Origin of the sequence: Shewanella psychromarinicola (assembly GCF_003855155.1) — a bacterium.
GTDB classification, from domain to species: domain Bacteria; phylum Pseudomonadota; class Gammaproteobacteria; order Enterobacterales; family Shewanellaceae; genus Shewanella; species Shewanella psychromarinicola.
Window position 1 is genome coordinate 3171931 of the sequence record NZ_CP034073.1, and the last position, 230686, is coordinate 3402616.

The window sequence follows — 230686 nt, forward strand, 5'->3', positions numbered from 1 at the left end:
TGCTCGAGTAAAACAGCAGTTTCCTAACAAAGTATTTGATTTAACTGGCTTAGCCGACTTATCAAAAGGGCAATATGATGCGTTACTGCCAACACAATGGCCTATTGCTTCTGCTACGCAAATAGGCCAGCGAGGCGGGCGAGTTTTCAGTGATGGTGTGTTTGCCACTGCAAGTGGTAAAGCGCAATTTGTCGCGCCAGCGCCTGTTAATCCATCAGAGCAGTCGTTAACCAACAACACACTGTTATTAAACAGCTGCCGTAGTCGCGATCAGTGGCATACCATGACTCGCACCGGACATATCGCCAGTTTACGAGCCAGCATTCCTGAGCCTGTTATTCATTTACATTCATCACAGCTGCGTGATTTCTCGTTAATCGACGGTGGTTTGGTGCGAATTCAATCAGCACTGACCCCGCACTCAATGGATGCCAATGCGACCATATTGTCGTCAGCCTTCACTGTGGCACGCGCCGTTGTCGATGACGATATGCCAGCCAATGTGGCATCGATGTCGATGCATTGGTCGGCGCAGTTCTCTATGACCAAAGGGGTGAATCAGGCGTTAGATGCCCGTGTTGATCCAATATCAAAGCAACCAGGATTTAAGTGTCAACCAGTGATATTAAGCCCCGTTCTACTTGCGCTGCAAGGTGTTGTTTTTGGTCAACACGACTCTTCTGCTCACGGGCTATGCTGGCAAGTTGCACAAACGCTGGAGAACGGAGTGTGTCATCACATTGGTTTTACAGATACCAACGACGGTTTTGCCTACCAAGCGACAGCCTATTCACTTAAATGGACCTTAACGGTAGATGGCCAGCCTTTATATATCCAATGCAATATGGATAAAGGATTACTTAAGGCATTAAAAGTGTTGTCTCACACTCAAGTGAATGTGGGCTTAAATCAGATGAATACGTTTATTGGCAAGCCTGTCGACAAGCAGTTAATGAAGTTGCTACATCAGCAAATTAAAGCCGGTAATAGCCCGTTAATCTGTGCTTGTACAGGGGTATCCGAAGCGAGCATTAACGACGAAATCAATCAACAATTTAACGACCAAGTGATGGGTGACGGTTTAGCCAACATCAGTTTTCAACAGGCATTAGATAGCACTCAATCATTATTAGGTTGCGGGCGTCAATGTGGCAGTTGTCACAGTGAAGTAAAGCAGTGTGCCAAGCAAAGTTGGCTGGATGCATTATCGTACACCGAAATTGAACATCAACATGCAGTAGAAGAGGACGTTGCCTAATGAATAGCGTAGACGCAATGATAAAAGGTCATCAGCCAATTAACTCTTTAGGCTGTCTTACTGATGGATTACCTACAAGCGAACTGCAAGCTGGCGAAGTCGCCATTGTTGGCGCAGGTTGTGGTCAATTGGATTTGATGACCATTAAGGCGGCGCGGATTGTTGCCCAAGCCGATGCACTCGTGTTTGACAGCCTTGTTAGCAGCGATATTTTAACCTTAGTGACGCCATCTTGTCAGCGCCACTTTGTCGGTAAACGTTGCGGCCAGCCCAGTGTTAATCAAGAAGATATTAATGCGTTATTACTGAGCTTGGCACAGCAAGGGTTTAAAGTGGTGCGCTTAAAAGGCGGAGACCCGCATATTTTCGGTCGCGGCTCAGAAGAGGCGCTTTACTTGGCTCAGCAGGGGATCCGTTCGCAGTTTATTGCCGGTGTTACCGCCGCGTTAGGTTGTGCTTCTAGCACAGGTATTCCACTGACTTTTCGAGGTATGGCTCGAAGTGTCACCCTGATCACCGGCACAAAAATGACCGATGCAGATAATGCAAATGCTCCTACGCAGTGGCAAGCATTGCTCACAGCACAGTCCACCTTAGTTTTTTATATGGGTAAAGAACAAGCGGCAAGCATCTCACTCGGGTTACTCGATACCCAATGCGCCGCTAACTTGCCGGTGGCTTTTGTTACCAATGGCGGTAGACCAAACCAAATTGTGACTTATGCAACCGTTGACTCTATGGCTGATGCTGCGTTGACTATTAAGGACTCTGGGCCAACATTAATCATTATTGGTGAAGTGGTCAGTGTCGGCCAACAGCTTAGTGCTTTACTCGACGATATTGATTTTGTTTCACCACAGCCAGAGTCACAACCACATTCTGAATATGAATGCGAGGTGCTATATGCCTAAAATTGGTGAGTTAACCCTGACATCAGTCGATGAATTTGATTTTAGGTTATTGATCAAAGCCTTGGGTAAGGGCGAAAAAGGCTCGCGGACGTTAACATTTGCTGAGGCCAGCTTATTACTTGAAGGTTTTGCTAAAGGAAAAGCCACCCGGGTACAGATGGCGAGTGCCATGATGTTAATGCGCGTTCGTGGTGAAACCACAGAAGAAGTTGCTGGGATGGTCGCAGGGCTACGTCATACATTAGATACTGGTTGGGGGACATTGGCGGTTGATATTGACTGGCCTGTGTATGCGGGTAAGCGTGAGCAGTTACCGTGGTTATTGTTGGTGGCTAAATTACTGGCAAGCCAAGGTGTGCGTGTAATGTTGCATGGCGACAGCCAAGCTTTACCCCATCGCCGCCATGTTGAATCTTGCTTAGCGGCAGTCAATATTGCTTGTTGTACTACACCACAAAGCGCTAATGCAGCCTTGCTATCCGATAACATTGTTTATGTATGTGCGGGTGATTTAGCACCAGTGTTAGATGAGTGCCGCCAGTTGCATCAAGAATTGGGTCTTCGTAGCCTTATTCAAACTGCAGCGCGGTGTATCAACCCAACTAATGCAGCGATCAGTCTGCGTAGCTACTTTCACCCCGGGTTAGATTATCTGCACCAAGGCATATGCAAAATCTTATTTGCAAAAGGTGAATACCATACCGGCAGTGTCGCGATTTTTAAAGGTTTACAAGGCGAAACAGAGTGTAATCCAAGAGTGTCGACCACGGTTACTGTCGTCAACGGACAAGCAAACACTATAGTGGTATCGAGCTTATCGATCCCCACATTATTAGAAGGTTTTTCTGGTGCGAAATTGGGCCAAGCCGAATTGTCTAGCGACATTCTTGCGCTGTTATGGCGCGAACAACAGCCTTTTTCGGCCAATAAACTCACAGAATTAATGTCGCGCACCATGATCGAGCAAGCGCTTAGCAGTATTCAGGCTACTTTGGCTGCGTTGCTGCTATTACTGAGCCGCCAGTCAGCTACGATAGATTCAATTAACGCAACGGCGATTACAGCAGCGCAAGCAGTCAGTTTGAGTCAACAATGTTGGGCAAACCGTTTTAGTACAACAGATAATCCACTAGATCAATGGCGGAACAAGGAGTGGTTATGCGCAGTTTAATCTTTTGCGATCAGAGCTTTGCGGCTGTACCTGTGGCCGATTGTGATCTGGTGCAGTATCAGACTTGTTTGGCGGCGTTTGGGCATGTCACTGTATTGACTTCGGTAAGCCAAGTTGAGCAACAATTACATCAACAAACATTTGATACCTTGTTGGTATTAACCGAGACATTACACAGTCAAATTCAGGGGCTGATCCAGCGTACATTAACGAGTAAACCTATGGTGATCGTTGTCAATGCCAAAACATGGCAACAGGCAGCGTTAACCGATTTGCTTGATTGTGGGCGCATCACTTTTATTCCGGATATGCTGACCGTTAACCGTTTAACCAGCGTGATCAGTTTAGCCCAAGCGCGTTTTAATGCCGCCAGTAAAACCTTAGCCGAATTTAAAAAGTTAGATGATGAAATTCGCAGTATAAAACTGCTCAGCCAAGCAAAGTTGATTGTAATGCAACAAGGGTTTGATGAAGCCAAAGCACACCACATTATTCAACAACAAGCGATGCAAAAAGGCTTGTCGGTGGCACAAATGTCGGCACAAATTATTGCAGTTGTCAGCAAGCAAAATACTTCGTTAGCAGTCGATACTTTAGCGGTGAACAATGATGGTGCGCCTCATTTTGGTGCGATTATCCCTAAGGCGGACATATTATCGTCTCAGCACAAAGGCTGCTAAGTTTTAATTATATATTAATCAAGTGATTATGGTTTTTTTGTTTGTTGGCATAGAGCCTGCAACATCACAGTATGATACTGAAAGTCGATAATGGTTTTTTAAACCATCAATGTTCAAACAATAAAATTTAAAAAATCGGAATAGTAACAGGCAATGGCGCCAACTCTTTAAGCGGAGTTGGCGCCATTTTGTTTTTTACGGTCCATGGCATGAAGGAGCAGGATATGGCAGTCTCAAAACCCAAGTTAGTGGTGGTCGGTAATGGCATGGTAGGTCATCACTTTATTGAGCAATTGTGTAGTTTAGGGCTCAATAAAACGTTTGATGTGCATGTGTTTGGTGAAGAACCCCGTCCAGCCTATGATCGAGTGCAATTATCAAAATATTTTGAGACCGGTAGCGCCGATCCGTTAATGTTAACCAGTGCGCAAGACTATCAAGATTGGGGCATTTCGCTGCACTTAAATACCCCGATCACCGCGGTTGATATTGCCGCTAAAACGGTCACGAGTGCCCAAGGGGGTAATTACCATTATGATCGACTCGTACTGGCGACCGGATCATTTCCGTTTGTGCCGCCTATTCAAGGTAACGATCGCGCTCAGTGTTTAGTGTATCGCACCATTGAAGATCTTGAAGCTATCCAAGCTGCAGCCCAAAACAGTCACGTTGGGGTTGTTGTGGGCGGTGGATTATTAGGCTTAGAAGCCGCCAATGCCATGAAACAACTTGGGGTGAAAACCCACGTTGTTGAGTTTGCGCCACAATTGATGCCCGTTCAGCTAAATGACAAAGCCGGTGATTTATTGTGTAGCAAAATTGAACAACTCGGCGTGAGCGTGCATACCTCAAAAGCCACCACCGCGATTATCGACGGTGAAACAGCATTACATCGAATGACCTTCAATGATGAGTCTTATCTTGAAACTGACATGATTGTCTTTTCAGCGGGTATTCGTCCACAAGATTCATTAGCACGGGTTTCAAATATCAGTATTGGTGAACGTGGCGGCATTGAAATTGACGATTACTGTTTAACCTCTGCGCCAGATGTTTATGCCATTGGAGAATGTGCATTATGGCAGCAAAAAATATTTGGGTTAGTGGCCCCAGGTTATCAAATGGCGCGGGTTGTGGCTGCTCATCTTGGCTCATTAACATCAACTAGCGTTTCTCAGTCATTTACCGGCGCAGACATGAGCACCAAGCTGAAGTTACTGGGTGTTGATGTGGCCGCTATTGGCGCAAGCCGTGGTTTTGAAAATGCACAATTTGTTGAGTTATCTGATAACCAGGCGGGAATTTATAAAAAGTTATGGTTAGATGAAACCGGTAAATATTTAAAAGGTGCGGTATTAATTGGCGATAACAGCGATTACAGCCGCTTGCTCGATGCTTATTTATCACAAGATGAGATTGAAGGCTCCGCGGTTGAGTTATTGCTTGCCGGTGCTGAAAACGAAGCAGATTTAAAAGACTCCTCTATTGTGTGTTCTTGTCATCAAGTGACTAAAGGCGACATTGTTGAGTCTGTAACAGCAGGCAAGCATAAAATAGCTGACATCAAGTCATGTACTCGCGCTGCATCAGGTTGTGGCGGCTGTGCGCCGTTAGTGCAAAAAATTATAGATCAAACATTACAAGCCGCTGGGCTCGATTATAATGCCGGTATTTGCGCCCATTTCGATCACGACAGACAAGCGTTATATCACCTTTGCCAAGTCGAGGGAATCAGTGATTTTGATACCTTAATGACACAACATGGCAAGCCATCAGCAAGTGGTCACACTTATGGTTGTGATATTTGTAAGCCAGCAGCGGCATCTATCTTTGCCAGCTTACAAAACCAGTATGTGCTCAATCAAGACCGCGGTCATGTGCAGCTGCAAGACACCAATGATGCCTACTTAGGTAACATCCAAAAAGACGGCACTTACTCTGTTGTGCCGCGGGTTGCAGGGGGCGAAATTACTCCGACTAAACTCATCGCCATGGGCCAAATCGCCCAAGAATATGATCTGTATACTAAAATAACCGGTGGCCAGCGCATTGATATGTTTGGTGCAACGCTATCGCAGTTACCTGAAATTTGGCAAAAACTCATTGATGCTGGTTTTGAAACTGGCCATGCCTACGGCAAGTCTCTGCGAACGGTTAAGTCTTGTGTTGGCAGTACTTGGTGCCGTTATGGCGTACAAGACGCGGTTGGTTTCGCTATCGATTTAGAAAATCGTTACAAAGGCTTGCGCAGTCCGCATAAATTGAAATTTGCGGTATCGGGTTGTACCCGTGAGTGCGCAGAAGCCCAAAGCAAAGACATCGGTATTATCGCAACCGATAAAGGATGGAATCTGTATGTTGCTGGCAATGGCGGCATGCGTCCGCGTCATGGTGATTTGTTTGCCACCGATTTGTCCACCCAAGACCTGTATAAATACATCGACCGTATTTTGATGTTCTATGTCAAAACCGCAGACAAATTACAGCGCACCTCAACCTGGATGGACGCTTTAGGAGGGGGAGTAGATTACTTAAAATCGGTAGTTATTGATGATGCGCTTGGGATTAATGCCGCGCTAGAACAACAAATGGATCATATCGCTGCCACATACCAATGTGAGTGGAAAACCAGCCTTGAGCAACCTGCTTTTTTGGCGCGTTTTAATGAGTTTGTTAACCCAAATGATGCCCCCGCAACAGATGCCAATGCTTATCAGCGTATTCGGGAACAGCGTTTTCCTAACATTAACGATGCGGGGGCAGGCTCGATTGCCATTAAAGAGATTACTGACGATGTCGAACAAGCCCAAGCGGAGGAATTAGCATGATTTGGATTAATGTGTGCACTGAAGCAAGTATGCCAAAAGGCACGGGAATAGCCGCTTGGGTTGCCGGGCGTGCAGTGGCTATTTTTAACTTAGGTAAAGACGGTTTATTTGCCCTTGATAATGTCGATCCCGCTAGCGGCGTGAGCTTGTTAGCCAGAGGATTGATTTGCGAAATTGATGGAGAGCTGTGTGTGGCTTCGCCGCTTTATAAACAGCATTACCGTTTGGATTCGGGGCGTTGTATTGAAAATAATGATCTAGTGGTTAAACCATTTGAAATTAAAACTGAGCAAGGCAATATTTTTGTCTTGGCTCAGGCATAAAGGGGTCCAATATGAGCGCTGAAAAATTTAACCTATTTTCATTTCACGGCAAGATGAAAATCATGCATTTAAGCTGGATGGCCTTTTTTATTACTTTTGTGGTGTGGTTTAACGCTGCCCCGTTAGTCAGCGTGATTGCCGACAGTTTAGGGCTGACGACATCACAGATTAAAACCTTATTGATCCTCAACGTGGCATTAACGATTCCGGCGCGGATCATCATCGGCATGGTTACCGATAAATATGGCCCAAGGATCACCTATTCTGCCTTGTTGGGGATTTGTTCTATACCTTGTTTTATGTTTGCCGTAGCTGATACTTTTGAGCAACTCGCCTTAGCGCGTTTTCTAATTGGTTTTATTGGTGCTGGCTTTGTGGTGGGTATTCGTATGGTAAGCGAATGGTTCCCAGCAAAAGAGCTCGGCACTGCAGAAGGTATTTATGGCGGTTGGGGTAACTTTGGTTCTGCTGCGGCAGCCTTTACATTACCCGCAGTAGCGCTTGCTTTTGGTGGTCCTGACGGCTGGCGTTATGCCATTGGGGTTACAGGTTTAATGAGCTTGTTGTTTGCGTTTGTGTATTATTTTAATGTCACTGATACGCCAAAAGGGTCAACCTACTTTAAACCGAAAAAGGGCGGCGGTTTAGAAGTCACCAGTAAAAGTGATTTTGTATTGCTGATCCTGATGAAAGTGCCTATGTATGCCACGCTGGCATTGTTGGGCTGGAAGTTATCACCTGCTGGCGTGAGTATGTTTACTCAAGAGACAACTTATCTCATTTACCTTGGCTTAGTGGTGGTGTTCTTGTTCGATTTTTACCAAACCTATCAAGTGAACAAACACTTATATTCAATAGAGGTACCAGAGTTTGAACGGTATCAATTTAAGCAAGTTGCGGTATTAAATGTGCTGTATTTCACTACATTTGGATCTGAGTTAGCTGTTGTGTCTATGTTACCGTTATTTTTTGCCGAAACGTTTGACCTGGGGATGGCGCAAGCCGGTATGTTGGCATCCAGCTATGCCTTTATGAACTTAATGTCTCGTCCTGGTGGTGGCTGGTTAAGTGACAGGTTTGGTCGTAAAACGACTTTATTAATCCTCACCGCAGGCTTGGCTATCGGTTATTTATCGGTGGCACAAATTGATTCATCATGGTCATTACCAATGGCGGTTACCGTTGTAATGGCATGTTCATTCTTTGTCCAAGGTGGCGAAGGTGCGGTATTTGCTGCAGTGCCGCTGATTAAACGTCGTTTAACAGGCCAAATAGCTGGCATGACAGGGGCTTATGGTAATGTTGGCGCGGTATTTTTCTTAACGGTGTACTCGATAGTCTCTACTCAAGTGTTTTTCTACGTGATTGCAGTCAGTGCCGTATTTGGCTTTGTGACATTATTTTTTATGAAAGAACCCAAAGGTCATATTGCTGAAGTGAATGAAAATGGCGAAGTGACATTAATCAGTGTCAGCTAGTGGTGCTTAAGTAAGTAGTTGCAACCCGCTGCCATTAAAGCTCAAATAGCTTGTGTTCAAGCGGTTTAAGTAAAGCGGTTAATCAAAAAAACGAGGGTTATATGGCTTCAGAGTCATTACAACAAGCGCTTGATCGTACAGAAGATACGCTTCCTTTTGCCGCAACCTTGCAGCTTGTTGTTGGCCAAGCTTCCGACAAAGGCCGTAAATCACAAAATGAAGATGCGATAGGTATTCGTATTCCTTCAGGTATGCCATTAATGACTAAGGGCGTTGTGAGTGTGATCAGCGATGGCGTTAGCACTGCGGAGGGGGGAGCACATGCTTCTGCTATTAGTGTGAGTAATTTTTTAGCCGATTATTATTCCACTCCTGAGACCTGGAGCGTGCAAACATCTAGTACTAAAGTATTAACCGCATTGAATCGTTGGTTGTATGGACTCGGGCAAGATTATCGGGATGCCAGACGCGGCTTTGTGTGTACCTTTAGTGCGCTGGTGTTTAAGTCTTGTTCTGTGCATATGCTGCATGTGGGTGATTCACGGATTTACCGTTTTCGCGATGGAGAGTTACTACAATTAAGCCATGATCATAGCACCAATATTAACTCATCAAGCCAATACCTTACCCGTGCATTGGGGATGGACGTTAAATTAGATGTTGATTACAAAACCTTATCGGTCGACGTCGGTGACCTGTATTTATTGACTACCGATGGGGTTCATGATCTATTAACTGAGTTTGAGATACATAAAAAATTAACTACCTTTAGTCAACAGCATCAGCAATTAACGGATGATACATGTGAACAGTTTTGCCAAAAATTAATTAGAAAGGCTTTCGATTTAGGCAGTAAAGACAATCTAAGTGCGCAGCTATTAAGTGTTAGCCAATTACCCAAACAAGCTATCGATGATGTGTATCACTGTTTATCACAGCAACCATTTCCGCCCCCCTTAAGCGTTGGTATGAAACTCGATGGTTATCAGGTGACCCATATCATTCATCAATCACAGCGTAGCCAAGTCTATCGGGTGGTGAATGAGCAAGGTCAAATTTTTTGTATGAAAACCCCCTCGATTAATTACATAGACGATGCCGCTTATATAGAGCGATTTATGTTAGAAAGTTGGACCGGTCAACGGATTAATAGTGCCCATGTGGTCAAGGTGGTCGAGCAGCACAAAACTAAATCGGCACTGTATTATTTAACTGAGTTCTTAAGCGGAATGAGCCTTGCAGAGTGGTTAACGCAACATAAAAAAGCACCTGTGGAAGATGTGTTACTGCTGCTTAAACAAATCGAATTAGGGGTTAGGGCATTTCATCGTCGTGAAACCCTGCATCAAGATTTAAAGCCCGACAATATTTTTATTACCCGAAATGGAGTGGTAAAAATTATTGATTTTGGTTCTTGTTATATTAAAGGCATTGCTGAAATCAGCAGTCCGTTAACCCGATACACTATTTTGGGTACGGCAGATTACACGGCTCCAGAAGTGGTGCTTGGCTATCAAGTTGATGGCCGTGCTGATTTATTTTCACTTGCCGTGATTGCCTTTGAAATGTTGGCCGGGCAATTACCTTTTAAAGGCAAATTAGAAAAGTGTCGTAATCGACAGGACTTTACACGTTTAGAATACGTTAGCGTGCATCTATTAAACCCAATGGTGCCAGAGTGGATCGATTTAGCATTAAAAAAAGCACTCAATATCGAACCAAGTTTACGTCAAGGGGATACCTGTGAATTACTTCATCAATTAACGACTGCCAGAGTTAATCACACAGCAAAAGATTTTATTCCCATTATTGCCCGCAATCCTGTACGTTTTTGGCAAGTGATTTCAATCGTGTTGTTTTTATGCCTGCTAGTGTGTTTGTTTAATTAACCATCCTGCACAATAAAACATTCTTATTATATGGCATTATCACATGGGATTATTACATGGAATAATAATGAGTTACGGGTTGGAAATAGATGTATTTTTAACTTTCGATATACACTTTCTCCCGATCCTATTTAATCTCGAATCAGTCTACGTTACAGGGCGACCGCATGAGTGCTTAATAATTCACCTATGTGATGAAGGTGGACTCGATTGCATTAATCCGCGCTTGTTTTCAGCTTAACGGCCGTACAATTATTGAATGTTTATCGGACAATTTGTGAGTGAAAAACGTTCATGCGGTTGCCCTGGTCTACGTTACCTATATTTAACTTATTGTTATTTGAACTTTTGAACTTTAGAACTTTAGATGTTTAATGCCTATCCTCCTATCCTCCTATCCTCCTATCCTTATAGCTTTGCTTTAGCTAAGATATAAGTAATGTTGATGAGTTAGCTTTAATAGGTAATCAAGCCAATATAAATCAACTTGGCGATGAACTGTTGGTTAACCTAAATAAACTCGGTAGCAATAATCAGTTTATTTCCACTCAATCAGGCTTTCATCATGTGGAATGACTTAATCCGTTTGGCTCAGACTGCTGCGGATAATACTGCTAATGTCACCCAATTTGCGACGATAACTCTGTTACTGTTGTTCAAGGCGTGTAGTACAAAAGGCTAACTAAGGGCGCGCAAGCACCCTTTAGGCTAATTGTTATACAGTAATCCACTTGTTAGACTCATTCACATTGATACGGACTTAGTTTCAATATACCACTGCTATTCATACCACTGGAGTGTTTGGAATGTTTAAAGTCGAAAATTGGATGATCGTATCGCGGTCACAGTTGTTAATTGATTTACTCGATTCTCGCTGGCCACAAGAGTTTTTGGTTAAATTAGCTAAAGCCCAACCAAGTAACATGTCGAAACTATTGTCTACACAAACCAATTCAATGGTTATTTTCGATTTAGCAACGATTGATCTTCAACAAGCATATCAACTGCAGCGCGTTATTGAGCGTGAGTATTTTGGTGTGCGTACTGTGTTTATAAATTTCCCAAAACAGGTTGATGCAACATTTTTAATTCATCCATCGACCACCACAGGCGTGTTTTATACCAATGCGAGTTTAGCTGATGTAAGTGCTGGTTTGAATGAAATTATCAAAGGTCGTAGCGTGATCCCTCAAGATCTATCTCAATCATTAATGGGTATGGATAATGAAGATGAAAGCGATCAACTGACTATTCGTGAGCGTGAGGTATTACAAACGTTATTGTCTGGTAGCACCAATCTTGATATTGCGAATCAACTCTTTGTCAGTGAATCAACCATTAAGACTCATCTATATCGCGCGTTCCGTAAGATTGGTGTTTCTAGCCGAGGGCAAGCCATTGCTTGGGCACAAACTCACATGCATGAGGTAAGAGTGTGATATCTCCGCAAAGTCGTCAAAGAATATCAAGCAAAAACACTTGAAGATGCTCAAGGCAATAGTTTGTTGGCTAATTCCCGCTGCATGGCCATATAGTTAATACGATGGGGCGATATGTATTTATTGAAGATAAAGCTAAATAGTGACAAAAAAAAGGATATCAAATTGATATCCTTTTTTTGTCAATGTTAGATCCGAATGCTCGGTGTTAACTAAACCTTCGGTGTTAACTAAACCTTCGGTGTTAACTAAACCTTCGGTGTTAACTAAACCATAGTGCCGTTTTATTCGGTTGCTCAATCGTGAGTGAAACTGTGTCTAAAGCGGCTGTACAAATGGGCAGTTGTCCTTGCATCAGTTCATCACGTCTAAACCAATGTAGCTTGAGTTGCTCGCCGATAGTCAAGCTTTGCAATTGCTGCTCAAATTGACTGGTCACTAACAAGTTATCGGCTGCAATCAATAAATCACCCGCACTTAAGCCCGCTTGGTGTGCTGGACTGTATTGGTTCACACTTAATACTTTTAAACCGAATGACTCTGCTTTTGTTTTAGCGCCAAAGCCAATATTAAAGCCTTTTGCATCACCGCCACCTAAATCCGCACTGCCTTCACTTGCACGAAGCGTCATGGTCACCCCAACTTGGGCCAGTAATTCTTTTAAGGGGATATCATGAGTGTTGTTTAAATAAGCAAATAAATCATCACATGGGCGATCCAGTATGGTTTCAACAATTCGTTGATGACTGAGCGGATCGGTACCAATTTCGGTTAAGCCATATTGTTGCCAAAGTTGACGCATTACATCATCTAAACTGTTACGCCCCTGAGTTTCAGTGCGAATGGTTAAATCTAAAAACAACCCAAAGAGCGCGCCTTTGGTGTAATAGCTGACAATGGCATTGGCGGCATTTTCATCTTGTTTATAAAACTTGGTCCATGCATTAAAACTTGATTGCTTTAAGGTTTGCTTAAAACGACCTTGACCTCGATATACGCGGGTCATAATTTGGCTAAGCAGGGTAAGGTAACCGGCTTGATCAATACAGTGAGACTTAAAGGTGATTAAATCATCGTAATATGAAGTAATGCCCTCATAAGCCCATAACTGTTCAGTGTAAGACTCTTGGGATAAATCAAACGGGGTAAATTCAGCTGGTTTAATGCGTTTGACATTCCATGAGTGGAAGTATTCATGGCTGCACAGTGATAAATAAGTGCGGTAGCCTTTATCTACTGGCGCATCTAATGACTGTGGTAAATCATTACGGGAACACATTAGCGCAGTTGACGCTTTATGTTCTAAGCCACCAAAACCATTATCCAACACAGTGGTCATAAACACATAGCGTTTAAAGGGCGCTGGAGTGCCAAACAGATTGATTTCGTATTCACAAATAGCGCTAAGATCTTTGGCTAAACGGGCCATGTTGGCTCGGTGTTTACCACTTAATACGATATCGTGGGGAACACCTGCTGCGAAAAATGTCTCGATGGTGAGTTCGCCCATTTCAACTGGATGATCGATTAAGTCATCATAGTTTTGTGCGCTAAAATCACCAAAGCCAAATTGATCACCTGTGGTTCTGGTCATGCTGGTGGCCAGAGTCCAATGAGCCAATTCTGTGAGTGCCGGCTTAGCAATAGTGACGCTATGGGGTTGTGGCTCAAGCCCTTTTGCCGCTAAAAACACACTGCTGCCATTAAAGAAACCGTGGTTGGTGTCAAGATGAGCCGTTCTAACGGATAAATCCCAAGCGTAGATTTGGTAACATAAGCTAATATCACTACCTTGGTTGTTTAATTGCCAAGTTTGCTTATCTAATTGAGTGACACTCAGCGGTAGTTGGTTTTCTTTGGCATCGATGTTAATGATATTTTTAGCAAAATCTCGGATCATGTAGCTGCCAGGTAACCATGCCGGTAAATAGAAAACTTGAAATGGGTTTGCGCATGTTAGCGTTAGGGTGACTTCAAATAGGTGTGCTTTGGGATCGATCGCATGAATATGGTAATGCATAAAGAATTCCGAATGAGTAGGTGAGTCACAATCAAAACGATTGAGCTATAATCTACAATGCTGCCAAAAATGCTGACGTTAAGCAAACGAATCGCATTTTGAGTAAAAGATTGGCTATAAACCTAGTTTTTACTGGAGTGATAGATCAAAGAGTTGATAGTATTATCAATAGCAACAATGCAGTTATTTAATGAGGGCACCCAAATGGCCGAAGAAACCATCTTTAGCAAAATTATTCGACGTGAAATTCCAGCTGATATTTTATATCAAGATGAGTTAGTCACTGCATTTCGGGATATTGCACCGCAAGCACCGACCCATATTCTCATCATTCCTAACCATTTAATCAGCACCACTAATGAGGTTAAAGCCTCTGATGAAAAAGCATTAGGGCGGATGATAACGGTTGCATCCAAACTTGCCGATGAAGCGGGGATTGCACAAGACGGTTATCGGTTAATCATGAATTGCAACAAACATGGTGGCCAAGAGGTTTATCATATTCATATGCATCTTTTGGGTGGTAAACCATTAGGCCCAATGCTGAGTTGTGGATAATGAAAATTAACAGTGATTTTTTTCCGTTAACCGAAGTCGCAAGGCGTTTTGTAAACCAATTAGCTCAATGTCGTCGTTTAGGATTAACCGTGCAAGAAGCCAGCGAGCATCATGTGCAGATTGAGTTGCCTTATAGCGAAGATATTATTGGTTATCCAGATACTGGGGTTATCCATGGCGGAGTGATCACCACACTCATTGATACCGCATGCGGCACTGCAGTTGTGTGCGCCATATTGAAAAAATACCAATCGTTAGAATTGTCACCGACGTTGGATTTACGGGTGGATTACATGAAACCTGCTGAACCTCATAAATCGGTTTATGCCTTTGCTGAATGTTACCGGCTCTCATCCACTGTGGCTTTTACCCGTGCGATTGCTTATCAAGACAGTATTGATGAACCTATCGCTCATGCTGTGGGTTCATTTATGCGCATCAGTCCTGAAATGGTCGGTGAAGCGTTTCGCCAAGCGTTAATGGGGAATTTACCTGAGGTTAAATCATGATTGATCAAACCAACGAAAGTACACCGGCGTGTTTAGATGTTCAAGATGTGGTGAAACGCGCCATTGAACTGAACGACTATAGTTATCTACTTGAAAAAGTGCCTTATTCTCAATTTATTGGTATGTCTGTGGCCCGTTTTGGTGATGAAATGGTATTTAGGCTACCGGCCAAAGATGACAATATTGGCAATCCTATTTTGCCCGCTATTCATGGCGGCGTCATTGCTGGGTTTATGGAAATGTCGGCGATTGTACAGTTGATGGTGTTTATGCAGGCCAAGAAAGTACCTAAAATTGTCGATTTCTCAATTGATTATTTACGCGCAGGTTTGCATCAAGATACCTTTGCTGAATGTAAAATTACCCGTCAAGGTCGTCGGGTGGCAAATGTAAGCATGAACTGCTGGCAAACCAACCGAAAGCAACTTATTGCCACAGCACGAGCTCATTTTTTATTGGATTAGCCATGCCTTAAATCTTTATTAAGCCACGGCTTTAATTGCATCGGTTTTGAGAGGGATATTGTATGAAACTAGCTTCATTATGGTTTATCGCGACAACATTGCTATTGAGTGCCTGCGCGCATAATACCGCGGGCATCGCAGTGGATTCTGCGGGGCAAGTGAGGGTTGATAACTCATCGTTTGCTAATGAGGTCGCTGTGGTGGATATTTCAGCTATTATGATCGCTGATTTAATTAAAGCTTCAGCCTTAATTCAAAGTCAATCGAGTACTGACTTGCGCCTACAATATAAATTCACTTGGTTTGATGCCAGTGGATTGACGGTTGAAGATGAAGCAAGCAGTTGGAAGTCGATTAAATTACATGGCAAGCAGCAGTTACAAGTCAGTGCGGTTGCCCCCAATGCGCAAGCGACACGATTTGAGATTTATGTGCGTGAAACCTTCTCTTATTAATATCATCGCGACGTTATTGAAGAGGTTTACGTGATGTGACCAAGCCTGGTAGTTAATAAATTGCATCGTTACGTTATCAAATTGTATTTTTGCGAGTGTAATCATACAGGAGTTAGTTTATAATCGTGATCGCCAAGGGGTGTTCAGTAAAACCTGAACTGAGATGTCTGTATGACAAACCCTTAGAACCTGATCCGGCTTATACCGGCGTAGGAATGGGCCACACTATCGTTAGGTGCACCTCTTATTCTCTACTCTTGCCGGATCTCAAAATAATCATTTGAGGTCCTATGTTCACGATAAATCCTACTACGTTACACCAGACACCCATAGCATTAGCTGTTTTTGCAGCGTTAAGCTCGCCGATTGTTATGGCTAAAACTGCTGATATCGAAAGCGTCACCCCCGAATATGAAAAAATGGAAGTCATTATTGTTAATGCTGATTTTAGTAATATCAGTCTTGATAAAATGCCCTCTAGCGTGACCGTCATTGACGCTCAACAACTTGAAGATGAAGGCGCACAACATTTCGAAGATGTGCTTAACTCTATCGCTAACTTTAATTGGTCCGGCGGCAGCTCTCGTCCTAAATATTTTCAAATTCGCGGCGTTGGTGAGCAAGAACAATATCAAGGCGCACCTAACTCATCAGTTGGTTTTGTGGTCGATGACATCGACTTATCTGGCCTTGGTATGGTGTCGAGCATGTACGACATGCAGCAGGTGGAAGTCTTACGTGGTCCACAAGGCACCCAATATGGTGCCAACGCGTTAGCCGGATTAATTTACTTAAAAAGCAATGACCCCACTGAATCGTTTGAGCATGGTGCAAAAGTCAGCTTAGGTGATGATAATCTTGCTACTCTTTCTGGTTTCAGCTCCGGTCCGCTAAATGATTCAGGCAAATTGCTCTATCGAGTATCGTTAGAGCAACATAACCAAAACGGCTACCGTGACAACCTTTATCTTAATCGCGACGATACCAATGAACGTGACGAGTTAACTGCCAGAGCTAAATTACGTTGGTATGCTACTGACGATCTGCAAGTTGATTTAACCTTGTTACATGCAAATTTTGATAATGGCTATGATGTGTGGACATTGGATAATAATCGCAGCAACACCTTAACCGACCAACCCGGTATCGATACCCAAAAAACCACAGGGGCTGGGATTAAGTTTATTTATACTGGTGTGCAAACATTTGACTTCACCTCGTTAACCTCATTCGCGCAAACCAACCACCATAATGGTTATGATGGCGATTGGGCTAATTCCGATTATTGGGCAAGTAAAGCTTGTACGGCTTATGATGCCGATGGTGTCGTTAATGGTACCGAACCTTGTGTTTATGATTATACCTGGGATAAAGAGGGTGACCGCAAAACCTTAACTCAAGAGTTTCGTCTATCGTCAAAAAATGGCGGACGAATTTGGGCAGATAGCACCGACTGGTTAGTGGGTGTGTATGCGATGAATTTGAAAGAAGATAATGACTTATATTCAGAATACAACACTTATCCAGATGAAGTGCTGCAGTCAAGTTACGATGCGACCAACTATGCAGTATTTGGTCAGTTAGACAGTCATTTAGGCGATGATTATTTATTGTCTACAGGATTACGATTAGAGCGTCGTGATAGTGATTACAGTGACAGTAATAAGGATGGTTTTGCCCCGTCAGAAGATATGTGGGGGGGCCATATTGCATTATCAAAAGTTATTAATGCGGATCATAATGCCTATGTTCGTATCGCCCGGGGTTATAAAGCGGGTGGATTTAATATGACATTACCTGCCCAATTGTCTGACAAGAAAGAGTTCGATACTGAGATCCTATATAACTATGAAGTGGGTTTAAAGTCGAGTTGGTTTGACGGTGAAGTCGATTCTACAGTGGCGCTATTTTATATGGATCGCCAAGATCAACAAGTGGCTGCGTCTTTACAAGACCCTGATAGCCCGCAGCGATTTATTCTTTTTACCGAAAACGCTGGCAGTTCAAAAAACTACGGCGCAGAGCTTGATGCAAAATGGTACTTAACTGAAAATATTGAATTTTATGGTAGCTTTGGTTGGTTGGAAACCGAATATGGCCAATATCAATACAGTGATAAATACGGTTCTACCATTGATTTGTCGGGTCGTGAACTGGCCCATTCTCCTAATGTCACTTACAGTGCGGGCATGACGTATGTCGCTGACTCTGGTTGGTTCGCCAACGTTAATGCCAGTGGTAAAAGCCAGTTTTATTATTCGGACAGCAATGAGTCCCAGTCAGAAGCCTATACCATTTATAACGCACGTCTAGGTTATGAAACGCCGACGTGGTCAGCTTATTTATGGGGCCGCAATTTGTTTGATGAACAATATGGCGTGCGTGGTTTTTACTTTGGCAACGAGCCAGATCAAGACTGGGCAGACAAGCAATACATTCGTTATGGTGATCCGCGCCAATTAGGTGTGACACTAGAAATCCAATTTATGTAATAGCTTATAGCCGCTGTAACCTCGGTTGTAGTGGTTTTTATTAAGGAATAGCAATGAAGTTAACTGCAGAAATCAGCATGTATCCGTTTAATGAAAATTATCTCGATCCGATCCAATGGTTTATCGGCAGAGTGGATAGTTATGACAATATTCAACGAGTCACTAATGCGATGGCAACACAAGTGTGTGGTGAGTATGGCGATGTTATGTCGATGCTAGCCGTTGAAATGCAGGCCGCTCACCAAAAATGGGGCAAGGCCGTTTTTGTGTGTAAATTTATTGGTGGTGAGCTCAACCTTGCTCATAGCGAATAACCACAATGAGTGAGTTACTCTCAACAATACAGCAAGTTTTAGGAGAGGCGTCATTAATGACGTTCTGGGAAGCCATTGCCGTTATGCTGGCACTGGCTTACTTAATTCTTGCTATGCGGACCAATATTTGGTGTTGGTCTGCGGCATTTATTAGCACCGCCATTTATACGGTATTGTTTTGGAATGTGTCTTTGTTAATGGAGTCGGTACTCAATATCTATTATATGGGCATGGCGGTGTATGGTTATTGGCTGTGGTTACATGTGCCGTCCTCGCAGCAGCGAAATCAGCATAATAGTGCTCAGCACAATATAGAGAGCCATCAACTTAACATTACCAGTTGGTCGTGGAGTACTCATGCTGTTGTCATCGGCGTCACATCTTTGGTGTCTTTACTGGTGGGGTATGTTATGGCTAATCATACCTCTGCAGCATTTCCCTATATCGACGCGGCAACCACTTGTTTTGCGGTAGTGACAACCTATTTAGTGGCAAAAAAAGTACTGGAGAATTGGCTCTATTGGGTCGTCATTGATTTTGTGTCTATTTACCTTTATTTCCAAAAAGGCTTGATGTTGACATCAGGTCTGTTTGTTTTATACGTCGCGATGGCGGTTGGGGGTTACATTATGTGGCGCAAGAAATATTATCATCATATTATACAGCAAGATAACGTTGCCCAAGACGTGGTTGGTGTATAGCCAATAACAATACAATCTCCCTAGAGTAAATATTTGATGTCCCAACCCTTGTTATCGCTACCTAACAATGTGCTTGAAATGATGCAACAAATGATGCCAGTAGCATTGTTTCACAGACTCAACGCACAATGTACTGCAATATCGTTCCTCAACACCGGGATCAGCAATGTTAACATTAAGTTATCTTGCGATGACGGCGATAAGGTATTGAGAGTTAATCAACCCCACAGTACTTGGTGCGATAGGGCGCTTGAAGTCGAATGTTGGCAAGCCGCGATGGCTGCTAACATTGCACCTGCATTAATTTGGGTCAGTGATGATAAAAAAGTGTATTTAAGTGAGTTTATTGATCAACCCGACATAGACTGGTCGATATTTTCCGCAATGCACAGTAATGCATCTATCCAGCAGGAAACAAATAAACCTGTTTTAGCCGTTGATGCTGTCCCTTTGTTAAGCGCATTATTGAGTAAACTTAGTGCGTTACCAGTGCCTCGTACCAGTATTACCGTGAGTGTGCAATGGCAACAATATGTGCATCAATTAGATTCTTTAAGTACCACGCAAACCGAACCACAATGGCATCATGCTTGGCAGCAATTGTTACGCTTAAATGGATTTGTTCAGCATTGGTTATCGCAGTTAGAAGCGTGTGTTTTGTTGCCCGTTTTTTGTCATCGAGATTTAACCCCGCACAATTTACTTCTTGGCGGCAGCGTATCGCATCAGCTATTAAGCATTGATTATGAATATGCGGTGGCCAGTCATCCGTTATTCGATTTAGCCAGCGTGATAGCCAGTCATCAACTATCGACAACCCAAGTGAGTCAATTAATTGATAACGTGATTATCCAATATTGCCAAATATCGAGCCTCACAGATGTTGCGGCGGCTAAAGCTGCGTTACCTGCTGCAATAAATTGTTTTTGGTTATTCTCAGCGATGTGGGCATTATTAATGGCAGCTAAAGAACCGCACAAATCTACACAATACTTACAATACTTTACAAAGTATTTTACATTAATTACTTGCTAATATGCTCTGATAAAGTACAAATAAGGTAAATTTCGATAAGGGAATTATCTGTGTCTAAAAAATTGATTGTCCTACTGTTAAGTAGCCTATTATTTGTCGGCTGTTCCACTAAAATAAGCTATTTCTTTTTGGATTGGGCGATAGAGTGGGAGGTTGAAGAATACGTAGACTTAACCTCAGAGCAGCAAGACAAATTTGATATTATTATTGAATCGTTTTTAGTCTGGCATCGCCAACAAGAATTACCCCGTTATCGTGATCAACTGTCTTTATTATCGACATTAACGAATCAACAAACCATGACCCCAGAGCTATGGCTTAAACAAGTGTCAATGGCGAAGGCCCATTGGTCCAGAATTTTCGATTTTGTTATGCCTGATCTGTTACCTATTTTGGCGAGCTTATCTGATGAACAAGTTGATCAGGTACTGACGCAGCTAAAAAAAGAACAAAAAGAATTAATCGAAGAATACGCCGGCAAAGATAAAGCCGAGTTGATAATCGACTCAGATAAAAGAATCGCAAAAAAATTATCAGAATGGACCGGTGATATAACCGATGCGCAAAAAGACATCATTCATCAAGCCAATACGCAACGTTTAGCGACCTTGGATATGTGGCTAGAGTATCGCCATGAATGGTTGAGTCAATTTGAACAAGCGATGAAACGCCGTCAGCAAACTGATTATTTTACCCAACAAATGAAATTATTAATGATCTCGCCAGATGAACTTAAATCTGAGGTGTATCGCGATAATGTTACCGAAAACACCCGTAAATTTGGTTCAATGTTAATTGCGCTTAATCAAACGTTTAGTCAAAAACAACGTAAGCACTTCGACAAAAAATTAGCAGAATTAGTAGAAGATTTAACTGAATTACACTTAGACAAATAATACATATTTATAGCTGTTAATCGCATAAGCTGAAATGTTTTTAATCTTCAGCGGGTCTATTACTACAACAACGATTTCAGCCTAGGTTATTTATGCAGACACTAAGTAGATTATATCAACAGTTTTTAAATGTGATTAAACATACAGAAGGCTTTGCTCCATTAGCGTTAAGGATTTATTTAGCACCAGTGTTAATGCAGGCTGGTTACAACAAATTATCACATTTTGAAGACACAGCCGCTTGGTTTGGTAATCCAGATTGGGGGTTAGGCTTACCGATGCCAGAAGTGATGACTGCTCTGGCTGCAGGCACAGAGTTGTTTGGTGGTTTTTTACTGTTAATTGGTTTGGCGACACGTATTGTGGCACTGCCGATGATGGCAACCATGGTGGTAGCCGCTTTTGCGGTGCACTTACCTAATGGCTGGTTAGCTATTGCCGATGCAAGTTCGTGGTTAGCCAATGAGCAAGTGTTGGCTTCAGCGGAAAAACTGTCTGCAGCAAAAGCGATTTTACAACAGCATGGTAATTATGAATGGTTAACCAGTTCAGGTAATTTCGTTATTCTCAATAATGGTATTGAGTTTGCCATTACCTACTTGATCATGCTATTTGCCATCTTTGCGCTGGGCGGCGGTCGTTACACCAGTGTCGATTATTTTATTTCTCGTCGTTATTTAAACAATACTTAAGCGCTATTTTCCTCAACAGGTGTTAACACAGATGATGTAAAGTTTTGAAAATAACCCACCAATTAAGTGGGTTATTTGTTAACATTAGTATCAGAACTCATCTAGAAGGACCGTATCTTGGACGCAACACAACTGCTACTAACCCGCCAATCAACTCCACGTCTTATTGCCCCTGCGCCGAATGCTGAGCAACTTACATTGTTACTCGATTCTGCAGCAAGAGTACCCGACCATGGTGCCTTGACCCCATGGGAGTTTATTATCGCAATCGATGAAGGTTTGGCTAAACTGGCGAATATTTTTGTTGATGCAGCTAAAAAAAAGGGTGCAGATGATGCTTTTTTAGCTAAAGTTGGCAATATGCCTTATCGCGCACCTATGGTGATTACTGTGGTCGCTAAAACGCAAGCACATAATAACGTTCCCGCTTTAGAGCAGCACATTGCAGCCGGTTGTGCGACGATGGCCATGCAGCAAGCTGCATTTTCGATTGGGCTTGGTGCAGTATGGCGTACAGGCGATTTTGCTTTTGATGCTAATGTTCATCAACAATTAGGTTTGTCGGCACAAGACCAAATAGTGGGCTTTTTATATGTAGGCACACCAGCGGTAACGGCGCCAACAAAGCCATTAAAAAATGGACGCCAATTCGCTCGCTATTTATAAGCGGGAGTAACAGATAATATAAGCCTTAATTTAGCCACGTGGCTCGCTGATGCTGGGATGGTTAAATAGGGCTAGGGCGTCTATTCGTAGAATTCAAGTGGGATTATGTTCTGATAAACATAATAGCCTAATGGTCCCATCAATAAACTGAGCATCGACCAGACAAAACGTTGAGCATTTCCGATAGGTGCTTTCGACATTAAGGCTCGATAGCAAAAGTGAATATGTAAAATTAGTAATGCGATAAGCATTATGACTAACGTAATATCCATATTATCCATGTCATGTTCCTTTGCGTTCTAGCAATGACTTATTTAAGTGTAAACTTAAAATCTCAATTTGCAGTAAAAATAATAGTAATCCATGTTATTAAACGGCTATTCACTGCTAACATCTTTAATCTACTTTAAAAATTAACGGATTAATAGTCTGTAAACTACTAAATATTACATGCCTATGCATCTGAGTCAGTTTTGGCCTATTCTTATAGTATAAATCAAGACTAGAAGTGAGATTTGCTATGAAAATGCCTGAAACGAGTTTTTTTGAATGGCAACGTCAATTCAGCGCTGAAATTGATTGCTTAAATCACATTAAGAAAATGAGATGGCCTAATGGTTTTGTTTGCCCTAGATGCTCTTGTGAGCATGCCTATGAGCTTACAACCCGCAATGTATATGAATGCAGTCAATGTCATAAACAAACATCGGTCACAGCAGACACATTATTCCACGGTAGCCGTATTCCTATCACTAAGTGGTTTTGGGCAATCTACTTTTTAGGCTCAGATAAAGGCAGTATTTCAGCATTAAGATTGAGCAAGCACATTGAAGTTAATTGGCGAACGGCACGTTTGATATTAAGTAAGCTGAGAACGGCTATGGGCCATAGAGACAGCTTATATAGACTGTCAGGCGTTATTGAAATTGATGATGCGTTAGTGGGTGGCAGAAGGAAGGGCAAGCGTGGACGTGGAGCAGAAGGTAAAACACCTGTTTTAGTTGCCGTTGAAAGCAAAGGAAAAAGAGCTGGATTTATTGCTATGCAGGCTGTAAATAGCGTTTGCCATGATAGTGTTGAAAAGTTCGTTGCCAAACTCTTAAGATACAGCAAAAAGTGCATACAGACGGCATACCTGCGTTAAACATTATAGATAAGACTCAACAACATGAAGCGAGGGTTACCCCCAGTGAGCTTGTTGATGAATGGCTCCCCTGGGTTCATATTGCCATTGGTAACTTAAAAGCATTTTTACTTGGGACATTCCATGGTGTTTCGGGAAAGTACCTACAAGAATACCTGAGTGAGTTCTGTTATCGGTTCAATCGTAGACAAATGGAAAGAGAAATACCTAACAGATTGTTAAATTTGGCAATAATTCACACGCCAATACATTCTTACTGAGCCAACTGCATAGGCATGAAATATTAATAATTTTTAATTGTTGCACAAAGGTATTAGTTGTCCATCATCATTTATTGAATGTTTGAGCTGAATCCCATTTCGTTGGGGTAACCACAATGGATATTTGTGCATGGTCACGTTAAATAACGGACTATTCATTAGCGTTGTTAACCAAACTCTCACTTTAGGGGATTGGTTGTTGTTAAACCATATCGGCTCAACATTAGCAAATTGGCGAATAAATGGAAAAATAGCCAAGTCAGCTAATGTGACGGTATCTGTGCATAAAAACCGATGTTGATTTAAGCAGGTTTCTAGACGTTGTATAAAGTTTTCTGCTTGTTGTCGATACCAGAGTTGACTGTATTCGGGGTATCTGTCGGCATACTTATATTTATCTAACCACGGTTTAAATTCATTATCGTTAGCATTAATGAGCGATTCTGTTGCTGGCTTATCTAACCAATATTGCAGTGACTGATACTCGGCTGGGGTTAAGTAGTTGGTTTCTGGTGCTGGGAGCTCAGTTAATGCAAAGCGCATAATATCAATACTTTCACTGATCACTTGGTTATCTGTTGTGACCAGCACTGGTACTGTGCCTTTGGCCGAAATGGCTAACATCTCTGCGGGTTTATGTTTAAGTTCAATTTCACGCACTAACGGATTAAGTTGGCTCAAATGAAGGCTAATACGTGCCCGCATGGCATAAGGACAGCGACGAAAGGTGTACAAAATAGCAGAATTCATTAGGGACCATATCAAATTAAGTCTGGCTAATAGAGTAACGCTTTTAAGGCCTGAATCCCAAAATAAAATGCTCACAACAAAGTAAAAAGGTGCGTCGGATTGTTTTAGTATTTTTTTGAGTGTGACTTAGGTATACTTGCGGCCGTTTTTTTGAGTCTGTGCACAGTGTGCCGGCCATATTATATGCACTGGAAATTAAGTTCCAGCCAGCGGAGTTTCAACAGTTATGCAAGAAGCTAAACAAGACATGATCCAACAAACATCTCAACCCCAAATTGCCGTATGCGCATTATATAAATTTGTCGCCTTACCTCATTTCGAGGCTGTTCGTCAGCCATTGCTCACAGTCATGGAACAAAATGACATCAAAGGTACCTTATTACTTGCCCAAGAAGGGATCAACGGCACTGTTGCTGGCACCCAATCCGCAATTGAGAATTTATTGGTCTGGTTAGACACACAACCAGGTTTAAATAACATTATCACCAAGCTGTCTTTTGATGATGAAATGCCATTTTATCGTACTAAAGTAAAACTTAAAAAAGAAATTGTGACTATGGGTGTTCAAGGTATAGACCCGCGTAAAGTCGTTGGCACTTATGTTAAGCCCAAAGACTGGAATGCACTGATTTCAGATCCTGAAGTGGTATTGGTTGATACCCGTAATGATTATGAAGTGAAGATTGGTACCTTTAAAAATGCGCTTAATCCCGTAACAGAGACTTTCCGTGAGTTCCCTGAGTACGTCAAACAAAACTTAGATCCTGCCAAGCATAAAAAAGTGGCCATGTTTTGTACCGGTGGTATTCGTTGTGAGAAATCAACCGCCTATTTAAAAGAGCAGGGCTTTGATGAGGTGTATCATCTTGAAGGTGGCATTTTAAAATATCTTGAAGAGGTGGATCAACAGCAAAGCTTATGGGAAGGTGAATGCTTTGTGTTTGACAACCGTGTGGCCGTTAATCACAGCCTTGAAAAAGGCCAATACGATCAGTGTAATGCTTGTCGTATGCCAATAACGGAAGCCGAAAAGCAATCTGAAGCTTATGTTCAAGGTGTGAGTTGCCCTCATTGCATCGATAATATTCCTCAAGAACAACGTCAGCGATTTATTGAGCGTGAGCGTCAAGTGCAATTAGCTAAGCAACGCGGTGAAGCGCATATTGGCAGTGATGTAAAGCAAGTCATTGATGCACGTCGTCAGCAAAAAGAAGCTCAGCGTAAAACACAAGAAAAAGCCAACAGCAAAGGTTAACTTGATGAGTTAACTCATTAGCAGCAAAAAACCCATCAGGACACGATGGGTTTTTTCGTTTTTGGTGAAGTGAGAGCGGCATTAACCTCGTAATCAATTTGCAACCGCGGCAGTTTTCTTTGCTCTTGGGCTAAGCCATTGCATGACAAATCATTCTCTAATGGTTGATTATTGACTAACGTTAACGTCACGGTTTATTTATCCACCATCAATTTGATAGGGTCAACACTTACCGAACGGGCTTAAGTTAAGCACAATAGCGGATCTAAATATGACTAAAAAATCCACGGCACATGTTTATCGTTGGCTTAGTGTAACCCTTGCATTAAATGATAATCAAGATATCGAGATGTCGGAAATAAGATTATTTTTAGCTGCCGATGCCATTTAATCTGCTAGAACATTGGTATGCAACATATTGAATAAACGATATTTAACCAAAATTATTACTAGGGAGATACGCTGTAAAGCTTATATTATGAGGTTTTTACGCCTGAATGAGTTATTCCTCAATGTGTCCCTTTGGATAAAACACGATAAATGGTTCAGCTAATATGATTATTATGTTATTTTGGGCGCTTTTTTAAATTGAACGACTGAAGGTAAGCCAATGTTTGTTGGATTTGATTACGGCAGTGCTAACTGTGCGATAGGGGTGATGGTTGATAATACGGTAGCATTATTGCCATTATCCGCGCACTCAGATTTTATGCCGTCAACCTTGTACGCGATGGATCGCGAGCTGATCGCTGAAGCAGTGTATTGGGGCTTACCTGAAAATTTACAAGCGCAGTATTCTCATTTGCGCAGTTCGCAATTAATGCGAGCAAAACAAATGCGCCATGAACTTGATTTGTCGCCTAATGAACAAGCCGTGTTTGTTGGTCAAGCTGCGATTGATGCCTATTTAGACATGCCTGAAGAAGGTTTTTATGTCCGTTCGCCAAAATCCTTTTTAGGCGCCAATGGCCTGCGAGCAGAGCAGATTGCCTTATTTGAAGACATCGTTACCTTGATGATGATGCATGTTAAAACCCTAGCCGATCAGGCATTAAACGCCAAATCGCTTACGTCTGCCAGCCATGCCGTGATAGGTCGACCGGTTAATTTTCAAGGTATAGGTGGCGAAGACAATAACCTGCAAGCTGAAGCCATTTTACGCCTTGCAGCAATTCGCTCTGGCTTCACTGATGTGAGGTTTTTATTTGAACCATTAGCCGCTGGCATGGACTTTGAGTCAAATCTTAACCATGACAATACCGTTTTAGTGGTTGATGTGGGCGGCGGTACGACAGACTGTTCTGTGGTGAAAATGGGTCCATCATACATTGCGCAACAAGATCGAAGCCTAGACTGCTTTGGCCATTCTGGCCAACGCATCGGTGGCAACGATTTAGATATTGCGCTTGCGATGAGCGGATTGATGCCAAGCTTTGGGGCAGACACGTTAATGATTAACGGTAAACCTATGCCAAGAACCCCTTTTTGGAACGCGGTTGCCGTCAATGATATTAGTGCTCAGCGTGACTTTGTTAGTTTACCTTCCCGTAAGCTCGTCGAGCAGTTAATAAAAGAAGCACAACAACCAGACTTATTAGTTCGTTTACAAAAAGTACAAAAAAATCAAATGAGTTATCAAGTTGTACGCCAAGCTGAAGCCGCTAAAATCAGTTTGTCGGACAATGAGACTATTCAATGTTCATTAGATTTTATTGAAAAAGAGCTGTTTGTACCATTAACGGCAGCGCAGTTTGAGCAAGCTATCAATGAACCTTTAGCTAAAGTTGAAGCGTTAATGAAACAAGCCATGAAAACGGCTATCACCAAAGCGGAGCAACAAGATTGCGATATGCCAACCACTCCTGATATTGTGTATGTAACAGGCGGTACGGCGCGTAGCCCGGCTATATACGATAAAATTGCTAGTGTGTATCCCAATGCCAAAGTGGTGGTGGGCGATCATTTTGGCTCGGTAACTGCGGGCTTAACACGTTGTGCTCAAAGTGCATTTAACTAAGTCGAAGTGCAGTTAACTAAGTCAAAGTGCAGTTAACGCATAAAGGTTGGCCATTATGCTAAAAAAGAGAATGTTAACAAGCATAGTGAGTCAGCAACGAGCTTGGTCAATAGGTTACAATGATAGCCATAATGCCGAACGCAATATGAGCTAGCATGTTGCTCAGCGGTGGTGGCGCTGATATCGGCAAAGTCAGTTTAGGCCTATTTATCATGAAAGGTATTTCATGAAAAGAATATTATTAAAGACATACCATTAATGTATGCCCTTAATTGCCTAACAACATTTTTTAAACCAGCCTCTTTTGACGATAATTAACTTCCAATATTACAAGGTTTACTGATGAAAAAAATACTCACTGCGTTATGTTTAACGGCACTTCTTACTGCTTGTTCTGACAACGAAGTAGGTGATGTTTCACTTGGAATGTTTACTACGCAAGATATAAAATTAAACATTTTAAAGGATGATATTGTCTCTGGTGTAACGTGTCACATCGCCTCAATAGAAGAAAACCTGAGTTTTTCAGATCCAAGTGATAGCTCTATCTCTTGCAGGCAAACAGGGGAAATCACCAAAGATATGATTGCACAAATAGATAAGAGTAAATCAGGTGAAGTGGTATTTAAAAAATCAAAAAGTATCTTTTTCAAAACGATGAAAATTAGAAGAATATTTGATGCTGACAATCAAACGTTAATGTATGTATCTTACTCTACTAAAGAAACATCAGGAAGTTTCAAACACAGCCTTTCGACTGTTCCACTCTGGGGAACCAAGGCATATGTTGAGCCGACACCAGCTCAATAATGACAAAGGCGGCCCTCAGGCTCAGGTCGCTTGCACGGATTATCTGCTGTCCCGTCATACTGAAGGTGGCATGGTAAAATGCACGGAAAGAGGCATGGAAAGAACCTATTAATTCAGTGGATTGAGTCAGCTAATGTTGATATTTAACCAGCAATGCAAAATAGTTACATAGCTGGTTTGTAGCGATAACTTGGATTCAAATAATAAGTGCAGAGGTTTATTAAATATCATATTTCGTCTGGGTAATATGGCAACAATATAAACTCATTTATGGATTACTCTGCACGATCAAGAGACCGCCATCTTATCGTTAACTCAAAAATCCATGGTATTGCTTCATCTGCGGCTAATGGTGTTGAATAACAAAATTGTTGTAAACGGCACAAAATACTGGTAAAGGCTTAGCATTATTATTCTAAGTCGTTTCTGTCACAAAGTGGGTTAGGGGGGCTTAACCCATTTTTAGCTCTCTATTTATATAAAAGTAAGTTCACAGGTCGATTTTAACTAACTTACGAAGATTCAAAGGGTTATTAATGCTTAGATTTGAACACTGTAATGTCAAAACTTGTACTAATGAATTACTCGCCTTGGGTCAGGGCGACATGAAAATGTGGTACATTTTTGATTGGTTAGATAAACACGAGGAATTACAAAACGGGACTCAAGCAGAAATAATTAAACTTTATGTAAATGATGAATTGGTAGGGTACAGTCTTTTTGAAAACTTTGAAGCCCGTGCTGACAAAAACACTTGTCATCAAGGTGTGACCTATAAAGAATTGGGTATTATTCACTTCGTAACAGTCATAGAGCATCGTAATAAAGGTTATGCTACGTTGTTGGCCAATGCTTTGTATAAAAATATTATTGAACCAATGTTGGCACGTTATAATGATTTTCATGTTTACGTCATAGCGACTGGTCGAGCTGTCCCATTAATGGAACGGACTGATATCCCTTCAAAATACCTAATCAAGCAATTTTATTCCGATTTATCGTTTAAAGAGAAAGTGGTCAATTACCTAAGAAAACAAGAACAAAATGCATTGAATGCAGTTCCTTGTGAAATTTAAAATAAAAAGCTAACAAGTTAATCTAAATTCACCAGACTTATCATAATGCGAATAGTGAGTGTTAGAGCTTAGGCACTCACAAGCTTCTGTTCAGGTACGATTTAGGGTGACCACTCTAAACTTAGGCTATGGCCTGCGGCCACTAACGTCGTGGGGCTTCACCCACACCAGACCAAAAGGAAACCAACGGCTGTTCCCTCTTTACTCTTTATAAAAGAGTTAGCCCAGCTGCCCCGCAACATGTTTGGTCTGGGTTTTGCCACTATACTGACCCTGATTGTGGTACCTATGCTTAATCGGATGCTGCATAAATTGGACGTGCCGGGTTGAAGTCCGTCAGTAAAAAAAGGGGATCCACTAAAGTGGCTCCCCTTATATTTTTAGACATCAGGCCTATCAATTAGATAGCAAGAAACAAAATTTTTGTTGCTTTAATTAGCACTCAGCCAATTAGAAATCTTTTGATTCACCAGATCAGGCGAAGACTGCATAAACCAGTGACCGCCAGGTACAACTTCAACTTGTCCCTTATTCTGCTCTTGTAGCTGCTTTTCCCAGCTTTTAGCATGGAACCAGACTTTTTTATCCTTGCCGTAAATGAAAAGGAAAGGCGTGCCATAATCTTTTATTTCTGTCGCCTTTGTTGTATTTTTCGTTAATACAGATTTCCACAAATGCCAGTACGGATAGGTCATACGGGGATCTGTTCGCAAATCCGCGATTGTTTTATTAGGGTCTACATCTTCAATTTTTAAAATGTTATCAGCAGTATATAATGCCAACTTTTCTCCTAAAAATTCAGGTAAAGTCCAAGCAACAGCAAGTGCAAAGGTGTATTTAACATTGATGGTTGGTCGTTTCTCTTCGCCAAAGCTGCCGATATCAAAGAGTACCAGGCTATCTACTAAGTCATTTTTCTTCAGATACTGAGACGCATAAACCGCGCCCCAGTCGTGAGCCAGAACGGTGACCTTGTCTTTATTTAAACCTCTAATAAAGGCGTTCATAATCATTCGGATCTGTTTTATATTGTAATGAGGTCTTTCCCCATTATCTTCTAACTCGAACCCCGGAAGGGTGAATCGAGCAATCGAATAATCATCTTTTAAATATTCAACCTGTTTGTCCCAAAGCTCCAAACTGTCAGGGTAACCATGGATGAACACTAAGGTCTCTTCACCTTCACCATCAAATTTCACTTCAAGGTTTTTTACTATTTCAGGCAGTTTTTTCTGAAATTCCGCATCAGGCATAGGACCCGTAAATGCAAATGTGTAAATGAGGTAGAGAACGGGAGAAAGTACAACGAGTACAATCAACAATAATCTAATTATAATTTTTTTCATGTGTATCCTTTGATAGACAAATTGAATTGAACCCTATTTATACTTAGCTAAATGAGTAAGCAAGTGGCCTGTTAGTTCTTGATATTTTTCCTGGATAATCCAGTGGCCGGCATCCATTTCGATGAATTGATAGTCAGCTTCAACGTAATTTCTGGTGTCATCAACGCCGGAACGCTTAAGCGCATGATCTTTATTTCCCCAAATAAACGTAACTGGCACGTTAACTTTGCCAACATCTAAACCGTTTGTGAATACAGGGAAATTGGCACGATACCAGTTGATGGCACTGGTCAGGGCTTTCTCCTGACCAAGAATACCAACGTAGTGTTCAATTTCTGCTGCGTCATGCTGCGTCCAAATAGATCTTAAACGCTCATAGTCACTTTTCGCCATCATGAATTCAGGTAAGATCGGTTTCTGAAAGAAACGGATGTAGGCACTCGCTTCATACTGTGTTGTATCTTCCCGGTACGCTTTACCAAAAGCATCAATATGAGGCACCGAAATCGCGGCATAGCTGATAACGCGATCAGGATTTTCTGCGGCAACCTGCCAACCTACCGCTGCGCCCCAGTCATGGCCAATTAAATGAAATGCTTCTAATTCGAGCTGGTCAGCAATCGCAATAACATCTGAAGTCAGGTATTTCAATTGGTATTGTTCAACGTCATCTGGTCGAGATCCAGCGCTGTAACCACGCTGATTGGGTGCAATGGCATAATATCCATTTGCAGTGAGTTCATCCATGAATGAGTCCCACATCACCGCCGACTCAGGGAATCCGTGGAGTAATATAACCGGTGTCCCCGTTTTGTCTCCGCGGATATCAACGGCAAAACTAAGGCCATTCGCTTCAATGGTAGTGTAGCTTTGCGGGTCTGTTGCAGGAAGGTCACCTTTTGCGATGTCAGTGGCATAAAACATGACGCCAGCCAATACACATACAGATACAGATACAGCCGCCAGGCTTAAGAGCGTTTTTTTTATTTTACTCATCAGTAGTTCCTTTGATAATATCTATTTTTTAGAGTAATAACTCTAATATTTAGAACAATAACTCTAATGTTAATGCAGTGAAACAAATTTTGATTGATTATGTGAAGTTGTCCCAGCTTAGGAAATTAAAAATTAAATATGGCCACCTAATTAAATATGGCCACCCAAGATTGTTGCACCAGCATTCAACGCCGAATACACTCAGCGATAAAAGGTGAACAACCAGCAGAGTTATTGCCTTTTGTGGGGAATGAGCGTCAGGATATGCCTAAAGGTTTAATGTTTAGTGTAAAAGACTATATTGTGCTAGTTGAAGATACAGGCAGGATTATTCGAGAGGATAAACGTGGCGCCATTAGTGCAAGTCGCCAAGCTATTCTTAATAGACTGAATATTCCTGCTGAAAACTGGTTAAAAATCACCACAGAGTTTGGGGTATTATTCAAAGGTGCTGTAGGGGCTTTGCCTGCATTAACAGACTATTGCGAACATTTAGACCGAAAACGACGACAAGGCGCAGCCAACTGCCTGCGCTGGTTGTGCGCCTAAGCAATCATGTCTTAATCCCACAAAACCATCTTCCACTTGATTGATATCAAGCTTTTCTGCTGCGTTAAATCGACCATATTACTGATGGATTGGCTATCGATTGCTAATTTGTTGAATCATCTTGTTGAATCATCCTGTTGAATTTGCTCATTGTGAAAATGATAAAAGGTGATCGCAACTCAAATAGGAAGAGGTTATGTTGTTACTTCAAAAAATGGGTGGCTATGTATTTTTGTATTTTTTCCGCCCACAAATGTGCCAAGGTGTGTAAATCATTTATGCCCCAAAGTAGCTTAGAGTAGCAGCACAATAACAATATGCTCATCTCGGTTTGCCATATATTTTCTCAAGTGATGAAAGGGATATACACCAAGATAGTGCAAGAGTATCTTGGTGCGACGTGGAGTATTTAAGAGATTAAACTGTAAAAAATATTTGAATTAACACGCTTAATCAGACTTAATGACAAGTAAATTCTGTTTCATAAAATCAATAAAAACGCGGTTTTTATTCGGCATGTATTTACTTTGCACATACTGCAAACAAATATCACCGTGATAATTACCCTGTAACTGCCAATCTTCCAATAGCGGAATGAGTGTCCCCGCTTCAATACCCTGCTGTGCGATATAATCCGGCAAACCACCAACACCAAAACCCTGTTCAATGGCATCACAACGCATTTCACTGTGATTAATCAAGTATGCTCCAGTTACGTGCACAGTCGCTTGTTGATTTTCATTGCTAAATCGCCAACGGTTGTCGGCCGTGTTTTCGCCTAAACAAAGGCATGATAGATATTTTAAGTCATCGGGGTGTGTTGGCAAATCATGGTTGGCGAGGAAATCAGGGCTGGCACATAATACCTGTTCAACGCGACCAATTTTAACATTGACCAATGCTTCAATGGGATTGTCATTAATATGAATCAAAAAATCAACACCATCATGAATGGGATCTAAAACACGGTCGGTCACTTTTAAATGCAACTGAATATCTGGATAGCATTTTAAAAATTCAATAAAGAGCGGTCGTAATACTCTACTCGCTAGCGATTTTGGTGCTGCGACTCTCAATAATCCACTCACCGTCGATGTTGTAGAGGTACTGGCATTAACCGCTTGCTCTGCAGACTCAACCATCTGTTTACAATAATCAAAAGTGATTTTCCCTGACTCCGTCAAAGCCAGTTGTCGCGTAGTGCGCTGTAATAGTTTGATGCCTAATGCATCTTCTAACCTGCTTATCTGACGGCTCACAGCTGAGGGTGTCACCCCCAGTTTTCTGGCTGCTTTACTAAAGTTCCCCTGCTCAACCACAGTGACAAAAATCGCCATGTCGGGCAACAAAGGGATTATTTTATTTGTGTCCACTAAGCACAAGTCCTTTTACAAATTGGTGTATTGTTTTAAATCTCTCACAAATTAACATGACTGCAGAGTAATAAATACGTTGCTGTAAGCATATTTTAAATAATGAGAGGTAAATATGGAGCTGTTAATAAATACTTATATGGCAGAAATTATTACGGTGAGCACCATTGCTATTTTTATGGCGGTGTTACCCGGGGCTGATTTTGTGATGGTGACCCGTACGAGTATTTACAATGGTCGTTTGGCAGGTTTATATACTAGTTTAGGTATGGCTTTATCTGTTTGTATACACGCCAGTTATTCAATTGCAGGATTAGCCGTCGTGATTGCAAATTCGGCATGGTTATTCAATTTAATTAAATACTTAGGAGCCGCTTATCTTATTTATATTGCTTGGCAGTTATTAACAACACGCGCGCTTTTAAATGCAGATCAAAACAATAAAACGGTTAATATTTCACCCTTTGCAGCGGTACGTTTAGGCTTTACCTGCAATATATTAAACCCTAAAACATCGATCTTTTTCTTAAGTATTTTTACTCAAGTGGTGTCACTAGATACTCCACTAATAATGCAGATAGGTTATGGCTTGATCATTATGTTGGCACATTTTATCTGGTACATCGGGGTTGTTTTACTGTTATCACACCCAAATATACTGCCTCTATTCAATCAGCATAAACAAAAAATTGATAAAGTTGCAGGATTTATATTGATGCTTATTGCGATAAAACTCATCTTAGTGAGTTCTATTTAAGTATGATTAGCTTTACCCGATGAGTGGTGATCGGGCGTTTTAGGCACTTCCCCAAATAGGCTGAGGGTCAGTTCTTTCTTTTTGCCTTTCTCAATAATTAGCGCCTGTTCTAAGGCGATATATGGACTCTGTAGAGATATACTGAATTTAACCACAGACTTAGAGGTTAATATAACTGCGCATAACGCATGTTATGCGCAATAGGGTGAGGGTATCAGCTAGATCCCTTCACTACCCCTAAACAATCTAATGTGTATTACTATCGACTAAAACAATAACCCTATCAAGGATCTGTCCAGAAATGCGTTACGTTCGATTGCAGCTAGAAACCGCAATCGCATCTCAGCGAAGAACTCGATTGTCAAACATTGGCTTGATGATGGGGGTGATAGGGTTGACGCAGTTTACAACGTTGTTGTCATTTTAATGATTTTCTACAATGGCAGAATGCTGTCTGTAGTTCAATTCAGTTTACCGCTATTTTGTTCACCAAAAAAGGGTATCTATCAACTCGATAATAGTGTGCTACACTCATTTGGTGGCTTGGATAATTGCGCACGAATATTGGTTAAATAGCAGGTTTAAAATAGTAGGGTTGAATGAGTCACTTAGTGCGCTTAAATTTTCATTTAATAGATACAAAAAATGCCTGTTAGAGTGACTAACAGGCATTTCACATTACGCGATTAAATTAATGCGTTAATTAACACTCGACGATATTCACCGCAAGACCACCTTTCGCGGTTTCTTTGTATTTGCTGCGCATATCTTTACCGGTATCCATCATGGTTTTGATGACTTTATCCAGTGAGACTTTATGGTTACCATCGCCGCGAAGCGCCATACGTGATGCGTTAATCGCCTTTACTGCACCCATAGCATTACGCTCAATACAAGGGACTTGCACTAAGCCGCCAACGGGATCACAGGTTAAGCCTAAGTTATGTTCCATGCCAATTTCAGCGGCGTTTTCAACATGTTCTACTGTTCCGCCCATAATTTCAGTCAACGCCCCTGCAGCCATTGAACAGGCTACGCCCACTTCGCCTTGACAGCCCACTTCAGCGCCAGAAATTGAGGCATTTTTCTTGTACAAAATGCCAATAGCGGCTGCGGTTAATAAATAACGGCAACACACATCAATATCAACTTCTTGCACAAACTTGTCGTAGTAACACAATACAGCGGGGATAATCCCTGCTGCCCCGTTTGTTGGGGCTGTCACGACTCGATCGCCTGCAGCATTTTGCTCGTTAACCGATAAGGCAAATAAATCAACCCAGTCCATTGCAGTCAGTGGGTCGATATTATTACGGCCTTCAGCTTTTAAACGGCGGTAAAGCGCTGGTGCGCGACGACGTAATTTTAGTCCACCAGGTAAAATACCTTCTTTCTGATAACCGCGTTCGACGCAGTTTTTCATCGTTTGCCAAATTTTCCACAAACCTTGTTTTACTTCATCTTCCGATGCAATACTCTGCTCGTTGGCCATCATTAAAGACGAAATACTTAAGCCATTGTCACAACAAAGTTGCAGTAATTGCAATGCACTATTGAAGTCATAAGGTGCTTGTTCAATGGGTGTCGCCGGAGAAGCATTTCGTTGAGTAATTTCATCTTCATCGAGAATAAAGCCGCCGCCAACAGAGTAATAGGTACGCTGGTAAATACATTCGCCTTTAGACAAGGCGAATAAGGTCATGGCATTGGCATGTGCAGGTAAGGTTTTGCGTCTGTGGAAGGTGACCCCTGCTTCACGGGTAAATGTCAACTGACGTCCATCTGCGAGGGTCAACTTTTGACTGGTCGATACTGTCTCTAAAATGGCATCGATAGCTTCGGTATCAACGGTTTCAGGGTCTTGACCCATTAAGCCTAAAACCACTGCTTTACCTGTACCGTGGCCTTTACCTGTTTGGCCTAGTGAGCCAAACAATTCTGTTCGTAATTCATCAATTTGATCCAATAAATTAATATCTGCGACATGCTGGATAAAAATTTTACCGGCCTTCATCGGGCCCACTGTATGTGAACTAGAGGGACCGATACCAATTTTGAACATGTCAAATACGCTAATCATGTGATTGAACCCTTGCTGAGTCGTTTATTGTTTTAGTTATAAGTGAGTATAATCGTCAAATGTAATGTTGGCGGTTTATCTCTTATTGTCACTAGAGTATCCCACAGATTAATCAATGACAGTTCATTAGATTTTTTTATGCATTATTTTCACATTAGCCAACCTTATACTTGATGTGTAATGTGACTTGATTAACTTGACGCAATAGTCAGCTGTATATTTAGGGGAAAGGTTTGAGCTATTTAATGATGGATCTTGCAGGTTTAACCATATCTGCGCTAGAAGCTGAGCAGTTACAGCATCCACAGGTGGGTGGGATTATACTCTTTAGTCGAAACTTTGAAAATAAAAGTCAATTAATTGAGCTGGTTAAGGATGTTCGCCATATTTGCCCTGGTTTATTAATTGCGGTTGATCATGAAGGTGGCCGGGTTCAGCGTTTTCGTGAGGGTTTTAGCTTAATTCCTGCTATGGGTGATATTTTACCTGCAGCTAAAGGCGACTTAACATTAGCTAAACAATGGGCAAAAGAGTGTGGTTTTCTAATGGCAATAGAGCTGTTGGCCTGTGATATAGATTTGAGTTTTGCACCTGTCTTAGACGTAAATGGTATAAGTGAAGTGATCGGTAAACGCAGTTTTAGTGCGCTTGCTGAGGAAGTTAGTGCATTGGCAGAACACTTTATTATCGGCATGAATGAGGCCGGTATGGCTGCCGTGGGTAAACATTTTCCGGGTCATGGCAGTGTTGCCGCCGATTCCCATGTTGCGATGCCTGTTGATCCGCGCAGTAAAGAGCAAGTGGAAGCTTTTGATATGCTCCCGTTTAAACAGCTTATAGACCAAAAACACCTGCAAGGCGTGATGCCCGCACATGTTGTTTATTCCAATATTGACCCCAACCCTGCTGGTTTTTCGACCTATTGGTTACAGACTATTTTACGCCAACAATTAGGATTTGATGGGGTGATTTTTTCTGATGATTTAGGCATGAAAGGCGCTAGTTTTGCTGGTGATTACCTTGGACGAGCTAAAGCGGCATTGGATGCTGGCTGTAACATGATTTTGGTGTGCAATGATCCGGTTGGCGTTAACGCCTTATTAACGGAGTTTGATTGGCCCATGGCGGAGCCTACACATACCGCATTATCGCTAACAGGTAATAGCGCGCAAACCTTACAGGCACTTGAGCAGCAAACGCGTTGGCAAACCGCGCAGCAATTGGCGATCGATATCACTCGAATTGCACAGTTAACCTAGCATAATGAGCTCGAGCACCATGAAGACTAGCAACCTGAGAAAAGGGTGTTAACCATAAAATAAGCTAGGCTATGAATCAAAAAACCGGATCATATGATCCGGTTTTTTAGTCTTGAGTGCGTCAGCGGTTAACCGGTATAAGGTACCGGTTGGCTGGCGGAAGAACGCTCTGTTAAATCAATAGGTTTAATATTAGTGGGTTGGGCCATTTTACGAATTTGCATCACGATACCCAGTTGCGGATGATCAAAGTAATGGATCTCACCACTGCGAACTCGACGGTTTTGGATCAGCGGAATGCTTTCTAAGTAAGGTGCCAGTTGTTTCTTACCTTCAATATCTAACGCTGCATACTCATTAAATGCCAATGGACTCGATTCAACCATTTTCTGGGTGGGTTTACGCAAAGCCAAATTACTTTCAATATAAAGGTAATGACTGAGATAAATGTTAATCGAGCCGTCTAATTCCCATACGGGGTTAATCTTTGGCGCTTCATAAAAGTCACCTAAGGCACTTAAGTCTGTGCTAGGCATAGTTTCTGTTTGAGATGGTTTTTTGACACTTAAGCCATGATATTCAAAACTTTTTGAGAAATCCTTACCGCCATAAATACGTATTGGCTTAGCACGTCGGCGAGACTGCATATTTTGTTGCCAGGTTAAATGTACTAGGCTTTTAACATAAGGCTCGCGTTGGATAGTTCGGATTATGTCACTAAATTTACTTTGGCTCTGAGCCAGCAGTAATGGTCCTTGACCTAAGTGAGCCGTTTGTGGCTTGCTTGCTGCGACATCAAAGGGCACTTGGCTTGGGTGCGTTGCCGTACTTTTACTGATGTTAGGATCATTACAGTTACTGGCGTCATTGGTCCAGTCGGTTGAAGTACAACCCTTTAAGCCAACTGAAACCCCAGTTATGTCGGTACTGATCACTGGCGTAATGATATCCACAGTGTCTTTGCTGAGTTTGGGCGGCGTGGCATTGAGCCATTTTTCAACTGATGGTTGTTGGCGTTCAAATACAAACACTTCAACTTCAAACCATGATTCTGCATGGGCTGACACGCTGTGGGATAGCGCTATGATAGCGGCGATAGCAATCGCAATTTTACGAAGCACTATTTGTCTCCAAAATTTGATGTTTAGCGAACTGTTCAAGCAAGGTGTTGATTAACTCAAGACGCTCTTTGCTTGTCTCAGCAGGAATGTTGAACTTTAACTTATTTGGCCCGTCCATTCGATAGATTTGTGGTTGGTTTTGCAACAAACCAATAATAAACATCGGATCGACGTGATTTTCCTGACCAAATTCGACGCTGCCACCCTTGGCGTGCATTTCAATTTTGGTAATACCCAGTGCTGTTGCTTGATGTTTGTACAGTGTCATCGCCATTAAATTGCGCGTGGGTTGAGGTAACATACCAAAGCGGTCAATAAATTCGACTTTAAGCTCATCAAGCATAGCGTCGCTTTCGCAGTTAGCGATACGCTTATATAATGATAAGCGCATATTGACGTCACTGACGTAATCTTCTGGTAATAACGCCGGAATACGTAAATCAATTTCTGCTTTGGCGCTCATCATGTAGGCTAACGAAGGCTCTTTACCTTCTTTGAGGGCTTTTACGGCAGAGTCAAGCATTTCCATATACAAGCTGAAACCAATTTTTGAGATGTGGCCACTTTGTTCATCGCCCAGTAACTCACCCGCACCACGAATTTCTAAATCTTGGGTGGCCAGTAAAAAACCTGCGCCAAGATCTTCAAGCGCACTAATGGCTTCAAGACGTTTACGTGCATCAGAAGTCATACGCTTAGGATGTGGTGTCATCATATAAGCATAGGCTTGGTGGTGCGAGCGTCCAACCCGACCTCGAAGCTGGTGAAGCTGCGCTAAACCTAACATGTCGGCGCGGTCGATAATGATGGTATTGGCACTGGGCACATCGATACCCGTTTCAATAATGGTGGTACAGACCAGTACGTTAAAACGTTGATGATAAAAATCGGACATGACTTTTTCAAGATCGCGTTCGCGCATTTGCCCATGGGCTGCCACGACGCGGGCTTCTGGAATTAAGTCGCGAATGTTTTGCGCCGTTTTATCAATGGTTTCAACATTATTGTGTAGATAATACACTTGGCCGCCACGCAAAATTTCACGCAAGATAGCTTCTCGTGCAGTGGCTTTATCATATTCACGCACAAAGGTTTTTACGGCTAAACGTTTAGCCGGTGGGGTGGCGATAATGGATAAATCACGCATACCCGACATGGCCATATTTAAGGTCCGCGGGATAGGCGTGGCTGTGAGGGTTAAAATGTCGACATGGGCCCGTAGCGCTTTAATCTTTTCTTTTTGACGTACACCAAAGCGGTGTTCTTCGTCGATAACCAATAAACCGAGGTTGTCGAAGTTAGCTTCTGATGACAGTAACTTATGGGTGCCGATAACAATATCAACTTTGCCTTCAGCGAGTTGCTGGACCACACTGCTTTGCTCTTTGGCGGTTCTAAAGCGTGACATCACTTCAATCACGATAGGCCAATCGGCAAAACGGTCTTTAAAATTTTCGTAGTGTTGTTGGGCAAGCAAGGTGGTTGGTACTAACACCACCACTTGTTTACCGGCATTAACCGCGACAAATGCTGCGCGCATGGCCACTTCGGTTTTACCAAAGCCAACATCACCACAGACTAAGCGGTCCATGGCTAACGGCGCTTGCATGTCTTCAAGCACCGCATGAATGGCGCTTTCTTGATCGACAGTCTCTTCAAATGGGAAGCCTTGACTGAATTGGGCATATTCTTGTTCATCGATGCTCATTGCCTCGCCAGGACGTGCTTGGCGACGGGCGTAAACATCGAGCAGCTCCGCGGCCACATCTCTAATGCGCTCTATAGCTTTGTTCTTGGCTTTGGTCCACGTTTCGTTACCCAGCTTGTTGAGATGAGTATTACCGTCGCCACTGGCATTGTAGCGGCTGATAAGATGCAGTGATGACACTGGTACATACAGCTTGTCACCACCGGAATATTCCAGTTTTAAATATTCAGCGATTAAACCGCCGGTATCGAGGGTTTCTAATCCTTGGTATAACGCTACACCGTGTTCAAGATGCACAATAGGTTGGCCGACTTTAAGTTCAGCTAAATTTTTGACTAACACATCTGAGCTAACTTGCTTTTGTTTTTCGCGGCGGCGATGTTGCGAAATACGTTGACCAAACAGTTCGGTTTCACAAATGATACTCACAGCACCTTTTGCGGTGTCGGTTAGCACACAACCCCGCGCTAAAGGTGACACGATTAAGCCAATACTGTCTTTGGCGGCAAAGTAGTCGTTAAGATGAGCAAACTGTTTGGGGTTAATGCCAATCTTAGCAAACAAGTCTAACAAGGCTTCTCGGCGGCCTTCAGATTCAGCACTGAATAGGAGCTGTGGGTGTTGTTGACCATATTCTTGTAACGCAATCAGTGGCTGCTTTAATTTATGGTTGGCATTGATGTCGGGCAGCGTTTCAACGTTGGCGATAAGGGCCTGTGCTGGTAGGGCGACTTCTGCTAGCGGCTCACCGGCATTATTAGTGTCGGTGGCACTATATTGCTGCAGTAATTGAGTACGATTAAAGGATTTAAATGCCGCAAATAATTCATCATTAAGCAGGTAAAGCTCTTTGGGCGCCAACAAGGGTCTTAGTGGATCGACGCGTCGGTCTTCGTAGCGCACATTGACTTCATGCAAATGGGATAAGCTGGCTTTTTCAATATCGCCTATGGTGATGAGTTGACTGTTTTGTGGCAAGTAATCAAATAGGCTGGCAGTGTCATCGAAAAACAGCGGTAAATAGTTTTCAATGCCTGCAGGCATTAGATTACGACTGACAAGTTGATAAACCGATTCGGCTTCTTTTGAAATGATTTCAAAACGGCGACGATAGCGTTGCCTAAAGCCTTCAATGGCATGGCTGTCGGTCGGAAATTCTTTGGCTGGCAACATACGGATGGCATCACGTGCCATGCCTGAACGCTGAGTATCAACATCAAAAAAGCGGATTGATTCTACTTCATCATCAAACAGTTCTATGCGTAATGGTTGTGAAGAGCCAGTCGGGAAAATATCAATAATGGAGCCACGAATGGCAAACTCGCCATGTTCGTATACTTGGTCGACTAGATGATAACCTGTGTCAGTTAAATGTTGCCTAGCCTGTTGTAAGCCGTAAGTGTCGCCTTTTTTTAACACCATAACATTGGCGGTCATAAACGACTTTGGCGGTAATCGCACCATTAAGGTGTTTACTGGCACGATAACCACATTATGTTGGCTTTGATTGATATTGGCCAACGTTTCAAGTCGCTGTGAAATCAGGTCTTGATGTGGCGAGAAGCTATCGTAGGGCAAGGTTTCACGGTCGGGAAACAAACACACATTCACATTGATGTGGTTTAACAAATAACTCAGCTCCACCTCAAGTGACAAGGCGCTGGGCGTGTCATGGGTGACGATAATACTGGTGCCAGCATGGTTATTAATTAAATTGGCCAGGGTGATGGCTTGCGAGACCCCACCCAAGGTTGCCAAAGTTTGCGTTTGTTGGCCTTTTTTTACACTCGGCGGCGTGAGTACACTATATAAATTCATTAAAATCTTTTTCAGTTCCGTTTGCGATCAAGTCTTATAATAAGGCGAGGCTTCAGCTACGCTGTTTATCGATATTCTGCTTACGTTTTTTGAGCATTTTTTGCTGTACATTCAAACTTGCTCTGACTAATTGCTCAATATCATCTTCAAGTATTTGGCTAAATTCAAGTTCACAACGCCAAGAAGGTGTATCTGCAGTGTCATTTGTTGCTGCTGTACAGGTTCTAATTTGGCAAATACACAATAATGCGACTAACTCAGTATGCAAATAGATGTGGGTTTTAACGAACTCATTTGCGATTAACGGTCGTGTTGAGATAATGCTGATCCCACTACCGCCGAATTGATCGCCAGTAAATAACTCACCATCCTGAACTTCTTTTTCAAGCACATGTTGTAATACTAAATCGACCTTGCGTGATTGTAATTTTAAAAAGTCGACCACGGCTTTGGCATCATTATCTAGGTGGCGCAATTGCAACAGGCAGCTTGCTTCAAGACTTTTGACTTCTGTGAGCAGTTTTAAACCAACCGATTGCATGTCGCGTAGCTCATCATCAGTGGGTAAAGCGTGGCTTGGATCCCACGAAGTTAAGTACACATTAAAGTTGTGAGGCACATTAAAATAAGAATTGCTGTCAGGTATCAAGGTTTGCCTCTTTATTTATCACACTAATAGCCCTATTATCGTGCCCAACTTAATGATTTAGCAAGTCATACACGCTGGCTTGTTGTTTTCATAGTGTCATTTAGCCTGATTGTCTGACTAATACGCCCAAATGGGCGCACAGGATTAGTATTTTTTTATGAATTTAGGATTTTCATTTTTTATCGGCTACCGTTATTGGCGAGCCCGAAAAGCGAATGCTTTTGCCTCTTTTATTACCTTTTTTGCTGTATCGGGTATTTTTTTAGGGGTGACGGCATTGATCGTCGTCAGTTCGGTGATGAATGGATTAGAAGGCCAGCTAAAAAACCGTATTTTAGGTGCGGTGCCGCAGATGACCTTGATCAGTGACATGGGATTTAGAGATTGGCAGCAAAGTACCCAAAGTCTGTTGGCGGATAAATATTTATTACAAAATATTCGTGGCATTGTGCCAAGTGCGACAACCCAGGCCATGATCCAATCGAGCAGTAACATTCATGCCATTCAAATGTATGGGGTATATCCTGAACTTGAGCAATCCTTGTCGAGTATTGCGTCTCATACTTATTCTGATGCGTTTTCAACGTTACAAGCGGGGCAGTATTCAATTGTACTTGGCGTTGATCTTGCCCGAAAACTAGACGTGAGAGCGGGTGATAAGGTTAGGGTGTTAAGCGGTGATGGTGTGGTGTATTCGCCGATGGGCCCCGTGCCTAGCCAACGTAAGTTTACCGTTGCCGGTGTTTTTGAAATGGGCTCGCAAGTCGATTCTAGCGTGGCGTATGTGCATTATAAAGATGCGCGTAAATTGATGCGTAAAGACAGCAATACCATTAATGAACTGCGAGTGTATTTGAACGATCCTTTTTCTGCACCTGCGTTAGCGCCAAAAGTGGTTGCTGGATTTGCTAAGCAAAACATTGACATTCAAACGCGTGATTGGCGCCAAGATTTTGGCCATTTATTTGCGGCGGTCAAGATGGAAAAAAATATGATGTCATTGATGCTCAGTTTAATTGTGGCCGTGGCTGCATTTAATATTGTCTCAGCATTGGTGATGATGGTGGTCGATAAAACCACCGATGTTGCGGTGTTAAAAACCCAAGGGTTAACCACCACCTCGGTGATGACGATTTTTATTGTGCAAGGCTCGCTTAATGCGCTGTTAGGCTTAATGCTTGGCGCGATTGCGGGCATAGTGTTAACGCTTAATTTGAATGAAATATTAACCACTTTTGGTATTTCTATATTGGGCGTAGGTCAGACTCTGCCGGTGCAATTGTCATTAGCGCAATTGAGTTTTATTATTTTAGGCACCTTATTTATTACCTTATTTGCCACCCTTTATCCCGCGTTGTCCGCCGCAAGGGTTCAACCTGCTACAGCTTTGAGATACGAATAATGAGTCAGACACAACAAGCGTTATTACAGGTTCAACATGTCAGCAAGCACTATCATGATGGTGAAGTGACTACCCAAGTACTGTCGGGTGTTGATTTAACCGTTTATAAGGGCGAACAGTTGGCCATTGTAGGCAGTTCCGGTTCGGGTAAAAGTACCCTTTTACACATTATGGGGACCTTAGATATGCCCTCATCTGGTTCTGTATTGTTAGACGGTGAAGATTTATACCAATTGTCTAGTGCTCGTCAGGCACAAGTGCGTAATCAAGATTTGGGTTTTATTTATCAGTTTCATCATCTGTTGCCTGAGTTTACCGCGATTGAAAACGTCGCGATGCCTGCGTTTATTCAAGGCAGGGATAAAAACCAAGCCTTGATAGACGCTAAAAACTTACTTGAGCGTGTTGGACTAGGCCATCGTTTACACCATATCCCGGCGCAATTATCGGGCGGTGAACGTCAACGTGTTGCAATAGCAAGAGCATTGATAAACAAACCAAAGTTGGTATTAGCCGATGAACCCACGGGGAATTTAGACGCCAGCAGTGGTGATAATGTTTATCTGATGATCCGCGAGTTGGCGCAGCAGTTTGGTACCGCGTTTGTGGTGGTAACCCATGATCATAAATTAGCCGCGAAAATGGATCGCCAACTCACCATGAAAGACGGGGTGTTGCAGGTGGCGAGTTCAGTCACTACTGTGCCTGTAGGACAAGTTTAATGAGTAAGTGGTTACCGTTAACAATTGGCTGGCGTTTTTTTCGCGCCAGGCAGTCGAATGGCTTTATCGGCTTTATTTCATTTGCGTCTACTGCGGGTATTGCCTTAGGTGTTGGCGTGTTGATTGTGGTGCTATCGGCCATGAATGGTTTTGAAAAAGAGTTACAAGACCGCTTATTAGGCGTGGTCTCTCATGGTGAACTCGTTGGCGTTAATCAACCTATTGCCGATTGGCATGAAATTGCACAAAGTGCGGCCAAAATACCGCAAATTACAGGTACGGCTCCGTTTGTTCGTTTACAAGGTTTAGTACAAAAACCCGATGGTTTTCAAGGGTTAGTTGTCAATGGTGTTGATATTGAGTATGAGTCCGATGTGTCGAGTATTGCTGATTATATGTCTGCCGAGACTTGGCAGACATTAGCTGGTGATGAAAATAACATTGTCCTTGGCCGCAGTTTATTGACTAAATTGGGCTTAAAAGTGGGTGATACTCTGGCGATGTATACGCCAGATGCGAATAACCGTAAGTTAACGTCGGCCAAGAGTCATCGCTTTGTTGTCTCAGGTGTGTACACCTTGGGTGGTGAGATTGAGTCAACTCAAGCTTATGTGTCGCTTGATTATTTAGCCGATTTACTCGAGCTGGGCTCCGCGGTTTCTGGGGTACGAATTCAAGTCAATAATGTCTTTCATGCGGCGAGTATCACTCGTGATTTAGGTTTTGCCCAAGAGCAGTATTTATACATTAATGATTGGACTCGTAGCCAAGGGCATTTGTATCAAGATATTCAGCTTGTTCGTTTAGTTATGTATTTGGTATTAGCCTTAGTGATAGCCGTGGCCTGTTTTAATATTGTGTCTACCTTAGTGATGGCCGTACGTGATAAAGCCTCTGAAATTGCCATTTTAATGACCATGGGGCTTCATCGCGGCGCCATTATGGCCATTTTTATTATGCAAGGTGCTTTAAATGGGCTGATGGGATGTAGCATTGGTGGTGTGTTGGGTGTTGTGGTTGCTTATTATTTAAGTGATATTGCATCTGGAATAGAGCAGTTATTGGGTATTCAGCTCTTGGCATCAGATATTTATTTTATTGATTTTTTACCGTCGCAATTGCATGCTCAAGATGTGGTCTTGGTGCTGGTGATGGGATTAGTGATGAGTTTAGTGGCAACCATTTACCCTGCGTGGAAAGCAACCAAAATAGCGCCTGCCACCGCATTAGCGGGCAGATAGCTTATACAGAGATGAGCAAACATGGGTTAACTCGATTGTCAAAATACGCGTTTAAGCACCTTAGTGATGGCTTATAAGGATGGGGGTTATGCCTTGTAACCAATGCACTGATTCGGTTTTTAAACAAAAAATTGGTCGTTGTAAACGCTGCATGTGGCAGTTAACGCTACTGAGTTTAGTTACGTGGCCACTTTGGTGGTATTGCTATGCCGATACGCCCAAAACAGTCGAATCCATCGCGCTACTTTTTTTTGCTATTAGCTTTAGTGGCTTACTTGCCCTGCACTTGATTGTATGGACCTACCGTACCCTGACTCAACAGGAACCATAAGCTAGCTGGCCCGCCATTAATCACCACAGTACCACCCATTTTAGCTGATTGAGTCCAATCAGTGGCTGGGCCTCCATGTCTATTGATAACAATATCCAAACTAAGTTGGCCACGTTTTGGATCAAATTCCCTAATGGTGTATGAACGTTTAATGGCAGTATTAGGGTCGGTTAACGATATCGTTAGTGCTGTTTCTGCGGCTTGTAGTGGTCACACTTTTACATAACTTCCTTGCTGATCGGCAAGGACGTCGACCCGCAACTCGCCATGAAGCACTCAGCTGTGTAGATAAGGGTTGACTTGGATGATGTTGTTTATAGAGGTTAATTTGGCGGGTAATTTTTAGATATTGGGTTTTTCCCATTTTGCAAAGTTGATGGCGAAAAATGTAAATCAATACCTTTAGCATATTATTAAGGCCGCAGAAGCGGCCTTAATGAGAGTAAATGAGTCAATCTGTTGGAGACTATTGTCCTTTACGCTTTTGCCATTTAAATAAGATTGAATAGCGCCACATGCTTTTAATGACAACGTAGCCAATTAATGCCGACACAATGCCCAAGGCTAAACTGCCGATTAAAAAAGGTGGGCCTATGGTCGATAAAGACGCTTCAATCCATGCCCAGGTGGCTTCAAAATGAAATTCCTGCGCTTTATGTCCGAGAATTCTGGTTCCCAACAGATAAGCACCATAAAACATAATGGGCATAGTAAACGGATTCGTCACCCACACTAGGGCGACAGCAACGGGAAGGTTGACGTTAAACAGAATGGCAAATCCTGCAGCAACCACCATTTGAAATGGCAAAGGGAGCCAAGCCACAAATAGCCCTACAGCAAAGGCCCCTGGGGCCGATTTGCGATTTAACACCCATAGGTTGGGCTTGTGCAATAGTTTGCCAAACACCCGTAAATACTTATGCTCACGGAGTGTTTCTGCTTTTGGCATAAATCTTTGTATTAATTTTTTTGGCATATTTGTCGATTAATGTCTTTACTAATTCATTATGAATCGATTTATCTATGGCTTTTGCGCCTGTTCTTTATCAGCGATGTTATGGCCTTCGCTGGTACCTATAGGATGGTTACCTATTTTATTCTTGGCTATGGTTCTTTGCCTTCGCAAAGGGCCGCTTATGGCTGGTTGCTTATTCGCAGTCATTTGGCTAAGCCTGTTATTTCATTGTTTGTTTATGCATCAATATGCTGAAAAATCCCAACAAATTGAGTTTAAGGCGCAGATAGTATCACTAGTTAGCCAAAACCGCGACTGGATTAGTTTCGATGTGCGCGTTATTAATCAAGCTGATCAATACGCTTTTTTTGAGGCGTTGGCGCTTAATAATGTGCAGCGATACTACCGATTAACATGGCAAAAGCCAGATAAAATTGTTATTGGCCAGACATGGTTATTTAGTGCCAAGGTCAAAGGGATCTCAAGCATCCAAAACCAAGGTGGTTTTAATCAACAAAAGCAGTTCATTAGTCAGCATATTATCGCTAAAGGTCGTGTTAAACGAGCCGAACTGCTCAGTCACAGTATGTCTGTGCGTCAACAGGTTATTGATGCATTGTCACCCACCTTGGCACAATTTGCTCAGGGGGATATTTTACAAGCGTTGATTTTTGGAGATAAAAGCGGTTTAAGCGCAATACGATGGCAGCAGTTGCGTCAGACGGGAGCAGGGCATCTTGTTGCAATTTCGGGCTTACACTTATCGGTCGTTTTTGGTTTGTTTTACGCCATAATGATCGGGCTGAGTCGTTATGCTTTTTCTTGGCAACATTTAGGTAAAATTCAACTCGCAATGGTGATTGCTGCATTATTCACTTTTGGTTATGGCTATTTATCTGGTTTTGCTGTTGCCACGCAACGTGCATTATTGATGCTATTTTTGTTACTCATATTCAGCTTGATTAAACAATTTAGCCACCATTGGGATCGGCTCGTATATGCATTGTTTTTCATGCCTATGCAGTTGGCTCAGTAAGAATGTATTGGCGTGTGAATTATTGCCAAATTTAACAATCTGTTAGGTATTTCTCTTTCCATTTGTCTACGATTGAACCGATAACAGAACTCGCTCAGGTATTCTTGTAGGTACTTTCCTGAAACACCATGAAATGTCCCAAGTAAAAATGCCTTTAAGTTACCAATGGCAATATGAACCCAAGGCAGCCATTCATCAACAAGCTCACTGGGGGTAACCCTCGCTTCATGTTGTTGAGTCTTATCTATAATGTTCAACGCAGGTAAGCCGTCTGTATGCACTTTTTGCTGTCTCGTTAAGTGTTTGGCAACGAACTTTTCAACACTATCATGGCAAACGCTATTCACAGCCTGCATAGCAATAAATCCAGCTCTTTTTCCTTTGCTTTCAACGGCAACTAAAACAGGTGTTTTACCTTCTGCTCCACGTCCACGCTTGCCCTTCCTTCTGCCACCCACTAACGCATCATCAATTTCAATAACGCCTGACAGTCTATATAAGCTGTCTCTATGGCCCATAGCCGTTCTCAGCTTACTTAATATCAAACGTGCCGTTCGCCAATTAACTTCAATGTGCTTGCTCAATCTTAATGCTGAAATACTGCCTTTATCTGAGCCTAAAAAGTAGATTGCCCAAAACCACTTAGTGATAGGAATACGGCTACCGTGGAATAATGTGTCTGCTGTGACCGATGTTTGTTTATGACATTGACTGCATTCATATACATTGCGGGTTGTAAGCTCATAGGCATGCTCACAAGAGCATCTAGGGCAAACAAAACCATTAGGCCATCTCATTTTCTTAATGTGATTTAAGCAATCAATTTCAGCGCTGAATTGACGTTGCCATTCAAAAAAACTCGTTTCAGGCATTTTCATAGCAAATCTCACTTCTAGTCTTGATTTATACTATAAGAATAGGCCAAAACTGACTCAGATGCATAGGCATGTTGTTTTTTGTGCTGTTGGTCGATCCCTTTGCGTCGCTCGGTGCTGGGCTATGGTTGTCGTTTGGGGCTTTGGTGATCATTTTATTGGCGGTAAAATCCACCACTGTAGATCAACAACCTATGTTGGGCTCTGATCACGTTAATCAAAGTATCGATGTTCCTAAATTTGATATGACCGAACGATGCATACAAAAAGCTAAACAGGTAAAGGATAAGATACTGCATGGACTGAGTGTGTTGTGGTCCATTCAATGGCGTTTAGCGCTGTTCCTAGGTGGTTTGCAAGGCATATTATTTGGTGGAATTTCACCTCATAGTATTTGGTTAAATATGTTGCTAGTACCTTGGTTTAGTCTAGTGGTTATTCCGTTAACAATACTGAGTTTTTGCCTTTGGTTAGTGGCATTGTGTGTCATGTGGTTATTGGGCATAGATCTTGTTTCACTGCAAAGCCTTGGCTTGATGATATTTCAGTGGGCTAATATAAGTCTTGAGCCATTTGCGTGGTTATTACAGCTGAGCGATCATTTGCCGTTAAAACAGCTTGCGTTAACTGAACAGGAACTGGCGGGATTACTGTTTGTTTTTTTTGCAATTATCTTGTTGATGTTTCGGGGTTATGTGCCTAACAACCGTAAACTGGCTTTTCGCCTTTTGGTTGCCGTGCTCATGCTACCAATCATCGTGAGCAAGTTGGTGACTCACCAGATATTGTTTCCGCCATCGTCATCATCACGTTCAGCACCATGGCAACTTCATGTCATTGATGTGGCTCAAGGTATGGCGGTGGTTTTGCAACAAGGTCAACATGGGATTATTTATGACACTGGGGCAGCATATGGCGATTTTAGCTATGCGCAGCGTGCAATATTGCCTTTTCTGGCGAGCAAAGGCATCAGGTATATTGATTATATCGTGGTGAGCCATGATGATAATGATCATGCTGGTGGATTGAATGTGTTGCTAGATAAATTTCCGCAGGCGACATTAATAGCCGATTTTTTAACCTCAGCCTCAACCTTGCCTGAGTCATCACCCGCAGTGCAAGCTTGTGAAGGTGAGTTACATTGGCGTGGCGTGCAGTTAACTTTCATCAGTAATCATTTAACGACCAAGAGTAATGATAATAACCAATCATGCGTGGTTAAGCTGTCTGATGGCCAGTCTTCGGTATTGTTAACTGGAGACATTGAAGCCCCTAGAGAACAGGCATTAGTCGCCGCGAATGTTGATATTCAAGCCGATATCTTATTAGTTCCACACCATGGTAGCCGAACATCTTCTACCCCGGCGTTTATCGATAACGTTAATCCTCGATTAGCCATTTTTACTGCTGGTTTTTCTAACCAATATGGCTTTCCTAAATTGGATATTTTGACCAGGTATCAACAGCGAGACTGCAAAATATTACAGACGGGCCATGTGGGCCAAATTAGCATCAATTTCACTCATAATGATTACTACGTCACCACTTATCGGCAAAAAATGGCCCCATTTTGGTATAACCGTTTGTTTAGGTTTGGTGAGTCACTTAAAGCAGAGTAGAATATCACTTATGTTTGCTAGTTAAGTATTGGATTCAATGTCAGCATCACCTAAAAATGAAATATGGATCGTTTTCAAACGTTTGATGGCCTATATAGTCCCAATGAAAGCCATGTTTATTATGGCTGTTCTAGGCCTTATTACCTATGGCGCAGTCGATGCGGCGTTTATTGCATTTATTAAGCCTTTTATTGATGAAGGTTTCAGCCAAACTCCAGCGATAGCTGCTGGTGTCGACTTACCGACACATGGTGGGTTTAACGCCAATAAAGACATTATGTTAATGGCTCCTATTGCGGTTATTGTCATGTTCAGCATACGTGGCGTGGCTAACTTTGTGTCGACCTATTGTGTCTCATTCATGAGTGCACAGCTCATCATGGATATGCGCCAACAAGTTTTTGAACATTATCTGCGTTTACCCGTGAGTTATATCGACCGCGAAAATAGTGGTAATTTGATTTCACGTGTCACGTACGATACTGAACAAATTGCTCGTGCATCCGGTAGTGCGTTGATTTCAATTGTCCGTGACAGCATGACCGCGATCGGTATGTTAGGCATTATGTTCTACTATTCGTGGAAATTATCATTATGCATATTGGTGATAGGCCCAATTATGGGCGTTGTGATCAGTATTGTCAGTAAGCGTTTTCGTAAGGTTTCTAAGCAAATTCAATCTGCAATGGGCGGCGTTACCGCAACCACTGAACAGATGATTAAAGGCCATAAAAACGTGTTGGTGTTTGGTGGCCAAAAAACAGAGGTTGCTCGTTTTTATAAAGTTAACGACCAAAACCGGTATCAAAATATGAAGCTAGCGGTGGCTCAATCAATTAGCCAACCGCTCATTATGGTGATTGGATCTTTTGCTCTGGCTTTTGTACTGTATGCCGCCACTTGGGAGAGCATGAGAACGGATTTAACCGCTGGAACGTTTGCGGCTATTTTAGGTGCCATGTTAGCCATGCTTCAACCGATTAAAAACTTAACCCGTGTTAATGCCGAATTTCAACGAGGCATTGCCGCCTGCACGACAGTGTTTGAATTATTAGACACAGAACCAGAGCCAGATACGGGTGAGTTTAGTATTGATCGTGTTCAAGGTAAGCTGACATTTGAAAATGTCACGTTTACTTATCCAGGCCAAGAAAAGTCCGCCTTAAACAGTATTGATTTTGAAGTTAAACCGGGTAAAACCATTGCATTAGTCGGGCGTTCTGGCTCTGGTAAGTCGACCATCGCCAGTTTGATTACCCGTTTTTATAGTGGCTTGTCAACCGGTGATATCCGCCTTGATGACACCAGCATTTACGATTACCAGTTAAAATCATTACGTAATCAAGTGGCTTTAGTGTCACAGCAAGTGACCTTATTTAATGACACTATTGCTAATAATATTGCCTATGCTTACCCAGGCGAAGTGACTCGAGAGCAGATTGTCCATGCCGCTGAACTGGCTTATGCGATGGAATTTATTGATACCTTGCCACTGGGATTAGACACCCAAGTGGGTGAAAACGGGGTGTTACTTTCAGGCGGTCAACGTCAACGTCTTGCCATTGCTCGTGCTATGTTACGTGATGCGCCAGTGTTAATTTTAGATGAAGCCACATCGGCTTTGGATACCGAGTCTGAAAAAGCGATTCAAAAAGGCCTCGATAATCTTCGACATAACCGTACATCGATTGTGATTGCCCATCGTTTATCCACCATAGAAAGCGCCGATGAAATTTTGGTTATTGATCAAGGTCGAGTTGTTGAACGTGGTAATCACAGTGAATTAATTGCCCAAGCAGGTATTTACGCCAACCTTTACCAGATGCAGTTTAGCCAATAATGATCGGGTGTTTGTGATGCAACAGCTTATTCAGCGCATTTGGTATCAAGGGCACTCAGCCAAGTGGTTATTATTGCCGTTATCTGGGTTGTTTTGGTTAATATCCTCTATTCGGCGAGGACTGTTTAGGTGTGGGCTTAAACAGGTGCAAGTGTTGCCGGTGCCTGTGATTGTGGTGGGCAATATTACTGCTGGAGGCAGCGGTAAAACCCCAACAGTGATTTATTTAATCGAGTTATTACGCCAACATGGCTATAAACCAGGTGTGATAAGCCGAGGTTATGGGGTTAATATTGACGGTGTTGTTGCCGTTAACATCAATGCCAAAGCAAGTGATGTTGGTGATGAACCCGCTATGATAGTCGCTCGCACTTATGTGCCTATGGTTGTAGGCGCCAACAGAATTGCTGCGGCACAGACGTTATTAGTTGATTTTGATGTGGATGTTATTATCAGTGACGACGGCCTACAGCATTATGCGTTAGGGCGTGATATCGAAATTGCCTTAGTCGATGGTGAGCGACGTTATGGTAATCACTGTTTGTTGCCTGCAGGGCCTTTGCGAGAAGGTTTAGGGCGTTTAAGCTCGGTTGATTTTGTGATCAATAATGGCGGGCCAGCTCAAGATGATGAAGTGTTGATGACACTTGCTCCTGCACCTCTTTGTCAGGTCGATACTAGCCTACATGATGAATTAACTCAGCAGCACAGTATTGTTGCTATGGCGGGTATTGGTAATCCGCAACGCTTCTTTAATAGTATTAGTCGGTTAGGCTATAAAGTAGTAAAAACCGTTGAGTTTTCAGACCATCAGGCTTTTGATGAAAAGCAATTAAGTGAGTTATCTGTGCAACATTCATTATTAATGACTGAAAAAGATGCGGTTAAATGTCGCGATTTTGCACAATCAAACTGGTGGTATTTACCTGTAAATGCGAAGCTTAACTCAGAATTTGATCACGCATTGTTGAGCCAATTACAGCAAGTGGCTCAAACTAAAAAAGGACTGTCTCATGGCATTTGATAAAAAATTACTCGAAATTGTGGCCTGCCCGGTATGTAAAGGTAAGCTAGAATATGACAAAGAGTCGCAACAACTGATCTGCAAGTTTGATAAGTTAGCCTATCCTATTACCGAAGGTATTCCGGTATTATTGGAAAATCGTGCAACAGCTTTGGTGACAGAATAACGTACAAGCTGAGTCATTGAGTATTCAGTCATTAATGCGCCCTCAGGGGCGCTTTTTTTGTCTAAAATGGGTGGCAAATATCGATAAACAACAATATTTGTTGGTCTTTATACATAGCTTATATCTCGATATTGGACCCAATAAGAGGGGGTTAACTAAGCCATTCATTGTTATCGCTTAGTGGGTGGGGAAGCAATATGAAAAAAGTGCAGCAATTTTAGCATCCTGGCAATGGTTCAATTATTTCGCTAGACCTTTTCTAAATATTAGCAGCAAAAATGCAAAGCCAGTCTATTGGGGGTTGTAGCATTTCAGGCCAGCACCTTTAACGATTACAGAATGGATATCTCGTCGTAGAAGACCTTGATGCTGAAAAGAAAAAGCTTGCCTATAAGCGCAAGCTTTTTTTGTAAACAGAGGGGGATATTTGCTGATAAGCTGAGTTAAGATGCAAATTTAAGGTTTTGTGGCTAAATCTTGGTATAAGGTCTCAATCCACTTATCGGCAGAGATAAACTCCCAGCCCCAATTGGCGTACTTGGGCGGTACACCCTGTTTTTTGATGGTGGCTAAATCGTGACCCATTTCTATTTCACCCCGCATCCAATTAATGCTGTCATCAAGCATATGCTTAAATGTTAACAATGCATTTTTATCGCCTAACGCACCATGACCAGGGATCACTTTGGTCTTGTTGTCCAAACGATTTAATATCATGCTGACGTTTTCCCGATAACCGGTCACTGAACCTCCAGCCGCTAAATCGATGTAGGGAAAACGATCTTTAAAGTATAAATCGCCCATGTGAATAATATTGGCCTTTTCCCAAATAACCACACTATCACCATCAGTATGACCAGGACCTAGGTGGATGACCTCTAACGTATCTTGGTTAAAATGAATTGAGATGTTTTCTGCATAAGTGATAACAGGTAATGCTGACGCGGGTGAACGGCTATCAGCTTTGAGGCGTTTGAGGACATTGTGATGCGCTAAGATAGTGCCTTTTTCACCAAAATGGGCATTGCCGCCAGTATGATCGCCATGATAATGAGTATTGACAATGTATTTGGGCACCCCGGGTTGAATTTGCTTGAGTGCTGCAGTAATTTTATCTGCTAAAGGCGCAAATTGGTCATCAATGATCAATATGCCGTCTTCCCCAGCTGAAACGCCAATATTGCCACCGGCGCCGATAAACATATAAGTATTATTGTCTAGTTTTTGGGATTTAATCATCACATCACTGAATTTATTATCAGCAACAGCTAATGTTTGGGTTAACGCGAGCATAGTTAACGCACTGAGGCCGATAATTTGACGTTGAAATCTTAGTTTCATGACTATCCCTTTATTGCTGTCATTGTGATTATTTATTGTGTTTATTTATTGTGATTAATACTGCTTAGCAAAGCAAATTGATCACTCATTGTGCCATGGCCCTAGGTTGCGTCAACGGTGTATTTCAATATCGCTTGTTATCATTTGACGAAGCGCCCCGTGAGTTGAACTGGAGATTATGTAGCATAACTAATCTCTGTTAGGGGTTAACCACAGTGACTATTTACCCTCCTGTAGTGCTTGGGGCTTGTATTTATGAACAAAATCACCACACTGAGCGTGTTAACTTATTTTGCAGTAACAGGAACGTCAGATGATAAAACAAAAAATAGTATTAATCACAGGTGCATCTAGTGGTATCGGTGAAGCCACAGCCAAAACGTTAGTCAAAAGCGGTCACAAGGTGATACTGACTGCCCGCAGACAAGAGAAATTGGATAACTTGGTGGCCATGCTAGGGGAAGATAATGCCCTAGCCATTGCCGCCGATGCGACCCAATTTGATGCATTAGAAAAGGTCGTGACAGCTGGCATCAACAAGTTTGGCAGACTGGATGTGGCCTTCGCTAACGCAGGCACCGGGGTAACCACTTCGGGTACCGAACAGGGGGATCCAGATGAGTGGTCAAAACTTATCGATATCAACATCAAAGCCTTGTTATGGACGGCCAAGTTAACCCTGGCCCACTTACGTGAAACCAAGGGGCATTTTATTTTAACCAGCTCAGTGGCTGGGCGTACGTCACATAAAGGGTCGATTTACGGTGCCAGTAAATGGTTTGCTTATGGCTTTGGCCAGAACTTGGCCGAAGAAATGGCCCAATGGGGCGGACGCTGCACTACCATTGCTCCTGGTATGGTCAACACCCCATTTTTTGATGAGCCTAAACCCGATAAATTAGACCCGGTTGATGTAGCCGAAGCGGTACTTTTTGCTATTGAAGCAGAGCAGCGCTGCAGTGTACGTGAAATATTTTTAATGCCAACACATTAATATCGCGGCTATCACGCGCCCTGATCGAAGCGAACAGGTGTTCACTATCGGCTCAGCAAAAGACACGTTAGTGGCCATATAACCAGACCACAATAAGATGTGGCTGCAGATACAGGGCTCAATACTGTGCCCTGTTGCCCAATCGATCAGCCTAGACGCTACTCATTATTAGCCCAAGGTAACAGTTTGTGAGCCAAGGTGTTGGCTACACCTAATCTGATCGCGGCTTTATGGCGCATTATATACAAGGCTTGGTAACACAATGGCACTAAATACAAGCTAGTGACCGTTGAAAAGGTGAGACCACCAATAATGGCAATGGCCATTGGAGAATAAGGAGGCCCACCACCCCCTATTTGGGTGTCTCCTAAGGCTAATGGAACCAACCCCAGTACCGTGGTCGCGACGGTCATTAATACCGGACGTAATCGGGTTATGCACACACTTATAATCGTGTTGCTGAGCTTATCTAAATCGGGTGTCATTTGGTTGATTTGGTCTACCAGAACAATACCGTTATTGACCACTATGCCCATTAAGATGAGTATGCCAATCATTGACATCACCGACATGGGTGTACCGGTTAACCAAAGCGCCCAAAATACGCCAGTAATGGAGAACATGATTGAGGTAATAATAGCCGTCGGTAACACTAGCGACTCAAATAATGCCGCCATGACGATATAGATCATCGCAATAGCCAAAATCATATTCACAGCCATGATTGACTGGTCTTCATCTTGACGTTCAAAGCCACCGCGTAATGAGTAGCCGTAGCCATTAGGAAAATTCACCAAGTCCATCACTTGGGTAATTTCTTTTTGTGCTTCTTCGGTGGTGAGATCTTCAAGATTTGCGCCAATAGATAAAGCCGTTTGGCGGTTAAAATGACGAATAGTATCAAATCGAGGCACCACGGTTGCTTTGGCTAAGCTGTCTAGGGTATAGACTCGGTCACCTTGACGAATAATCGGTAACTGCTTAAGTTTTTCTAACGAATTTTGCCAGCTTTTATCATAGGCCAATTCGATGCGCAGTTCGCCGCTAGGATCATGACGAAATGACCGTAGCTGTGAGCCTCGCAATGCAATGGCAATATTTGTAGCGATATCGCTTAAGGTTAAATCAAGACGAGCGGCCATTTCTCGGTCAATGACCACTACTACTTCTTGTTGGGCACTATTCACTTCAGAACGCACATCCACTAAGCCTTCAATGTTGTCGAGTAATGGCACCACTTGTTCACTCAAAAGAATAAGTTCTGATGTTGAGCGTCCGGTTAAGGTTACGCGAATGCCGCTATTTTCATTACCCCAGCCAAATTGTGGCGTGGCAATCGAAAACTTAGGAAATCCTCCGCGGATCATTTTCTTTAACTCGCCCATGTCAATGGGAATGTCTTTTTGCAATAAAATGGTCGATTGTGCATCTTGTGGGGCGTAGTAACTGTAAACAGTATCAATGTAAAATGCGTCTTTGTTGCTGTATAAATACGCTTCCATGCTGTTAATCATCGCCTCGGTGACCGCTAAATTATGCCGACCTTCTAACTGATAATTAATGTATAAACGGTCATTACCTTCACCATCACCTTGATCTTGTTGCACCATACTTAACGGCAATGCAGTTGAAGCTAATATCACCAAAGCGATAACCCCAGAACGTTTTGGTCGGGTTAAAATCCACCTTAGGCTTCGCTCATAAAAACGCCCTAAGCGATTATTATCATTAGCGCTCTTCACTTCAAAATGAAAGTGATTGAGCATAAGTGGGATAAGAGTTTTGGCAACCAATAATGATGCCGCGAGCGAGATACAAATGGCCACAGCAACATGTTCTAAAAAGATGGTCAGCTGTACTTTAACGCCAAAAATATTCGGTAAAAACACAATCGCTGTGGTTAATGTACCGGCTAAAACCGCCAACGAGACTTTTTCCACGCCGGTTAACACGGCTCGTTGGTTAGCTTTTCTCTGACAGGTGTCGTCAATGTGTGCGGCTTGTTTTTCTTGTAGCACGCTTTCGGTGACCACTACCGCATTGTCAATTAACATGCCGATCGCCAATAATAACCCCATCATCGACAGAATATTCAAGCTGTAGCCTAAAAAGTACATACCCGCCAATGTCATACACAATGAAATTGGCACCGATGAAATAACCACTAAGGTCATTTTAAGGTTACGTAAAAACAGATACAGCACGCCAAATGACAATACCGCGCCCATTAATCCGGACAGCAGTAAGTCTTTCAGTGACGACTTAACGCCATAGGCTTGGTCTTCCATGATAAACAGCTTGATACCATTAAATTGCTGATCTTGCTTAACTTGCTCGATGACTTTGAGGACACGATCTGACACCTCAACTAAATTGGCGCCTGACTCTTTAAAGACATCAATACCCACGGCATATTTTTGATCTAAATGTCGGCCTTCTCTTTTTTCAGGTAGGGCATAGTTCACCTTCGCAATATCTTGCAAACGGATACCCGGCACAATAACCAGATTGTTAATATCATCAATACTGGTAAATTCGCCTTTGGGCGAGACTTGGTACACTCGAGCGTTTTCTCTGAGTGTACCAGCACTGATGACGAAGTTTTCCGCCAGTAAACGGGTGCGTAAATCGACACTGTTGAGGCTTGATGCCGCTAATTTATCGGCATCAAGTCGGATTTCAATCTGCTTTTGTTCAACTCCGTAAAGGGTGACTTTGGATACACCGTCAACCCGCTCAAGTGGCTTACGAAGTTGTTTTTCAAGCAAATCAAATGCATTAGAGAGCTCGCGATCACTTGAAATACGGATTGTCAGCACCGGCATGTCGGCGGTTGAGAATTGTTGGATCATGACGCGTTCAACATCTTTTGGTAATAAATGTCTTACCGAGTCTATTTTTTCACGTGCCTCAAGGCTTTTCATGGCCACTTCTTCACCCCATTTCATATTGAGCTGAATAAAAGCGCCGTCTTGGGTTGAATCAGAGCGCACTTCTTCAATACCGCTCATGGTGGCAAGTGATTCTTCCAGTACCTTGGTGATATCGCGTTCAACTTCTGCTGGGCTGGAGCCTTTGTAAGGCACTTGCACCACGATTTGCGGAATATCAATGCCCGGAAACATTTCCAGTGGCAACATCCGACTGGCCGCCATACCAAACAGCATAATAGCTAAGAAAAACATACAGGTGGTCACAGGGCGCTTTATCGCCAGTTGAGTGATACTCATGCTAGCGTCTCCGCAGTATTAAGCTCAAGGTCATTTTGGGTATATTGTTTACGGTCAAACAACGCATATAAGGTAGGGATCACCAATAATGTGAGTAAAGTAGACATGCTTAAGCCGAAAATTACTGTAATGGCCATCGGTGCGCGAACCTCACTGCCGTCGCCAATACCTATTGCCATCGGCAATAAACCTAAGGTGGTGGTGAGCGTGGTCATCATGATAGGGCGCAAGCGAGATTGCGCAGCTTCATTAATGGCGCTCAACTTATCCTTGCCTTCTCGGCGTAATTGATTGATACGGTCGACCAATACAATCGCATTATTGACCACAATACCTGCCAACATAATTAGGCCAATGAACACCACCACACTTAAATGGGTGCCGGTAATAAATAAGCCAATAATGCTACCTGCAACGGCCATCGGCACTGCAATCAAAATTAATAGCGGGTGTAGCAAGGATTCAAACTGGCTTGCCATCACTAAGTACACTAAGAAAATGGCCAAAACGAGGGCTATTTTCAACGATTCAAAAGATTGTTCCATTTCTTCATTTTGGCCGCCGAACCTGGCTTGAATTGAGCTAGGGAATTGCTGTTTAGCCAGTATCTGCTGGGCTTGGAGCACGGCTTCGCTTAAATCACCGTAGGCCAAGTTAGATGACACGATGGCAACGCGTTGTTGACTGATACGATTAATTGCTGAAGGACCAATTTGTAAGTCAATGGTGGCGATGGCACTTAATGGAATAGGCTGCGCGCTATTTGGGTTAATGATTAACGATTCAATGTCGCTGATTTGATCGCGTTCACTTAATTCACTACGGACTAATATATCAACTTTACGATCGCGCACCGTGAACTGGCTGGCAATAGTGCCGCCTACTCGTTGAGCAATACGGTTAGCGACAGTCGGTGCATCCATGCCTAACGCGGCTAGGCGGGCATGATCAAAGCGAATGCTGATCTCTGGCTGGCCATCACGAAGAGTGGTATTGATGTCACTAAAGCGGTCTGATTCTGACAAGGCATTAACCAGTCGGTCCGCGCTTTGTTTAAGTTGAACCAAATCATAGCCCGACAACTCAATTTCAAGTGGGGTTTTAAAGCTGAATAATTCAGGATGTTCAATCTGAGCCTCTAGCTCAGGGATATTTCTTGCGGTATTGCGCAGTACCTGACTAACCGTATTAAAGGCTAAAGGATCCGCTAACACCACTTGTAATCGGCCCCAGTTTTCACCGCCTCTGGCGGTGTCCGATGTCATTAAGCCACCGCTACCCGCTTGACTATAGGCGTGTTTAACATCGTCACGGTCTTTAATCGCTAGGGCTAACTGTTGTAATACGGCATCGGTTTCACTGACTTCAGTACCAGGAGGCAGTAAAATTTCAACATAAAATTCGCCTTGATTCATCGGTGGAATTAATTCTACACCTAACTTAGGCAGCAAACTGCTTGAAGCCAAGGTCATCACTAAAGCGATCACTAGGGTTAACACTTGGTGCCGCAGGGCATGGCGAAGTACGCGGTAATAGAACGATTCCACTATACGATATAGGACGTTAAATCCAGCACAAATGGGTTTTAGCAGCAAGCCAAACACGCTACTAACGAAACGGCTTATAACAATAGTTGCGGTTAACAAACCAGCGGGTAAATAGCTAAACAGTAACTTAAAAGGAAACAGCAACACTGCCAATAAGTAATAGGCTATTAATCCTTTACGGGTGGTCGGTTTAGGCATCGCGGTCACTTCAACCGGTTGTGGCAAGCTGGTAAAACCTTGACGTGAAGCCAACATAGGAATGGCGGTTAAGGCAACAAATAATGAGGCGAGTAGGGCAAAGGTGACGGTGAGCGCTTGATCGGCAAATAAGGCGCCTGCTATCCCGTCGACAAACACTAATGGCACAAATACCGCAAGTGTTGTCAGGGTTGAAGCAAAAATGGCGCCAGAGACTTCTTTACAGCCGGTGACGGCAGCCTCAGTTTTACTCATGCCTTGAGATTTATAACGGTCAATGTTCTCTAATACCACGATGGCATTGTCCACCAATAAACCAATGGCTAACGCAATACCGCCTAGGGACATGATGTTTAAGCTGATATCGGCAAAATACATCATATTAAAAGTGGCGATAACCGAAAAGGGGATCGAAATAGAAATTATGAGGGTGGCAATAATATCACGTAAAAACAGGTAAATAACCAGCATGGCCAGCAAGCTGCCAAATAATGCGGCTGAGGTAACTTCATTTACTGCACTTTCAATAAATTCAGATTGGTCATAAATAATTTCTAATTGATTACTTTCATCCGTTTGGTTCATTTTGTCGAGTTCGGTTCGAAGCTTGTTCGCCACTGCAACGGTATTGGCATCACCTTCTTTATAAATAGCGAGTTCAATCGATTCAACTTCGCCAATACGGGTAATATCACTGCGTTCTTTATAGGCATCGCTGATCACCGCAATATCAGACAATCTAACTAAGGTTTGGCCATTTCGATAGACAATGACTTGACCTAATTCCTCTAATGAATTGAATTGATTTAAGGTTCTGACCAAATATTCTTTATCGCCCTGGATCACTTTACCCGCAGAAAGGTTAATGTTTTCTTCGTTAATTCGGCGTTTAATGTGGTCAGCATTAAGATTGAGCTGGCTTAATCTTTGTTGATTTAATTCAATGTGAACTTCTTGCTCTAACCCTCCAGAGAGCCTCACTGCGGCAACACCAGACAAGGCTTCTAAGCGGCGTTTTAACTCTTCATCTGCAAAGGTACGCATTTGCTTTAACTGCTCCGCATCTGCATTGGGCACTGAAAATGCTAAGCGCATGATGGGATCAAGATTGGGGTTAAAACGCAATAGTAATGGTTTGTTTATGTCTAATGGCAGCTCAATGGTGTCGATTTTTTCGCGTACTTCAAGGCTTGCCATGTCCATATTGGTGCCCCACTCAAACTCGAGCACCACATCAGACATGCCTGAACGAGAAATTGAGCTAATTTTGCGTAAGCCTTTAACCACACCAACGGCTTCTTCAATCGGTTTTGACACCAGCTGTTCAATTTCAACGGGGGCGGCACCGTCATAGGCAGTGCGTATGGTCACGCTGGGATAGCTTAAATCGGGTAATAGTTTTACCGCGAGGCGAGAAAACCCCACCATACCAAACAGCATCACAGCTAACATGAACATCCACACCGTGACGGGACGGTTAACAGAAGTATTGATTATCGACATTATCCAGCTCCGTTATCGAATAGCAGCGAAGCTAAGTGGGGTAATAATCTCTACCAACGATTGATCTTTAAGATTTTGCTGGCCGCGGATGACTATTTGTTCGCCAGCTTCAACACCAAATAAAATTTCAACAGTGTTATTTTCACGAAAGCCCAAACTGACTTCGCGTCGCTGTGCTTTAGTGTCTTTTATCACATATAACGCTTGAGTATTGTCTTGGTTGATTAATGCGTTATAAGGCACTGTAAGCACATCTAGGTGAGTGTCGTATTTCAGTTCAACACGAGTAAACATACCTGCTTTTAATTTTGCATCTTGATTTGGCACGGCTAATGTCACTTTAAAGGTGCCGCTTTGAGCATCTACAATGGGACTAATACGCAGTACTTTTGCGTCGATAATATCGGATTTAGTACCCTGATGTTGTTGAATAATACTGGCTTGTTGACCCACTCGTAAACTGGCAAGTTGTTGTTCTGGTAAGTGCAATATGCCGTGAAGTTGGTCTTGATTGACAACATAAAATAGCTCTTGGAACTCTTTCGCCATATTGCCCGTTTTAACATAACGCTCGGCAATAACGCCATTAATGGGCGAGGTGATTTGGCTTTCTTTGACTTGCAGCTCGGCTAAGTCGCGCTGTGCTTTCGCCGCTTGTAGATTGAACTCGAGCTTGGCCATTTGATCTTGGCTAATAAACTCTTTGTTGTTCATTTTGTTTAAACGATTTAATTCTTGCTGAATAATTTGCACTTCGGCTTCAGAGCGATTGAAATCATAACGTTGACGCTTGGCATCAATGACCGCAAGTATTTGTCCTTTGGTAACCCGATCGCCTTCTTCAACGTTAATCTTTTCGATGATCCCAGCAATGCGGCTCATCACATGGGACTCTTCAGGTGCTTCAAGTGTAGCGGTCGTGCTGTAGAAAGAGGATACATTGCCTGTGGTGACTAAAGCGGTTTCAACCGGAATCGCAAATTTTTCATCTTCTTTTGCTTGTTCTGCTTCGCCGCTGCAACCACTCAATACTGCAATACAAAGTAAAGGAATTGCCATTTTCTTCATGCTGATGAACCTATCCATGGGGTACCTGCTAGTGTTAAAATTTGTGAATAAAGCTAAATTATAAAAATTAACTTAAGACGTAATTGTTAGAGTCTTACCTGTGTTTGTGTTCACGTCACGTTAACTTTTGTAACTAATGTTAATTTCTGGTTATAAAGCATGAAGTGTGCCATTATTTAAAGTTGTTATATAACAGAGCCTTACTTAACCACTGAGTCAGAGGTGGACTTTTTAACCATCATTTGTAGTCAAAATCTGTATAAAGTAGTGTGATTGGCTAAATTGAACATCAGAGGCTAATACAGAGAGTCCTTATGGGTTGTGTTCAACTTTTTGTGACACTTCTTTAAAATAAACAATAAGAAATGACTTATGACGACGTCTACATTTGATATCAATGCAGCCATTCAAGTATTACAGAGGAATTGCTGAGTTTTTAGTAATATCGATAGGGATATGCACTTGTATTGGTGGTGAGCCCTTTGTTTAGCCCTTTGTTTAGCCCTTTGTTTAGCCCTTTGTTTAGCCATTTGTTTAGTGCTAGCTAGGTAAGACAGACTATTCTGCCTTACCGTCCCCGAACACACCTTTTAATCGTTTCACAAGCAGGGTGCGCTGGTATTGGTGTCGAGTTGTTTATTTAGGCCATTGTTTAGTCCTAGCTAGGTAGAGAAAAGTTATTCTTTCTGCTTTGGCTGCTTTGGCTGCTTTGGCTGCTTTGGCTTGATGGCTTTTTCTGTTTTACCGTCACCCATCACCCCTTTTAATAGTTCCATAGGCAAAGGAAATAGTATGGTCGAATTCTTTTCTCCGGCAATGTCTGTCAGAGTTTGTAGGTAACGCAGTAAGATCGCATTAGGTTCAATCGCTAAAGTCTTAGCGGCTTCGACCAATTTGGCAGACGCCTCCATCTCGCCAGACGCATGAATGACCTTGGCACGTCTGGTGCGCTCAGCTTCGGCCTGGCGCGCTATGGCTCGCACCATAGTTTCATTGAGATCTACGTGCTTTATTTCAACATTGGAGACTTTTATACCCCAGCCATCGGTGCGAGTATCTAAAATACTCTGAATGTCAGTGTTGAGCATGTCTCGGTTGGCGAGCATTTCATCGAGTTCATGTTGTCCAAGGACTGAACGCAGCGTCGTCTGAGCCAGTTGTGAGGTGGCTTGCAGGAAATCTTCCACATTAATAATGGCTTTTTGGGCATCAATAACCCGGAAATAGATCACCGCATTGACCTTAACCGAGACGTTGTCGCGACTGATCACATCCTGAGTGGGAACATCCATCACCACGGTGCGTAAATCGACCCGTACCATCTGTTGGATAAAGGGTATTACTATGATAAGTCCTGGGCCTTTGACCTTATAAAAGCGTCCTAGCATGAAAATCACGCCACGCTGATATTCTAGCAAAATTTTGAAAGTACTAAATAACACTACCAAGATGAGAAACATCAAGGCAACAAAAAAAAGGTTGCTATTATAGGCTAGATTTTCCATCTGTGTTTTCCTCTGTTTTAGGTTCAATGCTAGGCTCTGTGTCGCTTAGGGCTTTGATTATTAAGGTGAGATCATCTCTTGCTATTACCTGTACTTTCTGTGAGTCCTTTGTGGGGGTATCGCAGATTGCCGCCCAAGTTTCCCCTTCTAGTAGGACAAACCCTGTACGCTCGAAACCCGCAATAACGTGAGCTTGTGCTCCTAACATGGCGTCATCGCCGCTTACCGGTTTTTGATGTCGACTCTTCCACAGGGTCGACAGCACCCAGAGGCTAAATAGCGTAATAGTGACAGTGACCGCAGCGATAAGAGGTAAGGAAATAGTGAATTCACTCTCCGTATCCAGTAAGAATATGGAGCCAAGAGCGAACGCCAAAGCGCCGCCTAGGCCGAAGACCCCAAAGCTTGGCACCATGGACTCAGCAATTAATAATACTATCCCCAAAATCATCAGCCCCAGTCCTGCATAGTTGATAGGCAGGAGCTGAAATGCGTACAGAGCAACCAGTAAGGCAATCCCACCCGCCACTCCCGCGATGCCTATGCCTGGGTTAAAAAATTCCAGTATCAGGCCATAAATACCTATTAACATCAAAATATAGGCAATGTTAGGGTTAGTAATAGTGGCAATAAACTTGTTACGCCAATCTCTTTGATGTTCAACCAGAGTGGCTTGGTCTAGGTTCAGTGTTAAGGTCTGCCCTTCTTGCTTTAAAGGCCAGCCATTGAGTTTTGCCAGCAGACTTGGCGCATCTTTGGCTATAAGGTCTATCACCTGACTGTCTAGTGCCTCTTCTGAGGTTAGGGTGGCAGCGTCCTTGACCGCGAGTTCAGCCCAGGCTTGATTTCGCCCCCTTAACTGAGCTAATGAGCGTATATAGGCGATGGCATCGTTTAGTATTTTTCGCTCCATCGCGCTGCCATCATTTGGCTGAACTTCTGAGTTATCATCTGGTTTAGCTGGGGCCTGAGGCATGCCCATTTGCACTGGGGTTGCTGCCCCTAAGGTGGTAGCCGGCGCCATAGCCGCAATATGGCAGGCATAGAGTAAATAGGTGCCTGCACTCATGGCTCTGGCACCCGTTGGCGCAACGAGGCAAGCGATGGGAATGGTTGAAGCCAATATTGCCTGATTGATATCCCTAAGACTTGAAACCAAACCGCCAGGGGTGTCCAAAATTATCATTATCAGGGGAGGGCGCTGACGTTCAGGCAGTTGATTAGCAGCAGTGATTTCTTTGACCAAATATTCACTCACAGCAGGACCCATAGCGCCTTCAAACCTTAGAATCGGCACGTTTTGATTGCTGGCATCGGGAGATGAGTCCGTCTCATTTTGACCATGACAGAAGGTTGAAATAGTAAACAAACCGCAACAAATGATTAAGCGCACGTAGAGTGAGATCATTCTAGCTCCTTAATTTGAGTATTGGTTATATTTTAGCCTAATTATATGATCTGGAAAGGAAGGGCCAATATGTTCTTTGAAATAGTGCCATTACACTCGCTCTGACAACAAACTTATTCTGCAATTAAATTATTTTTTAACGGTATTAACTTATTGTTATTATTGTTTTTATTGGTATTTTTAGTGATATTTCAGAGTTTATATCATGGACCAAAGTGGGTTTGGTTTTTATTATAGAGGGCTTTAAACTAGTGCTACAGATATTAACGCCAAATAAAACTGGGTCAGCATAGCGCTGCAGTCGATTAGCTTGGAACTCATATTGGGTTAAGCTGAGTAAAAAAGTGCAAGACAGGCTACTTGCAGAGTATATGACTCAAGAAGGCATAAACATAGGTACCGGCGGTTAGCGCCCAGTGGGTACTGAAAAAAAACCAATAAAAAAGGCGCCGAGGCGCCTTTTTGATCTGACAACTAAAGTCAGCTAATTAACGCTTATCAACACTCACAAATTCTCGCGCAGACTCACCAGTGTATAACTGACGTGGACGGCTGATTTTGTGTCCTGGTTGATCTAACATTTCTTTCCAATGTGAAATCCAACCAACAGTACGTGACAATGCGAACAGCACTGTAAACATACTATTAGGAATACCAATGGCTTTCATGATGATACCAGAGTAGAAATCGACGTTCGGGTATAGCTTCTTAGAGATGAAGTATTCATCTTCAAGGGCAATACGCTCAAGTTCCATGGCTACGTCTAATAATGGGTCAACCACTTTCAGTTCTTTAAGGACGTCATGACAGGTATCTCGCATCACTTTAGCACGTGGGTCAAAGTTCTTATAAACACGATGACCAAAGCCCATTAGACGGAATGGATCGTTCTTGTCTTTTGCTCTCTCGATAAATTCAGGAATGCGATCAACAGAACCGATTTCTTCTAACATGTCTAAACAAGCTTCGTTAGCACCACCATGAGCGGGGCCCCACAACGAAGCAATACCCGCCGCAATACATGCAAATGGGTTAGCACCTGAAGAACCGGCTAAACGAACGGTCGATGTAGATGCATTTTGCTCATGATCAGCATGCAGTACAAAAATACGGTCCATTGCTTGTTCAACCACAGGGTTGACTTTGTATGCTTCACAAGGCGTAGCAAACATCATCGACAGGAAGTTACCTGCATAACTTAAATCGTTTCGTGGATAAACAAAAGGTTGCCCCATTGAGTACTTGTAGCACATTGCTGCAATTGTCGGCATTTTCGACACTAAGCGGTAAGCAGCAATTTCACGATGCTTTGGATTGTTCACATCAAGAGAATCTTGATAAAAAGCAGATAATGCACCAGTTACACCACAAAGCATTGCCATTGGGTGTGCGTCACGGCGGAAGCCTCTGAAAAAGAATGCAATTTGCTCATGCACCATGGTGTGATTTTTCACAGTGGAGACAAATTGTTCATAATCAGCTTTAGACGGTAATTCACCATATAAAAGCAAGTAGCATAAATCTAAGTAGTTCGATTCTGTAGCAAGCTGCTCAATTGGATACCCACGGTGTAACAAGATACCTTGCTCACCATCGATGTATGTAATTGCTGACTCACAAGACGCAGTCGCTAAAAAGCCTGGATCGAAGGTGAAATACCCCTTTGTCCCAAGTGTACTGATGTCGATAACGTCAAAACCTTCAGTACCTTTCTTGATAGGTAGGTCGATTGAATCGTTTCCTGGTAACTCTAATTTGGCTATATTATCAGCCATACCCCGTTCTCCTTACTTCATTTTTCTATATGAGTGCGGCATGTTAAGCGGTCATTACTCTACAGCGGATCGGGATCACAGATCAATTTAAATAAGCGTTTAAATTTGTTAGACCATAGTATATATGCGCTGAAAACCGCTCTGTGCTTGGATTAGATTAAAAAAACATTAAAAAAACTTATTTTGCATAATGTGATGTTTGTATTTGACAATCCCCACGAGTATACTTGCCTGCGTCCCTAAGGGCGACGGACATCACAGTTTAGGAATGATTAATTTACTAACTTAATAGTGGTTTCTCAATTGATTAGATGTTTGAGAGTAGTCTGTTTTTTGTTTAAAAAATGTTCCATCTTTTGCGAACATTAATGGTTAAGCAAAAAATAGAGACATAACAAAAATAATGCTCAATGGAGCGGAGTGAGCAGAACGTGAAAAAGCAAAGACCTGTCCATCTAGACCTGCAGACGATTCGCTTTCCTGCAACTGCGATCGCGTCAATCCTACACCGTATTTCCGGTGTCATCATGCTATTTGCTATTGGTATCCTTCTTTGGTTGTTAAATTCGACTTTAACATCAGCAGATGGTTTCGCTAGCGTACAATCCTTGTTCGATAGTTTCGTGATGAAGTTCATCATTTGGGGCATTCTAACCGCGTTGAGTTATCACTTATTAGGTGGCATTCGTCACTTGGTCATGGATACCGGCCGCTGGGAAGAATTAACTTCGGGTGTCGCATCAGCTAAGGCTACTTTTGGGTTAGCCGTAGTCTTTTCTATCATAGCGGGGATTTGGGTATGGTAACAAATGCAGCAAGTTTTGGACGCAGTGGTGTTCATGACTATATTCTATTACGCGCAAGTGCAGTGATCCTCGCTTGTTATACTATTTTTTTAGTTGGTTTTATCGCGTGTAGTGCCCCGTTAACTTTCGAAATTTGGAGTGGTTTATTTAGTTCACTTCCAATGAAAGTCTTTACCCTTATAACGCTGATTGCTTTACTTATCCATGCATGGATTGGTGTATGGCAAGTGTTGACGGATTACGTCAAACAGACTGCGTTACGTGGTGTATTACAGTTTACCTTTGTTATGATCGCATTGAGTTATTTAGCGTCAGGCATTGTAATAGTGTGGGGTGTTTAAGTGAGTATTCCAGTTCGCGAATTTGATGTGATCGTAATCGGCGCCGGTGGCGCAGGTATGCGAGCAGCATTACAGATTTCTAAAGAAGGTAAGAGCTGTGCGCTGTTATCTAAAGTATTCCCAACTCGTTCACATACCGTTTCTGCTCAAGGTGGAATCACAGTAGCATTAGGTAATGCTCATGAGGACCATTGGGAACAGCACATGTACGATACGGTTAAGGGTTCTGATTTTATCGGCGACCAAGAAGCCATTGAGTTTATGTGTCAAACGGGTCCTGAAGCGATTATCGAACTTGAGCAAATGGGTTTACCCTTCTCTCGTTTCGAAGACGGCACAATCTATCAGCGTCCTTTTGGTGGCCAATCAAGAAACTTTGGTGGCGAGCAAGCCGCTCGGACTGCAGCAGCCGCTGACCGAACGGGTCATGCACTGCTTCATTGTTTATACCAACAAAATGTTAAGCATAAAACTGACGTTTATTCTGAGTGGTATGCCTTAGATTTGGTTAAAAATAATGATGGTGTTGTGGTCGGTTGTACCGCGATTGAAATTGAAACCGGCAACATTGTTTATTTCAAAGCTAAAGCAACAATTTTAGCAACCGGTGGTGCAGGGCGTATTTATGCCTCAACCACTAATGCTCATATTAATACTGGTGACGGTGTGGGTATGGCTGCGCGTGCTGGCGTTCAATTACAAGACATGGAAATGTGGCAGTTCCACCCAACGGGTATCGCTGGCGCGGGTGTTTTGGTGACTGAAGGTTGTCGCGGTGAAGGCGGATACTTATTAAATAAAGATGGCGAACGTTTCATGGAACGTTATGCGCCAAACGCGAAAGATTTAGCCTCACGCGACGTGGTTGCACGTTCAATGATGACTGAAATTCGTGAAGGTCGTGGTTTAGACGGTCCTTTAGGCCCGCATTTGTTACTTAAGCTTGATCATTTAGGCAAAGAAACCCTTGAAGCGCGTCTTCCTGGAGTGTGTGAATTATCACGTACCTTTGCTCATATCGATCCTGCTGATGGTCCTATTCCTGTGTTACCAACGTGTCATTACATGATGGGCGGTTTACCGACTAAAGTGAGTGGTCAAGTTATTCGTCAGAATGACGATGGCACAGAGCAAGATGTATTAGGTTTATTTGCCGTAGGTGAGATTGCCTGTGTATCTGTTCACGGTGCAAACCGCTTAGGGGGTAACTCACTGCTTGATTTAGTGGTCTTCGGTCGTGCGGCAGGACAACATTTAGGCAAAGCATTAGACGACACTCCTGATCCAAAAGCGGCGACAGACGTAGAAATTGATGCATCACTTGCTCGTCTTAATCGTTGGGAAAGCAACAAAGACGGTGAAGACCCTGCGGTTATACGTAAAGATCTTCAATTGTGTATGCAGTTAAATTTCTCTGTTTTCCGCAGTGGTGAAGCCATGGCTGAAGGTTTAGAACAGCTGCAAGCAATTCAAAAGCGTCTTGAAAATGCCAAGTTATCTGACAATTCAACAGAATTTAATACTCAACGTATTGAGTGCTTAGAATTAGATAACTTAATGGCAACAGCGCTGTCAACTGCTTATGCGGCTAACTTCCGTACTGAAAGTCGTGGTGCGCATTCTCGTGAAGATTATTTAGATCGTGATGATGACAACTGGTTATGTCATAGCTTGTATGACCCAATGACTCAAGCTATGAGTAAACGTGATGTCAACATGACACCTCAATTACGTGAAGCGTTTCCACCGGTAAAACGTACCTATTAGGCAGGAGTTGCAAAGATGAAATTAACATTTGCATTGTATCGTTATAATCCTGATGTAGATAACAAGCCTTACATGAAGGATTACACCTTAGACGTGCCTGAGGGCACTGATATGATGGTGTTAGATGCGTTAATTAAACTGAAAGAACAAGACTCAACGCTTGCGTTCCGTCGTTCATGCCGTGAAGGTGTGTGTGGTTCTGACGGTGTTAACATGAATGGTAAAAATGGATTAGCGTGTATCACGCCATTATCGACCTTTAAAGGGAAGAAAATTGAAATCCGTCCTTTACCAGGCATGCCAGTAGTGCGAGATTTGGTCGTTGACCTGACTCAGTTCTACAAGCAATACGAAAAAATTAAGCCTTATCTGATCAATGATGAAAAGGCGCCGGCTCGTGAACATTTACAATCACCTGAAGAGCGTGCTCATTTAGATGGTTTATATGAATGTATTTTGTGTGCATGTTGTTCAACCTCGTGTCCATCTTTCTGGTGGAACCCGGATAAATTTATCGGCCCAGCCGGTTTATTGCATGCCTATCGTTTCTTGATTGACAGCCGCGACACTGCCACTGAGGAGCGTTTATCTGAACTAGATGATGCTTACAGTGTGTTCCGTTGCCATGGCATTATGAACTGTGTTGATGTTTGTCCTAAAGGATTAAACCCAACTAAAGCGATTGGTCATATCAAGTCAATGTTACTTAAGCGAGCTGTTTAATGCATGAAGAAGAGCAAAATAGTCTGACTTATTAGCTCTGTTAAGAGCCATCTTCAAAATTGAGGATGGCTCTTTTGTGTATTTATGCAATACCTCCTGTCATTATCTTGCTAAGATAATTTCAGTCTACGTGTGATGTAACTTACGTTACTCACTGTTATGTTTATGGCTAGTACGTGTATCAAGTTTGAAAGGAATAACAATGCACCAAGGCATCATGAAAGCCTGGCTCGAGTCGTCATATTTAAGTGGTTCGAACTCGACCTACGTAGAAGAGATGTATGAAACCTATCAAGAAGATCCGCAATCAGTGTCTGCTGATTGGCAGCTTGTTTTTGATAATCTCCCTCCGGTTAACGGTGCCTCAATAGAAGTACCCGAAACAGCCCATTCTAAAGTTCGTGACTATTTTCGGAGTTTAGCTCTACAAGGTCGTCTAAAAAACGCTACCAGCGTCAGCGATCCTGAGTTAGATGCGAAGCAAGTTAAAGTGCTGCAACTGATCAATGCCCATCGTTTCCGTGGCCATCAAAATGCCAATTTAGATCCATTAGGATTGTGGAAACGCGAGCAAGTACAAGAGTTAGATCCTGCTTACCACGGCTTAACCGTTGAAGACATGCAGCGTCAGTTTAATACGGGGTCATTCGCCTTGGGCGGTGAGACCATGAAGCTTGCTGATATTATTCATGCATTAAAGAGCACTTATTGTGGCTCGATTGGTGCTGAATACATGCATATCACTGATACCGATGAAAAGCGTTGGATCCAGCAACGTCTTGAACCCACATTAGGTAAAGCCCAGTACGATAACGATATTAAAAAACGTATTCTTGAAGGGTTAAATGCGGCAGAAGGTATCGAAAAATACCTTGGGGCTAAATTCCCTGGCGCTAAGCGTTTCTCTTTAGAAGGCGGTGATGCACTGGTTCCGATGATGCGTGAAATCATTTACCGTGCGGGTGAAGCGGGTACCAAAGAAATCGTTGTCGGTATGGCTCACCGTGGTCGCCTAAACGTGCTCGTTAATGTGTTAGGTAAGCGTCCTGCTGAACTGTTTGACGAGTTTGCAGGTAAGCATGGCGACACTCACGGTTCCGGTGACGTAAAATATCACCAAGGTTTTTCATCAGATTTTGAAACACCCGGCGGCAATGTCCATTTAGCCTTAGCTTTTAACCCATCTCATTTAGAAATTGTTAACCCAGTGGTGATTGGTTCTGTGCGCGCGCGCCAAGATCGCCGTGGCTGTAAAGACGGTTTACAGGTGATGCCCATCACCATTCATGGTGATGCTGCTATTACCGGGCAAGGGATTGTTCAAGAGACATTTAATATGTCTCAAACACGTGGTTTCAGAGTCGGTGGCTGCATTCGTATTGTCATCAATAACCAAGTTGGTTTTACGACATCTAACCACGCTGATACACGTTCAACCGAATACTGTACTGACATCGCTAAGATGGTTCAGGCGCCCATTTTTCACGTCAACTCTGATGATCCTGAAGCCGTTGCGTTTATCTCTCAACTTGCAGTGGATTATCGTAATGAGTTTAAACGTGATGTGGTTATTGATTTAGTGTGTTATCGCCGTCATGGCCATAACGAAGCGGATGAGCCTAGTGCTACACAGCCGCTCATGTACGCTAAAATCAAAAAGCACCCAACGCCACGTAAAATCTATGCAGATAAGTTAATCGCTGAAAACAGTATTCCAGCCGATGAAGTGACGGGGTTAATTAATCATTACCGTGATGCATTAGATGCCGGTGATTGTGTAGTGAAAGAATGGCGTCCAATGACGTTGAACACAGTTGACTGGACGCCTTATCTTAATCGTGAATGGGATGAAGATTACGCGGCTGCTATGTCGATGGAACGTCTACAAAACTTAGCTAATAAGTTAGTCGATATTCCTGAAAACCATACCCTTCAATCTCGTGTTGCCAAAATTTACGCCGATCGTACCGCGATGGCCAAAGGTGATAAATTACTCGATTGGGGGTTTGCTGAAACCTTAGCGTATGCCTCGATTCTTGAAGATAACAAGCGTGTGCGCATTACCGGTCAAGACACTGGTCGCGGCACATTCTTCCATCGTCATGCTATTTTACATAGCCAGAAAGACGGCACCACCTATTTACCTTTGCGTAATGTGGCTGATGAACAAGCGCCAATCGACATTATTGACTCGGTATTATCTGAAGCATCAGTGGTGGCATTTGAATACGGCTACGCGACTACTGAACCGGGTGGATTAAACATCTGGGAAGCGCAGTTTGGCGATTTCGTCAACTGTGCCCAAGTGGTGATCGATCAATTCTTATCATCTGGAGAGCAAAAGTGGGGCCGTTTATGCGGTCTGACGTTGCTGTTACCTCATGGATATGAAGGTCAAGGTCCAGAGCACTCGAGTGCCCGTTTAGAGCGTTTCTTGCAATTATGTGCTAACCACAACATGCAAGTGTGTGTGCCATCAACACCGGCGCAGGTTTATCACATGTTGCGTCGTCAGGTTGTGCGCCCAATGCGTCGTCCGTTAGTGGTTATGTCGCCTAAATCTTTACTGCGTCATCCATTAGCTGTCTCTAGCTTAGAAGAGCTTGCACAAGGCACTTTCCAAAATATTATTGGTGAGATTGATACCTTAGACGCCAGCCAAGTGGACCGCGTTGTATTTTGCAGCGGCAAAGTCTATTTCGAGTTACTTGAAAAACGTCGCAAAGAGAATGTGAACAATGTTGCCCTCATTCGTGTTGAGCAGTTGTATCCGTTTCCTGATGTGGAATTACGTGCGGCATTAGCTACATACCAACATGTTACTGATTTTGTTTGGTGTCAGGAAGAGCCACAAAACCAAGGTGCATGGTACTGTAGTCAGCATCATTTCTGGGCTAATATTCCTGCAGGCGCTCAATTAACTTATGCCGGTCGTGAAGCTTCTGCTGCGCCAGCATGTGGTTATCCAGGGTTGCACATACATCAGCAAGAATCATTAGTAAATAGCGCATTAAAACTGTCGTAATAGATAATTTATATAAGGGAAGTTTTCCATGAGTATCGAAATTAAGGTACCCGTATTACCAGAATCTGTTGCTGATGCAACTATTGCTACTTGGCATGTTAAACCTGGTGAGCAGGTGACTCGCGATCAAAACTTAGTCGATATCGAGACTGACAAAGTTGTGTTAGAAGTGGTTGCGCCAGAAGATGGTTCAATCTCTGAATTGTTATTTCAAGAAGGTGACACTGTTTTAGGTGAACAAGTGATTGCTAACTTTGTCGCTGGTGTGGTGTCAGGTCAAGAAGTGACTAAAGCTGAAGCATCAGCGCCTGTTGCCGCCGCAACTACCGCAACTGCTGCTGAGGAGTCTAATGATGCATTAAGCCCATCGGTTCGTCGTGTTATTGCTGAGCATAATCTTGATGCCAGTAAAATTAAAGGTTCTGGTGTGGGTGGACGTGTGACTAAGGACGATGTTGATGCATTCCTTAAGTCAGCACCGGCTAAAGCTGCGCCTGTTGCCCCGGTAGCACCACTAGAAGGTCGTAGTGAGAAGCGTGTTCCTATGTCACGTCTTCGCAAAACCATCGCGAAACGTCTTTTAGAAGCAAAAAATTCAACGGCAATGTTAACCACGTTTAACGAAGTTAACATGAAGCCAATCATGGATATTCGTAAACAGTACCAAGAAATCTTCGAAAAGCGCCATGGTATTCGTTTAGGCTTTATGTCTTTCTATATCAAAGCCGTAACTGAAGCATTAAAACGTTTCCCTGAAGTTAACGCGTCTATGGACGGTGATGACATTGTGTATCACAACTATTTTGATATCAGCATTGCAGTATCGACACCTCGTGGTCTGGTGACACCAGTATTACGTGATACCGATACCATGAACCTAGCTGAAATTGAGAAATCGGTACGTGAGTTAGCGATTAAAGGCCGTGACGGTAAGTTGTCTGTTGCCGACATGACGGGCGGTAACTTCACAGTGACTAACGGTGGCGTTTTTGGTTCATTAATGTCGACGCCTATTTTGAACCTGCCACAAAGCGCAATCTTGGGCATGCATGCCATTAAAGATCGCCCAATGGCAGTCAATGGTCAGGTTGAAATCCTGCCTATGATGTACCTAGCACTCTCTTACGATCATCGTATTGTTGATGGCCGTGAGTCAGTTGGCTTCTTAGTCGCGATTAAAGACTTCTTAGAAGATCCAACTCGTCTGCTACTTGATCTATAAGTCAGTAGATAAACCCTCGTCGCTGGCTCATATTGAGCCAGTTGGATTTGATTTGAAGTATATGGATAGATCATCATGAATTTGCATGAGTATCAGGCAAAATCTTTATTTGCCGAATATGGTTTACCAGTCTCTGAAGGCTTTGCTTGTGATACTGCTCAAGAAGCAGTAGAAGCAGCAGGCCACATTGGCGGAAATTTATGGGTTGTTAAGTGTCAAGTACACGCTGGCGGCCGTGGTAAAGCAGGTGGCGTTAAAGTTACCAGCAGTAAAGACGAAATCAGAGCATTCGCAGAAAACTGGTTAGGCAAGAACTTAGTTACTTACCAGACTGACGCTAAAGGTCAGCCAGTGGCTAAAATTCTCGTTGAAAGCTGCACTGACATTGCCAATGAATTGTACTTAGGTGCAGTTGTTGACCGAAGCAGCCGTCGCGTTGTGTTTATGGCGTCGACTGAAGGTGGTGTTGAAATTGAAAAAGTGGCTGAAGAAACGCCAGAACTTATTCATAAAGCTATCATTGATCCGCTAACCGGTCCTCAAGCTTATCAAGCTCGTGATCTTGGTTTCAAGTTAGGGTTAAACCCAACGCAAATGAAGCAGTTTACTAAGATCTTCATGGGTCTAGCAAACATGTTTAACGACTATGATTTCGCGTTATTAGAAATCAATCCACTTGTGATCACCTCTGAAGGTAACCTTCATTGTTTAGATGGCAAAATTGGTATCGACGGTAATGCATTATTCCGTCAACCAAAAGTCAAAGCAATGCACGATCCATCACAAGATGATGCACGTGAAGCGCACGCGGCTAAATTTGAATTAAACTATGTTGCTTTAGACGGTAACGTAGGTTGTATGGTTAACGGTGCCGGCCTAGCGATGGGTACAATGGACATCGTAAACTTACATGGCGGCAAGCCAGCTAACTTCTTAGACGTTGGCGGTGGAGCAACCAAAGAACGTGTTGCTGAAGCCTTTAAGATCATTCTTTCTGACAGCAATGTTAAAGCGGTATTAGTTAACATTTTCGGTGGTATCGTGCGTTGCGATATGATCGCTGAAGGTATTATCGGTGCGGTCAAAGAAGTTGGCGTTAAAGTGCCAGTGGTTGTTCGTCTTGAAGGTACTAACGCCCAATTAGGTCGTGAAGTATTAGCTAAGTCTGGTCTTGATATCATCGCGGCAACAAGTCTAACTGACGCGGCTGAGCAAGTTGTTAAAGCTGCGGAGGGCAAATAATGTCTGTTTTAATTAACAAAGATACCAAGGTGATCTGTCAAGGTTTCACTGGTGGTCAGGGTACTTTCCACTCTGAGCAAGCAATTGACTATGGCACACAAATGGTTGGCGGTGTTTCTCCTGGGAAAGGTGGTCAAACTCACCTAGGTCTTCCAGTATTTAATACTGTTAAAGATGCAGTCGCTCAAACAGGTGCAACGGCAACGGTTATCTATGTGCCGGCACCATTTTGTAAAGACGCTATCCTTGAAGCCATCGATGCTGGTATTGAGCTAATCGTTTGTATCACTGAAGGCATCCCTACACTTGATATGCTGCAAGTGAAAGTGAAGCTAGAAGAAACTGGCGTTCGCATGATCGGTCCTAACTGCCCAGGTGTTATCACTCCGGGTGAATGTAAGATTGGTATTATGCCTGGTCACATTCACAAGCCTGGTAAAGTCGGTATTGTTTCTCGCTCTGGTACATTAACGTACGAAGCGGTTAAGCAGACAACTGATGAAGGTTTCGGCCAATCGACTTGTGTCGGTATTGGTGGTGACCCTATTCCTGGTACTAACTTCATCGACGTATTGGAAATGTTCCAAAACGATCCACAGACAGAAGCGATTGTGATGATCGGTGAAATCGGTGGCACGGCTGAAGAAGAAGCGGCTGAATACATCAAAGCACACGTCACTAAGCCTGTTGTGTCTTACATTGCTGGTGTCACTGCACCAGAAGGTAAGCGTATGGGCCATGCTGGCGCAATAATCGCTGGCGGTAAAGGTACTGCTGCTGATAAGTTTGCGGCTTTAGAGGCTGCTGGTGTAACGACTGTTCGCTCTTTAGCTGACATCGGTAAAGCACTACGAACTAAAACAGGCTGGTAATATTTTATCTTCCTGAAAAAAGGCGCTTAGGCGCCTTTTTTGTTGCTTTTTTAACCTTGAATGATCGGTTATCTTGTTAATTCTATCTGGTTGTTAGCTGAATTTATAAGCATGCTTAATCTTAATTCTGGTTAAGAGATGGGATGAATGGCTAAAAGGCAGAATACCTCCACATATTCCAACTCAAACTTGCCATTTGTTTGCTAACAAGATGAATTTACCTGTTAATGGCTGCGTCAATAGCGAGTCTATTGCAACTCAATACAAGGAAGTTAGCTGCACAAAGAACTGTTTGATAACCGTTTATTATCCCGGGCTGAGGTTATTTATGACCATTGTTAGTATTATTTTTCCATTGATTTTTATGGTGGCTCTAGGTTATGTGTTAACGCGTGCGGGTTTTTTTAATAGAGAACACATTGCGGGGATTAGCAAATTCACTTTTTATGTCAGTATTCCGGCGTTTTTATTCATCAATATGCTGGCAGCACCGTTAGCACAAAGTATTGATCCATTTGCGTTGTTGGCTTTTTATTTACCCGTACTGTTGGTGTTTGCCATAGGCTATCGCATTAATCGCCACTTTAGCCCTGTAGCACTGCAAGGACGTGACGCCAGTGCGGTATTTGCATTAGGTGCCAGTTATTCCAATACTGTGTTGGTCGGCTTGCCGATTATTACCGCAGCATTAGGTGAAGCTATGATAGGGCAGGTATTTATGATCATTACTTTTCATAGCGCCACCTTGTTCGCGCTGACTTTTATCTTAGCTGCACGAGCACAATGCCAAGGGTTTTCATGGCGACGATTCGCTCGTTCCATGGCACTGAATCCGGTGGTGATGAGTATTGGGCTAGGCATTCTAGCGAATGCCTTAAATCTTAACTTGGGGGAGCAGCTTAATGATGGCTTGGCATTATTAGCCAAACCTGCATTAGCATGTGCATTATTTGTTTTAGGCGCTAATTTAAGTTTCTATCGAATAGGTGAGCATTGGCGTTTAGCATTAATGGCAAGCAGCTTAAAAATTATTTTATTGCCAGCGTTAGTGTATATGATGGCGCATTTTGTGTTTCAGCTAGCGGTTCAGAACACTGCGATGTTGGTGTTATTGAGTGCTTCTCCGCTTGGCGTGAACGCTTATCTGATAGCTACAGAACTTAAGCAGCATGAATCAACCTTAGGTAGCACGGTGGTATTATCGACCTTGTTATCAGTGCTTAGTTTTAGTTTATGGCTGACATTATTGCTTTAACTTAATTTTGGAAGCTTATGATAAATGTTAACCAATAAAAAACCAGCAAATTTGCTGGTTTCTTTGCTGCCCATATATTGACTATTCGTCAGCGTGATCACATGTATCATTGGTGCAATGACCATAAAGGTACAAGCTATGGTGAGTCAGCTTGATATTATGACGCATGGCGATTTCGTCTTGACGACGTTCAATTACGTCGTCAGAAAACTCAATAACTTTATCACATGTTAAACATACCAAATGGTCATGGTGTTGTTGAGTTGACATTTCAAACACCGCTTTACCACTTTCAAAATGATGACGATTTAGAATGCCTGCATCATCGAACTGGTTTAATACTCTGTATACAGTAGCAAGGCCAATTTCCTCACCTATTTCGAGTAACTTTTTATATAAGTCTTCTGCACTGATGTGCTGATTTTCTGGTTCTTGCATCAGTTCTAGAATTTTAACTCGCGGCAGAGTTATTTTTAATCCGGCTTTTTTGAGCGCTTGATTTCCATCTGTCATTGCTAATCTCTTGATTGCAGAACCAATCGGTTCATCGGTGGATAATCTAATCATTATATGTCTTGAGTTTAAAAACATAAACCTCTTAAGGTGCTTTATCAACCTATATGGAGATTATTTAGTAAAACACCCACTTAAGTTGATATTATTTGTTAAGGATCTCTCAATAAGCTTACTTATACTAAGGGATTATTGTGTCTATTTTGCTATCCGCTATTATTATGGCATCAACAAAATGAATTTTATGTGAATTTTTTGACCGTCGAATGACAACATTTTGTAACGTGAGAGCGTATTTTTGATATGGTTATTAAACGTTAATGACATTCTATGTTACACCATCACAATAAAGGACAAACAATGTACCGGCAAATTGTCGTGCTGACCGGCGCAGGTATTTCAGCTGAGTCGGGTATGAGCACATTTAGAGATCAACATGGCTTGTGGGAACAGCATCATATTGAAGATGTTGCCACCCCAGAAGGCTATGCCAGAGATATAGAGTTAGTCGAGCGGTTTTATAATACCCGTAGGCAGCAATTAAACAGTGGCGAGGTTGCGCCTAATGCTGCACATTTGGCATTAGTAAAACTTGAAGCAGAATTTACGGGTGAATTGCTAGTGATCACCCAAAATGTTGATGATTTACATGAGCGAGCTGGGTCCAAACGTTTACTGCATATGCACGGTGAATTAGCAAAAGGCCGTTGTCCACAATCATTACAAACATTTGTATTACGTGAGCCTTTTGGTGTGGACAACTGTTGCACTTGTTGTATTCCTGCGAAACGTTTACGGCCACATATTGTGTGGTTTGGGGAAATGCCTTTTGGTATGGATAGAATTCACGATGCGTTAGACCACTGTGATTTATTTATTGCTATTGGCACCTCTGGTACGGTTTATCCGGCGGCAGGCTTTGTCGACAGTGCCAACCATCATGGTGCTCAAACCGCGGAAGTTAATCTAGATCCAGCAGATCGTCATAGCCAGTTTCAATATCACTTTACCGGTAAAGCGGGTGAGATTTTACCTCAGCTAGTTGAAGATATTTTAGCGGGTAAAGTGATTGGCAGTGAGTGACGTGTTGGTTAATTCGATTGCTGGAGATGCCATCCAAACCAAGTTAGTGATTATTATGCGGGGCCTACCAGGCAGTGGTAAGTCTTATTGGGTTGAACAATTTATTGTTTCTCAAGGCGTTGAACAGGCGATTCATATCCGTCAGTATGGCCTGTTCTCAACAGATAGCTATTTTTATCAGCAAGGGAAATATCGCTTTATTCCGCAAAAATTAGCGCAATATCATCAGGCTAATTTAACGGCATTTATTCAGGCATTAGCGCGTAATGAGCCTATGGTTATTTGTGATAATACCAATATCGCGAAGTGGGAGTTTATAGCTTACGAGGCGGCTGCGAAAGCGTTAGGGTATAAGGTTAACCTAGTGCTGGTGGGACATCCAAATGACGATAAGCATCAACAACTTTGTGCGCAACGAAACCAACATCAAGTGTCATTAGTGCATATTAAAAAAATGGCCAAATTGTTTGAACAATAGTTGTTTGAACGAGAATTGTTGGGCTAGGTTGTGAGGTCACAAAAATAAAAAGGCGCATAACGCGCTTTTTTATAGGTTTAAACAGACCGTTTTGCTACCGAGGCAGTGGTTAAATCAATCCTATAGAGTGCAAAGCCGGCTAAATGTCAGCGGGTTTCGGCCACTCCGCCATTTAGCCTTGTTGATTATTACTAACAAACTTGTCGGCAACATCGCTGTATTGAGTTTCAAAACGAATGTCTAATGTAATAGTTGCATTGTCGATAGGGTTAAAATCCCAGTTATAATCAGCTGACGGGTCAACGATCCGATCATATCCGCCAATCGCATTTAGTTGTGATTGCTTAGTCATATCATGTGATCATGCATCATGGTTGGTATCTGGTCGTTCAAGCACTATGTGGTCAGAACGGGTACCAGAAAATCCCCCCTAAACGCACAGTGTTATTTGATGCCACGACAAATAATATTGTCGCTAAGTCACGTTCTTGTAAGACAGGTCACCTTCCTCTTTTTGTACCTATTAGCTTGTATCGCCTTCAACATAACGTCCTCCGGCCTTGAACTGCGCTCGTGTTATTTGAGCATTAGAGATAACTTTAGCTCTTGGGTCATCATGCACCAAGGTTAAAAACCATTACATGCTTGCCACAACAACGCCAATAGGTTGGTTTAAGGACTCGATAGTGCTCTTGTGTTCGATTTCAACCGCGTCACGTAAGTTATCTTCAGCTTCAACGAAGGCTTATTTATTCGCATTGTCGCAGGTAGGATGTGCTTTAGCACTTGATTTTTCATGAATCATGGTCAATTTTTCTTCAATTTGGCGTTTGACTAAGTCAATGCCTAATTCAAAATATTTACTGCTTTGTTTTTATCCGATATTCCAAAATGGATTGCAGAATTGTGATCCAGCCACTCCTATTAACTAGAGTATTTGCACTATATCACGTTATTTAAGCGTGGCGTTCTTATACTCGAACACTAGTCAGCTATGGCGAACAATACGTCAAACGGATAATTACAATAGGCTGACAAAGGGCAGAAGGGATTGTCTTCTGGGGTTAAATGACAAATTTAAGAGTAATGTATATGTTAAATAAGAAAGTATTAGCGGTAGTGATTTCTGCTGCACTTGGACTAACCGCTTGTAATGGTGATGACGAGATTGTTTACGTTGATAAACCGATAGATAGTGCTATTTCGTCTACGGTTGCTGAAGGTAAGACGTTATCAAATACACCCGATATCATCGTAAAAAGTGCAATTCAAGATGTTAGTGAAGTGACGATTACCATCGCTGCGACATCCGATTTACACGGGCGTCTCTTTGGTTATGACTATGCTATCGATGGTGAAGACAAAGATGCAGGCCTAACACGTATAGCCACTCTACTTAAAGAAGAAAAAGCCAAAACCAACAACATGATCTTGATTGATATCGGTGATACCGTTCAAGGTAACTCTGCACAGCTATTCAATGATCATCCAACCCATCCAGTTGTTTCAACACTTAACGCCTTAGATTATGATTTATGGGTTCCTGGCAACCACGAATTCAACTTTGAAAGAGAGTTTATTGATCGTAACCTTGCTCACTTCAACGGTGCCGTGGTATCAAGCAACATCAAGTGGGAAGAGAGTAGCACTAATTACATCCGCTCTTTTCAAGTATTTGAAGTCGACGGCGCTAAAGTGGCTATTGTAGGTCTAACACCTTCAAATATACCCAACTGGGAAGCTTCAGCTCCGGATCACTTCAAAGGTCTAAAGTTTGATGAAGAATTAGCATCAACCCAAGCGGCTGTTGATACATTGATAGCAAAGCATCACCCTGATGTTATTGTTGGTGCTTTCCACCTAGGCAGAACTTCTGGTGGCGGCACTGGTGTTTACAAAATTGCTGCTGCTATGGCAGATCAATTCGATGTTATTATCGCAGGCCACGAGCACGCAACCTATATTGAAAGCATCACTAAAAGTGAGGTTGGGGCCGATATTGTTACTCAAGATATTTCGGCAGAAGGAAAACACTCAGCGGAAGATAAAACCCTTGCGGGTGTTTATGATGAATCTAATCGCACAAACAGCGTTAAGATTATCGAACCCGGTAAATGGGGCTCTGCGTTAGCCAAAGCTGATATCAAACTTAAAAAGAACGCTGCTGGCAAATGGGAGATGGTGGATACCACACTCGCGAATATTTCTACATATAATATTGAGCAAGATACCGATATAAGTGCTCAGTATCAATATGTCGATGATATGGCTAAAACTGACGCGCAGGAAGTGATTGGTAAAGTCGTCGGTGTGTTTACCCCTGGTGGCGGCGCTGATGAAGCGGTTCATGAAGATATCAACAACGAGGTAGGCAGACTCTATACCACTATCCATACAGCCAAAGTACAAGATACCCCGCTAATGGATTTCATCAACGCGATTCAGTTACAACAATCAGGCGCTGATATTTCGGCAGCATCGCTATTCTCTGATGGTTCAAACCTTATTGACGGTCAAGATTACGCTAAGAAAGATTCTACCCGTTTGTACAAGTACGATAACACCTTAATAGGTGTCAATATTACTGGTGAAAATCTAAAACGCTATATGGAATGGTCATACAGCTATTTCAACCCATACAAGGATGGTGACATTACGGTCTCATTCCGTAAGGGCGCGAAGTCATATAACTATGATCAGTTCGATGGCAAGATTAACTTCGTGGTCGATCTCACTGGCGATGTACTCACCATGGACGAGAATTATAAGGTCACCAATGAAGGTAGCCGCATTGATATTTCTGAAATCAATGGTGAGCCATTTGATCCTAATGCAACTTATAAATTAGCACTTAACAGTTACCGATACGGTTCTCAAGTGAAGAAATATGGTTGGGTGTCTGACACTGGAGAAGATAAATTCTACGACTCTGTCAACGAAACTACTTACGCCATTCGTGACATGCTAACTGGATTCGTGCTAACCAATAAGGCGGTTAATGCTGGAGATTACATCAACAACAACTGGGAGTTTAAGCAGTACCAAGCCAATGGTGCCATTACACTCGCTCGTACTGATAAAGGCGCTGGTCAAGCACTTTGGACTCAGCTTGTGAATAAGGAGATCTGTGTCAAGATTGATCCTGAAAACCCTAAATACCCAGGGATTCTTCACTCAGTAAACTTCAACGATGCTTCTAGCTACTTTGCTAATCCTAACAAGGATAATGCAGATCAAGATAAAGTATATGAAGGTTGCGTAGAAGCTCCATAATCTAAAAATGTCATTGATAAAGGCCCTGCAACGGGTCTTTATCCGCTCTAGCTCCAAATAACACTCGCTTCAAAATTTGCAGAAATATATTAACGTTTAGCAATAAGCTTTAAAGAACGCCCTTGTTAACAAAGCCTATTGCTAAATTTGAATGTAATTGAATTGATATTAACCATACTCACTTTATTGAGGCTTTTTAATGAAAGACTGCCTATGTTAAAAGACTACCGCTTTGCCATCCTAATCACCTTCATCTCAACTATGATATTTTATTTTTCCCCCAGCTTGAGTGAAAACTTTAAAGCAAAATCATCATTGCAACAGAGTTTTGTTGAAGCCATAGTGACCGATGTTGTGAGCAACGAACTAGCACCCGATCTTAGGGTGCCTTCGATATTAACGGGTAAACAAGTCTTTAATGCGGAAATATTAGAAGGTCCAGAAACCGGTAAGATAGTCGAAATTCAAAATCCTCTTAGCCGCCAACACAACGTGCTGGTTGAGCAAGGTGATGTCTTTATCATGATGATCCGTATTACCGGACGAGAGAAAGTCTATTGGGCTTACAACCACAAGCGCTCAACGGCCATCTATTGGATGGGATTTTCCTTTGTACTGCTATTACTCTCCTTTGGTAAGAAAGAGGGATTTCACTCAATCGTGTCACTTTACTTCACCGCGGCGCTTATTATAGGGGTGCTTATACCCAGCATCTTCGCAGGATTTAATCCGGTGCCTATCACCATTATTTTGATGGGTATCAAAATCGTGGTTAATTTTATCTTAGTTTCAGGTTATAACCGCAAAAGTTTTTGCGCTATGGGTGGCACCTTGTTGGGGGTTATTGCAGCAGGCATCATGGCGCAAGTCTTCGGGGAATTTGCCCACCTGTCGGGTATATACCTAGATAAAGGTGAGGATGTTATCTATATATCCAATCAAGTACTGCAGGTGCGCTGGTTAATGTTCGTCGCCATTATGATATCGGCATTAGGTGCGGTTATGGACGTAGCCATCTCCATTGCCTCTGCTTACAACGAGCTTAGGATTACCGACCCAAAACTCTCACCAACTCAGTTGATGCGGGCTAGTATGAATATTGGTAGAGATATCATGGGCACCATGACGAATACGTTAATCTTGGCTTTTGCAGGCAGCTCTCTCACCACGATTATGATGGTTTGGGGTTTAGACATGCCTCTGACTCAGTTTATCAATACCCCAGTTATCGCATTGGCAATTATCCATGCGCTCGCGGGCAGCGTCGGTATTGTACTGACTATTCCACTTACCGCATGGTTAGCTAGGTATATGCTAAGCCCATCAAGTGTTATGCCAAAAGAGGCAGTCGCAACAGCCACTGATTCAACTGCAGCCGACGTCATCACTAACGCCATTAATATTGAGCCAACCACGGCACTTAACCCTGCGAATGAAAACTAATGCTTACTGCATTAAAATGCTCATGACTCATACCCGCAGATCTTTGGAGATTTTTTATTGTCGAACTCGTTGTCATTATTCAATATATTTGTGTTTTAGTGATGGTTGATCATGGCGAGTGTATATATGGTCAGAATTAATAGGATTGTTAGAGTCATAAAATTATTATTAAGCTATTTATCTTGAGTCAAATTAATCCAATAAAGGCCGAGTTGAGCTATAACTTATTTGTTCTGTTTATTTGTTCTGTTTATTTGTTCTGGTTATTTGTTCTGGATATTTGTCATTAATGATAGCGGTTTTAGATTAATAAAAACCGCTATCATTTTTATAGGTAAATACTGAGCATTTTAGTAACCGATGGCGGCAGAACCTGAACGTCTTGGATCTGACGCCCCAAAAAGACCTTGTTCTGTCATCATTATTGATTGGGTACTGCCCATCGCATTTCCTACTTTGACTTTGTGACCTTTTGCTTCAAGTAATGAAATGGTATCGCGATTTAATGTATGTTCTACCCAAATAAAATCGGGTAACCATTGATGATGCATACGCGCAGCGGCTGTCGCTTCAGCAATATTCAACTTATGGTCGATGACGTTCATGATCATTTGTAGGGTAATATTAATAATGCGCGAACCACCTGGGCTGCCGGTGACAATATATGGCTTACCATCTTTCATCACAATCGTTGGGCTCATTGAACTAAGAGGACGTTTATTGCCTTCTACTGCATTAGCTTCACCACCAATTAACCCATAACCATTAGGTGTACCAGGTTTAGCCGAAAAGTCATCCATTTCATTGTTTAATAACATACCCGTACCTTTAGCGACTAGGCCTGAGCCATAACTAAAGTTAAGGGTATAAGTATTAGCAACCGCATTGCCCCATTTATCGATAATCGAAAAGTGAGTGGTTTGATCGCTCTCATATGGAGCCAGTTTTCCGGGTTTAATTTCGCTGCTGGGTGTGGTTTTATTAATGGATATTTTACTGGCTATATTTTTAGCGTATTCAGGGCTTATCAATTGTTTCATGGGGACTGAGACAAAATCTGGGTCGCCTAAATACTCACTACGATCAGCATAGGCATATTTCATGGTTTCGGCCATAAGATGCAAAGTATCTGCGCTATTGTGGCCTAATTTATCAATGGGGAATTGCTCGAGTACTTTGAGCATTTCGATAATATGAATGCCGCCTGAAGAGGGTGGTGGCATAGAGACCACTTCATAACCACGGTAATGACCTCGTACAGGCTCACGTTCAACGACTTTATAGTTTGCAAGATCCGTAAGACTCATCATGCCGCCGGCATTGGTAACAGCAGTAACAATTTTTTCCGCGGTTTCGCCTTGATAAAATCCTTTACTGCCTTTTTCTGCGATTAACGATAATGAATGGGCTAATTCTGGCTGTTTAAAGATCTCATTGACTTGGTAATTACTGCCGTCACCATGGTAGAAAATTTCTGCTGAACTTGGCCATTGGGTGATCCGTGACTTAAGGCCACTAAGAGAGTTTGATAAATCAGAGGTTACCGAAATACCGTCTATGGCTAACTTCATGGCAGGGGCAATAACCTGTTTCATGCTCATGGTGCCATATTGCGTTAACGCAAGTTCCATCCCCATCACGGTGCCAGGAACACCAACGGCTAAACCATGTTCACGACTGAGTTTATCGACGGCATTGCCTTGCTCATCAAGGAAGATATCTTTATAGGCTTTTGCCGGTGCGGTTTCACGGTAATCGATGGCAATGGTTTTATTTTGCTCCGCTATATGCACCAGCATAAAACCGCCACCACCGATATTACCCGCACGAGGTAATGTCACTGCAAGCGCGTATGCCACTGCCACAGCAGCATCAACGGCATTACCTCCTTGTTTCAAAATATCAACGCCAATTTGACTTGCTAATGCTTCTTGGCTTGAAACCATGCCATGCTTAGCATAGATTGGCTGAGCCGTTGCCATTTCACTAAAAATGGATGTTTCGTTTGCTTGGCTGTCAGCAATATGAAGCGCAGGATAACAAAGTGTCAGTGTTAATGCGGTGCTCAAAAAAAGCGGTGTTAATTTAGGGAGTCGAGTCACGATCAATCCTTGGTGTGTATTGAGAAGATACTGTGATAGAACATGCCACATGAGAGCAATAATTGGTATGAGTTTTTAGGCCTAGAGCATTATTGATAATAGGGACAGTGTGGGTGAAAAAAACACAAGCACGAGTTTATAAATATAAGTTTATTAACAATATTAGTGATATAGACAGTAAAGTATGGCATGACTTTTTTGGCGTGGAACATCCTTTTACACGTTATGAATATTTATCTGCACTCGAAATGAGCCGATGTGTTAGCGCCGAAACGGGCTGGACACCTATGCACCTTATGGTGATGGATGCGGATAATGTTGTGGCATTGATGCCGCTCTATCTTAAAACTCATTCTTGGGGCGAGTATGTGTTTGATTGGGCTTGGGCTGAAGCGTATGAGCGCCATAATATAGACTATTATCCCAAACTGGTGAGCAGCATTCCATTTACACCCACAACGGGTCAGCGTATAGGCTTCAATTCCGAGCTTTCAACCCTCGAGCAGCAACAGCTTATTGGCCATATTCAAACTTACTTGTCGCAAGCGGTAATTAAACACAATTGGTCATCTTGGCATTGTTTATTCACCACGCCCGATCAACAGCAACAGTTGACACAAGCCGGGGTAATGGAACGGGTTGGTTGCCAGTTTCATTGGCACAACCAAGGTTACGTTGATTTTACGGACTTTCTTGGTACATTAACCTCTCGTAAACGTAAAAACATCCTCAAAGAGCGAACCTTAGCAAGACAACAGCTAGCGTTTCGCTTTGTTGATGGCGACAAGGCCACTAGTGAACAGTGGCAGGGTTTTGTTCGCTGTTATCAAAATACTTATTTAAAGCGTTCTGGTCACACAGGTTATTTATCGCCAGCTTTCTTTGAACAGATAGCGGCAACGATGGGAGCGTCAATACGGTTATTAATGATTGAAAATATTGAAGGACAATTAGTCGCATCGGCACTGTACTTTGTTTCAGGTACGCATTTATTTGGCCGCTATTGGGGAGCATTAACCGAATGTGATGGGGTGCATTTTGAAGCCTGTTACTACCAAGGAATAGAGTACGCCATCGCCAACAAATTAGCGGTATTTGATGCAGGTGCCCAAGGTGAACATAAGGTGGCTCGAGGATTTTCCCCGGTCAAAACCACCTCAAGCCATTTTATTGCCCATGAAGGCTTTAATGAGGCAATTGGCCATTTTTGTGAGCAAGAGCAATCACACATTGATATTTATATGCAGCAAATGTGCGAACAACTGCCGTATAAGACTAATGATAAATGATAAATGATAAATAGAGTCGTTCAGTATGGGTTAGCCTAGTGCTAACCAGATCCCAACAAGTACCATTAAGCTTCCCGCGATACGGTTCATTAAGCGAATGTTATCTCCCCGGCTTAGAAATAGTCGTAAGCTTTTACCGCCACTAGCATAAGCTAGCATAGAGACGCTTTCGGTTATCATAATAATACCGAGTAATACCGCCAGTTGTGGTCCTACGGCATTATCGACATTGATAAATGGCGGTAATAACGAAATCATAAACGCCCAACCTTTGGGGTTGGCAATCGCGGTAATAAATCCTTGGCTGATTAAACTGATGCGACTGGCTTTCACTTCAAGGCCAGTGATGATGGCCATTTTGCCTTTAGCGCGCCACATATTAATGCCAATGTAGCCAAGGTACGCACCACCAACCCACTTAAGAATGTCGAACAATTGCGGGTAATTTAGCATGATGCTGGCAACCCCAAGTACTGCTGCAATGGCGACCAAGGCCACGCCCACTAATTCACCCAACATCATCCACAAGGTTTTTCGCACGCCAATACTCATGCCTAGGGTCATGGCTAACGTCATGCACATACCCGGAGTGATAGAGACAAAAAAGAACGTCGGAATAAAAACGGCGAGTACAGCGTAATCTGGCATTGAAAAATTCTTTGGTTAACGAAATTGATGGCAGAGTGTAATAGGCTAAAATGATAAAAACCAGCATTTTGCTGGTTTTTATGTATCACTGAGTGTCTAAAAACTAGAGCACGCCGCGCTTGATTTGATCGCGTTCAATGGATTCAAATAACGCTTTAAAATTACCTTCACCAAAGCCGAGGTTATTTTTACGCTGAATGATTTCAATGAAGATTGGCCCAAATAAGTTTTTGGTGAAAATTTGTAATAAATACCCATCTTCATCACCATCAACCAAAATCTGATGGTGCTTGATACGATCGTGATCTTCTGTCACCTGTGGCAACTTCTCAAAAATGGTGTCGTAATATTCAGGAATAATATCCAGTGTTTGGATTGAGGTATCTTCCATTGCATCTAATGAGGCGACAATATCACGACTTCTGAACGCCAGATGTTGAACGCCAGGGCCATTGTATTCACCCAAATATTCATCAATTTGATTTTTGTTATTGCCTTTACCTTCGTTAATTGGAATGCAGAAGCTGCCATCTGGAGAACGAAGTGCATAAGACACAAGCGATGTTTGCGCACCACTAATATCAAAATAACGTACCTCGGTAAAACCAAAAATATCTTTATAAAAGTTAGCCCACTTTTCCATGGTGCCTTTGTAGACATTGTTGGTCAAATGGTCGACCTCCATAAAGCCTTTCTCAGGCGTGATGACAGGTTGCTCTAAATCGACAAAGTCAGTTTGATAAATATTGTTTTGTTCACCAAAGGTGTCGATAAAGTAAATTAAGCTGTCACCAATACCGTAAATGGCCGGGTATGGCATGTCTTTATTGGCATCATCTGCGGGTTTTGCACCACGAGCTACCGCTTCTGTAAAGGCAAAGTTAGCATCTTCAACGCGCCAACCCATGGAACAAATTGCCGGACCATGAGATTTTGCAAATTGAGCAGAAAAGCCTGCACGGCCTTTATTCAATAAAAAGTTAATGTCGTTTTGTTTATAGTAAACAATGTCATTATCTTTGGCTTTTTTTAGCATTGAAAAACCAAAATCAATAAATACTTGGTGCATATATTCAGTATCTGGACTGGCAAATTCGGTGAATTCAATGCCTAACAGGCCCAGTGGGTTTAGTTCGCTTGCCATTTTGTCTTCCTCTATTTTATGTCAACACGTCATCACTCTTAGGTGACTTGGGGTAGAGATAAATGTGATCTTAGTTTTCTAACCAAGAGCGGTTGTAATCATCACTCATGCAATTTTTAACATGAGAGGTTAAATTTAGTGGGGCGAAGGTATCGACCATCACCGCATATTCGTAGGTGTCTTTTTTGCCGATAGAGGCTTCTGTGCGACCAGGTTGAGGCCCATGTGGCACCCCTTTTTGGTGTAAGGTCATGTAACCCGCTTCAATACCGGTGCGGCTCATAAAATCGCCGTCGACGTAATACAAGACTTCATCGCTGTCGATGTTGTTATGGTAATAAGGTGCAGGAATCGATTTAGGGTGAAAGTCATAAGGACGTGGAACAAAATTACAAATAACAAAGTTATGGGCGCTGAAGACTAAATGCTCTGACGGCGGCAAATGAATTTTACCTACTTTAGGGGCATATTCGCTAATGTTGAATGCCCATGGATACACACACCCATCCCAGCCGACTAAGTCAAATGGATGCCATTGAAGTGTCATTTCTTGGTAGCGCTCACCGAATTTACACATTAACGGAAACTCACCTTTTTCAACCACTGCATCAGTCAAGGTTGGCGTACGAATGTCTCGTTCACAGTAAGGAGCAGACTCCAACATTTGGCCATATTCGTTTCTAAAATGCTTTGGCACTTCCACCATGGACGATGATTCGATAACAAATAAACGCACATTTTGATAATCGTTAAATTTCAGCTGGTAAGTTGTCCCGCGAGGAATAATTAGGTAATCCCATTTTTGGGTGTTAATCACCCCATATTCACTGAGTAGTTGTCCTTCACCCTCGTGAATAAACACCACTTCGTCAGCATAGGCATTGCGATAAAACGCATTGGTGTCTTCAGTGACTTTAGCGGTATACATCGCCACGTCATTATTGAAAAAGATTTTATTACGGGCGCTGAAAAAGTTGCCTTGGCAGTCGGCTTGGCGCGAGTCTATTTTGTAATTTTGGATCAGTGGGTCTTGCCATTGTTCACCATGAGATAACGAGTAAGGTTGAACGTCTATCGCTTTGGTTGGCATATTGTGATGGTATTTATTCGAATAAATATTCGAAAAGCCATGAGTTGAAAATAATTCTTCACGATACAGCTCACCATTGTCTTTTTCGAAGGCAATATGCCGTTTGGTCGGGATCTGACCTTGCTTAACATAGAATGGCATGTGGTTGTCCTATGGTGGAGCGACTGTGAGTGTCGTGATGTTTGTAATACGATTGGTATTGATTGTTATGGCCTAATCGCATTGGGTAAATCAATTTGTGATCTAACTAACAATTTAGTGGTAAAGATCAACAAAAAAAAAGAATAATAAAAAGCTTAACTCAATCTATTTATTAGATTGTTATGTTAACTTTACATTAGTGTACGAATAACGAGACAGTGGAAATCTTATGCGAATAGATATTGATGCCTTTAATGTACTGCAAGTGCTTGTTGAAGAAGGAAGTTTTTCGAAAGCTTCTGAGCGCTTACATAAAGCGCAATCGGCGGTTAGCTATCAAGTTAAAAAATTAGAGCAACATCTTGGGGTCACATTATTTAACCGCGATAATTATCGCGCCGAATTAACCCCTGAAGGCAAGGTTATTCTGGCTGAAGGGCAACGATTACTGCAGCATTTAGCCAATATTGAACATCTGGCCAGTCGTTTTAGTCAGGGGTGGGAGCCTAAGCTTGAGTTAGTGATAGACGGTGCTTTACCGATGGAACCGATCATGACCGCGCTTAAGCGCATGTCAGAACACAATATACCCACTAAAGTGCAGCTTAATATGGAGTTTTTAGGCGGCGTACAGCATCGCTTTGAGCGCGACCAAGCAGACTTAATGTTGGTCAAGGATTATCGTACTGGCCCCTCGTATCATCCTAAACCGTTACCTACGATTACCAGCGTGCTAGTGGCGTCATCACAACATCCATTAAGTCAGTTAAAAGGCATTAGTTTGCCCGAGTTACAACAACATGTTGAGTTAACCATTGAAGATTCATCTCCTGGTAAACGTGACCGCGATGAAATGCAGTTTGGCGGCGATAAAGTATTTTATTTGTCAGGTTTTATTATGAAAAAAAATGCCTTACTAAAAGGTCTAGGTTTTGGTTGGATGCCGGATTTTTTAATTGCTGAAGAATTACATCAAGGGCAACTGATCGAGATTGATTTTATTGGTGGTAACCGCTTTAGTTTTACACCGCAATTAGTGTCCACACTTGAACGTCCGCTGGGGCGAGCAGGGCAACTATTTACCGAGCTTATTCTGCAAGAATTTGCTCGATATCAACAGCAACAACAATCAGGGTTAAGTGGAGCCGGATTAGGGTAAACATTGGCATAATTCTATTAACTAACATAGAGATAATACAACGTGGATCCAGTATGTTGATATATTGTTATGTTAAATCGCCGATCATTTTGTTACCTTAAATCATACGTATCGAGCAATGCCTTATCGATGTTGGGCGATTGCAAACATTAAATAAATTTTTAGGGAATGAAAATAAGCATGAAAAGTCATGAAGTAGATTATGAAATTATTGGTTCTAGCATGCAGCTGGTTGAAGTTGAATTAGACCCAAATGAGTCTGTGATTGCTGAAGCGGGTGCCATGACCTATGTCGAAGAAGATATTGGTTTTGAAGCCAAGATGGGTGATGGCTCTGAGCTAGAATCTGGTTTTTTTGGTAAGTTACTTGGTGCGGGGAAACGGGCCATTTCCGGTGAGGGTATTTTTATGACCCACTTTACCAATGAAGGCCAGCAGAAACGTAAAGTGGCTTTTGCGGCGCCGTTTCCGGGGACCATTTTGGCGATAGACTTAGCTCAACATCAAGGCGAGCTTATCTGTCAAAAGGACAGTTTTTTAGCGGCAGCCTTAGGCACGCAAGTGAGCATGAAATTTAATAAGCGCTTAGGAACCGGGTTTTTTGGTGGTGAAGGATTTATCCTACAAAGCCTTAAAGGTGATGGCATGGCGTTTGTGCATGCGGGTGGGACACTGATAAAAAAAGAATTGCATGGTGAGACCTTGCGGGTCGATACGGGTTGTTTAGTTGGATTTACTCCCGGGATTGATTATGACATTCAGCGTGCGGGCTCGTTAAAGTCGATGGTATTTGGCGGAGAAGGCCTGTTTCTTGCCACTTTAAAAGGTCATGGGACTGTGTGGTTACAAAGCTTACCGTTTTCTCGTATGGCTGACAGAATTATTGCTCATGCGCCTTCAAATGGCGGTAAAGATCAAGGTGAAGGTTCAGTACTCGGTGGAATAGGGCGGATGATTAACTAATCGGGATATTAGCATTGAGTGCTCAGACGATTATAAGTCATCGCGCCGATTTAGTCTGAGCTGTCCTTAAAGGGATTGAATAATTTTTGTGTGCCCAAAATGCGTCAATGGCAATTAAAGGTTGTCGATGCTATTAGGCAAATAAAAACCGATAGCATTAGGCTATCGGTAATTAAGAATAGCGGCAGTTCACATGTCATTAATAAGTGGGTTTAGCGATAATAGTTTGCCCGATAGGGGTTAAACTTAACAAGGCCAACTTAATGTGTTGTATCGCAAAGGGGATCCCAATAATGGTGATGAAACAGGCTAATGCATGCACTAAATGACCAATAGCGAGCCAAATCCCAAAACATAAAAACCATAGCACATTACCCACTAAGCCTAGTGTGCCAGTACCAATATCTTCTTGGCCAGAAATGTGTTTGCGGTTAACGGTTTCTTGTCCAAATGGCCAAAAAGCTAATTCGCCAATAACAAAACAGGCTCTGCCAAAAGGGATGCCAATGATACTGATAAAGCACAGTACCCCCACAAGCCACCAAGCAAGGCCCATAACAAATCCACCCATTAAAAACCAAGCAATATTAAAGATTAAGCGTAAAAGTGACATTTTCATTCCTATCAAGAGTCAATATTAATTACTATATAGCGATAACTAGCGATAATCATGCCATTATTATAAGCTTATGATTCTAATTGTTTAAATGTTATTTTCGACATTGAGTGTCTGTTAGGTCTGACAATTAATACAAATGAATCGATGAGAATTATCATTTTTTAGTTAAAATACCCATATTACAGTTGATTGAGAGAAGACATGTTTTCGATAAGCCCAGTAGAGTCGATGAACTTTGACGGCCACACCCTCTACATTAAGCGGGATGATTTATTGCATGCTGATTTCAGTGGCAATAAAGCACGTAAGTTTTATCATTTTTTGCATCATGATTATTCATATGTGACCCGCCTAGTAGGGGCCGGTTCTGCACAAGCTAACTCTTTGTATTCATTATCTGTGCTGGCTAAGCAGCAGGGCTGGCAATTTGACTATTACGTTAGCCATATTAGCAAATTTTTACTACAACACCCCCAAGGCAATTACGCTGCCGCGATACAAAATGGGGCTAATATTATTAATGTTGCTGAGTTGCCATATGCCGATAACATAGCCGGCATGCATTTAGATGATGTTGTGCAATACATTATGTTATCAACTCCGACTTACGCCGATAAACAACATCTACTGTGTATTCCTGAAGGTGGGCGCTGTGAATACGCAGAAACGGGTATTGCGCAGCTTGCGAGTGAAATTATTGAGTGGGCTCAGATTAGACAACAAATTAAGCTCATGGTTTTTTTACCTTCTGGTACCGGCACCACAGCAGCTTATTTAAATAAGCAACTAATACAACAGCTCGCTCAATTGCAATTAACACCAGTACTTACCATTGAGGTATTAACCTGCAGCACGGTTGGCGGTGATGATTACTTACGCCAGCAATTTTCACAATTAATTGATGAAGTTTATTATCCTCACATTGTTAGTGATGGGCATAAATATCATTTTGGAAAATTATCGCAACGTTGTTTTGATATGTGGCAAACCGTATGTCAGTCTGGAATTGAATTTGAGTTGTTGTATGACCCTGTCGGATTTTTAGTCTTACAACATTATTTGAAGACTAATACGTTGACTAATACTGATATTTTATATGTACATCAAGGTGGGATATTAGGAAATAAAACGATGTTGCCAAGGTATCTACGAAAGTTTTCAAATTCGATTAACGCTTCATGACAACGAAAACGTAGTCACGCTCTAATTTTCGTCAGATTTACGACGATTAAGAAAATTAACTCATTGATAAAATGGGTTTTGTGTGAGTTTCGTTAGGTTTTTTGTTCTTATTCGACTGAGGTTTGAACTGGAGTAGTCGTAAAGTAGTAATTCATTTTGCTCTGTTTTAATAAACATCGGTAATTGAGAGGAGAATACCGAGAAATGAGTTTATTAAATACCAGAGCAAATGATTAACGCTTAGCGTTAGGGATATTACTTATTTGCAGAGATTAACCATTTCATGAAGTTCATTGCTTCAATGCGCTTTGAAAAGGTCTTTTTGTTTTTACCTAAGCTGTCGGTAAAAGCAATTGAGTTTTTGTTTGACGAAATAGAATTAACCGGGAAGCTAACTGAGATTTCGTGTCCATTCATGTTGTATGACATTGGTCACACTCCTTTTTATATATTCACCATTAGGTGAGACAATTGTTCAATAAAATATCCTTGGCATTTTTTAGTGTTGCGAAAGATTAATGTTTCGAGATTTAACTTACCCTATCTTTTACTCACTAATCAAGTGTTGTTATGTCAATAGTTGATTAAGGTCTACTTTGTGTCAGCAACATTGATGTTGTGACATAACCTTAAGGCACTTGATACAAATGGCACTTAATTTTGTAAGTTGAACATAGTTTTATGACAGCAAGATTACGTGGATAGAAATTATCGTATCAACATAGATCAATTGAAAATCAAAAACGATGAACATAAGCTTGTCTTGGGTTTATTTACGAAGTGAAGTTGAGCAGACTTACAGGTAGGTAACCAAAATTAACAAGAAAACTAAATCTACATGGATAATATACTGAGTGTTTGCATATGGCAATAGTCTTTTTCAAATTTTAATCAAATTAAAGCTCATTTCGATTAAAAAATAAGCAATGGGGCCAGCTGTGCGGTTGTTTATACTTAAAATAGCCTGTGATGCGGACATTTTGTAAAAATAGATGATGAGCATGCTCATCACTTATGCTCTACCTAACGGTGTTAACAACGTAAGCCCAGCTATGCACTAATCATGTCTAAACCACCCTAGCTTAACTTTGTTTACTGAAACAAATTAAGCTAAGGAACTTCAAAACGGAATAATAAACGTTTATTAAACCGCACCTATAACTCTAGATGCGTAGCATTGGCCCAGAACTTCAGCAATTGATGATTCAATATACCTTGCTAGCAAAACAAAGGCTAAGTTCACTGTTAATAACCTGAAGATAGACTGAATTTATCCGTTTATCACATTTGATATTACGATTTTAAATTAATAAACCAATGATTAATAAAGTAAATCGCCAATTGGATTTAATAACTTACTTATGCCTTTAGTAAAATATAAAGGGGCATCAACAATGGTATAACACAAACAGCCTTCAAGTGTTTTAGGAGAATGTTGATGTTCTTTGTCGAGCAACATAAAATCACCAGGTTTATAAGTGTTGTAACAGTCGCTGAACTCTCCTGCGAGTAGTAAGGTCAGTTCTGCACCTTTATGAGTATGCTCAGGGATCTCACCATTAGCAGCTATGTGTAACAAGCTTGCTCTTGCTTGCGGCTCACCGGTATCGAGTCGTAAACGACTGACTTTGCCAATACCTTGCCAAGAAGCGTTAATTTTTTTACGAAAAACTCTTGGCAGTGGGTAATGATGACCTTTAATGCTGACACTGTTATCTTCAATGCTATTGTCGGTATTAGGTTGCGCAGCTTCTAAGGTATCTAAGGTTGAATTCAAGAACTGGGCAAGCAATGCATCTAGCTGATTATTATCAGTGCTATCAACCGATTGAGGTGCCGCAGTTGTATTAAATTGCTGGTCAGACAAGGTAATCGTCATTTGATCGAGTTGCTGTTGGCAATGTTGGCAAAATTCGGCGTGAGCAGAGATTGCCATCGACATAGACAGTGGAAGTTCGCCTTTAGCATGGAGAGACAGTAAATGCGGGTCTGGGTGGTAATTAATCATAGTGTTTCTCCATAAAACTTTTTAATTTTTCCAATCCTAGTCGAAGCCGAGATTTAACGGTGCCGATTGGAATATTAAGTTTATCTGCTAACTCTTGCTGAGTAAGCTCTTGCATATAGATGCCTTGGACTACTTGACGCTGCAGAGGAGGTAACTCTTTCACGTGCTGTAATAATGTTGCCGATAACAAAAAATCTTCATCATTATGTTCAGCGTCATCGGACTCAAATAAAGGCCAAATATCATCACCGAATGAATCTTCACGGTTATGTTGTACTTTACGAAGCATATCAAAACATTGATTGCGCATAATGGTAAACACCCAAGTACTTACCGCTGCTTTATCAACGTTGTATAGATGAGCTTTGGTCCACACTCGAGTCATGGTTTCTTGTACTAAGTCCATGGCTAAGCCTTGTGTGCTTAAACGTTGAACCCCAAAAGAATTAATTTTTGGGGAAAAATGTGAAAAAAGCTTAGCAAAAGAGGTTTTGCATCGATTGTTAGCTACTTTCATCATTAATGCAGCGAGTTCATCTGCTATTGGATTGGGTTCGTCTGTTTTCATAGCACCATTTCGATTAATTAAGGGTCTTTGTACAAGAGACCTCTTATCATAACCAATTTGTACGCTTTGTGATTGAACATTTTCCATTATTTTCACTCGCATCCAATAAATAAGTCATTAAGCTTAAGCATTTACTTTATCTATGCCTTAGCTCGTTCAAACTGAACAAAACATAATTCACAAATTTATACGCTGCGTAGTAGAGTTCAGATCACTCGTTGAGATTATTTTATAATATCGAGTAAGAATGATTTAGCTAATCTATGGTCATGACTATTAATACACTGATATTTTTCTTTTGAACTCAGAGGGATAATTTCAAGCCAACGTTGACATACCCAAGCGATATCATTAAATTTTTCTTCCGAATAATGAGCAAGATGCTGAGGATATTCCTGCAAAATCTGCTTCAAAGTACTGCTGAGCAGCTTATCTTTTTTACGATCTATCTGATGAATGTGTGGTTGTGCATTTTGTTGTTCAATAATATCGCTCGGCCAAGAATCAATTAAGCTCACATCTGCTCGCTTTAAACCGTCATCATCAACGCTGATTTGGTTAATTGTAAATGTTTTTTGCCCTTGAATACTGATACCCAGTAAGCCGTCTTCAAGCATTTCGAAGTCGATTATCTTGGTCAATGTACCGATAGGTAAGATGGATTTGTTATCATCAGCCAACATGCATAAGCCAAAACCTAAACCACTTTTAAGGGATTCGGAGACTAAGCGTTTATATCTCGGTTCAAAAATGCGCAATTGGGTATACCCCTGCGGTAATAAGCAAATAGTTAATGGGAAAATAGGGATTATCATAGCTGCCTCCATATGAAACTTAGTCGGTAATTTGATCTGTCATACGCTTCTATATGGGTTAACGATCATCTTTCTCTGGGGTATGATCAACCCAAATCAAATTATTGGGATCAATCGTTAAAGCGGATAACTTCATCATAAAGCGTTGTTTAATAATGGCATCAATGCTGGGTGTTCTTGATAAAATCCACGCATACTTGTCATTAGGGCCAATGACGAGGGCATCTGTGTAACGACCATTTTGGGCTTAAACGATGTCGTGGATTTGGTATGCACCATAGAATGGTCCGAAAAAAGAGACTTTTAGCAATCCTTGATTAGCGCCATTAATGAAATATGCTTTGCCTGTTGCCTGATCCCAGCGTTGCTTATCTTGTTTATATCCTCGATTAATAACCACAAGCTTGTCACCTTGCGGGTTATACTGCGCGGTCACATTTGACATGTTGCGCTCAAATGAGTGATCAAGGCGGGCAATTTCATACCAAGTTCCTATGTATTGCTCAATTTCAAAAGGTTTGACGACATCAACTGGTTTGTCAATCAGTGTACATGCTGATAAACCCAGTAAAGAAATACTGATGCTAAAAGTGCTTATTATTTTGGAAAATAATGTCATGTTGAAGCCTTAACTGAATGGTTAATACAATGGGAATTTATTGACCCAGAAAATAGAGTACGTATTGAGGTTGGTTATTGATCTTGTTTAATAAATTTTTTTCATTTTCGGTCACATAAATCTAGGTCTAACAACGATTATTGGTATTTTTTAAGTATAATTATTATTAATATTTGAAGTTGTATATTAGGTGGAAGTCGTTCATGAAAAAAGTGCTTGATACGGTTGATCAACGAACTAAGTTAGTGGGCGAAAATCGTTTAGAATTATTGTTATTTCGCATTAGTTCAAGTCAATTATTTGCTATTAATGTATTTAAAGTCAAAGAGGTAGTTAACTTACCTCCGTTAAATACCGTACCTGGTAGCAATCCTAATATTTATGGTGTGGCTAACATCAGAGGGATCTCGATCCCGGTGATTAATTTACGTGAAGCGATTGGTTTTTCACCCATGCCGGTAACCGAAGATAGCAAATTGATTATTACTGAATATAACCGCAGTGTGCAGGGCTTTTTAGTGGGTAATGTCGAGAACATTATTAATATGACGTGGAGTGATATTATGCCGCCACCCAAAACCGCTGGCGGAGATAACTACTTAACGGCGATAACAAGAATTGAAGATCAAGGGCAAGTGCGTTTGGTGTCTATTATTGATGTTGAAAAAGTGTTGGCTGAGATCATCGATTACGATGTGAAATTAACCGATGGGGTGCTCGACGAAGCGTTAGCGACGCAAATGCTTGGCCGTAAGGTATTAATCGTTGATGACTCATCTACTGCACGTAAGCAAGTAAGAGATACATTAAGTCAGCTAGGCCTTGAGATTGTTGAGGCGTCAGATGGACTTCAAGCGTTGCAATTACTGCAATCGTGGGCGGATGAAGGTCGTGATGTTGCAAATGAATTATTAATGATGATTACCGATGCAGAAATGCCTGAAATGGATGGTTATAAGTTGACCTTCGAAGTTCGTAATGATCCCAGAATGACATCGTTATTTATTACACTCAATACTTCTCTTAGTGGTAGTTTTAATCAAGCTATGGTGGAAAAAGTCGGCTGTAATGAATTTATCTCTAAATTTCAACCCGATTTATTAGTGCGCGTGGTCCAAGATCGTTTGCGCACTCTTATTGGCTAAATATTGGCTAGTCGCTAGGTCGTTTATTGGTCCATATCTTCGATTAACTCATCAAGAATAAGACGTTGATGTCCGGGGGTAACACCAATATTAAGCCGAGCGATTTTAACCGCATGACCAAATTGGGCTTTACCAAGCAGGGTAATGAGCTGCTGCAAAAAGCCACTGTCTAAAGACAAGGTTTGGCTATAGTGGCTAATGGCTTTGGTTAATGAGGTAAATACAATATCGTCAAACTCAAAACCGGTTTGATATTGACTACTATTACCGGCGATTTCCCCCTCGAGTAATACACCGTCAAGACTTAATGGCCAACCCCGAGCATTAATACGACCTTGGGCGATTTGATACATCATCCAAGCACTTTTCTTAAAGCCACCAAAAATCATACAATCAAATTCAGATTCTTTGAGTTCTTGCTCCGTCCAGTTAATGCCAATGGCTAAGTCTTTGCGATATAGGTGCATTAAATTATCTTTCACCGCATCACGACAATCCCAAATAGAGGTCAGCAGATTTTTCTTGGCTAACATATGGCATTCTTGGCAAGCGGGAATGGCTAGAGAGGGATGGGGAGTATGAGTCATTCTATAGTAATCAAAGGTATGGTTACTTGGCTCGTAGCAAAACCAACAAGTGTGGCGTTTGTCAAAAGGAACATCAATCAGAGTAGGCATGGGCACAGTATTATCAATAGGCTGTTCAATGACTCACAGCCTAGGTAGTAAGATTAAATTAACGTCGACTATTCTTGTTCAAAATCAACTAATTCTTTAGCCAGTACGATGGGGTCGATTTCTAGGCATTCTTGCTCTGCTTCCCAGTCAACACCAATTAATACGCCATCATCATTTAAGTCACTTACCCAGTATTCTAAAAATTCAGCCAGAGTGATGGTCACGGCATTGTAGTCAGCCCATTCATCAGTGCAGTGACTTTTTGCCGCAGTTTCACTTGACCAAAGTGGCATAACATCAGTTTCTTCAAATTCTGATGAGTCACATACAACCCAACCCTCACCGGTTTCATCTTGTAAGCCCCATAAGACTTGATGTTGTTTTACGCTTTCGATAAAGCCTGTTAATGCTGCTGTCTGTTCGGTCATGATAAATCGCTTAAATGAGTGAGAATTAAAATCATTATACGGACTCAATGAATAAGGAAAAGGCTTAATTAATGAAAATTTTATTATGTGAATTCTCGGTTGATATTTAGAGAGTAAATTCACTTCTTATCTGTTCACTTAACTGGGATGTTGCGCAACACTGGCCAATAGCATGACTGAAGGTATCGTTGCTGTAATTCTTATCTTCAGGCAACGTTATGTCACATCATACTCGTCTAAATAGCATACTGAAGCCTGTCTTTGGGGCGAGACTCAGGTATTTAAGTTGTTTAATATCTTAATTTATAATTGTGTCAACATGATACCGCGAACTGAAAAGCTTGAGTGGCACTGAGTGAACATATAATGATTGCTATTGTTATAACCTGTTTTTTTGTTTGTTAATTAAATTTTGTATAAATAAACAGGCTTTAATGATGACAGCTCTTGTTTCCTGATGGGCAATCAGTCACGATATTCATTATTCATTTTGTGCTAATTAAGTGTTGTTTCATGACGAAAAAAAGTCGGGTTCCTGTGTTTGTTGCTTCAATCATTTTATCTTGTACTGTGCTCAGTGCCTGTACGGCTTCGGCAACACCAAAGGTCAGTAATACGGTTGAGCCTGCCGATGACTTTGCCCAATGTGTGGTCAGATTACAGCAAAAAGCCAAGGATGCTGGAATTTCACAAGATATAATTGATACCACTGTGGCTCAGTTAACGTATGTGCCACGAGTGATTGAATTAGACAATCAACAACCAGAATTTACCACGACATTTGGTGATTATTTTGATAAGCGTGTGACCCCTTGGCGAGTTGAGCAAGGTCGAAAATTAATGGCTAAACATCAACCTTTATTAAACACGCTAACAAAAAAGTATGGGGTTCCAGGCCAGTATATTATGGCCTTTTGGGGGCTTGAAACCAATTTTGGCAGTTACAAAGGCAGCATGTCAGTGCTCGACTCACTGGCAACCTTGGCGTGCGACCCTCGTAGAAGTGATTATTTTACCGGTGAGTTACTACAAGCGCTTAAGCTAAAACAGCAATATCATTTTGATGATAAGAAAATGGTCGGTTCATGGGCTGGTGCGATGGGGCACACTCAGTTTATGCCGACCAACTACCGAAAATATGCGGTAGATGGCGATGGCGATGGGATTGCTGATCTGTGGAATAGTACCGATGATGCACTGACGTCAGCGGCAAACTTTTTACAACATCTAGGTTGGAAAGCCGATGAACGATGGGGGCGCGAAGTGTTGTTGCCTGATGATTATCCGTTTTCTTATTTAGGCGGCAAACATGTCTTACCACTCGTTAAATGGCATGAGCTTAATATTACCCAAGCGAATGGTCAGCCGTTATCTACACCAGACATGCAAGCGGCATTATATTTACCGGCAGGACATACAGGGCCAGCCTTCTTAGGTTATGACAACTTTAACGTGATTATGCGTTGGAATCGTTCTGAGTTTTATGCCATTGCGGTGGGCCATTTAGCCGACCGCATCAATGGCGCGTTACCATTAACACGCGCTGTGCCTAAACAAGCAAGGTTAAGCCGAGACACGGTAAAAAAATTACAGCAAAAGCTGAATGATGCTGGATTTGATGTCGGTGAGCCAGATGGTATTTTAGGTCGAAATTCAGTGTTAGGTTTGCAAGCCTTTCAACAGAAAAAAGGGCTTGTTGCTGATGGTTTCCCTGACGTACAAACATTTACCGCCTTGGGTATTAAACGATAGTGACGAGGTTATTGGCCACTTTTTTGTGGATGCATTAGCACGCTTTTGCTAAGCTTCGGCAAATTTTAGATTTAAGGAACGATAATGAGCATTAAAGACGATATGGTCGTGCAGTTTAATTACTCGCTACGTGATGAAAAAGGCGATGTGATTGAATCAAACGAAGGTCTTGAACCGATATCATATTTGCATGGTCATGACAACATGATGCCAGGTATCGAAGATGCTATTAATGGTAAACAAATTGGCGAGAAGTTCACCATTACGCCTCCTGCTGCCGATACCTATGGTGAACGCCAAGCTGATGCTGAACAACGCGTATCGGTGAAACATCTTGTTGGTGCAAAAGTATGGAAACCTGGCATGGCTGCTGTTGTTAATACTGACGAGGGCAAACGTCAAGTTACCATCATTAAAGTGGGTAAATTTATGGCAACGGTAGATGTGAATCATCCTCTATCAGGACGAGAATTAACCTTCGACATTGAAATTGTCGGTGCTCGTGACGCGTCAGATGAAGAAATTGCTCATGGCCATGCCCATGGTGCAGGTGGTCATCACCACTAATGAGTTTAATTTACTGTTAATGCTAAATTTAGGCGTAAATTAATTGGTGTATAAATCCCAAGTGAACACTTGGGATTTTTGTTTTTACAGTGAGTTATTATGGTTATTGATTTTTCTTTGGGTAGAATTATTGTTACTGTGCATGAAATTCAGTGCCGGTTTCATGATAGTCAATTGGTGCTCGCTGCATCAGTAGATGATATTAGTTGTTTTCATCAAGGGTTAGTGATTGTAGCCGATGCAGGGACGGTAAGGTGGAGTCTCAAACTCGATAATCCGTCGCAATTAGAGGCGTTACTTAACCACACCGGGATCCACGCGCAATAACTCATCAACATACGCCAAATCAAGCTTGCTGTTTGTATAGCTAACAAGGCGTATTGACGAGTCAATAGCGAGTCTATTGCACGTCAATACAAGGTAGAAAAGGCACAAACCACTTTTTTATAAGCATTTATTAGCCTATATGAGGTTAATTAGATTAGTTAAGTTGTCAGATCCGCACGGTTATGTGGTCGTAAATAGTCAATATCTGGACCAATAGGGACGATTTGAGTTGGATTGATATGTTGATGGCTGAAGTAATAATGCTGTTTTATATGGGTCATATTGACCGTTGCGGCAATGCCGGGTTGTTGATATAAATCACGTAAGTAAGCAGAAATATTTGGCATGCTTTCAATGGTATTGCGGTTGGTTTTGAAATGACCGACATAAACGCTGTCAAACCGGATTAATGTGGTGAACAGGCGCCAATCAGCTTCGGTTATGTGCTCACCCAACAAATAGCGTGTTCCTGTTAAGCGTGATTCAATGGTATCCAATGCCGAAAATAATGCACTGAACGCTTCTTCATAAGCCGCTTGTGAAGTCGCAAAACCGCTACGATACACCCCATTATTTATCTTATCGTAAATGAAGTTATTGAGTTCATCTATCTGCTGTTGCAATGCTTGGGGATAATAATCGAGGTCATTCCCCGTGAGATGATTGAAGGCACTGTTAAACATTCTGATGATTTCAGATGATTCATTACTGACAATGGTGTTGGTTTTTTTGTCCCACAGCAACGGCACCGTGACTCGACCATTATATTGAGGTTTGGCAAACTGATACAGCTGGTACAAAAAATCCTTTTGATACAAAGGATCCGCTTGTGCCCCGGTAATATGTCGGCCAATGCGGGATCCATTTGCATTGGCAAATTCCCAGCCATTTTCTCGCATATGGGGTTCAACGACAGTGACATCAATAAGCGCTTGTAATTGCTTTAACTGCCTAAAAATTAGGGTTCGATGTGCCCAAGGGCAGGCAAGTGATACGTACAGATGGTAGCGATTTGCTTCTGCCTTAAAGCCAGCATCTCCTGATGGGCCGGCTTGGCCATTAGCCGTCACCCAATGACGTAATTGAGCATTTTTTCGAACAAAATCACCGTTATTTTCTTCGGTAGCGTACCATTGGTCTACCCAATGGCCATTTTGTAATAAGCCCATTTTAGCTCACCTATTCAAGATATTTTCACTTATGATATAACAACTAAAATCGAATAAAAGATTAAAAAATTGGACTTTTTGTTCGATTAAATGCTGTGGATAGCATTGTAGCGGTATTATTTGTGATGATTAAGCGTGAATAATTCGATGTTAAAAATCAATTAACGTAAGATAGCCAGCAATATTGTTACTGTATTGAAAGGATTAATAAATATGCCTGCTCAGTTAGATAAAATCGTAGTTGAACCGCAATTACCCGCGACGTCTTGTGTTATTTGGTTACATGGATTAGGTGATTCTGGTGCCGGTTTTGCCCCCGTGGTGCCAGTGTTAGGTCTAAATAGTCAGCATAGTATTCGGTTTATTTTCCCCCATGCACCAGAACAAGCGGTGACGATTAATGGCGGTTTTGTGATGCGCTCATGGTACGACATTAAAAGCATGGACTTGCATGAACGCGCCGATATACAAGGCGTTATGGCGTCAGAGCAAGCTATCCGGCAGTTAATAGTTGATCAAATTAACAATGGTATATCTGCCGATAAAATCGTCTTAGCCGGTTTTAGCCAAGGTGGGGTAATGAGTTTGTTTACCGGTCTGCGTTTTGAGCAAAAACTAGCGGGCATTATGGCGTTATCTTGCTACTTACCTGGCGGAGAGAAACTACCTGAGCAATTATCAGCGGCTAACCAAAACACGCCTATTTGGCATAACCACGGTGAGCAAGATGATGTAGTACCCTTATTTGCAGGCAAAATGGCTAATGATGCCTTAAATGCTGCGGGTTACAGCACTTCGTGGAAAACTTACCCAATGCCGCACAGCGTGCTGCCTAATCAACTGGCAGATATAGGTCAATGGTTGCAGCAAGTTTTACGTTAATGTGATCTTAAGCATTTATTTTAAGGTGTTTGTTGTTTTACTTAAAAGACAATCAACCGTTTCTTCTTTTTGAGTAATTATCTACACTAATTTAAAGGCTTAGTTGTTTAAATGCAGCTAAGTCTTTTTTTTTAACGGTTAAAATATCAGTCTGAACATGACACTGTTCTATTTTTGGGACGAAATATGTTGTAACTAATTGTTAATATTGTATAAATTGTCACACTTCGTCATGAAAATGTCACATAACCTTGGCAATGTTTGCTACTATCATGTTGATGAAATTTAGAGTCTGTTGATCTTTCGAGATAAATTTAACGGTTGCTTGTGGTTAATTAAGATAAGCCCATGTTGATGCAGTGTCTTTACTCTGTCTTAACACGGTCTATTGCTGTCGCAGTAAACCACAAATACTGCCCGTTGGGTTCGGCTAAAAATGTTTTACTCTTTGTTGCAAGGTACTGGCTTAGAATGATTAAGCGTTACATCTTGAATCGCAATTAAAATTATTTTATCACGAGCCAATATTTGACCTCGAAAGAAAAACACACTCTCATCAGGTATAAAATAATAAATTATTCAAATTATTCAAATTATGGGGTCTTAAATGAACAAAACAATGTTTAAAGGTTTGCTGGCAACCGCGGTTATTGTTGCATTAACAGGTTGTAACGATAGCAACGATGATGTCAGTACGTTTAATTTACGCATTGCGCATATCAACGATACTCACTCGAGCTTTGATCCATCATCATTAGATTTTACCGCTCAAGTTAATTCTGAGGATATGAGTATTCGCACTTCTGCTGGTGGCTATCCTCGTGTTGCAACGGCATTAAAAAATGCCAGAACTATGGCTGCCGATGCTAATAAGCCTTTTCTCGCTTTACACGGTGGTGACGCTTTCCAAGGTTCGCTCTATTTCAATGTGTTAAAAGGTGCCGGTAATGCCACTTTATTGCGTGAAATGGGTCTTGATGCGATGGCGATCGGTAACCACGAGTTTGATCTTGGTGATGGTCCCTTTATTGAGTTTGCTAATAAGGTAAACTTTCCAATCCTTGCCGCTAACTTAGATGCTAGCGCTGACTCTCAAATGTCTGGCGTGACTAATATTAAACCTTATATCATTAAAGAATACGGTGACGTCAAAGTAGGTGTGTTTGGCCTAGTGTTAGAAGACATGAAGTCCATTTCTTCTCCTGGTGATGATTTAGCTTTTAATGGTGAAGTCGAAACTGCTCAAGCGACTGTTGATGCACTACAAGAGATGGGTGTTGATAAGATTGTGATGGTAAGCCACATTGGCTTAGATAGAGACATTCGCATTGCTGAAAGCGTCAACGGTGTCGACGTTATTGTTGGTGGTCATTCTCATACTCTACTAGGTGACTTCACTAATATAGGAAATGGTCAGGGGTCTAGCATCGCAGGTTATGCTGAGATGGTTACTAATCCAAATGGTACCACTAAAACGTGTATCGTGCAGGCGGGGGCTATTGCTCAAGCCATTGGTCAAGCAGATGTTACCTTTGAAGAAGGTGATGTTAAAACCTGTCAAGGTAATAACACTCTGTTAATCGATAATGACTTTATGCACAAGTATGATGGCGAGAACCGTGAGCCATTGATTGAAGCTGACCAAAGTGCAGCCGAAGCCTTTGTTGGTGAGCAAAATAATATTGCTATCACCGAAGAAGATGCCTTACTGCGTCGCATTATTGATATCGACTACAAGCCGCTAATTGAAGAATTTGAAGGTAAAGTGATTGGTCAGGTATTTGATGCTAACGATCCTGTTGATACCGGTATGTTAGACCATGTCCGTCAGCCAGGTGTTAAGCGCAATGGCGCTTCATTACCGGTAACGGGTTCTGAAGCGGGTGCTCATGTTGCTGAATCTATGGTTTGGAAGTTAAATCAACAGGGTTATGGTGTTGATATGGCAATTACAAACACAGGGGGGGTGCGTAATGACATTAAAAGTGACGCTGATGGTAACTTAACGGCGGGTTATGTTATTGGTTCACTCCTCTATTTCAGTAATGAGTTGGCTATTGTTGAGTTGAAGGGCAGTGATGTGACTCAATTACTTGAAGATACCATTAATTATTCACTAACCACGTCTTCAGGTTCGTTTCCAACATTTGCAAATATTCAATTCACTTTCAATGGCAAAGCCGTTGTTGGGGAGCAAATTGAAGATTTAAAAGTGTGTCCTAACGGCGTAGCTGCAGGCAATTGTGCTGATATTGTCCCTGAGACGGCTTACAAGATTTCTACCAATGCTTACATTGCTGGCGGCAAAGACGGTTATGACATTTTTGACACCAAGAAGCTTTCACCTGTTATTAAGTCAGGCTTTATTGATAACGAATCTATGATTGAATATGTAGAAGCGTTAACGATGGCGGGTAAGAAGTTAGAAGAAATTCCAACGGGATTAACTTTCATCGCGCCAACCAGTTTTGAAGCTAAGCTTGATAACCCAGTTGTTAAGCCAGCAGATAATCAATAATATAAATTATGTACAATATGTACAAATTGGTATGTATTAAATAAAAATTAATATTTATATTACATAAAAGGCAGCCTCGGCTGCTTTTTTATTGGCGTATGTTTAGTAGACTTACAATTTGATTAAATGCTATCGTTTCAGGGCAACCGCATGAACGTTTTTTTACTCATAAATTGTCCGATAAATATTCAATAATTGTACGGCCGTTAGTCTGAAAATAAGAGCGGATTAATGCAATCGAGTGCACCTTCATCAAATAGGTGAATTATTAAGCACTCATGCGGTCGCCCTGGCTATCGTTGGCTATCGAAGCGATACCCATTACATCAAGTAGCTGTTCAATCAACGGGTGTCAACGTTTTTAGATAAGTTAAATTGTTGTTGCCATCGTTATTTTATAGCTTCACCATTTTTGCGGAATATAGAGGGCGTTAGAACCCGTCCTAGGGCGTTACTCAGAATTTTAGCTCTGTGTTACATTGTTTTACAAGGGAATCACCATTATCACACCAATGCGCCTTAATCTGAAAAACCCAAGAGGTTCTGAATGATTAAAGAGTTAATGTCATTGGCATTGCTAAGGTTGAGCGGCTCATTTATATGATTAAGAGAAATTAATATGACAGGGATCTACAGATTGTTGATGTTAATCACATTGATCGCGTTTGCATTGATGAGTTATTTCGTCGGCAGCCAAACGGGAGCGGTGACTTTTATTGTGGCTGGCGGATTGCTTGAAACCGCTTTTTGGTTTGGTCTTTTTCGAAAACCTAGAAACAGAAATCTTGGATAGATTGAGCAAAAATAGTAAGCTGAATCGCTATTGAATTATCCTGCGACAGGTGTTGTTTTTCTCTTATGTTATCAATAATAAAATTTGATACGTGATATTAAAAAAGCAGCCTTAGCTGCTTTTTTGTCGGTATTATTGATCCTGTGAGCCGGTAAATAATTTTGTGGCATGCTCGTAATATCGACTTATCTATCTTACTTGTCACAAACTTTTACGTGATGTTATTTCCAACCAATATGTGTCGTCATTGTGTGACTCTGTCCTGGGGCTAATAACACGTAATCTTCTAGCACATTAGCCGCTTCTAAACACACCATGGTTAAGTAATCATCGGGATTAAAACGAGATAAACGCACCGACTTATCAATCCAGGGATTCCATAACACCGCCGATTGGCTGTTTTCACGGCTGACAACAATAGTACCATTTTGCGTGTGTAACTCCTGAGTATGAGCTAGTTTGGTATACACTCTGTCGGTTTCTTGGTCAAATTGAACCACATCGTCATCTTGTTTAAACGGTCCTTCACCAAATTCAATGTATTGTGAGCCTTCAAAGCCACTTGCGGTAAGTTGGTGAATATTTTCAATGGGAAAATAGCTGTGCAATGCTTGAGTAAGCGTAACGTCATAATGTGCATTATTAGTATTGACCAAACTGACCGATAAGGTTTCGCCTAAGGTGAACAATACCTTTATTTGGCTATCGTGGGGCCAATACTGCTTATCTATTTCACCTGCTGGTAGGGTAAAAATCAAATCAACTAATTGATCGCGCATCTTAACGGATTCGAGCGACCAAATTTTATTACGTGCAAATCCATGTTGCGGAAATCCTAGGGTGTTGCTCATGCCAAACCATGGCCAGCAAATCGGGATCCCCCCCCTTATACCATTACCTGGTTGGTAATCGTCGGCGTTTGATACCCATAATAATGGCTCTTTACCCGCGGGAGTAAATTGATCGATTTGAGCCCCTTGCATAAAAATACGTGCTTGGCAAAGTGTAGTATCGACGGCGACGTAATCTAGACCATTGGGATGTCTTTTAGTGGTAACCAAACCCATAATGCGTGTCCTTGTGTATTGTTGCTCAGAGTCGATAGCTTACAAGGTTTTTTGTCAGTAAGTCACCAATCGTTTTGGATAATTGTGTTGATTACTTGACTAAGATGAAGCTGGTTACTTTATAAAATGTAACATGCGGTTATTAGCGGGCATAGCGATGTCTTCTTGAAGTGTTAACCCTTGTTGAAGCGCTAGTTGGCCGATCCATTCGATGTCGCGGATGCCACTGTGAGGATTATTTTGTTGCAGCAATAAATTAAATTGTCGATTACTGTCACTGGTAAATTGGCCTTGGTAATTAAACGGACCATATATGACCAGTGAGCCTGAATGAGTCAATACACTGCCGATACCGCCAAAAAACGCTTCAACCATCGTTTGACTCATAATATGCAAGGTATTAGCACTGAATATCGCATCAAGGTGTGGTGTGAATTGTGGCCATGGTTGTGTTACATCTAAAGTGATGGCGGGTTGTAAGTTTGGGGAGGCTTGCAAATTGAGCCGCGTTTGCAGAGTTGGAAGATAATGTTGTTGATCGCTTGGTTGCCAGCGAAGATGCGCAAGGTTTTTTGCAAAATAGACGCTGTGCTGGCCCGTGCCGCTGCCAATTTCGAGTATATGGAGCCTATTGGCAAACCATTTTGCCAATAGGGTTAAGATAGGCTGCTTATTATTGTCACAAGCTTGTGAAAAGGGCAGTTGTTGTAGCGATAATGATTGAGGCATTACAAGATATCAATTCTATCCATGGCTAATTGTTGCAATGCTATCACCGCTTGAGTGCGATTGCGAACACCCAGTTTACGAAATATAGCAGTCGCATGTGCTTTGATTGTGGCCTCTGACACCCCAAAATCATAGGCAATTTGTTTGTTGAGTAATCCTTCAGCAAACATCTGTAACACCCGATATTGTTGTGGAGTTAAATCAGACAATCGGTTGGCCATTTTGTCAGTCGGATCATCAGAAACGGGGATAATTTGAGTGCCTTTGGGTAACCAGATATCACCATATAACACTGCATTTAACGCTTCAGTCAATGACTCCATCGAAGCCGACTTAGGGATAAATCCACTACTGCCATAATGTACTGATCGGCTTATGGTATTGATGTCTTCATGGGCAGAGATCACCACCACGGGGATATCAGGATAATGCGTTCTAAGGTGGATAAGTGTTGAGTAACCGTGTGAACCCGGCATTTGTAGGTCAAGTAAGATTAAGTCAAATGGCTTCTCTTTTTCATCAAGAACCCTTTGTAATGCTTCGGCACTATCAGCCTCAAACCATTGCGTTTGTTCAAATGTATTACTCAATGCTAGCCTTAAGGCATTACGGAATAATGGATGGTCATCTGCAATGATGATGTTTAAATTTTCGAGCTTCATGGCATTTTTTATTCTATGTTGCACGCGAAGATAACTCAATGTAACAGAAAAGTAATCGAGTATTCTATTGCTTTATGTCACATTGTGGTTTTTTTTTGAATAAAAACAGTACAAAGGTGAATTACCCCGCGACTTCGCTTCGCTCTGATCACGGGGCTTCTGCAATCTAGCTTTTAACGACTAAGCTGCTTCTTTTTTCTCAGTTTCCACACCAAACTTTGATAGCTCAAAGACTTTCGTTTTAATCGATGTTTTCTGCTGAAATTTGGGGGTTACCCTGGCGACTATCCCAGTCGCCATTAAATCATTTTCGCCTGTGTTCTCGATAGACTTAGCTGCCGCTAAATCTCTGCACTGGACTAAACCGCAGCTTTCGCAGGCAAATTCTCGCACGATAAGGCCAAACTTGTGCGGGTGTTTGCATTGATAACAAATGCCTGTCGATTTCACAAACCGACCAATTTCATGGTAAATACCGCCATTCAATTCAACTTTGTATTTAGTCAGCGAAGTGATCATACCCATCACGTTATCGTTCACCATATGGCCGTTAAATTGCTGCATACCTTTCACGTTTAAATCCTCAAACACTATGATATCACTGGTCTTGGCTATCGAACATGATACTTCGTGAGCGAACGCTAGGCGTTGGCGTGAGATTTTTCCGTGAAGTGTATTTAAGCGGGATTTGGTTTTATGCCAGCGACTAGAGCCCTTTTCCCTTCGGCTCAACTGGACTTGAATTTGCTTTAGCTTTGTTGATGAACGTTTAAGAGCTTTTGGGTTTTTAACGTACCAACCGTTCGAACCTACAACCGTATGCTGACTGTTAATGTCGTAGCCTACAATTGAATGCAAGACCCGCTTCGCGGTCTTGCATTCAACCTCTTGGGTGATCGATACATTCCATTTACCATGTGATAGTTGGACAGTAACAGTCTTGATTTCACTGACTAATTTACGGTGTAAAACAATCGGTACTTTGCCAATTTTCGGAATGCTGACCGCACCATTTTCGATGCGGATACAGTTCGAGTTATTTACACACCTAAAACTGTCATTGTGCAGTTTTTTCTGTTTGAAGCTGACTTTAAACGTCGGGAATTTTTGCAACCGACTCTTAGAAAAAGAGTTTTTCAAAGCCGTATCCAGATCCCTTGCCACTTGCTGTGCAGCCGCAGAATCAAAGGATTTTAACCAAGAGAACTCTTCGAATACCTTTAACTCTTTAATTAATTTTGCCATTTCTGGATAGAACAAAAACGTTTTGTCGTACCTATAACGACGCAGATTTTCTGACAACAACAAATTCCACAACCCACGAGCATATGAGCCAAACTCAATGAGTTTGGCTTCCTGTTCTGCTGTCGGTTTGAGCCGAAAGTTGTATCTGAGCGTTTTTTTCATATACTGTATAGACTACTGTGTAGTTTGAGATAGTCAAGTGGAATACCAAACCAATTCACACTGTAAGTATCTCATTGTGCTGCACTTAATACTGGTTGTTAAATATCGAAAGCAACTACTACATGGTGAAGTTGGCGAGTTTATGAAGAGAGCTGTTCTAGATATTTCGCAGAAGTCTGACTTTTCAGTTGAAGAGATCGAAATAGACAGGGGTCACATACACATTCTTTTGAGGATTTCGCCAAGATATGCTGTTGGGCAGCATGTTAGAAGAATTAAGCAGCAAACCAACAGATTAATTTGGAGTAGATATCCGAACCTTAAAAAGCAATTTTGGTTGGAGAATACTTTTTGGTCTGATGGATATTTTGCTTGCTCAGTCGGCAATGCCTCCGCTGATACAATCGAAAATATATTCAAGAGCAAGCTTAGTTTATCGATTCATCCCCGCGACTTTCGCTACGCTCGGATCACGGGGTTTTCTCGACAGATTAGATAAATTTTAGTTGAATGAATAAAATAAAAATGCAGCCATTAGGCTGCATTAGAAAGGGCATATTAATTGTGCGGCCACACTTGGGTTGGGTTTCTGTTTTCATCTACCGCAACAAAAGTAAACACTCCGCGTATCGCATGTTCACGATGATCCTTGTACATGTCTTCGACATAAATATTCACTTCAACTTTAAGTGATGTATTACCAACATGGATAACATTTGCAATCAGCTCAGCCAAGCTGCCAGCGGGTATCGCTTTTTTAAAATCGATACGATCAGAACTGACGGTAACTAAAGTTTTACGACAAAAACGGGTGGCGGCGATAAAAGCCGTTTCATCCATCCAAGCTAAAGCATCGCCACCAAATAAGGTGTTATGGTGATTGGTATTAGAGGGAAAAATAGCCTTTATAACGCGCGCTTCTGATTGAGCAATCCGTGCTGCAATATCATCAGGGAAATCGGTTTGGGTTTGTGCGGGGTTTTGAGTAAGGGACATACAACTACCTAATGTTATGCAGATTAACAAAGATTTAAGCGAAAAAAGCGGCGCATTATACTGTATTGCGTTTAGCCATGTCGATGTCACTGTGCCAATTGAGCTTAATAGAGCCCGTTTATTAGCCCTTCAGTGACCTGGCCACCGCATGATTGGCACTGCAGGTGACATGGCTTAGTCTTTAGTCTTTAGTATTTTGTATTAGTATTGACCTTACATTTGCCCATTAATAACGCAGTAAAACACAGGAGACCATTTGTTTATTTTGATTGAGCGTCACAATATACAGACGATCAAACTCATTCGCATCATCGATCGGACGTTGTTTTTCTGCGCTGAGTCGTTCAACTAAATCTGTCGACGTATTACTGTGACCAACCACTAAAATATTTCCTTGTTGAGTTAATAGTTGTTGAGTGAATACGGCCATATCGCGAGGGTCATAAACACTCAGATTGAGTTGCTGATCTTGGCTGACGGCAGTCGCAGTTTCACGGGTACGATTATAGTCAGTGGTGAACACCTTAGTTAGCGGTGTACTGGATAACACCTTCGCTAGGCGTAACGCCCGTAATTGACCTTGTGCGGACAAACTCGGATCTTTACCATCCAGTTTTTCAGCATGTCTGACAATAAAAATAACTTGATGGTTTTTTGGGGGAGTGGCGGGATGAGTAAGTTCAACCGATGCGGGAGCATTCGCCATTAATGGAGCACACATTAGGCTCATTAAACCGATTAGAAAAGAGGTGAATAATTGCTTCATGTTGTTAATCCGCTAAATAATATTCGATGGTTGATACTACGCGTACCTGTTTAATATAAGGCGTGTTTTTATCACGATTACTGATACTGAATTGCCCCTGAGTGGCTTTCTTAATTTTACCTAATCGACTTTGCGAGTCGGAAGCAAATTTTTTGGCGACTGAACGCGCATTGGTTGTCGACTCTTCAATCATTTTGGGTTTAACGTCATTTAATCGGCTAAAAATATATTCAACTTGGGCATCATAGTTATTTTGAGAAAAGACAATACCCATTTTACCCAGTTCAGTTAATTTGGGCATCACAGCGCGTACTTTTTCGATGTCGTTAGAATAGACTGTAATCGTTTGTGACCCCGTGTAGCGTAATTCTATCGGTTGATTTCCACCATATTGTTGCGCCAACTTATCGGTAATCGTGGGCGCGGTGAGCGTAACTTCTTTTGGGGCAACATTTAGCTCGGCTAGAAAGCTAACGACTTGGTTGCTTTGGGCTTCAAGCTGTTTGTAGAGTTCATCGAGATTATTATTGGCCGCAGTAAATTGAATAGGCCAAATGACGATGTCGGCAGGATATTCATTTTCTGCTAAGCCTTTTACCGTGACACTTCGATCGAGTAACTTATATTCAATAATAGCTTGTTTAAGTAATACGCCTAGTGTGCCGAGACCCAGCGCAATCAATATGCCAAAAATAGCAGCACTACGAGACGAACTTTGCATAACAACATCCTTATGGGGGAGTGTGTGGAATGATGACATTGGTTTTTTAGCTAACGCGATTATCTGTTAATAATTGTCCACGGTTATTAAACATCATTATTTACGTTAAAGATAAGCGTTATCGACAATATTAAGCCTCCAAATTAATGACAATCATAATCGAATATGTGCTGAATGTTGGTTTTATGGATTATTTTTAATCCTAGTGTTAGCAAATGCAACCTTCAGTCGGTCACTCAGTGGCGTGGCTTGAGTGAATTAATCCGTTACGCTCGAGCATACAATAGGAGGTTCAGCAATGCGTTGCGTACATTATCCTTGCGTCACTTGTCACTTGTCACTTATCCCTTCTGAGGACGTTATTGATCGTAATAAATTGAATTAATTATATAAAAATGCCAACCATAAATGGCTGGCATTAGGAAACGACTATATAAAGTATCATGCCTATGCATCTGAGTCAGTTTTGGCCTATTCTTATAGTATAAATCAAGACTAGAAGTGAGATTTGCTATGAAAATGCCTGAAACGAGTTTTTTTGAATGGCAACGTCAATTCAGCGCTGAAATTGATTGCTTAAATCACATTAAGAAAATGAGATGGCCTAATGGTTTTGTTTGCCCTAGATGCTCTTGTGAGCATGCCTATGAGCTTACAACCCGCAATGTATATGAATGCAGTCAATGTCATAAACAAACATCGGTCACAGCAGACACATTATTCCACGGTAGCCGTATTCCTATCACTAAGTGGTTTTGGGCAATCTACTTTTTAGGCTCAGATAAAGGCAGTATTTCAGCATTAAGATTGAGCAAGCACATTGAAGTTAATTGGCGAACGGCACGTTTGATATTAAGTAAGCTGAGAACGGCTATGGGCCATAGAGACAGCTTATATAGACTGTCAGGCGTTATTGAAATTGATGATGCGTTAGTGGGTGGCAGAAGGAAGGGCAAGCGTGGACGTGGAGCAGAAGGTAAAACACCTGTTTTAGTTGCCGTTGAAAGCAAAGGAAAAAGAGCTGGATTTATTGCTATGCAGGCTGTGAATAGCGTTTGCCATGATAGTGTTGAAAAGTTCGTTGCCAAACACTTAACGAGACAGCAAAAAGTGCATACAGACGGCTTACCTGCGTTGAACATTATAGATAAGACTCAACAACATGAAGCGAGGGTTACCCCCAGTGAGCTTGTTGATGAATGGCTGCCTTGGGTTCATATTGCCATTGGTAACTTAAAGGCATTTTTACTTGGGACATTTCATGGTGTTTCAGGAAAGTACCTACAAGAATACCTGAGCGAGTTCTGTTATCGGTTCAATCGTAGACAAATGGAAAGAGAAATACCTAACAGATTGTTAAATTTGGCAATAATTCACACGCCAATACATTCTTACTGAGCCAACTGCATAGGCATGTAAAGTATTGATAATAGTATAGCCGTTATACAAAGAGGATCGTAATTGGCTTTTTATTGTGTTCGTCACTAGCCTGTGACGTGACCGCTATTTTGCCAGTAAGGCTTTACGTTCTTTCGACGCTTGGGCTAAATCGCGTAACAGCTTTTCAGAATCGGCCCAATGTAAACAGGCATCGGTAATACTTTGTCCGTAAACTAATGGTTGGCCTTTAACCACTTTCTGGTTGCCCTCAATCATAAAGCTTTCAGCCATGATACCGGCTATCGCAGTGCTTCCATTACGCAGTTGCGCCATGATGCTATCGGCAACCTTCAATTGGTTTTGATGTTGTTTCTCACTGTTACCGTGGCTAAAATCTACCACCATACGTTGAGTCACGCCCACTTGCTCTAATTGAGCGCGAGCTACTTCAATATCTTCTGCACTATAGTTAGGTGTTTTACCACCCCGTAAAATAATGTGGCCAAATGGATTGCCATGAGTACGGTAAACTGCCATCGCACCATCTTTATCCGGAGAATAAAAAATGTGTGGCGCTTGAGCAGCGCGCACCGCATCAACAGCGATATTAATGTTACCGTCAGTACCATTTTTAAAGCCGACTGGGCATGATAGCGCTGAAGCCATTTCACGGTGAATTTGGCTTTCAGTGGTACGAGCCCCAATAGCACCCCAGGTAATAAGATCTGCAATGTATTGACCGTTAACCATGTCTAAAAACTCCGTAGCGATAGGGAGTTTTAATTCGGTAATCTGTTGCAGCAGTTCACGTGCGATGCGTAAGCCTTTATTTGGGCTAAAGCTGCCGTCTAAGTCTGGATCTGAAATTAAGCCTTTCCAGCCCACAATAGTTCGTGGTTTTTCAAAGTAGACTCGCATTACAATGCACAAATCATCTTTTAGCTCATGGTGTAATGCGGATAAGCGCTCTGCATATTCGAGTGCTGCTTTAGTGTCATGGATTGAGCAAGGGCCAATAATCACCAATAAGCGTTGATCTTCGCCTGCAATAATCGCTTCAACTTCTCGGCGCTGGGCAACAAGATAGTCAGCAGCATCTTGAGTCAAAGGGTATTCTGATGCCAGCTGCGCGGGTGAAATGACTTTGCTTAAAAGGGTAGTTCGTAGTTCATCTGTTTTAATTGTCATGCATATTACCGAGAAATCGTGAGATGCATCTGCATCATATTGCCCGAGATTATATACCCAAAGAAGTTCAACATGCGAGGCTTAGCCTCGGATTCTAGTGGCTAAAAAACAGATTGCCGTAAAAGACTCACCCGAATCAAGCTAGTGAACTCGGGTTTAAAAGCCTTTTTACAGTGCTTTTTATTGTTTATAAATTAGAACATGTGGCGATCTAAACCGGTTATGTCGATAATTTTTGTGGCAATTTCTTCTACGGAATGATTGGTAGTATTCACAAAAGGAATACGCTCTTTTTTATACATCATCTCGACTTCTTTTACTTCAAGTCGGCACTGTCTTAATGATGAATATCGACTGTTTTCCATGCGGCTTTGACGAATTTCATGTAAACGATGTGGGTCTATTGTTAGGCCAAATAATTTTGATTTATTACGTTTCAATGCTTCAGGTAACTTGAGATCATCCATGTCATCTTCAGTAAATGGGTAGTTTGCAGCTTTAATACCAAACTGCATTGACAGATATAAGCTTGAGGGTGTTTTGCCGCAACGCGACACACCTAATAAAATGATATCGGCTTTATCCATGTGTTTCATGGTCTGACCGTCATCATTTTCCATAGTGTAGTTAATCGCATCGATACGGGTTTCATAACCGTGGTTACTTTTACCATGGGTTCGGTGTAATAAAGGCTTAGCTTGTATACCTAAGTGTTGTTCTAATGGCGCAACAAAGGTGTTCAAAAAGTCATAATCGACACATTCACTTGAAAATATAACATTGCGGATTTCAGGATTAATGATTGAGTGAAACACAAGTGGTCTAACGCCTGTTGTAATAAAACAATCATTTATTTGTTGCTTAACTTTTTGAGCTCGCACAACCGTTTCCACAAAAGGAATTGTAAGTGCTTCAAATTCTAAAGGAAACTGCGAAAGTACCGCATGTCCAAAAACCTCTGCTGTGATCGCGGTCCCATCTGAAATATAGAATACTTTTGGTGTCATTCTGACCTCTTGTAGTAATAAAATTACAAATAAAATTATAGATTTACGCTTGTTGTGTGGGAGTGTAAGATGCTATTGCCCTTATGTGAAGTGGCCACTGAAATAAAAACTTGCGGAGATAAAACTGTGCAGCAATATGTACTCTGGTATCAAGAATTAGGCATGGGTGATGTTAACAAGGTTGGCGGAAAAAATGCATCCCTTGGAGAGATGATCAGCAATTTGGCCAACGCAGGAGTTCAGGTCCCTGGCGGCTTTGCAACAACTTCTCATGCGTTCAATGAGTTCCTTGAACAAAGTGGAGTTAACCAGAAAATTTTTGACATTCTGGCAACATTGGATGTTGATGATGTTACTGAGCTGGCAAAAGTAGGTGCGCAGATCAGACAATGGGTTATCGACACCCCATTTCAGCCAGCATTAGAAGTTGCCATTCGCGAAGCTTACGAGCAGTTGTCGAGCGAAACTCAAGAAGCGTCATTTGCAGTGCGTTCATCAGCGACAGCTGAAGATATGCCAGATGCGTCTTTTGCCGGCCAACAAGAAACATTCTTAAACGTTAAAGGGTTTGATGCTGTCATGCTGGCTGTTAAGCATGTTTATGCCTCACTGTTTAACGACCGTGCAATTTCTTATCGTGTTCATCAAGGTTACGAACATCAAGGAGTTGCTTTATCTGCTGGCGTACAACGTATGGTCCGTTCAGACAAAGCTGCTTCTGGTGTCATGTTCACCATGGACACTGAATCAGGTAACAATGACGTTGTCTTTATCACTTCATCTTTTGGTTTAGGTGAAATGGTTGTACAAGGCGCGGTTAACCCTGACGAATTCTATGTACACAAACCTATTTTAGCGCAAGGCCATCAGGCTGTTGTGCGTCGAAATATTGGTAGTAAGTTGATTCAGATGGTCTACTCTGATGATGCTGCACATGGCAAGCAAGTTAAAATTGAAGATGTTGCTGCTGAACAACGTCGTATATTCTCTATTAATGATGAAGAAGTCATGGAGCTTGCTAAGCAAGCAGTGATTATTGAAAAGCATTATGGCCGTGCGATGGATATCGAATGGGCAAAAGACGGTAACGACGGTAAGTTGTATATCGTTCAAGCTCGTCCAGAAACGGTCCGTAGCCGTGAAGATGTCCAGTTAATTGAACGTTTCCACTTGAAAACTAGGGGTGACGTAATCTGTGAAGGCCGTGCTATTGGTCATAAGATTGGTACCGGTGTGGCTAAGGTATTATCTTCGATTGATGAGATGGACCAAATTCAACCTGGTGATGTATTAGTCACCGACATGACAGACCCTGATTGGGAACCTATCATGAAGCGTGCGAGCGCGATTGTGACTAACCGTGGCGGCCGTACTTGCCATGCTGCGATCATTGCACGTGAATTAGGTGTACCTGCTGTTGTGGGTTGTGGTGATGTCACTGACCGTATTAAAACGGGCGACATTGTCACGGTATCTTGCGCTGAAGGCGATACTGGCTTAATTTATTCAGGTAAACAAGACTTTGAAATCATCACTAACCGTGTTGATACATTACCTGATTTACCGATGAAAATTATGATGAACGTCGGTAATCCTGACCGTGCATTCGACTTTGCTCGTTTACCTAACGAAGGTGTCGGTTTAGCGCGTTTAGAGTTCATCATTAACCGCATGATTGGTATTCACCCTAAAGCCTTGCTTGATTTCAACGGTCAAACTGCTGAACTGCAAACTGAAATCAATGAGATGATCGCTGGTTATGATTCTCCCGTTGAATTCTATATTGCACGTCTGGTTGAAGGTATTGCCACTATCGCATCGGCGTTCTATCCGAAGAAAGTGATCGTACGTATGTCAGACTTTAAGTCTAACGAGTATGCAAACTTAGTCGGTGGTGATCGCTACGAGCCAGATGAAGAAAACCCAATGTTGGGCTTTCGCGGTGCCAGCCGTTATATCTCTGAATCATTCCGCGATTGTTTCGCGCTTGAATGTGAAGCGATTAAACGCGTTCGTAAGCAAATGGGCTTAACCAACGTTGAAGTGATGATCCCATTTGTGCGTACTGTTAATGAAGCTGCTCAAGTGATTGAATTGCTTAAAGAACAAGGTTTAGAGCGCGGTAAAGACGGTTTACGCGTCATTATGATGTGCGAATTACCGTCAAACGCACTATTAGCTGACCAATTCCTTGAACATTTCGATGGTTTCTCTATCGGTTCAAACGACTTAACGCAGTTAACATTAGGGCTTGATCGTGACTCTGGTATTATCAGCCACTTGTTTGATGAGCGTAATGATGCGGTTAAAGCATTATTAGCCATGGCAATTAAAGCGGCTAAAGCCAAAGGTGCTTATGTGGGCATTTGTGGTCAAGGCCCATCAGACCATCCCGATTTTGCGGCATGGTTAGTAGAGCAAGGTATTGATTCTGTTTCTCTTAACCCAGATACAGTGATTGACACTTGGTTATATTTAGCTGAAGCACACTCATAAATAAGCATAAAAAATACAGTTTGATTTAACCTTTAACCTGTATTTTTTTCAACTTGTTAGAAAAGCCGCTATTTAGCGGCTTTTTTTTGTTTATAATGGATGTATATGCCAATAAATAATAAGTCCTCTATGTTACCTTTGCTATCACATAAACAAACATTAGAACCTATCTATCTTGAGTATCTTGACGCGCTTGAGCAAAGCGAGTTTGAAGGTGAAATAGACAAGCGTTACAGTGCGCGGCTTATTCAGGCAACCGATAACTCGGTATACCAGTTTTTACCGCAAGCGGTTATTTATCCTCTGCATCAACAAGATGTCGAGCTAGTGTTATCGCTAGCGGCGCAACCAAAATATAAACAAGTCACTTTTAGTGCTCGAGGCGGCGGCACTGGCACTAATGGTCAGGCGTTAACTCATGGGTTAATTTTGGATGTGTCACGTCATTTAGACCAAGTGCTTGAGATTAATGTCGAAGAAGGTTGGGCTAGAGTACAAGCTGGGGTGATTAAAGACGCCTTAAATGATGCCTTACGCCCGCATGGATTATTTTTCAGTCCCGATTTATCAACGTCTAATCGTGCCACTATTGGCGGTATGGTTAATACCGATGCCTCTGGTGCTGGCTCATTAGTTTACGGAAAAACATCAGATCACGTGTTAGGCGTGACCAGTGTACTCATTGATGGCAGCGTACTAACCACAACGCCGATTGCCCATAACAAGGTTGATCAACAACCTTTTGGTGCTAATCAGCTGGGCAATACCATCGCCAGCCAAATAGCGGCGATATGTTTGCAAAAACGGGACACTATTATTGAACGTTTCCCTAAATTGAACCGGTTTTTAACCGGCTATGATTTAAAGCATGTGTGGAACGATGACCTTAGCCAGTTTGATTTATCGCGTATTCTCACCGGTTCGGAAGGCACGCTGGCAGTGATCACCGAAACCAAGCTTAATCTTACCCCATTACCTAAAACTCGGATGATGGTGAATATTAAGTATGACTCATTTGAATCCGCGTTACGTCATGCGCCATCATTAGTACAGGCCAAAGCGACCGTCGTTGAAACCGTTGACTCCAAAGTGCTCAACCTTGCCCGTGAAGACATTATTTGGCATTCGGTTGCTGAGCAAATTAAAGCCGTACCGAACAAGATCATAGAAGGTCTTAATATGGTTGAGTTTGCCGGTGAAGATGATGAGGTTAACCATAAAGTCGCGCTATTAGAGGAGATGCTCAGCGGCCAACTCAGTCAACCCCAATTTGGTTTAGTCGGTTTTCAAATCATTACCGACATAAGTGATATCGACAGTATTTATGCAATGCGTAAAAAAGCGGTTGGCTTATTAGGTGCCACCAAAGGGACTCGTAAACCATTAGCCTTTGCCGAAGATACTGCCGTACCGCCAGAAAACTTAGCTGACTATATTATGGAATTTCGGGCGCTACTCGATAGCCATAATTTGCAGTACGGTATGTTTGGTCATGTTGATGCGGGGGTATTACATGTACGCCCGGCGCTTGATATGTGTGATGTCGCCGATGAGCAATTACTTAAAGTGATTTCAGATCAAGTTGCGGCATTAACGCTTAAATATGGCGGGCTGATGTGGGGTGAGCATGGCAAAGGGGTTCGCGGTGAATATGGCCCAGCCGTGTTTGGCGACGAACTCTATGGCGTACTGGAGCAGATCAAAGGTTTGTTTGATCCTGATAATCGTCTCAATCCTGGTAAATTAGTGGCGCCGCCTAAGTCAGGCCCATTGCTATTTAATGTCGACAGCGTTAAACGCGGCAGTTTCGATAGACAAATCCCAGTGCAGGTGCGTGACGCGTTTCCTGATGTGATGAACTGTAATGGTAATGGTCTGTGTTTTAACTACAGCAGTTATTCACCTATGTGCCCGTCGTTTAAAGTCACCGGTGACAGAGTACAATCACCTAAAGGTCGTGCGGGCTTAATGCGTGAATGGTTGCGTTTACTTGAAGCTGAAGGGGTCGATGTTGACGCTTTGGAAAAGTCTTCCCCACTGGGATGGATGCAACGAATTCAAAATACCCTAAACAACCAACGTGACTATGATTACTCCCATGAAGTGATGGAGTCACTTAAAGGCTGTTTGGCGTGTAAGGCCTGTTCTGGTCAATGTCCGGTCAAAGTAGATGTGCCGAAATTTAGGGCGCAATTTTTTAATATTTACTACAAACGTTATTTACGTCCTGCTAAAGATTATTTAGTTGCCGGTATCGAAGATTCATTGCCGTTGATGGCGGCCATGCCTAAATTGACTAACTTAGCCTCGCAGAACCCGCTGAGTAAATGGGTGATTAAAAAAGTCATTGGTTATGTCGATGCGCCTAAGCTATCAGTGCCTACACTAAAACAGCGCTTAGACGGACATTCAAGCCGCGGTTACGATTTGGGTTCCTTGTATACCATCCCTGAAGCGCAGCGCAGTCAATATGTGCTGGTGGTGCAAGACCCGTTTAACAGTTTTTATGATGCAGGCTTGGTTTACCGTTTTATTCAATTAATCGAAAAGCTTGGATTTAAGCCGGTATTGCTGCCATTTAAACCCAATGGTAAGCCGACGCATATTAAAGGCTTTTTGGACAAGTTTGCTAAAACAGCGCAAAACAGTGCTGACTTCTTAAACCGCGTTCATGCCCTTGGTATGCCGATGGTCGGGTTAGATCCGGCATTAGTATTATGTTATCGCGATGAGTATAAAGAAGCCTTAGGTCAGCGTCGTGGGCCATTTAAGGTGCTGTTAGCCAATGAATGGTTAACTGATGTTGTGGCATCCCGAAGTGAAGCGTCAGCTTTAGCAAAAGATGCACCGCAATACACTTGGTTCAGTCATTGCACTGAATCGACAGCGAAACCGAATACCGCCAATGAATGGAAAGCCATTTTTAGCCATTTTGGCGCCAAATTACACAGTGTTAATTTGGGGTGTTGCGGTATGGCGGGCACCTACGGTCACGAACTTGAAAACGTTGAGCGTTCTGAAAAACTGTTTGAGATGTCTTGGCAGCCGAGCATTGAAAAAATTGCTCAACACAGCCAAGTATTGGTATCTGGATATTCTTGTCGCAGCCAAGTGAAGCGCTTTGCAGGCTTTAAACCTCAGCATCCGATTGAAGCATTGCTTAAATTAATGACATCATAGAAGAGGCCGATTATGGAAGATGAAACAGAAACATTAAGTTCATATACTCGACCTGACGGTGTCGTGTTATGCAGTGATGACACACTGTTTCATATTCAAGCTAATGGTGATTGGCTGTATCTAAACAGTCCGTTGCCAGCAAAGTTTGCGGCCTTGTTTAGTAGTATCTTGCATTGCATCGAAGGCGAGTATTTTTTGATCACTCCCGTAGAGAAGGTTAAAGTATCGGTTGAGGCTTATCCCTTATTGCTGGTGGACTATCATGCCGATCCTATTGACGGTTATAAAAAAAATAAACTGATATTTACCAGTAGTATAGGTACAAAAATGCCCGTCATCGATGTTGCTGATATTACTGTGACAGACAATGGTATTTATGCACCAGTAGTACGGGGCCTAGTAGGGCAATTAAATCGCGCCTGTTATTATCGTTACATTAATGAATATTTATCTTTTGACTAAAATAGCTTTTCTTAACGTATAGAGATGGTAATCTAAAAATAAGTTCAAGTGTGATTTAGCTGCTGTAAAGGCATTGGCATTAGTCTTAAACCAGTCAATACATCCCACTGACGATGTAGGAGGTATCATTTGAAACGATTTGAAAGTTTAAGTTACCTGATTTCCCATCTTAATATTGCCTTGCAGCAAGAACTCGACACGCGTTTAAAGCGCTATGAGTTAGACAGTAAACTTTGGCCGGTGTTGTTTACGTTGTGGCAAGAGGAAGGATTAAGTCAAACAGAGTTGTCTAAGCGTTGTGATGTGGCCAACTACACAATGACTCGTCTGCTTGATCATCTGCAAGTCCAGGGATTTGTTACCCGTCACCAAGAAGCGGATAACCGCCGTGCATTTCAAATATTTTTAACCGACAATGGCAAAGCGCTCGAGCAAGACCTAATTCATGAAGCCGGGTGGGTTAATCAACACTTTTTAGCGGCATTAACCGATGTTGAACAAAGCGAGTTTATGCGCTTACTGAATAAAGTGAATCAATTTAACCAATAAATAGAGTCGATAAGTTCAGTTAATAATATCTCAGGGTAGTAGCCGCTATTTATTTTTTTATGGCCTGCGACCGCTAAAGTCGTGGCCCTTGCTCACATCTAATACACAGACCAAAAGGGGAACTACAGCTAACCTCTTTTTGATCTCTTCAGCCGTTTCGGCATTTCCCTTAGTTACTTAACCTGATGTGATGGTCTCCTTCCACTACGGCATCGATTTGCCATGATTGAAGTGGTTACAAACAATCAAAATGGGAGAAGACAAAATAAAGATTACTTAAATCGCTGATGCTAAAATTTTGCGATGGGATTAGCCAGCACTTTTAACCTCATTTGTAACCGTCTTAGGTTCATCTTATTTGTAAAAAGTGAGAATGCTAACGTTTCCGCTGATGCATCTTGTGCTGAATGAATATTATTGATTAAAACGCTTCTGAAAAATCATTCATTATTAAAACCTATCTTTTGCGGCTTGCATACCATCATAAAAAGCTAGCGTCATCTAAGTTAAAAGTCCCTATATTGATTACCGTAGCACTGCTAGATAAATGGTGCATATTAGACAGTATGACTTCAAATGTTAACCAAGACATTAGGGTCCAAAATTACCCAGAAATAGTAGGCGCTCCATGACAAATTGATGAGAGTTTTACTATAATTAACAAGACAAAGGATTAAAGGACTATTTTTTATGGTTAAGGTCAAAAGGATTGTTCTGGATGTACTCAAACCTCATCAACCTAATGCGCTTGATTTTTCTCGGGCCATTGCCGAAACAGGTGTCGATTATCAAGTAAAACTGGTTGTTCTTGAGATGGATGAAAATACCGAAACGGTTCAAATAGAGCTGTTTGGTAGCGCGATTGATTTTAAAGGCGTTCAATCTGCCATTAGCAACATGGGTGGTTCTCTTCACAGTATTGATGAGGTTGAAGTACATAATGAAACGGTTGCTGGTTAACATTTTATGAGTCTGTTAAATCAGGCCAAATTTTTATTAGATATCACCCGTACGCGGGGGATTGTGCGTCGTTATTTTGTTGTTAATGGCTTTGATGGTGCACTTACCATGCTAGGACTGATCATGGGTTTTCTTGTCAGTACCCCCGCCGATTTATCAATGATTATTGGTGTCTGTTTGGGTGCGGCGATTGCGCTGAGCATTAGTGGTATTAGTAGTGCTTACATCAGTGAATCTGCAGAGCGAAAGCATGCTTTGGGGCAACTGGAGAGGGCAATGATGAGTGATCTTCAACATAGTGCGCATGGCATCGCAACGCGCTGGGTACCCTTGTTGATTGCATTGGTGAATGGCCTAGCGCCGCTGGTCATTTCACTGTTAATATTATCGCCACTATGGCTGGCAACTGCCGGCGTCAACCTTCCTATTCCACCTCTGTATGCCGCCATCTTTGTGGCCCTGCTGCTCACTTTTTTATTGGGGGTTTTTCTTGGCCGGATATCCGGGGTGACGTGGTTACGCAGTGGCATACAGGCATTGCTAGTGGCGGTGATAACCGCCTCGCTTATTTACTTATTGGTCGGAAACTAACATGTCATCAGTAAAGTGGCACAGTTTACCATTTGCAGATGTTCTACAGCGGCTTAACTCTTCGTTAACAGGCCTGACCACGGAGCAGGCAAAAAAACGCCTGATTGAATATGGCCATAATGCTATTATCCAAAAACGACGACGTTCTCTGCTGTACATTTTACTCGGACAGTTTTCTGATTTCATGATTATTGTGTTGCTGGTAGCTGCGGTGATTTCGGGTTTTATCGGTGAGCCACAAGATACCATTGCCATTTTAGTGATTGTATTACTTAATGCGGTTATCGGCACTGTACAGGAATTTAAGGCAGAGCGAGCCGTGGCGGCATTGCGAAAAATGGCAGCGCCAGAGGCCTATGTACTACGTGATGGTCATCAAGTGACTCTTGGCGCAACAGAGCTGGTGCCGGGTGATGTTGTCATACTGGAAGCAGGCAATATTGTGCCTGCTGATCTGCGCTTACTGGAAGAGGAAGAGCTGCTGGTCGATGAATCAACATTGACTGGTGAATCGCACGCAATAGAAAAGCAAACAGAGCCGTTAGCGGATACCGCGTTGGCCATTGGTGATCGTGTTAATCTAGTATTTAAGAGCAGCATGATCACTCGTGGACGTGGCAAGGGGGTGGTGGTTGCCAGTGGAATGGAAACCGAGATAGGCCAGATTGCTGGGTTGCTACAAGATGAAGCCAGTGTCAAAACACCGCTCCAAACGCGATTGTCACGTTTTGGCCGTTACCTTGCTTTGGCCGTGCTGGCAATATGTGTGGTGGTGTTTGCTGCAGGCTTGCTGCAAGGACAGCCCATATTACTGATGTTTTTGACCTCGGTGAGCTTGGGCGTTGCCGCGATACCGGAAGCACTGCCGGCGGTGGTGACCATTTCACTTGCTCTGGGTGCGCGTAACTTGATTCGGCATAACGTGCTAGTGCGTAACTTACCCGCAGTGGAGACCCTAGGTTCAGTTACCTATATCTGTACTGACAAGACAGGTACTCTGACACAAAATCTCATGACCGTTGAGTTATTTTTCGCCGCTGGAGAGCAGCGCGGATCACTGCCTGAGCCAGAAGCCAGTATTCCATGGGCTGAGCTGGGCCAAGCCATGGCACTGAACAATGACATCATGGAAAAAGATGGAAAACCCGCAGGTGAACCGACCGAACTGGCGCTGTTTGAAGCAGCTCACATGGCCGGTTTTGACAAGTCCATCTTAGAGCTGACAACGCCACGTATAGCTGTGATTGCGTTTGATAGCGAACGAAAACAGATGACAACCTTGCATCAAACCGCCGATTTAGTGACTGCGTACATCAAAGGTGCACCGGAACAGGTACTACAACAATGTATTCAGGGCTTAAATAATGATGGGGTTACAGCCTTTGAAGTCGCGGCCGTGTTGGCTGAGGCCGCACAGTTAGCGAATAAAGGTTACCGTGTACTGGCATTTGCAAAACGTGAATTTAGCTGTTTACCTGAGTCAGTGGACGCCGAAACAGTGGAGCGAGAACTCACCTTTCTGGGGCTGGTGGCGCTGATCGACCCGCCACGGCCTGAAGTACCCCAGGCTGTGAATGATTGCCTTACCGCGGGCATTATTCCGGTAATGATTACTGGCGATCATCCAGGTACCGCGATGGCGATAGCACAACGTCTGGGTATTATAGATGATGATAGAAAGGTGTTAAGTGGTGATCAACTCGCTAAAATACCTGATGAAGAGTTCTCCCGCCTAGTTGACTCGATACGGGTGTACGCGAGGGTGACGCCTGAACAAAAATTACGTATCGTCAAAGCGTTGCAAGACAAAGGCGAATTTGTCGCTATGACCGGAGATGGCGTCAATGATGCGCCGGCATTGAAGCGGGCGAGTATTGGCGTGGCCATGGGGCTGAAGGGAACCGATGTAGCTCGTGAAGCTTCGGATATGGTATTACTGGATGATGATTTTTCCTCGATCGTTCGAGCGATACGGTCGGGGCGCCGCACCTTCGATAATATTCGCAAATTTATCAAATATACTTTGAGTTCCAATGCCGGTGAAATATTGACCTTATTCTTAGCACCATTTTTCGGGTTGCCTATTCCTTTACTGCCGATCCATATCCTGTGGATTAACCTAGTGACCGATGGCCTGCCGGGCCTTGCATTAACCACCGAGCCAGCCGAACCGGATATAATGAATCGTGCGCCATGTCCTCCAAAGGAAAGTATTTTTTCTCATGGTATGTGGCAGCATATTCTCTGGGTTGGGTTATTTATTGGTGGAATATCCATTGCTACTATGGCGTGGGCTATTTCCCGTGATGTCGTTTACTGGCAGACTATGGTGTTTACCGTATTAACCGTATCGCAGTTGTTTCACTCACTGGCGGTTCGCAGCGAGAGCACTTCATTCTTGCGCATTGGTTTATTCAGTAATTTACCAATGCTAGGGTCATTTTTGCTGACGTTGTTATTACAGATGGTGGTGATTTATACGCCCGCATTAAATACCATTTTCCATACCCAGCCTCTACCAATGGTCGATCTTGCTGTCTGTCTGTTTATTTCTTCGCTTATTCTGTTTGCTGTCGAGATTGAAAAATGGCTAATGCACCGTGGTGTTATATACTCAAGTGAATTCAAACTGCAGGTTTTAATTTCTGAAAGTTATCATTAATTGTATCACCGAGCGTGTCAGCAATATCGGGGAGGGTGATGCTAAAAAAGTCAGTGATTTTTCGTCGGAATTCTTTTGTCGTTGCGAAGTATTGCCCATTCCTCGCATGTTTATTCATCACCTTCCACAATCGTTCTATTGGGTTTAAATTTGGACTATAAGGCGGCAGGTAATGCAATGTTATATTCAGATGTTCAGCCTCTTTAACCACTAAGGCATTTCGATGGTATCCAGCGCCATCAAGCACCAAATGGATAACACCACTTGTTGAGTAACGCGCTCTAATTTGGTTTAAAAAATCGATGATGGATGCACCGTTAACCGTTTTGCTATATTGCTCAATGACCGCTTCTGTTAAGTGACCAAGTCGGATTGCACCAACCACGTTAATACGGGTTCGGCTTCCCGTCGTTTCTATCGGTTTATCAACGCCTTTTTTTATCCAGCCAGCGGTGATTTTTGTGGCTTGGGTCGGATGAACCGCATCCATAAATAATAACGGTTCATCAGGGGTTAACGAGGATTTTAGTTGCTCATAATATTCAATGAAAGCCGTTTGTTTGTCTTCATCAAATTTGTGAGGAACCCCTTTAGGGTTTTTATAGCTGAACTGATGTTTATGCAGCCATTTATTGAGGCCTGACACTGTGTACTTAATCTGAAATTGTTCTGAGATATAAGCGACTATTTGATGGCTATGCAAGTAGGTCACCTCACACAGGTGTGCAATCAATAGTTCAGTTTGCTCTTGACTCAGATAACTTAAGGAGCCGCCACTATTACACGTGAGTTTTTGGTCGTGAGCATAGGCATCAATGTATCGAACTACGGTCGTTTCGTGAATACGTAACGCTTGGGCAATCATTGGCGTTGGCCAATTTTCATCGCGTAGTAAAATGGCTTTAATGCGATCACACTCACGCCTATCACTCGAGCTTTTATGTCGAGTTTCCAATGCTACTTTTTGTTCTGGCGAGAGTGTAATTTGTTTCATAGGGCTATGATGATCCCATTTGGGACAAAATCAAGCATTTTCAATGATCACGGGTATATACGCATAGTGCGTTACCACTATGGCCTACGGTGACTAACGTCGTGGTGCTTCGCCCACACTAGGCCATATCTTAAACCCACTTTTGTCCACCTCTCAGCTGGCATGGCTAGCTAAGGTCGCACGCCCCAAAGCAATTTAGAGCGACTACTCATTCACGATATACTTATATCGGTTTGCCATATATTTACTCATGCGAGCAATGGGGTTAGTTTCAATATCAATTAATTTACAAGAATGAATCTAAAAAAATGGCTAACCTTACTTAGCTTATAAAGTAAGGTTAGTACCAAAGGTAAAGCGGATATAATTGGCTAGTTCATTTTGAGATAGTCGCTAGAAAATGGCATCTTTTTCTACGTTTCAGCACCATAAAACCTTCCCATAGAGTGTTATGTTTATGTGTACGGCTATAATTGATTTATGCTAAAACACCGCCTAAGTTTCTCGTTATGAAAACACAGAAATGTTAGTAATAGCATGTTTAGCACTAGCCTCCAGCCCCCACAATACGCATCTTCAACACGTGTAAGAGTCACTACCTGATCTGAGAAATTACTACTCCAAATGGGGCCAAGTGAAAAATTTGCTGCCCATTGCTGCTACAGGTAGTACAACAACACGTAGGCCGAAAGCAACCCAGCGATCCATAGCACAGTAGTGCCCACGGGCCAAGAGCGCGCGAACACGCCGCGCTCTTGGCTATCTGCTGTATGCGGTTGGCCTAGGTAACGCACTGCCATACGTTGTAAGAATTTCTGCAAGCGGTTTCGTTGTTGCGTAACCACTTCACCTAGTGAGCTAAGCGCTCGTTCGATCAACCTAAACAATGAAAAGGCCGCACGTCGCCAAAGCCAATCTGTGTCGAGGCTAATCGTCATGGTACGTTTCATTAGTGGCAATAATACGAAGAAAGCCAGTCCTGAAAATAGCAACAACTGCAAGTAGAAAAGTACTTTACCAATCGAGTACGGTTGGTAGTCAACGGGGTAGGGAAGCAGGGCATAAAGCATTTCAGGGAAAACACCCAGTAAAATGCACAAGCTGGCAAAAATGATCATCGCCAACCCCATATTCCATGGCGCATCTTTTGGTCTTAACCCCGAGTCTTTTTGGAAGAACACAAACCATGGGAATTTGATCCCGGCATGAAGAAATACACCGGCCGACGCGGCGGTTAATGCCATGTAAACCCACACTAGATTTCCATCAACAGCTGCCTGGGATATCATGCTTTTTGTTGTAAAACCTGAAGTCAGTGGAAAACTTGAAATGGCTAGCGCGCCAATAATACCGCAGACGCAGGTGAGTGGCATGGTGCGAAATAGTCCACCCAGCTCCATACATTTATTTTTCCCGGTGCGGTATATAACAACCCCAGCACTCATAAACAGGAGTGCTTTATATATAATATGTGCAAAAGCATGAGCCGTCGCGCCATTAAGAGCCATTTCGGTACCAATGCCTACGGCAACCACCATAAATCCTACTTGGTTAACCACGGAATAGGCAAGGATCCGCCGTACATCATTTTCCAATAAGGCGAAAATAATACCGTACATAACCATAAATAGACCTATGCCAATTAGCACAGGTTCGCCTGGGAATAATAATATCAGTGCCAGTACAGCTGTTTTGGTCGTAAATGCCGACAGGAACACCGAGCCTGTGGGGGTAGATTCAGGGTATGCATCGGCTAGCCAAGCTGATACCGGAGGGGCCGCGGCGTTTATCAATATGCCGATAAGTATCATCCATGTGCTGAAATCTGTTGCCAGCATAGGTTGAATTTGGATAGAACCGGTACCTATCACTACACCTTCAATTCCAACTTTAAGCACCACGCCACCGAGAAGATGCATGATGGCATAACGTATTCCAGCTGCTCGTGCACCAGGCGTTCCACCACACCACACAACAATGGTAGAAAATATCGCCATCAGTTCCCAGTATAAAAACATCGTAATGAGGTCGCCGGCAAAACAGACGCCTATAGCACCTGCAGCGTATGCAAAGGCTGCGGCAAGTTCATACCAACGCGCTATACGAAAAGAGTAAAGACCTCCTACAAAGACCATGATCGCAAAAATAGTAGCAAACAATCGCCTTAGCGGACTCCCCTCGAGGGGTTCAATATTGTATGAAAGAAATTTTACCGTGCCCTGAACACCATCAGGGATCTGCCATATGGCCCACAGGGTAATAATTGGCGCTATTAATATGACAGCCGTCCGCGCGTGACCCTTAACCAAACATATTAGAACAGCAGCTATTAGCAGGATAAATGCTGGAGAGAAAAGTTCAAACGTCATTGCTGCTCTCCTTTACCTTGTCATGACTGGGGGCTGAGGTTTGAACTTGTTCTGGTTCATCGTAATAGTCTAGTGGGCGTTTTAGAAACAGACCTAATAATTTTGCGACTAGTACCATCACCAGACAACTGACAAATCCATAAACTGCACCAAACCCAAACCAGCCATCAAAGCCGAAATAACCTTTAACGTATATGACTGTCTGCGCAAGCACCACCAAGGTCAGTACAACACTGAAACCAATCCAGAGCTTACGAATCGTTGAAGGTCGCACTAACCAGTGCAATTGTTTTTCGTCATTCATTTTAACCGAGCCCCTTAACTACTTGGCTTTCCAATTCAATGACTGGACCGTTAAATAAAAAGAAAGCCAGTGTCAGTATGGCGGTCATACACAATGCCAGCACAGCTAAAAACGGTGCTTCGCCGTGTTCCTTGTCACCGTCTTTTTCTCGCTCAAACCAAACTAGGTATAAAATCGGCAAAAAGTAAGCGGCATTAAGAACGGTACTTGCAATGATGGTGAATACTGCCACTAGATTGTTAGCTTCGAAAGCTCCGGCCAAAATATACCATTTTGAGACGAATCCCGCGGTGGGAGGGACACCAATCATGCTCAGGGCACCGATGGTAAACGCCGCCATTGTCCATGGCATGCGCCTACCAATACCCCGTAATTGATGGATTTCGGTTTTTTTGGAGGCAACATAAATTGCGCCTGCAGCAAAGAACAAAGTAATCTTACCAAAAGCATGCGCCACCATATGTATGGCGGCGCCAACCTCTGCGAGTGGTTTGAGAATGGCTGAGGCCATAACCACATACGATAGCTGGGCAATAGTTGAGTAGGCTAGTAGGCGTTTGATGTTGGTTTGGCGCATTGCAACTAGACTCGCTACAATGATGGTAAAAGCCGCAACATATAAAAGCCATTCTGAGCTGGGTGATTCAAATAGATATTCAATCCCGAATATATAAACGATGATCTTGGTGATCGCAAAAACACCAGCTTTAACTACCGCAACGGCATGCAGTAAAGCGCTCACTGGGGTAGGTGCCACCATAGCCGCCGGTAGCCATTTGTGTACAGGCATCACTGCAGCCTTGCCAATACCGAATACAAACAAGGCCAGAAGTAACCCTATTTCTGGGTCATTCAACTTACCGGCGAGGATCCCGCCTGTAGTAAAGTCACCCGTTCCTGCCACGGTATAAGTCCAGATGATTGCAGGAAGGAACAAACCAATAGATGTACTGAGTAAAACACCCAGATAAATTCTTGCCGAACGTATTGTAGCCGCATCGCCTTTATGTGCTACCAGAGGGTATGTCGAGAGTGTTAATAGTTCGTAGAATAAAAAGAGAGTGAATAGATTCCCAGCGAAAGCAACACCAATAGTGGCTGAAAGAGCTAGCGCGAAGCATACAAAAAATCTAGTTTGGTTTTTCTCTTTATTACCGCGCATGTAGCCAACGGAATATATCGAGTTGATGAGCCAAAGTCCGGATGCCAATGCTGCGAATAACATGCCCAGAGGTTCAACAGTAAAGGCAATGTTGAGCCCTGGCATGACCTCGCTAACGTCTATCGAGGGCCGTCCTCCATCCATAAGGATCGGAAGTAATCCCCATACCACCCAGATTAATGAAACAGACGTAATAGCCGTTGCAGCTTCGCGAATATTAGGGCCTATACGCCCAGCAAGGGAAATAGCCAGAGCTCCTACTATTGGAAGGCCAATGGCGACTAATATGGTCGTTTCTGGTGTCATTGTGAACCCTCCAAGAGAAGGGCTGCAGCACTATTTGCGAGTTCTAATGGAACCTGTGGAAACAGTCCGAAGTATATATTGAGTAGTGCAATAAAACCGGTAACTAATAACATTTGTACTGGTGCTTCAGATGTTGGGCCTTCTCCGTCAACAGGAGCTTGGAAGTAAAGTGCTTCAACGATGCGCCAAACATAAACCACCGCCATCAAGGAACTGACGAGAATAATTGCTACTAGCCCCCAACCCCAAGGTCCGCTTTCCAAAGCTGCGGTAATAAGTAGCCATTTACTAATAAATCCCGCAGTACCAGGCACGCCGATTAAGCTCAAACCACACACAACAAAAGCAGCACAAGTCCAAGGCATACGAGCTGCAGCACCACCGAGTTGATTTAGGCGCAAGTCGCGATACTTATAAGCTAGACAAGCAACCGCGAGGAACAAGCCTCCTTTTGCCAGCGCATGGTTGAACAGATGCATCGCGCTGGCGCTGAGTCCGGCCATGCTGACAAAGCTAGCACCAAGCAAAATATAGCCTATTTGTGCAATAGATGATGAAGCAAGCAGTCTTTTAAGATGTCCTTCGAACATCGCGACTGCTGAGGCAATAAGTATTCCGAGAATGGCCAATGGCATCGCAAACAATGCGAACTGAATTTCGTGATCCTCAAGCGTGGCCTGAAATACCATATAGTCAAATCGGATCAGTACATACAGTGCAACCTTGGTCGCGCAAGCAGCGAGAAACACAGTCACCATGTGCGGTGCGTGTGTATAGGCGTTTGGCACCCAAACATGCAAAGGAAACACTGCAGCTTTAAGAGCCAAACCAATAGTGATGAATCCCGCCGCGACTAGAACCGGATTTATGTCGGTAACATCACCGAGGCGATCTTGTATATCAGCTAAGTTAAGTGTGCCGGTCATCATATAGATTAACCCCACACCAATCAGGTAGAAGGTTGCGCCAATAGTGCCCATCATTAGATATTTGAAAACCGCTGGAAGTGCGCGACGGTCTGGACCACCTGCTATTAATATGTAGCTGGCCAGCGATGAAATTTCCATGAAGACAAAAATATTGAAGGCATCTGCTGATACGACAATACCCACAAGTCCAGATAGAACCAGTAACCATGCTGAGTAGAATAGTGGCTGACGTTCAGATTCAACCTGTTGATCAATGCTTGATCTGGCTGCCAACAAGGCTGTAGCGCCGGCACCTGTGATCACCAGTAATAACAGTGCACTAAACGCATCTACCGACAAGGCAATACCATAAGGTGCAGGCCAGCCCCCCATGGCGTACTCGAGGGTTTGACCGTCTAAAACAGCTAAGGCAAGCGTCAGAGCGATGGCAAAACTCACCAAAGCGGCGGCAGTTGCCCCCGCCCATGCCAGACCTCGTGGTTGTAATAGGACAATAAGTGGTGCCGATAACATCGGTACCACAACTTGTAAAGCAGGAAGGTGTGCTAATAAGTCCATAGTAGTTAGTCGGCGTCCAAAATTTCGTTTTCTTCTATCGTGCCGTAACATTCACTGATACGTACCACAATGGCCAGTCCCAATGCGAGAGTAGATACTCCCACAACGATGGCTGTTAGTATCAGTACTTGTGGTACTGGGTTTGAAAATATTTGATCTTCTACACCGCTTTGTATGATGGGGGCTGTCCCGCCTTCTACCTTGTCCATAGTAATATACATAAGGAATACAGCAGATTGAAATATGGATAATCCAATTAGTTTTTTTATCAAATTGATTTTGCTAATCACGGCATACAGTCCCACCGTTAAAATGATAGCGAATACCCAATAATTGAAGTAGCCCAGCAGTTCCAATAGTTTCATGACAATCTCTCACGGGCAGCGAACGCATGGAAAATGGCCAGAAGTGCACCACAAACCGCCATGCCAACGCCGGCCTCGATAATTAATATACCCAGCTGTTGTCCAAACACTGGGTCAGCGGCTAGTACTGAATAATCTAGAAATGCTCCTCCCATCAACATGCAAGCCACACCCACGCCGCCATATAGCAATGCACCGCCTATAACCATACCCAACAGCACCCCGCGAGGTATTGCGCGCAACGCTTCGGATTCGCCTTCGAGCACGGCGTAAAGGATTACGCCTGTGGCAATAATTGCACCAGCTTGGAATCCACCGCCCGGGCCATATTCGCCATGGAATTGTACATAAAGACCAAATAACACGATAAACGGGATCAGCAGTCGGCCGACTACTTGGGGGATCAGATGGTGGCGTAGACCACTACTTTTTTTAATCACGGGCTGATTTTTTCGTGGAGGGCTCACACCAAGGATGAATAAAACCCCGATACAAGCAGCGAAAACAACAAACACCTCGCCCAGCGTGTCATAGCCTCGAAAGCTGCCAAGGATTGCGGTGACCACATTGGGAATATCGATATACTCAGGCGTTTTTTCTAGATACCAAGGCGCAAGATGTTGATGCACTGGGGCATCAGGGTCGCCGAGCCGTGGTTTGTCGAAAGTGGCGTATATTATTAGCAATGCCAGAACGCTCACAGTACCTAGAGCTACCCACCGACCTCCCTCTCGAGCTTTTTCCCGGTCACCAGTCAGCTCCAATGCACAGAGGAAGATTACCGTTGTCACTCCAGCACCCACCGCGGCTTCTGTGAGTGCTACATCAGCAGCGTCCAAAATAAAAAAGTTGGCCGCCATTAGTAAACTGAATATAGATGTCAGCATTACCGCGACAAACAGGTCGTCGGTGCGCACTATCGCAATAGCGGTAATGACGAGAAGGGTCAGTAGGAACAGTGCAAAAATTAAGATCATTCTCCGGTCCCCTCTTTGGGTAAGTTGCTAGCCTTGGGTGCGTCGCTAGCGCTTCCATCGTCTGGCTTAAGACCGGATAATAGCGCGGCATTGGCCAGCGCATAGGTAGCGGTTGGGCCAGTCAGTAGCAAAAACAGCATAATAGCAAACAGTTTAATAGCGGCTAGGGACAAACCGGCTTGTAGGATCATACCAACAAAAATTAAGATAGTCGCCATGGTATCAGTAAGACTGGCGGCATGAATTCTGGTGTAAAAGTTTGGCAGGCGCAGGCCGCCTATGCCGCCGATCAACACGCAGGCACCACCTAGAACGAGTAGAATCCAACTCAGAATATCTAGCGCGACATCAATCATTTTCTGCCTCAGAATCAGATTTTCTTCGGGAACGATTTTGGAAATAATTTAATACTGCAAGAATCCCGACCATATTGACCAGAGCGTAGGCCAACGCAAGATCAAGAAAATCAGGCCGACCGTAAAGAAATGCAATGACGGACAGTAACAAAACGGTCTTGGTACCAAACACATTGACTGCCAGTACGCGATCGTAAACGCTTGGCCCTTTAAGTGCTCTCACTAGGGCCAATACCATGGTCACCAAAATGGCTATAGAGACAACAATATACATAATTAGCGGGGCTCCAGAGCTGCTACTCGACGATTCGCTTCGCCTTTTTGTAATTCTCTTGCACTTTCACTGGTCAGGCAATGAATCAATACTTTTCCCTCGTGTAAATCCAACGTGACGGTTCCCGGGGACAGGGTAATGGAATTGCCAAAAATTACTTGGCCCACGTCCGTTCTGGCTTCCGCTTCAAGCACAACCACGGTGGGGCTTATAGGCATAGAGGGTTTCAGGATCAGCTTGGCTACGTCCAGACTCGAAATAATAATCTCTCGCAGCAGCCACAACCAATAGCCAGGCAGGCGAGGCATAAGTCTAAGCAAATCTGTATGATGCCGGAAAAAGCCCATACGATGTGCCAAGTAAACGCTGAGCAAGCAGGACAAAGCCCCCAAACTCATGACCAGTGGTTTGTAGAGTCCCGACCACAGAAGCCAAGATATTGCTAAAATAAGCAGAAGTAGCAAAACAGACGAGAGTCTTGTTTCGCCGCGTTGAAACGTATGCTGGGCTAGAGTTAAGTTCATAGTTTGCAAGGGTAGTTTTTCAGTAATGATTTATAGACGACTTCCATCGCCGGTTCATTTTCTTCGCTGCTATCTGTTTGGGCTGCTAGATCGGCGACGATAACGTTAACTACATCGCGCAATGGCAGCGGATCTCCGAGGCAAAAACCGGCTAGGTCTGCTGCTCTGGAACGGTCTAAACGGTTTGGCATACGAGTGCGAATCGCGCGTTCCGTGAAGGTCTCCTTACTTGCAAGGGCACTTTCGGCATTTAGCATGACTCTTGCATCGGTTGCTATTGCACCATCGATAAAGCCTTGAATATAGCGGACACAATACTGACCATCAACGCTTTCTGGTTCAGCGTTAAACAGTGCGCAGTGCGATGAAAGTTCTTGAGCCGTCAGTACTTCTACTGCCTTAGCTGGTGGTACGGACAACAATTGAACGGCCAAAAAAGCGAAAACCATTAAGGGGAAACTATCTTTTGACATATAAATCCTTTTTTTCTAATGATTTAACTTTATCCAATTAATCATAGTACTAAAAGTCGATTTTAGTTGTTTTTTCATCAATAAAAAATTGATAATGTATTTTGAGAAAATAAACATTAGATGAGAGAAAAGTACATTAGGGAATTATATGGTAAAGCTTAATTATCATCACTTGCAGTATTTTCATGCGATAGCGACACATGGCAGTATCGCTCAAGCATCAAAAGTCATGCATATTACGCCACAAACGCTTAGTGCTCAGTTAAACTTATTAGAAGTTCAATTAGGATATAGTTTGTTTGACCGAAAAGGTAAGCGTTTGGTGCTTAATGATATGGGTCACATCACACTGAGCTACGCACAGGAAATATTCAGTTTAGGAGATGAACTGATTCATTCATTGAAAAATCATTCAACTGACTTTTTTTTTCGTTTTTCCATCGGAGTCACTGATGTCATCGCGAAAGTGTTTTCATTTAATTTATTAAAAGCGGTCTACACGATGGACGACTCTATTAAGTTAGTGTGTAAAGAAGCGAGCTTGGACGTATTACTTGGAGAATTAGCGCTAAATAAACTTGATGCTGTTTTAAGTGATACATCATTGCCAACAGGTTCTTCGTTAAAAGCATACAGTCACCTCGTAGGTCAATCCGGTATTAGTTTTTTTGCTCATAAAAATCTTGCTAAAACGTTAGCTGTTAACTTTCCACACTCTCTTGACGGTAATCCATTTTTTACGGCAGGAGAAGGATCTAATCAGCATTTGAGTGTACTTTCTTGGTTTAATGAACTAAATATATCGCCCCAAATAATAGGTGAATTTGACGACTCAGTGTTGGCCAAATATTTTGGGCAAGCAGGGTACGGTGTTTTTTGCGCGCCAACTATCATTGAAAATCATGTTATAGAACAATTTGATGTTGAAATTATTGGAAGAACAACGGAAATTACTGAACATTATTATTTAATATCGCCTGAGCGAAAGATTAAACATCCCGCCGTTCAGCATTTATTAACTGAAGGAAAAAAACTGTTTAATCAGCCTATAGTTTAAGATCTTTAGTGAGAACCCTGACATCGTCGTTGCTACCGATTAAATTGGCTATAGGAAATATCGTTTTATTATCATTTCTTTTGTAATAATGATTGGCCAGTGGTTTCAATATGATTGAGAAACTTAGTCGCGAGCCAGGTTTACCGTTTTGATTTAGACTAAACAAACCAATAAGAATTCATCGACAATTATTTTATCGGTAAACGTACAAGCCAAGTTCTCCACCATACATCAAGGTATGTGCCGACAATATTGATACACCTAGCCTTGACATAACCAAGTGTTTAATCGCTTCATTTATTATTAGCTCAACTCGTTACAGGGGAAAAGTGTGTTTGAGGTATTGATTAATTCAGCTTACTTGGTATTGGTTTAGCTTGATTTATAACGTAGCTTCATTTGAACTTATTGCCTGCAGCAGGTGAGCTACAGTACGTAGTAAATGTCGCGATCACAGGGATGTGAAAGAGTGACCTTAGTGCAGATGATTAAGCGAGACGCCAGCTCTTGATTTTACAATCAGCATCCTTGTGGGCTTAACCAAAACATCCCTGTTTTGGATACTCGCTGACTCATCTACACCTGTAATTTAACTCTCTTCGATTTAGCCGCATAGTTGTCTATAGATGAAAGCTAAAGAGGAAAAGCTCAAATCTAATTAGCGGACTTACTTTTGTCGGATAGACGACAATTGTTGCCAAGTGCCGCCCTCCTATGAACCCAGCGTGCAACTTTCACTAATTGCAATACTATTTCGAATGATTAGTTGGATTCACTTAACTTAACATTGTAATATTCTATCCTCTGCTAAAATTAGTGAATAAGCTCTAATGCAAGCGGAATACAACATATCGTGATGATCGCTCGCCACAAGTATGATGTGTGATACAGACTTGTGGCTGCTGGTTTAACACCAAAACTCATTTTCAGTAAAGTCGAGCGTTTTACAATCAGCATCCCTAACCAACAAAGAGTAATTGTTAGTATTAATACAGCAACCCCCTCCAAAGCTATTGGTATTCGAAAACCTGATAACGTGTATGCCATTACAATAATGATGGTTTGATGAACGATGTAAACTGGAAATACCCATCGATTAAGTTCGCTAACAATGCGGGATTTTCGATTTAGATAACGACTAGCAATAGCGAGTATCGCAAGCACAGGCATTGTTTTCGCGCTAGCATAGACAATACCGAACATCATCGCTGCAACATCATCGTTTTCATAAAGTCCGGTTTGCCAAATATAACTGAACCCAAATTGAAGTGCCATAAGTGATATGAATGCGAATAGTGTTATTTCTATCCACGATGCGCTCAATTTACTCCAGAATGAACCAATACTTCCCAGACAAAAGCCCACTAAGAGTAATAGTAAACCGTACATTTCACGAACGGCATCCCCAGTTAGCAGAGTGTCGATTAACAATGTCGAAGCGATTAGCATAATTGAAAGCGCTAACAGTTTGTTACTGGCAAAAACTACAGCCTTTTGAACCCACTTTTTTATAAGTAATGGAGAATGTTTGCATAAAAGCGTGATCAGCAATAACGCCATACTGTTCTTCCACAACGAACGTAAAAACCAAAGATGGTTTACATCAACATGAGGCCAAATACCGCTTTGATAATCGTCAAAGTAATTGAGGGGGGCAACATAGAAGGCGTAAACGAACGGCCAGAAGTCTAAAGGCATTTTGCCAGCTTGTTTCATTTCAATATAAAGCTGTGGAGGTACAACAATCAGTACACCAATTAATAATGGGAAAAGCAGTTGAAGGCTTCTGCTCCACAGTAATTTTCCGCTGGTTTCTTTGAGTAGCATAAATCTCAATGCGACACCTGATATGAACCATAACAGCCCCATTCTCCACGGTGACAACGTAAGCATTAAATGCTGCAACAAAGTGGATTGCGATTCATGTTTGAAATGAAATCCCCATTCCGGCACATACACCATGCCAGTGTGGAATAGAACCAACAATCCGATGGCTATAACTCTCAACCAATCTAAATGATGCAATCTATTTGATTGATTTGACTCTTTTTCATTTAATAAATCCATAAGTAATCTCTTGTATATGGTCTAAACCTTCTGCACACTATATCTCTATTGGATGTATGGATTTACCGCTATTCCATTGAAAAGAAATGAATAAGTGATAAGCGGTGGAATCTAGGGATAAGAGGAAGCGCTTTAAGATGTTATTTACCAAGCTGCATTATCAAAATAATAAAATCAGTTATGAAGCATTCATTTTATCTGTGTATTTCTTTATTAATGCAGGAATAAATTCGACATCAGTCCTGATGGAATCCAAGCGCGATGGCATTGCAAACTTAGCTAATTGGGAACCGTTTGTTTGGGAGTATTCAAGCGCTTTATCATCGTTATTGCTATTGCCCCTTGTCGCTATTTTTATGACCAAGTATCCGTGGCAATGGAAGCAACCTAAATGGTCATCGTTGCAATATTTAACCGCTGCTGTTGTTTTCTCAATGGCTCATGTCGTTGTTATGCTCGTTTTGAGAGAGATAAGTTACCAATTTTCTTCGCTTGAATATGATTTTGCAAAATCAATATCTGAATTCAGTTACGAACTTATTTATGAGCTTCGAAAGGATGTTTGGAGTTTTTGTTCATTCGTCATTTTGATCTCTTTTTACCGACAAATCATTCAGCAATGGTTGGGTGATGCGAGCTGTATAGACATCACTACAAACGCCAGTAGCAAGCTGACAAAGCACTTACTGGTGAAAAAGTTAGGCAAAGAGTTCTTGATTAAAACTGAGCAAATCGAGTGGATGCAATCAGCGGGTAATTACGTCAATCTGCATATTGGTGATCAAGTCTATCCAACCAGAAGTACACTGGTTGAATTTGTGGCCAGTGATCCGACAAACTCGCTATGCCAAATACACAGATCATTAGCAATAAATTTAAACTTTGTACATTGTATTGAGCCGCTTGCTAGTGGCGACGCTGAAATCACCATGCAGTCTGGACAAACACTTCGTTTATCTCGGAGATATAAAAACTCATTTAAACAGCTAAAACAGTCGAATAATTTTGTAGAATAATTGAATATAGGGAAGCATAAACATCGGTAATTTTAGAGAATAAAAATTTTAATATTATTAGGTTTAGGAAGTATTTTTTCTAATAAAAACCGTCGGCGGCTAAACTTCACTCTAACTTGAAATTGTCCAGAAACGAGCTAGTCGTGATCTGCCTTTATCACTACGAGCAAACATTGATGTAGTTGAATTGACTTTGTCTGCCAAACATATCGATGAAAGGCTTATGCTTATTGTCTCTGAACAGAAAGCATTAATCATCGCAAGTGGTGCTAATCTATTTAAGCTACTATTGATTAAAACCACAGCCTGATCAAAATCACAGCCGGACTTAAACCACAGCAGGCTATAATAGTTAGTTTAAATGTTAGTATTATTTTTACTCAGTAGCGTTAGCTGTTCACTCTTTTTAGCAGGAACACCGTCATGGCATTTAATGATTTATTTAGGCTCAGTTCTCATGCGGTGATCACCAATGATGATGGGCAAGTTCTATTATTAAAAGCCAATTACGGCGATAAGCATTGGGGCTTACCGGGCGGTGGACTTGACCCTAATGAAACCATCCATCAAGCATTACAGCGGGAATGCCAAGAAGAATTGGGTTGTTCAGTTACGGTCAATTATCTGTCTGGGGTCTATTTTCACCGTGCGTATCAATCACAAGCATTTATTTTTCGCTGCGAGCTACCACAAGGATCGGAAATACACTTAAGTGATGAACACAGTGAGTACGCTTACGTTGCTGTTACTGAATTATCGACGATTCAGCAACAGCGAGTAAACCAATGTTTAGCGTTCAGTGGTGTGGTTTGCAGTGCGGCTTTCTAACGCGGCTTTATGCCATGTTGTTAGCATTTGCATAATATCAACAGAGTCGCTGAGCTGTACCAAAGGTCTAGGTACTGTGTATTGTTTAGTTTCTAATGCGTTAAGCACAGCTTCTACTTGATAGTAAAAGCCATTGCCTTTGGCTTCAACGTTTACTAGTTCAGCTTGTTGCTCATATAACCTAACGGTAAAGTGATTGTCTTGAGATTCTGGTAACCAAGGGTTTGAGGTGAACTCAATACTTCCTAAGCTGCCCAAGATAGTAAAGCCTGCGTGCAGACCATAGTCTTTAGCGGTGTGAAGATGACATTGCACCCCATTGCTGTAACTGACGATGGCAGTCGATTCGCAAATATTACCGTCTTGACCACGTCTTCCAGTCGCTTCAATGTGGTATTGCTGGCTCTGCTCTGTGCCAAATTGCTGTTGCATCACTAACTGTATTAATGATGCTGGGTAACAACCTAGGTTAAACAATGCACCAAGGCTAGCGGGGTTAACAAACTGGCTAATGGCAGCGCAATATTGGCCGCGGATACTTTTTACTTCACCTATCACACCAGTGGCTAATGTTTTGCTTAGCTGTTGCATAAATGGATGAGCTAAGTACATTAAGCCTTCAAGGAAAAACACTTTGTTTTGTTTTACAGCATCCAGACTTTTTGCAGTTTTTGTCATGTCTACTGACAATGATTTTTCACATAAAATCGCTTTGCCAGCATTAGCCGCTTTTACCACGTATTCATGATGTAAGTGATTTGGCAGGGCAATGTATATAACATCGACTTCAGGGTTGTTGATTAACGCATCAAAATCAGTAAATTGATGTGGAATTTGATACTGGGTCGCAAACTCTGCCAATGTTGTGGTGTTGCGTCCTGCCACGCCATAAATTGTACTTTGACCTTGTGCTTTAATCGCATCGGCCATTACCCCAGAGATAAAACTGGTGCCTAATATTGCCCACTTAATTGATTCAGACATTGATTATCCCTCAGTCGTTAATAGTTGATAGTCAAATGCTTGCTTTAAATCGGTTAACGCCGATTTGATAAATGCCTGAGTATGTTCAGCTGCAAAGTGGGCATCAAATGCTGCTTGGTCATCATAACGTTCCCAAAACACAAATTGCTTAGGGTTGGTTTTATTTTGCAGAGCCATTGCAAGTGAGCAGCCTGGTTCGTTGTTCATATCTGCACAAAATTGACGGACAGCTGCGATTCCTTGTGCCAATGGCACTTGGTCATTAATGTGAATTTCGGCCGTGATAAACACGCCTTGTTGATCCAGTTTGTTATCCATATCGACCCCTTAATAATAATGGGGCATCGTAAACCAGTTCTGCGTAAGGCAAAATGGCTTGATGGTGTTTACAGAAAACACTTTAGGTTTATAATTAAGACTGGTTTAATGAAGTATTAAGGACATTCGGTGGATAAATTAACCGCAATGCAGGTGTTTAGTCATGTGGCTGAGCAGGGCAACTATGGCACAGCTGCGCATAACTTTAATATCAGCCGGACTATGGTCAGTAAACATATTAATCAGTTAGAGGCCTACCTTGGGGTTAAGCTGATTAACCGTACTACTCGTCAACAAGAATTAACGGAATCGGGCCACGTTTATTACCAAGAATGCCAGACAATCTTGATGGCTATTGAGCAAGCTGAAAATACCCTGCAGTCGATGAATTCGACGCCCAAAGGCACCATTAGAATTAATGCGCCAGTTAGTTTTGGCAATATTGTGCTGGCACCGATAGTGAATCAATTTTTGCTGCAATATCCGCAAATTGATGTGGAGCTACGGCTTGATAATAATCTAATCGATCCCATGGTAGATCATGCTGATGTGGTGGTAAGGATTGGCACTCTTGATGACTCCGCGCTAATTGGCAGGCATATTATGAATTATGAAATGGTATTTTGTGCTTCACCTCACTACTTAGCTCAACACCCGCCAATAGCGTCAATTGACGATTTACCTCATCATGATTGTTTAGGCTTTAGCTATTCAAAAAGTGCTTCATTAGCGGGTGCCCATAGCCAGTTGTTTGGTAAACGCAGCTTTAGATTGTTGTCCAATAGTGGCTTGGTATTAATCCAAGCCGCGATAGATGGATTGGGTATTATTTTACAGCCACAGATAGTGGTAAAAGAGGCAATTCAAGCTGGATTGTTGACAAATGTCAGCGTATTAATACCTCCAGATGCGATGCCAATACACTTATTATATAAAGACAAAAATCTGCCGTTAAAAACCCGGACCTTAATTGAATTTATTATTCACCAACTCGAATGATGAGATTTGTGCATTATGGACATCGCGCATTATGACTCGGCAATCATGCCTTTTAAGACGATATTGTCATAAGTGACAAAACCTAAAATTTCACCCGCTTCAATCACAGGTGCTTTGTTAATATTAAAGCGTTCAAATAACCGTGCGGTATAGCGAACATCCATGTCAGCAGACAATGACAGCACTGGCTTTATCATAATTTCGTAAATATTGGTGCGTGCAGGAGACTTGTCTTTGGCTAACACTTTTCGGGCAATATCGCTCATCAGTACCATGCCATATTCGTCATGTTCATTGCGTTTATTCACCACTAAAATATTGACCTTTTTACTGATGGCCACTTGTATTGCTTCTGCCACTGTGTGCATTCCGTCAATCATAGCGTAATGGTTATTCATCACATCGCGATTGCGAATAGGGAGTTTTTTGCTCATATTTGATCCTCAATATCTTTACTCAATTTTTCAACTTGATGGGCAACACCAACCGCATCTTCAACATCAATTTGAATCGCAATTCCTTTGCCCGAATTGGTGTCAAATTCGCCGACTTGAGCAATCGTTTCTAAAATATGGCGGCTCATGTGTTCTTCTACCAGCCATAAAATAACATCACGTTGGACATCGAGTGTTAAGCCCATAAAGGTTTTCTTCTTTTCTAGACCTTCGCCGCGGGCATGATTAATGACAGTTGCACCTGTGGCTCCGGCAATACGCGCTGCATCGAGCACTTTGTCGGTGCAGTCGTCGTCGACAAAGGCAACAATTAATTTAAAGCGCATAGGTTACTCCTTAGTGGCTTTTCGTTTTGATAAATAATCAACCACTTGGGCGTAACCCATAACAGTGATCATTGGAAATAAGCTGGCAAAGGCAATTAAACCAAAACCATCAATTAATGGATTACGACCTTCGACATTGGTGGCGAGTCCAAGCCCTAACGCGGCCACAAGTGGTACCGTGACGGTAGAGGTGGTTACGCCTCCTGAGTCATAGGCCAATGGCACAATCATTTTAGGGGCGTAAAAGGTTTGGATCACCACCACCACGTAACCGGCCATAATGTAATAGTGGATGGGATCGCCTACCACAATACGAAAACAGCCTAAAGTAATACCGATAGACACCCCAAATGCCACCGACATTCGTAAGCCTTGAATTCCTATGGTGCCACCAGAGACTTGGTTGGCTTTGATTGCCACCGCAATTAATGACGGTTCTGCAATAGTGGTGCTAAAACCAATAGCTGCGGCAAATACATATACCCAAAAATAGTCTTGCCATATAAACGGTGCATTGCCGCCATCGGGATGCAAAAATTCGCTGGTGGTTAATTGATTTGCCATGCTTTCCCCAATGGGGAATAAAGCAAGTTGTAAACCAACTAAGAAAAAAGTAAGTCCAATAATGACATACACAAAACCGAGTAATACTTTACGCCATTGGCTAATAGGGCGTTTAAGCACGCCAAGTTGAAAGCCAAATAAAATCACCGCAATAGGGATGACATCACGGGCGGTCAGTAATAGGGTGGTCATCAATTCATTCAGCAAAAGAACTCCTTGTTCTATTAGCTATATCGATCACTGCAAAAACACCATGCCGTACAGCAACACAAAAATCATTGGACTCAGGCTTGCAAAAGCAATTAACCCAAAACCATCGATCATTGGGTTGCGGCCCTTGATGACACTGGCTAGACCCACACCTAGTGCGGTAACCAATGGCACGGTAATGGTTGATGTGGTGACGCCGCCAGAATCATAAGCTATGCCGATAATGTTGGCTGGCGCAAAGCTGGTGAGGATCATCACTAACACGTAACCACCAATAATAAGATAATGAATTGGCCATCCCTTAAGGATGCGGATCACGCCAAGCAGAATGGCCAAACCAACCGAAATGGCGACGGTTAATCGTAAGCCCATGGCATAAGAACTCATGGCTTGTTCATTTGACTCTATCGCACCAGCGTTAGCGGCAACTTGTGCGGCTTCGTTTGCCACTGCCGTGAGGGCTGGCTCGGCTAATGTGGTGCCAAAACCTAAGGAGAAAGAGAATATGACTAACCAAAATACACTGCCTTTTCGCGCTAACGCTTGAGCTAGAGATTCGCCAATAGGAAATAAACCCATTTCTAAACCAAAGACAAAAAAGGTCAGTCCCAACACAATAAACACCACACCAACAAGAATAGAGCCCAGTTCTGCTGGCGCTTGATGCAGTACAAATATCTCAAAAAAACTGACGACTAAAATAATGGGAATAAGATCTTTAAAACTGCTGAGCATAGCATGGAGCAATTTTGCGATGGCTGACATCTTGTCTCCTGTATTGACCCTCACTGGGATAAAAGATAAATGAGTCATATATTCAGTTTGCCTAATGATAGATATTTCACAACGTATTGTTTACAATAATGTTCATTAAGTTGATGTGGGTCATAAAATTGATTCAGACTGGCTTGAAAATTGTTAAAATAGACTGAGACCAATGCGCTGCTTAGCGGTAAATGGTTAGAGAGAAAGACTTAGGGATAAAAAATAAAAAGGATTTAGATGACGATGAAGACAATTTTACGCTTATCAATTGCAGCGGCTTTTATGACCCATGTTGCCTTCGCTGTACCAACCGATATCGATGGTTTTTCACAAGCTTATCAACAGTACAATCTGTCTGTTGACAGCAATAACAACCAAGATACGCTGAAGTATGCACAACAAACCTATGCATTAGGCCAAGTTAAATTTGGCAAGGACAGCCTTGACAGTGGCAAGTTAGCCATTAATTGGGCCAATGCCCTAGTGAATGAGTCAAAGAGAAATCATAACGGTCGTATTATTGAAGATGCCGCGACGCTCCAGGCACAAAAGTTATTTGAGTCAGCGTTGAGGGTATATCGCAATAATGTTGCTGATAATGATATCGCTCTGATTGATCCGTTAGTGGGGTTAGCTCAAACGACTGCAAATGACAAATATGCTAAAGATCTTTTATTTGAAGCTATCAGCGCCGCTGAAAAAGCGGATAATTTATTAACGGTTGCTGAAGTTAAACTCATTGCGTTCCATCGCTTATCGGGTACCGAGTATTATACGCGTACCGTGAGAAGTTTTGTCATGGATGCCAATGATATCTATGTCAATAAATTACCTGAAAATGCGATTAAACGCGTCAATTCAACCTATCTAGTTGGGGCACTTTATGCGGCAATGAACCGCCCAAATGATGCAACGCCGCTTTTACTTGAAGTGATTAAACAATATCAAGCATTGCCTTATAGTCATCCATATGAACTTCATGCCCATGCATTGTTAGTGACACTTTACGAACAACAAGGCAAAAGCAATAAAGCCACTGAGCATTGTGTTGCCATTGGTAAAATGACCCCATGGGATGACCAACAAGAACAAACGCCGTTATTTAGAAAACCACCTAATTACCCTCGGTCATATGCCGAAAGAGGTAAAGATGGTTGGGTGCAAGTTGAGTTTACGGTTGATGAACATGGCTTTGTTAAATCGCCTGAAATTATTGACTCCAAAGGCGGGTACCAGTTTGAAAGAGAATCGATAGAAGCATTAACGCAATGGCGTTATGCGCCTAAGTTTGTTGATGGCAAACCTACATCCGCAAAGTCGAAGGTACAGCTTGAGTTTACCCTAGGTTAATCATTTATCAGTTTGTATTGGTTAACCTAACCAATACAAACTGAGCATGCCTATAAACACAATAACTAAGGTCGTCTCAATCAGTAACTGGCTTTGTTGTAGCTGTTTTTTACCCTGTTTTAAAATAGTCACCAACTGGTTTTGTTTATAGATCCGGCATGATACTAATTCTGTTTGTGGATCGACAACTAATTGAAAACGGCATTTCTTACCATTATTTAGCAAGACATCATGCATGCTTTGCAAACCAAAGTTGAACTTGCGTGACACCATCTTGCCATTAATAAATACCCGTTCTAGCCCGCACCAATTACTCGCTTGTAACTCAATATTGTCTTGATTGAGATGGTAAGTAAACTTAGTCATAATGTCGTCCTTATCGCATGATAGTTGCGAGCCCTGTGTGTAATCTAAGCAGAGCAATGTGACATTTTCCAGTATAGAAATATGAACAATTTACTAAATCAAGCTATCTAGTTGGCAAGCTTAATAATTTTTATTTTTTTAGGATTTGTTGCAAAAAAGGTTTCTGTCTACATTTCAACATTAGGTGTTTATGATAAATGACGCAGAGTATGGCAGAGTATACGGGCTAATATTTGGGCTAATATTTGGGCTAAAATGGCTAAAATGGCTAAAATGGCTAAAACTTGGGTGAAAATGGCTAAAAACACGGCCACATATACAGCCAAAAGTGTGACGTTAGCAGCCAGCGTATTTTTAGGTTAGATAAGGTTTAGCAGATAAAATCGTGATCACTTACCTAAGGCAATAGGCATTCAATAGATCTTTCCAAGTAATAATCCCCACGATGGTGTTGTTGTCTAATACGGGCAAACAACCGATATCGTGGTCTAAAATCAGTTTGCTGGCTTGGTGGATGTCGCAATGGGGGGCAATGGTGAATGGATTGTGGGTCATGACTTGATGAACCCTTTTTTGCAGGGTTTCTGTGTCTCGAATTAACTCGGCTGCGGTCCCTATATTGGGACTGAGTGCACGTAAAAAGTCTCTATAAGACAATATGCCACTCAGTTGCTCATTTTCAACTACCAGTAAGTGATGGAAGCTAACATTATCAAAAATTTCTTTGGCAAGTGTCAGTCTGTCATCCATATCTATGGTCACCACTCGAGTGGTCATGATGTCCGCGATGCAGATATGTTTGGCCGCATTATTGGTTAATGTCTCTGTCGACATCTCGGTAGACGTTGTCATAAGCGATCCTCCACGTATTTATTCTTTTATATCAGACAAATATAAATTTAACAATCATTTAACGCCTAATGACAACCAGTGATTCAGGTTCGCAGCTTGTATTTGGTCAAGATGCAATCTTGTTTTCGGGTAAATGCCCCGCTAAGTATTTTTGATATTTAATCGGCTTTAATTGATGAATGTCGACTAAGACTAAACCATCGATACAGTCACCAAATTCAGCATCAATACCAAAGTCGAGAAATTGCACGCCGTGGTTGTTACATAGCTCGCCATATTGCTTAAATAACGTCGGTACTGATACACCCATATTCGATAGCGTCCGTTTGAGTATTTTAAAATTCTCAGCATAGTCATCGCCATTAAATAGCTGGTGTAATTGATGCTGACGTTCGGTGGTGAATTGATATGAATTAAATGAAGTCGCTAAAACGTGTTTAGTGGCGAAATGATGTTGGTAAAAAAATACCAGCATCTCTTTGGCCGGTACCGGCAAGCTATCGCTTAGGGATACAGGGCCAAAGAGGTAACGATACTGCGGATTTTTAATTAAAAACGCACCAATACCTTGCCACAAATATTCTAAGCTACGGCGGCCCCAATATTTAGGCTGGACAAAACTGCGTCCAAGTTCGAGTCCTTGGTCAAAATAGGGTGCAAACGCATCGTGGTATTCAAATAGTGATTGGCTATACAGGGCATTTTTACCAATGGTTTCATGGAGTATTTTGGCACTGGCAAAACGGTATGCCCCGACAATCTCTAATTGGTCTTTATCCCATAACACTATGTGAAAATAGTGATTATCATACTTGTCGGTATCACGACGTTTACCGGTACCTTCGCCAACGGCTCTGAATGCGATCTCACGAAGCCGACCAATCTCACGCATAACTGCACTGCTTTGAGTATGCTTATACAAATAGATTTGTTTGTTGTCTTGGGTTTTGCCTAATAGTTCGCATTGTTGTAAAGCTTGTTGTAATTCACAGCGTTTTTCTGGATGGGCAATGGCATTTTGGGTGATAAATAATGGACTGCGATTTTTACCTATGCGGTATAAATGATTTTTAAGCAAATTCACTTTGGTTTTAAGCGGAAAATCTTGAGTGCTGACCACTTCTTTAGCGATCAGTTGGCCAATTCGCACCGGCATCACATGATCCATTTGTTTGAACATTTCTTTAATCAGTAATAGCGTTGCCAATGGCTTGTAAATCATTGAGGCGCCATAAAACGTAGCAGAGTTTTTTGCGTCAACGAACATCGGTAAAAGGGGGGCATTACAGGCGCGAGCCATTTTTAAAAAGCCGCTGTGCCAATGTAAGTCAGTAACCCCTGTTGGGCGTAAACGTGACACTTCACCCGATGGGAAAATCAATATCGCGCCTTCATTTTTAAGATGATGATGGATTTCATTTAAATGTTGTTTAGGTGTACCGCCAGTCATGTTACGTACTGGCAATAAAATGGAATGTAACGGTTTAATAGCCATTAACAGCTCGTTGGCGACCACCTTAATATCCGGACGAACTTGGCTAATTAATTTAATCAATGCTAATGCATCAAGTGACCCAATAGGGTGGTTAGCGTAAATCACCACTCGACCTTCAATCGGAATATTTTCAACTTCGTTATTGGGAACGCTGTAACTGAAATTTAAGCACGCTAAAATTTGCTCAACAAAATCGACACCGGATAAATGCGCGTGTTCGTTAGCTATGTCATTACACTGCTTTTCATGAAGCAAGTAACGTAACATGGCTTTAGTCGGCACGGCTAACCACGGCTTGTTATGCACATTTGGCAGGTTTTTTTCTACCACATTATCGACAGTAAATATCATATTTAAGCCTTATTTATGCAACGTGCTGTGTTTGGGGCGTGATGATTGATTTAGCCTCTGAACTGCAAAAATCAATCGTGTTTACTGCTGTAGCTTGTAACGTTTGTTGATCCCACTTGAGTAACTGCACATCACCGATTTCTGTTTCTGCAATGAGAGTACAATTTTCAACCCAATCACCATCATTAGCGTAAGTGATGATGCTGTCATTAATCGTATGTTGTGATAACTCTGGCTGGTGGATATGACCACAGATAACCATGTCGACCTGTTGTTTGGCGCAATAGCGTAATACCGCATCACGGTACTGATTAACGGCTTGCTGGGCTTTGTTGACGCGGAGTTTGATGTAGCTGGCTAATGACCAATAGGGATACCCTAGGCGACTTCTTACCCTATGTAATTGGCGATTAAGCCAAAGCAACACATCATATAAATGGTCACCTAGTTTGGCATAGGCTCTGCTGACACAGACTTGTGAGTCAAATTGATCGCCATGAAGCATTAAAAAGCGTTTGCCGCTAATCGACTCATGAATATGCTGTTTGGCGAGGGTAATGCCCCTAAAGTGACTGTTTGCATAAGCTTTAAAAGCCTCATCATGATTACCAGGGATATAGATCACTTGTGTGCCGTTACTGGCCAGCTCGAGGATTTTCTTGATGACGTTATTGTGGCTATTGGGCCAATAGAAGCGTTTTTTTAATGCCCAAATATCGACAATATCGCCAACTAAATACAAGTAGTTACTTTGACTATGGTTTAAAAAATATAATAAAAACTCAGCTTTACAATCAATGCTGCCTAAATGGACATCCGATATCCACAGAGCATGAAACTGCTGGATTTTCCCCTGCTGAGTTAAGTGAGCTAAAGGTTGGCGGTGCTGATGTTTTTTTTTGCTGTGCGAGATCATCGGTCATTCACCCTAATACACAGATTGCGTCAGTGTTGATTTAGGGTAGGGCAGTTAGTTGACGCTAAGGTGAACGATTTGTTGCAACTTGATGAATCAGTCATTAAGTAAAAATGTAATGGGCAGACAATAAAAAAGGAAATGCATAGGCATTTCCTTTTAGCTTTGTTTATAAATTCATGTCTATAAAGTCATGTTAAGGCATTAAAAAGCCCTAATATAAAGCTGATTAACTATCTCGCGGCATCAATAATAGCTTTAGCCATTTCATCGGCAACAGAACCCGTAGTGCGGTTCTCGCTATCAGCACGTTCAAAAATAGTCAGTAGGGTATTGTAAATCTGCTCAACCTTGGCAGTAGAGGCGGCTACGTCATAGTGTTTCTCAAATGACACATTGATAATGCCGCCAGCATTAATCACGTAATCTGGGGCGTACAAAATACCCATTTGTTTGAGTTTTTCGCCGTGGCGCACTTCTGCTAATTGGTTATTGGCACAACCGGCAACGATGGTGGCTTTTAATAGTGGTAAGGTGGTGTCATTAAGGGTGGCACCTAATGCACATGGCGCATACACATCAACATCTTGGGTGTAGATATCTTGCGGAGCAACAAGCGTTGCGCCAAATTCATCGGCGACTCGGTCTAATGAGGCTTGATGAATATCGGTGACCACCAGCTCAGCGCCGGCATCATGTAAGTGTTTACACAAGTAATAGCCGACATGACCGACGCCTTGCACTGAGACTTTAATCCCTTTTAGGCTATCAATACCACGTTGATGTTTTACGGCGGCTTTTATGCCCAGATAAGTGCCTAATGCCGTCTGCGGTGAAGGATCACCTGATTTGCCTTCAAGACCGGCTACGAATTCAGTTTCACGGCTGGCTATCATAATATCCGCTGTGGAAACGCCAACGTCTTCAGCAGAATAATATTTACCACCTAAACTGTTCACAAAGCGTCCGAATGCAAGAAATAACGCTTCACGGTCGGTTGTTTTGGGATCGGCGATGATCACCGCTTTACCGCCGCCCATGGCAAGACCCGCTAATGCATTTTTATAGGTCATTCCACGAGATAAGCGTAGTACATCGGTTAAGGCTTCATCATCCGATTGATAGTTCCACATACGACAACCACCCACGGCAGGACCTAGGTTAGTATTATGGATGGCAATAATGCCTTTCAGACCACTTTGCTTATCATGACAAAAGACCACTTGTTCGTGTTCATCGAACGAAACATGATTAAAAACTGCCACGTGACATCTCCGCTTGAAAAAATGAGTTTTTCGCCCCTTATGTTACTTGATGACATAAGGCGCCAACGACTGCTTGTTATATTTATTGCAGCACGATAGCATTTAGGGATACTCTGAACAAAGCTTGATTGAGTTATTTTTGTGATTAGTGTGGCAATTTAGCTTGCCACCTTACGTAAACGTAAGGTAATTTGTGTTACGTGATTGTTTTGAAGCTATATTAAGATTGTTTTGTGATTAACGAGCAGGTGAGTTTTCGTTCTAATCTGCATTATAACAATAAGATAGGAAGTATTATGACTGAAGAAGTTGCAGAAAAGGTGGCACAGCCAACGCCAGATCCAGAAGCTCAAAGACAAGAGTGGGTGCGCACTCAATTCCAAAAGGCGAATCGGTTTTTGGCTGAAAAGGGCGTGATCCCAAACAAAGTGCTTACTGATGAAAGCCGTTATCTTGCGCCCTATTTAGCCATTTGGAAGATGGAATCGAAACAACCTAAAAAACAAACTTTTTGGGTTATGTCAGGTGATTTGCCATCCGATTATGTTGATGTGAAAGTGGCGGAAACGGCTCGTGATGCGATTAGACATTTTTCGATGATGTGGCAGCTCAAAGCAGAAAACTTGCATAAATCGGGCGTAACAAAAGACCCAACTCAACTGAAGTTTGCGCAATTGCTTATCTCGCGAGCAGAAAGTTTATATAAAATGAACCAAGATGAAAAACTGTGGGCTTAATAAACTGAAGCAACAGAGATAAAAAAGGCACTATTAGTGCCTTTTTTGTTATCTCCAGCTAAGCATGATGATCCATCTTGCTTGCCATCATAAGATCAGTGGCTTATATGCTACTCATTATTCGCTTTCGTCTTCGGCTAAGTAGAATAACCCTTGATTAAGTAATCCGGTCAGAACGTCAAGAGCTGCTGCATTGGCGGTGAATAAATTAGCCTCTTGTGGCGTAAGCCTCACCTTGTTAGCCAAGAGTTGCAGCATTTCATTGCTAGCATCACCAAAGACGTAAACGTCGCCATTGATAAATAAACGTGGTTCGCTGTCCTGCTCTAATTGTAATACTTTCAGGCCGCCGATACGTTGAATGATTGCGCCTTGCTCAACAGCTTCTAATAAATCCGCTGCGGTTAATGGCTCTTCACCTTCACAAACATCAAGCTCGAAACGACTTTGACTGAGTAATTTACCTAACATGGTTTGGTAGCTGGCGGGATCTTGTGCCAATTGCGCCAACAAATCCATGATCCCTTTTTGGTGTGTCTGGCTGATAAGACCCGGTTGTGCCGGTTCATCTGAAGAGGTGAAACGCTTCTGACCTTGGTTGCTATCAATCAAGGTATCGGCTAATTCGGTTAACAGTTCTTGCTGACTCGGGGCTCTAAAACCGATTGAGTATGATAAGGCTAGCGATAAGGTTTCGCCGTAATGTGGATATCCTGGTGGAATGTATAATACATCGCCTTTTTGCAATATCACATCGATAATGGGTTCGAAATCGTCAACCAAAGGTGAGTTAGGATTATCGCCGCGACGCTTGTGCTGGCCTTTATCACCCACTTTCCAGCGACGTTCGCCATCACCTTGAATGATAAATACGTCATAGTTATCGATATGCGGTCCAACCCCACCACCGGGAGTGGCAAATGATGCCATTAAGTCATCAAAGCGCCAGTCGGGTAAAAATCGAAAGGCTTCGACTAAAGGTTGTGAGTCTGGATACCAATGGTTTACGGCTTGAACTAATAGCTGCCAGTTGTCTTCACCAAATTGGTCATAGTCTTCAAATGGACCTTGGACCACATCCCAGTCATTGCCTTTGGTGATCACCACTCGTGAAGATATTTCTTCTTCACAGGCAAGACCTGCAAGTTCATCTGCTGCAATAGGATCTTCAAAGTTGATAAAAGCCTGTTTGATCACCAGCGGTTTTTGTTGCCAATGCTGCTTAATAAAGGCTTGGGTATCAATATTTAATGTGTACATCATTGACCTCAGTCGAGATATTTGTCAGTGGTTAATGCAATAAAAAAGCGGTCACATATGCGACCGCTAATGATATGCATAAGCTTATAAAACTATTTTAGCTCATCAACAAAGGCTTCTGCGCGGCCAATGTAGTTTGCAGGGGTCATTTTTTTTAGGTCGGTTTTGACTTGTTCAGGTAGCTCAAGGCCATCAATAAACACGGCAAGTTGTGCAGCATCAATACGCTTACCACGAGTCAGTTCTTTTAACTTCTCATACGGCTTTTCAATGCCGTAACGACGCATAACGGTTTGCACCGGCTCAGCCAATACTTCCCAGTTTTTATCTAATTCAGCTAAAAGCTGTGCTTGATTCACTTCTAACTTACTAATGCCTTTTAAGGTCGCTTGATAAGCAATTAACGAGTGCGCCATACCCACGCCTAGATTACGTAATACGGTTGAGTCCGTTAAGTCACGTTGCCATCTTGATACCGGTAATTTGGCGGATAAATGTTGCATCAGCGCGTTAGCGATACCTAGGTTACCTTCAGAGTTTTCAAAATCAATTGGATTGACTTTGTGCGGCATAGTTGATGAACCAATTTCGCCAGCAATAGTGCGTTGCTTAAAGTGGCCTAATGCAACATAACCCCAAATATCACGATCAAAATCGATTAAAATAGTGTTAAAACGAGCAATAGCATCGAATAATTCTGCGATGTAATCATGTGGCTCAATTTGGGTGGTATACGCGTTCCAGTTAATGCCAAGACTGGTCACAAAACGTTGTGAAAGTTCGTGCCAGTTGACTTCAGGGTAAGCAGAAATATGTGCGTTATAGTTACCCACGGCACCGTTAATTTTACCCATAATCTCAACAGCGTTGATTTGGTTTAGTTGACGATCTAAACGCACTGCAACGTTAGCCATCTCTTTACCGAGAGTCGATGGTGATGCAGGTTGCCCATGGGTGCGAGACATTAACGGCACGCTTTTATTGTCATGAGCTAATTTTTTGATGGCATCAATAATCTGCTGGCATTGCGGCACTAACACTTGTTCGCGCGCTTCTTTTAACATTAAGCCATGAGATAAGTTGTTGATGTCTTCGGAGGTACAGGCGAAATGAACAAATTCATCAATGGCGACTAACTCGGCATTGTTGGCAATTTGTTCTTTAATAAAGTACTCAACCGCCTTCACGTCGTGATTGGTGGTGCTTTCAATTGCTTTAACACGCAGAGCGTCTTGTTCGCTAAAGTTGTCCTTGATGCTGTCTAACAAGGCTAATGCGGTTTCGCTAAAAGGGGGAACTTCTTCAATCTCTGGGCAGCTAGACAATAGCTTTAACCAGTTGATTTCAACTTGAACACGGTACTTAGTAAGACCGAACTCGCTGAAAATCCCTCGTAATGAGGCGGTTTTACTACCATAACGACCGTCTACCGGAGAGATAGCAGTTAGTGCGGAAAGATCCATTTTAAGCTCCTTGATGAACTTTGTTGTAGGGTGATTCGATTAATTGTTATTTTGGCTTTGTTTTGCTGTATCAAATATGGATTTACGGGCAAACACTAAATGGCGGCGTTTGCCACCTAATTGGCGCCATAATACTGCGCTGCGCATGGCTGCAAGCAGTAACGCGCGAATTTTTTGTTGTACCAGAGATTGCTTTAAGCAATCGGGATTACCCGATATTTGTAATTTAGGCCCTAATTCACTGATGATGTCGCTGTAAATACTGGCCAAATTGGCAATAACTTGTTCATCAGTAATCGCAAAATGGGTTAATTGGCGATGCACTTGATTGATGCGTTCCGCTAGCATGCCTAAACCATTAGGTGAATGGGCTAGCTTGCGTTCAAGGGCTAACACGCCGACTAAGTAACGAGTGGTTTCAACATCTTTGTTACCGCCATCACCGAGTTGATTTTGGATCAGTTGATAACCGTTATCTAAAATGGCTTTATCTTGATAAACATCAGCCGTTGATTCTGGCTCTGTCACTAAAATAGTATTAAGCGTAGCAGCTAGGGCGTCTTTATCGCTTTCACCGTGACGAGCTAAATACTGGACCTGGCCAATCGCCTGTAAAATACCAGCGAAGGCCATGGTGCGTTCAAACAAGATGTTGTCTGGAGTTTGGCTCACGGCTTATCCTCGGATTAAGGTATCGATTATGCCGCCACCTAAACAGATGTCACCATCAAAAAATACTGCTGATTGCCCAGGGGTCACTGCGGCAACCGGTTCATCAAACATAACGGTAATATTGTCTGAGTCATTATAGACGAGTGTGCAAGCTACATCTCGTTGACGATAACGGGTTTTTACCGTTATGTGACAGTTATTTTCAGGTCCTTTGCGATCAACCCAATGCAATTGATTGACTGTCATGCCGCTTGACATTAAACGAGGGTGATTGCCCCCTTGTGCGACAATTAGCACATTGCGTAATAAATCTTTTTCAACCACATACCATGGATCTTCATTACTATTTTTCAGACCACCAATACCCAAACCTTTACGTTGTCCAAGCGTGTGGTACATCAATCCTTGATGTGTCCCAATCACTTCACCTTCAGCGTTTTCGATATCGCCCGGTTGAGCCGGTAAATAGGTCGCTAAGAAGTCGGTGAATTTACGTTCACCGATAAAGCAAATACCGGTGCTGTCTTTTTTGTCGTGGGTAATTAATCCCAGTTTTTGGGCTATTTCACGCACTTGATGTTTTTCAAGTTCACCGACAGGGAACAAGCTGCGGGCAACTTGTTCGTGGCTTAACGTGTATAAAAAGTAGCTCTGATCTTTATTACCATCAACTCCGCGAAGCATTTCTACGCTGCCATCGCTATTATCACGTCGGCGGACATAATGGCCCATGGCGATATAATCGGCATCTAAAATATCGTCCGCAAATTCAAGAAAGGCTTTAAATTTAATTTCTTTATTGCACATGATATCGGGGTTGGGGGTGCGGCCGGCTTTGTATTCTGCTAAAAAATATTCGAATACGTTATCCCAGTATTCGGCAGCAAAATTGACGGTATGCATTTTAATGCCTAGCTTGTCGCAAACTGATTGTGCATCTTTTAAATCATCAGCAGCCGCGCAATATTCATCGGTATCGTCTTCTTCCCAGTTCTTCATAAACAGACCTTCAACTTGATAGCCTTGCTGCATTAACAAGTAAGCTGATACTGAAGAGTCCACACCGCCGGACATGCCGACAATGACTTTTTTACCATTTGAAGTAGGGCTAAGTGATGTCATAAATCCTAAAAACCTTGAAGATAGATAATATGTATATTGTGCCGCAATGCCAATGTTTCAAGGCGATTGAGCTAGATTTTTGTTCGTTGTGAGCCTGAATGTTGTTGCATGCACATTTCGACGAGATTAATTAGTTGACCGTCAAGTGCCGGCTGAATTTTATGGTCAAAATCTATTCGATCTAAACGGTTTTCTGTTTAAATAAGAATGCGCTGCAAGTCTTAAAGCAAACTGTCTACGTAAACTAATATCTTACAACAAAGACCTTCGCTTACCAATAAGTGCACCTGTTTAGCCGATCCCTATGAGTAGCATTTTGGGCTTCTTTCTACTAGGTTAACGCTTATTTATGAACAACAACGACATGTCATAAGCTCTGCCTAGTATAAATAGCCGAAACAGCTGCAAAATTCACCTTTAAAGATCCTCGAGTCCTAATAAACATGACATTTGTGCGGCGCATATTCTATCACGCATTCGCTGAATGGGCTATCTTGAGGCGTATGCAAATAGCCCAAGACAAGGCTCTAAAAATAATCGACATTGAACAGTGATAAAGGGGTGTGCTGTGGTAAAAGGTTTTTATCAGCTTGTTGTAAGAAATCTTCAATACTTTTTACCACTAATGGGCTGCGAAGTTGGCTACCAAGGGCGATGATTTCAGCAAGACTGAGCCAGTGAGTATCTGTAATGGCATTATCGCGAGGTTTAGCGTGTTGTTGCTTGGTCAGTTCAATACAAAAGGTATAACGAACGAACGCTAAGTTTGCAGATGCTCTAAATTGATAAATGCCCACTAAGGCTTGTGGTGTTAACTCAAGACCGGTTTCTTCAACAATTTCACGGGCGCACCCATTGATAATCGATTCATTCGCCTCTAGATGTCCAGCTGGTTGGTTAAATTTAACCGCACCATCAATGCATTCTTCCACTAATAAAAATTTGCCTTGGCTATAAATAACGCAAGCTACAGTGGTATTCGGTTTATAACGTTCGGTCATAATTCCCTCTGATCCTAAGATGCTCAACTTGTGGTTATTTAGCGGTGCTCATCACTTTGTATTCGCCATTAGGTAAATCATCTAGACACCATTGACCTATTTTATAACGGATTAGTCTTAAGGTTGGATGACCGACATGGGCTGTCATACGCCTAACTTGGCGATTTCGACCTTCGCAAATTTGTACTTCAAGCCAAGTGGTAGGAATGGCTTTTCGCTCTCTCACTGGCGGGTTTCTAGGCCAAATATCAGGCGAGCCCATTACGTGGACTTTTGCAGGCAAAGTCATTCCGTCTTTCAACTTCACGCCTTGGCAAAGTGCATTTAACGCCTCATCTGACGGTTGCCCTTCAACTTGAACCCAATAGGTTTTAAAGGTTTTTTGAGTCGGCTGAGTCAACTTTGCTTGCAGCTGTCCATCATTGGTAAGCAATAGTAAACCTTCACTATCACGGTCTAAACGTCCTGCTGCATATACATCGGGAACCGGAATAAAGTCTTTTAGTGTTTGGCGGCCCGCTTCATCGGTAAATTGGCACAACACATTAAAAGGTTTATTAAATAGCACTATGACGGGATTTTCAGTCCGAGGTTTTTGTGGCAGCCGCGATTTTATCCTGTTGCGATTGGCTGCATTATTGGCCGCACTTCTGGGCACAACATTGACTGATTTAGTTGACGCGTTAACGCTGTTTGTAGCTGTTTTTTTGAATGGACTGAATTTACCGATTTTTGACATAAAGGTATGGTTAACATCCCTAGGTTATAAGAGTGAGTGATAAGTGAGCGAATATAAATCAATTTATGATAGTTTACTGCGTATTCGTCCTTAGTGGAATTTGAAAATGATTAAGAATGATCTATGATGTCCGCCTAAAAAGTGTGATCTATAGCTAATTTATCATTCTGGGGCATCTGGTTTACCTGCCAAAGCTCAGTGGTTTGAGAACAAAATATAATAATAAATGGGATCGGCGATTTCACATACTTGGCAGACTAAAAAGATGCGCCAAGGTTGCAAGTCAAGGTTTACTTGCGCGTGTGTTGTCAACGAAAATCCATTAAATGCTTACACAATTTATTCTAATAAATTGATAATTTACAATAATGTAGGAAATAAAATGAAAGATAACACTCCAACGATTATATACACAGAAACCGACGAAGCGCCGGCACTGGCTACGCTGTCTTTCTTGCCTATTATCCGTACCTTCACTAATGCAGCAGGCGTAAAAGTTGAAACCCGTGATATTTCTTTGTCAGCTCGTGTTATTGCTCACTTCCCTGAAAAATTAACCCCAGAGCAAAAAATTGCTGATGCGCTAACAGAATTAGGCGAATTGGCTAACCAGCCAGAAGCCAACATTATTAAATTACCTAACATCAGTGCCTCAGTTCCGCAGTTAAAAGCCTGTATTGTTGAACTTCAAGCAAAAGGCTATGACATTCCTAACTACCCTGATGAGCCTAAAAATGACGCTGAAGTTGAAGCTCAATCCCGCTATGACAAAATTAAAGGCAGTGCCGTAAACCCGGTATTACGTGAAGGTAACTCAGATCGTCGTGCACCGACGTCAGTGAAAAACTACGCCAAGAAAAACCCCCATTCAATGGGCAAATGGTCGAGCGCGTCTAAGTCTCACGTTGCTCATATGAACGAAGGTGACTTCTACGGAAGCGAACAGTCTGTAACCTTAGCAGCAGCAGATAAAGTCAATATCGTGTTGACCCAACAAGACGGTAAAGATGTTGTGCTTAAGAGTGGTTTAGCGCTATTGGCTGACGAAGTTATTGATTCTTCAGTGATGAGCAAAAAAGCGTTAGTCGATTTTTATGCTCGTGAAATCGAAGCGGCAAAATCAGAAGATGTTTTATTATCTTTGCACCTTAAAGCCACCATGATGAAAGTGTCTGACCCAATATTATTTGGTCTTGCCGTGAAAGTGTTCTTTAAAGACGTCTTCGATAAGCACGGCGCGTTATTTGCTGAACTCGGTGTTGATGTAAATAACGGCTTTGGTGATGTGTATGCCAAAATAAGTACCTTACCAGAAGCTAAACGTAGTGAAATTGAAGCTGACATTGCCGCTGTTTATGCTGCTCGTCCAGCACTTGCTATGGTTGATTCAGATAAAGGCATCACTAACTTACACGTACCAAGTGACATCATTATTGATGCATCAATGCCAGCCGCAATCCGTTCGTCAGGGAAAATGTGGGGCCCAGATGGCCAGTTACAAGACACCAAAGCGATGATCCCAGATCGTAGCTACGCGGGTGTTTACCAAGAAACGATTGCGTTCTGCAAAAAGCACGGTGCATTTGACCCAACCACAATGGGCAGTGTGCCTAACGTGGGCTTAATGGCTCAAAAAGCAGAAGAATACGGTAGCCACGACAAAACCTTTGAAATTATTGCGCCCGGTACGGTTAATGTGATTAACCAAGCAGGCGATGTATTAATGAGCCATAACGTTGAAGCTGGCGACATTTACCGTATGTGCCAAGTGAAAGATGCGCCTATTCGCGACTGGGTTAAACTGGCCGTTAAGCGTGCACGTTTAAGCAATACACCAGCGGTATTTTGGTTAGACAGTCATCGTGCTCACGATGCTGAGTTAATTAAAAAAGTGACTCAATATTTATCAGAGCAAGAAACTGCTGGTTTAGATATTCAGGTGATGTCACCAGAAGATGCAACACGTTTCACCTTAGAGCGGATCATCAAAGGTGAAGACACTATTTCGGTAACGGGTAATGTATTACGTGATTACTTAACCGATTTGTTCCCAATTCTTGAATTGGGCACGAGTGCGAAAATGTTGTCTATTGTGCCGTTAATGAGTGGCGGTGGTTTATTTGAAACAGGTGCGGGTGGTTCTGCGCCTAAGCACGTACAACAAGTGGAAAAAGAAGGTCATTTACGTTGGGATTCATTAGGTGAGTTCTTGGCATTAGCGGCTTCTTTAGAGCACTTAAGTCAAACGACCAACAACCCTAAAGCACAAGTGCTAGCAGACACGTTAGACGTGGCTATTGGTAAGTTCCTTGACACCAATAAATCACCCTCTCGTCGTGTAGGTGAACTTGATAATCGCGGTAGCCACTTCTACCTAGCGATGTATTGGGCACAAGCATTAACTGAGCAAACAGAGGATTCAGCGCTGGCTGCGTATTTTGTACCATTGGCTAAATCATTGGCTGCAAATGAAACGGTTATCCTTGCGGAGTTGAATGGTTCACAAGGTCCTGCCGTAGATTTAGGCGGTTATTACCGTTTAGATGCTGCGAAAGCTGAACAAGCGATGCGCCCAAGTGCCACATTAAACCAATTTTTTAAGGGCTAATGTCTGCGGGTAACGCCTTCGAGGTGATTGCGTGGTGATGACATCAACAGCGATAGCGTCAACTGAAGTTGTCATCTTGACTAAATTGAGACTAAAAACCTCAACGCTGGCTAACAAACGGTTAAATAATTATTTATTTTTGTTCATTGAGGTTATTTAAGTCAATAAAAAAAGACAGGGATTAAAATCCCTGTCTTTTTGTCTTTTTGTCTTATAGTCTCACCAATTATTTTGTTGGCGAGATGGCTGAAGCATGCATTCCTTTGGGACCAGCTTCAACTTCGAAGCATACAGGTTGACCTGCTTTTAAGGTACGATAACCTTCCATTTCGATAGTTGAATAGTGCGCAAATACATCTTCGCCACCCTGATCAGGGCAAATAAACCCGAATCCTTTGGCGTTGTTGAACCATTTTACAGTTCCGTTTGCCATACTTCCACTTCCTTCTATTGTCTACTTACCAGTAAGATAGTAAAACTTATTATCCAGCGGTCTATTATTCGCCGCCTAACAAATAGAATGAAATTTGTACGAAAAGATGTCAAGCAGTAATTAACAAAAAGGCAACATTTAATTAATTTAATAATATCAAGTGGTCGGGAACCAAACGAGAGGCTAGTATTAAACAATGGCTAAAATAGGCAGTGTAGAACATATTGAAGAAAAGGTTGAATCTAAGCTACAACCACCCCATATGTATAACGTGGTGCTAAACAATGATGATTACACCCCGATGGATTTTGTGGTAGAAGTATTACAACGTTTCTTTGAGAAAAATGAACAGCAAGCTGTTGATATTATGTTAGCAATCCATAACCAAGGCAAAGGATTGTGTGGTGTGTTTCCATTTGGAATTGCAGAAACAAAAGTTTTTCAAGTAAATCAGTTTGCAAGAGAAAACCAACATCCGTTACTGTGTACGTTAGAGAAAGCATAATATCGATTTCTCACAGTCTGTGGTTAAATTTAGGGGGTGCTTATGCTGAACAAAGACCTGGAAGTCACCTTGAACCTAGCGTTTCAGCAAGCTAGAGATTCACGTCATGAATACATGACAGTAGAACATTTATTATTAGCGCTGATTGATAATCCCTCTGCTTATGAAGCATTAGTTGCTTGTGGGGCGGATGTTAATCGTTTACGAGAAGAAGTGGCTAATTTCATTCAACAAACCACACCGATTATTGCCGAATCAACTGAAGAGCGTGAAACACAGCCTACCTTAGGATTTCAACGTGTTCTGCAACGTGCGGTTTTCCATGTGCAATCATCTGGTCGTAATGAAGTTTCTGGCGCCAATGTGCTGGTTGCTATTTTTAGTGAGCAAGAATCCCAAGCGGTTTATTTACTGCGTCGTTGTGAGATTACCCGCTTAGATGTGGTTAATTTTATTTCTCATGGCATGGGAAAAGAAGACGATTCTGGCGAACCACAAGATCAAGAACGCATTGATGATCAATCTGAAAATGCCGAAGACCGTAGCATGTTGGCGCAATTTGCGGCTAATTTAAACCAATTAGCGCAAGACGGTACTATCGATCCATTAATTGGTCGTGATGCTGAAATTGAACGTGCGATTCAGACACTCTGTCGTCGTCGCAAAAACAACCCCTTACTCGTGGGTGAAGCTGGCGTGGGTAAAACGGCTATAGCAGAAGGTTTGGCTTATCGCATCGTCAACAAACAAGTGCCTGAAGTGATGGCCAATGCGACCGTGTATTCGTTAGATTTGGGCGCATTATTAGCGGGCACTAAATACCGTGGTGATTTTGAAAAGCGCTTTAAAAGCTTATTAAAAGAATTAGCTGCGGATGAGCATGCTATTTTATTTATTGACGAAATTCATACCATTATTGGTGCTGGCGCCGCTTCTGGTGGTGTGATGGATGCGTCTAACTTACTCAAACCATTGTTATCAAGTGGTAAGTTACGTTGCATGGGGTCAACGACGTTCCAAGAATATCAAAGCATTTTTGAAAAAGACCGTGCTTTAGCACGTCGCTTCCAAAAAATTGATATCAATGAGCCTTCTGTCGCTGAAACCACCAAAATATTGATGGGGCTTAAATCTAAGTACGAACAATACCATGGTGTACGCTATACCCAAGCGGCCATCAGCAGTGCAGCTATCTTATCGGCAAAGCACATTAATGACCGTCATTTACCCGACAAAGCGATTGATGTGATTGACGAAGCGGGTGCGCGTATGGTGATGATGCCGCAAAGCAAACGTAAGAAGACCATTGGTCAAGCTGAAATAGAGGCTATCATTGCCAAGTTGGCGCGTATTCCTGAGAAGTCGGTATCGTCGACTGACAAAGATATGCTGCGTAACCTAGAACGCAACCTTAAGATGGTGGTATTTGGGCAGGACAAGGCTATTGAGAGCCTCAGTTCCGCTATTCGCTTGTCGCGCAGTGGTTTAGGCTCAGAGAAAAAGCCAGTGGGTAGCTTTATGTTTGCCGGCCCGACAGGGGTAGGTAAAACCGAAGTCACCAACCAATTGGCTAATTGTCTCAATCTTAAACTCATTCGGTTTGATATGTCTGAGTATATGGAACGCCACACTGTGTCGCGTTTAATCGGTGCTCCTCCAGGTTATGTTGGTTACGATCAAGGTGGCATGTTAACCGATGCTGTGATTAAAAACCCACATTGTGTGGTGCTACTTGACGAGATTGAAAAGGCGCACCCTGATGTATTCAACTTGCTATTACAAGTGATGGATCACGGTACGTTAACTGACAATAACGGTCGTAAAGCTGATTTCAGAAATGTGACGTTAGTGATGACAACCAATGCTGGCGTGCAAGAAACTATTCGTAAATCGATTGGCTTTAGACAGCAAGATCATACTCAAGATGCCTTAGCTGAAATCAATAAAATCTTTTCACCTGAGTTTCGTAATCGATTAGATTCAATCGTATGGTTTAATCATTTGGATATGACAGTAATCGCCAAAGTGGTTGATAAGTTCTTAGTTGAGTTACAGGCACAACTTGATGATAAACATGTCACCTTGGATGTCAGTGACGAGGCTCGAACCTTGCTTGCGGAGAAGGGATACGACAAATCGATGGGCGCGCGTCCTATGTCGCGTGTGGTGACCGAATTGATTAAACGCCCACTAGCCGATGAAATTCTATTTGGCGTGCTTGAAAGGGGCGGTGTTGCGCACATTGACGTGAAAGACGGTGAGATCAATATCAATTGTGAGTCGTTAGAAAAAGTGTCGTAGTCATTAACGATACAATTGAAAAAGATGACCCATGGGTCATCTTTTTTATGTGTGTTAATTGCGCCTAATACCGTTTCTTGATAAATAAGTCATCAACTCAGAGCGTTACTCACTGTTCAATTCAATGGGTATTGATGGCAAAATGGGTATTCCCTTTTTAAATCAATACAACATAGCAGTGGAGCGTATGAGGTGCTTCTGCAAAACGGATTACAACCATCGCTATGCTTGGTTGAATGCTCTGATAAAGGGATACCCATTACGTTGAACATTCGTTTTGTTTGATGCGTGTTGCTTTGCGCTGAGTACACTTTACTTATGCAGTTTGGTATAACAACAAAAAAACCGACAGGCAGTCGGTTTTTACATTGTTGAGGCTAGCGATTAACGTGCGCGGAAGACGATACGACCTTTTGATAAGTCATAAGGAGTCAACTGAACCGTGACTTTGTCACCGGTTAAAATACGGATGTAGTTTTTGCGCATTTTGCCAGAGATGTGGGCTATCACCACATGTCCATTTTCAAGCTCTACGCGGAACATTGTATTTGGCAAGGTCTCAAGGATAGTGCCCTGCATTTCAATGTTGTCTTCTTTCGCCATTAATTAGTTATCCCATTAGCCTTCAAATATGAAAAAATCGGGCGTATCATGCCCCAAAAACCCTGAACTGTAAAGGGCGTTAACGAGAAAGAGGTGTAAGATTTTCGCCAACTTGCCAACCAAGTGCTGTTAAAATTTGATATGGACGGTATTGGCGTTTATAACTCATTTTCCTATTTTGATCAATTTGATAGCCCAAATACAAAAATCGCTTACCCAATGACTTTGCCAATTGGCATTGAATTAAAATCATCAGTGAACCCAAGGATCGTTCAGCATAGTCCGGGTCGAAGTAACTGTAAATCGCCGAATAACTCTGTGCCATATCATCGGTGACCGCGACTGCAATTAACTTCTCATGATCAAATACTTCGATATACATTGGCGGCAACCAATCAGATAATAAAAAATCATCATATTGGCTTTGTGATGCCGGGAACATGGGTCCATCGCTGTGCCGTTCATTAATGTAACGCTGGTACAAAATATAATGTTCAGGCCGTGATGTATGGCTGACTTTCCAATGTAAATCTCGGTTGTTCTTTAACGTGCGTTTCTGACGTTTTGATAACACAAAATCGTTCACATTCAATCGAATAGACTGACAGGCTTGGCAGTTTGGGCAACGTGGTTTATAAATGGCATTTCCATTACGACGAAACCCCATAGCCAGAAGTTGTTCAAATAATGCTGCGTCAACTTGTGGTTCCTGGATGACCAACAATTGTTCTTTATTGCCTTCAATATAGTTGCAATCAAAAGGTTGGCTTATGCCGACGCTGACCGATTTAGAATTCAATTAACACCTCTTGTTTGTGCCATATTGACGCTGAAATGGCTTGATCTCGATATTGATGAAGTATCGACAAAAATTTGCGTCTTGGTAGGGCGTTAGCGCCAAGGCTGAGCAAATGTGGGTTTATTATTTGGGCATCAATTAACTGGAAATTATTTTTCACCAAGTGTTGATTCAGTATAGCAAACGCAGCTTTTGATGCATTAGTTTGGCGATGGAACATCGATTCACCGCAAAAAACACCTCCTACCGGAATACCATACAGACCACCGACAAGGTGTTCGCCATCCCACACTTCAATAGAGTGAGCGCGCCCTTGAAGATGAAGTTCATAATAGGCCATTTGAATTTCTGCCGATATCCACGTGCCACTTTGGCTATCGCGAGGCTGTGCACATCCCGCGACTACGTCCAAAAATGCATGATTAATGGTATAGCGCCACGTTGATTTTTTAAGAAACTTAATCAAGCTTTTACTGCCAAAAGGTTGAGTCGGCGTGAACACAGCTCTAGGGTCGGGCGACCACCATAAAATCGGGTCATTGGCATTAAACCAAGGAAAAATACCTTGATAATAGGCTTGTATTAAGCGGGTGGGCTGCAAGTCTCCTCCAATGGCTAATAAGCCATTAGGATTAATGAGGGCTTGTTCCGGCGAAGGAAACTCGATGGATTGATTTAAATAACACAGTGAGTTCAAATTGAGTATATTATTTGTAATATCGTATCGTTAACTTAGCGGAAATTAGCCATGTTTAAAATCATAACTGTGAGTATGAAGAGTATTTTTGCAGTATTGCTGACAATTTGCCTTTTTTTTGGCCAAAGCCAAGCTGCTTATGAGCGAAATCAAGCGGTCCCCGTTGAGAAAGTACTGTATGGACAAATTGAATCGGTAAAGCAGGTGAGTGAAAAACAGCTGGTTGAAGACAGTCACAGTGGTTGGAAAACCTTTGGTGGAGCCTTAATCGGTGGTGTTATTGGCCATCAATTTGGTGGTGGTTCCGGTCAAGATGTTGCCACTGTCTTGGGGGCATTGATCGGTGGGGGGATCGGAAGTCAGCATGGTAACCAACAATATTATTTTGAAACTAAATTAGTTGAACTAATGATAAAGCAAGAAGATGGCAGCCAAGTTATGGTGATCCAAGATGCGGATCCTGGAATGAGTTTTGCTGCCGGAGATGAGGTTAGGGTGGTTTACTTAACCGGTTATGTCAGAGTCGACCTTGCAATGTGATAATGCGAGTAAAATAACAGGAGCCTAGGCTTCTGTTATTTTACCCGCAGTCGTCAATACCTGTTTTGCAATACAGTATTATCTGTTATTGCCACGTTTTATTAAAAACCTTGAGGCAATGTTTGCTTACCGATTGTATTTTCGAGTTTTTGACGCCACAACTGCTTAGGGGTTAATCCACCTGAGGTTGATTGAACCTTTTTAGTCGGTGTTTTTTTCGCTGCAGTTTTTGCCGATTCTTTTCGCCTAGGTTCAGCGACTAATCCGCACGTGGTTGTCAGTGGTACTTTTTTTACTGAAGATGCCGTTAAATTAGCATGCATAGCGTCGAGTTCGCTAAAACGCACTGATTTTGCGCCGTCGATTTTATACCAACTGCCCGCTTGCTCAATTGAAACGGGTTTGCCAGATTGATTTTCAAGTGCCGTTTGTAATTGGCTGATGACCTCTTCTTTAGTCAATGTTGTCATAGTTAATAACCTACTTGTTATCACGTTAAATTAAGGTTGTAACTAATTTTAAAGTGTTAAGTTATCAAAAGTCCAATCCATGCCAAAATTGTCGAATTATCAGTCAAAAAGTCGTTTTTATCGACAGTTTATTGGGACGTTATTGAAATAAATAACTTTAGGCTATACGAATATTACCTGTCTCAGAGGCTTGTGTTTCTCATTGATTTAGATCCTAAAATATCTGTATTTTAAACCGTTTTTAGGTTGCATAAGCTTCGCGAGTTCGACCATATTCGGGTAAACTGGTGGTATCGCCATTCAGTATTATATGAATGAATATCGTGTGAGTCCGTATGGTCAATATCATTATCAATAACCTTATATTGTCTACTGGCTGAGGTTAGTTAAATTTTTAGGGGTTTTATGTCCAAAAATCATCAAACATCAGTTATTTCACGTCAAGAATTGGCGTCCTATCTTGATACTTTTTTAAACGTGAGTGCGTTTAAAGATTATGCGCCAAATGGGCTGCAAGTCGAAGGTAAGTCGAACATTCACACCATAGTCACCGGAGTTACAGCTTGTCAGGCACTAATTGATGCTGCGATAAAGGTCAACGCTGATGCAATTTTGGTTCATCATGGTTTTTTTTGGAAAAATGAGCCTGACGTCATCACTGGCATGAAATATCGTCGGATCAAAGCATTAATGGATAATGACATTAGTTTATATGGCTATCATTTACCGTTAGATGCACACCATGGTGTGGGTAATAATGCCCAATTAGCCCAACAATTAGGCATTATTAGCCCAAGAGTCTACGAGCCTGTGGCTCAGGATTTATTATGGCATGGTCATTTAGAACACCCATTAACGGTTGCCGAATTTAGCGAGTTACTCAGCAGTGTATTAAAACGTAAACCGTTGCACATAGGTGATGAAACCAAAATGATCTCGACCTTGGCTTGGTGTACCGGAGGTGCACAAGACTATATTGATGATGCGGCGCAAATGGAGGTTGATGCATTTATTAGTGGTGAAGTATCAGAGCGGACTTTCCATGCAGCAATCGAGCAAGGGTTACATTACTTTGCCGCTGGGCATCATGCGACAGAACAATTTGGCATCCAAGCTTTGGGTGAGCATTTAGCGGAAAAATTCAATATTGAGCATCATTTTATTGATATTGTAAATCCCGTGTAATTTGACAATATCGTAATGCTTGGTTGCGCCGGCGCTGATGTTCATTGCGTTACCGGCTTTAGTCTTAGGTAGATAACCGATGTTTAGTGCTGTTTTTTGACAACATTGACTTAGCTATTGGCATTAAACGAAGTCTACATAATGGGTGATGGACAAGACCATGGATGTATCATATTGCCTTTTATTTGTTAAGGATCCGTAAATGACCGAGTATTTCCTACAAGCTTTTATTTATTTAACCGCTGCGGTAATCGCTGTTCCCTTAGCCAATAAATTAGGATTAGGTTCAATACTCGGCTACCTCATTGCCGGGGTTGTTATTGGGCCAATTATCGGTTTAGTCGGCAGTGAAACCAACACGATTCAACACTTCGCCGAATTTGGCGTGGTGATGATGTTGTTTTTAGTTGGGTTAGAGCTTGAGCCTAAAATGTTATGGGCGATGCGCAACCGTTTACTGGGGCTTGGTGGCTTACAAGTTGTTGGGACTATTTTGGCCGTGATGGCCTGTGCGACTTATGCTGGATATGGGCTCAGTACAGCGTTAACCATAGGGTTAATTTTTTCCCTTTCATCTACCGCAATTGTGTTGCAAACCTTATCTGAAAAACGCCTCAATAAAACCCATGCCGGAAAGAACGCATTTTCGGTCTTGCTGTTTCAAGACATAGCCGTCATTCCCATGTTGGCCTTTATTCCGTTATTAGCCTTACCTGAGTTAGTTGAGAAAGCCCAAGCTGCTGTTAGTAGTATGAGTGAACAACACGAGCAGTTAAGTCTCGTGGCTTCATTACCAGGTTGGGCATATGCCATTGTACTGGTATTAGCTATTGGTGCTGTGGTGTTAGGTGGGCATTATCTCAGTAGGCCATTATTTAGGATGGTAGCGGACTCAGGAGTACGCGAAATATCTACTGCCGCAGCGCTTATGTTGGTGATTGGGATTGCAGCGTTAATGAGTTTGGTTGGTATTTCACCCGCATTAGGTACCTTTTTGGCGGGCGTGGTACTGGCTAATAGTGAGTTTAAACATGAACTAGAGTCCAATATTGGGCCTTTTAAAGGATTGTTATTAGGACTGTTTTTTATCACCGTGGGTGCTGGGATTGATTTTTCGGTGTTATTTGCCGATTTTAGCGAGATTATCTTAATGACCTCTGGGGTGATGCTAATTAAAGGGATTGTACTTTATTTATTGGCATTAATTTTTCGAATTAAAGGCAGTGATCGTTGGTTATTTGCCTTAAGTCTTGCTCAAGCGGGTGAGTTTGGCTTTGTATTATTAAGTTTCAGCGTGCAACAGCATGTGTTGCCTGCAGAGCTGGCACAAACCTTGTCGATAGTGGTCGCGTTATCGATGTTTTTAACCCCAGGGTTGTTCATTTTGTTCGAAAAGGTGATCTTTCCTCGTTTTCAGAAAAAAACCAATCAACGCGCCCAAGATAATATTGACGAGGTTGGCTGTGTGGTGATTGCTGGTATTGGTCGTTTTGGCCAAGTTGTTAATCGATTATTGATTTCCAATGGCATTAAAACGGTGGTGCTTGACCATCAAGCCTCACAAGTTGACTCGATTAGAAAAATCAATACTAAAGCCTATTATGGCGATGCTACCCGTCCAGCTTTATTAACAACAGCGGGTATTGCCCAGGCTTCCTTGTTTGTTGTCGCCATCGATAATCGTGAAAGCAGTGTTGCGTTAGTGAAATATTTACATCATACCTACCCCAAACTTAACATCGTTGCGAGGGCATTCGATCGCGGCCACGGGCATTTATTAAAAGAAGCGGGCGCCGATATTGTTGAGTCAGAAACCCATCATTCTGCACTTGAAGTGGGCGCGGCGTCATTGCGCTTATTGGGCTATTCTGACGATTTTGTCAGTAAGCGAAAGTCGACGTATAAACGGGTTGAAAAAGAAGCATCTAAACGTCTATATGCACAATGGTTAACGGAATCAGAGGGTGAGCGGTTCAGCAATGACTTTTTAAACCTGTTTATGCGATACGAAGAACGATTAAAGCAGGCAATGGCAGAAGATTTTGAAGTGCAAACAGCGAATGAGGCTTATAAATCAGAGACCGAATCAACCTCTAGTAGTGAATACAATAAACATAACAAATGAACTATCAAGCCAAACAAAAAAGACCGCCAAAGCGGTCTTTTTTTGTTTGGCTAGTTGAGTGTTACTTCACTCGCATCCCCGGCTGTGCGCCTTCATGGGGTTCTAGAATAAACAAATCTTTACCACCAGGACCTGCAGCTAACACCATGGCTTCAGAATCACCAAACTTCATCGTGCGCGGCGCAAGGTTCGCCACCATCACGGTCAGTTTACCGACTAAGTCTTCAGGTGCATAAGCCGACTTAATACCGGCAAATACTTGCTTAGTTTCACCGCCTAAGTCTAATTCAAGTCGGAGTAACTTATTGGCTTTCTCGATATGTTCCGCTTTGCTGATCCGCGCAATACGTAAATCGATTTTAGCGAAATCATCAAAGCTAATTTCTGGGCTAATAGGATCGAGTTCTAATTGATTAACCGCTTGCTTAGGCGCGTCTGTTTTAGGCGCGTCGGTATTGGTTGCTTGCAAGTTTTCTTTAGACTCATCGATGATAGCTTCAATGCTCTTAGGTTCAATACGCTGCATTAAAGGTTTAAATGGCGCGATTTCATGACCCGCTAGATCTTGGCCTAAATTATCCCATGTTAAGGTTAACTGTAAAAAGTCTTCAACATTTCCGGCCAGTTTAGGCAATACAGGCTTAAGGTAGGTAACCAAAATTCTGAACAGGTTTAATGCATTGCTGCATACCTGATGGGCTTCTTCTTGTTTATCTTCTAGCTTGACTAATTGCCAAGGCGCCGCATCAGCAACGTAGGCATTAGCCATATCGGCCAAGGCCATGATTTCGCGCATCGCTTTACCAAATTCACGGTTTTCATAGCATTGAGCAATGGTTTCGCTTTTGGCTAAAAATATGTCGCTTAAGCTGCTGTCTGCAACCTTGGCTAATTTGCCTTCAAAACGTTTACCGATAAAACCGGCCGTGCGTGAGGCTAGGTTAACCAATTTGCCGACTAAATCTGAGTTAACTCGCTGGGCAAAGTCTTCTAAATTCAAATCCAAATCATCAATACGGCTAGTTAATTTAGCGGCGTAGTAATAACGCAGGTATTCAGGATCTAAATTGTCTAAATAGGTACGCGCTTTAATAAACGTGCCTTTTGATTTAGACATTTTTGAACCGTTGACCGTGACGTAACCGTGAGCATAAACACTGGTGGGTTTACGGAACCCAGCACCTTCTAACATTGCAGGCCAGAATAAACTGTGGAAATAAACAATGTCTTTACCGATAAAGTGATACACCTCGGCGCTTGAGTCTAGGCTCCAAAAATCGTCAAAATTTACATCATCACGCTTGTTACATAAGTTTTTAAACGAACTCATGTAACCAATGGGAGCGTCTAACCAGACATAGAAAAATTTACCGGGTGCGTCTGGGATTTCAAAACCAAAGTAGGGCGCATCACGTGAAATATCCCATTGCTTTAGGCCTTGCTCAAACCATTCGTTAAGTTTATTCGCCATTTCTTGTTGCAATGAACCCGAATGGATCCATTCTTTTAGCATGCCTTCAAATGCAGGCAGGTCAAAAAAGAAATGTTCGCTGTCTTTCATAATGGGCGTTGCACCCGACACGGCTGATTTTGGATTGATCAAATCAGTGGTGTTATATGTCGCACCGCAGTTTTCACAGTTATCACCGTATTGATCTTCAGACTTACATTTAGGGCAGGTGCCTTTGACAAAACGGTCTGGTAAGAACATTAACTTTTCAGGGTCAAATAATTGTGAAATAGTTTTGGTTTTGATGTAACCGCTGTCGCGTAATTTTAGATAAATCTCACTGGCTAGGGCACGATTTTCGTCACTGTGAGTCGTGTGGAAATTATCAAATTGAATGTTGAAATCGGCGAAATCTTGTTGATGCTCTTTTTGAACTTGAGCAATCATTTCTTCTGGTGTAATCCCCATTTGCTGTGATTTCAGCATAATAGGTGTGCCATGAGCATCGTCGGCACAAATGTAATAGCATTCATGACCACGTAATTTTTGAAAACGTGACCAAATATCCGTTTGGATATATTCAAGCATGTGGCCTAGATGGATTGGGCCATTGGCATAAGGGAGGGCACTTGTGACCAGTATTTTACGCTGCGATTTTGTCATTTTGTCTCGATATCAAATTACACCAATAATATTGCCTGATACTAACTGATTAGCAGACTTTTTTCAGCAAAACATGACGTAAAAAAGCTTATTAGTCGCTATTTTTTTACCAAGTTCTGATACACTTGTACAAATTTCTCGTTCGGAGTCGCCGTTTTGGTCAATACGCATACAAATTATCAATTAAGTGATGAATTATTGTCACCAGTGTTGGATATTTTAGAAGCATTTGAAGATCCTTATTTACACAAAGGCTTAGTCAGTGCAGGGTGTGTGACAGCATTGTCTATAGAAGGAAAACGCCTACAATTGGGCTTAGTTTATCCTTACCCGTGTATGACACAATACCGCGACATCGTGATGGCTGTGACTAATAAATTAGCTGTACTTGATGCGATTGATGAAGTGGAATGTGAAATCGATTTTCAGCCGCGGGTATATTCAGCACTCCCTGCTATTCCTCCGCTTCCTAATGTAAAGCAAGTGATTGCGGTAGCTTCTGGTAAAGGCGGTGTGGGTAAATCAACCACCGCAGTTAATCTCGCATTAGCCTTAAAAGCTGAAGGCGCCGAAGTGGGCATTTTAGATGCCGATATTTATGGCCCGTCTATCCCACTGATGTTGGGTATCCCTAATTTTCGTCCAGAATCGCCAGATGGCATACATATGACCCCGGCGTTGGTGCATGGCATTTCTGCTCAATCAATCGGTTTTATGCTTAGTGGTGATGAAGCTGCAGTATGGCGTGGTCCAATGGCGGCAGGGGCGCTAGCGCAACTGTTAAATGAAACACAATGGCCTGAACTGGATTATTTAATCATCGATATGCCGCCTGGAACCGGTGACATTCAATTAACGCTATCGCAAAAAGTGCCAGTGAGCGGTGCTGTCATTGTGACGACGCCACAAGATATTGCTTTAGCGGATGCCAAAAAAGGCATTACCATGTTTAATAAAGTTAATATTCCTGTATTGGGAATTGTTGAAAACATGAGTTTTCATCTTTGCCCTGAATGTGGTCATAAAGAACACCCCTTTGGCACTCATGGTGGCAGTCAAATAGCTGAGCGTTATAACGTGCCACTATTGGGCTCACTGCCATTACACATCAATATTCGTGAAGCCATGGATAATGGTACACCGAGTGTGATGAGCGAACCAGAAAGTGAAGTGTCTGGGATATATCGCGAAATTGCTCGTAAGCTTGGAGCTGAATTAGCGCTTCAACAAGTACAATCAGTCGTAAACATTAGCATATCAGAAGACGAATAAGGTAAGAGATGAATTCTCAGCAGTGTGTCATTATTGCGATTGCCGGTGCGTCGGCTTCAGGTAAAAGTTTAATTGCTAAAACAATTTTTGAAGAATTGTGCCGTGATTTAGGAACCAATCAGATTGGTGTGATCAACGAAGATGCCTATTATCATGACCAAAGTCATTTGACGATGGAAGATCGTGTCAAAACCAATTACGATCACCCCAAAGCGTTAGATCATCAGTTGTTAGCGACTCACTTAACTCAGCTAAAACAGGGTGAAGCAGTAAGTATTCCTTGTTATAGCTATACTGAGCATACTCGTACCAGCGAGACGCTCACCATGCAGCCTAAAAGAGTGATTATCGTAGAAGGCATTCTATTATTAACCGCTCCTAAATTACGTGAGTTAATCGATGCCAGTGTGTTTATGGATACGCCATTGGACATTTGTTTTTTACGTCGGTTAACCCGTGATGTTGCTGAACGTGGTAGAACAATGGAAACGGTTATTTCACAGTACAAACGCACTGTGCGGCCAATGTTTTTGCAATTCATTGAGCCGTCAAAGCAATATGCCGATATTATCGTTCCACGGGGTGGTAAAAATCGTATCGCAACTGATATTTTAAAAGCTAGAATTCAGCATTTATTGGCTAAATAGCCTTATCTAGGAGAGAGTGCAGTATGCGTTTAACCGATATTGAAATTGAGCAATGTTTAGATAATGGCACCATTAGCATCGATCCGCGTCCTGGTGTGGAAGCGATTTCGGGGGTGAGTGTGGATGTGCGTTTAGGCAGCCAATTTCGGGTATTTAAAGACCATACCGCACCTTATATTGATTTAAGTGGCCCAAGTGCAGAAATGCAAATAGCACTTGATCGGGTTATGAGCGACAAAATTGAAATTGCCGAGAATGAGGCCTTTTTCCTTCATCCTGGTCAATTAGCCTTAGCGGTAACCTATGAAAGTGTAACATTACCAGCAGATATTGTGGGTTGGTTAGATGGTCGCTCTTCACTTGCGCGCTTAGGCTTGATGGTGCATGCGACTGCGCATCGTATTGATCCCGGTTGGCAAGGCAAAATAGTCTTAGAATTCTTTAACAGTGGTAAATTACCGTTGGCGCTTCGTCCTGGGATGACGATAGGAGCGCTCAATTTTGAACGCTTAAGTTCAGCGGTTGCTCGCCCTTATAACACACGTAAGAGTGCCAAATATAAAGATCAGCAAGAAGCCGTAGCCAGCCGGATCAGCCAGGATACATAATGGCGCTGGTTTGGGTTAATCACGTTGAAGACGGCACGATCAATCCATTTGATCGTGGTGTAGCTTATGGCGATGGTGTGTTTGCGTCTATGCGTACCGCGTCGGCTGATATGCCTGCAGGAATTTTATTTCTTGACGAGCACTTGTCTCGTTTGCAACAAAGCTGTGAGCGTTTAGGTATTGAGTGGTGTGTCAGCGACTTACTCATCCAACAGCTGACCCAACTCGCTCAGCAATATCCTCAACATTGCATCAAGTTAATATTGACGCGCGGAGTGGGTGGACGTGGCTATCAAGCACCTTTGAGAGCCAATGTGACTGAAGTCGTGTCAGTTCATGCCATTCCTGATCATTACCATCATTGGCAGCAAAGCGGTATTACGCTAGCATCATCACCCATTCATCTTGGCAGGCAACCACTTTTAGCGGGAATGAAACACCTTAACCGATTGGAACAGGTGCTCATAAAGTCTCAACCTCTACCTAGCACACACCAAGATTGGTTAGTGTTTGACTGTGATTGTAATGTGATAGAGTCATCTGTTGCCAATATTTTTATCGTCAAAAATGATCAGATATTTACCCCAGCAATAACCCATGCAGGCGTAAGCGGAGTGATGCGAGAAATACTGATTGATACTTTGCTTTGCCATGGAATAGCAGTCATGGCAACGCAACTTAAGCTTAGTGATATTCAAGCCGCTGACAATGTATTGATAACGAACAGTTTATTTGGCGTTATTGATGTATCTGCCATTGACGATTTTCAATTTAGCCCTTGGACGCAGACATCGCGATTCAGGCACGTTCTGAGTGTGAATTTATCATCATGATTAAAACGTTAAAAATTTTTATATTAGCGAGTGTTATCCCTTTCTTTGTCGTGTTTTGCCTCGGTGGATATTGGCTCATATCCGGCTTAATTACTTATCAAAAGCAGCCATTACAGTTAACCGAAATTCAAACATTGACGGTAGAACCGGGTACCACTGTGATTAAGCTTGCGCAACAGCTTGAGCAACAATCATTGATTATTGATAGCTGGAAAGTCAAATACCTGGTTAAACTTGAACCTAAACTCGCCAATATTAAGACGGGATTATACCAAATGATCCCCGGCGATACGTTGGAAGCGTTATTAAGACGCTTATATTTAGGCCAACAAGTGGTTTTCAGCCTAACGCTAATCGAAGGTAAAACCATTGCTGAGTGGCAACAAACACTGGCCACCACTGAGCATTTAGCACAAGAGACCGATGCCTTTAATCAAGTCTTATTGAACCATGGTGATACTTCTGGTTTGCCCGAGGGTAAATTTTATCCCGAAACATTCCATTATCATGCTGATGATAGTTTACAGACAATTTTAAATCGCAGTTACACCATGATGCAGGAAAGCTTAGCGCAAGCATGGGAAGGGCGTGATCCTGATTTAGCCTTATCATCGCCGTATGAATTGCTGATTATTGCTTCTATTATTGAAAAAGAAACTGGCAACCCTGAAGAGCGCGATTGGGTGTCTGCAGTATTTAATAATCGACTTAAAAAAGGCATGCGCCTACAAACTGATCCCACGGTGATTTATGGTATGGGTGAACGTTATAAAGGCAATATCACTCGTAAAGATTTACGTGAAACTACCGCATTTAACACTTATAAAATTGATGGGTTGCCGCCAACGCCTATTGCGGCCCCTAGTCGGGCATCATTATTTGCAGCAGCAAGTCCAGCTAAAGTAAATTACTTGTATTTTGTGTCACGCAATGATGGCAGTCATGTGTTTTCATCAACGCTGAGAGCGCATAATAACGCCGTAAACGAATTTCAGAGAAACAGAAAATGAGTCAATACCAAGGCAAGTTTATTGTCATTGAAGGATTAGAAGGGGCAGGTAAATCTAGCGCAATAGCCTTAGTCAACGATATTATTAGCCAGCATATTGGTCAGGCCCCTGTGTGCACTCGTGAGCCGGGTGGCACTCCACTGGCAGAAAAAATGCGCGATTTAGTCAAAATTGTCGATGAAACCGATCCACTGTGTGACGAAGCGGAATGTTTGCTCATTTATGCTGCCAGAACGCAGCTAATTGCCAATGTGATCAAACCGGCTTTGTCTGCAGGCGAATGGGTGCTCGGTGACCGACACAATCTCTCTTCATTAGCTTATCAAGGTGGTGGACGAGGTTTGATGCCCTTAGTAAAAGCGGTGAGTGATGCGTGTTTACGTGGTTTTAAACCTGATCTCACTCTATATTTAGACATTGACCCTACACTTGGATTAAGCCGTGCAGCGAGTCGTGGCAAGCTTGATAGAATTGAACAACAAGCTATTGATTTTTTTGAGCGAGCAAGGCGAACTTATTTACAACTAGCCCATGACGATGACAGCATAGTAGTGATTGATGCCAGTCAATCAATGGAGCGGGTTCATGATGATATTCGTTTACAATTACAGCACTATTTGCCGGCGCTTATGGCTGAACAGTGATTAATATCGATAAGGATAATGTGGCGACATGAGTGATTATCACATTGACCAATTACCTTGGTTAGCCGAGTCGCATCAACGTTTTGTTGATCAGCATTACCGTGGTAGAAGCAGTCATGCTCATTTGTTCAAAATAGATAAAGCTTTAGGGGGCGATAAGCTCGCTAAGGCTTGTGCGCAAACAGTACTTTGCCAACAACTCACGCCCGTTGGCGCTTGTGGCCAATGTAAAAGTTGTTTGCTACTGGCTGCAGGTAACCATCCTGATTTATATGTTATAGAGCCTGATGGCACTCAAATTAAAGTCGATCAAATTCGTCAGTTATGCCAAGCGTTAACCCAAACGGCCCAGCAAGGTGGTGCGCGCGTCGCGATAATTGTCAATGCCGAGCGATTAAATTTAGCAGCAGCCAATGCACTACTGAAAACCCTTGAAGAACCCGGCGATGATGTTGTGCTCATTCTCCAAACGAATACATCAGCCCAGCTATTAGCGACCATTACGAGTCGTTGCCAAACGCTCAATTTTGTTGAACCCACTAAGCATGAGATCCACCAGTGGCTAGCTGCACAGCAGTTGTTACCCGCTGCCAATGCTGAGGGAAAAACCCATGATGTTACATGGTGTCTTAGTGTCGTTGGTGGACCTCTGGCGCTGGCAAACAGTTTAACCAGTCAGCATTATCAACAACTGCTGACATTTCGCCAAGATTGGGCTCAAAGTTTGAAAACGGGTCATCTAAGCAATAGTCTATTGAAGGTGTCTGAGCAACAGATTGTTGATGCACTTAATGTTTTGTATTTGTACTTACGCCAATATGTGTTAAAAAGTAGTAGCGTAAAAAATGATCCTGCGGGTTCTCAGTCGTTAAATCCGCTTGTTCAAGCCAAACTGATTGAGCTAGCCGGAAGAGTGATGAATATGTGTCACAAGCTTGAGACTATGCCGAGTGTCAACACTCAAGCCCTGTGTCAGCAATATGTACTCGCATTTAGGCAGCTAACCAATTAAAGACGTTTTGTTACACTGACTTTTATCCTATTTATGGAAATAAAATAATTATTTATGGTCGATCTTGTTGTTAACTACGATACATTACACAAACTTTATCGTGCTTACATGCCTTTTATTAAGCCTGCAGGTTTATTCATTGCGACTACAGAAAGTCATTTCTTAGGCCAAGAGCTTACTATTGCGTATCGATTACCTAATGCAACCCAAATAAACGAATTTAAAGGCTCTGTGGTATGGATTAATCCATTAGGCGCATCAGGCGGACGACCTGCGGGTATTGGGGTTAAAATTAAAACAGATGTTGAAAGTCATAAACATCATATTGAAAAATTATTATCGAGCGAACTTGCCTCTGGTGATTTGACCTGCACTATGTAGCTAGGTATTCTTGCGTATTAGTTTTATTTGCGAAAGAATTCCCATGCTAATTGATTCCCATTGTCACCTTGATCGCTTAAAAGCGGCCCCCGACTCAGCCAGTTTACAATCCATTATGGACAATGCCAAAGCCCAAGGCGTTGACTATCTATTGTGCGTCAACGTCCGTCAGCAAGGCTTTGAAGCCATGCGAGACAAAATGTCTGCCTTTGATAATGTATTTTTATCTTCTGGCGTACATCCTCTAGATGTGCAAGAAGGCTTGAATATTGAAGACATTAAACGTTTTGCAGAAGATCCTAGAGTGGTTGCCATTGGTGAGACTGGTTTGGATTATTTCTATGCAAATGACACAAAAACGTTGCAGCAACAGTGTTTCGAACAACAAATTGCCCTAGCCGTAGAGGTGGGTAAGCCGTTAATTGTCCATACACGTGATGCCCGTGAAGATACCATTAATATGCTAAAAGCAGGCCACGCCGACAAAGTAGGTGGCGTGCTACATTGCTTCACTGAAAACTGGGAAATGGCTAAAGCGGCGATTGATTTGGGCTTTTATATTTCTGTTTCAGGTATTGTGACCTTTAAAAATGCTGGTGAGCTTCGCAGTGTTATTCGCCAAGTGCCTAAAGACAGATTACTGGTAGAAACCGATTCACCTTATTTAGCGCCAGTGCCACATCGTGGCCGAGAGAATCAACCGGCTTATGTTCGTGATGTGGCAGAGTTTGTTGCACAATTACGCGGTGAAAAGTTTGATGAATTAGCTCAGTACACCACAGATAACTTTTTTAACTTATTTAAAGATGCCGCTAAGTTAATCGGACGCTAATTCGAGTCGTTCACTCATTAACTCATTCACTGGTTACTCGATGAGTATTCTGCGCTTTGTGAGCAATAACCTCATTATAGGCATCGTTTTTGTTGCATCCGCTCCGAGGTCGGCAATGGCGCTTGCGTTGCTCTACCTCCAGCATCTGACCTCCATGGCAGGAGACAATGGTCTATTTTGTTTGCAACAAAATAGACCATGCAGTCGTACTTCAACACGACCTAAGCCGTTAGATAGGGTTGAAACTTGCCTTTAATGAGCCATTCAAGTATGTCATATCTTAGTCGCTTGATCTTTGTTAAGGGAAGATCATTATTTCAACAACTTGTTTGAACTTAATAGCTTAAGCGCCCCAATGACATCGCGTCATTCATCATATGGGTATAAAAACACATAACGATACTGATGTATTTTTGTTTATTGATGTGATCTATTGATTAAAAAATAGATAAAAAAATGGCCCAAAACTATCCAGTTGTTTTGGGCCTAGGGAAAGGGCTCGATTAAGAGCCTTGCGCTACTGCTGAGGCATCATAAGAGTGCTTAAGATGCCAAAGACTGAATAAATCATTAATTAACTATAGTCAGACTTATTGAGTTTTGCATAAAAATTAATCAACAATGTTGGTTTTGGTCTGTTTTTTATCGCAAGATTTTGATTGTAAATGCTTTATTAACCCTAGCTGATGTGATGGTCTCCTCCCAATACGGCATCGATGTGCCATGATTGAAGTTGTTACACACAATCAAAATGGGAGGAGACCAAAATGAAGATTACAACAATAGGGCTTGATATTGCAAAAAGATTTTTTCATGTTGTTTGCTGTAATAAGCAGGGTCGGTTAATTAACAAGAAAATGTTAACAAGAGCGCAAGTATTAGCTTTCTTTCAAACACACCCATCCTGTTTAGTTGCTTTAGAAGCCTGTGCAACGTCTCATTATTGGGCAAGAGAAATACAACAGTGTGGGCACCAGGTAAAACTTATTCCACCTCAACATGTAAAAGCCTTTTTAATTGGCAACAAAAATGACTATAACGACGCCTTAGCCATTGCTGTCGCGGCTAACCAGCCACATATTAAAAGTGTGGGAATAAAGTCGATAGAGCAACAAGATAATCAAGCACAGCATAAAGCACGCGAGTTGGCGGTTAGGCAAAGAACGGCATTATGCAACCAAATAAGAGGATTAATCGCTGAATACGGTATTGCGTTAACCCAAGGTGTAAACAATATACGTAAAAGTATCCCTCTCATGCTAGATGATGAGGCCTCGCCATTATCAGGGGCGTTTAAAGCCATACTTAGGCAGCTACAAAGCCAATTAACTGCATTAGATACGTGTATCGAAGCCTATAGCCAATTGATTGTTGAAGCAGTAAAGCGCAATGATATTTGTCAGCGAGTTCAAACCATACCAGGATTTGGCCCTATGGTATCGAGTGCTTATTTTAATGAAGTGGGTAATGGCAGTCACTATCGACGAGGCAGGGATGTTTCTGCTTCCTTAGGTATCGTTCCCCGCCAGCACAGTAGTGGGGGTAAAGAGACGTTGCTAGGCATAAGTAAGCGAGGGAATAGTTACTTACGGTGTCTGTTAATCCAAGGAGCAAAGGCTGTGGTATCAAGAGCTGGAACGAAAAAGGATAAATTAAGTCAATGGATAAACCGGCTTGTTCAAACTCGGGGGCATAACCGAGCCTGCGTTGCTTATGCCAACAAAATGGCGAGAATGGCTTGGGCTATTACCGTCTCAGGAGAAGATTATTCAGCAGAATAAGTAAACCGCTCTTCAAAGAATTGCGTGGGTAGAGCAAAACGATGACATAACAGGTAAAACCTGCATATTGAAAACCTGATAACCTCAAAGAGCGAAAAGCCCGACGAGCTGATAAGGACGATATGCGCGTAATACATCGAGGTCAGAAGCCAATAGCTTCATTAAAAGACCGTATATATGACAGCAATCCTGTCCCTGTTATCGATGAGTTATACCTTGCAATACGGGAGGAGACCATATATGAGGTTAATTAGTGTGTCATAGACTTACGTTAACCTTGTCGCGGACTAATTCACGCGGTAAATTGTTTTTCAGCCTATGGCCTAAGTGTTTTACGACCCCAAGTACGACCTTGTGATAACTCACTAACATTTCACCTCGTGGCATTATGGCTAAATGTTGCTGTACCGATTCATCAAAAGTAGTTATGGCAATATCACGACCCATTAAATAATCTTGTGCTTGCGCGGCACTCAATTCCATAGTTTTTGTTGGGTTATGTGCTGCTGCTGATAAAGCAATAACGGCTTCATGTTTTGCTTTGTAGCCTTTTTTCATTGCATCAGCGAGCTTAATGCCAATACGTTGAAAGCGCATTTTGCCAATAAACGGTATAAATTGGGCTGGAAATAACCAATATTCATCATCACGTACCATGATCACGTCATCACTAGGTAACTCGAGACAGAAGTTGTTTTGAAAATATTGTATTAACTCCGTTTTTTGCTTTTCGTTTACGGGAGTAAATGGAAAGTTTTTTTGTAATTTTGGCTGTTTTTCTACTCGCTCGACTGAGGCTATTTTGCGGATTTTGGCGACAAAAAAACCTTCACTGTCGTAAATTTGTGGCCAAACATGTAGAAAACCTTCTTTAGTGCACGCTTGGTCTGCGCCATCAAATAAATCTGTCAATGAGATAAATTCAACCGCATCAGGATATATTTGTTTTAAGTGTAGACAGATATGTTGGTTTTCTAACTGGCTTAGGGTGCAAGTAGAATAGACTAAGGTCCCACCAGGTTTTAATGCCAAAAATGCAGATTCGATAAGATCTTTTTGGGTTTCGCCAATCGCAGTAACATCATCAATATCCCAATGTTTTAATGCCAATGGATCTTTACGAACCGTTCCTTCGCCGCCGCAAGGAGCATCCAATAAAATAGTATCAAACGATTCAAATAAATACTCACCAAATACTCTGCCATCAAAATGGGTCAGGGCAGTATGGCTTGCGCCCATTCGTAGCACGTTGGCATGCAATACTTTCACTCGACTGGCGGAGTATTCATTAGCAACTAATAAGCCACGGTTATTCATTAAGGCTGCTATTTGAGTGGTTTTAGAGCCAGGAGCTGAAGCAAGGTCTAAGACAATTTCAGGTGCGGTATCATTTGAAAAGAGTGCAGTTGGCGGCAGCATAGAGCTGGCTTCCTGGATGTAAAACAGCCCTTGAATATGTTCGATGGCATTGCCTAGCTGAATGTCATCTTTGCCTTCAATCCAAAATCCGTCCTCACACCAAGGTATCGGTGAGAGTTGCCAGCCTGCTTGCGTCATGATGTTGATAAACGCGACGGTACTTATTTTTAGTGTATTAACCCGAATGGATTGACGAAGCGGTTTATCACAATAAGCGATAAACTCTTCTAAAGATAAGTGGGCGGGTAACTCTTTCTCAATGTGCTTGATAAAGTTTGTATTTAATTGGGCCATAATAATAAACGATAAATTATTTTTGCAGTGATTGGGTCGATCATATCACGGAATTGTACGCCCTGATCGGCAATGATTACTGTATATTGAGGTTATTAAAACCGACTGGGTTATGGAGATATATGTGTTAAATAGAGTGTGGTTAGTATTTTTTATCATTGCCGCGTTGTCTATCGTGATCCAATTGGTAAATGGCAACGTCAATGTATTAAGCGAGTCGGTTACTGCTTTGTTTGCCAGTGCCAAATTAGCGGCAGACATCTCAATTGGCTTGATTGGTGTGCTAGCGTTATGGATGGGCCTTATGCAGGTGGGTGAAAAGGCCGGTGTAGTGGGTTTGTTTGCCCGTATATTCGAGCCTTTACTCTCCAAGTTGATGCCTGAGGTTCCTCGTGGCCATGTGGCGTATGGGAGTATTAGCATGAATCTGACTGCGAATATGCTGGGGTTAGATAATGCCGCAACCCCCTTAGGCTTAAAAGCAATGCATGATCTGCAAACGCTTAACCCGGTCAAAGCGGTTGCAACCAATGCCCAAATTTTATTTTTAGTGTTAAATACCTCCTCGGTAACGTTAGTCCCAGTGACAGTGTTTCTCTATCGCGCGCAACAAGGTGCTGCTAATCCTGCTGATATCTTTTTGCCTATCTTGTTGGCCACAAGTGTCTCGACCGTTGTGGGGCTGCTGGTTGTGGCTTTGGTGCAACGTATCTCGTTATTCAATAGTGTTATTTTGGCTTATGCTGCCATCATTATGAGTGTGTTCATGGCAGGTATGGCTTATTTAGTGACATTATCGGCCGATGCAATAGGCCAAGTGTCTATGATTTTGGGCAACGGCATATTGCTATTGCTCATTCTAAGTTTTATTTTAGTCGCCGGTTATCGCAAAATTGCTGTGTATGAAGAGTTTGTCGACGGTGCAAAGCAGGGGTTCAGTCAAGCAATCCAGCTTATTCCTTATTTGTTGGCGATGTTATTAGCGATTGGTTTTCTGAGGGCTTCTGGCGCATTAGATTATGCTTTGCAGCTCTTAGCTAGCGTCGTTAGCGCATTGGGAGCCGATACGCGCTTTATTGATGCGATGCCAACGGCATTGATGAAACCCTTTAGTGGTTCAGGCGCGCGGGCTATGATGCTAGAAACCATGAGTCACCATGGTGTTGACTCATTTGCTGGCCGATTAGCCGCAATCTTGCAAGGCAGTACCGAAACGACTTTTTATGTGTTGGCCGTTTACTTTGGTTCTGTCGGGATCCGTAATGGCCGTCATGCGTTGGCATGTGGTTTAACTGCTGATATTGCCGGTATTACTGCAGCCATAGGCGTGTGTTATTGGTTTTATGGTTAATAATAAAAAGTGTAAATGTATTTTAGTACGGGACAGTGATAAAAAAGGCCGATAAATTTATCGGCCTTTTTGTGTTTGAATCGTTATTTAACCTCAACGGAGAAAAGGCTGTTTGATAAGCGTTTATTATCCCGAGTGAATTTATTTAGCTTGTGTAGGTCGCCATTGTGTCCATTCATCTTGCGAATTTGCATGTAATGGGAAACGGCTTGTGGCATCGATACTATTACTGTCTGAGGTTGCATCACGTGTAGCAAATGCTATTCCGCCGGCAAGTATGGTCTCTAATGATCCCGTTTCTAACTTCGCGCCTGAAAATAATCCGACATCTAACTTAATCCCTGAAGCATCCCAAAACTGGCTGCTTTGGTTAATTAAATGAGCATATTCAGCATTGACATGGGCAAACAGCGTTATTTCAATACCTGAATCATCTAGCTGATAACCATCAATTTGGCCGACGTTAATGCCGCGAAAAAATAATGGCGTCCCCACTTTAATGGAACCCAGTTGATCATCAACTAATTGGAATACTACAGCATCTTTGGGCACATTGGCTGCAAAACTAGCGTGCGCTAAGGCGACAAACGTATCAACTAATTCCAGACTCTTGCCAGGGATAACCCCAATATACGGCCCCGTTAATAATGCATCTAGTGCATTAATCCCAGCTAAAGAAATCTGTGCATCAATAATGAAGTATTCACTGTCATTGGTGCTGAAGTGATGTGCATATTGGCCAAACAAATACGCTGTTGCACTAAGCGTGTTTAAATCTTGGTTTAGCTTAACGTGTGTCACCTCACCAATTTGATGACCTTGGAAACGAATGGCGGCATTGGCAGTGATGTTTGCACTGACGGGTAAGGTGAGATTAATGACCTTAGCCTGCATAAGCGCATATGATTTTTTGTCATACAAGCGCAGATTCGGCTCACTGTGTTGAATATCAGCTATGTCATCTATGTGGCCAAGAGTAATACTGCCGTTAATAGCGCCTTTAAGTGGGGCGACATTAATATCAACGCCCGCGAGACTGGCATTGATGGCGACAGCATCGTTGCGCCAAAACACTGTATTGGGTTTTATTAGTGGAGCAAATTTATTGTCGATATTAATATCGATGTTAAATTTATCTGTGTTTGCTAACCAGTTAATTTTACTTACCGAGCCGATTTGCATTTTTTTATAATAAATAGGTGATCCTTCAGCTAAATCTGCCCCATCAATACTGGTCAAGGTTAAATGGGTCATTTGCTGCTGAGCATATAATGCCTTGGCTGACTCAATTGATTCATGCAGTTTCAATTTACTATTGACCGCAAGTAGGGCGCTGTTATTACCTGGAATTAAGCTAATAGCCCCTTCAAGCATAGTGGTTACATCTCGAGTCTTAACACTTATGCCTTCTAATGAAGCATTTATGGATAATGCACTTTCAGGCACAAAGAAACTTCCCTTCGTGAGTAAATTTTTAAATTCAGGTAGAATTTCAATATGATACTCAACAGTTGAAAAATCTTGGCTTATGTTAGTACTGAGAATTTGGCCAATAGGTAATTGTTTATAACGCACTTGTGCACCATTACTGACACCAGTATGGGTATTGGCAACGACAGTTAGCTCAATTTTGTCTTCACTGAGTAAGTCTGGTGCACCTGAAGCCAGTTCAAATTGCATCGCCTCAGTTGATGCCTGGCTACCAGGCAAAACATTAATCACACTTCCTGTAACGAGTCGACTGACGTGTTTGACACCTTTTAATGATATTTCGGGACCACTTAACCAAAACTGACTATCTTTGGCAATTAACGCTTTGTACTGGTAGTTAACTCGAGCAATGAATTGAACCCCGGTTGGCGTTAAGGATTTTTTCTCAATTTGACCAATAGCAATACCACGGTAGATGATAGCTGTCCCTTCGCTGACATCCTCACCATTTGCCGCAGTTAGGCTAAAATCAATTCCACCGAGAGCCGTTTGTTGATCTTCATACAGGGTATATTCATCGCCATTTACCGCTTTTTCGGTATCAGTGCCACTATCAAAACTAATTCCGCCTGCTAAAATTGACGCAATACTTTCGGTACTGACTTTGATGCCAGCTAATGAGGCATCAATCTTTAACCCCGAGACATTCCAAAAGTGGGAATCTTTATTGACTAAATGAGCATATTGCTCTTGAACAAATGCGCTGATAATAATTTGCTTGTTGCCGTGTAGACGGTAGCTGACCACACTGCCGACAGGCGCTTGACGGAAAAATACTGGCGAGCCAACATCAATAGATCCCAGTCGAGGTGATTTTAGCTCGATCATGAGCCCTTCAATGCCGGGGAGGATTGCTGGCGCTTCTCGCTCAGCTTCGAATTCGGTTGCAGAGCGCCCATCTCCTGGCTGAATGGCAATATAATTGCCTGAAAATAAGGTGTCTAATCCTTCGACTCCAGTAATACTCGCTTTGGGTTTGACTAACCAAAAAAGAGTATTTTTGTTTAAAAATGGATCGGCGCGATAATCCATTACCACTTTGACGTTAACCCCTCTGAGATCATCATCAATACCAATGTCGGTGACTTTACCTACCGACAAACCTTGGTATTTTACCAAGGTTTTACCAATATCGATCCCGGCGGCACTGGGGAAGTGGATCAAAACGTCAATGCCGGACTCATTAATGCTTTTTACTCCTAACCAAGCACCTAATATTAAGGCGACAACAGGCAATAACCATATTGGCGAGAATAATTTTTTCTTCACAACTTTAGGCGATTCAATTTGTGTCATTAGTGTGTTCCAAGCGGTCCCAGAGTAAACGAGTATCTAACACTCTTGCCGCGAGTTGAGTCAGTAAGATTACTAACGCAAACGCGGTAGCGGCAGGTGCAGGTTTTGCGTCTAATAGTTGCCCCATATTGACTAGGGCAACTGTTAATGAAATCACGAATAAATCAAGCATTGACCAACGGCCAATCCATTCAATGATATGAAAACCCACCATCAATTTTCTTTTTGATACTGGAAGGTTAAAGCTGATAGCCGTTAAATAGGTGGCCAAACCAATAATTTTTAGCCAAGGCACTAATATACTGGCAGTAAACACAATAATAGCAATCGGGAACATGCCCGTTTTGACCAGATGGCTAATACCACTAAAAATAGTGTCATGGGTAACCTCTCCCCGATTTGTCAGGAGGGTTATTGGGTAGATATTGGCGACAACAAGTAAAATTGTTGCGGTAACCAGTAAAGCCCAACTTTGCTGAATGCTGGCATAATTTCGACTACTTAACTGGCTAAAACAGCGTCGACAATGACTACTCGTCGTCAGATTAACCTTGCGACAAACGGGACATAAACATAAGCCCATTTTTTTCCCCTGCAAATGCGTGGGAGTATTCGCGGTCGGCGCGTCTTTAAACTCATCAACCGATTCGGTAGGGAGCAAGGTCGGTTTATCTGGGGGTGCAATAGGAAGATTAGTCATCAACATAACCCCACATATGTTCTAGGTTATATTCACGTTGTAAAAATAAAATGATGATAAACAACATCGTAAAACAGAAGGTACCCATACCGAAATACACATCTGAAAAATCAGATAATTGGAATGCCGACACTAAAAAGCTAATCACATAAATTTCTAACATGGTCATTTGCGATATTAAGCCATGGTTTTTTAACAATGTGGTGTACGCTCTTTGCCAAAATGAACTGTGTAATTTTAGCTTTACAACGACAACCTGAGTCAGAATCGACAATATTAATAATCCAGGGGCGATAACAGCCGCAACCATGACGGCTAAGCCGACAACCCAATAACCTTCAGACCAAACTGTCACCGCGGCATGCATGACTGTTGTCGTGCGGACACTGCCAAGAAAGTGAATTTCTAATACAGGTAATAAATTGGCCGGAATAAAGATAACTAATGCTGCAATGCATAACGCCAGCATGCCATTAATAGAACAATAAGGAGAATCATAAAGAGCAGTATGACAACGAGGACAAAGCGCTCTAGCACTAGAGGGCAAGGCTCGTTTTCTCACCGCCAAATCACATGATTGGCATAACGTTATAGAATCATGATCATCAAATTCATGCATGAAGAATTAGTCTAATCCATTGTGAAACACATTATTGGGTAGCGAAGAGTTAAGCCTCTCTGCTTTGCCTTATATTGGCAGATAAATGAGTCTGTTGTTCAACAATCTCAATTTTCTGTGTTTGATAATATCAGAATAATCAGAACACTTGCATCATAAGTTAACTATGTGAGATTCTATGCACTGTATATAAAAACAGTGAGGATTACATCATGGCAGTGATAACCCAATTTGTCGTGGTCAGAGAAGGGGTGGAGAAGATGACATTTATATCGAAGAAAGAGGCTGATGCCTACGATAAGATGCTTGATATTTCCGATAACCTGGTGCCGTTTCTTATTAAGGCGGACCTCGGACTTGATGAAAATAAATGCGAACAACTGGCATTTTATCTAGCAAACAATAAAGATGAGCTTTCTAACTTGCTAAAAGGCATCGTACAGGTTAAAAACGCTCCTACAGCCAAAACCAAAAAGACTGCGGCTAAAAATACACCACTAGAATAGCGGCGTTAATCACTCTGTTTTCGAGTGAATGTCAGCTTAAGGAATGGAAATGAAAACCGAATTTTACCAAACATTAAATCGTCAAGCACAAGCTTTACTTGAAGGCGAAGATGATTTAATTGCGGCAATGGCAAATTTTTCAGCGTTGCTAAACGACAACTTAGCAGACCTCAACTGGGCTGGTTTTTATATCAAGCGTGGTGAGCAATTAGTACTAGGGCCTTTTCAAGGTAAAGTGGCTTGTACCCGTATCATTATGGGTAAAGGTGTATGTGGCACTGCTGCAGCGGAAAATAAAACCCAACGAGTGGCAGACGTGCATCAATTTGACGGCCATATAGCATGTGATTCTGCCAGTAACTCAGAAATAGTGATCCCTGTTAGACACGGCCATGAGGTTGTGGCAGTGTTAGATATCGACAGCCCATTATTGAATCGATTCGATCAAGATGATCAAATTGGTTTAGAATATATGGTAAAAAGCTTCGAAACTTGCCTATTTGGTTAAATAGCGAACAATTTTGATTAAATCATGGTCGCATTCGCTGTCGCGGGCTTTATAATATGCCGCTGTACGCATTTGTGCTGGATTTACTGATGATCGATGATTAAGCTGACAGTAAGTTTGGTTAAATTGTTAAGGTTTGTTTCTATGACTTTAGCAAACGAGCGGATAGTGATATTTTGTACGTTGAGCCTTAACAGTAAGGTTTAACGAAAGATGAACGACTGCATGGCAAATCTAATGCCGCATAATCAGTCCCTTTATTAACGTGGAAGTAAAAATGGAATCAACAGACAAGTTGACCGACACCAACGCAATTTTAGCGTATTTATATGAAACCTTTCCTTTATGCTTTATTGCTGAAGGCGAAACTAAACCATTAAAAATTGGTTTGTTTCAAGACTTGGCTGAACGGTTAGCTGATGATTCTAAAGTCAGTAAAACACAATTACGTGTAGCGCTTCGTCGTTACACAAGCAGCTGGCGCTACTTGAAAGGCGTTAAAGCGGGTGCCAAACGTATCGATCTTGAAGGTAATGAATGTGCTGAGTTAGAACAAGAACACATCGACCATGCTATTCTTACACTGAAAGAAAGCCAAGAGAAAGCCAAAGCCAAGCGTCAAGCGTTAGCGCCTAAAAAGCCTGCTAAGAAAGTTGCGCCTAAACGTGCTCCAGTGGTTAAGAAAGAACGTCCAGCTGCAGTAGTTGCGCCAGTCATTAAACTTGTGCCTGCAAAGCTTGAAGATTTGAAACAAAAGCAACGTGTGAATGTTAAATTAGGAGCCACACCAGTACCCGGTGTTGTGACTGATATTAATAAAGAAGATGTGCTTGTTCAGTTAGATACTGGCTTATCCATCAAAGTACGTGCAGAACACATACTATTATAGAAAATTTAAGGAGTACTTGTTGATGCGAAAACTTACCTTGGCCGCGTCAATTGCCTGTTTATTTGTCGGCTTTTCGGCATGGGCAATTTCACCAACGATTCAAATCAGCGAGTTACCTAAACTAGCACAAGAGCCACAGCATAAAGTGGCTAGCAAGCGAGTAACAACTTTGTTTACTCGCTCGCATTATCACCGTTTTAATCTCGATAATGCATTTTCTGAACAAATCTATTCTCGCTTTCTTGAGCAGCTTGATTATCGCCGTAATGTGCTGACTGCGGCAGACATTGCTAGCTTTAGTCAATATCAAAATCTGTTTGATAATATGCTCGAGTCAGGCAATATTAGCGCAGCATTTAAGATGTACGATGTGGTGCAAAAGCGTCGTTATGAACGTTTTTCTTACGCCTTGTCTTTGCTTGATAAAGAATTTGATTTTACCAAAGCAGGCGATTCGTATGAATTTGATCGCAAAGATGCTGCTTGGCCAAAAGATGAAGCCGAAGTTAATGACCTTTGGCGTCAGCGGGTTAAATACGATGCGTTAAACCTAAAGTTAACCGGAAAAAAATGGCCTGACATTGTTGAAGTGCTCGAGAAGCGTTATAACAATGCCATTAAGCGTTTAAGCCAAACCCAAAGTGAAGACGTATTTCAAACCGTGATGAACGCGTTTGCTCGCAGCGTTGAACCTCATACAAGTTATTTATCTCCCCGCAATGCAGAACGTTTCCAAATGGAAATGAACTTAAGCCTCGAAGGCATTGGTGCTGTGTTACAAATGGATGATGACTATACCGTTATCAAAAGTTTAGTAGCCGGAGGCCCGGCCGCAAACAGTGAAAAGTTATCACCTGAAGATCGAATTGTCGGTGTTGGCCAAAAAGATGGCGATGTAGTTGACGTTATCGGTTGGCGTTTAGATGATGTTGTTGACCTGATTAAAGGGCCAAAGGGCAGTGAAGTTGTTTTACAAATTTTACCGAAAAAAGGTGGTGCGAATGCTAAGCCTTTTGAACTGGTCATTACCCGAGATAAAATTCGCTTAGAAGATCGCGCTGCGACCTCAAAAGTGGTTGAGCCTAAAGAAGGTCAATATGCGGATCGTAAAATTGGGGTGATCCAGATCCCTGGTTTTTATATGAATTTATCTCAAGATGTAGCCAAAGAAATTACTCAACTTGAAAAAGACAATGTTGAAGGCATTATTATTGACCTTCGTGGTAATGGCGGCGGCGCGTTAACGGAAGCAACATTACTGACAGGCTTGTTTATTGATAAGGGTCCAGTGGTTCAAATCCGGGATGCCAATGGTGGTATTAATCAAAATAGTGATAACGATGGTGTCAGTGCATACAATGGCCCATTAACTGTGATGGTTGATCGTTATAGTGCATCAGCATCAGAGATTTTTGCAGCGGCTTTACAAGATTATGACCGTGCACTTATTGTGGGTGAATCGACTTTTGGTAAAGGAACCGTTCAGCAACATAAGAGTTTAGGTCGAATTTATGACATGTATGAAAAACCGATTGGTCACGTGCAATATACCATAGCTAAATTTTACCGTATTAATGGGGGCAGTACTCAGTTAAAAGGCGTCACTCCTGATGTGAGTTTTCCGACTGCATTAGCGCCTGGTGAATACGGCGAGTCAGAAGAGAAAAATGCCTTACCATGGGATAAAGTTCCAGTAGCTCAGTACAGCACGCTAGGAAATATTACCCCGATGTTGATCCAAAATCTTGATGCGAAGCATAAAGAACGGATCAGTAAAGATGTTGAGTTCAGTTATATTTATCAAGATATTAATGAGTTTAAAAAACATCATAAAGACAAAACGATATCGCTTGTTGAAAGCGAACGTATGGCCTCTCGTGAAGACGATGATAAGCGCGCTCTAGACCGGGCAAATGCTCGTAGAGTCCATGATGGTTTGGCTGCGGTAAAGTCTTTAGATGACATAGAAAAGAGCGATGACAGTAAGTTACCTGATGCCTTTTTAGATGAAACTGCTTATATTACACTCGATATGGCCGATGCTGAAAAAATGGCTAAAACAAGCCTAAAGTAATTTATGATAACTGTTAAAAAACGCGCTTAAGGCGCGTTTTTTATTAATCACAATAATTAATAATGATGCCAATTTTTTAAGTTTACACCCCAATATCATCAAACTGGCTTCAGTACTGTTCGACAAGGATCCTGTATGAATCAAGCTCAAGAAAAACACCTAAAAGATTATGCAAAGCCTGCCTTTACCATTTCCCATATTGATTTGAACGTTATTCTCGATGGTAAAAACACTAAAGCCACTGCTGTCAGCAAAGTGATCCGTAATGGCGATCATCAACATGATTTAGTGCTTGATGGTGAACAACTTTCACTTAGTTCGGTGAAGATTAACGGTGTGGCGGCAAATTATCGTCAACATGATAGCCAGTTGACGATCACCACAGAACAGACAGAATTTGAATTAGAGGTCATCACTTTACTCGATCCTGAGACTAACTCTAGTCTTGAAGGTCTTTACATGTCAGATGGTGCTTATTGCACCCAATGTGAAGCTGAAGGATTTCGCCGGATCACCTATTTCTTAGACAGACCCGATGTTCTGGCTATTTATACCGTGCGCATTGAAGCCGATAAACAAGCATGTCCTTTTTTGTTAAGTAACGGTAATTTAATTGATAAAGGCGAGATGCCACGTTCGGGTCGTCATTTTGTACAATGGCATGATCCATTTCCAAAACCAAGTTACTTATTTGCCCTCGTGGCAGGAGATTTTGATTTACTCAATGATACCTTTATCACGCTGTCTGGACGTGAGGTTAAACTGCAAGTATTTGTAGATAAAGGTAATCTACATAAAGCTAACCACGCAATGGCGTCATTGAAAAAAGCGATGAAATGGGATGAAACCCGTTTTGGTCTTGAGTACGACCTTGATATTTATATGATTGTTGCCGTTGATTTTTTCAATATGGGCGCCATGGAAAATAAAGGTTTGAATGTCTTTAATACCAAGTTCGTTCTGGCGGATAAAGCCAGTGCTACAGATGACGATTATCATGGTATTGAGTCTGTTGTTGCCCATGAGTATTTTCATAACTGGACCGGTAACCGAGTGACGTGTCGTGATTGGTTTCAGTTAAGTTTAAAAGAAGGCTTAACGGTTTTTCGCGATCAAGAATTTAGTTCCGATGTGGGTTCTCGCGCCGTAAATCGAATTCATGCTATCCGAGTGATGAAAAACCAACAGTTTGCCGAAGATGCCGGTCCTATGTCTCATCCTATTCGTCCTGAAAGCGTGATTGAAATGAATAATTTCTATACTGTGACGGTTTACGACAAAGGGGCTGAAGTGATCCGTATGATGCACACCATTTTAGGTGAGGAAGGTTTCCAAGCAGGGATGAAATGCTATTTTGAACGTCATGATGGCCAAGCGGTAACCTGTGATGACTTTGTTAATGCTATGCAAGACGCCAGCGGTAAAGATTTAAGCTTATTCCGTCGTTGGTATAGCCAAGCCGGCACGCCTGTGGTGACAGTTAAAGACAGTTTTAATGCAGACAAGGGTGAGTATCACTTAACCGTTTCTCAGCAAGTAATGTCACAAGGCGTTAAGGGGCAAACACTTCATATACCGTTCAGTGTTGAATTATTGGACAGTGCAGGGCAATCAATTGTCAATAAAGTGCTTGATGTGACTAAAGCCAGCCAAACATTTGTGTTTGATGGACTGGACAATGCGCCTGTAGCCTCTTTACTACAAGACTTTTCGGCACCCGTTAAGCTGGTTTACGACTTTAGCATTGACCATCTTGTTCACCTTATGCGTTATGCCTCTAGCGAAGTGGCTCGCTGGGAAGCATCAGTACAATTAATCAGTCAAACCATATGGAACAACGTTGCTCAGTTGCAAAAGCAGCAAGTCATGATGGTTGATAATCGTGTTATTGAAGCATTCAGAGGTGTCATTTTAGACGCCAATATAGATCAAGCCTTAGTGGCTGAAATTCTCTCTATTCCTTCGGCCTCAGCATTAATAGAGCAGGTGGATAATGTTGATTTAGATGCATTGGCTAAAGCCAGAGAGTTTGTTATTGAAGAGCTCGCATCAGCTTGTGAAGATGAGTTATTGGTTCGTTATCGAGAGCTATTGCTTGTTGATAATGCCGGTGCGCGGGCATTTAAAAATATTGCCTTATCATTACTATGCCAAGTGACAGATACTCATGAATCATTAGTTGAAAAACAATACTATTCCGCTAGTAACATGACTGACAGCTTAGGTGCTTTGAAAGCGGCAGCTACGGCAAAATTAACCTGTTTACCTATGTTACTCAGCGACTTTGAGTCTACGTGGCAATCAACCCCATTAGTAATGGATAAATGGCTTACTCTGCAAGCTTTAGTCAATAGTGATGAGGTGATAGAACAAATTAAAACGCTGACCAAACATCCGAGTTTTAGTTTTTCAAATCCAAACCGTATTCGTTCATTAATTGGCGCTTTTGTGGCTGCCAATACCTATCAATTCCATCGTGCCGATGGTGAAGGGTATCGCTATTTAACCAAAATTTTAGTGAAATTGAATAAAACAAACCCACAAGTCGCATCACGAATGATCACGCCATTAATTCAGTTTGCAAAGTTTGATCAACAGCGCCAACAATTAATGAAACAGTGTTTAGTCGAATTAAAATCACTGCCAGATTTATCGACAGATTTGTATGAAAAAGTGACTAAATCGCTAGTAGAATAATGGTCGACATTCACGCTTATTTAGGGTGAATAATCGCGTGGCCTGAAATCGAAAAAAGGAGAGCTTGCTCTCCTTTTTTATGGAGTAAATTATGGATTTTTTGTTTTCTCTCAACGTGAGTTATGAAGCATTTCTACCTTATTACCAAGGACTTGCAGAAAAAGTGCAGGTAAGGGACCACCAAGGTCGTGTTTTGCACATAAATGGTAAGTATTTTAGACCTTATTTAACCCTTCAAGGCATCCACGGACAGTTTAAATTAGTCCTGAGTCCTGAAGGGAATTTTAAATCAATTACTAAATTATAGAGTATTTACTTCAAACGTTTGATTCATTAGTTATGTGTTAAGTAGCCGTCCTTGAATACTTATAAGTCTATGAAAATAAACTTTTTTCATTAATTGTGGAATGATTGTAATTTTATCGTCGTTGATAATTCAAATATAGGCCTGTTTTATTTGATCATATTTGGTCACACAGCGTTAATTTTCTTAAACATTTTCTTTTTTTTGACCTTGCTCAATATAGTTAAATGCTGTAACAATAGTGTTGCCTGTGGGCTAACAAGATGTTGGTTAAATTCCTATAACAACTAATCCAACAGGTTACGGAGATGAACTAAAATGAATATTGTTAAAAAAAGATTTAACAGGTCGACTCTCGCTTTGGGGGTGGTGTCGGCATTATGTTTGGGGATGAGTACTTCTGCTTCAGCGGTTTCATTTGATTGGGGTGATGTTCGGGGCACTTTTGATTCAACTTGGACTGTCGGCGCCAGCTGGCGTGTATCAGACCGTGATTGGAATGACCAAATCGGTAAGGTGAATCAACCACAATTTGATTGGTCAGGTTACTCTGCATTTGGTGGTGCATTTGGTTCAACCAAATATACCTCAGCGGAGATTTGGGAGCAGCCAGGTTCTTATTCAAGCAACAATGATTTAAGTAATTTACTGTATGCACAAGGTGATACCACTTCTGAGATCGTCAAAGGTCTTCATGAGCTGTCTTTAAAATATGAAAACTACGGCGTCTTTTTACGCGGTATGTATTTTTATGACCGTAAGCTAAATGACGGTGATTATGATTTTAATGATCCATTAACGGGCAAAGAATTTGATCCTTGTGAAGACAACAAAGCATCAGAAGTGCAATGTAAAGACATTCGCTTATTAGATGCATTTGTTTACGGTAACTGGAATTTAAACGACGGCGCAAATCCATTAAGTGTTCGCGTGGGTAACCAAGTGGTTTCTTGGGGTGAAAGTACCCTTATTTCTCACGGTATCGCTGAAATTAATGCTGTAGATTTAAACATCCTCAATGCACCTGGTGCAGAGCTTAAAGAAGCTTTCCGTCCGCAAGGTATGGTTTGGGCATCGTTAGGGCTAAGTGAGAACTTAAACCTTGAAGCATTTTATCAATATGACTGGCAACCAATTTGGGTCCCTACACCTGGTTCAAACTTTGCAACCAATGATTTCGCTGGTTTTGGCGGCTATAACCAAAATGCGCAATTGGGTTTCAACTCTAACCCAGACATCAACCAAGATTTCCTGATTTCTGAATACACACGTCTATATGACGCGGCGGCAGCGAGCGGATTTAATTCGGCTTATGCAGCTTATATGTTGTCGTATTCAACCAAAGCAGCTTTAGTTAAAGATGCTGCAGATCCAAGTGATGATGGCCAATTTGGGGTTAAGTTAGGTTATTATTCGCCAGAACTAGGTGAAACTGAATTTGGTTTGTATTACATGAACTACCATAGCCGTCGTCCACTTATTAGCGGTACAGCTTCTAATTTTACTGCCGGAGCTATTGGTCGTGATTATGGTCGTTTAGCACAAAGTGGTGGGGTTATTGACCGCGAGCTGTTGTTAAGCATGGAAACCTTTACTAAGTCACAAATTGTCTATCCTGAAGATATCCAATTGTATGGTTTTAGCTTTAACACCTTAGTGGGTGACACTTCCGTTGCCGGTGAAATTTCCCATCGTGTTGATGAGCCATTGCAAATAGATGACGTAGAGTTATTGTTTGCTGCTATGCCTCAGCAATTAGCTAACGCAGGACTCCGCCCTGATCTTGATGGTATTTCGCAACTGGATGTTCCTGATCCTGGTGAAACGGTTGATGGTTTCATTCTCACTGATACCACTCAAGCGCAAATGACCTTTACTCACTTGTTTGGTCCTACACTCGGTTTAGACAATTTGACCATGTTGGCGGAAGTGGGCGGCGTATGGGTCCATGATATGCCTGATTTTGATGAATTACGTTTAAATGGTCCAGGAACGGCTCGTTCTGGTGGTAATCCAGAAATGACCGGCATTATTGCGGCTGTGCATAATGGCCCAGAGACCAACCCATTCCCAACTGATTTTGCTTGGGGTTATCGTTTAGTGGCTAAAGCTGACTTTAACAATTTTTTTGCGGGTGTGAACATGTACCCAAGAATTATCTTCTCTCATGATGTTGATGGTATTACACCGGATCCGATGTTCTTATTCACCGAAGGCAGAAAATCTGTTGCTCTGGGAGTGAACTTTGATTATCAAAGTCGTTGGGGTGCGGATATTTCTTACAACAGCTTCTTTGGTGGGGTAGGAACAACAAATGCCATGACAGATCGAGATTACATCTCTTTCAACGTCAAGTATTCGATTTAAAAGGATAATTATAATGAAGAAACTGACGATATTATCGGCAGCAGTGATGATAGCACTGAGTGCACCTGCTGCGCTGGCGAAAGTATCACAAGCTGATGCAGACAAATTGGGTACATCATTAACGCCCTTGGGTGCTGAAAAAGCGGCTAATGCTGATGGTTCAATTCCTGCTTGGAGTGGTGGTATTAGTAAGCCTATTGCTGGGTACACTAAGGGCATGCATCATCCAGATCCTTTCCCGAGTGACAAAGCGTTATTTACAATTACTAATGCAAATAAAGCGCAATATGCTGAGTTTTTATCTCCTGGGCAGAAAGAATTATTTGAAGTATATCCAGATACTTACAAAATGAATGTGTATGAGAGCCGTCGTACTGCTGCAGTACCTCAATATGTCTCAGATGCGACCAAAGTCAACGCTGCCAGAGCTGAGTTAGTGTCTCAAGGCAACGGTATTACTGGCGCGACTATCGGTGTTCCTTTTCCTATCCCTGCTAACGGTCTAGAAGTCATTTGGAATCATATTCTACGTTTTCGCGGTGTTGATGTAGAAACGTATCGAAGCCAAGCAGCGCCAATGTCTAATGGTTCTTATACATTGGTAGAAACTGCTGAGGCAATTCGCTTTGAATATTCTCGCCCTGAAGTGACCCTAGACAAACTTAAAGAAACGAATACTTTGTTCTACTTTAAGCAGGTGGTCACTCAGCCAGCGCGTTTAGCCGGTACTGCGTTGTTGGTAAAAGAAACCATGGATCAAGAAGCGTTACCACGCCAAGCTTGGACCTATAACACTGGACAGCGTCGCGTTCGTAAAGCGCCTAACGTCGCTTTTGATACGCCAGGTACTGTGTCCGATGGATTGAGAACAACCGATGATTTCGATATGTTTAACGGTTCTCCAATGCGATATAACTGGGAGTTAGTCGGCAAAAAAGAACTTTACATTCCATATAATGATTATCGTTTACATTCAGATGCATTGAAATACGACCAAATTTTAAAACCTGGTCATATTAATCCTGAATATGCACGTTATGAAAAGCATCGCGTATGGGAAGTGAAAGCAACATTAAAAGAAGGAATGCGCCATACCTATAAGACCCGAGTGTTTTATATTGACGAAGATTCTTGGCAAATATCTGTAACGGATATATACGATAACCGCGATGAACTTTATCGTGTCGGTGTCGCTCATAGTATCAATTATTATGAAGTGCCTACTCTGTGGAGTACATTAGAAGTCTTCCATGATCTTCAATCACGTCGTTATTTAGCGATGGGTTTAGACAATGAAGGTCGTATGTACAATTTTGATGCATCACTTTCTGAAGCTAACTTTACCCCGGACGCATTAAGACGTGCTGGTATTCGTTAATTAGCCATAAATAAAAAAAGGGGCGTTTTACGCCCCTATAATAAATTGTAAAGGAAGTTTGTATGACGTTTAACATGCTTCGCAGTGTAGTGGCGATTGGGATTAGTGCATGTTTATTTACTACTTCAGTAGATGCTCAACTCGATCCTCTTTCTGTTCAAATTCAACCCTTAGCTCAATCCTCTTTATTACTTGATATTGCCAATGCGGGCGACACACTTGTTGCGGTAGGCCAACGCGGTAATGTATTGCGCTTAGAGAATAATCAATGGCATCAAGTTGCAACTCCAGTATTATCTCAGTTAACCAAAGTTTTTTTCTTCGATGAGAAACAAGGTTGGGCCGTCGGACATGATGCAACCATCATTCACACCCAAGACGGTGGATTAACGTGGTCTGTGCAGATGCAATCTGCTGACATTGAAAAACCCTTTATGGATGTGCGTTTCTACAGCCCTGTTGATGGTATTGCAGTTGGTGCGTATGGATTATTTTATCGCACCTCAGATGGCGGTAAAACATGGCTGGAAGAGTATCACCAAGAATTGCTCTTTGAAGAAGACGTATCCTATTTAAATGACCTTAAAGCCGAAAATGAAGCCTATTACTTATCTCAGCGATCGTTTTTATTACCTCATTTTAACCGTTTAATTCGTTTGCAAGATAATCGCTTGTTGCTTGTCGGTGAGCAGGGCATGGTAGCGGTATCGGATGATAATGGTCACACATTCTCAAAAACCAATTTTGACTATGATGGCTCAATGTTTAATGCCATTTCGGTTGGGGAAGATGTCTATGTAATGGGGCTTCGTGGTCATGTATTTAGGTCGGATTTAAGTCTATCAGAATGGCAACAAGTGGATTTACCTGTCCAATCATCAATCAATAGCGCACTTATTACACCTAGTAATGACCTTTACCTAGTCGGAAATGCTGGGATTGTGTTGTCTGTCGATGATGGTAAAGCAACCATTGTTACCAGACGTCAAGGTGAAAATATTGTCGCAATTGCCAAAGACAGTAAAGGCCAGTTATGGTTTGCCGGTTCTAAGGGACTGTTCCAGCTTGACTAACTCTTGGGTTAGATTGGACAATTAAAACAACAATAATAGGGCCGAAAAGATGTTAGAAAAACTGGTCAATGGATTTGAATCTCATTTATTCCGTAATCGGAAATGGGTCATAATTTCGTTTATTTTTATTACTATTTTTTTAGGGTATCAAGCCAGCCAATTAAAAATGGATGCGGCTTTTAGTAAAAATATCCCTCTCAATCACACTTACATGAAAACGTATACTAAACACCAGAAAGATTTTGGTGGTGCCAACAGCATTATGGTTGCGGTTGAAGACACTAGTGGCAATATATTCAATCCGGAATTTTTTGATGCACTGAAAAATGTACACGATCAATTATTTTTTATTCCGGGCGTAGAACGTTCTCAGGTTAAGTCTCTCTTTTCACCTTCAACTCGGTTTACCGAAGTCGTTGAAGATGGCTTTGCTGGCGGTCCGGTTATCCCGGCGGACTTTCGTAATGACGAGTACAGTCTTAACGTTGTGCGTAATAATATCGAAAAAGCCGGTATTGTTGGCCGACTCATTGGCAATGATTATACCTCTGCCATGGTATCTGCACAGTTAATGGAGTTTGACCCGCAAACAGGTAAAGCCATTGATACTATTGCGTTTGCTAATCAGTTAGAACAAGAGCTTCGTGGCAAGTTTGAAAACGATAAAATTAAGATTCATATCATCGGTTTTGCAAAAATGGCAGGGGATGTTGCAGAAGGCGCCAAAGGCGTTCTGCTGTTCTTTTTGATAGCCATTGCCATTACCGCTGTGATGGTGTACTTATTCTCAAAATCGATAATGCTAACCATATTGCCATTAATGTGTAGTTTGGTTGCGGTATTTTGGCAATTAGGACTCTTAACTGTGGTCGGATTTGGCTTAGACCCCATGTCGATTTTAGTGCCATTTTTAGTGTTTGCCATTGGTGTCAGCCATGGGGTGCAGATGATCAATGCTGTACGTCGTCGTGTGCTTGATGGCCAAACAACGAAAGCGGCGTCTGCATCGGCTTTTCGCAGTTTATTAGTGCCCGGTGGGGTTGCGCTATTATCAGATACGGTCGGCTTTTTAACCTTACTAGCCATTGATATCGGTATTATTCGAGAGTTGGCAATTTCTGCATCATTAGGCGTAGCAGTCATTATTTTAACCAACCTTATTTTGTTACCTTTGGTGATTTCATATTTTGAATTACCGGTTAAACAAGATAAGCCACAGAAACGTCAAAAAATCGAAAAAATGTGGCGTGGACTGTCTAAGTTTGCTACCCCTAAATATGCTGTAGTGGTATTGATTTTGACAGCCATACTCTATGTGGTTGGTTTTCAGCAAGCTTCAAAAATGAAAATTGGTGATTTACAGGGTGGGGCACCTGCACTGCATCAAGATTCACGTTATAACCAAGATACCTTCTTTATTACCAAACACTTTTCGATTACAACCGATGTAATGTCAGTGATTGTAGAAGCCAAACCTGAGGCTTGTACGTATCATTCCGTGTTAAGTCAAATTGATCAATTTGAGTGGATGGTAGCTAATACACCTGGGGTTGAGTCAACGGCGAGTTTGGCGTCGATTGCGAAAAAAGTGAATGCTGGGTTTAACGAAGGTAATCCGCGTTGGGAAATTTTACCTCGTACCACCGCGAGTTTAGTGCAGGCTGTTGGCCAAGTGCCAACAACGTCAGGTTTGCTCAATGGTAATTGTTCAGTGATGCCAGTGTACTTGTTCTTAACCGATCACAAAGCTGAAACCATTGAGGTTGTGGTTAATAAAGTCAAGGCCGTTGCCGCACAGCTTAACTCTGACACACTACAATTTAAGCTGGCATCAGGTCCAGTAGGTGTCATGGCGGCCACAAATGAAGCCGTGAGCGAAGCTCAGCTACCCATGATGTTATATGTTTACGGTGCCGTGTTTGTATTGTGCTTAATTAGCTTTAAATCACTCAAAGCGACTATTGCGGTGATTATCCCGCTTTATGTGGTATCGACATTAGCGCAAGCGTTAATGACAATGCTTGATATTGGTCTAGCGGTCAGTACCTTACCCGTTATTGCACTGGGTGTAGGTATTGGTGTCGATTACGGTATTTATATCTTGTCGACGATGTCCAATAAACTCAGTAATGGCATGCCGGTGCAACAAGCGTATTTTGAAGCATTAGTTGAGCGCGGCAGTGCGGTTATCTTTACCGGCTTGACGTTAGCCATTGGAGTGAGTACTTGGTTCTTCTCAGACCTTAAGTTCCAAATGGATATGGGAATTTTGCTTACATTTATGTTTTTAGTGAATATGTTAGGAGCAATTATTATTCTACCAGCACTTTCAGCTATGTTTTGGCGAAAAAAGTAGCTAAAACATATGATTAAATAAAAAAGGGAGCTTAGCTCCCTTTTTTATTTTGCATAGTTACGCTATGCAAACGACTTAAATGTCATTTTAAACACTAATCTATGCTGTCTACTAAATTTATAGAGGATGTACCACTAAAATTTTCCTCGATATAGCAGCAATTTAGTAATAAACTTTGCACAAGATCTCAGATATGAGTTTCTTTTGTTAAACAAAACGGTTATTGACGTGATATACACAAAATGACTCGGACCGACAGAATCAACAAGCCGAAACATCCATATAATTATAAGAGCGCTGCCATAGACGCTTAAGGAATCTGCACCATGGCCTTGAAAGATGCAATGCCTTCAGTACTACTGGAAAATGTAGTCAATTTAATTTACACAAAAATCCCTCATTCTCAAGCCAAACAAGTTGAGCAATTTGCTAACTGCCTCTATGCCCAAATGTCAAAAGACGATCTCAATGCCCGTAATGACAGTGATTTGTATGGTGCCGTAGTGAGCCTTTGGAATGCACTGAATAAAACGGCACAGGACAAAACACACATTCGTGTATTTAATCCTAGCCAAGCCAAACATGGTTGGCAGTCAACTCATAGCATTATTGAGGTTATCCAACTTGATATGCCTTTCTTGGTTGACTCGCTCTCAATGGCGTTAAATCGAATGGGCATCACAGCTCATGTGATGTTGCATACGCCATTAGCGGTCGTGCGTGGTAATAACAAGGTGACAGATGTGTCATTTGTGAATGACGCGACAGATGGTAGCAATAATGTGGCGGTATTCTTGGTCGAAATTGACAAGCAAAATAGTGATGCTGACATTAAGGCCATCGAAAAAGAAATACAAACAGTACTTGCTGATGTCACTGCATCGGTCAATGATTGGCAATTAATGTCTGCTACATTAACCGAGACTATTAAGCAATTACCTTCACGTCCGTTTCCTGGTGAGAAAGCTGAACTTCAAGAGTCGATTGATTTCTTGAACTATTTGAACAACCACCATTTTACTTTGCTTGGCTACCGTTATTATGATTTAAAACGCGTTGAAGGCGATGTTGAGCTTGTTCCTAATATTGAATCTAGCTTAGGACTAATGAACCGTTCAAAAACCTCACACAGTGAGCGTGGTTTATTACTCTCAAGTTTATCTGATTCTGCTCGTAAAGAGGCATTAGATGAAAGCTTACTCGTTCTCACCAAAAGTTCTGCTAAAAGCCGTGTGCATCGTCCGGCTTATGTTGACTATGTCGGTGTTAAACGCTTCGATAACAAAGGCAATGTCATTGGTGAAGATCGCTTCATTGGTTTATATGCTTCCAATCTTTATAACCGGAGTCCTCGTGAGATCCCATTACTGCGCGAAAAGGTTCAGCGGATCTTGGCCCGTTCAGGGCTAGCACCACGCTCACATGATTACAAAGCGTTAATGAACATCCTTGAGAACTTACCTCGCGATGAGTTAATTCAAGCGAAAGATGATGAGTTATCGGACATTGCTTATGGCGTGCTTGAAATGCAAGACCGCGATAAATTAAAGCTGTTCGTGCGTAAAGACGGTTATGGTCGTTTCTTATCGTGTTTAGTGTATGTGTCCAAAGATCGTTACAACACTAAATTACGTCAAGATACTCAACGCATTCTGGCACAGCATTTCCAGAGTAATGAAGATGTTGAGTTCACAACCTATTTCTCAGAGTCAACCTTGGCTCGAACTCACTATATTATCAAAGTTGATAATAACAATATGGATGTTGATGTGATTGCCATTGAAAAAAATCTTATTGAAGCTGCTCGCTCGTGGGATGATAAATTGCACACAGCGTTAAATAATACTGTTGGGGAACAAGCCGGTACTGGCTTAACCAAACGTTATTTAAATACGTTCCCACCTAGCTATAAAGATGATGTATTACCTAGCTCTGCTGTTGTCGATATGCAACATTTAGAAGCATTGGATGACGATCACAAGTTAGGCATGTTGTTCTATCAACCACAAGAGTCGGCGTTAAACAACAATAAAGTTCGTTTAAAACTGTTCCATAAAGACGAACCTATTCACTTGTCCGATGTATTGCCAATGCTTGAAAACTTTGGCTTACGGGTGATTAACGAACGCCCGTATGAAGTCAAAACCAATGACGGTGCGACATTCTGGATTTTAGACTTCTTAATGACAGTGCAGGGCGCGGCAACAGAAAACCTAGCCGACAGCCAAGACCGTTTCCAAACGGCATTGTTGCAAGTTTGGCAAAAGAAACTGGAAGATGACGGTTTTAATCGTATCGTACTGTCAACCGGTTTAAGCGGTCGTGAAGTGTCTATTTTACGTGCTTATGCTAAATATATGCGTCAAATTGATGCGACATTTAGTCAGTCTTACATTGAAGAAACTTTCAGCCGTTATCCTAAACTAGCGGACTTATTGGTGAAGATGTTCATCCGTAAGTTTAATCCTAAGTTAAAAACCCGGACGTTAAGCAAGTTCCTTGAACAAGTGAACCTACAACTTGATGATGTTTCAAGCTTGGATGATGACCGCATTATTCGTCGTTATTTAGATTTAATTAACGCCACAATGCGTACTAACTTCTACCAAACGGCTGCAAATGGCCTAGCAAAAGATTACCTTTCGTTTAAGTTTTCGCCAATCTTGATCCCGGAAATGCCTAAGCCGTTACCTAAGTTTGAGATTTTCGTGTATTCACCTCGTGTTGAAGGTGTGCATTTGCGCGGAGGTAAAGTGGCCCGTGGTGGTTTGCGTTGGTCAGATCGTCGTGAAGATTTCCGTACCGAAGTACTCGGTTTAGTAAAAGCACAACAAGTGAAAAACACCGTAATTGTCCCTGTTGGTGCAAAAGGTGGCTTTGTCTGTAAGCAACTGCCAACCGAGGGGGGCCGTGAGGCATTCTTCACTGAAGGGCAACAATGTTACCGCATCTTTATCCGTGCGTTGTTAGATATTTCTGACAACATTAAAAACGGTGAAGTGGTTCCGCCAGTCGATGTTGTTCGCCATGACGAAGATGATGCTTATTTAGTTGTTGCAGCCGACAAAGGCACCGCGACCTTCTCCGATATTGCTAACGAGATTGCGATTGAATATGACTTCTGGTTAGGTGATGCGTTTGCCTCTGGTGGCAGTAACGGTTATGACCACAAGAAAATGGGTATTACTGCTCGTGGTGCATGGGAATCAGTGAAGCGTCATTTCCGTGAGATAGGCGTAGATTGTCAAACTACACCCTTTAGCTGTGTCGCCATTGGTGATATGGCGGGTGACGTATTTGGTAACGGCATGTTGTTATCGGAACAAACTCAATTGGTTGCTGCATTTAACCATATGCACATCTTTATTGACCCTACGCCAAAGATTGCAGAAAGCTATGCTGAGCGTCAGCGTTTGTTTGTGTTACCTCGCTCAAGCTGGGAAGACTACAACGCGAAACTGATATCTAAAGGCGGTGGGATATTCCTACGTGCTGCCAAGTCAATTAAATTGACGCCAGAAATCAAGCGAATGTTAGACACTGACAAAGACGCCATGACCCCAAGTGAACTAATGAAAGAACTACTGAAAATGCCAGTAGATTTGATTTGGAACGGGGGGATCGGTACCTATGTTAAATCGAGCAAAGAATCGCATTCTGAAGTCGGCGACCGTGCTAATGATACTTTACGGGTTAATGGTAAAGAAGTTCGTGCCAAAATCATTGGTGAAGGCGGTAACTTAGGTTGCACTCAATTAGGCCGTATTGAATATTGCGCTAATGGTGGCCGCATGAACACTGACTTTGTGGATAACGTTGGCGGTGTAGATTGTTCCGATAACGAAGTTAACATTAAGATTTTCTTAAACACCTTAGTGGCAGAAGGTGAGTTAACCGTTAAACAGCGTAACCGTTTACTTCAAGACATGACCGACGAAGTCAGCGAGATTGTGATCCAAGATTGTAAAAGTCAAACCCGTACTATTTCAGTGACACAAGTCGATGGTGTGTCGCAGTTGAAAGAACAAATTCGTTTTATTCAGTATCTTGAAAAAGATGGCAAACTTGATCGTGCACTTGAATTTTTACCAACAGATGACGATTTAGCTGAACGTTTAGCCAATGGCCGAGCGCTAACTCGTCCTGAAATATCGGTATTAGTCGCGTACGCTAAGATGGTACTTAAAGAGCAATTAGTGACCCCTGAAATCACTGAAGATGCTTTTTTAAGTAAGTTGCTCGTCGCTTATTTCCCTAAAAAATTACAAGCTAAATACGCTGACAAAATGACCGCGCATCCTCTACGAGGTGAAATTATTGCAACATCTTTAGCCAATGAATTGGTTAATGACATGGGCTTTAATTTTGTACAACGTATGCAAGATGAGACCGGTGCAACAGTTGCTGAAGCGGCAATTTGTTATACTATGGCTCGAGAAATCTTTGGCCTTGACGAGTTAACCGCTTCAATTAGTGATTTGAATGGCGTAATACCTGCAGTAGTGCAGGGTGAAATGTTACATCAGTTACGTCGTAATATGCGCCGTGCGTGTCGTTGGTTTATCCGTCATCGTAATCGCGCTCATAATATTGATCAAACCGTTGCGTTCTTTAAGCCCGTGTTTGAACAGCTTAAAGCCAATGTCGATCAATATATGATAGCGGCTGAAGTGAACGTTATGTCTGCCGAGATTAATGCGCTGACCAACGAAAATGTTCCTCAAGCCGTCGCAGAAGTTGCGGTGAAAATGAGTACATTATTCTCTGCGTTAGACATTGCACAAATTGCTCAAATTGAGAATAAGTCAGTTGAACTGGTATCAGAAACTTACTTCAAACTCGGTGCTAAAGTTGAGTTACATTGGTTCTTAGAACAAATCAGTGCCCAACCTGTTGCTAACCATTGGCAAGCACTTGCCCGTGCGGCATTCAGAGAAGAACTTGATTGGCAGCAACGTGCTTTAAGCTCTGCAGTATTACGGACTTGTAGTGATACTTGTGATGCAGATAGTGTGATTAATCAGTGGATTGAACAAAATAAGTCTTTGCTCGAAAGATGGTATCACATGCTAGCGGATTTTAAGGTTTCTCAAACCCATGAATTTGCGAAGTTCTCAGTCGCCTTACGAGAACTGAACTTACTGATTTTGCATTGCGAAAGTCAGAAGTAGTTTTTATAATGTGAATAAACCCTGGCGATTGCTGGGGTTTTTTTTAGGTCTAGGAGAAAACATGTTTTACAAACTTGCACAAAAAGTAATGTTTCAGATGGACCCTGAGTTAGCTCATAATCTAGCGATTGGCAGTTTGAAAATTACCGGAAACAATCCGTTAAATTGTTTTTATCGTCAACAGGTTAAATCTGCTCCAGTAACCTGTATGGGGCTCACTTTTCCTAACCCTATTGGTTTAGCTGCAGGTATGGATAAAGATGGCGAGTCAATTGATGCTTTTCATGCTATGGGCTTTGGTCATATTGAAGTCGGGACGGTAACGCCACGTCCGCAAGCGGGTAATGATCAACCACGTTTGTTTCGATTAAAACCTGCCAAAGGGATTATTAATCGTATGGGCTTTAATAATAAAGGTGTCGACAATCTGGTTCGTAATATGATGGCTAAGAAATCTGACATTATGGTTGGTGTGAATATAGGTAAAAACAAAGATACACCAGTAGAACAGGGTAAAGATGACTACCTGATCTGCATGGAAAAGGTTTATCAATATGCCAGTTATATTGCCGTTAATATTTCTTCTCCTAACACCCCAGGTTTACGTTCAATGCAATACGGTGAGTTACTTGATGACTTATTAAGTTCAATTAAAGCCAAACAAACTGAGTTAGCCGCTAAACATGGTAAATATGTACCTGTGGCGTTAAAGATTGCTCCTGACTTGACCTCAGACGAAATTAAAGCGATTGCCGATTCACTGTTGAGTCATCAGTTTGATGGTGTCATTGCGACCAACACCACATTAAGCCGAGATAATGTTACCGGTTTAAAAAATGCACAAGAAACAGGCGGATTGAGTGGTAAACCTTTGGCTGACTTATCAACTCAAGTGATCAAGCAATTATCGATCTATTTACAAGATAAGATCCCGATCATTGGTGTGGGTGGGATCAATAGTGCGGCAGATGCCTTAGCCAAATTTGACGCGGGTTCAGCCATGGTGCAGATATACACGGGTTTTATTTATCAAGGACCTAAACTGATTGATCAGATCGCTAGGGCTTACTGTACAAAATAGCATCTAAAACACTAGGTTATTGATCAAAAATCATGCCGCGATCGAATTTTAGATCGTTCGATCGCGCTAACACTATGAAATTTATGTTATATTTTTTATTTAAATTTTGATATTGCGTGAAATATAATCTATTATAAATATGTGTTTAACATTTAGGTGTAAATAGTCATGTTATTAATGCCAAATAAGGACTGGCATTGGGAATACAATGAAAGCTTAAACCAATTAAGTATTTCATTAGGTTCCGAGATGGAGTTCTTAACCCCATATAAAACAAAATTATTAATTCCTGATGCACTAACGGCTAAGGAATTTACCCTTGAACACGCAAAATTTTATATTAACATGCTCGAAACCTTACCTAAGGTTTTACATATCTCTGATGCAGGTATTGTACAAACCGCACTAAATGCCACCGCCGCCCATTTTTTATTACAATCGCAAATGCCAAAGTCTTGGTTTTTTGACGTGAGTGATGAATGTGTTTATTGCGATGTGGGTAAGTTATTTCAACTTAATTGTGGCTACTCTAAAGTATTAGGATTAGTGGTTGAAAATGGCTTACAAGCTGCAACCGTGATGATTTTATCGCAATACTGTCAGTTATCAGAAAATAAATCATTAGTGCAATTTGATACTATAAAAGTGATGCATAATCGTTTACATCCACTGCGTAAAGCTAAACAAGTTGTCGCAGCATAGTTAAGTTTATTGGTTTGATTTATTACCGCTAATTACCATTTTCAATGGCAACATGCTCTACATTACTTTCCCAAACAGGCTCTTCGCCTAGTCTCATTTTTGTTGTCTCAACAAATATATTCAATAGTGATGTTGTGTTTCTATTTGGATTGATAGCATTACCAGCGCCATCATAATCACTTAATTTGATAGCCTTGCAATAGTTGCATCAATCCACGTTCATTGATGTGTTTGTCCAACATGTAATGTCCTAACATTCTGCAACTTAGGCCAGATTTAATTGTATCTAAAATGAGCTCTTGTTGCTTGAGCTGATAGTGCCCTTTGCACTCCCTTCATTAATCTTGATCCATTATGGGATGAATACTAATAGGCACGTTAATTACACCCGCCTATTATGAATAACATAAACTGCCGCCAATATATTCTATTCAGCATCAAATTTTAGTCTCGCTCTATTGATAATCAATTGTGGCGGATTTAGGATCATCATTTGATAGCAGACTGATTTATTGGTTATTAAATCAGAGTGTTTTTGTATGACCAATACTAAATTCGATGTTATATCTGTCATCTATTACTCAGTGAGCTTGCGTATCGGTAGACTACCAAAACAATTTACTGGTTTTTTTACGCCTTGTTGACTAAATAGTGTTGGATTAATGCTGTGTAATAAGCCTTTTGGTAGTGGCTAAAATAATGCCATTATACTGAGAGTGTCAGATGAATATATAAGCTAGTTATAGCATGATGATCCGCATCCGCGACCTAATTCACATTTTTACTGGGTTAACATTGTGCTGATTAATGATTTCGGAAAATTATTGAATCTTTGCAGCATCATCTGGGCTTGTTATCACGATGCTGCGATTTTTGGCTAAACTCAGCTCATTTTACGGATCATGCTGATCGGAGCAATACGCAGCAGCCAATGTAACATTGCCCACGGATAACTTGGCACATAGGCATTAGCCTTTTCTTTTTGGATGGCCTTTACCAAGGCTTTACAACCCGTCTCAGTGTCGACAATAAAGGGGACTGTCTTCACTTTCTGGTTAATTTCACTGCGAATGAAACCGGGATGAACACAAGTGACTTTTATTGGGGTATCCATAACATCAATGCGCATACCTTCAGACAATGAGGTTAAGGCTGCTTTGGTGGCGGCGTAAACGGTCATGGCACGTCTAAAACCACGTACTGCACTGATGGATGACATGGTCACTAGGTGGCCATTATTTTGTTCACGGAATATAGCCATTGCGGCTTCACATTGGGCAATAGCGGCAATAAAGTTGGTTTGCGCAGTTTGTAAGTTGGCTTCAAAAAAACCCGTCCCAATTGAAGCCCCTTTGCCCATACCTGCATTAACGATAACACGGTCCAGTTGTCCTAACTCTTGTTTAAACTGACTAAACACCTCAAAGACTTGTGGGTGGTTGTTCACATCAAGGGACTTAATTAACACCTTGATATGGCCAATAGTTCTTGTTTTAATTGTTCAAGGCGGTCCATTCGTCTGGCGCACAAGGCTAAATTATAGTCTTGCTTGGCAAATTCAATTGCCATGCCGCGCCCTAAACCCGAACTCGCCCCTGTTATCAATATATTTGTCCGTTTCATCATCTGCTCTTTTTATTTTATAATAGTTATTTATATAGTGATTGTCGTTAATGATTGTCTTTAATCTTTATGGCTCTGGGTAAATAAAACTCTAGGTGATTTAATTATTAAATCAAACTGTGTAAATGTCGCTGTTCACCACCAAAAAAACTATGCTCATTCATAGTGATTAAGCTTAATCGTTGTTGTTTTAGCTGTAATTGAGTCACGCTGCAATTAACTAATTGTTTATTGATATTAAAGAACTGGATTTCTGGTATTGATAAAACCTGCATAATAGCAGTACTTATTACGCCGCCAGAGGTGAACACAAATACCGTGTCATCTTGTTCTGTCTGAGTGGTGAGTTGTTGTAAGCCACTGGCCACTCTCTGGCTAAAGTGCTGCCAAGATTCGCTGTAATCATGAGCATTAGGTGCTTGTTGCCATTGTAAAATGGCTTGGCTAAATAACTCAACAAATGCTCTCGTAGGTGAAGCTTGCTGGTGAAGATACTGCTTCATGGCTTCTGGTTTGGCTAATTCTGGGCGATAGACTGCAATCACGTTTTCATGATTAAACTCATTCCACTTTGCACTGATCTGTAATGGGTCGTGTAAAAAGGGGGGTGATAAGGTGGCTAAGCACGCATCACGAGTTTGTTGATGGCGGGTCATGTTGCCACAAATAACACGATTTGGGCGAATAGTGCGTTGATTAAAATGTTCGGCCAAGAGCCTAGCTTGGGTACGTCCTAAGTTCGACAAGTTGTCGTAATTATGGGCGCCAAAACTGGCTTGGCCGTGACGGATTAAATAAATGTTCGCCATGGTTATCCTTTTTGTTTCATTGCACGTTTGCAACGCCACATTAAATAATGAGACAAAATCCAAAACGGTTTAAACGCCGGATTACGAGTTTGCTTGTGGAGGTAGCGATAATAAATTTGTTGCACAATACCCGCTAAACGGAACAAACCAAACACTGCATAAAAGCGGAAATCATCAATGATGATATCCATTTTATCGCAATAATATGCAACCACTTGTTGACGCGTTAGCATGCCGTCAAGATGTGTCGGTTGGCGGCGGGTCATCTGCGCTAAAAAATCATCATCCGCTTCAACCCAATAGGCTAGGGTGTTGCCTAAATCCATCAACGGATTGCCGAGCGTGGCAAGCTCCCAGTCTAATATTCCTTTCACCTTGCCTATGTTATCGGGGTCTAACACTACGTTATCAAACCGAAAATCATTGTGGGTTAAACAAATGGTTGTTTGTGCGGGTTTATGCTGTTGTAACCAAGCCATAACACGTTTCCTGAGGGTGCATTCCATGTTTTAGCTTGAGCATAGTGCTGGCTCCAACCATCAATTTGGCGCAGGGTGTACCCTTCGCCTTTTCCTATGTGATTAAGACCAGCGGCCTCAATGTCAACGTTGTGCAATTCGATCAAACATTCACATTGGTGCACATCGTTGTGGTTTGTTGTTTATCGACTTTTAAGCCTTTAGGTCATTACCTTGTGATTGTGTCAGTAACCAAAACGGCTTATTGTTTTCGCCTTTAAAGGTTATGTCAGTCACTTGCGATGCATTAATCTGTGACTTATCAAAGCGCTTGTCCATGATTTTCCATGGGGGTAATTGGGTACGTAAACTACTGCCAATATTCGTTTTAAAAAAACAGGGCATAATCTGCATACATTGATATTGTCATCGCAAAGCTCTAAGTGCAATGTTTCTGACTGCGGCACCACCGCGGCTTTTGAGACGTTATAGTTCGACATAAAAGGAATGGGGGAGGTTAAGGCGGCTTGTGATAACAGATATAGCGCGACAGTTAACCAATGGGGAAGTGGATTTTGCCATTGATGTGACTCGAACTGTTAATTTCCTTTTAGCCCATAAAAGCTCCTTTCTGATCCTTTTTGTGTGTTGATTGACCGCCGATGTCATAGTATCAATGTCATAGTATCGATGTGGTGGTGAATCATTTATAAGACTGTAGCAGAAGGTGACTGAGTGACAAGGTGTGAAATTGCCAATGCTTTGTTGAATGACCGTTATCAACTCGATTGGCCGATTGCTGATGTTAAGGTCACTAGATCTGTTGGGTTAGCGTCACGACACAGTAGTGATATAGTCGACTATCGGCTAATTGAACCCGCCACTGCGGCACGGTATCATGCCCGAAAACGGGCAAGGAGAATACGGTAACCCTTAGATGATAAAAAATTAAATAACTGATTATTATATTTATTTTTATATAAATATTGATAATTGCCTTGTAAACAACAATTAACCGACTGAGTACACTTTAGGCTTCTACTATTGTTGCCTAGCCTGAACCAACATAAATTCCAATTCTAATATCAAACCAGCCTAATAATAATAATCAAATGGTGCCTATATGAACCCAACCAATATGTTTTTTCGCAAAACGACCATTGCTAACCGTTTACTGGGGATGTTGGCATTAGCTATTATTGCCACGATTGTGGTTTTTTGGTTTTCATTAACCCGAGTTGAAAACGTGTTAATTAACGAAAAAGAAGCCAAACTGAATGCTTTGGTTGACGTCGCTACCACCATAGCAGACAAATATTATCAAGATGCGCAGTCTGGGATCATCACTGAAGATGAGGCTAAAGTCATGGCCTTGGCGGCAATCGATAAGTTGAGATATTCGGGCAATGAATATTATTTCAGCATTGATACTCAAGGGGTAATGATCCAACATCCTTTTGCCAAGAAACTTGTCGATACCAACGTGTTATCAATGAAAGACCCAGACGGTGTAAAACTGTTCGCACAGATGATCCAACGGACAGAGCAACAGGATTTTGCCCGGGTGGATTACATGTGGAACAAACCACAGCAAGAGCAAGCTAGCCCGAAAATGTCCGTGGTCAAGCGTTTTAGACCTTGGGGCTGGATCATCGGTACAGGTATTTATGTTGATGATATTCAAGCCGACAAAAACCATTTTATTACCCAATACTTAATATTACTCACGTTAGTTTGGTTACCAGTCATTTTGCTACTGTTTTTTATTATTCGAAGTATCTCTGTACCTATGATGGAAACCATCAACGCGTTTAAAAATATTGCTAAAGGTGAAGGGGATTTGACCTTACGTTTATCTGAAGAGGGAAATGATGAACTCAAACATATTGCGCATCATTTCAACGTATTTATTAATAAAATCCAGAACGTTATTGTATCGGTGAGTCAGTCGGTTGATGAATCAAGCCGTTTAGCCAAAAACATGTCAATCATTGCACAACAAGCCAATCAAATTTCGACCAATGTACAAGCCGAAACGGCAAATGTTGCGACCGCCATTAATCAAATGTCAATGACCGCATCTGAAGTGGCTTCTAATGCACAATTAGCCGCAGACAGCACCCATCATGCTGACACTGAAGCAGATAAATCTGCTACCGTGGTTGATAACGCGATGCAAAAAATTTCAGAACTATCCAATGAGTTGGCGACAACAGAAGATGTTGCAAAAGGCTTACAAGTGAGTTCCGGTCGAATTGGGCAAATTCTTGATGTGATTGTGGGCATTGCCGATCAAACTAATTTACTCGCTTTGAATGCCGCTATCGAAGCGGCTAGAGCCGGCGAGGCGGGTCGGGGTTTTGCGGTTGTTGCAGATGAAGTTCGTACTCTTGCTAGCCGAACCCAAGCTTCAACAAGTGAAATTAATCTTATCGTCGACGCAATCAGAAGTGCCATTAACAGTGTTAATGCCTCTGTTGCCAGAGCCAAAATAAAATCATCCGAAACGGTCAATGAAGCTCAGCAAGTTGTTGGTGCGCTTGATAATATTAAGTCTTCAATTGAGCAAATATCGCAAATGAATGTTCAAATCGCTGCTGCGACAGAAGAGCAAAGTACGGTTATAGCAGGGCTCAATATGAATATTACCCGTATTAATGACATGTCATTAGAAAATAGAACTCAAAATGAGCTCATTAATAATGGCAGTATGGATATTGAACAAGGTGCGATTGAGTTGCATGAGCTTGTGGATCAATTTAAGGTAAAATAACAGCTTGCTCATCGGGCTGATTGATTCAATTAGCCCGATTGATATGGTGATATTCTATAACGAAATTGACACAGTTAGTTCATCAATATTAACGTGATAATTGCACCATAATATTGATGACATCTTGATACGAGATATTGTATTTGCGTGAAAGATTAATGATTTTAGTTTTATAAGTTTGAATATGCTCTTGTTTAAGTAAGCCTATTTGTTTTTGTTCAACAATAGAATTTACCGTATCTTGCAAGATTAATAAGCGGCGCAAACTAAAGTCCAACGAATCAATATACGCCGTCATTTGCTGTTTATTACGCGCATTTCCAAGGTTTGTTGTGGTGCGTTGTTCGAAGTCTAACTCATCAAATGCATCCATCATTTGTTGTAAATTTAAATCTTCACTCATAAGTATGATTTTTTACGTTATTTTTGGAAATTATATGCATTTTTATCGAATAAGTCACTCTTTAACTTAGTTTGTGGATAGGTTCATAGACTAAGTTAACAGTACTTTTTTGAGTATAATAATGTATCGTTAACAAAACTTGTTGAATTGCCTAATAATTAGTAATCTAAGATTCAGATTTTCAAGGAGGACTTATGTTAGATCTATTACCGAACTTATTCGATCATTACCCTGAACAATTAATATTATTGTCTAATCCATGGCAATCCTTTGGTGCCAAGCCTATATTTTATGGTGAAGTGGTGACCGTAAAATGCTTTGAAGACAATTCCAAGGTAAAATCTGAATTAGCTAAAAATGGGCAAGGAAAAGTATTGGTTGTTGACGGTGGTGGTTCAACCAGACGTGCGCTACTTGGTGACATGATCGCTCTAAATGCATGTAAGAATGGCTGGGAAGGTATCATTATTAATGGTTGTATTCGTGACGCTGGAACCATCAACACCATGCAAATTGGCGTGCAAGCTTTAGGCACTAATCCAATTAAAACGGATAAAAAAGACGTAGGTGAAGTCAATGTAAAAATTGAGATTGCGGGTGTCAGTATTTTTCCTGGAATGATGATCTACGCTGATTTAAATGGTGTTGCTGTCAGTAGACAGGCATTGGATTTAACTATTTTAGCTTAAAATAGCGACAGACAAGGAAGAGCAAAATGAAAGTAATAAAGTGGTTTTTAGCGATAGTGCTAACCTTAGTGGTAGGTGTGACAGTCTATCTGACAATGTTTTTCGATTTAAATAATGTTAAACCGCAAATTGTCGATGCCGTAAAGAAACAAACTGGCCGCGACTTACAAATCACCCAAGACTTAAGTTGGAGTGTGTTTCCCTCTTTAGGAATAAAGCTCGGGGGTATTTCGTTATCTAATCCAGATGGGTTTACGCCTGCATCAATGCTTGATGTTAATGAGGCAGTGGCCAGTGTGGCACTGATGCCATTGTTTAGCCAACAGATTGAAATTGATTTATTAAAGCTAGACGGATTAACACTACATTTAGTGACTCAAAAAGACGGCAGAACCAGTTTTGATGGATTGGCGGCAAAAACCACTGCAGACAAGCCAAAAGCGACAGCAAGTAGCGACACAAAAGCAAAATTGTTGCAGACGTTGGACATTGGCGGCATTGAACTGACCAATACCAATATTAATCTCATTGATATGGCCAGCAATACCACCCAGACCTTCAGTTTAAAAAGCTTTACCTTAGGTCAATTCAGCCTAGGTCAATTCGCTGATTTTGCTTACGAGTTTTCTGCGACGCTTCCTGATATGCAGTTAACATCATCTGGCCAGGGTAAAGTTAAAGTCGACCAAGCATTAAAGAATGTCACTATTAATGATTTTGCTATGGTACACAAAGCCCAAGGCGACAGCTTACCGGGAAAAGCGGTTACCGCAGAGCTCACTACACAAATGACGCTGGCATTAGATGCCAAAACCATAGCGCTGCAATTGACCAAAATATCAGCTACGGACTTAGCCGCAACCGGTGATGTTAAGGTCAACTATGGCACTAGCATTCCGAAAATTGCGATGAATCTAGACGTTGGTGATATTGATGTGGATGCACTACTGCCACAGCAAGAAGACCAGGCCGACAAGCCAGGGGAGAAAACCGACACTGCGCCGAGCCAAGAACCTGATTTATCAGCATTAAAGAGTATGGATTTAATCTTAAATTTGACCGCTAAATCAATAAAAGTCAGTAATATGCTGACGCAAAATTGGCAAATGAAACTGGCTATTAATAAAGGTGTATTAACCTTATCGTCGCTCACTGCCAATTTATATGAAGGTAAACTAGCGCTTAGCGCTAAGTTAGACGCTCGTAAAGCGGTGCCGACGTATCAGTTTGATAAAAAATTGACTGGCGTGCAAATTCTTCCATTATTAACGGATGCGGCAGAAGTGGATTTGATTTCTGGTACAGCGAGCTTTGAAGTTAACGGCAGTGGCGCTAGTTTGATCCCCGATAATATGAAAAAAAATCTCGAAGCCGTGGGTAAGTTTGAAGTGGCAGATGGCGCGCTCTATGGGGTTAATATTCCGCAGATGATCCGCAGTGCACAGCAAAAATTAAAAGGTGATTTATCGGCAGATAAAAAAGAAGCCTTAAAAACCGATTTTACCAGTTTAACCGGCAGCTTTACGCTTAAAGACGCTGTCGTTAACAACCCTGACTTAACGATGGCTTCACCGTTAATACGTTTAAAAGGTAATGGTACGGCAAACATTGCTACTGAAGCCTTGGATTACACGTTAACCACCAGTGTGGTGGGTTCCTTATCGGGTCAAGGTGATGCTGTTGATGAATCACTCAAAGGTGTTGATATTCCATTAACCATTAAAGGCACATTCCAAGATCCTAAGTTTGGTATTGATACCAAAGCGTTATTAGAAGGCCAATTTAAAGATGAGGCCGACAAAGCCAAAGAAAAGCTAAAAGAAGGATTGTTTAAAAAGCTTGGCATTTAATTGATCGTCTTTGGATACTAGTGGCTGTAGGTCTTCTTTACGACTACAGCCTTGTGAAGGCGACTAGCGCTTATGATATACAATTGGTTATCTTGGTAAGCAAGATGTACTTAAGTCGCGGTAATGACAGTGCAGATAAAGCATCAAAACGTCATTGAGCACGATGAACAGATTAGCATTTATCTGCCCACATTTTACTGCATAAAAAAAACGGACAGGTTATCACTTGTCCGTTTTTTTATGTGAGGCTTGAAATCAGCACTGTGTCAAATTTTCAAGCTAAGATCACCACAATCACCCATTCGCTACAGTGACTAGCTATTGGTCATGATCAGTTTTAATATTTGTCCAGGTTGGATCAAGGAACTGCTTTGTAAACTGTTCCATTCGATTAATTCAGCAACGGTAACCTTGTATTTAAGGGCAATACGCGATAATGAATCACCTGATTTGACTCGATAGTTAACGGTTTTCTCATTGCTAGCGTTGCTATTGGCGACTTCATTAGGAAAAATAACTAACGATTTACCTATGGTTAATGTCGATTTTTTCTTAAGATTATTCCATTTAACTAATTGTGCCACGTTCACTTGTTGTGACTGTGCAATTTTCCATAACGAATCACCAGACTTAACGGTATAAACTTGTTTATTTGGGCTAGATTTAACCACAGTTCGGCGAGCCAGCACTTGGTCCGCGATCATCGTCGCTAAATCGGGATCTTTTGCTGCAACAGGAATAATTAAAAACCTACCGGCAATAATATTATTGCCTTTAATGCCATTACTGCTTCTTATTAACGTTGCAGTCGTCTCAAATTGATCGGCGATTTCGCTGATACTGTCACCAGACTTAATTTTATAACGAACCCAGTTAATGCGAGAGTTTGGTTCAATAGTGGCTAATGCTCGTTTAAAGGTTGCCGCTTTATCACTAGGCACAATCAATTGATGTGGCCCTTGTGGTGCCGTTGCCCAGCGCTTTAAACCCGGATTAATCGCTTTTAAATCATTGATGTCTATTTGAGCGAGATCTGCCGCTAAGTTAATGTCTAATTGGCTTTCAATATTGACCACTTCTATTTGTGGCGAATTATCGATAGCAATTAAATTGATACCGTATTTGTCAGCATGTTTAATCACATCTGCCAATGCTAATAATTGAGGCACATAGTGAGCGGTTTCTCGTGGAACAGATAATGACCAGAAATCGGTAGATTTTCCGCGAGCTTGATTATGTTTTATTGCATTGAATATTCGGCCTTCACCAGAATTATAAGCGGCAATGGTATATAACCAATTGTGATCCATTTTGGCGTAGAGGTATTCCATTAAATCTAAAGCCGCTTTTGTGGACGAGGCTATATCACGGCGTCCGTCGGACCACCAATTGGTTTTCACTCCAAAAGAAATCGCGGTCGGTGAGGTTAATTGCCATAGACCTGATGCGTGACTTGGAGAGTAGGCTAGTGGGTCAAATCCACTTTCAATAATCGGTAATAATGCGAGCTCTAAGGGTAAATTGCGTTGTTCAAGCTGTTCAACGATGTAATACAGATATGGCTTAGCACGTTGGGTCACAATCTCCAAATGCCGCGGATTATCGATGTACCATTGGCGGTAATGATCCACCAATGTATTCTCGACAATAGGGAAACGCATTTGATTGCTGATCCTGAACCATAAGTTGTTAACTTCAGCAACTTGTTCTTCAATTTGATCAAGGGATACCGTCGCCGATTTTTTACTTTTAGCGTTAGATGTAACCGTCTGGGTTGTACTATCAGAACTTGGCTCTGAAGTGTAGAGTGTTTGGCACCCTGCTACAGCCAGCATACTGCCAGCTATAATAAATAAGTTAGCTTTCATTTGAAGATACACTTCCTCAAGTTTTCAGGCATTAAAATGGAACATACCAAATGCCTTCAAGACTTTTTTGGTCATGCTAATTCAATTTCGCATTGTAGATTAATTATTTTAACTTGTCTTATTAAACTGTTTTCATGTTGATCTAAAAGTTGTTTTTCCATAATCTAATTTGTGTAAATGTTTGAATAGTATCTATTTCTTTTTCTTTTAGTTGGGCCGCAATTGCGTTCTGAGTCTCATGTAGGTGGCAACGTAAAAAAGGGTTGATGGCTTTTTCTGTGCCTATTGAGCTCGGAATAGTAGGTTTTTTTTGTGCTCTTAATCGTTTGACCTTGTCTGCATAATCAATTAATTGCTGATTATTTGGTGTGACATGTAGCGCAAATTTAAGGTTTGCCTCGGTATATTCATGGGCACAATACACTTTGGTGCTATCGGGCAGCTGTGCAAGCATTGAAAGTGATTTAAGCATTTGTTCCGCGGTTCCCTCAAATAAACGTCCGCAGCCCGCGCTAAATAAAGTATCACCACAAAACAGGCTTTCCTGTAGATAATAAGCAATATGTCCTAAGGTATGTCCCGGAACCGCCATTATGGTTATTGGATCGAGATGGGGAACATTGAGAGTGGATTGTGATCCAACGTTAAGAGGATGAGTTAACGCTGCAATTTTTTCATTATCAGGACCATATACATTAAGCGCATGCTTGAAATGTTGCTGTAACATTTCAATACCGCCGGTATGATCAGCATGATGATGAGTGATTAAAATTCCGACTAATTTAAGATCTGTTGTTGAGATATAATCAATAACACTTTGACCACAGCCAGGGTCAACGACGTAAGCATAGCGACTGTTTTCTTGATGAATTAACCAAATATAATTATCGTTAAATGCAGTAATAGTATGAACGTTAAGCATGATCTTACTCAAGTGATGATTGACTATCAGTTAGGGTAACGGATATCGTGAGACAATACCAAATTCATGGGTTATCGGGTAACACTTCGGCCATTTAGTGTGATGTCACGACATCACTGGATTGAAGGCACCGTTATCCTAGGTAACCGCTTCCTTGTTGTCTTGTTTGATAAAGGCGTCACTATTATTTCAACCATGAGTGAACTAAAAAGCTTGATTGACTCTGAGTGATAACAACGTTAATCATGTTGGTATAGTGTTAATTTATGCCATGTTAGACAGTATTAATGATCGGTAGCTGAAAATTAAATAAGCTATGGTAGAGTTGACTCAGTAAATCTGACATTTTTAAAGTTGGCGGGCTCCATGTTAAAACCCCATATTTGGCAAGACTTACCTTTTGGTGAATTGTTACAAGCCGAGATAGAAGCTAAATTAGCACCTTGGTGGCCGCGCATATTTGGCTATCATTTACTTAAAGCAGGGGCGTTAAGCAGCCAGCTAAACAGTCTACATTGCAATATTGCACGACACTTTAGTGTTTATGACGGTGCGGATGCCAGTATTCAGGCCGATCCTCATCATTTACCGGTACAGCAAAGTGCCATTGATGCTGTGCTAAGTTGTTTTTTACTGGAATTTGAATCGGATCCCTATCAAATTTTACGTGAATTCGATCGGGTGCTCATTAGCAGTGGTTATATTTTTATTGTTGGGTTTAATCCTATCAGTCCAGCTTTTATCGGCAAAATCCTGCCAAAATATCAAACTCAATTACCTTGGAATGGGCAATTTTTTATGCCATCAAGAGTTAAAGATTGGCTCGGATTACTGGGTTATCAAGTTTTAGCGGATGAACGCTTAATGTACCATTCGTTATTAGGGCAAAGCGGTGTCAATATGCCTTATCAAGCCAACAAACCTCAACAAACACCATGGTGGCAAAAAAGTATTGCTAATTGGTTGCCCAGTACCGGCAGTGTCTATTTAATCGTGGCTCGAAAAATGACCACACCGCTTACGCCAATAAAAGATAAATCAAAGCTAAAAGCACCTAATTGGTCAACCGCACCAACAGCAGGCCGCACTGGATTAACTCATACCCAACGTATTAAAAAACCATTGTTAAAACCGACAAAATATTAGCAATACATAAATCATAGTTAAGCCATTACTCTGGCTTATAACCCGTATCGGCTTGTTGAGGCTTAGCTTCGGCGGCTTTTCGAGCCAATACGTCACAACGCTCGTTTTCAATATGGCCTGCATGGCCTTTTACCCAGTGCCAGTCAATTTTGTGTAATTGACTGGCCGCATCTAAACGCTTCCATAAATCGACATTTTTGACCGGTTGTTTGGTTGAGGTTATCCAACCCTTTTTCTTCCAACTATGGATCCAAGTCATAATGCCTTGACGCATGTACTGGCTATCACTGGTTAAAATAATATTACATGGTTCATATAAAGCTTCTAAGGCAATAATCGGGGCTAAAAGCTCCATGCGGTTATTGGTCGTTAATGAGAACCCATCGGCTATTTCATGGTGTTGATGTTTATATTTCATTACCACGCCATAACCGCCAGGTCCGGGATTTCCTAAGCAAGAGCCATCAGTAAAGATATTCAGCTGTTTGAGTTCGGCCATCAAATTGTTACCATAGCGAAATATTCGCGCCAGTATACTCAATTTATACCAAGGCGAGGGCTGAATGAGTAAAAAATATGAACATAATTTCCAGTGCTAGTCGTCAAGTCATTCTCGATACCGAAACAACCGGTATGAACCAAGCTGGTGGGCCAATACATATTGGTCACCGAATTATCGAAATTGGTTGTGTTGAAGTGATTA

The 230686-nt window shown here is 42.0% G+C and carries 198 protein-coding genes, 5 pseudogenes and 1 riboswitch (2 of these 204 running past the window's edge); of the genes and pseudogenes, 111 read left to right on the forward strand and 92 right to left on the reverse strand.

Translation table 11 applies throughout. The annotated features are described in order from the left end of the window. The 9 genes from EGC80_RS13950 to EGC80_RS13990 all read left to right on the forward strand — a co-directional run. Window positions 1-1258, forward strand: partial view of a nitrate reductase gene (locus EGC80_RS13950; RefSeq protein WP_124013771.1) — the 3' portion only. It extends 1532 nt beyond the left edge of the window; only the last 1258 of its 2790 coding nucleotides appear in the window; the start codon falls outside the window, past its left edge; it ends in the stop codon at window positions 1256-1258. Next, the gene (cobA, locus tag EGC80_RS13955; RefSeq protein WP_124013770.1) at window positions 1258-2169 is read left to right on the forward strand and encodes a uroporphyrinogen-III C-methyltransferase; all 912 of its coding nucleotides are present in this window, start codon (window positions 1258-1260) and stop codon (window positions 2167-2169) included. Before EGC80_RS13950 ends, cobA begins: the two co-directional genes overlap by 1 nt. Further along, entirely contained in the window at window positions 2162-3340 is a 1179-nt protein-coding gene (locus EGC80_RS13960) for a glycosyl transferase (protein ID WP_164839468.1), read from the forward strand. Before cobA ends, EGC80_RS13960 begins: the two co-directional genes overlap by 8 nt. Continuing rightward, window positions 3328-4020, forward strand: a complete 693-nt coding sequence (locus tag EGC80_RS13965) for an ANTAR domain-containing response regulator (protein WP_164839469.1) — start codon at window positions 3328-3330, stop codon at window positions 4018-4020. The genes EGC80_RS13960 and EGC80_RS13965 overlap by 13 nt, the downstream gene beginning before the upstream one ends. Before the next feature lie 224 nt (window positions 4021-4244). Next, window positions 4245-6848 (forward strand): nitrite reductase large subunit NirB, encoded by a 2604-nt coding sequence (nirB, locus tag EGC80_RS13970; protein WP_124013767.1) that lies wholly within the window; start codon window positions 4245-4247, stop codon window positions 6846-6848. Beyond that, a complete protein-coding gene (gene nirD / locus EGC80_RS13975; protein WP_124013766.1) occupies window positions 6845-7171 on the forward strand; it encodes a nitrite reductase small subunit NirD in 327 nt (108 codons plus the stop codon). Before nirB ends, nirD begins: the two co-directional genes overlap by 4 nt. An 11-nt stretch (window positions 7172-7182) precedes the next feature. After that, window positions 7183-8649: a NarK family nitrate/nitrite MFS transporter gene (locus tag EGC80_RS13980; protein WP_101030689.1), complete on the forward strand. Its 1467-nt coding sequence runs from the start codon at window positions 7183-7185 to the stop codon at window positions 8647-8649. A 101-nt stretch (window positions 8650-8750) separates the two neighbouring features. Then, window positions 8751-10538, forward strand: coding sequence for a bifunctional protein-serine/threonine kinase/phosphatase (locus EGC80_RS13985; protein WP_124013765.1), 1788 nt, complete (start codon window positions 8751-8753; stop codon window positions 10536-10538). Between the two features lie 806 nt (window positions 10539-11344). Continuing rightward, entirely contained in the window at window positions 11345-11977 is a 633-nt protein-coding gene (locus EGC80_RS13990; protein ID WP_124013764.1) for a LuxR C-terminal-related transcriptional regulator, read from the forward strand. 262 nt (window positions 11978-12239) lie between these two features. Here EGC80_RS13990 and EGC80_RS13995 read toward each other — a convergent pair whose 3' ends face one another. Further along, window positions 12240-13997: a M61 family metallopeptidase gene (locus EGC80_RS13995; RefSeq protein ID WP_124013763.1), complete on the reverse strand. Its 1758-nt coding sequence runs from the start codon at window positions 13995-13997 to the stop codon at window positions 12240-12242. Window positions 13998-14201: 204 nt separating this feature from the next. Between EGC80_RS13995 and hinT the strand changes: the two genes are divergently transcribed. The 11 genes from hinT to EGC80_RS14050 all read left to right on the forward strand — a co-directional run bounded on the left by hinT (window position 14202) and on the right by EGC80_RS14050 (window position 22779). Further along, window positions 14202-14555 carry a purine nucleoside phosphoramidase gene (gene hinT / locus EGC80_RS14000; RefSeq protein WP_101034643.1) on the forward strand — a complete coding sequence of 118 codons (354 nt, stop codon included), beginning with the start codon at window positions 14202-14204 and terminating at the stop codon, window positions 14553-14555. Then, the gene (locus EGC80_RS14005) at window positions 14555-15064 is read left to right on the forward strand and encodes a PaaI family thioesterase (RefSeq protein WP_124013762.1); all 510 of its coding nucleotides are present in this window, start codon (window positions 14555-14557) and stop codon (window positions 15062-15064) included. The genes hinT and EGC80_RS14005 overlap by 1 nt, the downstream gene beginning before the upstream one ends. Beyond that, the gene (locus tag EGC80_RS14010; protein ID WP_124013761.1) at window positions 15061-15528 is read left to right on the forward strand and encodes a PaaI family thioesterase; all 468 of its coding nucleotides are present in this window, start codon (window positions 15061-15063) and stop codon (window positions 15526-15528) included. The genes EGC80_RS14005 and EGC80_RS14010 overlap by 4 nt, the downstream gene beginning before the upstream one ends. 62 nt (window positions 15529-15590) lie before the next feature. Next, window positions 15591-15983, forward strand: a complete 393-nt coding sequence (locus tag EGC80_RS14015; RefSeq protein ID WP_101030709.1) for a YcfL family protein — start codon at window positions 15591-15593, stop codon at window positions 15981-15983. Between the two features lie 125 nt (window positions 15984-16108). Next, window positions 16109-16216, forward strand: a riboswitch (TPP riboswitch). Between the two features lie 57 nt (window positions 16217-16273). Next, a complete protein-coding gene (locus EGC80_RS14020; RefSeq protein WP_101030712.1) occupies window positions 16274-18475 on the forward strand; it encodes a TonB-dependent receptor in 2202 nt (733 codons plus the stop codon). Between the two features lie 53 nt (window positions 18476-18528). Further along, complete coding sequence (locus EGC80_RS14025; protein WP_101030715.1) at window positions 18529-18789, forward strand: hypothetical protein; 261 nt, start codon at window positions 18529-18531, stop codon at window positions 18787-18789. Between the two features lie 5 nt (window positions 18790-18794). Continuing rightward, window positions 18795-19490, forward strand: a complete 696-nt coding sequence (pnuC, locus tag EGC80_RS14030; RefSeq protein WP_101030718.1) for a nicotinamide riboside transporter PnuC — start codon at window positions 18795-18797, stop codon at window positions 19488-19490. A 78-nt stretch (window positions 19491-19568) separates the two neighbouring features. Then, window positions 19569-20525, forward strand: coding sequence for a phosphotransferase family protein (locus tag EGC80_RS14035; RefSeq protein WP_164839470.1), 957 nt, complete (start codon window positions 19569-19571; stop codon window positions 20523-20525). A gap of 50 nt (window positions 20526-20575) precedes the next feature. Further along, window positions 20576-21421, forward strand: a complete 846-nt coding sequence (locus EGC80_RS14040; protein ID WP_101030726.1) for a DUF6279 family lipoprotein — start codon at window positions 20576-20578, stop codon at window positions 21419-21421. 92 nt (window positions 21422-21513) lie between these two features. Then, window positions 21514-22113, forward strand: coding sequence for an HvfX family Cu-binding RiPP maturation protein (locus EGC80_RS14045; protein WP_101030729.1), 600 nt, complete (start codon window positions 21514-21516; stop codon window positions 22111-22113). A 117-nt stretch (window positions 22114-22230) separates the two neighbouring features. Then, window positions 22231-22779, forward strand: a complete 549-nt coding sequence (locus EGC80_RS14050) for an NAD(P)H nitroreductase (protein WP_101030734.1) — start codon at window positions 22231-22233, stop codon at window positions 22777-22779. A gap of 80 nt (window positions 22780-22859) precedes the next feature. Here EGC80_RS14050 and EGC80_RS14055 read toward each other — a convergent pair whose 3' ends face one another. After that, window positions 22860-23060 carry a hypothetical protein gene (locus tag EGC80_RS14055; RefSeq protein ID WP_101030736.1) on the reverse strand — a complete coding sequence of 67 codons (201 nt, stop codon included), beginning with the start codon at window positions 23058-23060 and terminating at the stop codon, window positions 22860-22862. A gap of 239 nt (window positions 23061-23299) precedes the next feature. On the opposite strand from EGC80_RS14055, the pseudogene EGC80_RS14060 reads away from it, so the two are divergent. Beyond that, window positions 23300-24183 (forward strand): annotated as a pseudogene (locus EGC80_RS14060) (IS1595 family transposase). A 33-nt stretch (window positions 24184-24216) separates the two neighbouring features. Here EGC80_RS14060 and EGC80_RS14065 read toward each other — a convergent pair. Next, window positions 24217-24933 (reverse strand): glutathione S-transferase, encoded by a 717-nt coding sequence (locus EGC80_RS14065; RefSeq protein ID WP_124013759.1) that lies wholly within the window; start codon window positions 24931-24933, stop codon window positions 24217-24219. Between the two features lie 247 nt (window positions 24934-25180). Here EGC80_RS14065 and trhO point away from each other — a divergent pair, with 247 nt between their 5' ends. The 4 genes from trhO (at window position 25181) to EGC80_RS14085 (ending at window position 30091) form a co-directional block, all read left to right on the forward strand. After that, a complete protein-coding gene (gene trhO / locus EGC80_RS14070) occupies window positions 25181-26188 on the forward strand; it encodes an oxygen-dependent tRNA uridine(34) hydroxylase TrhO (protein ID WP_124013796.1) in 1008 nt (335 codons plus the stop codon). A gap of 610 nt (window positions 26189-26798) precedes the next feature. Next, window positions 26799-28205, forward strand: a complete 1407-nt coding sequence (yegD, locus tag EGC80_RS14075) for a molecular chaperone (RefSeq protein WP_124013758.1) — start codon at window positions 26799-26801, stop codon at window positions 28203-28205. A 342-nt stretch (window positions 28206-28547) separates the two neighbouring features. Beyond that, window positions 28548-29015 carry a CreA family protein gene (locus tag EGC80_RS14080; RefSeq protein WP_101030745.1) on the forward strand — a complete coding sequence of 156 codons (468 nt, stop codon included), beginning with the start codon at window positions 28548-28550 and terminating at the stop codon, window positions 29013-29015. Between the two features lie 536 nt (window positions 29016-29551). Next, window positions 29552-30091 carry an N-acetyltransferase gene (locus EGC80_RS14085; protein ID WP_101030748.1) on the forward strand — a complete coding sequence of 180 codons (540 nt, stop codon included), beginning with the start codon at window positions 29552-29554 and terminating at the stop codon, window positions 30089-30091. A gap of 431 nt (window positions 30092-30522) precedes the next feature. Here the strand turns inward: EGC80_RS14085 and EGC80_RS14090 are convergent, their stop codons facing one another. Together EGC80_RS14090 and EGC80_RS14095 are read right to left on the reverse strand one after the other, a co-directional pair. Continuing rightward, on the reverse strand, window positions 30523-31437 hold the full coding sequence (locus tag EGC80_RS14090) for an alpha/beta fold hydrolase (protein ID WP_124013757.1): 915 nt from the start codon (window positions 31435-31437) through the stop codon (window positions 30523-30525). A gap of 33 nt (window positions 31438-31470) precedes the next feature. Then, a complete protein-coding gene (locus tag EGC80_RS14095) occupies window positions 31471-32433 on the reverse strand; it encodes an alpha/beta fold hydrolase (protein WP_124013756.1) in 963 nt (320 codons plus the stop codon). A 177-nt stretch (window positions 32434-32610) separates the two neighbouring features. Between EGC80_RS14095 and EGC80_RS14100 the strand changes: the two are divergent. Further along, window positions 32611-32982: pseudogene (locus EGC80_RS14100) on the forward strand (transposase); the annotation flags it as partial. A gap of 449 nt (window positions 32983-33431) precedes the next feature. Here the strand turns inward: EGC80_RS14100 and EGC80_RS14105 are convergent. After that, window positions 33432-34355, reverse strand: a complete 924-nt coding sequence (locus EGC80_RS14105; RefSeq protein WP_124014290.1) for a LysR family transcriptional regulator — start codon at window positions 34353-34355, stop codon at window positions 33432-33434. A 115-nt stretch (window positions 34356-34470) separates the two neighbouring features. Between EGC80_RS14105 and EGC80_RS14110 the strand changes: the two genes are divergently transcribed. Further along, the gene (locus tag EGC80_RS14110; RefSeq protein WP_124014289.1) at window positions 34471-35112 is read left to right on the forward strand and encodes a LysE family translocator; all 642 of its coding nucleotides are present in this window, start codon (window positions 34471-34473) and stop codon (window positions 35110-35112) included. Between the two features lie 703 nt (window positions 35113-35815). Here the strand turns inward: EGC80_RS14110 and EGC80_RS14115 are convergent. Then, window positions 35816-37192 carry an L-serine ammonia-lyase gene (locus EGC80_RS14115; protein ID WP_101030751.1) on the reverse strand — a complete coding sequence of 459 codons (1377 nt, stop codon included), beginning with the start codon at window positions 37190-37192 and terminating at the stop codon, window positions 35816-35818. A 233-nt stretch (window positions 37193-37425) separates the two neighbouring features. On the opposite strand from EGC80_RS14115, the gene nagZ reads away from it, so the two are divergent. Then, a complete protein-coding gene (gene nagZ / locus EGC80_RS14120) occupies window positions 37426-38451 on the forward strand; it encodes a beta-N-acetylhexosaminidase (RefSeq protein ID WP_124014288.1) in 1026 nt (341 codons plus the stop codon). Between the two features lie 128 nt (window positions 38452-38579). On the opposite strand, the gene EGC80_RS14125 is transcribed toward nagZ, so the two are convergent. From EGC80_RS14125 to EGC80_RS14135, 3 genes are read right to left on the reverse strand one after another with little or no spacing between them, the layout of a single operon-like run. Beyond that, window positions 38580-39572, reverse strand: coding sequence for a peptidoglycan binding protein CsiV (locus tag EGC80_RS14125; RefSeq protein WP_101030757.1), 993 nt, complete (start codon window positions 39570-39572; stop codon window positions 38580-38582). Continuing rightward, window positions 39562-43098 carry a transcription-repair coupling factor gene (gene mfd, locus EGC80_RS14130; RefSeq protein ID WP_124014287.1) on the reverse strand — a complete coding sequence of 1179 codons (3537 nt, stop codon included), beginning with the start codon at window positions 43096-43098 and terminating at the stop codon, window positions 39562-39564. The genes EGC80_RS14125 and mfd overlap by 11 nt, the downstream gene beginning before the upstream one ends. Window positions 43099-43150: 52 nt before the next feature. Further along, window positions 43151-43747: a hypothetical protein gene (locus tag EGC80_RS14135; protein ID WP_124014286.1), complete on the reverse strand. Its 597-nt coding sequence runs from the start codon at window positions 43745-43747 to the stop codon at window positions 43151-43153. 157 nt (window positions 43748-43904) lie between these two features. On the opposite strand from EGC80_RS14135, the gene EGC80_RS14140 reads away from it, so the two are divergent. The 4 genes from EGC80_RS14140 (at window position 43905) to EGC80_RS14155 (ending at window position 47443) form a co-directional block, all read left to right on the forward strand. Then, complete coding sequence (locus EGC80_RS14140; protein ID WP_124014285.1) at window positions 43905-45149, forward strand: lipoprotein-releasing ABC transporter permease subunit; 1245 nt, start codon at window positions 43905-43907, stop codon at window positions 45147-45149. Beyond that, complete coding sequence (lolD, locus tag EGC80_RS14145; protein ID WP_124014284.1) at window positions 45149-45871, forward strand: lipoprotein-releasing ABC transporter ATP-binding protein LolD; 723 nt, start codon at window positions 45149-45151, stop codon at window positions 45869-45871. The genes EGC80_RS14140 and lolD overlap by 1 nt, the downstream gene beginning before the upstream one ends. After that, window positions 45871-47112, forward strand: a complete 1242-nt coding sequence (lolE, locus tag EGC80_RS14150) for a lipoprotein-releasing ABC transporter permease subunit LolE (protein WP_124014283.1) — start codon at window positions 45871-45873, stop codon at window positions 47110-47112. Before lolD ends, lolE begins: the two co-directional genes overlap by 1 nt. 88 nt (window positions 47113-47200) lie before the next feature. Next, window positions 47201-47443 carry a DUF3624 domain-containing protein gene (locus EGC80_RS14155; protein WP_101030777.1) on the forward strand — a complete coding sequence of 81 codons (243 nt, stop codon included), beginning with the start codon at window positions 47201-47203 and terminating at the stop codon, window positions 47441-47443. Here EGC80_RS14155 and EGC80_RS23025 read toward each other — a convergent pair. After that, window positions 47384-47623, reverse strand: coding sequence for a siderophore-interacting protein (locus EGC80_RS23025; protein WP_101030780.1), 240 nt, complete (start codon window positions 47621-47623; stop codon window positions 47384-47386). The genes EGC80_RS14155 and EGC80_RS23025 overlap by 60 nt on opposite strands. 286 nt (window positions 47624-47909) lie before the next feature. Beyond that, the gene (locus EGC80_RS14165) at window positions 47910-48419 is read right to left on the reverse strand and encodes a DUF2062 domain-containing protein (RefSeq protein WP_101030783.1); all 510 of its coding nucleotides are present in this window, start codon (window positions 48417-48419) and stop codon (window positions 47910-47912) included. Between the two features lie 76 nt (window positions 48420-48495). Here EGC80_RS14165 and EGC80_RS14170 point away from each other — a divergent pair, with 76 nt between their 5' ends. Next, window positions 48496-49434, forward strand: coding sequence for a ComEC/Rec2 family competence protein (locus tag EGC80_RS14170; protein ID WP_267898644.1), 939 nt, complete (start codon window positions 48496-48498; stop codon window positions 49432-49434). On the opposite strand, the gene EGC80_RS14175 is transcribed toward EGC80_RS14170, so the two are convergent. After that, window positions 49428-50312 (reverse strand): IS1595 family transposase, encoded by an 885-nt coding sequence (locus EGC80_RS14175; RefSeq protein ID WP_124693443.1) that lies wholly within the window; start codon window positions 50310-50312, stop codon window positions 49428-49430. The genes EGC80_RS14170 and EGC80_RS14175 overlap by 7 nt on opposite strands. 68 nt (window positions 50313-50380) lie before the next feature. Here EGC80_RS14175 and EGC80_RS14180 point away from each other — a divergent pair, with 68 nt between their 5' ends. Genes EGC80_RS14180 through EGC80_RS14195 form a run of 4 tightly spaced genes read left to right on the forward strand, consistent with a single transcriptional unit; the run spans window position 50381 to window position 54958 of the window. After that, window positions 50381-51928 (forward strand): DNA internalization-related competence protein ComEC/Rec2, encoded by a 1548-nt coding sequence (locus tag EGC80_RS14180; protein ID WP_124013876.1) that lies wholly within the window; start codon window positions 50381-50383, stop codon window positions 51926-51928. Between the two features lie 37 nt (window positions 51929-51965). Beyond that, a complete protein-coding gene (gene msbA, locus EGC80_RS14185) occupies window positions 51966-53768 on the forward strand; it encodes a lipid A export permease/ATP-binding protein MsbA (protein WP_124013875.1) in 1803 nt (600 codons plus the stop codon). A 16-nt stretch (window positions 53769-53784) separates the two neighbouring features. Beyond that, on the forward strand, window positions 53785-54792 hold the full coding sequence (gene lpxK / locus EGC80_RS14190) for a tetraacyldisaccharide 4'-kinase (RefSeq protein ID WP_124013883.1): 1008 nt from the start codon (window positions 53785-53787) through the stop codon (window positions 54790-54792). After that, on the forward strand, window positions 54782-54958 hold the full coding sequence (locus EGC80_RS14195) for a Trm112 family protein (protein ID WP_101030794.1): 177 nt from the start codon (window positions 54782-54784) through the stop codon (window positions 54956-54958). Before lpxK ends, EGC80_RS14195 begins: the two co-directional genes overlap by 11 nt. Window positions 54959-55414: 456 nt before the next feature. On the opposite strand, the gene EGC80_RS14200 is transcribed toward EGC80_RS14195, so the two are convergent. Continuing rightward, window positions 55415-56299: an MBL fold metallo-hydrolase gene (locus tag EGC80_RS14200; RefSeq protein WP_124013874.1), complete on the reverse strand. Its 885-nt coding sequence runs from the start codon at window positions 56297-56299 to the stop codon at window positions 55415-55417. Between the two features lie 313 nt (window positions 56300-56612). Between EGC80_RS14200 and EGC80_RS14205 the strand changes: the two genes are divergently transcribed. Beyond that, window positions 56613-57293: an SDR family oxidoreductase gene (locus EGC80_RS14205; RefSeq protein ID WP_124013873.1), complete on the forward strand. Its 681-nt coding sequence runs from the start codon at window positions 56613-56615 to the stop codon at window positions 57291-57293. Between the two features lie 158 nt (window positions 57294-57451). Here the strand turns inward: EGC80_RS14205 and EGC80_RS14210 are convergent, their stop codons facing one another. The 6 genes from EGC80_RS14210 to EGC80_RS14235 all read right to left on the reverse strand — a co-directional run bounded on the left by EGC80_RS14210 (window position 57452) and on the right by EGC80_RS14235 (window position 69527). Next, a complete protein-coding gene (locus EGC80_RS14210) occupies window positions 57452-60523 on the reverse strand; it encodes an efflux RND transporter permease subunit (protein WP_124013872.1) in 3072 nt (1023 codons plus the stop codon). Then, window positions 60520-63771, reverse strand: coding sequence for an efflux RND transporter permease subunit (locus tag EGC80_RS14215; RefSeq protein WP_124013871.1), 3252 nt, complete (start codon window positions 63769-63771; stop codon window positions 60520-60522). The genes EGC80_RS14210 and EGC80_RS14215 overlap by 4 nt, the downstream gene beginning before the upstream one ends. Before the next feature lie 12 nt (window positions 63772-63783). Continuing rightward, window positions 63784-64857, reverse strand: coding sequence for an efflux RND transporter periplasmic adaptor subunit (locus EGC80_RS14220; RefSeq protein WP_124013870.1), 1074 nt, complete (start codon window positions 64855-64857; stop codon window positions 63784-63786). 659 nt (window positions 64858-65516) lie between these two features. Further along, window positions 65517-66344: a slipin family protein gene (locus EGC80_RS14225; protein WP_101030809.1), complete on the reverse strand. Its 828-nt coding sequence runs from the start codon at window positions 66342-66344 to the stop codon at window positions 65517-65519. Beyond that, entirely contained in the window at window positions 66325-67752 is a 1428-nt protein-coding gene (locus EGC80_RS14230) for an NfeD family protein (protein WP_124013869.1), read from the reverse strand. The genes EGC80_RS14225 and EGC80_RS14230 overlap by 20 nt, the downstream gene beginning before the upstream one ends. A gap of 488 nt (window positions 67753-68240) precedes the next feature. Further along, window positions 68241-69527, reverse strand: coding sequence for a citrate synthase (locus EGC80_RS14235; RefSeq protein ID WP_101030813.1), 1287 nt, complete (start codon window positions 69525-69527; stop codon window positions 68241-68243). 410 nt (window positions 69528-69937) lie between these two features. Between EGC80_RS14235 and sdhC the strand changes: the two genes are divergently transcribed. The 9 genes from sdhC to EGC80_RS14280 all read left to right on the forward strand — a co-directional run bounded on the left by sdhC (window position 69938) and on the right by EGC80_RS14280 (window position 80780). Beyond that, window positions 69938-70333 carry a succinate dehydrogenase cytochrome b556 subunit gene (gene sdhC / locus EGC80_RS14240; RefSeq protein ID WP_101030815.1) on the forward strand — a complete coding sequence of 132 codons (396 nt, stop codon included), beginning with the start codon at window positions 69938-69940 and terminating at the stop codon, window positions 70331-70333. Next, entirely contained in the window at window positions 70327-70674 is a 348-nt protein-coding gene (gene sdhD / locus EGC80_RS14245; protein ID WP_101030817.1) for a succinate dehydrogenase, hydrophobic membrane anchor protein, read from the forward strand. Before sdhC ends, sdhD begins: the two co-directional genes overlap by 7 nt. Then, entirely contained in the window at window positions 70675-72441 is a 1767-nt protein-coding gene (sdhA, locus tag EGC80_RS14250) for a succinate dehydrogenase flavoprotein subunit (protein WP_101030819.1), read from the forward strand. A gap of 15 nt (window positions 72442-72456) precedes the next feature. Further along, complete coding sequence (locus EGC80_RS14255; protein ID WP_101030821.1) at window positions 72457-73164, forward strand: succinate dehydrogenase iron-sulfur subunit; 708 nt, start codon at window positions 72457-72459, stop codon at window positions 73162-73164. 202 nt (window positions 73165-73366) lie between these two features. Beyond that, entirely contained in the window at window positions 73367-76189 is a 2823-nt protein-coding gene (gene sucA / locus EGC80_RS14260; protein WP_124013868.1) for a 2-oxoglutarate dehydrogenase E1 component, read from the forward strand. Between the two features lie 28 nt (window positions 76190-76217). Further along, complete coding sequence (gene odhB, locus EGC80_RS14265) at window positions 76218-77411, forward strand: 2-oxoglutarate dehydrogenase complex dihydrolipoyllysine-residue succinyltransferase (protein WP_124013867.1); 1194 nt, start codon at window positions 76218-76220, stop codon at window positions 77409-77411. A gap of 75 nt (window positions 77412-77486) precedes the next feature. Then, window positions 77487-78653: an ADP-forming succinate--CoA ligase subunit beta gene (gene sucC / locus EGC80_RS14270; RefSeq protein ID WP_101030827.1), complete on the forward strand. Its 1167-nt coding sequence runs from the start codon at window positions 77487-77489 to the stop codon at window positions 78651-78653. Beyond that, complete coding sequence (sucD, locus tag EGC80_RS14275; protein ID WP_101030829.1) at window positions 78653-79525, forward strand: succinate--CoA ligase subunit alpha; 873 nt, start codon at window positions 78653-78655, stop codon at window positions 79523-79525. Before sucC ends, sucD begins: the two co-directional genes overlap by 1 nt. A gap of 328 nt (window positions 79526-79853) precedes the next feature. Further along, window positions 79854-80780 (forward strand): AEC family transporter, encoded by a 927-nt coding sequence (locus tag EGC80_RS14280; RefSeq protein ID WP_124013866.1) that lies wholly within the window; start codon window positions 79854-79856, stop codon window positions 80778-80780. Between the two features lie 81 nt (window positions 80781-80861). On the opposite strand, the gene fur is transcribed toward EGC80_RS14280, so the two are convergent. Beyond that, window positions 80862-81293 carry a ferric iron uptake transcriptional regulator gene (gene fur, locus EGC80_RS14285; protein ID WP_101034645.1) on the reverse strand — a complete coding sequence of 144 codons (432 nt, stop codon included), beginning with the start codon at window positions 81291-81293 and terminating at the stop codon, window positions 80862-80864. A gap of 360 nt (window positions 81294-81653) precedes the next feature. Here fur and cobB point away from each other — a divergent pair, with 360 nt between their 5' ends. Further along, the gene (gene cobB, locus EGC80_RS14290; protein WP_124013865.1) at window positions 81654-82376 is read left to right on the forward strand and encodes a Sir2 family NAD+-dependent deacetylase; all 723 of its coding nucleotides are present in this window, start codon (window positions 81654-81656) and stop codon (window positions 82374-82376) included. A gap of 31 nt (window positions 82377-82407) precedes the next feature. Then, the gene (locus EGC80_RS14295; RefSeq protein WP_164839561.1) at window positions 82408-82854 is read left to right on the forward strand and encodes an AAA family ATPase; all 447 of its coding nucleotides are present in this window, start codon (window positions 82408-82410) and stop codon (window positions 82852-82854) included. Window positions 82855-83026: 172 nt separating this feature from the next. Here the strand turns inward: EGC80_RS14295 and EGC80_RS14300 are convergent, their stop codons facing one another. Further along, on the reverse strand, window positions 83027-83206 hold the full coding sequence (locus EGC80_RS14300; RefSeq protein WP_124013864.1) for a hypothetical protein: 180 nt from the start codon (window positions 83204-83206) through the stop codon (window positions 83027-83029). A gap of 740 nt (window positions 83207-83946) precedes the next feature. Here EGC80_RS14300 and EGC80_RS14305 point away from each other — a divergent pair. Further along, window positions 83947-86127: a bifunctional metallophosphatase/5'-nucleotidase gene (locus EGC80_RS14305; RefSeq protein ID WP_233768505.1), complete on the forward strand. Its 2181-nt coding sequence runs from the start codon at window positions 83947-83949 to the stop codon at window positions 86125-86127. A 213-nt stretch (window positions 86128-86340) separates the two neighbouring features. Further along, on the forward strand, window positions 86341-87570 hold the full coding sequence (locus EGC80_RS14310) for a YibE/F family protein (protein WP_124013863.1): 1230 nt from the start codon (window positions 86341-86343) through the stop codon (window positions 87568-87570). Window positions 87571-87920: 350 nt separating this feature from the next. Here the strand turns inward: EGC80_RS14310 and ggt are convergent, their stop codons facing one another. Next, complete coding sequence (ggt, locus tag EGC80_RS14315) at window positions 87921-89672, reverse strand: gamma-glutamyltransferase (protein ID WP_124013862.1); 1752 nt, start codon at window positions 89670-89672, stop codon at window positions 87921-87923. Between the two features lie 113 nt (window positions 89673-89785). Here ggt and EGC80_RS14320 point away from each other — a divergent pair, with 113 nt between their 5' ends. Next, on the forward strand, window positions 89786-90961 hold the full coding sequence (locus tag EGC80_RS14320; RefSeq protein ID WP_124013861.1) for a GNAT family N-acetyltransferase: 1176 nt from the start codon (window positions 89786-89788) through the stop codon (window positions 90959-90961). 30 nt (window positions 90962-90991) lie between these two features. Here the strand turns inward: EGC80_RS14320 and EGC80_RS14325 are convergent, their stop codons facing one another. The 3 genes from EGC80_RS14325 to EGC80_RS14335 all read right to left on the reverse strand — a co-directional run bounded on the left by EGC80_RS14325 (window position 90992) and on the right by EGC80_RS14335 (window position 93984). Then, the gene (locus EGC80_RS14325) at window positions 90992-91609 is read right to left on the reverse strand and encodes a LysE family translocator (RefSeq protein ID WP_124013860.1); all 618 of its coding nucleotides are present in this window, start codon (window positions 91607-91609) and stop codon (window positions 90992-90994) included. Between the two features lie 103 nt (window positions 91610-91712). Further along, window positions 91713-92753 (reverse strand): 4-hydroxyphenylpyruvate dioxygenase, encoded by a 1041-nt coding sequence (gene hppD / locus EGC80_RS14330; RefSeq protein ID WP_101030847.1) that lies wholly within the window; start codon window positions 92751-92753, stop codon window positions 91713-91715. 70 nt (window positions 92754-92823) lie between these two features. Further along, window positions 92824-93984 carry a homogentisate 1,2-dioxygenase gene (locus EGC80_RS14335; RefSeq protein WP_124013859.1) on the reverse strand — a complete coding sequence of 387 codons (1161 nt, stop codon included), beginning with the start codon at window positions 93982-93984 and terminating at the stop codon, window positions 92824-92826. A 229-nt stretch (window positions 93985-94213) separates the two neighbouring features. Between EGC80_RS14335 and EGC80_RS14340 the strand changes: the two genes are divergently transcribed. Next, complete coding sequence (locus EGC80_RS14340) at window positions 94214-95143, forward strand: LysR family transcriptional regulator (protein ID WP_124013858.1); 930 nt, start codon at window positions 94214-94216, stop codon at window positions 95141-95143. Between the two features lie 174 nt (window positions 95144-95317). Next, window positions 95318-96106 (forward strand): TIGR00266 family protein, encoded by a 789-nt coding sequence (locus EGC80_RS14345; RefSeq protein WP_124013880.1) that lies wholly within the window; start codon window positions 95318-95320, stop codon window positions 96104-96106. A gap of 199 nt (window positions 96107-96305) precedes the next feature. Here EGC80_RS14345 and EGC80_RS14350 read toward each other — a convergent pair whose 3' ends face one another. After that, on the reverse strand, window positions 96306-96719 hold the full coding sequence (locus EGC80_RS14350; protein ID WP_101030855.1) for a YccF domain-containing protein: 414 nt from the start codon (window positions 96717-96719) through the stop codon (window positions 96306-96308). 207 nt (window positions 96720-96926) lie between these two features. On the opposite strand from EGC80_RS14350, the gene EGC80_RS14355 reads away from it, so the two are divergent. Beyond that, window positions 96927-97907 carry a 1-aminocyclopropane-1-carboxylate deaminase/D-cysteine desulfhydrase gene (locus EGC80_RS14355; RefSeq protein WP_124013857.1) on the forward strand — a complete coding sequence of 327 codons (981 nt, stop codon included), beginning with the start codon at window positions 96927-96929 and terminating at the stop codon, window positions 97905-97907. 255 nt (window positions 97908-98162) lie between these two features. On the opposite strand, the gene EGC80_RS22450 is transcribed toward EGC80_RS14355, so the two are convergent. From EGC80_RS22450 to EGC80_RS14380, 5 genes and pseudogenes are all read right to left on the reverse strand, one after another. Then, window positions 98163-98336 (reverse strand): hypothetical protein, encoded by a 174-nt coding sequence (locus EGC80_RS22450; RefSeq protein ID WP_164839471.1) that lies wholly within the window; start codon window positions 98334-98336, stop codon window positions 98163-98165. An 892-nt stretch (window positions 98337-99228) separates the two neighbouring features. Then, the gene (locus EGC80_RS14360) at window positions 99229-99915 is read right to left on the reverse strand and encodes a ChrR family anti-sigma-E factor (RefSeq protein ID WP_124013856.1); all 687 of its coding nucleotides are present in this window, start codon (window positions 99913-99915) and stop codon (window positions 99229-99231) included. Beyond that, window positions 99908-100570, reverse strand: a complete 663-nt coding sequence (locus EGC80_RS14365; protein ID WP_101030861.1) for a sigma-70 family RNA polymerase sigma factor — start codon at window positions 100568-100570, stop codon at window positions 99908-99910. The genes EGC80_RS14360 and EGC80_RS14365 overlap by 8 nt, the downstream gene beginning before the upstream one ends. A gap of 137 nt (window positions 100571-100707) precedes the next feature. Beyond that, the gene (locus EGC80_RS14370; RefSeq protein ID WP_101030863.1) at window positions 100708-101298 is read right to left on the reverse strand and encodes an LON peptidase substrate-binding domain-containing protein; all 591 of its coding nucleotides are present in this window, start codon (window positions 101296-101298) and stop codon (window positions 100708-100710) included. Between the two features lie 58 nt (window positions 101299-101356). Then, a pseudogene (locus EGC80_RS14380) lies at window positions 101357-101917 on the reverse strand (lipocalin family protein). Between the two features lie 203 nt (window positions 101918-102120). On the opposite strand from EGC80_RS14380, the gene EGC80_RS14385 reads away from it, so the two are divergent. After that, window positions 102121-103062, forward strand: a complete 942-nt coding sequence (locus EGC80_RS14385) for a chemotaxis protein CheV (protein WP_124013854.1) — start codon at window positions 102121-102123, stop codon at window positions 103060-103062. A 23-nt stretch (window positions 103063-103085) separates the two neighbouring features. On the opposite strand, the gene EGC80_RS14390 is transcribed toward EGC80_RS14385, so the two are convergent. Both EGC80_RS14390 and EGC80_RS14395 read right to left on the reverse strand, forming a co-directional pair. Then, complete coding sequence (locus tag EGC80_RS14390) at window positions 103086-103739, reverse strand: hypothetical protein (protein WP_124013878.1); 654 nt, start codon at window positions 103737-103739, stop codon at window positions 103086-103088. 68 nt (window positions 103740-103807) lie between these two features. After that, window positions 103808-104167, reverse strand: a complete 360-nt coding sequence (locus EGC80_RS14395) for a DUF2750 domain-containing protein (protein WP_101030869.1) — start codon at window positions 104165-104167, stop codon at window positions 103808-103810. Between the two features lie 513 nt (window positions 104168-104680). On the opposite strand from EGC80_RS14395, the gene EGC80_RS14400 reads away from it, so the two are divergent. The 3 genes from EGC80_RS14400 (at window position 104681) to EGC80_RS14410 (ending at window position 106813) form a co-directional block, all read left to right on the forward strand. Further along, a complete protein-coding gene (locus tag EGC80_RS14400) occupies window positions 104681-105919 on the forward strand; it encodes a lytic murein transglycosylase (RefSeq protein ID WP_124013853.1) in 1239 nt (412 codons plus the stop codon). 84 nt (window positions 105920-106003) lie between these two features. Beyond that, entirely contained in the window at window positions 106004-106486 is a 483-nt protein-coding gene (locus tag EGC80_RS14405) for an FKBP-type peptidyl-prolyl cis-trans isomerase (protein ID WP_124013852.1), read from the forward strand. A 99-nt stretch (window positions 106487-106585) separates the two neighbouring features. Then, window positions 106586-106813: a DUF3389 domain-containing protein gene (locus EGC80_RS14410; RefSeq protein ID WP_124013851.1), complete on the forward strand. Its 228-nt coding sequence runs from the start codon at window positions 106586-106588 to the stop codon at window positions 106811-106813. A 158-nt stretch (window positions 106814-106971) separates the two neighbouring features. On the opposite strand, the gene EGC80_RS14415 is transcribed toward EGC80_RS14410, so the two are convergent. Next, on the reverse strand, window positions 106972-107982 hold the full coding sequence (locus EGC80_RS14415; protein ID WP_124013850.1) for a glutathione S-transferase family protein: 1011 nt from the start codon (window positions 107980-107982) through the stop codon (window positions 106972-106974). Between the two features lie 213 nt (window positions 107983-108195). On the opposite strand from EGC80_RS14415, the gene EGC80_RS14420 reads away from it, so the two are divergent. Both EGC80_RS14420 and EGC80_RS14425 read left to right on the forward strand, forming a co-directional pair. Further along, window positions 108196-108864 (forward strand): alpha/beta hydrolase, encoded by a 669-nt coding sequence (locus EGC80_RS14420; RefSeq protein ID WP_124013849.1) that lies wholly within the window; start codon window positions 108196-108198, stop codon window positions 108862-108864. A gap of 607 nt (window positions 108865-109471) precedes the next feature. Next, entirely contained in the window at window positions 109472-111382 is a 1911-nt protein-coding gene (locus EGC80_RS14425; protein ID WP_124013848.1) for a bifunctional metallophosphatase/5'-nucleotidase, read from the forward strand. Between the two features lie 1014 nt (window positions 111383-112396). On the opposite strand, the gene EGC80_RS14430 is transcribed toward EGC80_RS14425, so the two are convergent. From EGC80_RS14430 to EGC80_RS14445, 4 genes are all read right to left on the reverse strand, one after another. Then, complete coding sequence (locus EGC80_RS14430) at window positions 112397-113242, reverse strand: D-hexose-6-phosphate mutarotase (RefSeq protein ID WP_124013847.1); 846 nt, start codon at window positions 113240-113242, stop codon at window positions 112397-112399. 114 nt (window positions 113243-113356) lie between these two features. After that, a complete protein-coding gene (locus tag EGC80_RS14435; protein ID WP_124013846.1) occupies window positions 113357-113971 on the reverse strand; it encodes a DUF938 domain-containing protein in 615 nt (204 codons plus the stop codon). Continuing rightward, window positions 113971-114633, reverse strand: coding sequence for a response regulator transcription factor (locus EGC80_RS14440; protein WP_101030890.1), 663 nt, complete (start codon window positions 114631-114633; stop codon window positions 113971-113973). The genes EGC80_RS14435 and EGC80_RS14440 overlap by 1 nt, the downstream gene beginning before the upstream one ends. Window positions 114634-114813: 180 nt before the next feature. Then, window positions 114814-116040: an RNA-guided endonuclease InsQ/TnpB family protein gene (locus EGC80_RS14445; protein WP_124693489.1), complete on the reverse strand. Its 1227-nt coding sequence runs from the start codon at window positions 116038-116040 to the stop codon at window positions 114814-114816. Between the two features lie 76 nt (window positions 116041-116116). Between EGC80_RS14445 and tnpA the strand changes: the two genes are divergently transcribed. Further along, complete coding sequence (gene tnpA / locus EGC80_RS23030) at window positions 116117-116539, forward strand: IS200/IS605 family transposase (RefSeq protein WP_407695567.1); 423 nt, start codon at window positions 116117-116119, stop codon at window positions 116537-116539. A gap of 59 nt (window positions 116540-116598) precedes the next feature. Here tnpA and EGC80_RS14455 read toward each other — a convergent pair whose 3' ends face one another. From EGC80_RS14455 to EGC80_RS14465, 3 genes are all read right to left on the reverse strand, one after another. Beyond that, entirely contained in the window at window positions 116599-117036 is a 438-nt protein-coding gene (locus EGC80_RS14455; RefSeq protein ID WP_101030892.1) for an acyl-CoA thioesterase, read from the reverse strand. 226 nt (window positions 117037-117262) lie between these two features. Next, window positions 117263-117802 carry a SixA phosphatase family protein gene (locus EGC80_RS14460; RefSeq protein WP_124014352.1) on the reverse strand — a complete coding sequence of 180 codons (540 nt, stop codon included), beginning with the start codon at window positions 117800-117802 and terminating at the stop codon, window positions 117263-117265. A gap of 4 nt (window positions 117803-117806) precedes the next feature. Further along, window positions 117807-118523: an SIMPL domain-containing protein gene (locus tag EGC80_RS14465; RefSeq protein ID WP_124014353.1), complete on the reverse strand. Its 717-nt coding sequence runs from the start codon at window positions 118521-118523 to the stop codon at window positions 117807-117809. A gap of 513 nt (window positions 118524-119036) precedes the next feature. On the opposite strand from EGC80_RS14465, the gene EGC80_RS14470 reads away from it, so the two are divergent. Next, the gene (locus EGC80_RS14470; RefSeq protein WP_124693443.1) at window positions 119037-119921 is read left to right on the forward strand and encodes an IS1595 family transposase; all 885 of its coding nucleotides are present in this window, start codon (window positions 119037-119039) and stop codon (window positions 119919-119921) included. Between the two features lie 105 nt (window positions 119922-120026). Here the strand turns inward: EGC80_RS14470 and EGC80_RS14475 are convergent, their stop codons facing one another. Continuing rightward, window positions 120027-121091, reverse strand: coding sequence for a 3-deoxy-7-phosphoheptulonate synthase (locus EGC80_RS14475; protein WP_101030898.1), 1065 nt, complete (start codon window positions 121089-121091; stop codon window positions 120027-120029). A gap of 194 nt (window positions 121092-121285) precedes the next feature. Beyond that, on the reverse strand, window positions 121286-122098 hold the full coding sequence (gene ppsR / locus EGC80_RS14480; RefSeq protein ID WP_101030900.1) for a posphoenolpyruvate synthetase regulatory kinase/phosphorylase PpsR: 813 nt from the start codon (window positions 122096-122098) through the stop codon (window positions 121286-121288). A 126-nt stretch (window positions 122099-122224) separates the two neighbouring features. On the opposite strand from ppsR, the gene ppsA reads away from it, so the two are divergent. The 7 genes from ppsA to EGC80_RS14515 all read left to right on the forward strand — a co-directional run bounded on the left by ppsA (window position 122225) and on the right by EGC80_RS14515 (window position 132998). Further along, on the forward strand, window positions 122225-124594 hold the full coding sequence (ppsA, locus tag EGC80_RS14485) for a phosphoenolpyruvate synthase (protein ID WP_124014294.1): 2370 nt from the start codon (window positions 122225-122227) through the stop codon (window positions 124592-124594). 129 nt (window positions 124595-124723) lie between these two features. After that, window positions 124724-127774, forward strand: coding sequence for a D-2-hydroxyglutarate dehydrogenase YdiJ (gene ydiJ, locus EGC80_RS14490; protein ID WP_124014295.1), 3051 nt, complete (start codon window positions 124724-124726; stop codon window positions 127772-127774). Between the two features lie 12 nt (window positions 127775-127786). Beyond that, on the forward strand, window positions 127787-128236 hold the full coding sequence (locus EGC80_RS14495) for a DUF1285 domain-containing protein (protein WP_124014291.1): 450 nt from the start codon (window positions 127787-127789) through the stop codon (window positions 128234-128236). Window positions 128237-128365: 129 nt separating this feature from the next. Then, a complete protein-coding gene (locus EGC80_RS14500; RefSeq protein ID WP_101030906.1) occupies window positions 128366-128785 on the forward strand; it encodes a MarR family winged helix-turn-helix transcriptional regulator in 420 nt (139 codons plus the stop codon). A 690-nt stretch (window positions 128786-129475) separates the two neighbouring features. Beyond that, window positions 129476-129745, forward strand: coding sequence for a DUF211 domain-containing protein (locus EGC80_RS14505; RefSeq protein ID WP_124014292.1), 270 nt, complete (start codon window positions 129476-129478; stop codon window positions 129743-129745). Window positions 129746-129751: 6 nt separating this feature from the next. Further along, window positions 129752-130336, forward strand: coding sequence for a VIT1/CCC1 transporter family protein (locus EGC80_RS14510; protein ID WP_101030910.1), 585 nt, complete (start codon window positions 129752-129754; stop codon window positions 130334-130336). Window position 130337: 1 nt separating this feature from the next. Continuing rightward, entirely contained in the window at window positions 130338-132998 is a 2661-nt protein-coding gene (locus EGC80_RS14515; RefSeq protein WP_124014293.1) for a cation-translocating P-type ATPase, read from the forward strand. Here the strand turns inward: EGC80_RS14515 and EGC80_RS14520 are convergent. From EGC80_RS14520 to EGC80_RS14570, 11 genes are all read right to left on the reverse strand, one after another. Next, window positions 132961-133992, reverse strand: coding sequence for an IS630 family transposase (locus EGC80_RS14520; RefSeq protein WP_124011554.1), 1032 nt, complete (start codon window positions 133990-133992; stop codon window positions 132961-132963). The genes EGC80_RS14515 and EGC80_RS14520 overlap by 38 nt on opposite strands. Window positions 133993-134651: 659 nt before the next feature. After that, window positions 134652-136361 (reverse strand): Na(+)/H(+) antiporter subunit D, encoded by a 1710-nt coding sequence (locus EGC80_RS14525; protein WP_124013884.1) that lies wholly within the window; start codon window positions 136359-136361, stop codon window positions 134652-134654. Next, window positions 136351-136665: a hypothetical protein gene (locus tag EGC80_RS14530; RefSeq protein ID WP_124013885.1), complete on the reverse strand. Its 315-nt coding sequence runs from the start codon at window positions 136663-136665 to the stop codon at window positions 136351-136353. The genes EGC80_RS14525 and EGC80_RS14530 overlap by 11 nt, the downstream gene beginning before the upstream one ends. A 1-nt stretch (window position 136666) precedes the next feature. Continuing rightward, the gene (locus EGC80_RS14535; RefSeq protein ID WP_124013886.1) at window positions 136667-138133 is read right to left on the reverse strand and encodes a monovalent cation/H+ antiporter subunit D family protein; all 1467 of its coding nucleotides are present in this window, start codon (window positions 138131-138133) and stop codon (window positions 136667-136669) included. Then, window positions 138130-139620, reverse strand: a complete 1491-nt coding sequence (locus tag EGC80_RS14540; RefSeq protein ID WP_124013887.1) for a monovalent cation/H+ antiporter subunit D family protein — start codon at window positions 139618-139620, stop codon at window positions 138130-138132. The genes EGC80_RS14535 and EGC80_RS14540 overlap by 4 nt, the downstream gene beginning before the upstream one ends. Before the next feature lie 5 nt (window positions 139621-139625). After that, entirely contained in the window at window positions 139626-139985 is a 360-nt protein-coding gene (locus EGC80_RS14545) for a cation:proton antiporter subunit C (RefSeq protein WP_101030922.1), read from the reverse strand. After that, complete coding sequence (locus EGC80_RS14550) at window positions 139982-140962, reverse strand: DUF4040 domain-containing protein (RefSeq protein ID WP_124013888.1); 981 nt, start codon at window positions 140960-140962, stop codon at window positions 139982-139984. Before EGC80_RS14550 ends, EGC80_RS14545 begins: the two co-directional genes overlap by 4 nt. Continuing rightward, window positions 140959-141318 (reverse strand): monovalent cation/H(+) antiporter subunit G, encoded by a 360-nt coding sequence (gene mnhG, locus EGC80_RS14555; RefSeq protein ID WP_124013889.1) that lies wholly within the window; start codon window positions 141316-141318, stop codon window positions 140959-140961. The genes EGC80_RS14550 and mnhG overlap by 4 nt, the downstream gene beginning before the upstream one ends. Then, window positions 141311-141592, reverse strand: coding sequence for a monovalent cation/H+ antiporter complex subunit F (locus EGC80_RS14560; protein WP_233768506.1), 282 nt, complete (start codon window positions 141590-141592; stop codon window positions 141311-141313). The genes mnhG and EGC80_RS14560 overlap by 8 nt, the downstream gene beginning before the upstream one ends. A gap of 2 nt (window positions 141593-141594) precedes the next feature. Continuing rightward, complete coding sequence (locus tag EGC80_RS14565) at window positions 141595-142116, reverse strand: Na+/H+ antiporter subunit E (RefSeq protein ID WP_267898623.1); 522 nt, start codon at window positions 142114-142116, stop codon at window positions 141595-141597. Further along, entirely contained in the window at window positions 142113-142565 is a 453-nt protein-coding gene (locus EGC80_RS14570; protein WP_233768507.1) for a Rap1a/Tai family immunity protein, read from the reverse strand. The genes EGC80_RS14565 and EGC80_RS14570 overlap by 4 nt, the downstream gene beginning before the upstream one ends. 172 nt (window positions 142566-142737) lie before the next feature. On the opposite strand from EGC80_RS14570, the gene nhaR reads away from it, so the two are divergent. After that, entirely contained in the window at window positions 142738-143646 is a 909-nt protein-coding gene (nhaR, locus tag EGC80_RS14575; protein WP_124013891.1) for a transcriptional activator NhaR, read from the forward strand. 813 nt (window positions 143647-144459) lie between these two features. Here the strand turns inward: nhaR and EGC80_RS14580 are convergent. Next, window positions 144460-145713 (reverse strand): acyltransferase family protein, encoded by a 1254-nt coding sequence (locus EGC80_RS14580; protein WP_124013892.1) that lies wholly within the window; start codon window positions 145711-145713, stop codon window positions 144460-144462. A 137-nt stretch (window positions 145714-145850) separates the two neighbouring features. Between EGC80_RS14580 and EGC80_RS14585 the strand changes: the two genes are divergently transcribed. Both EGC80_RS14585 and EGC80_RS14590 read left to right on the forward strand, forming a co-directional pair. Further along, window positions 145851-146729, forward strand: a complete 879-nt coding sequence (locus EGC80_RS14585) for a LytTR family DNA-binding domain-containing protein (protein WP_124013893.1) — start codon at window positions 145851-145853, stop codon at window positions 146727-146729. A 423-nt stretch (window positions 146730-147152) separates the two neighbouring features. Next, on the forward strand, window positions 147153-147557 hold the full coding sequence (locus tag EGC80_RS14590; RefSeq protein ID WP_124013894.1) for an NUDIX hydrolase: 405 nt from the start codon (window positions 147153-147155) through the stop codon (window positions 147555-147557). Here the strand turns inward: EGC80_RS14590 and EGC80_RS14595 are convergent. Together EGC80_RS14595 and EGC80_RS14600 are read right to left on the reverse strand one after the other, a co-directional pair. After that, the gene (locus EGC80_RS14595; RefSeq protein ID WP_206191874.1) at window positions 147519-148541 is read right to left on the reverse strand and encodes a Gfo/Idh/MocA family protein; all 1023 of its coding nucleotides are present in this window, start codon (window positions 148539-148541) and stop codon (window positions 147519-147521) included. The genes EGC80_RS14590 and EGC80_RS14595 overlap by 39 nt on opposite strands. 3 nt (window positions 148542-148544) lie before the next feature. Next, on the reverse strand, window positions 148545-148859 hold the full coding sequence (locus tag EGC80_RS14600) for a putative quinol monooxygenase (protein WP_233768508.1): 315 nt from the start codon (window positions 148857-148859) through the stop codon (window positions 148545-148547). 129 nt (window positions 148860-148988) lie between these two features. Here EGC80_RS14600 and EGC80_RS14605 point away from each other — a divergent pair, with 129 nt between their 5' ends. Then, on the forward strand, window positions 148989-149858 hold the full coding sequence (locus EGC80_RS14605; RefSeq protein WP_124013895.1) for a LysR family transcriptional regulator: 870 nt from the start codon (window positions 148989-148991) through the stop codon (window positions 149856-149858). Between the two features lie 29 nt (window positions 149859-149887). On the opposite strand, the gene EGC80_RS14610 is transcribed toward EGC80_RS14605, so the two are convergent. The 4 genes from EGC80_RS14610 to EGC80_RS14625 are packed head-to-tail and all read right to left on the reverse strand — an operon-like array spanning window position 149888 to window position 152178. Further along, a complete protein-coding gene (locus EGC80_RS14610) occupies window positions 149888-150292 on the reverse strand; it encodes a CBS domain-containing protein (protein WP_124013896.1) in 405 nt (134 codons plus the stop codon). After that, entirely contained in the window at window positions 150289-150639 is a 351-nt protein-coding gene (locus tag EGC80_RS14615; protein WP_101030943.1) for a P-II family nitrogen regulator, read from the reverse strand. The genes EGC80_RS14610 and EGC80_RS14615 overlap by 4 nt, the downstream gene beginning before the upstream one ends. Window positions 150640-150642: 3 nt before the next feature. After that, complete coding sequence (locus EGC80_RS14620; protein WP_101034653.1) at window positions 150643-151395, reverse strand: DUF1538 domain-containing protein; 753 nt, start codon at window positions 151393-151395, stop codon at window positions 150643-150645. A gap of 45 nt (window positions 151396-151440) precedes the next feature. Then, a complete protein-coding gene (locus tag EGC80_RS14625) occupies window positions 151441-152178 on the reverse strand; it encodes a DUF1538 domain-containing protein (RefSeq protein ID WP_124013897.1) in 738 nt (245 codons plus the stop codon). A gap of 237 nt (window positions 152179-152415) precedes the next feature. Between EGC80_RS14625 and EGC80_RS14630 the strand changes: the two genes are divergently transcribed. Beyond that, window positions 152416-153528: an energy transducer TonB gene (locus EGC80_RS14630; protein WP_233768509.1), complete on the forward strand. Its 1113-nt coding sequence runs from the start codon at window positions 152416-152418 to the stop codon at window positions 153526-153528. A 21-nt stretch (window positions 153529-153549) separates the two neighbouring features. On the opposite strand, the gene EGC80_RS14635 is transcribed toward EGC80_RS14630, so the two are convergent. The 6 genes from EGC80_RS14635 to EGC80_RS14655 form a co-directional block, all read right to left on the reverse strand. Next, a complete protein-coding gene (locus EGC80_RS14635) occupies window positions 153550-153894 on the reverse strand; it encodes a hypothetical protein (protein ID WP_124013898.1) in 345 nt (114 codons plus the stop codon). Window positions 153895-154082: 188 nt separating this feature from the next. Further along, entirely contained in the window at window positions 154083-154220 is a 138-nt protein-coding gene (locus EGC80_RS22455) for a hypothetical protein (RefSeq protein ID WP_164839472.1), read from the reverse strand. Between the two features lie 67 nt (window positions 154221-154287). Further along, the gene (locus EGC80_RS14640) at window positions 154288-154746 is read right to left on the reverse strand and encodes a CBS domain-containing protein (RefSeq protein WP_124013899.1); all 459 of its coding nucleotides are present in this window, start codon (window positions 154744-154746) and stop codon (window positions 154288-154290) included. Between the two features lie 106 nt (window positions 154747-154852). Then, window positions 154853-156592: a GNAT family N-acyltransferase gene (locus EGC80_RS14645; RefSeq protein ID WP_124013900.1), complete on the reverse strand. Its 1740-nt coding sequence runs from the start codon at window positions 156590-156592 to the stop codon at window positions 154853-154855. Window positions 156593-156605: 13 nt separating this feature from the next. Further along, window positions 156606-157508, reverse strand: a complete 903-nt coding sequence (locus EGC80_RS14650) for a UDP-2,3-diacylglucosamine diphosphatase (protein WP_124013901.1) — start codon at window positions 157506-157508, stop codon at window positions 156606-156608. 233 nt (window positions 157509-157741) lie between these two features. Next, window positions 157742-158773: a Glu/Leu/Phe/Val dehydrogenase dimerization domain-containing protein gene (locus EGC80_RS14655; protein WP_101030955.1), complete on the reverse strand. Its 1032-nt coding sequence runs from the start codon at window positions 158771-158773 to the stop codon at window positions 157742-157744. 296 nt (window positions 158774-159069) lie between these two features. Here EGC80_RS14655 and EGC80_RS14660 point away from each other — a divergent pair, with 296 nt between their 5' ends. Then, complete coding sequence (locus EGC80_RS14660; protein ID WP_124013902.1) at window positions 159070-159510, forward strand: DUF4826 family protein; 441 nt, start codon at window positions 159070-159072, stop codon at window positions 159508-159510. A 117-nt stretch (window positions 159511-159627) separates the two neighbouring features. On the opposite strand, the gene EGC80_RS14665 is transcribed toward EGC80_RS14660, so the two are convergent. From EGC80_RS14665 to EGC80_RS14690, 6 genes are all read right to left on the reverse strand, one after another. After that, window positions 159628-160770, reverse strand: a complete 1143-nt coding sequence (locus tag EGC80_RS14665; RefSeq protein ID WP_124013925.1) for a ribosomal protein uL16 3-hydroxylase — start codon at window positions 160768-160770, stop codon at window positions 159628-159630. Between the two features lie 92 nt (window positions 160771-160862). Further along, window positions 160863-162233, reverse strand: a complete 1371-nt coding sequence (gene purB, locus EGC80_RS14670; protein ID WP_124013903.1) for an adenylosuccinate lyase — start codon at window positions 162231-162233, stop codon at window positions 160863-160865. Window positions 162234-162272: 39 nt separating this feature from the next. Next, window positions 162273-162905 (reverse strand): high frequency lysogenization protein HflD, encoded by a 633-nt coding sequence (gene hflD / locus EGC80_RS14675; RefSeq protein WP_267898624.1) that lies wholly within the window; start codon window positions 162903-162905, stop codon window positions 162273-162275. A 3-nt stretch (window positions 162906-162908) separates the two neighbouring features. Further along, window positions 162909-164027, reverse strand: coding sequence for a tRNA 2-thiouridine(34) synthase MnmA (gene mnmA, locus EGC80_RS14680; RefSeq protein WP_124013904.1), 1119 nt, complete (start codon window positions 164025-164027; stop codon window positions 162909-162911). Window positions 164028-164554: 527 nt separating this feature from the next. Then, window positions 164555-165028, reverse strand: a complete 474-nt coding sequence (locus EGC80_RS14685; protein ID WP_124013905.1) for an NUDIX hydrolase — start codon at window positions 165026-165028, stop codon at window positions 164555-164557. A 34-nt stretch (window positions 165029-165062) separates the two neighbouring features. Then, window positions 165063-165767 (reverse strand): pseudouridine synthase, encoded by a 705-nt coding sequence (locus tag EGC80_RS14690; RefSeq protein WP_124013906.1) that lies wholly within the window; start codon window positions 165765-165767, stop codon window positions 165063-165065. A 382-nt stretch (window positions 165768-166149) separates the two neighbouring features. On the opposite strand from EGC80_RS14690, the gene EGC80_RS14695 reads away from it, so the two are divergent. Next, window positions 166150-168375 carry an NADP-dependent isocitrate dehydrogenase gene (locus EGC80_RS14695; protein WP_124013907.1) on the forward strand — a complete coding sequence of 742 codons (2226 nt, stop codon included), beginning with the start codon at window positions 166150-166152 and terminating at the stop codon, window positions 168373-168375. A 226-nt stretch (window positions 168376-168601) separates the two neighbouring features. Here the strand turns inward: EGC80_RS14695 and cspD are convergent, their stop codons facing one another. After that, window positions 168602-168808: a cold shock domain-containing protein CspD gene (gene cspD, locus EGC80_RS14700; RefSeq protein ID WP_101030973.1), complete on the reverse strand. Its 207-nt coding sequence runs from the start codon at window positions 168806-168808 to the stop codon at window positions 168602-168604. A gap of 196 nt (window positions 168809-169004) precedes the next feature. Between cspD and clpS the strand changes: the two genes are divergently transcribed. After that, the gene (gene clpS, locus EGC80_RS14705; protein WP_124013908.1) at window positions 169005-169313 is read left to right on the forward strand and encodes an ATP-dependent Clp protease adapter ClpS; all 309 of its coding nucleotides are present in this window, start codon (window positions 169005-169007) and stop codon (window positions 169311-169313) included. Between the two features lie 42 nt (window positions 169314-169355). Continuing rightward, window positions 169356-171614, forward strand: coding sequence for an ATP-dependent Clp protease ATP-binding subunit ClpA (gene clpA, locus EGC80_RS14710; RefSeq protein WP_124013909.1), 2259 nt, complete (start codon window positions 169356-169358; stop codon window positions 171612-171614). A gap of 384 nt (window positions 171615-171998) precedes the next feature. Here the strand turns inward: clpA and infA are convergent, their stop codons facing one another. From infA to aat, 3 genes are all read right to left on the reverse strand, one after another. Then, the gene (gene infA, locus EGC80_RS14715) at window positions 171999-172217 is read right to left on the reverse strand and encodes a translation initiation factor IF-1 (protein ID WP_011496276.1); all 219 of its coding nucleotides are present in this window, start codon (window positions 172215-172217) and stop codon (window positions 171999-172001) included. A 79-nt stretch (window positions 172218-172296) separates the two neighbouring features. Then, on the reverse strand, window positions 172297-173016 hold the full coding sequence (locus tag EGC80_RS14720) for an arginyltransferase (RefSeq protein ID WP_124013910.1): 720 nt from the start codon (window positions 173014-173016) through the stop codon (window positions 172297-172299). Then, window positions 173006-173713 carry a leucyl/phenylalanyl-tRNA--protein transferase gene (gene aat, locus EGC80_RS14725; RefSeq protein WP_124013911.1) on the reverse strand — a complete coding sequence of 236 codons (708 nt, stop codon included), beginning with the start codon at window positions 173711-173713 and terminating at the stop codon, window positions 173006-173008. Before aat ends, EGC80_RS14720 begins: the two co-directional genes overlap by 11 nt. Window positions 173714-173764: 51 nt before the next feature. On the opposite strand from aat, the gene EGC80_RS14730 reads away from it, so the two are divergent. Further along, window positions 173765-174253 carry an outer membrane lipoprotein gene (locus EGC80_RS14730; protein WP_372491477.1) on the forward strand — a complete coding sequence of 163 codons (489 nt, stop codon included), beginning with the start codon at window positions 173765-173767 and terminating at the stop codon, window positions 174251-174253. A gap of 101 nt (window positions 174254-174354) precedes the next feature. Here EGC80_RS14730 and EGC80_RS14735 read toward each other — a convergent pair whose 3' ends face one another. After that, complete coding sequence (locus EGC80_RS14735; RefSeq protein WP_124013912.1) at window positions 174355-174723, reverse strand: hypothetical protein; 369 nt, start codon at window positions 174721-174723, stop codon at window positions 174355-174357. 432 nt (window positions 174724-175155) lie between these two features. Here EGC80_RS14735 and EGC80_RS14740 point away from each other — a divergent pair, with 432 nt between their 5' ends. Continuing rightward, entirely contained in the window at window positions 175156-175908 is a 753-nt protein-coding gene (locus EGC80_RS14740; RefSeq protein ID WP_124013926.1) for a Nif3-like dinuclear metal center hexameric protein, read from the forward strand. Window positions 175909-176110: 202 nt separating this feature from the next. Next, window positions 176111-178033 (forward strand): monovalent cation:proton antiporter-2 (CPA2) family protein, encoded by a 1923-nt coding sequence (locus EGC80_RS14745; protein WP_124013913.1) that lies wholly within the window; start codon window positions 176111-176113, stop codon window positions 178031-178033. Window positions 178034-178094: 61 nt separating this feature from the next. On the opposite strand, the gene metG is transcribed toward EGC80_RS14745, so the two are convergent. Further along, on the reverse strand, window positions 178095-180146 hold the full coding sequence (gene metG / locus EGC80_RS14750; protein WP_124013914.1) for a methionine--tRNA ligase: 2052 nt from the start codon (window positions 180144-180146) through the stop codon (window positions 178095-178097). A 156-nt stretch (window positions 180147-180302) separates the two neighbouring features. On the opposite strand from metG, the gene apbC reads away from it, so the two are divergent. The 10 genes from apbC (at window position 180303) to EGC80_RS14800 (ending at window position 189166) form a co-directional block, all read left to right on the forward strand. Further along, window positions 180303-181418: an iron-sulfur cluster carrier protein ApbC gene (gene apbC, locus EGC80_RS14755; RefSeq protein ID WP_124013915.1), complete on the forward strand. Its 1116-nt coding sequence runs from the start codon at window positions 180303-180305 to the stop codon at window positions 181416-181418. A gap of 8 nt (window positions 181419-181426) precedes the next feature. Continuing rightward, window positions 181427-182065, forward strand: coding sequence for a uridine kinase (udk, locus tag EGC80_RS14760; RefSeq protein ID WP_101030991.1), 639 nt, complete (start codon window positions 181427-181429; stop codon window positions 182063-182065). Window positions 182066-182088: 23 nt separating this feature from the next. Further along, window positions 182089-182673 (forward strand): dCTP deaminase, encoded by a 585-nt coding sequence (gene dcd / locus EGC80_RS14765; protein WP_124013916.1) that lies wholly within the window; start codon window positions 182089-182091, stop codon window positions 182671-182673. A gap of 5 nt (window positions 182674-182678) precedes the next feature. Beyond that, window positions 182679-183506: an aminodeoxychorismate lyase gene (pabC, locus tag EGC80_RS14770; RefSeq protein ID WP_372491480.1), complete on the forward strand. Its 828-nt coding sequence runs from the start codon at window positions 182679-182681 to the stop codon at window positions 183504-183506. After that, a complete protein-coding gene (gene mltG / locus EGC80_RS14775) occupies window positions 183503-184516 on the forward strand; it encodes an endolytic transglycosylase MltG (RefSeq protein ID WP_124013918.1) in 1014 nt (337 codons plus the stop codon). Before pabC ends, mltG begins: the two co-directional genes overlap by 4 nt. Next, window positions 184513-185160 (forward strand): dTMP kinase, encoded by a 648-nt coding sequence (gene tmk / locus EGC80_RS14780; RefSeq protein WP_124013919.1) that lies wholly within the window; start codon window positions 184513-184515, stop codon window positions 185158-185160. The genes mltG and tmk overlap by 4 nt, the downstream gene beginning before the upstream one ends. A 28-nt stretch (window positions 185161-185188) precedes the next feature. Next, a complete protein-coding gene (gene holB, locus EGC80_RS14785; RefSeq protein ID WP_124013920.1) occupies window positions 185189-186172 on the forward strand; it encodes a DNA polymerase III subunit delta' in 984 nt (327 codons plus the stop codon). A 54-nt stretch (window positions 186173-186226) separates the two neighbouring features. Further along, window positions 186227-186553 carry a PilZ domain-containing protein gene (locus EGC80_RS14790; RefSeq protein WP_101031003.1) on the forward strand — a complete coding sequence of 109 codons (327 nt, stop codon included), beginning with the start codon at window positions 186227-186229 and terminating at the stop codon, window positions 186551-186553. Between the two features lie 43 nt (window positions 186554-186596). Beyond that, window positions 186597-187385 (forward strand): TatD family hydrolase, encoded by a 789-nt coding sequence (locus tag EGC80_RS14795; protein WP_101031005.1) that lies wholly within the window; start codon window positions 186597-186599, stop codon window positions 187383-187385. A 767-nt stretch (window positions 187386-188152) separates the two neighbouring features. Next, entirely contained in the window at window positions 188153-189166 is a 1014-nt protein-coding gene (locus EGC80_RS14800) for an IS110 family RNA-guided transposase (RefSeq protein ID WP_124693490.1), read from the forward strand. Between the two features lie 258 nt (window positions 189167-189424). Here EGC80_RS14800 and rsmF read toward each other — a convergent pair whose 3' ends face one another. Next, window positions 189425-190879 carry a 16S rRNA (cytosine(1407)-C(5))-methyltransferase RsmF gene (gene rsmF / locus EGC80_RS14805; RefSeq protein WP_124013019.1) on the reverse strand — a complete coding sequence of 485 codons (1455 nt, stop codon included), beginning with the start codon at window positions 190877-190879 and terminating at the stop codon, window positions 189425-189427. 124 nt (window positions 190880-191003) lie between these two features. Here rsmF and EGC80_RS14810 point away from each other — a divergent pair, with 124 nt between their 5' ends. After that, complete coding sequence (locus EGC80_RS14810) at window positions 191004-192230, forward strand: nucleoside recognition domain-containing protein (protein ID WP_101031009.1); 1227 nt, start codon at window positions 191004-191006, stop codon at window positions 192228-192230. Between the two features lie 141 nt (window positions 192231-192371). Here the strand turns inward: EGC80_RS14810 and EGC80_RS14815 are convergent, their stop codons facing one another. From EGC80_RS14815 to EGC80_RS14825, 3 genes are all read right to left on the reverse strand, one after another. After that, entirely contained in the window at window positions 192372-195017 is a 2646-nt protein-coding gene (locus tag EGC80_RS14815; RefSeq protein WP_124013020.1) for an MlaD family protein, read from the reverse strand. Next, complete coding sequence (locus EGC80_RS14820; protein WP_101034658.1) at window positions 195004-195600, reverse strand: paraquat-inducible protein A; 597 nt, start codon at window positions 195598-195600, stop codon at window positions 195004-195006. The genes EGC80_RS14815 and EGC80_RS14820 overlap by 14 nt, the downstream gene beginning before the upstream one ends. Before the next feature lie 109 nt (window positions 195601-195709). Continuing rightward, on the reverse strand, window positions 195710-196336 hold the full coding sequence (locus tag EGC80_RS14825) for a paraquat-inducible protein A (RefSeq protein ID WP_101031014.1): 627 nt from the start codon (window positions 196334-196336) through the stop codon (window positions 195710-195712). A gap of 212 nt (window positions 196337-196548) precedes the next feature. On the opposite strand from EGC80_RS14825, the gene EGC80_RS14830 reads away from it, so the two are divergent. From EGC80_RS14830 to EGC80_RS14890, 13 genes are all read left to right on the forward strand, one after another. Continuing rightward, window positions 196549-196842, forward strand: coding sequence for a YebG family protein (locus EGC80_RS14830; protein ID WP_101031017.1), 294 nt, complete (start codon window positions 196549-196551; stop codon window positions 196840-196842). Window positions 196843-196891: 49 nt separating this feature from the next. Further along, a complete protein-coding gene (locus EGC80_RS14835; protein WP_101031020.1) occupies window positions 196892-197350 on the forward strand; it encodes a GAF domain-containing protein in 459 nt (152 codons plus the stop codon). A 277-nt stretch (window positions 197351-197627) separates the two neighbouring features. After that, window positions 197628-198239, forward strand: coding sequence for an RNA chaperone ProQ (gene proQ, locus EGC80_RS14840; RefSeq protein ID WP_101031021.1), 612 nt, complete (start codon window positions 197628-197630; stop codon window positions 198237-198239). A gap of 22 nt (window positions 198240-198261) precedes the next feature. Then, entirely contained in the window at window positions 198262-200313 is a 2052-nt protein-coding gene (gene prc / locus EGC80_RS14845) for a carboxy terminal-processing peptidase (protein WP_101031025.1), read from the forward strand. Window positions 200314-200448: 135 nt separating this feature from the next. Continuing rightward, window positions 200449-203010: an aminopeptidase N gene (pepN, locus tag EGC80_RS14850; RefSeq protein WP_124013021.1), complete on the forward strand. Its 2562-nt coding sequence runs from the start codon at window positions 200449-200451 to the stop codon at window positions 203008-203010. Between the two features lie 91 nt (window positions 203011-203101). Next, entirely contained in the window at window positions 203102-203317 is a 216-nt protein-coding gene (locus tag EGC80_RS14855; protein WP_164839474.1) for a DUF2835 domain-containing protein, read from the forward strand. Window positions 203318-203632: 315 nt separating this feature from the next. Further along, window positions 203633-205681 carry a DUF1302 domain-containing protein gene (locus EGC80_RS14860; RefSeq protein WP_124013023.1) on the forward strand — a complete coding sequence of 683 codons (2049 nt, stop codon included), beginning with the start codon at window positions 203633-203635 and terminating at the stop codon, window positions 205679-205681. A 13-nt stretch (window positions 205682-205694) separates the two neighbouring features. Beyond that, window positions 205695-207059, forward strand: a complete 1365-nt coding sequence (locus EGC80_RS14865) for a DUF1329 domain-containing protein (protein ID WP_124013024.1) — start codon at window positions 205695-205697, stop codon at window positions 207057-207059. Window positions 207060-207121: 62 nt separating this feature from the next. After that, on the forward strand, window positions 207122-208132 hold the full coding sequence (locus tag EGC80_RS14870) for a WD40/YVTN/BNR-like repeat-containing protein (protein WP_124013025.1): 1011 nt from the start codon (window positions 207122-207124) through the stop codon (window positions 208130-208132). Between the two features lie 49 nt (window positions 208133-208181). Continuing rightward, a complete protein-coding gene (locus EGC80_RS14875; protein WP_124013026.1) occupies window positions 208182-210488 on the forward strand; it encodes an efflux RND transporter permease subunit in 2307 nt (768 codons plus the stop codon). Window positions 210489-210814: 326 nt separating this feature from the next. Beyond that, on the forward strand, window positions 210815-215659 hold the full coding sequence (locus tag EGC80_RS14880; protein ID WP_124013027.1) for an NAD-glutamate dehydrogenase: 4845 nt from the start codon (window positions 210815-210817) through the stop codon (window positions 215657-215659). A 61-nt stretch (window positions 215660-215720) separates the two neighbouring features. Next, window positions 215721-216740 carry a quinone-dependent dihydroorotate dehydrogenase gene (pyrD, locus tag EGC80_RS14885; protein ID WP_101031042.1) on the forward strand — a complete coding sequence of 340 codons (1020 nt, stop codon included), beginning with the start codon at window positions 215721-215723 and terminating at the stop codon, window positions 216738-216740. Between the two features lie 168 nt (window positions 216741-216908). Continuing rightward, window positions 216909-217442 carry a cell division protein ZapC gene (locus tag EGC80_RS14890; protein WP_101031044.1) on the forward strand — a complete coding sequence of 178 codons (534 nt, stop codon included), beginning with the start codon at window positions 216909-216911 and terminating at the stop codon, window positions 217440-217442. Window positions 217443-218325: 883 nt separating this feature from the next. Here EGC80_RS14890 and EGC80_RS14895 read toward each other — a convergent pair. The 4 genes and pseudogenes from EGC80_RS14895 to EGC80_RS14910 form a co-directional block, all read right to left on the reverse strand. Next, window positions 218326-219065, reverse strand: a pseudogene (locus EGC80_RS14895) (SDR family oxidoreductase). 107 nt (window positions 219066-219172) lie between these two features. Beyond that, window positions 219173-219874 carry a histidine phosphatase family protein gene (locus EGC80_RS14900; protein ID WP_101031048.1) on the reverse strand — a complete coding sequence of 234 codons (702 nt, stop codon included), beginning with the start codon at window positions 219872-219874 and terminating at the stop codon, window positions 219173-219175. Between the two features lie 2 nt (window positions 219875-219876). Further along, window positions 219877-220558: pseudogene (locus EGC80_RS14905) on the reverse strand (phosphotransferase family protein); the annotation flags it as partial. Next, window positions 220546-220737 (reverse strand): hypothetical protein, encoded by a 192-nt coding sequence (locus tag EGC80_RS14910; protein WP_124013028.1) that lies wholly within the window; start codon window positions 220735-220737, stop codon window positions 220546-220548. The pseudogene EGC80_RS14905 and the gene EGC80_RS14910, both read right to left, overlap by 13 nt. Before the next feature lie 718 nt (window positions 220738-221455). Here EGC80_RS14910 and EGC80_RS14915 point away from each other — a divergent pair. Beyond that, a complete protein-coding gene (locus tag EGC80_RS14915; RefSeq protein ID WP_124013029.1) occupies window positions 221456-223105 on the forward strand; it encodes a methyl-accepting chemotaxis protein in 1650 nt (549 codons plus the stop codon). Between the two features lie 88 nt (window positions 223106-223193). Here the strand turns inward: EGC80_RS14915 and EGC80_RS14920 are convergent, their stop codons facing one another. Continuing rightward, window positions 223194-223508, reverse strand: a complete 315-nt coding sequence (locus tag EGC80_RS14920; RefSeq protein WP_101031052.1) for a hypothetical protein — start codon at window positions 223506-223508, stop codon at window positions 223194-223196. Between the two features lie 194 nt (window positions 223509-223702). Between EGC80_RS14920 and EGC80_RS14925 the strand changes: the two genes are divergently transcribed. Together EGC80_RS14925 and EGC80_RS14930 are read left to right on the forward strand one after the other, a co-directional pair. Further along, window positions 223703-224197, forward strand: a complete 495-nt coding sequence (locus EGC80_RS14925) for a putative 4-hydroxy-4-methyl-2-oxoglutarate aldolase (protein WP_124013030.1) — start codon at window positions 223703-223705, stop codon at window positions 224195-224197. A gap of 26 nt (window positions 224198-224223) precedes the next feature. Further along, window positions 224224-226047, forward strand: a complete 1824-nt coding sequence (locus EGC80_RS14930; protein WP_124013031.1) for an AsmA family protein — start codon at window positions 224224-224226, stop codon at window positions 226045-226047. 314 nt (window positions 226048-226361) lie between these two features. Here the strand turns inward: EGC80_RS14930 and EGC80_RS14935 are convergent, their stop codons facing one another. After that, a complete protein-coding gene (locus EGC80_RS14935) occupies window positions 226362-227915 on the reverse strand; it encodes a lytic transglycosylase (RefSeq protein ID WP_124013032.1) in 1554 nt (517 codons plus the stop codon). Window positions 227916-228057: 142 nt separating this feature from the next. Then, window positions 228058-228837 carry a hydroxyacylglutathione hydrolase gene (gene gloB / locus EGC80_RS14940; RefSeq protein WP_124013033.1) on the reverse strand — a complete coding sequence of 260 codons (780 nt, stop codon included), beginning with the start codon at window positions 228835-228837 and terminating at the stop codon, window positions 228058-228060. A 366-nt stretch (window positions 228838-229203) separates the two neighbouring features. Between gloB and EGC80_RS14945 the strand changes: the two genes are divergently transcribed. Then, window positions 229204-229983 (forward strand): methyltransferase domain-containing protein, encoded by a 780-nt coding sequence (locus EGC80_RS14945; protein WP_124013034.1) that lies wholly within the window; start codon window positions 229204-229206, stop codon window positions 229981-229983. A 25-nt stretch (window positions 229984-230008) separates the two neighbouring features. Here EGC80_RS14945 and rnhA read toward each other — a convergent pair whose 3' ends face one another. Beyond that, window positions 230009-230482, reverse strand: coding sequence for a ribonuclease HI (gene rnhA, locus EGC80_RS14950; RefSeq protein ID WP_124013035.1), 474 nt, complete (start codon window positions 230480-230482; stop codon window positions 230009-230011). A 77-nt stretch (window positions 230483-230559) separates the two neighbouring features. Here rnhA and dnaQ point away from each other — a divergent pair, with 77 nt between their 5' ends. Next, on the forward strand, window positions 230560-230686 hold the beginning of the coding sequence (gene dnaQ / locus EGC80_RS14955; RefSeq protein WP_101031066.1) for a DNA polymerase III subunit epsilon. It continues 602 nt past the right edge of the window; only the first 127 of its 729 coding nucleotides appear in the window; the start codon lies at window positions 230560-230562; the stop codon falls past the right edge of the window.

Bases quoted from the DNA above. Each gene is read 5' to 3' on its own strand.
- cobA (WP_124013770.1), top strand. From the start codon at position 1,258: ATGAATAGCGTAGACGCAATGATAAAAGGTCATCAGCCAATTAACTCT.
- EGC80_RS13960 (WP_164839468.1), top strand. From the start codon at position 2,162: ATGCCTAAAATTGGTGAGTTAACCCTGACATCAGTCGATGAATTTGAT.
- EGC80_RS13965 (WP_164839469.1), top strand. From the start codon at position 3,328: ATGCGCAGTTTAATCTTTTGCGATCAGAGCTTTGCGGCTGTACCTGTG.
- nirB (WP_124013767.1), top strand. From the start codon at position 4,245: ATGGCAGTCTCAAAACCCAAGTTAGTGGTGGTCGGTAATGGCATGGTA.
- nirD (WP_124013766.1), top strand. From the start codon at position 6,845: ATGATTTGGATTAATGTGTGCACTGAAGCAAGTATGCCAAAAGGCACG.
- EGC80_RS13980 (WP_101030689.1), top strand. From the start codon at position 7,183: ATGAGCGCTGAAAAATTTAACCTATTTTCATTTCACGGCAAGATGAAA.
- EGC80_RS13985 (WP_124013765.1), top strand. From the start codon at position 8,751: ATGGCTTCAGAGTCATTACAACAAGCGCTTGATCGTACAGAAGATACG.
- EGC80_RS13990 (WP_124013764.1), top strand. From the start codon at position 11,345: ATGTTTAAAGTCGAAAATTGGATGATCGTATCGCGGTCACAGTTGTTA.
- EGC80_RS13995 (WP_124013763.1), bottom strand. From the start codon at position 13,997: ATGCATTACCATATTCATGCGATCGATCCCAAAGCACACCTATTTGAA.
- hinT (WP_101034643.1), top strand. From the start codon at position 14,202: ATGGCCGAAGAAACCATCTTTAGCAAAATTATTCGACGTGAAATTCCA.
- EGC80_RS14005 (WP_124013762.1), top strand. From the start codon at position 14,555: ATGAAAATTAACAGTGATTTTTTTCCGTTAACCGAAGTCGCAAGGCGT.
- EGC80_RS14010 (WP_124013761.1), top strand. From the start codon at position 15,061: ATGATTGATCAAACCAACGAAAGTACACCGGCGTGTTTAGATGTTCAA.
- EGC80_RS14015 (WP_101030709.1), top strand. From the start codon at position 15,591: ATGAAACTAGCTTCATTATGGTTTATCGCGACAACATTGCTATTGAGT.
- EGC80_RS14020 (WP_101030712.1), top strand. From the start codon at position 16,274: ATGTTCACGATAAATCCTACTACGTTACACCAGACACCCATAGCATTA.
- EGC80_RS14025 (WP_101030715.1), top strand. From the start codon at position 18,529: ATGAAGTTAACTGCAGAAATCAGCATGTATCCGTTTAATGAAAATTAT.
- pnuC (WP_101030718.1), top strand. From the start codon at position 18,795: ATGAGTGAGTTACTCTCAACAATACAGCAAGTTTTAGGAGAGGCGTCA.
- EGC80_RS14035 (WP_164839470.1), top strand. From the start codon at position 19,569: ATGATGCAACAAATGATGCCAGTAGCATTGTTTCACAGACTCAACGCA.
- EGC80_RS14045 (WP_101030729.1), top strand. From the start codon at position 21,514: ATGCAGACACTAAGTAGATTATATCAACAGTTTTTAAATGTGATTAAA.
- EGC80_RS14055 (WP_101030736.1), bottom strand. From the start codon at position 23,060: ATGGATAATATGGATATTACGTTAGTCATAATGCTTATCGCATTACTA.
- EGC80_RS14065 (WP_124013759.1), bottom strand. From the start codon at position 24,933: ATGAATTCTGCTATTTTGTACACCTTTCGTCGCTGTCCTTATGCCATG.
- trhO (WP_124013796.1), top strand. From the start codon at position 25,181: ATGATCCAACAAACATCTCAACCCCAAATTGCCGTATGCGCATTATAT.
- yegD (WP_124013758.1), top strand. From the start codon at position 26,799: ATGTTTGTTGGATTTGATTACGGCAGTGCTAACTGTGCGATAGGGGTG.
- EGC80_RS14080 (WP_101030745.1), top strand. From the start codon at position 28,548: ATGAAAAAAATACTCACTGCGTTATGTTTAACGGCACTTCTTACTGCT.
- EGC80_RS14085 (WP_101030748.1), top strand. From the start codon at position 29,552: ATGCTTAGATTTGAACACTGTAATGTCAAAACTTGTACTAATGAATTA.
- EGC80_RS14090 (WP_124013757.1), bottom strand. From the start codon at position 31,437: ATGAAAAAAATTATAATTAGATTATTGTTGATTGTACTCGTTGTACTT.
- EGC80_RS14095 (WP_124013756.1), bottom strand. From the start codon at position 32,433: ATGAGTAAAATAAAAAAAACGCTCTTAAGCCTGGCGGCTGTATCTGTA.
- EGC80_RS14110 (WP_124014289.1), top strand. From the start codon at position 34,471: ATGGAGCTGTTAATAAATACTTATATGGCAGAAATTATTACGGTGAGC.
- EGC80_RS14115 (WP_101030751.1), bottom strand. From the start codon at position 37,192: ATGATTAGCGTATTTGACATGTTCAAAATTGGTATCGGTCCCTCTAGT.
- mfd (WP_124014287.1), bottom strand. From the start codon at position 43,098: ATGAATTTATATAGTGTACTCACGCCGCCGAGTGTAAAAAAAGGCCAA.
- EGC80_RS14140 (WP_124014285.1), top strand. From the start codon at position 43,905: ATGAATTTAGGATTTTCATTTTTTATCGGCTACCGTTATTGGCGAGCC.
- lolD (WP_124014284.1), top strand. From the start codon at position 45,149: ATGAGTCAGACACAACAAGCGTTATTACAGGTTCAACATGTCAGCAAG.
- lolE (WP_124014283.1), top strand. From the start codon at position 45,871: ATGAGTAAGTGGTTACCGTTAACAATTGGCTGGCGTTTTTTTCGCGCC.
- EGC80_RS14155 (WP_101030777.1), top strand. From the start codon at position 47,201: ATGCCTTGTAACCAATGCACTGATTCGGTTTTTAAACAAAAAATTGGT.
- EGC80_RS14165 (WP_101030783.1), bottom strand. From the start codon at position 48,419: ATGCCAAAAAAATTAATACAAAGATTTATGCCAAAAGCAGAAACACTC.
- EGC80_RS14170 (WP_267898644.1), top strand. From the start codon at position 48,496: ATGTTATGGCCTTCGCTGGTACCTATAGGATGGTTACCTATTTTATTC.
- EGC80_RS14175 (WP_124693443.1), bottom strand. From the start codon at position 50,312: ATGAAAATGCCTGAAACGAGTTTTTTTGAATGGCAACGTCAATTCAGC.
- EGC80_RS14180 (WP_124013876.1), top strand. From the start codon at position 50,381: ATGTTGTTTTTTGTGCTGTTGGTCGATCCCTTTGCGTCGCTCGGTGCT.
- msbA (WP_124013875.1), top strand. From the start codon at position 51,966: ATGTCAGCATCACCTAAAAATGAAATATGGATCGTTTTCAAACGTTTG.
- lpxK (WP_124013883.1), top strand. From the start codon at position 53,785: ATGCAACAGCTTATTCAGCGCATTTGGTATCAAGGGCACTCAGCCAAG.
- EGC80_RS14195 (WP_101030794.1), top strand. From the start codon at position 54,782: ATGGCATTTGATAAAAAATTACTCGAAATTGTGGCCTGCCCGGTATGT.
- EGC80_RS14200 (WP_124013874.1), bottom strand. From the start codon at position 56,299: ATGAAACTAAGATTTCAACGTCAAATTATCGGCCTCAGTGCGTTAACT.
- EGC80_RS14205 (WP_124013873.1), top strand. From the start codon at position 56,613: ATGATAAAACAAAAAATAGTATTAATCACAGGTGCATCTAGTGGTATC.
- EGC80_RS14210 (WP_124013872.1), bottom strand. From the start codon at position 60,523: ATGAGTATCACTCAACTGGCGATAAAGCGCCCTGTGACCACCTGTATG.
- EGC80_RS14215 (WP_124013871.1), bottom strand. From the start codon at position 63,771: ATGTCGATAATCAATACTTCTGTTAACCGTCCCGTCACGGTGTGGATG.
- EGC80_RS14220 (WP_124013870.1), bottom strand. From the start codon at position 64,857: ATGGATAGGTTCATCAGCATGAAGAAAATGGCAATTCCTTTACTTTGT.
- EGC80_RS14225 (WP_101030809.1), bottom strand. From the start codon at position 66,344: ATGGAAAATCTAGCCTATAATAGCAACCTTTTTTTTGTTGCCTTGATG.
- EGC80_RS14230 (WP_124013869.1), bottom strand. From the start codon at position 67,752: ATGATCTCACTCTACGTGCGCTTAATCATTTGTTGCGGTTTGTTTACT.
- EGC80_RS14235 (WP_101030813.1), bottom strand. From the start codon at position 69,527: ATGGCTGATAATATAGCCAAATTAGAGTTACCAGGAAACGATTCAATC.
- sdhC (WP_101030815.1), top strand. From the start codon at position 69,938: ATGGAGCGGAGTGAGCAGAACGTGAAAAAGCAAAGACCTGTCCATCTA.
- sdhD (WP_101030817.1), top strand. From the start codon at position 70,327: ATGGTAACAAATGCAGCAAGTTTTGGACGCAGTGGTGTTCATGACTAT.
- EGC80_RS14255 (WP_101030821.1), top strand. From the start codon at position 72,457: ATGAAATTAACATTTGCATTGTATCGTTATAATCCTGATGTAGATAAC.
- sucA (WP_124013868.1), top strand. From the start codon at position 73,367: ATGCACCAAGGCATCATGAAAGCCTGGCTCGAGTCGTCATATTTAAGT.
- odhB (WP_124013867.1), top strand. From the start codon at position 76,218: ATGAGTATCGAAATTAAGGTACCCGTATTACCAGAATCTGTTGCTGAT.
- sucC (WP_101030827.1), top strand. From the start codon at position 77,487: ATGAATTTGCATGAGTATCAGGCAAAATCTTTATTTGCCGAATATGGT.
- sucD (WP_101030829.1), top strand. From the start codon at position 78,653: ATGTCTGTTTTAATTAACAAAGATACCAAGGTGATCTGTCAAGGTTTC.
- EGC80_RS14280 (WP_124013866.1), top strand. From the start codon at position 79,854: ATGACCATTGTTAGTATTATTTTTCCATTGATTTTTATGGTGGCTCTA.
- fur (WP_101034645.1), bottom strand. From the start codon at position 81,293: ATGACAGATGGAAATCAAGCGCTCAAAAAAGCCGGATTAAAAATAACT.
- cobB (WP_124013865.1), top strand. From the start codon at position 81,654: ATGTACCGGCAAATTGTCGTGCTGACCGGCGCAGGTATTTCAGCTGAG.
- EGC80_RS14300 (WP_124013864.1), bottom strand. From the start codon at position 83,206: ATGACTAAGCAATCACAACTAAATGCGATTGGCGGATATGATCGGATC.
- EGC80_RS14305 (WP_233768505.1), top strand. From the start codon at position 83,947: ATGTTAAATAAGAAAGTATTAGCGGTAGTGATTTCTGCTGCACTTGGA.
- EGC80_RS14310 (WP_124013863.1), top strand. From the start codon at position 86,341: ATGTTAAAAGACTACCGCTTTGCCATCCTAATCACCTTCATCTCAACT.
- EGC80_RS14325 (WP_124013860.1), bottom strand. From the start codon at position 91,609: ATGCCAGATTACGCTGTACTCGCCGTTTTTATTCCGACGTTCTTTTTT.
- hppD (WP_101030847.1), bottom strand. From the start codon at position 92,753: ATGGCAAGCGAACTAAACCCACTGGGCCTGTTAGGCATTGAATTCACC.
- EGC80_RS14335 (WP_124013859.1), bottom strand. From the start codon at position 93,984: ATGCCATTCTATGTTAAGCAAGGTCAGATCCCGACCAAACGGCATATT.
- EGC80_RS14340 (WP_124013858.1), top strand. From the start codon at position 94,214: ATGCGAATAGATATTGATGCCTTTAATGTACTGCAAGTGCTTGTTGAA.
- EGC80_RS14350 (WP_101030855.1), bottom strand. From the start codon at position 96,719: ATGTCACTTTTACGCTTAATCTTTAATATTGCTTGGTTTTTAATGGGT.
- EGC80_RS14355 (WP_124013857.1), top strand. From the start codon at position 96,927: ATGTTTTCGATAAGCCCAGTAGAGTCGATGAACTTTGACGGCCACACC.
- EGC80_RS22450 (WP_164839471.1), bottom strand. From the start codon at position 98,336: ATGTCATACAACATGAATGGACACGAAATCTCAGTTAGCTTCCCGGTT.
- EGC80_RS14360 (WP_124013856.1), bottom strand. From the start codon at position 99,915: ATGATTAATTACCACCCAGACCCGCATTTACTGTCTCTCCATGCTAAA.
- EGC80_RS14365 (WP_101030861.1), bottom strand. From the start codon at position 100,570: ATGGAAAATGTTCAATCACAAAGCGTACAAATTGGTTATGATAAGAGG.
- EGC80_RS14370 (WP_101030863.1), bottom strand. From the start codon at position 101,298: ATGATAATCCCTATTTTCCCATTAACTATTTGCTTATTACCGCAGGGG.
- EGC80_RS14385 (WP_124013854.1), top strand. From the start codon at position 102,121: ATGAAAAAAGTGCTTGATACGGTTGATCAACGAACTAAGTTAGTGGGC.
- EGC80_RS14390 (WP_124013878.1), bottom strand. From the start codon at position 103,739: ATGCCTACTCTGATTGATGTTCCTTTTGACAAACGCCACACTTGTTGG.
- EGC80_RS14395 (WP_101030869.1), bottom strand. From the start codon at position 104,167: ATGACCGAACAGACAGCAGCATTAACAGGCTTTATCGAAAGCGTAAAA.
- EGC80_RS14400 (WP_124013853.1), top strand. From the start codon at position 104,681: ATGACGAAAAAAAGTCGGGTTCCTGTGTTTGTTGCTTCAATCATTTTA.
- EGC80_RS14405 (WP_124013852.1), top strand. From the start codon at position 106,004: ATGAGCATTAAAGACGATATGGTCGTGCAGTTTAATTACTCGCTACGT.
- EGC80_RS14410 (WP_124013851.1), top strand. From the start codon at position 106,586: ATGGTTATTGATTTTTCTTTGGGTAGAATTATTGTTACTGTGCATGAA.
- EGC80_RS14415 (WP_124013850.1), bottom strand. From the start codon at position 107,982: ATGGGCTTATTACAAAATGGCCATTGGGTAGACCAATGGTACGCTACC.
- EGC80_RS14420 (WP_124013849.1), top strand. From the start codon at position 108,196: ATGCCTGCTCAGTTAGATAAAATCGTAGTTGAACCGCAATTACCCGCG.
- EGC80_RS14425 (WP_124013848.1), top strand. From the start codon at position 109,472: ATGAACAAAACAATGTTTAAAGGTTTGCTGGCAACCGCGGTTATTGTT.
- EGC80_RS14430 (WP_124013847.1), bottom strand. From the start codon at position 113,242: ATGGGTTTGGTTACCACTAAAAGACATCCCAATGGTCTAGATTACGTC.
- EGC80_RS14435 (WP_124013846.1), bottom strand. From the start codon at position 113,971: ATGCCTCAATCATTATCGCTACAACAACTGCCCTTTTCACAAGCTTGT.
- EGC80_RS14440 (WP_101030890.1), bottom strand. From the start codon at position 114,633: ATGAAGCTCGAAAATTTAAACATCATCATTGCAGATGACCATCCATTA.
- EGC80_RS14445 (WP_124693489.1), bottom strand. From the start codon at position 116,040: ATGAAAAAAACGCTCAGATACAACTTTCGGCTCAAACCGACAGCAGAA.
- EGC80_RS14455 (WP_101030892.1), bottom strand. From the start codon at position 117,036: ATGTCCCTTACTCAAAACCCCGCACAAACCCAAACCGATTTCCCTGAT.
- EGC80_RS14460 (WP_124014352.1), bottom strand. From the start codon at position 117,802: ATGAAGCAATTATTCACCTCTTTTCTAATCGGTTTAATGAGCCTAATG.
- EGC80_RS14465 (WP_124014353.1), bottom strand. From the start codon at position 118,523: ATGCAAAGTTCGTCTCGTAGTGCTGCTATTTTTGGCATATTGATTGCG.
- EGC80_RS14470 (WP_124693443.1), top strand. From the start codon at position 119,037: ATGAAAATGCCTGAAACGAGTTTTTTTGAATGGCAACGTCAATTCAGC.
- EGC80_RS14475 (WP_101030898.1), bottom strand. From the start codon at position 121,091: ATGACAATTAAAACAGATGAACTACGAACTACCCTTTTAAGCAAAGTC.
- ppsR (WP_101030900.1), bottom strand. From the start codon at position 122,098: ATGACACCAAAAGTATTCTATATTTCAGATGGGACCGCGATCACAGCA.
- ydiJ (WP_124014295.1), top strand. From the start codon at position 124,724: ATGTTACCTTTGCTATCACATAAACAAACATTAGAACCTATCTATCTT.
- EGC80_RS14495 (WP_124014291.1), top strand. From the start codon at position 127,787: ATGGAAGATGAAACAGAAACATTAAGTTCATATACTCGACCTGACGGT.
- EGC80_RS14505 (WP_124014292.1), top strand. From the start codon at position 129,476: ATGGTTAAGGTCAAAAGGATTGTTCTGGATGTACTCAAACCTCATCAA.
- EGC80_RS14510 (WP_101030910.1), top strand. From the start codon at position 129,752: ATGAGTCTGTTAAATCAGGCCAAATTTTTATTAGATATCACCCGTACG.
- EGC80_RS14515 (WP_124014293.1), top strand. From the start codon at position 130,338: ATGTCATCAGTAAAGTGGCACAGTTTACCATTTGCAGATGTTCTACAG.
- EGC80_RS14520 (WP_124011554.1), bottom strand. From the start codon at position 133,992: ATGAAACAAATTACACTCTCGCCAGAACAAAAAGTAGCATTGGAAACT.
- EGC80_RS14525 (WP_124013884.1), bottom strand. From the start codon at position 136,361: ATGACGTTTGAACTTTTCTCTCCAGCATTTATCCTGCTAATAGCTGCT.
- EGC80_RS14530 (WP_124013885.1), bottom strand. From the start codon at position 136,665: ATGAATGACGAAAAACAATTGCACTGGTTAGTGCGACCTTCAACGATT.
- EGC80_RS14535 (WP_124013886.1), bottom strand. From the start codon at position 138,133: ATGACACCAGAAACGACCATATTAGTCGCCATTGGCCTTCCAATAGTA.
- EGC80_RS14540 (WP_124013887.1), bottom strand. From the start codon at position 139,620: ATGGACTTATTAGCACACCTTCCTGCTTTACAAGTTGTGGTACCGATG.
- EGC80_RS14545 (WP_101030922.1), bottom strand. From the start codon at position 139,985: ATGAAACTATTGGAACTGCTGGGCTACTTCAATTATTGGGTATTCGCT.
- EGC80_RS14550 (WP_124013888.1), bottom strand. From the start codon at position 140,962: ATGATCTTAATTTTTGCACTGTTCCTACTGACCCTTCTCGTCATTACC.
- mnhG (WP_124013889.1), bottom strand. From the start codon at position 141,318: ATGATTGATGTCGCGCTAGATATTCTGAGTTGGATTCTACTCGTTCTA.
- EGC80_RS14560 (WP_233768506.1), bottom strand. From the start codon at position 141,592: ATGTATATTGTTGTCTCTATAGCCATTTTGGTGACCATGGTATTGGCC.
- EGC80_RS14565 (WP_267898623.1), bottom strand. From the start codon at position 142,116: ATGAACTTAACTCTAGCCCAGCATACGTTTCAACGCGGCGAAACAAGA.
- EGC80_RS14570 (WP_233768507.1), bottom strand. From the start codon at position 142,565: ATGGTTTTCGCTTTTTTGGCCGTTCAATTGTTGTCCGTACCACCAGCT.
- nhaR (WP_124013891.1), top strand. From the start codon at position 142,738: ATGGTAAAGCTTAATTATCATCACTTGCAGTATTTTCATGCGATAGCG.
- EGC80_RS14580 (WP_124013892.1), bottom strand. From the start codon at position 145,713: ATGGATTTATTAAATGAAAAAGAGTCAAATCAATCAAATAGATTGCAT.
- EGC80_RS14585 (WP_124013893.1), top strand. From the start codon at position 145,851: ATGTTATTTACCAAGCTGCATTATCAAAATAATAAAATCAGTTATGAA.
- EGC80_RS14590 (WP_124013894.1), top strand. From the start codon at position 147,153: ATGGCATTTAATGATTTATTTAGGCTCAGTTCTCATGCGGTGATCACC.
- EGC80_RS14595 (WP_206191874.1), bottom strand. From the start codon at position 148,541: ATGTCTGAATCAATTAAGTGGGCAATATTAGGCACCAGTTTTATCTCT.
- EGC80_RS14600 (WP_233768508.1), bottom strand. From the start codon at position 148,859: ATGGATAACAAACTGGATCAACAAGGCGTGTTTATCACGGCCGAAATT.
- EGC80_RS14610 (WP_124013896.1), bottom strand. From the start codon at position 150,292: ATGAGCAAAAAACTCCCTATTCGCAATCGCGATGTGATGAATAACCAT.
- EGC80_RS14615 (WP_101030943.1), bottom strand. From the start codon at position 150,639: ATGCGCTTTAAATTAATTGTTGCCTTTGTCGACGACGACTGCACCGAC.
- EGC80_RS14620 (WP_101034653.1), bottom strand. From the start codon at position 151,395: ATGACCACCCTATTACTGACCGCCCGTGATGTCATCCCTATTGCGGTG.
- EGC80_RS14625 (WP_124013897.1), bottom strand. From the start codon at position 152,178: ATGTCAGCCATCGCAAAATTGCTCCATGCTATGCTCAGCAGTTTTAAA.
- EGC80_RS14630 (WP_233768509.1), top strand. From the start codon at position 152,416: ATGACGATGAAGACAATTTTACGCTTATCAATTGCAGCGGCTTTTATG.
- EGC80_RS14635 (WP_124013898.1), bottom strand. From the start codon at position 153,894: ATGACTAAGTTTACTTACCATCTCAATCAAGACAATATTGAGTTACAA.
- EGC80_RS14640 (WP_124013899.1), bottom strand. From the start codon at position 154,746: ATGACAACGTCTACCGAGATGTCGACAGAGACATTAACCAATAATGCG.
- EGC80_RS14645 (WP_124013900.1), bottom strand. From the start codon at position 156,592: ATGATATTTACTGTCGATAATGTGGTAGAAAAAAACCTGCCAAATGTG.
- EGC80_RS14650 (WP_124013901.1), bottom strand. From the start codon at position 157,508: ATGATCTCGCACAGCAAAAAAAAACATCAGCACCGCCAACCTTTAGCT.
- EGC80_RS14660 (WP_124013902.1), top strand. From the start codon at position 159,070: ATGACTGAAGAAGTTGCAGAAAAGGTGGCACAGCCAACGCCAGATCCA.
- EGC80_RS14665 (WP_124013925.1), bottom strand. From the start codon at position 160,770: ATGTACACATTAAATATTGATACCCAAGCCTTTATTAAGCAGCATTGG.
- purB (WP_124013903.1), bottom strand. From the start codon at position 162,233: ATGGATCTTTCCGCACTAACTGCTATCTCTCCGGTAGACGGTCGTTAT.
- mnmA (WP_124013904.1), bottom strand. From the start codon at position 164,027: ATGACATCACTTAGCCCTACTTCAAATGGTAAAAAAGTCATTGTCGGC.
- EGC80_RS14685 (WP_124013905.1), bottom strand. From the start codon at position 165,028: ATGACCGAACGTTATAAACCGAATACCACTGTAGCTTGCGTTATTTAT.
- EGC80_RS14690 (WP_124013906.1), bottom strand. From the start codon at position 165,767: ATGTCAAAAATCGGTAAATTCAGTCCATTCAAAAAAACAGCTACAAAC.
- EGC80_RS14695 (WP_124013907.1), top strand. From the start codon at position 166,150: ATGAAAGATAACACTCCAACGATTATATACACAGAAACCGACGAAGCG.
- cspD (WP_101030973.1), bottom strand. From the start codon at position 168,808: ATGGCAAACGGAACTGTAAAATGGTTCAACAACGCCAAAGGATTCGGG.
- clpS (WP_124013908.1), top strand. From the start codon at position 169,005: ATGGCTAAAATAGGCAGTGTAGAACATATTGAAGAAAAGGTTGAATCT.
- clpA (WP_124013909.1), top strand. From the start codon at position 169,356: ATGCTGAACAAAGACCTGGAAGTCACCTTGAACCTAGCGTTTCAGCAA.
- infA (WP_011496276.1), bottom strand. From the start codon at position 172,217: ATGGCGAAAGAAGACAACATTGAAATGCAGGGCACTATCCTTGAGACC.
- EGC80_RS14730 (WP_372491477.1), top strand. From the start codon at position 173,765: ATGTTTAAAATCATAACTGTGAGTATGAAGAGTATTTTTGCAGTATTG.
- EGC80_RS14735 (WP_124013912.1), bottom strand. From the start codon at position 174,723: ATGACAACATTGACTAAAGAAGAGGTCATCAGCCAATTACAAACGGCA.
- EGC80_RS14745 (WP_124013913.1), top strand. From the start codon at position 176,111: ATGACCGAGTATTTCCTACAAGCTTTTATTTATTTAACCGCTGCGGTA.
- metG (WP_124013914.1), bottom strand. From the start codon at position 180,146: ATGACAAAATCGCAGCGTAAAATACTGGTCACAAGTGCCCTCCCTTAT.
- udk (WP_101030991.1), top strand. From the start codon at position 181,427: ATGAATTCTCAGCAGTGTGTCATTATTGCGATTGCCGGTGCGTCGGCT.
- dcd (WP_124013916.1), top strand. From the start codon at position 182,089: ATGCGTTTAACCGATATTGAAATTGAGCAATGTTTAGATAATGGCACC.
- mltG (WP_124013918.1), top strand. From the start codon at position 183,503: ATGATTAAAACGTTAAAAATTTTTATATTAGCGAGTGTTATCCCTTTC.
- tmk (WP_124013919.1), top strand. From the start codon at position 184,513: ATGAGTCAATACCAAGGCAAGTTTATTGTCATTGAAGGATTAGAAGGG.
- holB (WP_124013920.1), top strand. From the start codon at position 185,189: ATGAGTGATTATCACATTGACCAATTACCTTGGTTAGCCGAGTCGCAT.
- EGC80_RS14790 (WP_101031003.1), top strand. From the start codon at position 186,227: ATGGTCGATCTTGTTGTTAACTACGATACATTACACAAACTTTATCGT.
- EGC80_RS14795 (WP_101031005.1), top strand. From the start codon at position 186,597: ATGCTAATTGATTCCCATTGTCACCTTGATCGCTTAAAAGCGGCCCCC.
- EGC80_RS14800 (WP_124693490.1), top strand. From the start codon at position 188,153: ATGAAGATTACAACAATAGGGCTTGATATTGCAAAAAGATTTTTTCAT.
- rsmF (WP_124013019.1), bottom strand. From the start codon at position 190,879: ATGGCCCAATTAAATACAAACTTTATCAAGCACATTGAGAAAGAGTTA.
- EGC80_RS14815 (WP_124013020.1), bottom strand. From the start codon at position 195,017: ATGACACAAATTGAATCGCCTAAAGTTGTGAAGAAAAAATTATTCTCG.
- EGC80_RS14820 (WP_101034658.1), bottom strand. From the start codon at position 195,600: ATGGGCTTATGTTTATGTCCCGTTTGTCGCAAGGTTAATCTGACGACG.
- EGC80_RS14825 (WP_101031014.1), bottom strand. From the start codon at position 196,336: ATGCATGAATTTGATGATCATGATTCTATAACGTTATGCCAATCATGT.
- EGC80_RS14830 (WP_101031017.1), top strand. From the start codon at position 196,549: ATGGCAGTGATAACCCAATTTGTCGTGGTCAGAGAAGGGGTGGAGAAG.
- EGC80_RS14835 (WP_101031020.1), top strand. From the start codon at position 196,892: ATGAAAACCGAATTTTACCAAACATTAAATCGTCAAGCACAAGCTTTA.
- proQ (WP_101031021.1), top strand. From the start codon at position 197,628: ATGGAATCAACAGACAAGTTGACCGACACCAACGCAATTTTAGCGTAT.
- prc (WP_101031025.1), top strand. From the start codon at position 198,262: ATGCGAAAACTTACCTTGGCCGCGTCAATTGCCTGTTTATTTGTCGGC.
- pepN (WP_124013021.1), top strand. From the start codon at position 200,449: ATGAATCAAGCTCAAGAAAAACACCTAAAAGATTATGCAAAGCCTGCC.
- EGC80_RS14855 (WP_164839474.1), top strand. From the start codon at position 203,102: ATGGATTTTTTGTTTTCTCTCAACGTGAGTTATGAAGCATTTCTACCT.
- EGC80_RS14860 (WP_124013023.1), top strand. From the start codon at position 203,633: ATGAATATTGTTAAAAAAAGATTTAACAGGTCGACTCTCGCTTTGGGG.
- EGC80_RS14865 (WP_124013024.1), top strand. From the start codon at position 205,695: ATGAAGAAACTGACGATATTATCGGCAGCAGTGATGATAGCACTGAGT.
- EGC80_RS14870 (WP_124013025.1), top strand. From the start codon at position 207,122: ATGACGTTTAACATGCTTCGCAGTGTAGTGGCGATTGGGATTAGTGCA.
- EGC80_RS14875 (WP_124013026.1), top strand. From the start codon at position 208,182: ATGTTAGAAAAACTGGTCAATGGATTTGAATCTCATTTATTCCGTAAT.
- EGC80_RS14880 (WP_124013027.1), top strand. From the start codon at position 210,815: ATGGCCTTGAAAGATGCAATGCCTTCAGTACTACTGGAAAATGTAGTC.
- pyrD (WP_101031042.1), top strand. From the start codon at position 215,721: ATGTTTTACAAACTTGCACAAAAAGTAATGTTTCAGATGGACCCTGAG.
- EGC80_RS14890 (WP_101031044.1), top strand. From the start codon at position 216,909: ATGTTATTAATGCCAAATAAGGACTGGCATTGGGAATACAATGAAAGC.
- EGC80_RS14900 (WP_101031048.1), bottom strand. From the start codon at position 219,874: ATGGCGAACATTTATTTAATCCGTCACGGCCAAGCCAGTTTTGGCGCC.
- EGC80_RS14910 (WP_124013028.1), bottom strand. From the start codon at position 220,737: ATGCCCTGTTTTTTTAAAACGAATATTGGCAGTAGTTTACGTACCCAA.
- EGC80_RS14915 (WP_124013029.1), top strand. From the start codon at position 221,456: ATGAACCCAACCAATATGTTTTTTCGCAAAACGACCATTGCTAACCGT.
- EGC80_RS14920 (WP_101031052.1), bottom strand. From the start codon at position 223,508: ATGAGTGAAGATTTAAATTTACAACAAATGATGGATGCATTTGATGAG.
- EGC80_RS14925 (WP_124013030.1), top strand. From the start codon at position 223,703: ATGTTAGATCTATTACCGAACTTATTCGATCATTACCCTGAACAATTA.
- EGC80_RS14930 (WP_124013031.1), top strand. From the start codon at position 224,224: ATGAAAGTAATAAAGTGGTTTTTAGCGATAGTGCTAACCTTAGTGGTA.
- EGC80_RS14935 (WP_124013032.1), bottom strand. From the start codon at position 227,915: ATGAAAGCTAACTTATTTATTATAGCTGGCAGTATGCTGGCTGTAGCA.
- gloB (WP_124013033.1), bottom strand. From the start codon at position 228,837: ATGCTTAACGTTCATACTATTACTGCATTTAACGATAATTATATTTGG.
- EGC80_RS14945 (WP_124013034.1), top strand. From the start codon at position 229,204: ATGTTAAAACCCCATATTTGGCAAGACTTACCTTTTGGTGAATTGTTA.
- rnhA (WP_124013035.1), bottom strand. From the start codon at position 230,482: ATGGCCGAACTCAAACAGCTGAATATCTTTACTGATGGCTCTTGCTTA.